The organism is Paenibacillus sp. QJM3NY_38, assembly GCF_056173265.1.
This window is the reverse complement of record NZ_CM149665.1, coordinates 3962249-4192934: the sequence shown is the minus strand read 5'-3', so window position 1 is coordinate 4192934 and position 230686 is coordinate 3962249. Positions and strand designations below refer to the sequence as shown.

At 48.2% G+C, this 230686-nt stretch carries 199 protein-coding genes, 2 pseudogenes and 5 riboswitches (2 of these 206 cut by a window edge); of the genes and pseudogenes, 160 read left to right on the top strand and 41 right to left on the bottom strand.

Going from position 1 to position 230686, the window contains the following annotated elements; genetic code table 11:
* From AC0VZ8_RS19230 to bshB2, 6 genes are all read left to right on the top strand, one after another.
* Positions 1–249: the 3' portion of an AraC family transcriptional regulator gene (locus AC0VZ8_RS19230; RefSeq protein WP_475484092.1), read on the top strand. It extends 699 nt beyond the left edge of the window; 249 of the gene's 948 nt are visible here — the last part of the coding sequence; its start codon lies off the left edge, out of view; its stop codon occupies positions 247–249.
* Positions 250–263: 14 nt separating this feature from the next.
* The gene (locus AC0VZ8_RS19225) at positions 264–1352 is read left to right on the top strand and encodes a Gfo/Idh/MocA family protein (protein ID WP_071218625.1); all 1089 of its coding nucleotides are present in this window, start codon (positions 264–266) and stop codon (positions 1350–1352) included.
* 188 nt (positions 1353–1540) lie between these two features.
* Entirely contained in the window at positions 1541–2335 is a 795-nt protein-coding gene (locus AC0VZ8_RS19220) for a helix-turn-helix domain-containing protein (protein ID WP_475484091.1), read from the top strand.
* Positions 2336–2469: 134 nt separating this feature from the next.
* Positions 2470–2961, top strand: a complete 492-nt coding sequence (locus tag AC0VZ8_RS19215; protein WP_194543243.1) for a 2-thiouracil desulfurase family protein — start codon at positions 2470–2472, stop codon at positions 2959–2961.
* A 102-nt stretch (positions 2962–3063) separates the two neighbouring features.
* The gene (locus AC0VZ8_RS19210) at positions 3064–3408 is read left to right on the top strand and encodes a YojF family protein (protein WP_071218620.1); all 345 of its coding nucleotides are present in this window, start codon (positions 3064–3066) and stop codon (positions 3406–3408) included.
* Positions 3409–3430: 22 nt separating this feature from the next.
* Positions 3431–4087: a bacillithiol biosynthesis deacetylase BshB2 gene (bshB2, locus tag AC0VZ8_RS19205; protein ID WP_475484090.1), complete on the top strand. Its 657-nt coding sequence runs from the start codon at positions 3431–3433 to the stop codon at positions 4085–4087.
* 160 nt (positions 4088–4247) lie between these two features.
* On the opposite strand, the gene cdaS is transcribed toward bshB2, so the two are convergent.
* Positions 4248–4865, bottom strand: a complete 618-nt coding sequence (cdaS, locus tag AC0VZ8_RS19200; RefSeq protein WP_194543242.1) for a sporulation-specific diadenylate cyclase CdaS — start codon at positions 4863–4865, stop codon at positions 4248–4250.
* 249 nt (positions 4866–5114) lie between these two features.
* Between cdaS and AC0VZ8_RS19195 the strand changes: the two genes are divergently transcribed.
* From AC0VZ8_RS19195 to AC0VZ8_RS19180, 4 genes are all read left to right on the top strand, one after another.
* Positions 5115–6953 (top strand): assimilatory sulfite reductase (NADPH) flavoprotein subunit, encoded by a 1839-nt coding sequence (locus AC0VZ8_RS19195; protein WP_475484089.1) that lies wholly within the window; start codon positions 5115–5117, stop codon positions 6951–6953.
* A 36-nt stretch (positions 6954–6989) separates the two neighbouring features.
* Positions 6990–8714 (top strand): assimilatory sulfite reductase (NADPH) hemoprotein subunit, encoded by a 1725-nt coding sequence (cysI, locus tag AC0VZ8_RS19190; RefSeq protein ID WP_475484088.1) that lies wholly within the window; start codon positions 6990–6992, stop codon positions 8712–8714.
* 183 nt (positions 8715–8897) lie between these two features.
* A complete protein-coding gene (gene tnpA / locus AC0VZ8_RS19185) occupies positions 8898–9386 on the top strand; it encodes an IS200/IS605 family transposase (RefSeq protein ID WP_071223663.1) in 489 nt (162 codons plus the stop codon).
* Positions 9387–9536: 150 nt separating this feature from the next.
* The gene (locus AC0VZ8_RS19180; RefSeq protein ID WP_475484087.1) at positions 9537–9773 is read left to right on the top strand and encodes a sigma factor; all 237 of its coding nucleotides are present in this window, start codon (positions 9537–9539) and stop codon (positions 9771–9773) included.
* A 91-nt stretch (positions 9774–9864) separates the two neighbouring features.
* Here AC0VZ8_RS19180 and AC0VZ8_RS19175 read toward each other — a convergent pair whose 3' ends face one another.
* Together AC0VZ8_RS19175 and AC0VZ8_RS19170 are read right to left on the bottom strand one after the other, a co-directional pair.
* Entirely contained in the window at positions 9865–11070 is a 1206-nt protein-coding gene (locus AC0VZ8_RS19175; protein WP_475484086.1) for an MFS transporter, read from the bottom strand.
* A 234-nt stretch (positions 11071–11304) separates the two neighbouring features.
* On the bottom strand, positions 11305–12177 hold the full coding sequence (locus AC0VZ8_RS19170) for a LysR family transcriptional regulator (protein ID WP_475484085.1): 873 nt from the start codon (positions 12175–12177) through the stop codon (positions 11305–11307).
* 178 nt (positions 12178–12355) lie between these two features.
* On the opposite strand from AC0VZ8_RS19170, the gene AC0VZ8_RS19165 reads away from it, so the two are divergent.
* From AC0VZ8_RS19165 to AC0VZ8_RS19155, 3 genes are all read left to right on the top strand, one after another.
* A complete protein-coding gene (locus AC0VZ8_RS19165; RefSeq protein ID WP_475484084.1) occupies positions 12356–13732 on the top strand; it encodes an MFS transporter in 1377 nt (458 codons plus the stop codon).
* On the top strand, positions 13729–14652 hold the full coding sequence (locus AC0VZ8_RS19160; RefSeq protein ID WP_475484083.1) for an NADP-dependent oxidoreductase: 924 nt from the start codon (positions 13729–13731) through the stop codon (positions 14650–14652). Before AC0VZ8_RS19165 ends, AC0VZ8_RS19160 begins: the two co-directional genes overlap by 4 nt.
* A gap of 137 nt (positions 14653–14789) precedes the next feature.
* The gene (locus AC0VZ8_RS19155) at positions 14790–15509 is read left to right on the top strand and encodes a YebC/PmpR family DNA-binding transcriptional regulator (RefSeq protein WP_076321809.1); all 720 of its coding nucleotides are present in this window, start codon (positions 14790–14792) and stop codon (positions 15507–15509) included.
* A gap of 113 nt (positions 15510–15622) precedes the next feature.
* Here AC0VZ8_RS19155 and AC0VZ8_RS19150 read toward each other — a convergent pair whose 3' ends face one another.
* Positions 15623–16831: a peptidase gene (locus AC0VZ8_RS19150; RefSeq protein ID WP_475484082.1), complete on the bottom strand. Its 1209-nt coding sequence runs from the start codon at positions 16829–16831 to the stop codon at positions 15623–15625.
* A 330-nt stretch (positions 16832–17161) separates the two neighbouring features.
* Between AC0VZ8_RS19150 and AC0VZ8_RS19145 the strand changes: the two genes are divergently transcribed.
* The 6 genes from AC0VZ8_RS19145 (at position 17162) to AC0VZ8_RS19120 (ending at position 22895) form a co-directional block, all read left to right on the top strand.
* A complete protein-coding gene (locus tag AC0VZ8_RS19145) occupies positions 17162–18076 on the top strand; it encodes a LysR family transcriptional regulator (protein WP_475484081.1) in 915 nt (304 codons plus the stop codon).
* A 129-nt stretch (positions 18077–18205) separates the two neighbouring features.
* On the top strand, positions 18206–18670 hold the full coding sequence (locus tag AC0VZ8_RS19140) for a DinB family protein (RefSeq protein ID WP_475484080.1): 465 nt from the start codon (positions 18206–18208) through the stop codon (positions 18668–18670).
* 251 nt (positions 18671–18921) lie between these two features.
* Positions 18922–19443 (top strand): GNAT family N-acetyltransferase, encoded by a 522-nt coding sequence (locus AC0VZ8_RS19135; protein ID WP_475484079.1) that lies wholly within the window; start codon positions 18922–18924, stop codon positions 19441–19443.
* Between the two features lie 102 nt (positions 19444–19545).
* Positions 19546–21699, top strand: a complete 2154-nt coding sequence (locus tag AC0VZ8_RS19130; RefSeq protein ID WP_475484078.1) for a PAS domain S-box protein — start codon at positions 19546–19548, stop codon at positions 21697–21699.
* Positions 21700–21750: 51 nt separating this feature from the next.
* On the top strand, positions 21751–22092 hold the full coding sequence (locus AC0VZ8_RS19125; RefSeq protein WP_475484077.1) for a GGDEF domain-containing protein: 342 nt from the start codon (positions 21751–21753) through the stop codon (positions 22090–22092).
* A 170-nt stretch (positions 22093–22262) separates the two neighbouring features.
* The gene (locus AC0VZ8_RS19120; protein WP_475484076.1) at positions 22263–22895 is read left to right on the top strand and encodes a YdcF family protein; all 633 of its coding nucleotides are present in this window, start codon (positions 22263–22265) and stop codon (positions 22893–22895) included.
* Between the two features lie 10 nt (positions 22896–22905).
* Here AC0VZ8_RS19120 and AC0VZ8_RS19115 read toward each other — a convergent pair whose 3' ends face one another.
* A complete protein-coding gene (locus AC0VZ8_RS19115; RefSeq protein ID WP_475484075.1) occupies positions 22906–24348 on the bottom strand; it encodes an ATP-binding protein in 1443 nt (480 codons plus the stop codon).
* A 147-nt stretch (positions 24349–24495) separates the two neighbouring features.
* Entirely contained in the window at positions 24496–25392 is an 897-nt protein-coding gene (dapA, locus tag AC0VZ8_RS19110) for a 4-hydroxy-tetrahydrodipicolinate synthase (RefSeq protein WP_475484074.1), read from the bottom strand.
* A gap of 111 nt (positions 25393–25503) precedes the next feature.
* Between dapA and AC0VZ8_RS19105 the strand changes: the two genes are divergently transcribed.
* From AC0VZ8_RS19105 to AC0VZ8_RS19045, 13 genes are all read left to right on the top strand, one after another.
* Positions 25504–26379, top strand: coding sequence for a LysR family transcriptional regulator (locus tag AC0VZ8_RS19105; RefSeq protein WP_475484073.1), 876 nt, complete (start codon positions 25504–25506; stop codon positions 26377–26379).
* Positions 26380–26442: 63 nt separating this feature from the next.
* A riboswitch (ZMP/ZTP riboswitch) is annotated at positions 26443–26523 on the top strand.
* An 84-nt stretch (positions 26524–26607) separates the two neighbouring features.
* Positions 26608–27768, top strand: coding sequence for a phosphoribosylglycinamide formyltransferase 2 (purT, locus tag AC0VZ8_RS19100; RefSeq protein ID WP_475484072.1), 1161 nt, complete (start codon positions 26608–26610; stop codon positions 27766–27768).
* 321 nt (positions 27769–28089) lie between these two features.
* Positions 28090–29448, top strand: coding sequence for an MATE family efflux transporter (locus AC0VZ8_RS19095; RefSeq protein ID WP_216532198.1), 1359 nt, complete (start codon positions 28090–28092; stop codon positions 29446–29448).
* Between the two features lie 197 nt (positions 29449–29645).
* Complete coding sequence (locus tag AC0VZ8_RS19090) at positions 29646–31277, top strand: response regulator (protein ID WP_475484071.1); 1632 nt, start codon at positions 29646–29648, stop codon at positions 31275–31277.
* A gap of 5 nt (positions 31278–31282) precedes the next feature.
* Positions 31283–33112 carry a cache domain-containing sensor histidine kinase gene (locus tag AC0VZ8_RS19085; RefSeq protein WP_475484070.1) on the top strand — a complete coding sequence of 610 codons (1830 nt, stop codon included), beginning with the start codon at positions 31283–31285 and terminating at the stop codon, positions 33110–33112.
* A complete protein-coding gene (locus AC0VZ8_RS19080) occupies positions 33105–34106 on the top strand; it encodes a substrate-binding domain-containing protein (protein WP_475484069.1) in 1002 nt (333 codons plus the stop codon). Before AC0VZ8_RS19085 ends, AC0VZ8_RS19080 begins: the two co-directional genes overlap by 8 nt.
* Positions 34107–34277: 171 nt before the next feature.
* Positions 34278–35330, top strand: a complete 1053-nt coding sequence (locus AC0VZ8_RS19075) for a galactose ABC transporter substrate-binding protein (protein WP_475484068.1) — start codon at positions 34278–34280, stop codon at positions 35328–35330.
* Positions 35331–35445: 115 nt separating this feature from the next.
* Entirely contained in the window at positions 35446–36978 is a 1533-nt protein-coding gene (locus AC0VZ8_RS19070) for a sugar ABC transporter ATP-binding protein (RefSeq protein WP_475487717.1), read from the top strand.
* Complete coding sequence (mglC, locus tag AC0VZ8_RS19065; RefSeq protein WP_475484067.1) at positions 36956–37975, top strand: galactose/methyl galactoside ABC transporter permease MglC; 1020 nt, start codon at positions 36956–36958, stop codon at positions 37973–37975. The genes AC0VZ8_RS19070 and mglC overlap by 23 nt, the downstream gene beginning before the upstream one ends.
* Before the next feature lie 184 nt (positions 37976–38159).
* A complete protein-coding gene (locus AC0VZ8_RS19060) occupies positions 38160–39233 on the top strand; it encodes a Gfo/Idh/MocA family protein (RefSeq protein WP_475484066.1) in 1074 nt (357 codons plus the stop codon).
* 3 nt (positions 39234–39236) lie between these two features.
* Positions 39237–40076 (top strand): sugar phosphate isomerase/epimerase family protein, encoded by an 840-nt coding sequence (locus tag AC0VZ8_RS19055; RefSeq protein WP_475484065.1) that lies wholly within the window; start codon positions 39237–39239, stop codon positions 40074–40076.
* A gap of 159 nt (positions 40077–40235) precedes the next feature.
* On the top strand, positions 40236–40928 hold the full coding sequence (locus tag AC0VZ8_RS19050; RefSeq protein WP_475484064.1) for a response regulator transcription factor: 693 nt from the start codon (positions 40236–40238) through the stop codon (positions 40926–40928).
* A complete protein-coding gene (locus AC0VZ8_RS19045) occupies positions 40925–42010 on the top strand; it encodes a sensor histidine kinase (RefSeq protein WP_475484063.1) in 1086 nt (361 codons plus the stop codon). Before AC0VZ8_RS19050 ends, AC0VZ8_RS19045 begins: the two co-directional genes overlap by 4 nt.
* 19 nt (positions 42011–42029) lie before the next feature.
* Here AC0VZ8_RS19045 and AC0VZ8_RS19040 read toward each other — a convergent pair whose 3' ends face one another.
* Positions 42030–43223 carry a glycoside hydrolase family 88 protein gene (locus AC0VZ8_RS19040; RefSeq protein ID WP_475484062.1) on the bottom strand — a complete coding sequence of 398 codons (1194 nt, stop codon included), beginning with the start codon at positions 43221–43223 and terminating at the stop codon, positions 42030–42032.
* A gap of 262 nt (positions 43224–43485) precedes the next feature.
* Here AC0VZ8_RS19040 and AC0VZ8_RS19035 point away from each other — a divergent pair, with 262 nt between their 5' ends.
* From AC0VZ8_RS19035 to AC0VZ8_RS18995, 9 genes are all read left to right on the top strand, one after another.
* Entirely contained in the window at positions 43486–43668 is a 183-nt protein-coding gene (locus AC0VZ8_RS19035; RefSeq protein ID WP_216532209.1) for a tautomerase family protein, read from the top strand.
* 6 nt (positions 43669–43674) lie between these two features.
* Positions 43675–44637 (top strand): ABC transporter permease, encoded by a 963-nt coding sequence (locus AC0VZ8_RS19030; protein ID WP_475484061.1) that lies wholly within the window; start codon positions 43675–43677, stop codon positions 44635–44637.
* Between the two features lie 18 nt (positions 44638–44655).
* Positions 44656–45528 (top strand): carbohydrate ABC transporter permease, encoded by an 873-nt coding sequence (locus AC0VZ8_RS19025; RefSeq protein ID WP_098746103.1) that lies wholly within the window; start codon positions 44656–44658, stop codon positions 45526–45528.
* A gap of 125 nt (positions 45529–45653) precedes the next feature.
* The gene (locus tag AC0VZ8_RS19020; RefSeq protein WP_475484060.1) at positions 45654–47240 is read left to right on the top strand and encodes an extracellular solute-binding protein; all 1587 of its coding nucleotides are present in this window, start codon (positions 45654–45656) and stop codon (positions 47238–47240) included.
* A 110-nt stretch (positions 47241–47350) separates the two neighbouring features.
* Positions 47351–48400 carry a response regulator transcription factor gene (locus tag AC0VZ8_RS19015; protein ID WP_475484059.1) on the top strand — a complete coding sequence of 350 codons (1050 nt, stop codon included), beginning with the start codon at positions 47351–47353 and terminating at the stop codon, positions 48398–48400.
* Positions 48397–50268, top strand: a complete 1872-nt coding sequence (locus AC0VZ8_RS19010) for a cache domain-containing sensor histidine kinase (RefSeq protein WP_475484058.1) — start codon at positions 48397–48399, stop codon at positions 50266–50268. The genes AC0VZ8_RS19015 and AC0VZ8_RS19010 overlap by 4 nt, the downstream gene beginning before the upstream one ends.
* Positions 50269–50283: 15 nt before the next feature.
* On the top strand, positions 50284–51051 hold the full coding sequence (locus tag AC0VZ8_RS19005; protein ID WP_475484057.1) for an SDR family NAD(P)-dependent oxidoreductase: 768 nt from the start codon (positions 50284–50286) through the stop codon (positions 51049–51051).
* Between the two features lie 8 nt (positions 51052–51059).
* Positions 51060–53312, top strand: coding sequence for a heparinase II/III domain-containing protein (locus AC0VZ8_RS19000; RefSeq protein ID WP_071218563.1), 2253 nt, complete (start codon positions 51060–51062; stop codon positions 53310–53312).
* Entirely contained in the window at positions 53296–55665 is a 2370-nt protein-coding gene (locus AC0VZ8_RS18995) for a DUF4962 domain-containing protein (protein ID WP_475484056.1), read from the top strand. The genes AC0VZ8_RS19000 and AC0VZ8_RS18995 overlap by 17 nt, the downstream gene beginning before the upstream one ends.
* Before the next feature lie 167 nt (positions 55666–55832).
* On the opposite strand, the gene AC0VZ8_RS18990 is transcribed toward AC0VZ8_RS18995, so the two are convergent.
* Positions 55833–56720 carry a helix-turn-helix transcriptional regulator gene (locus AC0VZ8_RS18990; RefSeq protein WP_475484055.1) on the bottom strand — a complete coding sequence of 296 codons (888 nt, stop codon included), beginning with the start codon at positions 56718–56720 and terminating at the stop codon, positions 55833–55835.
* A gap of 191 nt (positions 56721–56911) precedes the next feature.
* On the opposite strand from AC0VZ8_RS18990, the gene AC0VZ8_RS18985 reads away from it, so the two are divergent.
* From AC0VZ8_RS18985 to AC0VZ8_RS18920, 14 genes are all read left to right on the top strand, one after another.
* Positions 56912–57961, top strand: a complete 1050-nt coding sequence (locus tag AC0VZ8_RS18985) for a Gfo/Idh/MocA family protein (RefSeq protein WP_475484054.1) — start codon at positions 56912–56914, stop codon at positions 57959–57961.
* Between the two features lie 405 nt (positions 57962–58366).
* Positions 58367–60619 (top strand): helix-turn-helix domain-containing protein, encoded by a 2253-nt coding sequence (locus AC0VZ8_RS18980; RefSeq protein WP_475484053.1) that lies wholly within the window; start codon positions 58367–58369, stop codon positions 60617–60619.
* A gap of 447 nt (positions 60620–61066) precedes the next feature.
* Positions 61067–62695, top strand: coding sequence for an extracellular solute-binding protein (locus tag AC0VZ8_RS18975; protein WP_475484052.1), 1629 nt, complete (start codon positions 61067–61069; stop codon positions 62693–62695).
* 93 nt (positions 62696–62788) lie between these two features.
* Positions 62789–63691, top strand: a complete 903-nt coding sequence (locus AC0VZ8_RS18970) for an ABC transporter permease (protein WP_220687382.1) — start codon at positions 62789–62791, stop codon at positions 63689–63691.
* Between the two features lie 26 nt (positions 63692–63717).
* Positions 63718–64593 (top strand): carbohydrate ABC transporter permease, encoded by an 876-nt coding sequence (locus AC0VZ8_RS18965; protein ID WP_113056639.1) that lies wholly within the window; start codon positions 63718–63720, stop codon positions 64591–64593.
* Between the two features lie 27 nt (positions 64594–64620).
* Positions 64621–66390, top strand: a complete 1770-nt coding sequence (locus AC0VZ8_RS18960; RefSeq protein WP_475484051.1) for a hypothetical protein — start codon at positions 64621–64623, stop codon at positions 66388–66390.
* On the top strand, positions 66387–68612 hold the full coding sequence (locus tag AC0VZ8_RS18955; RefSeq protein WP_475484050.1) for a glycoside hydrolase family 88/105 protein: 2226 nt from the start codon (positions 66387–66389) through the stop codon (positions 68610–68612). Before AC0VZ8_RS18960 ends, AC0VZ8_RS18955 begins: the two co-directional genes overlap by 4 nt.
* A gap of 135 nt (positions 68613–68747) precedes the next feature.
* The gene (gene iolD / locus AC0VZ8_RS18950; RefSeq protein WP_475484049.1) at positions 68748–70613 is read left to right on the top strand and encodes a 3D-(3,5/4)-trihydroxycyclohexane-1,2-dione acylhydrolase (decyclizing); all 1866 of its coding nucleotides are present in this window, start codon (positions 68748–68750) and stop codon (positions 70611–70613) included.
* 23 nt (positions 70614–70636) lie between these two features.
* Positions 70637–71545, top strand: a complete 909-nt coding sequence (gene iolE, locus AC0VZ8_RS18945; protein ID WP_475484048.1) for a myo-inosose-2 dehydratase — start codon at positions 70637–70639, stop codon at positions 71543–71545.
* Between the two features lie 252 nt (positions 71546–71797).
* Complete coding sequence (gene iolC, locus AC0VZ8_RS18940; RefSeq protein ID WP_475484047.1) at positions 71798–72811, top strand: 5-dehydro-2-deoxygluconokinase; 1014 nt, start codon at positions 71798–71800, stop codon at positions 72809–72811.
* Between the two features lie 97 nt (positions 72812–72908).
* Positions 72909–74354 (top strand): CoA-acylating methylmalonate-semialdehyde dehydrogenase, encoded by a 1446-nt coding sequence (locus AC0VZ8_RS18935; protein WP_475484046.1) that lies wholly within the window; start codon positions 72909–72911, stop codon positions 74352–74354.
* A gap of 24 nt (positions 74355–74378) precedes the next feature.
* Entirely contained in the window at positions 74379–75413 is a 1035-nt protein-coding gene (gene iolG, locus AC0VZ8_RS18930; protein ID WP_475484045.1) for an inositol 2-dehydrogenase, read from the top strand.
* Positions 75414–75636: 223 nt separating this feature from the next.
* Positions 75637–76437, top strand: coding sequence for a 5-deoxy-glucuronate isomerase (gene iolB / locus AC0VZ8_RS18925; RefSeq protein WP_475484044.1), 801 nt, complete (start codon positions 75637–75639; stop codon positions 76435–76437).
* A gap of 148 nt (positions 76438–76585) precedes the next feature.
* Complete coding sequence (locus tag AC0VZ8_RS18920) at positions 76586–77596, top strand: LacI family DNA-binding transcriptional regulator (protein ID WP_475484043.1); 1011 nt, start codon at positions 76586–76588, stop codon at positions 77594–77596.
* Between the two features lie 207 nt (positions 77597–77803).
* Here AC0VZ8_RS18920 and AC0VZ8_RS18915 read toward each other — a convergent pair whose 3' ends face one another.
* Positions 77804–78640, bottom strand: a complete 837-nt coding sequence (locus AC0VZ8_RS18915; RefSeq protein WP_475484042.1) for a helix-turn-helix transcriptional regulator — start codon at positions 78638–78640, stop codon at positions 77804–77806.
* Positions 78641–78839: 199 nt separating this feature from the next.
* Between AC0VZ8_RS18915 and AC0VZ8_RS18910 the strand changes: the two genes are divergently transcribed.
* The 3 genes from AC0VZ8_RS18910 to AC0VZ8_RS18900 all read left to right on the top strand — a co-directional run bounded on the left by AC0VZ8_RS18910 (position 78840) and on the right by AC0VZ8_RS18900 (position 81192).
* Positions 78840–80228, top strand: a complete 1389-nt coding sequence (locus AC0VZ8_RS18910) for a glycoside hydrolase family 2 protein (protein WP_475484041.1) — start codon at positions 78840–78842, stop codon at positions 80226–80228.
* Positions 80225–80521, top strand: a complete 297-nt coding sequence (locus AC0VZ8_RS18905) for a hypothetical protein (RefSeq protein ID WP_475484040.1) — start codon at positions 80225–80227, stop codon at positions 80519–80521. Before AC0VZ8_RS18910 ends, AC0VZ8_RS18905 begins: the two co-directional genes overlap by 4 nt.
* 71 nt (positions 80522–80592) lie before the next feature.
* Positions 80593–81192 carry a TetR/AcrR family transcriptional regulator gene (locus AC0VZ8_RS18900; RefSeq protein ID WP_071218541.1) on the top strand — a complete coding sequence of 200 codons (600 nt, stop codon included), beginning with the start codon at positions 80593–80595 and terminating at the stop codon, positions 81190–81192.
* 170 nt (positions 81193–81362) lie between these two features.
* Here AC0VZ8_RS18900 and AC0VZ8_RS18895 read toward each other — a convergent pair whose 3' ends face one another.
* Positions 81363–81971 carry a TetR/AcrR family transcriptional regulator gene (locus tag AC0VZ8_RS18895; protein WP_475484039.1) on the bottom strand — a complete coding sequence of 203 codons (609 nt, stop codon included), beginning with the start codon at positions 81969–81971 and terminating at the stop codon, positions 81363–81365.
* A 223-nt stretch (positions 81972–82194) separates the two neighbouring features.
* Here AC0VZ8_RS18895 and AC0VZ8_RS18890 point away from each other — a divergent pair, with 223 nt between their 5' ends.
* The 4 genes from AC0VZ8_RS18890 (at position 82195) to AC0VZ8_RS18875 (ending at position 86495) form a co-directional block, all read left to right on the top strand.
* A complete protein-coding gene (locus AC0VZ8_RS18890) occupies positions 82195–82953 on the top strand; it encodes an SDR family oxidoreductase (RefSeq protein ID WP_071218539.1) in 759 nt (252 codons plus the stop codon).
* A gap of 196 nt (positions 82954–83149) precedes the next feature.
* A complete protein-coding gene (locus AC0VZ8_RS18885) occupies positions 83150–85153 on the top strand; it encodes a Na+/H+ antiporter (RefSeq protein ID WP_475484038.1) in 2004 nt (667 codons plus the stop codon).
* 132 nt (positions 85154–85285) lie between these two features.
* Positions 85286–85735 carry an RrF2 family transcriptional regulator gene (locus AC0VZ8_RS18880; RefSeq protein ID WP_071218537.1) on the top strand — a complete coding sequence of 150 codons (450 nt, stop codon included), beginning with the start codon at positions 85286–85288 and terminating at the stop codon, positions 85733–85735.
* A gap of 124 nt (positions 85736–85859) precedes the next feature.
* A complete protein-coding gene (locus AC0VZ8_RS18875; RefSeq protein WP_260065706.1) occupies positions 85860–86495 on the top strand; it encodes a nitroreductase family protein in 636 nt (211 codons plus the stop codon).
* Between the two features lie 138 nt (positions 86496–86633).
* On the opposite strand, the gene AC0VZ8_RS18870 is transcribed toward AC0VZ8_RS18875, so the two are convergent.
* Positions 86634–87257, bottom strand: coding sequence for a TetR/AcrR family transcriptional regulator (locus tag AC0VZ8_RS18870; RefSeq protein WP_475484037.1), 624 nt, complete (start codon positions 87255–87257; stop codon positions 86634–86636).
* 172 nt (positions 87258–87429) lie between these two features.
* On the opposite strand from AC0VZ8_RS18870, the gene AC0VZ8_RS18865 reads away from it, so the two are divergent.
* The 5 genes from AC0VZ8_RS18865 (at position 87430) to AC0VZ8_RS18845 (ending at position 92808) form a co-directional block, all read left to right on the top strand.
* A complete protein-coding gene (locus AC0VZ8_RS18865; RefSeq protein WP_475484036.1) occupies positions 87430–87912 on the top strand; it encodes a tetratricopeptide repeat protein in 483 nt (160 codons plus the stop codon).
* Between the two features lie 214 nt (positions 87913–88126).
* Positions 88127–88372, top strand: coding sequence for a hypothetical protein (locus tag AC0VZ8_RS18860; protein WP_071218533.1), 246 nt, complete (start codon positions 88127–88129; stop codon positions 88370–88372).
* 239 nt (positions 88373–88611) lie between these two features.
* Positions 88612–90399, top strand: coding sequence for an ABC transporter ATP-binding protein (locus tag AC0VZ8_RS18855; RefSeq protein WP_475484035.1), 1788 nt, complete (start codon positions 88612–88614; stop codon positions 90397–90399).
* A complete protein-coding gene (locus AC0VZ8_RS18850; protein WP_475484034.1) occupies positions 90396–92258 on the top strand; it encodes an ABC transporter ATP-binding protein in 1863 nt (620 codons plus the stop codon). The genes AC0VZ8_RS18855 and AC0VZ8_RS18850 overlap by 4 nt, the downstream gene beginning before the upstream one ends.
* A 73-nt stretch (positions 92259–92331) precedes the next feature.
* The gene (locus AC0VZ8_RS18845) at positions 92332–92808 is read left to right on the top strand and encodes a GNAT family N-acetyltransferase (protein WP_475484033.1); all 477 of its coding nucleotides are present in this window, start codon (positions 92332–92334) and stop codon (positions 92806–92808) included.
* Between the two features lie 41 nt (positions 92809–92849).
* Here AC0VZ8_RS18845 and AC0VZ8_RS18840 read toward each other — a convergent pair whose 3' ends face one another.
* Positions 92850–93695 (bottom strand): chemotaxis protein, encoded by an 846-nt coding sequence (locus AC0VZ8_RS18840; RefSeq protein ID WP_475484032.1) that lies wholly within the window; start codon positions 93693–93695, stop codon positions 92850–92852.
* A 240-nt stretch (positions 93696–93935) separates the two neighbouring features.
* On the opposite strand from AC0VZ8_RS18840, the gene AC0VZ8_RS18835 reads away from it, so the two are divergent.
* Complete coding sequence (locus AC0VZ8_RS18835) at positions 93936–94763, top strand: sensor histidine kinase (protein ID WP_475484031.1); 828 nt, start codon at positions 93936–93938, stop codon at positions 94761–94763.
* On the top strand, positions 94760–95413 hold the full coding sequence (locus AC0VZ8_RS18830; protein WP_475484030.1) for a response regulator: 654 nt from the start codon (positions 94760–94762) through the stop codon (positions 95411–95413). Before AC0VZ8_RS18835 ends, AC0VZ8_RS18830 begins: the two co-directional genes overlap by 4 nt.
* A gap of 83 nt (positions 95414–95496) precedes the next feature.
* Here the strand turns inward: AC0VZ8_RS18830 and AC0VZ8_RS18825 are convergent, their stop codons facing one another.
* The 3 genes from AC0VZ8_RS18825 to AC0VZ8_RS18815 form a co-directional block, all read right to left on the bottom strand.
* Positions 95497–95844 (bottom strand): hypothetical protein, encoded by a 348-nt coding sequence (locus AC0VZ8_RS18825; RefSeq protein WP_113056665.1) that lies wholly within the window; start codon positions 95842–95844, stop codon positions 95497–95499.
* Positions 95845–96084: 240 nt separating this feature from the next.
* Positions 96085–97791, bottom strand: coding sequence for an ABC transporter ATP-binding protein (locus AC0VZ8_RS18820; RefSeq protein ID WP_071218525.1), 1707 nt, complete (start codon positions 97789–97791; stop codon positions 96085–96087).
* Between the two features lie 63 nt (positions 97792–97854).
* Positions 97855–98199 carry a hypothetical protein gene (locus AC0VZ8_RS18815; protein WP_475484029.1) on the bottom strand — a complete coding sequence of 115 codons (345 nt, stop codon included), beginning with the start codon at positions 98197–98199 and terminating at the stop codon, positions 97855–97857.
* Positions 98200–98424: 225 nt separating this feature from the next.
* Here AC0VZ8_RS18815 and AC0VZ8_RS18810 point away from each other — a divergent pair, with 225 nt between their 5' ends.
* Positions 98425–98904 carry a nucleoside deaminase gene (locus tag AC0VZ8_RS18810; protein ID WP_475484028.1) on the top strand — a complete coding sequence of 160 codons (480 nt, stop codon included), beginning with the start codon at positions 98425–98427 and terminating at the stop codon, positions 98902–98904.
* 42 nt (positions 98905–98946) lie between these two features.
* Here AC0VZ8_RS18810 and AC0VZ8_RS18805 read toward each other — a convergent pair whose 3' ends face one another.
* From AC0VZ8_RS18805 to gcvT, 4 genes are all read right to left on the bottom strand, one after another.
* A complete protein-coding gene (locus AC0VZ8_RS18805; RefSeq protein WP_475484027.1) occupies positions 98947–99729 on the bottom strand; it encodes an arylamine N-acetyltransferase family protein in 783 nt (260 codons plus the stop codon).
* 287 nt (positions 99730–100016) lie between these two features.
* The gene (gene gcvPB, locus AC0VZ8_RS18800; protein WP_475484026.1) at positions 100017–101474 is read right to left on the bottom strand and encodes an aminomethyl-transferring glycine dehydrogenase subunit GcvPB; all 1458 of its coding nucleotides are present in this window, start codon (positions 101472–101474) and stop codon (positions 100017–100019) included.
* Positions 101471–102820, bottom strand: coding sequence for an aminomethyl-transferring glycine dehydrogenase subunit GcvPA (gcvPA, locus tag AC0VZ8_RS18795; RefSeq protein ID WP_475484025.1), 1350 nt, complete (start codon positions 102818–102820; stop codon positions 101471–101473). The genes gcvPB and gcvPA overlap by 4 nt, the downstream gene beginning before the upstream one ends.
* Positions 102817–103929, bottom strand: coding sequence for a glycine cleavage system aminomethyltransferase GcvT (gene gcvT / locus AC0VZ8_RS18790; RefSeq protein WP_475484024.1), 1113 nt, complete (start codon positions 103927–103929; stop codon positions 102817–102819). The genes gcvPA and gcvT overlap by 4 nt, the downstream gene beginning before the upstream one ends.
* A gap of 110 nt (positions 103930–104039) precedes the next feature.
* A riboswitch (glycine riboswitch) is annotated at positions 104040–104145 on the bottom strand.
* A gap of 3 nt (positions 104146–104148) precedes the next feature.
* Positions 104149–104250, bottom strand: a riboswitch (glycine riboswitch).
* Positions 104251–104438: 188 nt separating this feature from the next.
* A riboswitch (glycine riboswitch) is annotated at positions 104439–104560 on the top strand.
* A gap of 175 nt (positions 104561–104735) precedes the next feature.
* Here gcvT and gcvH point away from each other — a divergent pair.
* The gene (gene gcvH, locus AC0VZ8_RS18785) at positions 104736–105125 is read left to right on the top strand and encodes a glycine cleavage system protein GcvH (protein ID WP_475484023.1); all 390 of its coding nucleotides are present in this window, start codon (positions 104736–104738) and stop codon (positions 105123–105125) included.
* A gap of 118 nt (positions 105126–105243) precedes the next feature.
* On the opposite strand, the gene AC0VZ8_RS18780 is transcribed toward gcvH, so the two are convergent.
* Positions 105244–106158: a DMT family transporter gene (locus AC0VZ8_RS18780; RefSeq protein ID WP_475484022.1), complete on the bottom strand. Its 915-nt coding sequence runs from the start codon at positions 106156–106158 to the stop codon at positions 105244–105246.
* Positions 106159–106257: 99 nt separating this feature from the next.
* On the opposite strand from AC0VZ8_RS18780, the gene AC0VZ8_RS18775 reads away from it, so the two are divergent.
* The 6 genes from AC0VZ8_RS18775 (at position 106258) to AC0VZ8_RS18750 (ending at position 115819) form a co-directional block, all read left to right on the top strand.
* Entirely contained in the window at positions 106258–107718 is a 1461-nt protein-coding gene (locus tag AC0VZ8_RS18775; RefSeq protein WP_475484021.1) for an aminotransferase-like domain-containing protein, read from the top strand.
* 164 nt (positions 107719–107882) lie between these two features.
* Complete coding sequence (locus AC0VZ8_RS18770) at positions 107883–109067, top strand: NAD(P)/FAD-dependent oxidoreductase (protein ID WP_475484020.1); 1185 nt, start codon at positions 107883–107885, stop codon at positions 109065–109067.
* A 39-nt stretch (positions 109068–109106) separates the two neighbouring features.
* Complete coding sequence (sigJ, locus tag AC0VZ8_RS18765; protein ID WP_475484018.1) at positions 109107–109967, top strand: RNA polymerase sigma factor SigJ; 861 nt, start codon at positions 109107–109109, stop codon at positions 109965–109967.
* Between the two features lie 264 nt (positions 109968–110231).
* Positions 110232–112301, top strand: coding sequence for a catalase (locus AC0VZ8_RS18760; protein ID WP_475484017.1), 2070 nt, complete (start codon positions 110232–110234; stop codon positions 112299–112301).
* A gap of 256 nt (positions 112302–112557) precedes the next feature.
* Positions 112558–113841 carry a histidine--tRNA ligase gene (locus AC0VZ8_RS18755; protein ID WP_475484016.1) on the top strand — a complete coding sequence of 428 codons (1284 nt, stop codon included), beginning with the start codon at positions 112558–112560 and terminating at the stop codon, positions 113839–113841.
* A gap of 190 nt (positions 113842–114031) precedes the next feature.
* Positions 114032–115819: an ABC transporter substrate-binding protein gene (locus AC0VZ8_RS18750; RefSeq protein ID WP_475484015.1), complete on the top strand. Its 1788-nt coding sequence runs from the start codon at positions 114032–114034 to the stop codon at positions 115817–115819.
* Between the two features lie 414 nt (positions 115820–116233).
* Here AC0VZ8_RS18750 and AC0VZ8_RS18745 read toward each other — a convergent pair whose 3' ends face one another.
* Positions 116234–117157 carry a cation diffusion facilitator family transporter gene (locus AC0VZ8_RS18745; RefSeq protein ID WP_475484014.1) on the bottom strand — a complete coding sequence of 308 codons (924 nt, stop codon included), beginning with the start codon at positions 117155–117157 and terminating at the stop codon, positions 116234–116236.
* A 262-nt stretch (positions 117158–117419) separates the two neighbouring features.
* On the opposite strand from AC0VZ8_RS18745, the gene AC0VZ8_RS18740 reads away from it, so the two are divergent.
* From AC0VZ8_RS18740 to AC0VZ8_RS18690, 11 genes are all read left to right on the top strand, one after another.
* Complete coding sequence (locus tag AC0VZ8_RS18740) at positions 117420–118523, top strand: threonine aldolase family protein (RefSeq protein WP_475484013.1); 1104 nt, start codon at positions 117420–117422, stop codon at positions 118521–118523.
* Positions 118524–118870: 347 nt separating this feature from the next.
* Positions 118871–120283, top strand: coding sequence for a serine hydrolase (locus tag AC0VZ8_RS18735; RefSeq protein WP_475484012.1), 1413 nt, complete (start codon positions 118871–118873; stop codon positions 120281–120283).
* 218 nt (positions 120284–120501) lie between these two features.
* Positions 120502–120777: a CD3324 family protein gene (locus tag AC0VZ8_RS18730; RefSeq protein WP_475484011.1), complete on the top strand. Its 276-nt coding sequence runs from the start codon at positions 120502–120504 to the stop codon at positions 120775–120777.
* A 340-nt stretch (positions 120778–121117) separates the two neighbouring features.
* Positions 121118–121996 carry a phosphotransferase family protein gene (locus AC0VZ8_RS18725; protein WP_475484010.1) on the top strand — a complete coding sequence of 293 codons (879 nt, stop codon included), beginning with the start codon at positions 121118–121120 and terminating at the stop codon, positions 121994–121996.
* Between the two features lie 51 nt (positions 121997–122047).
* On the top strand, positions 122048–122584 hold the full coding sequence (locus AC0VZ8_RS18720; protein WP_475484009.1) for a GrpB family protein: 537 nt from the start codon (positions 122048–122050) through the stop codon (positions 122582–122584).
* Between the two features lie 80 nt (positions 122585–122664).
* A complete protein-coding gene (locus AC0VZ8_RS18715; protein ID WP_475484008.1) occupies positions 122665–123174 on the top strand; it encodes a GNAT family N-acetyltransferase in 510 nt (169 codons plus the stop codon).
* Positions 123175–123229: 55 nt separating this feature from the next.
* Positions 123230–123649 (top strand): hypothetical protein, encoded by a 420-nt coding sequence (locus AC0VZ8_RS18710; protein WP_071218504.1) that lies wholly within the window; start codon positions 123230–123232, stop codon positions 123647–123649.
* A 246-nt stretch (positions 123650–123895) separates the two neighbouring features.
* A complete protein-coding gene (locus AC0VZ8_RS18705; RefSeq protein WP_475484007.1) occupies positions 123896–124057 on the top strand; it encodes a hypothetical protein in 162 nt (53 codons plus the stop codon).
* On the top strand, positions 124054–124428 hold the full coding sequence (locus tag AC0VZ8_RS18700; protein WP_071218503.1) for a VOC family protein: 375 nt from the start codon (positions 124054–124056) through the stop codon (positions 124426–124428). Before AC0VZ8_RS18705 ends, AC0VZ8_RS18700 begins: the two co-directional genes overlap by 4 nt.
* Before the next feature lie 28 nt (positions 124429–124456).
* Positions 124457–125071 carry a histidine phosphatase family protein gene (locus AC0VZ8_RS18695; protein WP_475484006.1) on the top strand — a complete coding sequence of 205 codons (615 nt, stop codon included), beginning with the start codon at positions 124457–124459 and terminating at the stop codon, positions 125069–125071.
* Between the two features lie 183 nt (positions 125072–125254).
* Entirely contained in the window at positions 125255–127477 is a 2223-nt protein-coding gene (locus AC0VZ8_RS18690; protein ID WP_475484005.1) for a stalk domain-containing protein, read from the top strand.
* 285 nt (positions 127478–127762) lie between these two features.
* Here AC0VZ8_RS18690 and AC0VZ8_RS18685 read toward each other — a convergent pair whose 3' ends face one another.
* Together AC0VZ8_RS18685 and AC0VZ8_RS18680 are read right to left on the bottom strand one after the other, a co-directional pair.
* Entirely contained in the window at positions 127763–127933 is a 171-nt protein-coding gene (locus AC0VZ8_RS18685; RefSeq protein WP_162487518.1) for a hypothetical protein, read from the bottom strand.
* A gap of 41 nt (positions 127934–127974) precedes the next feature.
* Positions 127975–128964 carry a beta-propeller fold lactonase family protein gene (locus tag AC0VZ8_RS18680; RefSeq protein ID WP_260068380.1) on the bottom strand — a complete coding sequence of 330 codons (990 nt, stop codon included), beginning with the start codon at positions 128962–128964 and terminating at the stop codon, positions 127975–127977.
* A 732-nt stretch (positions 128965–129696) separates the two neighbouring features.
* Here AC0VZ8_RS18680 and catA point away from each other — a divergent pair.
* The 3 genes from catA (at position 129697) to AC0VZ8_RS18665 (ending at position 131277) form a co-directional block, all read left to right on the top strand.
* Complete coding sequence (gene catA / locus AC0VZ8_RS18675) at positions 129697–130350, top strand: type A chloramphenicol O-acetyltransferase (protein ID WP_475487716.1); 654 nt, start codon at positions 129697–129699, stop codon at positions 130348–130350.
* Positions 130351–130590: 240 nt separating this feature from the next.
* Positions 130591–130920 (top strand): four-helix bundle copper-binding protein, encoded by a 330-nt coding sequence (locus AC0VZ8_RS18670; RefSeq protein ID WP_475487715.1) that lies wholly within the window; start codon positions 130591–130593, stop codon positions 130918–130920.
* Positions 130921–131109: 189 nt separating this feature from the next.
* Complete coding sequence (locus tag AC0VZ8_RS18665) at positions 131110–131277, top strand: hypothetical protein (protein WP_475484004.1); 168 nt, start codon at positions 131110–131112, stop codon at positions 131275–131277.
* 1795 nt (positions 131278–133072) lie between these two features.
* On the opposite strand, the gene AC0VZ8_RS18660 is transcribed toward AC0VZ8_RS18665, so the two are convergent.
* Positions 133073–134278: an MFS transporter gene (locus AC0VZ8_RS18660; RefSeq protein WP_260068272.1), complete on the bottom strand. Its 1206-nt coding sequence runs from the start codon at positions 134276–134278 to the stop codon at positions 133073–133075.
* A gap of 131 nt (positions 134279–134409) precedes the next feature.
* Between AC0VZ8_RS18660 and AC0VZ8_RS18655 the strand changes: the two genes are divergently transcribed.
* The 13 genes from AC0VZ8_RS18655 to AC0VZ8_RS18595 all read left to right on the top strand — a co-directional run bounded on the left by AC0VZ8_RS18655 (position 134410) and on the right by AC0VZ8_RS18595 (position 147265).
* The gene (locus AC0VZ8_RS18655; protein ID WP_475484003.1) at positions 134410–135645 is read left to right on the top strand and encodes an aminotransferase class I/II-fold pyridoxal phosphate-dependent enzyme; all 1236 of its coding nucleotides are present in this window, start codon (positions 134410–134412) and stop codon (positions 135643–135645) included.
* Positions 135646–135927: 282 nt separating this feature from the next.
* Positions 135928–136740, top strand: coding sequence for a DUF6597 domain-containing transcriptional factor (locus tag AC0VZ8_RS18650; protein ID WP_475484002.1), 813 nt, complete (start codon positions 135928–135930; stop codon positions 136738–136740).
* A 117-nt stretch (positions 136741–136857) separates the two neighbouring features.
* Complete coding sequence (locus AC0VZ8_RS18645) at positions 136858–137283, top strand: VOC family protein (RefSeq protein ID WP_475484001.1); 426 nt, start codon at positions 136858–136860, stop codon at positions 137281–137283.
* A gap of 32 nt (positions 137284–137315) precedes the next feature.
* Positions 137316–137415: riboswitch (purine riboswitch) on the top strand.
* Positions 137416–137481: 66 nt separating this feature from the next.
* Positions 137482–138645 carry an MFS transporter gene (locus tag AC0VZ8_RS18640; protein ID WP_475484000.1) on the top strand — a complete coding sequence of 388 codons (1164 nt, stop codon included), beginning with the start codon at positions 137482–137484 and terminating at the stop codon, positions 138643–138645.
* Positions 138646–139048: 403 nt separating this feature from the next.
* Positions 139049–139525, top strand: a complete 477-nt coding sequence (locus AC0VZ8_RS18635; RefSeq protein WP_475483999.1) for a MarR family transcriptional regulator — start codon at positions 139049–139051, stop codon at positions 139523–139525.
* 74 nt (positions 139526–139599) lie between these two features.
* Complete coding sequence (locus AC0VZ8_RS18630) at positions 139600–140184, top strand: nitroreductase family protein (RefSeq protein WP_475483998.1); 585 nt, start codon at positions 139600–139602, stop codon at positions 140182–140184.
* Entirely contained in the window at positions 140181–140627 is a 447-nt protein-coding gene (locus AC0VZ8_RS18625; protein ID WP_475483996.1) for a nitroreductase family protein, read from the top strand. Before AC0VZ8_RS18630 ends, AC0VZ8_RS18625 begins: the two co-directional genes overlap by 4 nt.
* Before the next feature lie 240 nt (positions 140628–140867).
* Positions 140868–141785, top strand: coding sequence for an HPr(Ser) kinase/phosphatase (gene hprK / locus AC0VZ8_RS18620; RefSeq protein ID WP_071218491.1), 918 nt, complete (start codon positions 140868–140870; stop codon positions 141783–141785).
* 156 nt (positions 141786–141941) lie between these two features.
* The gene (locus tag AC0VZ8_RS18615; RefSeq protein ID WP_475483995.1) at positions 141942–142736 is read left to right on the top strand and encodes a DUF2935 domain-containing protein; all 795 of its coding nucleotides are present in this window, start codon (positions 141942–141944) and stop codon (positions 142734–142736) included.
* Between the two features lie 423 nt (positions 142737–143159).
* Positions 143160–144665: an arylsulfatase gene (locus tag AC0VZ8_RS18610; protein ID WP_475483994.1), complete on the top strand. Its 1506-nt coding sequence runs from the start codon at positions 143160–143162 to the stop codon at positions 144663–144665.
* A gap of 44 nt (positions 144666–144709) precedes the next feature.
* Positions 144710–145618: an alpha/beta fold hydrolase gene (locus tag AC0VZ8_RS18605; RefSeq protein WP_475483993.1), complete on the top strand. Its 909-nt coding sequence runs from the start codon at positions 144710–144712 to the stop codon at positions 145616–145618.
* 63 nt (positions 145619–145681) lie between these two features.
* On the top strand, positions 145682–146335 hold the full coding sequence (locus AC0VZ8_RS18600; RefSeq protein ID WP_475483992.1) for a M48 family metallopeptidase: 654 nt from the start codon (positions 145682–145684) through the stop codon (positions 146333–146335).
* 609 nt (positions 146336–146944) lie between these two features.
* On the top strand, positions 146945–147265 hold the full coding sequence (locus AC0VZ8_RS18595) for a hypothetical protein (protein ID WP_475483991.1): 321 nt from the start codon (positions 146945–146947) through the stop codon (positions 147263–147265).
* 254 nt (positions 147266–147519) lie between these two features.
* Here the strand turns inward: AC0VZ8_RS18595 and AC0VZ8_RS18590 are convergent, their stop codons facing one another.
* The 6 genes from AC0VZ8_RS18590 to AC0VZ8_RS18565 form a co-directional block, all read right to left on the bottom strand.
* Positions 147520–147996, bottom strand: coding sequence for a hypothetical protein (locus tag AC0VZ8_RS18590; RefSeq protein ID WP_475483990.1), 477 nt, complete (start codon positions 147994–147996; stop codon positions 147520–147522).
* Positions 147993–148235, bottom strand: coding sequence for a transposase (locus AC0VZ8_RS18585; protein ID WP_475483989.1), 243 nt, complete (start codon positions 148233–148235; stop codon positions 147993–147995). The genes AC0VZ8_RS18590 and AC0VZ8_RS18585 overlap by 4 nt, the downstream gene beginning before the upstream one ends.
* Before the next feature lie 104 nt (positions 148236–148339).
* Positions 148340–148966, bottom strand: a complete 627-nt coding sequence (locus AC0VZ8_RS18580; RefSeq protein ID WP_475483988.1) for a copper amine oxidase N-terminal domain-containing protein — start codon at positions 148964–148966, stop codon at positions 148340–148342.
* A 448-nt stretch (positions 148967–149414) separates the two neighbouring features.
* Complete coding sequence (locus AC0VZ8_RS18575) at positions 149415–149903, bottom strand: hypothetical protein (RefSeq protein ID WP_475483987.1); 489 nt, start codon at positions 149901–149903, stop codon at positions 149415–149417.
* Positions 149904–150301: 398 nt separating this feature from the next.
* The gene (locus AC0VZ8_RS18570; protein WP_475483986.1) at positions 150302–151039 is read right to left on the bottom strand and encodes a hypothetical protein; all 738 of its coding nucleotides are present in this window, start codon (positions 151037–151039) and stop codon (positions 150302–150304) included.
* Between the two features lie 769 nt (positions 151040–151808).
* Positions 151809–151982 carry a hypothetical protein gene (locus AC0VZ8_RS18565; protein ID WP_475483985.1) on the bottom strand — a complete coding sequence of 58 codons (174 nt, stop codon included), beginning with the start codon at positions 151980–151982 and terminating at the stop codon, positions 151809–151811.
* 1443 nt (positions 151983–153425) lie between these two features.
* Here AC0VZ8_RS18565 and AC0VZ8_RS18560 point away from each other — a divergent pair.
* Together AC0VZ8_RS18560 and AC0VZ8_RS18555 are read left to right on the top strand one after the other, a co-directional pair.
* A complete protein-coding gene (locus AC0VZ8_RS18560) occupies positions 153426–154013 on the top strand; it encodes a hypothetical protein (protein WP_475483983.1) in 588 nt (195 codons plus the stop codon).
* Between the two features lie 45 nt (positions 154014–154058).
* On the top strand, positions 154059–154409 hold the full coding sequence (locus AC0VZ8_RS18555; RefSeq protein WP_475483982.1) for a hypothetical protein: 351 nt from the start codon (positions 154059–154061) through the stop codon (positions 154407–154409).
* 1339 nt (positions 154410–155748) lie between these two features.
* Here the strand turns inward: AC0VZ8_RS18555 and AC0VZ8_RS18550 are convergent.
* From AC0VZ8_RS18550 to AC0VZ8_RS18540, 3 genes are all read right to left on the bottom strand, one after another.
* Positions 155749–156309: a GerMN domain-containing protein gene (locus AC0VZ8_RS18550; RefSeq protein ID WP_475483981.1), complete on the bottom strand. Its 561-nt coding sequence runs from the start codon at positions 156307–156309 to the stop codon at positions 155749–155751.
* Between the two features lie 12 nt (positions 156310–156321).
* Positions 156322–157731 carry an N-acetylmuramoyl-L-alanine amidase gene (locus AC0VZ8_RS18545; protein WP_475483980.1) on the bottom strand — a complete coding sequence of 470 codons (1410 nt, stop codon included), beginning with the start codon at positions 157729–157731 and terminating at the stop codon, positions 156322–156324.
* Between the two features lie 653 nt (positions 157732–158384).
* Positions 158385–158756, bottom strand: a complete 372-nt coding sequence (locus tag AC0VZ8_RS18540; RefSeq protein ID WP_475483979.1) for an SH3 domain-containing protein — start codon at positions 158754–158756, stop codon at positions 158385–158387.
* Between the two features lie 289 nt (positions 158757–159045).
* Here AC0VZ8_RS18540 and AC0VZ8_RS18535 point away from each other — a divergent pair, with 289 nt between their 5' ends.
* Together AC0VZ8_RS18535 and AC0VZ8_RS18530 are read left to right on the top strand one after the other, a co-directional pair.
* A complete protein-coding gene (locus AC0VZ8_RS18535; protein WP_475483978.1) occupies positions 159046–159192 on the top strand; it encodes a hypothetical protein in 147 nt (48 codons plus the stop codon).
* Between the two features lie 447 nt (positions 159193–159639).
* Positions 159640–160011, top strand: a complete 372-nt coding sequence (locus AC0VZ8_RS18530; protein ID WP_475483977.1) for a hypothetical protein — start codon at positions 159640–159642, stop codon at positions 160009–160011.
* Between the two features lie 197 nt (positions 160012–160208).
* Here AC0VZ8_RS18530 and AC0VZ8_RS18525 read toward each other — a convergent pair whose 3' ends face one another.
* The 3 genes and pseudogenes from AC0VZ8_RS18525 to AC0VZ8_RS18515 form a co-directional block, all read right to left on the bottom strand.
* The gene (locus AC0VZ8_RS18525; RefSeq protein ID WP_475483976.1) at positions 160209–160400 is read right to left on the bottom strand and encodes a hypothetical protein; all 192 of its coding nucleotides are present in this window, start codon (positions 160398–160400) and stop codon (positions 160209–160211) included.
* Between the two features lie 316 nt (positions 160401–160716).
* Positions 160717–160855: pseudogene (gene polYB, locus AC0VZ8_RS18520) on the bottom strand (DNA polymerase IV); the annotation flags it as partial.
* 184 nt (positions 160856–161039) lie between these two features.
* On the bottom strand, positions 161040–161192 hold the full coding sequence (locus AC0VZ8_RS18515; protein ID WP_475483975.1) for a YhjD family protein: 153 nt from the start codon (positions 161190–161192) through the stop codon (positions 161040–161042).
* Between the two features lie 398 nt (positions 161193–161590).
* On the opposite strand from AC0VZ8_RS18515, the gene AC0VZ8_RS18510 reads away from it, so the two are divergent.
* The 8 genes from AC0VZ8_RS18510 to AC0VZ8_RS18475 all read left to right on the top strand — a co-directional run bounded on the left by AC0VZ8_RS18510 (position 161591) and on the right by AC0VZ8_RS18475 (position 175562).
* The gene (locus AC0VZ8_RS18510) at positions 161591–162730 is read left to right on the top strand and encodes a hypothetical protein (RefSeq protein WP_475483974.1); all 1140 of its coding nucleotides are present in this window, start codon (positions 161591–161593) and stop codon (positions 162728–162730) included.
* 1 nt (position 162731) lies between these two features.
* Positions 162732–163355, top strand: a complete 624-nt coding sequence (locus tag AC0VZ8_RS18505; RefSeq protein WP_475483973.1) for a hypothetical protein — start codon at positions 162732–162734, stop codon at positions 163353–163355.
* 931 nt (positions 163356–164286) lie between these two features.
* Complete coding sequence (locus tag AC0VZ8_RS18500; RefSeq protein WP_475483972.1) at positions 164287–164889, top strand: histidine phosphatase family protein; 603 nt, start codon at positions 164287–164289, stop codon at positions 164887–164889.
* Between the two features lie 76 nt (positions 164890–164965).
* Positions 164966–167560 (top strand): winged helix-turn-helix domain-containing protein, encoded by a 2595-nt coding sequence (locus AC0VZ8_RS18495; RefSeq protein ID WP_475483971.1) that lies wholly within the window; start codon positions 164966–164968, stop codon positions 167558–167560.
* A gap of 158 nt (positions 167561–167718) precedes the next feature.
* On the top strand, positions 167719–172158 hold the full coding sequence (locus AC0VZ8_RS18490) for an S-layer homology domain-containing protein (RefSeq protein WP_475483970.1): 4440 nt from the start codon (positions 167719–167721) through the stop codon (positions 172156–172158).
* Positions 172159–172363: 205 nt separating this feature from the next.
* Positions 172364–173188: a GNAT family N-acetyltransferase gene (locus AC0VZ8_RS18485; RefSeq protein WP_260068285.1), complete on the top strand. Its 825-nt coding sequence runs from the start codon at positions 172364–172366 to the stop codon at positions 173186–173188.
* Positions 173154–174278 carry a copper amine oxidase N-terminal domain-containing protein gene (locus tag AC0VZ8_RS18480; RefSeq protein WP_235612974.1) on the top strand — a complete coding sequence of 375 codons (1125 nt, stop codon included), beginning with the start codon at positions 173154–173156 and terminating at the stop codon, positions 174276–174278. The genes AC0VZ8_RS18485 and AC0VZ8_RS18480 overlap by 35 nt, the downstream gene beginning before the upstream one ends.
* 207 nt (positions 174279–174485) lie before the next feature.
* A complete protein-coding gene (locus AC0VZ8_RS18475; RefSeq protein WP_475487714.1) occupies positions 174486–175562 on the top strand; it encodes an alpha/beta fold hydrolase in 1077 nt (358 codons plus the stop codon).
* Positions 175563–175868: 306 nt separating this feature from the next.
* Here the strand turns inward: AC0VZ8_RS18475 and AC0VZ8_RS18470 are convergent, their stop codons facing one another.
* Positions 175869–176264, bottom strand: coding sequence for a CHRD domain-containing protein (locus tag AC0VZ8_RS18470; protein WP_475487713.1), 396 nt, complete (start codon positions 176262–176264; stop codon positions 175869–175871).
* A gap of 259 nt (positions 176265–176523) precedes the next feature.
* Positions 176524–177396, bottom strand: a complete 873-nt coding sequence (locus tag AC0VZ8_RS18465) for an AraC family transcriptional regulator (protein ID WP_475483969.1) — start codon at positions 177394–177396, stop codon at positions 176524–176526.
* Between the two features lie 377 nt (positions 177397–177773).
* Between AC0VZ8_RS18465 and AC0VZ8_RS18460 the strand changes: the two genes are divergently transcribed.
* The 13 genes and pseudogenes from AC0VZ8_RS18460 (at position 177774) to AC0VZ8_RS18400 (ending at position 191479) form a co-directional block, all read left to right on the top strand.
* Positions 177774–178643 carry a hypothetical protein gene (locus tag AC0VZ8_RS18460; protein WP_475483968.1) on the top strand — a complete coding sequence of 290 codons (870 nt, stop codon included), beginning with the start codon at positions 177774–177776 and terminating at the stop codon, positions 178641–178643.
* Between the two features lie 62 nt (positions 178644–178705).
* A pseudogene (locus AC0VZ8_RS18455) lies at positions 178706–178954 on the top strand (alpha/beta hydrolase); the annotation flags it as partial.
* Positions 178955–179002: 48 nt separating this feature from the next.
* The gene (locus AC0VZ8_RS18450; RefSeq protein WP_475483967.1) at positions 179003–179248 is read left to right on the top strand and encodes a heme-binding protein; all 246 of its coding nucleotides are present in this window, start codon (positions 179003–179005) and stop codon (positions 179246–179248) included.
* A 206-nt stretch (positions 179249–179454) separates the two neighbouring features.
* Positions 179455–180222, top strand: a complete 768-nt coding sequence (locus AC0VZ8_RS18445; RefSeq protein ID WP_475483966.1) for a DeoR/GlpR family DNA-binding transcription regulator — start codon at positions 179455–179457, stop codon at positions 180220–180222.
* A gap of 17 nt (positions 180223–180239) precedes the next feature.
* On the top strand, positions 180240–181391 hold the full coding sequence (gene nagA, locus AC0VZ8_RS18440) for an N-acetylglucosamine-6-phosphate deacetylase (RefSeq protein ID WP_475483965.1): 1152 nt from the start codon (positions 180240–180242) through the stop codon (positions 181389–181391).
* Between the two features lie 147 nt (positions 181392–181538).
* On the top strand, positions 181539–182243 hold the full coding sequence (locus AC0VZ8_RS18435; RefSeq protein ID WP_475483964.1) for a hypothetical protein: 705 nt from the start codon (positions 181539–181541) through the stop codon (positions 182241–182243).
* Positions 182244–182254: 11 nt separating this feature from the next.
* Positions 182255–182932 carry a CD3324 family protein gene (locus tag AC0VZ8_RS18430; RefSeq protein WP_475483963.1) on the top strand — a complete coding sequence of 226 codons (678 nt, stop codon included), beginning with the start codon at positions 182255–182257 and terminating at the stop codon, positions 182930–182932.
* A gap of 201 nt (positions 182933–183133) precedes the next feature.
* Complete coding sequence (locus AC0VZ8_RS18425) at positions 183134–183322, top strand: hypothetical protein (protein WP_071218467.1); 189 nt, start codon at positions 183134–183136, stop codon at positions 183320–183322.
* A gap of 217 nt (positions 183323–183539) precedes the next feature.
* Positions 183540–184109 (top strand): cupin domain-containing protein, encoded by a 570-nt coding sequence (locus AC0VZ8_RS18420; RefSeq protein WP_475483962.1) that lies wholly within the window; start codon positions 183540–183542, stop codon positions 184107–184109.
* 27 nt (positions 184110–184136) lie between these two features.
* Entirely contained in the window at positions 184137–186038 is a 1902-nt protein-coding gene (locus AC0VZ8_RS18415) for a GH39 family glycosyl hydrolase (protein WP_475483961.1), read from the top strand.
* 208 nt (positions 186039–186246) lie between these two features.
* On the top strand, positions 186247–187488 hold the full coding sequence (locus tag AC0VZ8_RS18410; protein ID WP_100537556.1) for a PTS sugar transporter subunit IIC: 1242 nt from the start codon (positions 186247–186249) through the stop codon (positions 187486–187488).
* Positions 187489–187507: 19 nt separating this feature from the next.
* On the top strand, positions 187508–189784 hold the full coding sequence (locus AC0VZ8_RS18405) for a beta-glucosidase (RefSeq protein ID WP_475483960.1): 2277 nt from the start codon (positions 187508–187510) through the stop codon (positions 189782–189784).
* Positions 189785–190072: 288 nt separating this feature from the next.
* On the top strand, positions 190073–191479 hold the full coding sequence (locus tag AC0VZ8_RS18400) for an outer membrane protein assembly factor BamB family protein (protein WP_475483959.1): 1407 nt from the start codon (positions 190073–190075) through the stop codon (positions 191477–191479).
* A 119-nt stretch (positions 191480–191598) separates the two neighbouring features.
* Here the strand turns inward: AC0VZ8_RS18400 and AC0VZ8_RS18395 are convergent, their stop codons facing one another.
* Positions 191599–191778: an H-type small acid-soluble spore protein gene (locus AC0VZ8_RS18395; protein WP_071218462.1), complete on the bottom strand. Its 180-nt coding sequence runs from the start codon at positions 191776–191778 to the stop codon at positions 191599–191601.
* An 11-nt stretch (positions 191779–191789) separates the two neighbouring features.
* Entirely contained in the window at positions 191790–191960 is a 171-nt protein-coding gene (locus AC0VZ8_RS18390; RefSeq protein WP_427494740.1) for a hypothetical protein, read from the bottom strand.
* Between the two features lie 147 nt (positions 191961–192107).
* Between AC0VZ8_RS18390 and AC0VZ8_RS18385 the strand changes: the two genes are divergently transcribed.
* The 5 genes from AC0VZ8_RS18385 to AC0VZ8_RS18365 all read left to right on the top strand — a co-directional run bounded on the left by AC0VZ8_RS18385 (position 192108) and on the right by AC0VZ8_RS18365 (position 196658).
* Positions 192108–193094, top strand: a complete 987-nt coding sequence (locus tag AC0VZ8_RS18385; RefSeq protein ID WP_475483958.1) for a phosphotransferase enzyme family protein — start codon at positions 192108–192110, stop codon at positions 193092–193094.
* Between the two features lie 35 nt (positions 193095–193129).
* Positions 193130–193768, top strand: coding sequence for a hypothetical protein (locus AC0VZ8_RS18380; RefSeq protein ID WP_475483957.1), 639 nt, complete (start codon positions 193130–193132; stop codon positions 193766–193768).
* Positions 193769–193893: 125 nt separating this feature from the next.
* The gene (locus tag AC0VZ8_RS18375) at positions 193894–194628 is read left to right on the top strand and encodes a class I SAM-dependent methyltransferase (RefSeq protein ID WP_475483956.1); all 735 of its coding nucleotides are present in this window, start codon (positions 193894–193896) and stop codon (positions 194626–194628) included.
* A gap of 180 nt (positions 194629–194808) precedes the next feature.
* On the top strand, positions 194809–195354 hold the full coding sequence (locus tag AC0VZ8_RS18370) for an RNA polymerase sigma factor (RefSeq protein WP_260068388.1): 546 nt from the start codon (positions 194809–194811) through the stop codon (positions 195352–195354).
* Positions 195351–196658 (top strand): hypothetical protein, encoded by a 1308-nt coding sequence (locus AC0VZ8_RS18365; protein WP_475483955.1) that lies wholly within the window; start codon positions 195351–195353, stop codon positions 196656–196658. Before AC0VZ8_RS18370 ends, AC0VZ8_RS18365 begins: the two co-directional genes overlap by 4 nt.
* A gap of 141 nt (positions 196659–196799) precedes the next feature.
* Here the strand turns inward: AC0VZ8_RS18365 and AC0VZ8_RS18360 are convergent, their stop codons facing one another.
* Entirely contained in the window at positions 196800–198401 is a 1602-nt protein-coding gene (locus AC0VZ8_RS18360) for a sialidase family protein (protein ID WP_475483954.1), read from the bottom strand.
* A 131-nt stretch (positions 198402–198532) separates the two neighbouring features.
* On the opposite strand from AC0VZ8_RS18360, the gene AC0VZ8_RS18355 reads away from it, so the two are divergent.
* The 26 genes from AC0VZ8_RS18355 to AC0VZ8_RS18230 form a co-directional block, all read left to right on the top strand.
* Positions 198533–199588, top strand: a complete 1056-nt coding sequence (locus tag AC0VZ8_RS18355; RefSeq protein ID WP_475483953.1) for a LacI family DNA-binding transcriptional regulator — start codon at positions 198533–198535, stop codon at positions 199586–199588.
* Positions 199589–199859: 271 nt separating this feature from the next.
* Positions 199860–200936: a GntR family transcriptional regulator gene (locus AC0VZ8_RS18350; protein ID WP_475483952.1), complete on the top strand. Its 1077-nt coding sequence runs from the start codon at positions 199860–199862 to the stop codon at positions 200934–200936.
* 130 nt (positions 200937–201066) lie between these two features.
* Positions 201067–202449: an ABC transporter substrate-binding protein gene (locus tag AC0VZ8_RS18345; protein ID WP_194543125.1), complete on the top strand. Its 1383-nt coding sequence runs from the start codon at positions 201067–201069 to the stop codon at positions 202447–202449.
* 101 nt (positions 202450–202550) lie between these two features.
* Positions 202551–203444 carry a carbohydrate ABC transporter permease gene (locus AC0VZ8_RS18340; protein WP_071218449.1) on the top strand — a complete coding sequence of 298 codons (894 nt, stop codon included), beginning with the start codon at positions 202551–202553 and terminating at the stop codon, positions 203442–203444.
* Between the two features lie 11 nt (positions 203445–203455).
* Positions 203456–204292: a carbohydrate ABC transporter permease gene (locus AC0VZ8_RS18335; RefSeq protein WP_113058931.1), complete on the top strand. Its 837-nt coding sequence runs from the start codon at positions 203456–203458 to the stop codon at positions 204290–204292.
* A 5-nt stretch (positions 204293–204297) separates the two neighbouring features.
* Positions 204298–206769, top strand: coding sequence for a family 43 glycosylhydrolase (locus AC0VZ8_RS18330; RefSeq protein WP_475483951.1), 2472 nt, complete (start codon positions 204298–204300; stop codon positions 206767–206769).
* A gap of 37 nt (positions 206770–206806) precedes the next feature.
* Complete coding sequence (locus tag AC0VZ8_RS18325) at positions 206807–208573, top strand: glycoside hydrolase family 2 protein (protein WP_475483950.1); 1767 nt, start codon at positions 206807–206809, stop codon at positions 208571–208573.
* A gap of 1315 nt (positions 208574–209888) precedes the next feature.
* On the top strand, positions 209889–210902 hold the full coding sequence (locus tag AC0VZ8_RS18320; protein WP_475483949.1) for a LacI family DNA-binding transcriptional regulator: 1014 nt from the start codon (positions 209889–209891) through the stop codon (positions 210900–210902).
* Positions 210903–210924: 22 nt separating this feature from the next.
* Positions 210925–212352: an extracellular solute-binding protein gene (locus AC0VZ8_RS18315; RefSeq protein ID WP_475483948.1), complete on the top strand. Its 1428-nt coding sequence runs from the start codon at positions 210925–210927 to the stop codon at positions 212350–212352.
* A 69-nt stretch (positions 212353–212421) separates the two neighbouring features.
* Positions 212422–213294, top strand: coding sequence for an ABC transporter permease subunit (locus AC0VZ8_RS18310; RefSeq protein ID WP_260068319.1), 873 nt, complete (start codon positions 212422–212424; stop codon positions 213292–213294).
* An 8-nt stretch (positions 213295–213302) separates the two neighbouring features.
* A complete protein-coding gene (locus tag AC0VZ8_RS18305) occupies positions 213303–214169 on the top strand; it encodes a carbohydrate ABC transporter permease (RefSeq protein WP_475483947.1) in 867 nt (288 codons plus the stop codon).
* A 22-nt stretch (positions 214170–214191) separates the two neighbouring features.
* On the top strand, positions 214192–215514 hold the full coding sequence (locus AC0VZ8_RS18300) for a CehA/McbA family metallohydrolase (RefSeq protein ID WP_475483946.1): 1323 nt from the start codon (positions 214192–214194) through the stop codon (positions 215512–215514).
* Between the two features lie 116 nt (positions 215515–215630).
* Positions 215631–216647 carry a response regulator transcription factor gene (locus tag AC0VZ8_RS18295; protein ID WP_475483945.1) on the top strand — a complete coding sequence of 339 codons (1017 nt, stop codon included), beginning with the start codon at positions 215631–215633 and terminating at the stop codon, positions 216645–216647.
* Positions 216644–218482, top strand: coding sequence for a cache domain-containing sensor histidine kinase (locus tag AC0VZ8_RS18290; RefSeq protein ID WP_260068323.1), 1839 nt, complete (start codon positions 216644–216646; stop codon positions 218480–218482). Before AC0VZ8_RS18295 ends, AC0VZ8_RS18290 begins: the two co-directional genes overlap by 4 nt.
* A gap of 115 nt (positions 218483–218597) precedes the next feature.
* A complete protein-coding gene (locus AC0VZ8_RS18285; RefSeq protein WP_475483944.1) occupies positions 218598–220136 on the top strand; it encodes an extracellular solute-binding protein in 1539 nt (512 codons plus the stop codon).
* Between the two features lie 86 nt (positions 220137–220222).
* Positions 220223–221119 carry an ABC transporter permease gene (locus AC0VZ8_RS18280; RefSeq protein WP_260068325.1) on the top strand — a complete coding sequence of 299 codons (897 nt, stop codon included), beginning with the start codon at positions 220223–220225 and terminating at the stop codon, positions 221117–221119.
* A complete protein-coding gene (locus AC0VZ8_RS18275) occupies positions 221120–221986 on the top strand; it encodes a carbohydrate ABC transporter permease (RefSeq protein WP_475483943.1) in 867 nt (288 codons plus the stop codon).
* Positions 221987–222034: 48 nt separating this feature from the next.
* Positions 222035–222748, top strand: coding sequence for a glycerophosphodiester phosphodiesterase (locus AC0VZ8_RS18270; protein WP_475483942.1), 714 nt, complete (start codon positions 222035–222037; stop codon positions 222746–222748).
* A 260-nt stretch (positions 222749–223008) separates the two neighbouring features.
* Entirely contained in the window at positions 223009–224268 is a 1260-nt protein-coding gene (locus AC0VZ8_RS18265) for an MFS transporter (RefSeq protein WP_475483941.1), read from the top strand.
* A gap of 358 nt (positions 224269–224626) precedes the next feature.
* A complete protein-coding gene (locus AC0VZ8_RS18260) occupies positions 224627–224902 on the top strand; it encodes an acyl carrier protein (RefSeq protein ID WP_475483940.1) in 276 nt (91 codons plus the stop codon).
* A complete protein-coding gene (locus AC0VZ8_RS18255; protein WP_475483939.1) occupies positions 224889–226403 on the top strand; it encodes a hypothetical protein in 1515 nt (504 codons plus the stop codon). The genes AC0VZ8_RS18260 and AC0VZ8_RS18255 overlap by 14 nt, the downstream gene beginning before the upstream one ends.
* A gap of 22 nt (positions 226404–226425) precedes the next feature.
* Positions 226426–227532 carry a hypothetical protein gene (locus AC0VZ8_RS18250; protein ID WP_475483938.1) on the top strand — a complete coding sequence of 369 codons (1107 nt, stop codon included), beginning with the start codon at positions 226426–226428 and terminating at the stop codon, positions 227530–227532.
* Positions 227504–228679 (top strand): radical SAM protein, encoded by a 1176-nt coding sequence (locus AC0VZ8_RS18245; RefSeq protein ID WP_339217770.1) that lies wholly within the window; start codon positions 227504–227506, stop codon positions 228677–228679. Before AC0VZ8_RS18250 ends, AC0VZ8_RS18245 begins: the two co-directional genes overlap by 29 nt.
* A gap of 60 nt (positions 228680–228739) precedes the next feature.
* The gene (locus tag AC0VZ8_RS18240; RefSeq protein ID WP_071220758.1) at positions 228740–229723 is read left to right on the top strand and encodes an ABC transporter ATP-binding protein; all 984 of its coding nucleotides are present in this window, start codon (positions 228740–228742) and stop codon (positions 229721–229723) included.
* The gene (locus AC0VZ8_RS18235; protein WP_475483937.1) at positions 229720–230529 is read left to right on the top strand and encodes an ABC transporter permease; all 810 of its coding nucleotides are present in this window, start codon (positions 229720–229722) and stop codon (positions 230527–230529) included. Before AC0VZ8_RS18240 ends, AC0VZ8_RS18235 begins: the two co-directional genes overlap by 4 nt.
* Positions 230530–230541: 12 nt before the next feature.
* On the top strand, positions 230542–230686 hold the beginning of the coding sequence (locus tag AC0VZ8_RS18230) for an ABC transporter permease (protein ID WP_475487712.1). The gene runs 659 nt beyond the window's last position; the window shows 145 of its 804 coding nt (coding positions 1–145); it begins with the start codon at positions 230542–230544; its stop codon lies off the right edge, out of view.

Sequence of the window (230686 nt, the reverse complement as noted above, 5' to 3'; positions counted from 1 at the left end):
AAGCTGCATATCAGCTCAAGACAGCTGCAGCGAATATTCAAGGAGCAAGCGGAAGGGCAGTCCTTCAGCGAAATACTGGAGCATGTCCGCCTTGAAGCCGTATGCAGGAAGCTGATCGATACCAATTGGTCGATTGATAAAATCGCAATGCACGAAGGCTTCTCAAGCGGAAGTTATTTGCATACCGTATTTCGAAAGAGATATGGATATACGCCATCAACATATCGGGCAATGAATGTGAAATTGTAGGGGGAGTATCAGCCATGAGCAAAACCATTCGAATTGGAATTATTGGAAGCGGCGGCATTGCGGGGGAGCATGCAAAATACTATAAACAAATCGACGATGTGCAGATTGTCGCTGTAGCTGATATTTTACCCGGCAGAGCCGATCAATTTATTGAGCGCTGGGGGCTTCAGGGAGCGATCGGATTTGATGATCACCGCAGATTGTTGGATCTCGACCTGGATGGCGTGAGCATCTGTACGCCAAACGTTGCGCATTATAGCACCACGGTTGATGCGCTGTCAGCGGGCAAACACGTAATGCTCGAGAAACCGATGTCGGTCACGTTGGATGAAGCCATCGAGATGGTTCAGATTTCGAAAAAAACCGGAAATATGCTCAACGTCGGCTTCCAGCCGCGTTATGATCCGAATATGGGCATCATTAAGAATCTGATTCAAAAGGGCGAGCTAGGAAAAGTGTATTATGTGGAAACCGGAGGCGGCCGCCGCCGTGGAATGCCGGGTGGAACGTTTGTCCGGCAGGAGATTTCAGGGGCAGGCGCCATGGCGGACATTGGCTGTTATTCCTTGGACATGGCCCTGAACGCGCTTGGATATCCCAAGCCGTTAACGGTATCCGCGTATACATCGAATTATTTTGGAACAAATCCCAAATACCACTCCGAATCCAGTGCGTTTAATGTTGAGGATTTCGGCGTAGCGATGATTCGATTCGAAGGAGACCTTGTGCTTAACTTCAAAACGTCATGGGCTATGCATATGGATACCCTGGGGGCGACGATGTTCCTGGGCACGGATGCGGGCATGAAGATTACCCCGGCAGGTTCAGGCCCTTGGAGCGGTGTGTGGGACGGGAAGGTAGGATCAATCTCCATGTTCCATGATATCCAAGGTCATCATACCGAGAGCGCCATACCGCTGGTCCATCATGAGCTTAACGTATTCCAGGAGAAAATCAAGGATTTCGTAAGCGCTGTGCGTGAAGGCAAGCCGGCGCCGATCCCGGGAGAGCAGGTGCTTCGGAATCAAGCGATTCTGGACGGTATTTTGCGTTCTTCCCAGAGCAAAAAAGAGGTTGAGATTCATATTCCGGACTTGGATTGATAGTGAGAAAGCCGCGCTTGCAGCGCGGCTTTTTTATGTGCATGATTATACATGCGAGGTGATATATTTAACATATAAAGCTTCCATTTTTTAGATGGATATGATAGTATGAATGCGAACAATTGTTCCTCGAACGTTTTGGAATGGCCCCATACATAATATCCGGAATGAAGGATGGTGCAGACCTGATGACTGATCGATATGCTGAAATCGATGAGGTAATCGCGTATATTCACAACAATATTTATGAGCCCCTTCCGTTATCAACACTGGCGAATTACATAGGATACAGCCCATATCATTTTTCACGTATATTTAAGGATCGAATCGGACTGCCACCATTATATTACGTGTCCTCGCTTCGTTTGGAGAAGGCGAAGGATTTGCTATTACATACACATCTGAGTATCCGGGATATCGCCATGGAGATCGGTCAGCAGAGTCTGGGCACATTTACGACACGCTTCACGGGAAGAGTAGGCGTGACCCCTTCCCAGTTTCGAAACTCGAAGGAAGAGGCGGACGAGCATTTGTCATCCCTGCAGAAACTGAACAGCTGGCGTGACTCCATACCGGTCGAGAATCCCAATCTGACAGTAGAAGGCACGATAGAGGCAATGGCTCCATTTCAGGGCGTGATCTTGATCGGGCTGTTTGCCAAGCCGATTCCCGAAGGGCTTCCGTTATACGGAACTTTGTTATCTTCCGTCGGCTCGTTTCGGTTCGGCGACGTCAGTCCCGGAACGTATTATCTGATGGCTACTTCGGTACCATGGGGCATGCAGGCGGTCGATTTTTTGCTTCCAAAGTCTACCACACTGCGTACACGTTCGAAGGAACCTATTATCGTTACCCCAAACGCTAAGACTCCGCATCTTCATGTAACTTTGCATGTTCCCCGGCTGGATGATCCGCCGATATTGATTTCTTTGCCATTATTAATGAATCACTTCCTCAAAAGGGTTGCTCCCATGATGCGTTAGATGAGGGATATGATCGGTACCCTATGCATTTCGTTGACATTTGAGTTCCGATTCCTGATACTAAAATATGTGCAAACGGCTTAGACAGTAGTAGGTAGTAAAAAGGTAAGAACGAGAGATTTGAGGTGGCCTTTGTGATTGTTGTAAGCTCATGTTTAGCCGGTTTGAAGGTTCGTTATAACGCTACGGACAGCCTGGATACGAATATTCAGCAGCTGGTTGAAGCAAAGAAAGCCGTGGCCGTATGTCCCGAACTGCTTGGCGGATTCTCAACTCCACGGGAGCCGGCGGAGATCGTTGGAGGAAACGGAGATGATGTATTGGCAGGGCATGCTAGAGTGGTTGAGCTATCCGGGAAAGACGTGACCGAGATGTATATAAAAGGTGCATACCAAACGCTTCGAATGGCGCAAGAGCTCGGAGCTTTGCTGATCGTATTGAAAGAGAGCAGTCCTTCCTGCGGAAGCTCCATGATTTATAATGGAGAATTTGCCAATGAGAAAACAGCCGGTTATGGCGTGACAACGGCTCTGCTGCGCAAGGAAGGCTATACGGTTATTTCGGAGCATGAGCTTAATGCATATGCAGTACAACCGGAATACGCCACGCTTTTTACTGCGAGATAAATCATGCGTCTTGGTTTATGTATTTTCGTCCTGCTCTAAAATTATGATAGAATGATCCTATCGACTGCTTGCATGTTGTGATTCTTTATATTGGAGGGAACTATGGAACTCATAAATCAAACCGAAGTTCAACAAATGATTGATAAATTGAAGGACCAGGATTTATATATTCATCTTGAGATGACGACAGGCGCTTATGCTGCCCATTATGACAGCACGAAGCATCCCGCGGCTAACTTTATTACGAATGCAATCATTCGTTACAGCCACGGTTCGATATCCGGCAATGGACCCTATCGGGTTGGATTGAAAATGAGTCAGGGCTGGGTATATACCGAAGGACTCACCCATTTCGAACAGACGGATACCGATCGGCTGATTATGGCAGGTCATGACAGTCAGGGCAAACTGGTTGTCGCTTTGCAGTTGAGCCGGGAGCCTTTTTAATAGAGAGAGGAGACGAGAATTGATGGAGCAAAACATACTGGTCGTATTGCCGCACCCGGATGATGAAGCATTTGGTTTGTCCGGTACGCTGGCTAAATATATTATGGAAGGCGCTCATGTTACCTATGCCTGCTTAACGCTTGGAGAGATGGGCCGTAATATGGGCATTCCACCGTTTGCGAACCGTATCACCCTTCCAACCATTCGCAAAGCAGAGCTGGAGGAATCCTGCAAAGCTATAGGCATACAGGATTTGAGATTGCTTGGTTTCCATGATAAAACGATTGAGTTCGAGGATCAAAATAAGCTGGATAGCGTGACTGCCTCGCTGCTTCAGGAGATCAAGCCATCGCTGGTGTTCACGTTTTACCCTGGATATAGCGTCCACCCTGACCATGACGCAACGGGCGCGGCCGTAATCCGCACGATTCAGCGGATGCCGGCAGGAGATAGACCTGTCGTTCAATGTCTGGCATTCTCCAACAATTGTGAGCAAGAATTGGGTAAACCGGATGTTTATCAAGATGTATCCATGTTCATGGTACAGAAGCTGAACTCCATTCAAGCCCATCGCTCTCAATTCCAGGCAGCAGAGCTGCTGGGCAAGAAACAGATGAAGGCCAAGGAAGTGGAGCAGCGCTTCGGTACGGAACGTTTCTGGACCTATACATTTGCATAAAATCCCCACCATGGGATGATCCATAAAAAGAGCCGCAGAATCAGCATCTGCGGCTCTTTTGCATGGTTTGGAATCGAGTGCTTTGTTTGAAGATGACAGCCTTCAGGGAAGATTTCACTTCATTTGCTATCTAGGAGGCTCTACGATTAAGCATTAGATATTAGGGGCTGCTGATGGATAAAGGATAGAGGGTGCCCTTCATGCAGAAGGAGGTCTTGCCCGTCTCCTCCGATACAACGAGGACCAAGGCATCGCTGATCTCGGACAAGCCAATGGCTGCACGGTGACGCGTGCCGAGCTTACGATCCCCATACGTTTTGGCTGTTAAAGGCAACACGTTCGCGGCGGAAATAATCATCTCTTTGCGTACAAGCACGGCTCCATCGTGCAGTGGGCTGTCTGGAACGAATATGGATTCAAGCAAGGGACTTGTGATTTCTGCAGACAAGGGAATCCCTGGCGTCATTAACGAATCAAGCCCATCTTCCCGTTGAATCACAATGAGCGCACCCCGTTTTTTTTGACTGAGATGATATATGGATTTCGCGATTTCTTGATATTTGCTGGTGAAGGGGAAGAGAAAACAATTGAGATAATACGTAGAAGAAATCGATTCGGCTTCTAAAAATTTTGTTCTGACATGATCCAGCTCTCCCAGCAGACATGAACTGTCCTGGTCCAAATTGAGAATGATATGCTGTAATTGTCTTGTGATATCTGTGAGCTGTTCCTTCAATTTGTTTTTCAGCGGCGTAAAATTGCAATCATGATTTAACATCCGAAATCTTCCTCCTTATGATTGGTATCATTGCCATTCGGAGATATCGATATTCTCTATCGTAAACAGGGTCGGGTTTCGCTTGTAGTAAAGCCCGGAAAATCGATTTATTAGTAAAACTGATAAATGCTATAAGAACATTGTAATTGACCGGTTCAGGTAAGCTGTGATAGGTTCAGAGGAGTAATAAAATTAATTGTATCGTAATAGTAGGAATTAATAATGTGCGCTTTTGAGAGGTGGATATTGTTGGAACTTCAAGTAATGAACAGTCCTTTTAATCAGGAGCAGGTGGAACTGCTGAACCGCCTACTGCCTACACTGACGGAATCCCAGCGGACCTGGCTCAGCGGATTCATCGCTGCGTTACAGGGAACGGAAGCCGCAGCAGCAGTTGCGGCAGCACCACAAGCGAACACGTTAGCTGCTGTATCGGCACCGGTGGCGACGGCAACTAAAGAAGTCACAGTCCTGTACGGATCACAGACAGGCAATGGTCATGGATTATCGAAAAAGCTATCCAAGAAGCTCGAAGAGGTTGGCCTGCAGGTCACGATGTCTTCTATGAGCGATTTTAAACCCAATAACCTGAAGAAGCTGCAGAATCTCCTGATAATCGTCAGTACGCATGGAGAGGGAGAGCCGCCGGATAATGCTATACCATTCTATGAATTTCTGCACAGCAAGCGGGCACCTCAGGTAGACCATCTTCAATATTCCGTACTGGCGCTGGGGGATACCTCGTATGAATTTTTCTGCCAAACGGGTAAAGATTTCGACAAACGACTCGAGGAATTGGGCGGCAAGCGGCTGACGCCAAGAGTCGATTGCGATGTGGACTTTGATGAGTCGGCTGCAGAATGGATGAATCAGGTTCTTCTATCGTTGAATGAGGCTGGAGCGGGATCATCCGTTGTCGAGAATGGGAGTGCGGTAGCCCTGAGCGATAGTACGGAATCGGAATTTTCGAGAAGCAATCCATTTCAAGCGGAAATCCTCGAGAACCTAAATTTGAACGGAAGAGGATCCGACCGTGAAACTCGTCATATCGAAATTTCTCTTGAAGGATCTAATTTGCAGTATGAGCCGGGCGACAGCTTAGGAGTCTATCCGGAAAATCATCCGCAGTTGGTGGATGATCTCATCGCAACAATGGGATGGAATGCGGATGAAGTGGTCGTTATTAATAAACAAGGTGAAGCGCGAGCTCTTCGGGATGCCTTGCTCCGTCACTACGAAATTACCGTTCTCACGAAACCACTGATCGAGCAAGTGGTTAAAATGTCAGGGAATGAAGGACTTCGGACATTGCTGGAGCCAGGTCATGAGCAAGAATTGCGCACCTATATCGAGGAACGGGATTTGCTTGATCTGATACAGGATTATGGCCTGCAGCAAGTGGCGGCAAGCGATTTTGTATCCATACTGCGCAAAATTCCTGCCCGATTGTACTCGATTGCCAGCAGCTCCAAAGCCTTCCCTGATGAAGTTCATGTTACCGTTCGAACGGTGCGTTATGAAGCACATGGCCGCCGCCGCTACGGCGTGTGCTCCGTGCAATTGGCGGAACGTCTGGAAGCGGGCGATACGCTGCCGGTATACATTCAGCATAACCCGAACTTTAAGCTGCCCGAGAATCCGGACACCCCGATCATTATGATCGGACCTGGTACAGGCGTGGCACCTTTCAGAGCCTTTCTGGGAGAACGGGAAGAGACGGGGGCAGAAGGGAAATCTTGGTTGTTCTACGGAGATCAGCATTTCTCGACGGACTTCCTCTATCAGATTGAATGGCAGCGTTGGTTGAAGGATGGAGTATTGACGCGCATGGATGTTGCTTTCTCGCGGGATACGGACAAAAAAGTGTACGTACAGCACCGCATGCTGGAGAAGAGCAAGGATTTATATCAGTGGCTCCAAGAAGGAGCTTGCGTCTATGTCTGCGGCGATGAGAAGAAGATGGCTCATGATGTGCATTCTGCGTTGGGGTCTATTCTCGAACAAGAAGGCCGGATGAGTCCGGAAGAAGCTGCGGAATATTTGACGCTCATGCAGCAACAGAAACGTTATCAGCGGGATGTGTATTAAGATCACCCCTGTGGTTGCGAGAGGAGAAAAAGGAACATGTCTGATAATAATCTAGTATCACCCCATAGTGCGCCGCATAGTGATGTTGAGGACATCAAGCGTCGAAGCAACTATCTGCGTGGCAGTCTTGTAGAGACCTTAGAGGATCGCATAACGGGGTCGATTCCGGAAGACGATAACCGGCTGATGAAATTTCACGGCAGTTATATGCAGGATGACCGGGATTTGCGTAACGAACGACATAAACAAAAGCTGGAACCCGCGTACCAGTTCATGCTGCGTGTTCGTGCCGCTGGCGGCGTCGTGACTCCGGAGCAATGGCTGATGATGGACCGTGTTGCCCAAAAGTACGCCAACGGGACGATTCGTTTGACCACCCGCCAATCCTTTCAGCTTCATGGCGTATTGAAGTGGAATATGAAGAGCACCATTCAAGAAGTGAATGAAGCCATGCTTAGCACATTGGCTGCTTGCGGCGACGTCAACCGTAACGTGATGTGCAATCCGAACCCCTATCAATCCGAAATTCATTCGGAGGTATACGAATGGGCACGAATGCTTAGCAGTCATCTCGATCCGCGCTCGCGTGCTTATCATGAGATTTGGCTGGACGGCGAGAAGATTGTAGACAGCCTGCAAGAGGGAGAGGAGCAGGAGCCGATCTATGGCCCGGTGTACCTGCCGCGGAAATTTAAGATCGGTATGGCCGTGCCGCCATCCAATGATGTTGATGTATTTTCCCAAGATCTTGGCTTCATTGCCATCATTGAGGATGGACATTTGAAAGGCTTTAACGTTTCGGTAGGCGGTGGCATGGGGATGACGCATGGTGATTCGTTAACCTATCCTCAAGTGGCGAAAGTCATTGGTTTCTGCAAACCCGAGCAGATCGTTGACTTGGCCGAGAAGACGGTAATGATTCAACGTGATTACGGAGACCGCGCGGTGCGCAAGCATGCTCGTTTCAAATATACGATTGATGATCGCGGTATCGACTGGTTTGTCAACGAGCTGACCAGCCGTCTGGGCTGGAAGCTGGAGGAGGCAAAACCGTATCATTTTGATCATAACGGAGACCGCTACGGCTGGGTTAAAGGCAGCAATGGCAAATGGCATTTTACACTGTTCATCCAAAACGGACGTGTGAAAGACGAATCCGATTACCTGCTGATGACAGGGCTGCGCGAAATCGCTCAAATCCATAATGGAGACTTCCGTCTGACGGCCAATCAGAATCTGATCATCGCCAATGTCAGCAGCCATAAGAAGAAAAAGATTGAAGACCTCATCAAGCGTTACGGACTTACGGACGGTAATCATTATTCTGCCCTGAGACGAAATTCCATGGCATGCGTAGCTTTACCGACATGTGGATTGGCTATGGCCGAATCCGAGCGATATCTGCCGACGTTATTGGATAAAATCGATGTGATCCTGGAAGAGAACGGACTTCGCGAAGAGGATATCGTCATTCGAATGACCGGGTGCCCGAATGGGTGCGCCAGACCGATGCTGGCTGAAATCGCATTTATCGGAAAGGCGCCTGGCAAATATAACATGTACCTGGGTGGCGGTTTCTCCGGACACCGGCTGAACAAGCTGTATAAGGAAAACATCGGAGAGGCCGAGATTTTGGATTCCCTTCGTCCCCTCATGAAGCAATATGCACAAGAACGCGAGCAGGGCGAGCATTTCGGTGACTTTGTGATCCGGGCCGGCTATGTGAAGGAAGTGTTGGACGGACAACAATTTCACGCATAATGATACTCAATTATCAACAAATCGGAGTTCTTCTTGAGAAGAGCTCCGGTTTTTTTGTAAAAAGAAAACCATACGCTATGCGTATGGTTCAGGATAGCTTAAGCGTTGTATAAAAAAAATCCTCCGAAGTGTTAAGATAAATTCGGTTCGCCAACCAAATTTAAAACACGAGGAGGAGATCAGATGGCATCTGATGTGAACAGTTTAGCACATACAAAATGGAATTGTAAGTATCACATAGTGTTTGCACCAAAGTACAGAAGACAAGTGATCTATGGGAAATTGAAAAGAGATATAGGAAAAATACTAAGACAATTGTGTGAAAGAAAAGGTGTAGAAATTATAGAAGCAGAGGCATGTAAAGATCATATACACATGCTGGTAAGTATACCGCCGAAAATAAGTGTGTCATCATTTATAGGGTATTTAAAAGGGAAGAGTAGCTTAATGATATTTGATCGCCATGCAAATTTAAAATATAAGTATGGGAATCGAAAATTCTGGTGTAAAGGGTTTTATGTGGACACGGTAGGAAGGAACAAGAAAGTGATTGAAGAGTATATACGAAATCAGTTACAAGAAGACGTGGTTGCAGAGCAAATGACGCTGGAAGAGTATATAGATCCATTCACAGGAGAAGAAACAGGAAGCAAACGAAAGAAGAAGAACTAGAAGGCCCCTTAAGGGGTAGCCGAAAAAGTAGTGCGGTTGGCGAACGATTCAATGCCCTTTAGGGCTGGCCAGTAACAAAGGCTTTCAGCCGCAGAGCAAACCACCCGTTCACACGGGTGGTTTTGATTGTTCATAGCACTTTAGGAGATCATGATGGGCTCTCAAGCAGAGATGAAAAAGGTGGTACTGACGAAAACGGATGATGAGACCGATTTTTACCAGGCCATTATGGAACACAAGGAAACACTGTTCCATATAGCTTACAGTTACTTGCGGAACCGATATGATGCGCTGGAAGCGGTTCAGGAGATGACGTGCAGAGCATGGGTCAAGCGTTCAACGCTAAAAGAAGGGAAGGCATTCAAAGCCTGGATCATCCGAGCCTGAAACAATAAGACGACATGACCGCCAGTTGCTACACGGTCTCTAGCTGAGTACGAGCCGCCTCTTGTAATGTGAGGCGGCTCTTTTTTGCTGTTCATTGCTCCAATACGCCGGCCGTGCTCTTTTTCTTTTTAAACAATGGGAGCAGCAGCGCCGAACCAGTCAGGAACAAGAGTGTGCTAGCCGCATAAACGGCGAACAGGGACAGCTGGTCTTTGAGCAATCCCCCGATCGACATGCCCAGCACCATCATTCCCATATAAATCGGGGTTAGGGCGCCGCCGACCCGACCAATATATGGCCCTTCCGTATTGTTTAGGATCATGGTGTTGATTCCAATGTGGATGGTGGGATAAAAGAATCCGTTAATCACCAGAAGCAGCATTGTAAAGATGACGCTGGTTGACCAGCCAATGCCAAGGGTCCCGACCGCACTAACGCTCAGACCGAGAGCTAGTAAGGTTTGAGGGGGAATTTTCTTGGCAAATGCCATGACGAAGCCTCCTCCGACGAGCATCGCCGCTCCATTGACCGTTAACAGCCATTGCAAGAATGACTTATCCCGACCGAGGTTCTCAATCGTCACAAAAATCGCGAGCGGCTGAATAAGTCCCGCTGCCAAGCCAGCCGCGGCGAAGGTCGCGGCAAGGGTTCGGAGCGTATGATTATTCCATACATAGCGAAGGCCTTCGATAAGTTCTTGTTTCAGGTTCTGCTGCTTGGATTGTGTCTCTTCCTGCATATCACGGGGCAGCAAAGTCAGAATTAATCCAGAACCCAGGAATAACGCACCTGTTGCGACCAGCGATACTTCAATGCCGAACGTTTGATATACAAATGCACCGGCGATCGGGCCGATCACCGTAAAGAAGGCAACCATCGATTGAAACATGGCCATCACGGATTGCAGCTGTTCAGCGGGGACATGCTGTTTAAACAGCTTCATCGCTGAAGGCTGAGAGAATTGGGACAGGACGGCTGAGAAGAACGTAAGTACCAGTAATGCTTGCCACGATCCGTTATGAACGGCAATCAGCACGAAAAATACCGATATCGCAGACAAACCATCAGAACTGACCATGGTACGCTTAGGCCGCCAGCGGTCCGCGAAAGTACCGCCGATGAAGGCAAACAAGAAAATCGGCGCAAATTCGGCTACGGATATGAGGGATACATACATAGGATTATTGTCCGTCAAGTCGGTAACGTATAGAAGAATGGCAAAGTTACGAACCCAAATGCCAAGATTCAAGAGAACGCGTGACAAGACAATCGTTCGAACATAGGGGTTGTTAAGCAAAATAAAGAGTCTCCTTTCGAGATCTGTACTTAACAGATCAGATAGCGTAAAAACAGACGAATTCGCATTTTCTTGTTTTATACATAGACATAATAATATTTTGTCTATAAATAATCAATCATTTTTTTGTTCCATCTACATTTCTCTCGCAAAAAAACACTTCCCGCATTTGTTCATGAGCAGGAAGTGCCTTCAATAGACGAAATTGTATATGGTTTGGAATCTTGCTGTGTATTACGATTTTTCCGAAAAGTACTGAATGACGTCATCACGGAACTGACGAGCCGCTAAGGATAAATAGTGCTTCTCGTGCCAGATGAGCCGATAATGGCGTTTGCATTCGGGCTTCGCAATGGGCAGCAGCTTAAGCTTGGCGTCTTGGACATGAGAACATCCGAAGAGGGCAACCCCTAGACCGGCACGAACAAGACTTGCAATAGCCGGAGGTTCGTCAACCCGGCATACATATCTGGGGGCAATTCCAGCCTCCTGAAAGAATTTATCGTTCATTTGCTGGAATATAAAATCTTCCTTGTAGCCGATAAAGGCTTCGTCCTTCAATTCATCCAAGTTAGTGGACGTACGGTCAGCGAGCCTGTGCCCTTGGGGTACAGCCAAATACACATCCTCGCGAAGCACGGTCACTTGAGATAACAGGGGTTGCTCCATCGCCATCGAAGTAAAGCATAAATCGACCTGCCCCATTTCCATCATCTTCATCATGTCATCCGTCCCGACCTGGGATATTTGAAAATTCACGTCAGGGTGCTCCGCCAGAAACTGACTCAGCGGTTCGGATAACGGATCCAGGGTTGAGGTTGCCAGATGAATACTGCCATGCTGAAGTCCGGCAAGTTCATTGATTTCTTTCTGGCCCTCCTCCAGCAAATGAAGTGCACGTTCAACTTTATCCAAATAGAGCTTCCCAAATGTATTCAATCGGATTCTCCCGCCATGACGATCAAACAATGGAACTCCGACATCCGCTTCCAGCCTGGATATGGTTTTGCTTAAAGCAGGCTGTGCAATATGAAGCTCTTGAGCTGCTTTCGTCATGTGTTCCGTTCGGGCTACGGTTTGAAAATAACGCAGCTGCAGAAGTTCCATCCTTCATCCCCCTATATACTCCAGTATATGATCTATATAGCATATTATATATTTTTGTTTATTTCGAACCCATTATAAAATAAAAAACGAAAGGAAAACAATCCCTTATGAGAAGTGTACCTCGGTATACACACGTAATAGGGTCTCCCTTTTAAAATCCGAAAAAGAAGGGACATTTATGGAGATGGGGAGAAGGAAGTCATCAAGCGAAGCATTAATCAGCATCCTGGCATTTACTCTTGCCATATCGGTTATGAATGCTACGATGTTTAATATCGTGCTCCCAGAAATTAGGCGAGAGTTTGGTCTGAGCATGGCCAAAGTCAGCTGGGTAACTACATCGTATTTGCTTGTATTCGCTATAGGAAGTGTTATCTACGGAAAGCTTGCCGATCGTTACAAGCTGAAAATCCTGATTTCCATCGGGTTTCTCACCTTTATTATCGGCTCGGTTATCGGGATGCTGTCTCAGGTTTACGGAATGCTCATCTTCGGAAGGATGCTGCAGGCTGCAGGGTCTGCCGTCATACCGGCGATATCCGGCATCATCCCCGTGCGCTATTTTCCTCCGAAACATAGGGGAAGAGCATTAGGGATATCGATGACAGGCGGTGCTATCGGCAGTGCAGCTGGTCCAGCCGTAGCGGCAATGCTTGTAAGCATTGTCCATTGGCGCGTGTTATTTTGCATGCCGGTACTCATTCTGTTGACATTGCCTTTCTACTACAAATACTTACATGATGATGAAAGGGTCGGCACAGCCCAAATGGATTGGCTCGGTTGCAGTCTGCTAGCCGGAGCTGTAGCCAGTCTGCTGCTCTCCATTACGAATCCAACAGCATTGACCCTGATCAGTTTTGTCCTGCTATTGATTTGTTTCATTTGGAGAATCCGGAAAGCGGCAGCTCCTTTTATAAACCCGGGGCTATTCCAAAACGTTCGCTACACGCTTGGCTTGGTGATTGCTTTTGGAGCAACAGGCATAGGATATTCTCTTGTGTTCCTGACGCCGACGCTGTTGACACAAGTTCACCAATTGAGGCTGGGCTTGACGGGATACGTTATGGTGCCAGCAGCAATCGCTACTGCATTACTGAGCAAAACCGGAGGCAGGATGGCGGACCGTAAAGGTACTTCCTATCTGTTCCATATAGCCGTAAGTTTGTTTCTGCTCTGTTTCCTTTTATTATCTTCATTCTCGGGGGCTTCGCCAGTATGGATTGCATTGTTCCTGATCCTCGGCGGTGTCGGGCAAGCATTTATGTCGATTGCACTATCCAAATCCATATCATTGACCCTGCCGCATGAACAAAGTGGAGTGGGAATGGGCATATTGTCGATGTTGAATTTCGTGGCAGGAGCGATATTTGCCAGCCTTTACGGAACCATGGTGGATCTGAAAGCCGCACAGGCGTGGAACCCGTTGATCCACGAACTGAGTGCGTATGTCTTTAGCAATATATACTTCATGCTGATGATCATGATTGCAGTTGTAGCGGCGCTTTTTAGTTTATTTTTTAATAAGCATTACGAAAAGAGGAGATGTTGCAAATGAAAGCTATGGCCATTACTTCATTCGGTCCACCTGAGGTTTTAAAATTAACGGAAATGAAGCAGCCGCAGGCAGGACCGGGTACTGTTCGGGTTCGCGTGAAGGCAGCCGGTGTGTTGCCTTTTGATTGCGGGCTGCGTGAAGGAACGATAGGATATGCCCACCAACAGCGTTTCCCGATGATTCCCGGCAATGAGTTCGCTGGCGTGATCGATCAGGTCGGAGAAGGCGTCAACCAATTCGTAGTGGGCATGGAGGTGCTTGGGTTCTCACTGCTCCATAGTTACGCTGAATATATCGTGGTGGATGCGGATCAGATTGTAATCAAACCCGAACGCATGCCTTGGGAAGTAGCCGGGGGGTTCTCCGGTAATGGACAGGGGGCCCATATGGCATTGAAGTCTGTTGGGATTAAGGAAGGGGACACCGTACTCATCCATGCCGCGGCAGGCGGGTTTGGTACCTTTGCATGCCAGTTGGCAAAGGCCTGGGGCGCAGCAGCTGTCATTGGAACCGCAAGTGAAAGCAATCATGAATATTTGCGGTCCATCGGCGTGATACCGGTTGCATATGGCGCTGGGCTTGTGGAAAGGGTCCGCAGAATCGCGCCGCAAGGAATCGATGCTGCAGTTGATGCAGCCGGCCCCGAGGCATTAAGGGCTTCTGCCCAGCTTGTGAACAATAAGGAGCGTATCCGCACGATGGTGTCGGACGAAGCTGCTGTAGAGCTGGGTATACCCGTGTTAAGCGGCACGAGAACGGCAGCTAGACTGCAAGAGTTGGTGGATTTGTATATGGAGGGTTTCATTCGGATTCATATTCGAGAGGTGTTTCCGCTGCACGAGGCGCAGGAAGCGCATCGCCTTGTTGAAACGGGTCATGGCAGGGGAAAGGTGATCTTACTTGTCGGTGAACAGCACTGATTGATGGTTGCGGGTATTTGTCTATTTTCCGGATATACGCTCTTAACCTTGTTCAAGGGACTTAATAGATATATAATGGACGAGGGTATTTATTGAATACCGGCTACAGATTCAATAATGAAAGTGAGCGGAAATATATGGGCCGTAAATGGAATAATATTAAAGAGAAAAAAGCATCCAAGGATGCAAATACAAGTCGCGTATATGCGAAATTTGGTGTCGAAATTTATGTGGCAGCCAAGAAGGGTGAACCGGATCCCGAGTCCAACCGTGCATTGAAGGTTGTTCTTGAGCGTGCCAAAACATACAATGTGCCGAAAGCCATTATTGACCGCGCCTTGGATAAAGCCAAGGGCAGCGGGGATGAGAATTATGAAGAGCTTCGCTATGAAGGCTTTGGTCCGAACGGTTCGATGATCATTGTTGACGCTTTAACCAACAACGTCAATCGTACGGCGCCTGCTGTACGTTCTGCGTTTAATAAAAACGGCGGTAATATGGGCGTCAGCGGTTCAGTGTCTTATATGTTTGATCCAACCGCAGTCATCGGCGTCGAAGGTAAGTCGGCTGAGGAAGTCATGGATCTGCTGCTCGAAGCCGACCTGGATGTCCGTGACATCCTGGAAGAGGAGGAAGCCGTGATCGTCTATGCTGAACCCGACCAGTTCCATGCGGTTCAGGAAGCATTCAAAGCCGCTGGTATTACGGAATTTACCGTTGCCGAGCTTACCATGCTGGCTCAGAATTTTGTCACCTTACCGGAAGAAGGACAGGTACAGTTCGAGAAGCTGATCGATGCATTGGAAGACCTCGAGGATGTTCAGCAGGTATATCACAACGTGGAATTTGAGGAATAGTTCGTAACGATTAATATCTTACTGCATTAAAACACCATCGTATTCAGGAATCCTGAGTACGATGGTGTTTTTTGTGATTTATTTTAGCTGCGGTAAGCAGTCAGAACAACAGCTTAGTTGTCGGCTTGAACCATTATCACTTCAGCGGATGTGATTGCTGGAATGGACATGGTCATGATAGGGGAGTGGAAGACCACGATATTCATGCCGGGTTCCAGCTTCTCGTTGGGATTCAATCCAATCACTTGAGTATCCTTGGAGATGTTGATGATGATGTCGTTGTCGGTGGATTGATCTGAGCCTACATTGATATACAGTTGATCCTTTGACGTGCGTTCGGATGTAGTTATTGTGCCTTCGACTTTGGGCGCTGAGGTGTCGGAGACCACGATCTTATCTGCATGCGGCAGGGCAGGGTAAATCACGGACACGTATTCAGCTTCGATTCGCAGACCCGATTTTAAGGCTTCAGCCGTTAACGATTTGCCCCCGGCATCTACAATCTTTGTGTCGCCATCAACAGCGAGCACGACGTATTCGAGGTCACCTGCTTTAGCTGGTTTACCGGAAACGCTTATTCTTCCATCCTTCATTTCTGTAAGGATGCCGTCAATGCCGGCTGCTTGCTCCTGATCGTTATTCTCGGCATTCGTGTTGACCCGTATATAATTCGTTGAGGATTGAGGCGGCATGCTTAACGCCACGTAAGGTCCATAGAAAGCGCGAATACTCATGCCGGCTTCCAGGTCGCTTGCTTTCAGTGCGCTGCCGTTTTGATCGATGATTTTTGCTTTTGGATCCAGATGAAGCAGCATGGTCTCTTCGCTGTCGTTGTACAGATTGGTTCCTTCCACCAGAATGCCTTGTTTGGTTACCTCCGAGATGGTTCCATCAATACCGGCGAGGTCGTCATCCTGTACAATGATCGTAAGAGCCGAGCCTTGAGCGGGCAGGCTCTTTGTTATATTTGGGTTATAGAAAGCTTTTATCGCTTTGTTTTTATTCACGATCGTTTGGAGCTGGACTTGGTTGCCTTTGGCATCCATGATTTTAGTATCTTTGGAAATCGAGAGCTTGATTTCTTGTTGATCGGTTGCTGCCAAGCCGCGGCCGGTTACGGTAATCCATGTGCCTGATTTGTCATTGACGAACTCCGTTATGTAACCCATCGTTCCAGGAACGCTTTTCTTCACCTGATTCGCGATGTTGCCTTGTCCCTTATGGGCTGTAGCAGGAGGGACGGCCTGTGCATTCGCTGCTATTGGCAGTGCCGCCATTGCGAGAACCGTAGCGGTTGCTAGTACTTTGTAGATTTTTTTCATGGTAGGTATCCTCCAAATGTAGATTATCCTAGGACGCTAGGATTCAGCTAAGTCATATCATGAATTGGTAAAATGTACTTGCTGCACCACTATAGACGGGAGAAATGATAAAAGGTTGCAGGACCATGAAAAATCATGAAAACGGATCATCATGCTGATTACGAACTCGGATCACCAAGAAGTCAGAGCTCCTTATATTCAGAGCACTTCCCTCAATGTGTCATATATTCGATTCAGCAGTTTACAAATGGACTTCATTTAGGATATAAACGATCTAAATGATCGCAACAGATTGACCAGGTGAATAGATCAAGAATCGAGGGATGACCTATGAATCTTCATGCACTACGCATTTTTAATGATGTCTCCAAAACGGGAAGCATTACGAGATCGGCGGGCAATCTGCTGTTAAGTCAACCAGCCGTTACGGCCCAAATCCGCAATTTGGAGCGGGAGCTCGGCATGAAATTGATTGAGGCTAACGGACGCAATATTCAATTGACTGAAGCAGGCATTGCCTTGGCCAGGCATTCCCAGCGATTATTTGCGATGGAAGCCGAGATGGAAGAGATGATGGAGGCCATCAAATCCGGTCAGCAAGGAAGTTTGCGAATATGCGCTACGGAGCTGCCCGAGAGCGCTTTGCTGCCCGGATGGCTGGTTGGGTATAAGCAGGAGCATCCAAGGATAGATGTGCAGCTGCTGAAAGGAAATTCCCGAACCGCGCTGCAGCGGTTACAGGACGATTCGGTGCATATCTCCATCGTATGCGGCAGCTGGCCCATTGAAGCGGAAGAGATCGAGTCCTTTACAATTCTGGAAGATGAATTGATTTTTGCTGTGCCTGCCCATCATCGACTAGCCGATAAAGAAGTGACATTCCTTGAGCTTATGGAGGAACCCTTTGTGCTGAGGGAAGAAGGAAGTTACACGCGAAAACAGTTATGGTCGTTGATGGAGTCATCGAATGCACGCGAACCTCGCTGTTCCATAACGATAGAGGGGTTGAAGGAATCCATTGAAGGAGTAAAAGCGGGATACGGGGCTGCATTAGTTCCTGCTCTTTCTATCAAGAAAGAACTGGCTTCGGGCGAACTTGGCAAGGTTAAAGTGTCAGGAGTAACTTTTCCGCACCCTATTCGGGTATGCATCAAGAGACAAGAAGCGAGACCTGCGCAAGTCCATTCGTTTATTTCCTATATTCAAGCGGATATCCGCGGAAAAAACCAGTATATCCATGGATGATAAAGGCCTGCCCTTGATTCATCCATTTTTTTTATGAAACGGAGTGAAAACAATATTATTTCTTTATCCGCATATGGAGTACACTCGGTTAAAGCGGACGCTGGATAAAAATGAGAAGGAGTGGGCTGCATGAAAGCATACCTGTTCGAACATTTGGAATTTGTGCGTGCACAAACGTTGAATCTTGTAAGGGATCTCCCGGATGATATAGCGGAGTTGATTCCGAGTGGGATGAATAACCACGTGAAATGGAATATGGGACATGTTTTATTCATAACGGAAAGGTTTGCGTTCGGCGTGAATGGAGAACCCATGACCCTTCCCGTTGAATATACCGAGCTGTTCCGATCGGGTTCTAAGCCAAGGGAGATTAGGGAAGCGTGGCCATCCATGCACGAGCTTGTCGAACTGCTTGAGGGTCAGGTCCACCGAATCGAACGCAGGTACAACGGGCATTTGCACGATACGGTTTTATCTCCCTATACAACCTCCAAAGGTTTAAAGTTAACCCGGGTCGAAGAATTCTTAAGCTTTTGCTTGTATCATGAAGGCATGCATTTTGATAAAATGAAATCGATTCTCAGCCAAGTCTAAGTTGTAATGAAACACAAAGAAACAATTCGAGCTGAGGGCGATAAGCGGAAAAATAACCAGAAATTTGACATATTATGAAGGAATGTCACTCTTTTGATCGAATTTTTAATAAGAGTAATATGAAAAATGAAAGAGGGTGACCCGGCGTAATTAAGAAAGATCTGTATATACGGCGAATCGCATTTGCCTCTGTATTAAAGTGTGCGGTATGAAGAGGACACTTGAATACATCTTGAAGAGGAGTCGGGCAAATGGATATCGTAACGGAAAGATTAATAATTCGCGAGTTTGAACCAGAAGATTGGCAGGATGTTCTGCAATATACATCCGATCCGGTGGTGATGCATTACATGCCTGAGCCTGTGCATACGGAAGAAACAGTAAAACAATTTCTTGCTCAGAACAAGGGCGATAAAGCTCATCATTATGCCGTCTGCCTGCAAAAGGAACAACGGGTGATTGGACACGTGGTGTATCATCCATGGTTCGGCGAACATACCTATGAAATCGGCTGGGTGTTTAATTCAACCTATCACCGTAGGGGGTATGCCACGGAAGCTGCCAGAGCTTTGCTTCAGCACGGTTTCGAGGTAATGGGGTTGCATCGGATCATTGCGACATGCCAGCCTGAGAATACACCTTCGTATCGGGTGATGGAGAAGCTGGGCATGAGGAGAGAAGGCTATTTTCAACAGTGTATTCCTCGTGGCGATATTTGGTGGGATGAGTATTACTATGCTATGCTGAAGACTGAATGGCGTACAATCTCATAGTTCTATTGTTATAATATGCTGTGCCCAATGTATCTCTTATAACAATGAGATGCATTGGGCTTATTTGTTATTAAATCTGTGAATAAGGGAAGTTGATAAGCAATGACGGAACAGGATCCACTAAATCGAGAGCTGCTGACGGAGGGCGATTATGTAACGGATGGACCGATCGGCCTGACGAATTGCGAGAAAGAACCTATTCACATTCCAGGATATATTCAGCCCCATGGCGTACTGCTTGCCATTAACCCTATCGATGACTATAGGATCGCCCAATGCAGCCGAAATACCGATCAGTTCTTAGGCATTAGCGCAGAAGCACTTCTGGGACAGCGTTTGGAAGCGCTTATTGGGAAGGCCCAATTTGAGCTGATGATTCATCGGGATCTTCAGGCGATCGCCACGCCCGATTTACAGTATATCAATTTAACGATTCCGGTTGGGGATGATCCGGTTGCGTTTTTCGGAATTGTCCACGAAAGCGAAGGGTTGATACTGCTTGAATTGGAGCTGGTATCGGAAGATACCGTACCCTTTACAGATGATTTTGAAAGGATACAGACGTTCTTCAGTCGCATGAAACGAACCGAGAATCGTGTGGAGGCGAGTCAAGTGGCTTGCGAGCTTGTGAAGGATATTCTTGGATATGACCGCGTGATGCTCTATGAGTTTGATGATCACTGGAACGGAAAAGTGGTTGCCGAAGCTAAAGAGCAGGAGCTGGAGCCTTTTTTGGGACATCATTATCCGGCATCGGATATTCCTAGGCAAGCCCGTGAACTGTATCTAAGAAATTGGCTGCGGACAATTGTTGATGTGAGTTATACGCCGGTTGAGATTATTCCTACGGTACAACCCTTGACTGGCAAGCCATTGAATCTCAGTTTATCCGCGCTGCGGAGTGTATCTCCGCTTCATATCGAGTATCTTCATAATATGGGGGTTGGCGCGACAACCACGATTTCCCTTATCCATGACAACCAATTATGGGGTTTGATTACTTGTCATCACTATAGTAGAAAATATGTATCCCACCGGACCCGCAACCTGTGCAACTTTCTGGGCTCCTTTTTCTCCAACGAGCTGTATCAACGACAGCAGCTCGACGATTATCAAACCGAGTTGAGGCTCAGAATTTTATCTGCCCGCTTTACCGAAATTTTCATCGGCCAAACCGATGTATTCCATGTTATCGAACAGCTTGACAACGAGGAGCAGACCTTGCTCGATTTAATGAGCGCTACCGGGGCTGTCGTTTATTATCAAGATAATTTGATGCTGTACGGTACGACGCCAACCTCGAAGCAAGTCATGGAGCTTGCCGGCTGGTTATCTGCCCGGGCCGAAGATTATACGTACCACAGTTCTAAACTCAGTGCCGAATATGAACCCGCTAAAGCGTATAAGGATATCGCATCAGGTGTATTGTATCTCGCTTTGTCACCAGGTCAACAAAATTATGTCATGTGGTTCAGGCCCGAGGTTGTTCAAATTGTGGATTGGGCCGGTGATCCGGCCAAAGCCGTTATCCAAGAGGAGGATAAGGTCCGTTTATCTCCGCGTAAATCATTCGAAAAATGGAGACAGGTGGTTGAGGGGACCTCATATTCTTGGAAGTCACAGGAGTTAAGCGTTCTCCCGCAATTGAAGTCGATTGTCCGCAAGCAGACGGATGATCAATTAAGGCAAGCAAAAGAACAGGCCATACAGAATGCGAGAATTTTCAGAGAGAACGAAGAACGGTATCTGCAGCTTATGGGCCTGTCGCCTGTCGCTTTCTTGTCACTGACAACGGCAGGTACCATTATGTATTGCAATCCGCAGGCCGAATCGCTGTTCGGTGCAAAGAAACCCGAAGAGCTGCTGCAGCTTGAGATATACAGGTTGGCTAGAGAAGATTCGCGAGATGATCTGAGAGAGCAGATCAAACGGATGGAGCAGAATCAAGCCCAGTTAGTATCCGGCAGCGGCAGGTTTGTTACGCTGGAGGGCAACGGGATCGAGCTTGAGTTCATGCTGGCTGCTATTCATCAAGGGCGTAGATCCTCCATTATGGTGATTCTGAGAGAAGGCACGGCGGAAGACGGCCCGGATCGGGTATACTCCGACGTGCTGGATCAGCTTCAAAATTATGTGACAACAGACCCGCTGACCGAACTGCCCAATCCGCTGACTTTTGAAAAAGAACTGTCGATGGACTGGGAGGAATGTGTTCAGAATAAGCTGCCTTTAGCCTTAATGATGGTCGATATTTAAGACTTCCGCGTATATAATACGCTTCATGGTTTATATGGCGGTGATTTATGTTTGCAATGGATAGCCGATGCCCTGAAAATTATTGGCGAACACTATGGAGCGTCTATATCACGCTACGGTGGCGGCACCTTTATCCTGAAGCTGAAAAACGAAAGTCCCGAACGTACCTATGAATTGGCCGAGAAGATACGCCTGGGCGTGCTTGCACTCAGCATTCCCAAGGATCGCTCGGCAGAGGATGGGTTTATGACCGTTAGCGTGGGGGCGGCATGCCTTACACCAGCATCCATGTTAAAGTTCACGGATTTGATCGCGGAGACGGAAAAAGCAATGCATATGGCCAAGAGCAAAGGGAAGAACAGAGTCACGCTGTATGGATGTGATGCGGATTAAACGGTAGATTCGAGTTTGTGTTACCCTCACTAGTACTAGAATGAAAAAACGATAGTTGACAGCAAAGAAAGCCTGACGCTCTCAATAAGGGAGCCAGCAGGCTTTTTTTGCTGAGAATGATAGAATGGACACTAAGGGTAGATTTAAGATTGGGTATTTGGGGGTGCAGCATGACACAAAATATGCCGGCAAGGGAAGCTCGGGGCAGAAGAAAGCGTACCGTGATTTATGTGTTGGGGGGATTCATTGGAATCCTGTTAATTTATACGCTATATGTGGGCATCACCATTTGGAATTATGCGCAAAGAACAGCCAATATCCCGTCTGATGCAGCCATCGTGCTGGGGGCTGCTGTATGGGAAGGGAAGCCATCCCCTGTTTTTCAGGGACGCATTGATCATGCGCTATGGCTGTATAACCGGCAGTACGTAGACAAGCTGATATTTACAGGGGGACGCAGTTCGGAGGATGAACTTGCCGAATCGGAAGTTGCCAGGCAGTATGTCATCGAGCACGGTGTTCCAGAGAGTGACATCCTTGTCGAGTCGGCTTCGACGATCACGGAGCAGAATCTGCACTTTGCCAATAAGGTAGGAGATTCAGCAGGGCTGTCCTCTTACCTCATTGTAAGTGACCCGCTGCATATGAAGCGGGCGATGATGATGGCGGAAGACATGGGATTGGAAGCCAATCCTTCGCCCACAGCCCGGAGTGCGTATCAGAGCCTGAGAAGCAAAGTTCCTTTTTTAATCAGAGAAGTCTTTTATTACATCGGCTATCAACTGGCTTCACCATTCCGATAATATGTATGCGTTATAAGGCCGGTAAATGGATCGTAAAGGTTGTCCCATGATCGGGTATGCTCTCTACGTTCATCGTACCGCCATGATTATGAATAATGTTCTTGGTAATCATCAGTCCGAGTCCCGTCCCGGTGTCTTTGGTCGTAACAAAGGGCTGTCCCAGGGATTGGATTTGTTCCTGCGTCATGCCAATCCCTTCGTCCTGCACGATGATTTGAACCTCTTGAGCGTTGTGCAAAATGTCCAGGGTAATGGTACCGCCTTGATTCATCGCTTCCATGGCATTTTTCAGCAGATTGATGAACACTTGCTTGAGCTGGTTTACTTCACCCTGGACGAAGACCGGTGCCATCGGATAATGAGGGATGATCTCGATATTTTTGAGGGCTGCTTGAACCTTCATAAGCGTAATGATCTGTTCCATAATGGCAAACACGTCGATGGGCCCGCTGACATGGACACTCTGCGGTTTCGAGAGCACCAGGAGTTCATTGACAATGAGCTCGATGCGTTTGAGCTCCGATTCAATGATTTCAAAATAGAGCTCGTTGCTGCGTTCCGCAGATCGCAGCAATTTTACGAATCCGTTAATCGAAGTTAAAGGATTTCGAATTTCATGGGCAATGCCGGCGGCCAACTGGCCGGCGGTGGTCAGCTTCTCGGATTGCATCACGCGATCTTCTTCCAACTGCTGCTCTGTGATGTCTTTGAAGATCCCGACCGCCGCTTTTTCGCCTTCATAATTAATGATTAACGTGAACCCGGTGACCATTTTCTCTTGTCCGTCCAAACAGCGTATCAAATAATCGACGCTGCCGATCTCTCCGCTCTCCGTATATTTTGCCCTGCGTTTCATTAATGCGTTATGGTACGATGCGTCGACTACCACGTCGGTTGAAATCCCGAGGACGTCGCGGGGATGCGCAGCATTAACAAGTCTGAGCGCGGCAGGATTAACATAGTGGACAATGCCTTTTTTTGTTATGAGTACGGATAAGGGAAGTCCTTCCAACAGCTGCAGAAACGAATTTTCCTTCTCGTTTAGCTTCTGTTCCTTCAGCTCCAGCTGTCTCATAAGTTGTCTCAGCAAGGTTCGATCTTCAAACTGTACCAAGTAGCCACGGAAACTCTGCGCCAGCTCCTCCTTAACGCTGATACGTAAACTGAGGTATACTTCACGATCGGATGGATGGTGGTAAACATATTCAAACTGGGTTATGGATTGCTGTTGATCTTGAGTGGCTCTTGTGTTCCAAACCACTTGATTCAATAATGCGCGGATGCTGCTATCTTTTTGTGACGCCCCGGCAGTTAACTCCTGCTGTGAATATCCCAATAGATTACTTAGTGCCGAATTGACCTTAAGAATCGAACCATCAAGCGATATCAATGCCATTCCGATTACGGCTTGTTCAAAGGCAAAATCATGATTGGGGTTGGAATAGGGCAACACAGCAAGTCTCCTTTCAAATATCTGACAGGAATGAATTTATCCATATTATATGTTGGACCCTATCATTCATCAATCCTTTAAAGCGATAGATCTTTAACGAAAGGCAAGGCAGCAGGAATACCTTGCCTTTCCGAGGAGAAACAGCTGTCATGAATGAGCCGTTTTTTTCAGATTATGAATCTCATGAGCCAGAGATTGCTTAAGCTCATCCGTTATGGGTCCCATAGGCAGTCGGAGGAAATCCGATGAGATGATACCCTGGTTGGCAAGCAGCCATTTAAGCGGAGCAGGGTTCGACTCTTCGAACAGCTTTTGAATGTAGGGAAGCAGCTTGTTAAACTCGATCTCGGAACAGAAGAAATCCCCTTGGGCTGTTAATCGAAACACCTGAAGGAAATCCTCGGTATTCATATTAGCCGACGCCAGTATACCACCAGAGGCTCCATGAACCAGCATTTCATGAAAGAGAGCATCGTTACCGCATAGAACGGGCTTCGTATCGTATGGGGATAAGCTTCTCATAAGCTCTGTACTTGCCGTGCTGTCTTTCATCCCGATCACTCCGGGTATCTCCATGATTCTTCTTATGGCATCAACAGGTAACCGGATTCCGGTACGCGAAGGAACCTCGTATAAAATAACGGGGATTCCGATTTCGGCCACCCTTCGAAAATGCTGGAGGATGCCCTCGATCGAAGGGCGACTGTAATACGGCGTGACGACCAATACCGCATCAGCACCGATCTGGCCTGCCAGTTGCGTTCGTTTCATACTGGATACCGTATCGTTTGTGCCGGTACCAATGATGAGCGGCAATCGTCGTTCGTCCAGACGCCTCCGCGTTTCTTCCACGATCTGTACGACTTCCTTCCAAGCTACTGTCGGCGCTTCACCGGTCGTTCCGTTGATGACCAACCCCTGAATATCATAGGATAACAAATTCTTTACATAACGATGATAAGACGGAAGATCCAGTTCGTAATCCTGTGCAAAGGGAGTGATCACAGGAACATAAATGCCATGCAGTTCTTGCTGACTCAGCATAATCTTTCCTCCAATTCATGAGTGATGGCTATACTTTAACATGGGAATTGAGATCGGAGTTATCTATAATAATAGATAGTTATTATCAATATTATTGATAAGGAGACAGCGATGGAACTCATTTATCTGCAAACCTTCAGGGAGGTTGCGCTTCGCCAGAGCTTTACGAAAGCCGCGGATGTGTTGGGTTATGCCCAATCCAGTGTAACCACCCAGATTCAGAAGCTGGAGAATGAATACGGCGTCAAACTGTTCGAGCGCTATGGCAGGGGCTTACGCCTGACGAAGTCCGGCGAGGAGCTGTTCAAGTATGCCGTTCAAATGCTGGATCTGTTCCAGCAGTCGAAGGAAAAGCTGACCAAGCAAGGTGGAGGCACCTTATCGATCGGAACGATAGATTCGCTGGCCGCTTATTTTCTTCCGTCCGTCATTCACAAGCTGAAACAAAAGCATGAGGATCTTGTCATCCGCTTACAACCGGATCGTGAAGATAGCATCATCAGTAAGGTGAGAGAGGGCGAGTATGATCTCGGTCTTATTTTGGATAAAAAACCGGAGGATTCCTCCTTGAATTGGATCCCCATTCGGGAGGAGCCCCTCCTGCTGATTGCCCATCCGGATCATCCCCTTCATGTTGAACCCGTCATAGAGCTAGAACACCTGGCAGATGCCGAATGGATTATGCCCGAGGATAGCTGTAATTACCGCATGATGTTGGAAAAGGCGCTGCGTGCCAGTGGAGTTCCAATGCGAATAGGCCTGGAATTGGGCAATCCAGAGGCGATTAAGAGATATGTGATGTCCGGTACTGGCATCTCATTATTGCCACGGATGGTAGCAGAGGAGGAAATCAGGCGCGGTGAGCTTGCGATTCTTTCCTTTGCCCATTCTGACATTCAACTGGACATTCAGTTGGTAATCCATCCCAAGAAGTGGCTTTCGCAATCGCTGAAGGATGCTATCGATATGCTGAAGTCTAAATCCTAATGTCGCCTTACGGTGATATTGCAATTAACGGGAAGATTAAGTATGATTTAAATAACAATGTATAGGTTTATGTGTAACTGGCGTAGCATGGGGGACCATGAGGGAGCACATAGATGACGACGGCCGTACGCCTGGGCAGAGGTAAGGGAAGCTTATTTCCCTTACCTCTTTATTATTTTCTGCTTTTTTTATAAGTCTCTGAAACTACGAAAAGGGGATCAAACAACGATGTTAAAAACGAAGAAAATACTGCTGCTAGGATCGGGAGAACTGGGAAAAGAAGTCGTGATTGAGGCGCAGAGACTGGGTGTTGAAACCGTAGCAGTCGATCGTTATGCCGATGCTCCGGCCATGCATGTTGCCGATCACAGCCATGTCATCGATATGCTGGATGGGGAGAAATTACGTACAATCATTGAGCTGGAGAAGCCGGACCTGATCGTACCCGAAATCGAGGCGCTGGCTACTTCGGAGCTGGTTAGGCTGGAGGAAGAGGGGTACCGGGTTATTCCAACTGCCAGAGCTGCGAAGCTTACGATGGATCGTGAAGGGATTCGTCGGTTAGCTTCCGAAGAATTGGGGCTGCCTACTGCGGACTATCGATTTGCCGATACTTATGAGGAGTTTAAACGGGCTGTCCTGGACATGGGTTTTCCGTGCGTAATTAAACCGCTGATGAGTTCCTCAGGCAAAGGCCAGAGTGTATGCCGCTGCGAAGGGGATATCGAGTCCTGCTGGAACATCGCGATGGAAGGCGGCCGCGTGCAGAATGGCAGAGTGATCATTGAGGAATTCATTACGTTCCAGTCAGAGATCACGCTTCTGACCGTTCGCTCCGTCAATGGAACAAGCTTCTGTGCGCCAATCGGTCATATTCAGGAGAGCGGGGATTATATCGAATCCTGGCAGCCGCACAACATGTCCGATAAGCAAATGGAGGACGCTAAATATATTGCAAGGACGATTACCGACGAGCTTGGCGGATATGGATTGTTTGGTATTGAATTGTTCCTTGCTGCGGATAAAGTGTATTTTAGCGAGGTGTCTCCGCGACCGCATGATACCGGCTTGGTTACGCTGGTGACGCAAAATTTATCTGAATTCGCGCTTCACGTCCGTGCCATTCTTGGTTTTCCAATCCCGGAGATCGAATTAATAACGCCAGGAGCCAGCCGTCCGCTGAAAGCTGCCCGAGAGCTGGAGGACTACACAATTACCGGTGCCGAGCAAGCACTGGCTGTTCCGAATACGCAGCTGCGCATTTTTGGGAAACCGGTGACCAAGGTTGGAAGACGGGTCGCAGTTGCGTTGTCAACCGCCGGCACAGTAGAGGAAGCGCGTTCGCGTGCGAAGCAGGCTTTGGATGAGCTTGCTATTGAGGAAGCCTAATCATTACCGATTCTTAGGGTGGTGCATCCATAATCTCATGAAAAAAGATCAACCGATTTACCGGTTGATCTTTTTTTCATTGAAATGATTTCGCGGATCAAAATCTGGTATGAACCGTTCTGACCATAGTGACTTAGTTTTGTTAGTCGTTTTGATGATAAATATGCAGAAATTTATGTTCTTTCATGATAAGATACACAAGAATACAAACGACCCTCACCCATTATAATGTTTTCAAGGCACTGCTCTATAGGCTTTATAGCGTTATATTATCTAATAAATATATAGAGGAACGTTTAGTGACGGCATAGGAGAATCTACATGAGAGACATGACGCAAGGAAGTCCGATCAAGCTGATCATCATGTTTACGATCCCGCTTTTAATCGGAAATATTTTTCAACAATTTTATAATATGGCGGATACCCTGATCGTTGGGCGCACCATTGGTGTGAACGCACTTGCGGCCGTTGGCTCGACCGGCAGTATTTTGTTTTTTGTCATTGGCTTTGCCCAAGGCTTGACGGCAGGTTTATCCATCATAACGGCGCAGCGTTTTGGCGCCAAGGATATCGCGGGCGTTCGCAAAAGCGTGGGAACGAGTATATGGATTAGCCTTGTATTCACGGTTTTCCTGACCATTGTGAGTGTCATATTCACGAGGCCTGTCCTCGTCATGATGAACACGCCGGCAGAAATCCTGGATGATGCTTATTCGTACTTAATCGTCATTAATTGGGGTGTTGGGGCAGCCGTCCTGTTCAACCTGCTGGCGAACTTGCTCAGAGCGCTTGGGGACAGCCGGACACCGCTTCTATTCTTGGTGGTCGCAAGCATTCTGAATATCGTACTCGATCTGTTATTTATTCTCGTATTCAAGATGGGAGTAGCCGGAGCAGGGCTTGCCACGGTGGTATCGCAGCTGTTCTCCTGCCTGCTCTGCTTGTTATACATTCATAAAAAGGTTCCGCTTCTGCAATTCAAGAATGCTGATTGGTCCATCGATTGGACATTTATACGCCGGCATATGTGGGTCGGTTTCCCGATGGGCTTCCAAGCCTCCATCATTGCAATCGGTGCCATCATTCTTCAGATTACGCTTAACGGACTTGGGGCAACAGCCGTAGCCGCATATACTGCTGCTCAGAAGATTGACATGCTCGCTACGCAGCCCATGAGTTCCTTTGGCATTACGATGGCGACTTTTGCGGCCCAGAACTTCGGTGCGAATCGCATAGACCGAATTAAGCTTGGAGTTAAACAATGTATATGGGTCTCGGGATCTTTCAGCATCGCCGTGGGGTTGCTGGTTATATTCGCGGGTCCTGCAGCCGTCAGCCTTTTTGTCGGTCAAGGACAGGAAGAATTGCTGTCCCTTAGCAGGCTGTATTTCTTATCGAACGGAAGCACCTATTTGCTTCTCTCGCTGCTGTTCATCTACCGCTTCACGCTGCAGGGACTGGGACAGAGCTTTATCCCAACCGTAGCCGGCATCATGGAACTGATCATGCGGGTATTGGCTGCCATCTTCCTGACCGCGCAGATCGGGTTCCTCGGCGCAAGTCTGGCGAACCCGCTGGCTTGGCTCGGAGCCGTCATCCCGCTCGGCATTGCCTACTACCTGAGCATTAAAAGGTTAGGCACGCCTGCTAATCCCGTCTCCATACCGGCCCAGGCGTAAGGATTTTATACAATCGAGTTCAGAACGAATCATGACTTAACGAACAGAAATCACTCTGTTGTTCAAGAGCCATGCATTCGTTCTTTTTTTTGCCTCAAAGAGCGTGAAAATGATGCATTCCAAATTTGGATGGGCCGCGGTAAGATCACATTAGATTCTTTTAACTAATTTGACAGATTAGAACAGGAGGGGTTGTCTTGTACAAAGTGCTGTTAGTGGACGATGAAGCCGACGTAAGAGAGGGACTCGTGCAGGAAATCCAGTGGGGAGCCTGCGGATTCACGATCGAGGGGACGGCGGAGAACGGGAGAGAGGCTGTGGAGCTTGCGGAGCGATTGGAGCCGGATGTTGTCATTACCGATATCAGTATGCCGTTTCAGGATGGGCTCCAGTTGGCCTCATGGCTCAGAGAGTTTCAGCCGCTGTGCAAAATCGTGATCTTAACCGGATACGATGAATTTGATTATGCCCGTCAAGCGATTACGCTCAGCGTGGACGAGTATTTGCTTAAACCTTTCTCAGCCGAAAGCTTAATGGAGCTATTGAGGAAGATCAAGGACAAGATCGATTTGGAGGTTGCAGAGCGCGAGGATGTGCGCCAGTTGAAGGAGCATTACCGCACGAGCCTGCCATTGCTTCGGGAATCGTTTCTTGCGTCGCTGCTCACCCGGAAATTACCCCGCTCGATTGTTGAGGAGAAGATTCGAAATTACGAATTATCTTTGAACGGAGGTTGTTACCTTGCTGCGGTAATGGCCTTATATCCCGCTTCTGTTGATAAAGAGCAACCATCCTCAGCCTCCCTACGCCATTCTGGAGACTTGGATTTAATGCTGCACGCCATGCTGAACATCGCTAAGGAGCTTCTGGATCCCTTATTTCTTGTAAGCGTATTCATATATCAGGACAGTATTGTGCTGCTGATTGCGAATGATGAGAGAGAGGAAGAGTGGTTTAGCGAGCTGCAGGTGACACTTGACCGTTTATTAAAAAGCATTCTTCATTATTTGAAGCTGCCGGTTACGATTGGTGTGGGCTCACAGGTGGGGAATCTAACAGACCTTAAGCTTTCCTATCAGGGTGCGCTGCTGGCGCTCGACTACCGGTTGATTCTGGGTGCCGAGAAAGTCATTTTCATCGATGATGTCGAGCGTCCGAGACCGGAGGGGGTTCGTCTGGATGAATTAAAGGAGCAAGCGCTGATCCGCAGTCTAAAGCTCGGAACCGAAGAGGAATTGACCGAAGCCATTTCGCATATATTCGATGAACTCATTGGCGCCTCATGTACCATTCAGGACGTTCAGGTATACCTTCTGGAGGTTGTAACGGCCGTATTGCGATCCGCCAAAGAATCCGGGGTTGAGCTCGAGGCATTGTTCGGCGCAGGGTTTCAGCTGCATGCGGAGATTTTTAAGTTTTCCGGATTACACGAGGTGAAAGCCTGGCTGCAGGACATTAGTTTGACCATACGAAAGCATATTTCCAGCTCCAGGCAGCATGCGTACAAAGACATTGTGGAGAAGGCACTCCATTATACACGGGAGCATTACGTTGATTCGGAGTTATCTCTGCAGAAGCTGTGCATGCAGCTTCATATTAGTACAGGCTATTTTAGCGCTGTGTTTAAAAGAGAAGTCAAAATGACCTACGTGCAGTATTTGATGCAGCTTCGGATGGAAACGGCTAAGGAGCTTCTTCGATCATCGGATCTTAGAGCTTTCGAAATCGCGGAGCGTGTCGGATTTGCGGATCCGAATTATTTCAGCTTCTGCTTCAAGAAGTTGGTCGGCATCTCGCCCAAGGAATACCGGACACAAGCGAGGGGGTAGATCTGGTGAAAATCGCGTATGCCAAGCGGAACTCGATTAAACCAACCATTCAGCGATGGATTAGGCGATTTCGCGCACACAGCATTCAATCGATCATCATGTGGTCCTTCTCGGCATTTATTCTGCTGATCGTGATCGTGGTGGCCGTTCTGTTGTTCAATAAATTCTCGCGATCGGCGGAGCAAAGCGTGTTTCTGAATGCCCAGCAAATCGTGGATCAAGTAAGCTATAATCTCGAGGATTATGTGGACGGGATGGCACAGCTGTATCGGGCCATTGAGGAAAACATGCTCGCGGACGGGCAATGGGACGATGAGCAGGTTACTCAACAGCTGAACACCATCATGCGAAGCCGGGATGACATCGTCTCCATCGCGTTATTTAATGAACAGGGCGATATGCTGAGGAACCATCCGGCTATGCCGGTTAAGGCCAGCGCGCGGGTGACGGAACAAAGCTGGTTTCACTCGGCCATGAGAGTCTCCAACCATCTGAGCTTCTCACTGCCGCATGTGCAGAATTTGTACGACCATACATTTAAATGGGTTGTCACGATGAGCAAAGGAATTACGGTTGTTCATAATGGGGAGCCAACATATGTCATTCTGCTGGTAGATATCAACTTCAAGAAAATCGATGAGTTAAGCAGCCGTATTAGCTTGGGTAAGCGGGGGTATGCGTACATCATCGATGAAGGAGCGGGAAACATCGTGTATCATCCCCAGCAGCAACTAATTTACATGGGGCTTCGGAATGAGAGCGTAGAGCGGGCACTTACTTCCTCTGACAGCTACATTGATGAATCGGATGGGGTCAAGCGGCTGAATACGGTGAAATCAGTCGTTAATATAGGATGGAAAATCGTTGGGGTTTCCTATTTGGATGAAATCATGACCACAAGAGAAGAGGTCAATCGTTATCTGGTTCAGGTCGTGGCGATGGTTCTGGTGCTTGCCATCGCAGTTTCCCTGATTCTCTCGGCTATGCTGAGCCGCCCCATCCGCCGGATGGGCAGAACGATGAAGGCGGTGGAACGTGGCGATTTCAACGTGGAGCTCCCGATGCAGGGGCCACTGGAAGTGGTACAGCTGTCCAGCCGATTCAATCTGATGCTGGATAAGATCAGGCAGCTCATGAAACAGATTGTGAAAGAGCAGGAATCGAAGCGCAAATACGAGCTGGAAGCCTTGCAGGCTCAGATCAACCCGCATTTTTTATATAACACCTTGAATTCGGTTGTCCGCATGGTGGGCATGAGCAAGAAGGAGGAAGTCATTACGATGATCACTTCCTTGTCGAAGCTGTTTCGTTTGAGCTTGAGCAAAGGGAAGACCTCCATATGCGTCCGTGAGGAGCTGGAGCATGCAAGGCATTATTTGACCATCCAACAGATGAGATATAAACAGAAATTCGATTTTATGATCGAAGCGGATGAGGCAGCGCAGTCCTGCTACACGCTAAAGCTGGTGCTTCAGCCCTTAATCGAGAATGCCATCGTACATGGCATTGAATATATGGTGGATCAAGGACATATTCACATAACGGCTGCTATACAAGGCGATCTATTGGAGATGACGGTTAGGGACAATGGGGTCGGAATGTCTCCCGAGATGCTTGAAAAGATATTAGAGGTTGAAACGCTGCGACAACATCCGGCTCCATTTATCAATACGGCAGGCTCCGGCGTGGCCGTTCGAAATGTTCATGACCGGATCCAATTGTATTATGGGCACCGTTACGGTCTGGAATATGAGAGCGAGCTTGAAGAGGGCACTATCGTTCGCATACGGATACCGATTATTCACGAGCCAGGGGAGGAGCGGGAGCATGATTAGCATGCATCGTGTGTTATGGATAGCGGTTGTACAGATGGGCCGTCTTGTTCTACTCATTCTATCCTTGATCTTCTTAACATCGTGTTCATCAGGCGCGACCATAGATGAGAATGAGCCCAAACTCCGGCACATTGCACTCGTGGCACCCATACACGCCGAAGAGCAGGGGGATGCCATCCGATTAGGCGCCGAGGCGGCTGCCAAGGTATACGGAATGGTGCTTGATTATATCCCGCTGGAGCCTAGTGACGATGAAGCGGAGCAGCTGCAAGCTGCATTGAAGGTGCTGGAGAAAGGTTCCTCCGCGATTCTGATCGATCCGGCATCCGAAGCCGTACTGTTGAAATTAGGTGATCAGGCATCAGCAGCTGATGTCCCCATCATTGCTTTGAATGATGAGCGAATGACCACAGGTGTCCTGTCTGCCATCGCAATCCATAATGAGGCGGCCGGACGCAAGGCGGGTGAACAGCTGGCCGACTTACTTGGCGATCGGGGAGTTGTCGCCATACTTCGATCCGACAGGGAGGATCCCGACCTCATTGCCCGCGAAGAGGGAGCCAAAAGCGTATTGTCGGGAATTAGCGGGATTCAGATAGCGGACGGGGCAGCATGCGGCAAACGTGAAGATGCATGCTGGCAGGCGGCCAAGCAGCTGCTGGACCGGGAATCGGTTGACGGGATACTGGCACTCGATATTCAGGCCTCCTTGGGAGCGGCAAAAGAAGTCGCAAGACGGAACGTTCAGGGGAAGATCAAGATTGTCACCTTCGGAAGCGACCTGGAGCAGCTTCAACTTCTGCAGGATGGCATCCTTCATAAACTCATTGTGCAGAACGGGTTCAGCACGGGATATCTGGGAGTAGAACAGGCTGTGAAGGTATTGGATGGTTCGAAATATGATAAGCCGATTGTGCTTGAGACCAAGGTGATTGATGCGGACAACATGTTCTGGATGGATAATCAGAAGGTTCTGTTTCCATTTGTGAAGTAAAGAAATCGCGAAAATTAGAGGCAAAGTGATGAGAATTTTGCTAGAAAGCATGAGGATTTTGAATTCGAATGTCAGGAGCATTGCGGCATAATGGCGGTAGACAGTGAGATATGGCGCAGGAACGCCGTATCCGTCACTGAAAATTCGAATGAAACAGGGAGGTCAACCCAGGTGAAGAAAAAATGGCTGTTAATCCTTATAGCCGGCATGATGCTGACCACGGCGGCATGCAATAACGGCGGGAGCAGTTCAACCGGCAGCGAAAGCAAGCAAGATGAGGCGGCAGGCGGCAGCACACCTCAAGTCGGGGTGGCAATTTACAAGTTCGACGACACGTTCATGACAGGCGTTCGGAACGCGATGTCCAATGCAGCGAATGGCGTAGCCAAACTGGATATCGTGGATAGCCAAAATGCGCAGCCAACCCAAAATGAGAAAATCGATCTGTTCATTTCGAAGAAATACAGCGCTATGATCATCAACCCGGTGGATCGGACGGCCGCCGGCGTCATTATCGATAAGGCAAAAACTGCGAATACGCCAGTGGTATTCTTGAACCGGGAGCCGATCGCGGAAGACATGAACAAGTGGGATAATGTGTATTACGTAGGGGCAAAAGCGGAGGAATCCGGAACGATTTCGGGTCAGCTTATCGTCGATTATTGGAAGGCCAATCCCAAGGCGGACAAGAACGGGGATGGCAAGCTGCAGTATGTATTGCTGCAGGGTGAGCCGGGGCATCAGGATGCCGAGCTGAGGACCAAATTCTCCGTTCAGGCGATTCAAGATGCCGGGATCGAAGTCGAAGCGCTAGCGGTGGATACCGCCATGTGGGACCGCGTGAAGGGACAGGAGAAGATGCAAGCCTTCCTTGCATCCCATGGCGACAAGATTGAAGCGGTTCTGGCCAACAATGACGATATGGCGCTCGGTGCCATTGAAGCATTGAAAGCGGCGGGTTACTTCAGCGGCGACAAGTATATGCCGGTCGTGGGTGTAGATGCGACAGCTCCGGCCATTCAGGCGCTGGAAGACGGCACGCTTCTCGGCACTGTGCTTAATGACGCCAAGAGCCAGGGTAAAGCTTCCGTTGCGATTGCCGCAGCGCTATCCAAAGGAGAAACGCCGAACAAGGACAACACCGGATTTGATATTACCGACGGCAAATATGTATGGATCGCTTACAAAAAAATAACGAAGGACAATATCGCCGACGCGAAATAATAGCAGGGTTATGAGAAGGGACAGCAGCTATTCGTAGCGTTGTCCCTTTATATTGGGCTTTTTCACCCGGCCTGCGAAGGAGGCATTCAAGGTGGCGGAATCGTATGTGCTGGAGATGCGGAATATATCGAAGGCGTTTCCAGGCGTTCAGGCATTAAGCGACGTAACGTTCAAGGTAAGACCCGGAACCGTGCATGCGCTCATGGGCGAGAACGGGGCAGGTAAATCAACGCTGATGAAATGTTTATTCGGCATCTACAAGCCTGATGAAGGCGACATCTATTTAAACGGCAGCAAGGTAACCATCAACAGCTCCAGGGACGCATTGAATCACGGAATATCCATGATTCATCAGGAGCTTCATCCTGTGCCGCACCGCAACGTGATGGAGAATATATGGCTGGGAAGATTTCCGATGACGGGTTTCTGGCCTTTGAAATTCGTGAACGAGAAACAGATGGTAGAAGATACGCTCCGCCTGTTCCGCGAGCTCGATATCGATATTGATCCCAGGGCAAGAACAGGAGCGCTGTCTGTGTCCAAGATCCAATCGCTTGAGATTGTCAAAGCGGTGTCTTATCACTCCAAAGTGATTGTAATGGACGAACCGACCTCATCGCTCACCAGGAATGAAGTGGAGCATCTGTTCAGCATCATGAACAGGCTGCGTTCGCAAGGGGTGTCGATCGTCTACATTTCGCACAAAATGGAAGAAATCCTGCGCATATCCGATGACGTGACGATTATGCGCGATGGTAAATATGTGGGGACTTGGCAAGCCGGCGAGCTGACAACCGATTTGATTATCACCCGCATGGTGGGACGGGATTTGACGGAGCGCTATCCGGAACGGGCGAACGTTCCCGGCGAAACCCGGATGCAGGTCCACCAATTAAGCTCCACGAATCCGAAATCGTTTCAGAATGTATCCTTCGAGCTAAGACGGGGGGAGATATTGGGCATCGGAGGCCTTGTCGGCGCACAGCGAACGGAATTGGTTGAAGCAATATTCGGACTTCGTCCGGTGGCTTCCGGAACTATATCGATCAACGGGAAGCCGGTAAAGATCAAATCACCATCGGACGCCAAGAAAAATAACATGGCGCTGCTGACGGAAGAGCGCAGAGTTACCGGCATATTCCCGGTGCTCTCGGTCTATGAGAATACCGTCATTGCAAATCTTCGCAGGTATCAAAATTGGGCGTTTCTGTTAAATGAACGCAGAGGAATCCAGGATGCGCGTATGAACGTGGAGCAGCTTAGGACGAAAACGCCCTCGGTCCATACCCAGATACGGAATCTGTCGGGCGGGAACCAGCAGAAGGTGCTGCTGGCAAGATGGCTTCTGACCGAGCCTGAGATCCTTCTGCTGGATGAGCCGACCCGTGGCATTGATGTCGGCGCGAAGTTCGAGATTTATTCCATCATTACGCAGCTAGCCAAGCAAGGAAAGAGCATTATTATGATTTCCTCCGAAATGCCCGAGCTGCTCGGAATGTCCGACCGAATTATGGTGATGAGTGAAGGGCGGTTGACGGGAATTCTGGCAGGGCAGGAAGCAAGCGAAGAGGAAATCATGCGGCTTGCCGCACAGCAGCGGTCAGCCGATTCGGGAGGGGAAGTCGATGAATACGCAAACCATCGGTAAGGTTAAAGATTATTTGGCGCAGCGCGCTATATTCGTAGTATTAATATTGCTTGTTATCGGGATTGCCGTCGCAGATCCCAACTTTCTGGCCTTCTCCACGCTCCGGGATATTTTGCAGCAATCCTCCACCCGATTAATTATCGCGCTTGGCGCGGCGTTCATTCTGATCACCGGCGGGGTTGACCTCTCCGCAGGACGCGTTGTCGGATTAACGGCGGTCGTATCGGCTTCCATGCTGCAAACGGATGTATACGCAAATCGCTTCTTCCCGGACCTGCCTCAAGTATCGGTTGTATCGCCGATTCTTATCGGTATTGCAGCGGGACTTATCGTTGGGTTCATCAATGGTTTCATCGTAGCCAAACTGCATGTGCCGCCGTTCATAGCGACACTCGGTACGATGGTCGGCATATATGGCGTCAACTCCATCTATTTTGATATGGAACCGAACCAATCCCAGCCGATTGGCGGCTTAAGACCGGACTTTACCGTGTGGGGCAGCGGCTACATCGACTTCGGGGGTGGGTATTCTCTCCCTTACATCGTCATTATCGCCGTCTTCGTTGCACTTATCTGCTGGGTCATTTTCAACAAGACCCGTCTCGGCAAAAATATGTATGCGATCGGCGGCAACGTGCAAGCGGCACATGTATCGGGGATCAATGTAGCCCGTAATCTGATAGCGATCTACGCTATTTCCGGTGCGTTGTACGGCATCGCCGGCGTACTGGAGGCTGCCAGAACCGGGGGCGCGACGAATAACTACGGCAATATGTATGAACTGGATGCGATTGCCGCATGCGTGGTTGGAGGGGTATCCACTGCAGGAGGCATCGGCACGGTGCCGGGCGTGATGGCCGGGGTTCTTATCTTCGGCGTCATCAATTACGGATTAACCTTTATTGGTGTCAGCCCATACTGGCAATTGATCATTAAAGGGCTTATTATCGTAGCAGCGGTAGCATTTGACATTCGCAAATACATGGCAAAAAAATAAAAGGATAAGTAGCCGCTGGAATATATCCTGCGGCTTTTGTAATAGATTATAGAATTTATTAGTTTTCAGCGGAGCTGAACAATTCAATAACCGCAAGAAAAACATCCTATAAACGCGGTCTGTCTTCTGAGAAAGTACGTCGATAGACGTTTTCTTATAATCATCCACCACAGGAGGTGCTGTAATGGCCGTGAAAAGAACGACATTGAATGTAGCCGTGCTGGGCTGCGGTCCCATTTCGCAGTACGGACATTTCGAGGCTTGCCGGAGAGCGCGCAATGCTAGACTATACGCGATATGCGATGTCGCGGAGGATTTGCTGAACCGCATGGCCGAAATCCACCAGCCATTAAAAACCTACAATGATTATGACAAGATGCTGGCCGATCCCGAGGTGGAGGCTGTCATCATTGGCATCGCGGATCAATTTCATGTGGAAGCTGCCCTTAAAGCCATTGCAGCAGGCAAGCATGTCCTAGTGGAAAAGCCTCTGGGCGTCAGCGTCGAAGAGTGTGAGGAATTGCAGCAGAAGGCCGGGGCTACCGGATGTATTGTCCAAATCGGAAATATGAAGCGCTTTGACCCCGGCATCGCGTATGCCAAGCAGTTTATTGATCAAGAGATGGGTGAGATGCTGGCGCTGAAAGCATGGTACTGCGACTCAACCTACCGATATACGGTCACCGACAACGTGCAGCCGATGGTGCAGCTTAGTCCGAATGCTTTAAGGCCGGAAGGCAATCCGAAGCTGGATAAGCTGCGTTATTTCATGCTGACGCATGGCAGTCATCTGGTGGATACGGCTCGTTTTTTAGGCGGAGAGATGGAAAGCGTTACGGCGTGGAACACCCAGAAGTTCGGAGCGTACAATTGGTTTGTCACGGTGCAGTATGCCTCGGGCGCTATAGGACATCTGGATCTTACGGTTGCCGTTCGGATGGACTGGCACGAGGGCTTTCAGATCTACGGCGAACACGGAAGCGTTATTGGCAAGACCTATAATCCTTGGCTTTTTAAGTCCAGCGATGTAGAGGTCTTCTCGGCACGGGATGGTTGTTATCATCGACCGCTCGGGGAAGATGCCCATTTCTTCAAGCTGCAGGTTGAAGGCTTTGCGGATACGGTTTTGAATCAGGTTGCCATGAGAGGGGCCAATCTGGAGGATGGAGTTGCTGCTATGCGTGCCATGGCGGCGATTGCACGATCGGTGGAATGCGGGGATACGGTGAGGCTGGCTGACGTAACGGGAGGTGTATGAAGCATGAGACTGGGCATTTTCTCCAAGACGTTTGAGAGGCCGACACTGGAGGGGAATTTGAACGCAGTGAAAGCAACCGGACTGAGTGTAATTCAATTCAATCTTTCCTGCGGGGGTCTCCCATCACTGCCGCACGAGATCGATCTGGAAACCGCGGTGTATATAAGAGAAGAATGTGAGAAACGGCATCTACATATAGCCGCAGTATCCGGAACCTTCAATATGATTCACCCGGACCGTCAGAGATTGCGGGATGATATCCGACGATTTCGCCACTTGGCAGCCATGTGCCATTCGATGGGAACGTCGGTCATTACCCTGTGTACCGGCACAAGGGATAAGGACAATATGTGGAGGGCACATCCGGACAACAATTCACCGGAAGCATGGGATGACCTGCTTACGACCATGCGTGAATTAGTGAATATCGCAGTCGAGTACGAGCTGGAGCTGGCTGTCGAACCTGAGCCCGCCAATGTGATCAGCGATGCGGTCAAAGCCAGAAGGCTGCTGGATACGATGGATTCTCCCCGGTTAAAAATAGTTCTGGACGCAGCGAATTTGTTCCACCCCAACGAAGGGATGCCTTTAACAGAGGTAATTGAACAAGCGCTATCACTGCTCAGCGCACATGTCATTATTGCGCATGCCAAGGATTATTCGACCGTAGACGGACTCCATTATACTGCTGCAGGAACCGGTGAACTGGATTATAAGGCTTACATGAAATTGCTGCACACTTATCATTTCAAGGGTCCGCTGATTCTTCATGGCTTGCATGAACGTGAAGTGCCGCAAAGCATCTCTTATTTGAAGTCCCAAATCGAAGCGGCCAAGTTATGACGAGCTTCAGAGTTATAGACAACAGCTGCACCTATGAATGTCATGGGCTAGGGGTTTCTTTGTTCATCCTCATCGAATCTTCACAAGTTTCAGTTACAATGGAGCCTTATGTTAAAGTTGAATTGTACTGATGAAGGATTTCAATAAGGAGAAACCGGAATGAAGACCATATTAATCGTGGATGATGAACCGAATATTCGAGAAGTTCTTGTATCCTATCTGAACAAAGAACATTATCTGACGCTGGAAGCGGCCAACGGTGCCGAAGCGTTCGATTTCCTGCGAGAGCAATCCGTGGATCTTGTCATATTGGACCTCATGCTCCCGGATATGGATGGCGAGCGGATATGCGAGAAGATTCGAACGTTTAGCCCGGTACCCATTATCATGCTAACGGCTAAGGTGGCCCAGAACAGCCGGATTGGCGGGTTTGCCATCGGAGCCGATGATTATATCGTGAAGCCGTTCGACCCTCGGGAAGTTGTAGCAAGAGTCAAGGCCGTTCTGAGACGAGGAGATGACAGCAAGCTCCTGGCGGACGTAATTGTGTATCACCAAGGCGCGCTGGCCATTCATTCGATGAAACACGAAGTTACCTGCCATGGACAGGTTGTAAACTTGACGCCAAGCGAATACAAATTGCTGCTTCTGTTGGCCAAGTATCCCCAGCGCAACTTCTCGCGCGAAGAACTGGTTGATCGCGTGTTAGGTTATGACTTTATCGGCGACATCCGAATTATTGATCAGCATATCAAAAATCTGAGGCAAAAGATTGAATCCGACCCTAGGCAGCCTCAATATATCATTACCGTTTACGGATTCGGATACCGCTTTGGAGGTGATAGGGTTTGAAGCATCGGCTGGACCTGAGGCTTGCCGCTATCATCATCAGTATCACGGCAGGCATATTGATCATGTTTACCGTGATCAATATTGCGACCAACCATTATCATATCGCCATGTTCCAGCAGCAATCATCCGTGCATGATGGAATGGCTGAGCTGAATTATCATTTGGAGCAGGCGCAGATGCAATCCATCATATTGACATGTCTCCTATCGATTGCCATTGCTTCCGTGATCGGCATATACGTTGCGAAGAGAATATCGGCTCCCCTCGTCCAGATGAAACGAGCGGCTGAGATGATGACAAGGGGGAATTGGGACATCCGTGTGACAACCAAAGGGTACGATGAAATTGCGGGACTCGGTTCTTCGCTGAACGAGCTGGCTGTGCAGTTACAGAAGCAGGATCTGCTTCGCAGGAATATGACCCAAGATATCGCACATGAACTGCGAACGCCGTTAACCACATTAAAGAGTCACACCCGTGCACTAGAGGATGGCATATGGGAGCCGACGGCAGAACGGTTTCAAACGTGCTTGGAAGAGATTGATCGATTGATTCAGCTCGTCACGGAGCTCGAGGATTTGCACGATATGGAATCGCCGGAATTTCAACTATCCCGATCCAAGCAGGAGCTTGGTCACATCATGGAGAGGGCGATCACCTTGGCGGCAGCAATGTATCATGAAAAAAAGGTAGACCTGCAATATGTCAGCGGTTCGCCGATCCTAGCCGAGGTGGATGCCGACCGAATGCTTCAGGTGCTAATCAATATGTTAAGTAATGCCTTACACTACACGCCAGCTGGCGGAACGGTGCAAGCCGAGCTCGTGGACGAAGGGGCACATGCCCTGATTCGAATACAGGATTCAGGTCAGGGGATCTCTTCCTACGATCTGCCGTTTATATTCGAAAGGCTATACCGGGGCGATAAGTCGAGGAATCGTTTAAGCGGCGGAAGTGGAATGGGGCTGGCCATCGTCAAGCAGCTGGTTTCCGCTCATGGCGGTCAAGTGTGGGCCGAAAGCGGAGATGAGTTTACAGGCGGCAGCTGCTTTTATATTCGGATTCCGAAAAAGAATAAATAAACACGACCAAAAAACCGGATCAGAAGATCCGGTTTTTCCATCCCATTAACTTGGCAGCGGTCTCAACATAATAGTAATCTCCATAGATCAGCGAAACGTTTATATTTTGTCCGGCAGGCAGATGTCCCGTGGCTTCCTTCAGTATGCCTTCATAAGCGGGGTCATCCCATTCGGCGTAATGGGCCGTTAAGGAGTTGATGATACGCAAGGCACTTTCACGGTACAGAGCTCTTTCGGTTATAGGCACCAGGTCCGCGAGTTCAAGTAGACCGGAAGCGGCGCAGGATGCTGCTGACGTATCCCGGGGCTCGGTAGTCTTCGGGGATGCTTCCGTCTCTTCATGAGCGGATGGTTCCATCTCCTTGCGCTCCGCACGGAAATCCCAGCGGGGTATGGAATCCTCCTCAAGAGAAGCTATGAAGAAATGGGCCACCCGCTTGGCGGCTTCAAGGTACTGAATATCGCGGGTATAGCGATAGGTGTTAGCCATGCCATGCAATGCCCAGGCCGCTCCCCGGCTCCAAGCAGATTCCGGACCATAGCCTTGTCCTCCCAGCGCTTCGATAAATTCTCCCGTTAACGGATCAAATCGGCAGATGTGCCGAACGGAGCCGTCCGGTCTTATGAAAAACTCGGCAACCGTATTCGCTTGGGCTCTGGCGATATGAGCGAATCTCGGGTCACCACTCTCCTCGGAAGCCCAGAATAGGAGGGAGAGGTTCATGGTGGAGTCGATAATGGACCAGCCTTCATTCCCATGGTTCCATGAAGTGGGTTTCACCTGATTCCAAGCACGTATGAATTTCCCGACCGGGTTATACCTCCCTGCCAGCAGGGTAGCGGCCAACAATCCTCTCCGCCTGGCATCCGCATCGCCGGTCAGCTTATATTTGATGACGGCAGTCGGCAGAAATTGAAAGCCGACATCGTGATGGAAATTACTGTCCCCGATAAGCGCTTGTTCAAGCTGAACATCCCATTCCCAAGCCCACTCCTTATACTGCGGCTCCTTGGTCATCTCATACATGATCCAGAGCATTCCCGGCCAAAAACCGGAGGTCCACCAGTCGATCCGGGTGGAATCATAGATTCCGTTCTTTGTTGCATGAGGAACTTTGCCTTGAAGCTGTCCGGTCATTCGCGACAGTTTCTTTTCCAATTTCCCCCATAATAGCGAATAGGGCGATATCGTTTCCTGTTGTTGTCCGTTCATCGCTAACCTCCCAAAACTGATGTCATCGTGTGGCTCATTGTCGTAACTGCTTTTGATCCATTGTTCCATAGAATGCTGGAAAATTCTACATATACAGCTTAAGAACTATTGAAATAACAAGTCAAACTTAAAAAAACACAAGTCCTTCGAAGCACCTAAAAAAAACACAAGGGAACCGATCATCTTCCATTGCTGCCCGGCCCGCGAAACTTATAGGATAAGGATATTCATCACATCATCATTCCTAAGGAGGCGAAAGCCGTTGCCGCAAATTACGATTACAATGTATGAAGGACGCACGGATCAGCAGAAAGACGAAATCGTTGATGTTTTTACCAGGGAGTTGTCCCGGATCATTGATCGTGAGCCTGAATTTATCAGCATTCAGTTTGACGAAATTCCGATTGATGATAACGCACCGGCCAATTTGAGAAACAAGAGGTGATGACAGATGGCTGAGCCAAGCAAAGCGGCAGTTAGCCCGAATCTGGAGGGAAAGATCGATAAACGCAGAAGACTACTCGGCTTCATGTGGAAATACAGAGCGCTGTACTTCATTTCTCTGCCGGGACTGCTGTTCTTCGGATTATTCAAGTATGTTCCGTTAATGGGCTCCGTGATCGCATTTCAAAACTACAATCTGTTTGCAGGCGTGACCGGAAGTCCCTGGGTGGGCCTAGAGCACTTTCAACGAATGTTCCAGCACTATGATTTTTTGAAAATTCTGCGGAATACACTTCTGCTGGGTACATATGACATTCTGTTTGCTTTTACTGCCCCCATCGTTTTGGCTTTATTACTCAATGAGGTGCGCCAGGTCGTTTACAAGAAAATTGTCCAGACGATATTCTATGCGCCGCATTTTCTGTCATGGGTCATTGTAAGCGGTATCTTTGTGGGTATCCTGTCTCCATCGTCGGGGATCGTGAACGTAATGCTCGGCTGGTTCGGCATCGATCCGATTTATTTCCTTGGCGAAGATTCCTACATTCGAACGGTGTTGGTGGGCTCAGGACTATGGAGAGATGTCGGATGGGGGACCATCATTTATCTGGCGGCGCTCGCAGGCATTAATCCGGACCTCTACGAAGCCTCCGAAATCGATGGAGCGGGGAGATGGCGCCAGACGCTCAGCATTACCCTGCCGGCGCTGCTTCCCGTGATAACGATCCTGTTCCTGCTCAAAATCGGGGACTTCATGGATTATGGGTTTGAACGCGTATTCGTGTTTCAGAATCCGCTCAACATTCAGTCAAGCGAAATCTTGGACACGTACATATACAAAGCCGGCTTGCAGCAGCTTCAGTACAGTTATGCAACCGCCATCGGGGTGTTCAAATCGGTTGTCGGCTTGTTCCTGATTTCCATTGCAAACACCATCAGCAAGAAAGCGACCGGCGAGTCGCTGTATTAGAGGGGAGTGACAACCAACGTGAAATATGACAGTGCAGGCAGAAAACTGTTTCTTGTCGTGAACTATATCATCCTTACCTTTCTTGCACTCACCATGCTGCTCCCTTTTCTTAATGTCATTGCCCAGTCATTCAGCAGCCCGGGCGCTATCGATCGCGGAGAAGTGATGTTCTGGCCGGTGGAGTTTACCTTTGCCTACTACCAGCATGTGTTCAACGATATCTCCATCTGGAGGGCATTCGGGATCAGCGTCTACATTACGCTATTCGGAACCTTCATCAATCTGGCAGCAACCGCTTCGCTGGCGTATCCGCTCTCGAGGCCCGAATACGTGGGCAGAAAAACGATTATGATTATCATCCTGATGACCATGATTTTCACGGCACCGCTGATCCCGCAATTCATTCTGATGCGCGAGCTGAATCTCGTCAACACGCTATGGTCTTTGATGCTGCCATCGGCGATCAGCGCATTCAATCTGTTTGTGCTTCGAACCTTCTTCACCCAAATTCCGAGCGAACTGATCGATTCGTCCCGAATTGACGGGTGCAGCGAGGTCCGTACGCTATGGAGCATCGTGCTTCCGTTATCCAAACCGGCGCTGGCGACAGTAGGGATATTCTACTCCGTAACCAATTGGAACAAATACATGGACGCCCTCTACTATATCAATGATCGCGCCAAGTATCCGCTGCAGGTAAAATTAAGGGAGCTTCTGGTGAACGAGGGCCTGACCGATACGGGGAACCTTGCATTCGAGGCAAGTTCCCAGTCCGTACAAGGCATACAAATGGCGGTTATTCTGGTAGCCACAGTGCCCATCATTCTCTTGTATCCGTTTCTGCAGCGCTTCTTCATTCATGGGATGATGATTGGATCGATCAAAGAGTAATCCTAAAAAAACGACAAACCGAGCCAAAGACATTCCTTGTTCCCGCCCAGACGGCTCTCTATACTGATATTAAGTTTGAAAGCGCTATTATGAGCGACTATATTAGCTTGAAAAGAGGGGTATTCATGAGAAAAAGTTGGACACGTATGCTTACGTCAGGTCTCGTACTGGCCATGCTCGTTGGTTGTTCGGGCAATAATGGCGGAGGCGGGGGAGCCAATGCCGGCGGAGGTGACAGCAACGGGCAAGGCGGAAGTGAAGCAGGGCCAACGAAATTCTCCATTTCGATGCGGACGCTTAACGTATCCTACGTCGAGAAGAATCCGGATATCAACAAGGATAAGTACGTGCTGGAGCTAGAGAAAATGACGAACACGGACCTGGATATCCGCCTGATTCCGCATAACGAATATCAGGATAAAATGGTGCAAATGTTTGCGACAAATGACATTCCGGATGTGGTGCAGGGCACTGGCGGAATCAGCGGTCCCGAGCTGGCGGGTGCCGTGGAGAACGGAGTCTTTCTCCCGCTGAACGACCTCCTGCAGGAGCATGGGCAGGACCTGCTCAAGTTTATACCCGAGGAAGCCTGGAAGCGGATGACGGATTCCAAGACGGGTAATATCTACGGGATTCCCGAGATCTTGTCCAATCCGTCCAGACGCGCCACATGGATTCGGACCGACCTGCTGGAGAAAGTAGGCAAGAAGATCCCGACAACGGTGGAAGAGACGATGGATGTGCTGCGCGCTTTCAAAGAAGCCGGGGTGGAGCAGCCTTATGCCGGACGCCAGAATTTCAAATACGCGGATACCTTCTTCGGTGCCTATGACGTGCTGGGTTACCTGAACCAATTCAAGGTGTTCCCGGACGGCAAAGTAAAGCCAACCTTCTTCGATGAAGAAAATATGAAGCAAGCTATTCAGATCTATAAGACGATGCACGAGGAAGGATTGATCAGCAAGGAATTCGCGACGATTGAAAGCGCGGACTTCAAATCCATCGTCACGAGCGGCAAAGCCGGCATGTGGTCCATGAACGCGAATGAGCTTCCGATTTGGGGCACCCAGCTGAAGGAGAATGTCCCGGACGCGACAGTAGCGTTGATTCCTTCGCCGGTAGGGCCTGACGGCAAAGGGGGATATGCTCATTACAATCCGGTCACGCGCTCCTTCTTCATCAATGCGAAGGCGAAGGATAAAGCCGAGGATATCGTGAAGTTCTTCAATTGGATGGTCAGCGAAGATGCGGAATTGTTCTTCAGCTTCGGCATTGAAGGCGAGGATTACCAGGTAACCGACGGCAAGCCGGTCTTCGAGGTTCCGACGGACGCGGCAGGTGCGGATAAGATGCGTTATCTGAACTACTGGCTGTGGCTGGTGCAGGATACAACCTATAACAAACGCGTATCCGAGTTGTCCGATTCCGGCAAAGAGCTGATTGATGCTTTTGATAACATGCTTTCGAACGAGGGTCGCCGCGGCATTGAATTCGATCCGCGACTGGAGGCGATGGTGAAATATCCGGAGCTGAATCCGAAGTCGGATGAACTGCCGCCGCTGATTCTGGAGCATGTGCTCCGCATGGTATACGGCAGAGAGCCTATCGATAACTACAGCAAGGTGCTCGAGGAGTATCTGTCCAAAGGGGGCAGCGAGATTATTGAGGAGGCTACGAAACGATATAACGAGAAAGAAAACGCTTTCGAATAAGTGGAGCATGTTTTAGTATAGTGTTGAAGAATGACTCCTCTGCTTGCCTAAGCAGAGGAGTATCTTGCTAAAGCTAAACTACTCTCGCTGTCTTGAAAGGGGAATGGGTAATGTACCGCATTCTGGTCGTTGATGATGAACCTATGATAAGGATGGGCTTGGCGAAACTGATCACGCAGACGGACCCAGCCATGATTCAAGCGGCAACGGCCGGCAACGGCATGGAAGCATTGGAAGCCATTCAGACGGCACGACCGGACTTCATTTTTACGGATATCAAAATGCCCAAGATGGACGGCCTGGAGCTCAGCAAGCAGCTCTATGAAACATACGGCGATATCACGGTCGTTGTCATCTCCGGTTACGGTGATTTCGAATACGCCCAGAAATGCATGTCGTATGGAGTTAAGGAGTATCTGCTCAAGCCTGTGACCAAATCGGTGGTACATAACACCATGAATAAATTGATGGCGGATCGAAAGTCTATGCAAGAGAAGCAGCGGATTTATTTTCCACTCTCCAAGCTGGAGGACTGGCTGGAGCAGCTGGAACAGGCCGTATGGCTTTTACAAATGAACGATATCCAGCACAAGCTGCAAGAAATCGAGGATTACTGCAACGAACGCAGGCTTGAATCGATTCAGCTTCAGGAACTGCTGGATGAACTGTATGCGAAACTGATCAAGCAGTTAAACGGCCGGGATGTGTATTCGTTTGAACGTAGGACAGGCATCACGGGGTCTGCGCCCGGAGGGAACCATCACTATTTCGAGAGATTTCGCATGGCCGTGAATCAGACGGTGAAGCTCATACGCGACAAGCGGAAAGGAAATGCCAAAGAGCCTGTAGAAGAAGCGAAGGCTTATATCGAGCGCAACTTGTCCCGTGATCTCTCACTTGATGAGGTTGCCGATATGCTTGGGCTCAACCCGTCCTATTTCAGCCAGCTGTTTAAACAGATGACGGACGAGACCTTTGTTCACTACCGGATCAAGAAAAGAATGGAGAAAGCGAAAAAGCTCCTCGCCCTTCCGCATTATAAAATTACGGATATTTCGTTCGAAGTAGGGTACGCGGATCATCCCCATTTTACGAAGACCTTCAAGAAGGTCACCGGTTACACCCCTTCCGAATACCGGGAGCTGCTGGGGATCGAATGATGCGCAAGAGCCTGTCTCGTCAAATCTTCTTGTACTTCTTTATCGTTATATTGTTCTCGCTTTCTACGGTTGGCGTATTCTTCTATATCAAATCATCCGAAGCGATCGATGAACAGGTTGAGAAGTATATGACCACTGTTATCACAAACGCGGCAAGGCAAACGGATAACCAGCTGCAGATATTCGAGCGGATCAGCAATACGATTTTGCTGCAGGATTCGGTCAAACGCTTTATGGATATGGACCCAAGCGACAGCTATGAACATTACCGATTTACCAATCTTATCCGCAAGGATGTCTTTCAGAAGATCTTAATACAATATCCGACGCAGACTCACATGATGTATATACTCGGGTTTCATGGCAGAGCGATTTTTGATCAGAATCAGAGCTTCTCTGCTATGTCGATTGATCCGTCAGGCCGCCTTCGCGAACTCAGGGAGAAGACGCCGGAGAACGGGGAGATCGTCATATTGAAGACCAGCTTGCTGGAGAAGGATCGGGACAACGTCATCACGGTAGCGCGCAAAATCCGGGGAATGAATTCGTACGACGTGAAAGGCGTGCTGGCGGTTGAGTTCAATGAAGACCAGCTGTCGAGTTTATGGAACGGCGTTGATCTCGGGGAGCAGGGCTTCTTCTTCATCCTGGATCGCGAAGGCGAAGTTGTCTATGCCCCTGAGCACGTGGATATGGACGCGATTACTTCCACCGACCTGCCAGATCGGATTATCGCCAAAGGCGATCATCGATTCATAGAACCGGTGCTTGGCGACAAAACGATGATCATTTCGCGCCAGTCCGAGTATTCGGGCTGGAGCCTCGTCATTATGATGCCGCTGGATGAACTCCGGGCACCGATTTCGGGTATTCGGTCCACTACGATTATCGTAGGCTTCGTTACACTGATCATTGCGCTCATTCTGGCTTACAGATTCGGGAAATCAATTGTCAATCCGATCCGCAATCTGAAGAACGGGATGAGGCAGACGGAGAAGGGGAACTGGACGCATATCACCGACGTGAAACCGCGGGAGGACGAGATCGGGGGATTGATCCATAGCTACAATCTCATGGTCAGCCGTTTGTCCGATATGATCGAGCAGGTTTATGACACGGAGCTCCACAATCAGAAAACGCAGCTGGAGCTGCAGGACATCCAGCTGGAGCGCCAGCGGGCAGAGTTCCAGGCGCTCCAATTACAGATCAATCCGCATTTTCTGTACAACACCCTGGAAACGATCAATTGTTATGCGATCGTTCAGGAATCCGACGAGATATCGGACATGGTGGAGGCGATGGCTTTCATGCTTCGATACTCCATCCAGACGAACCTGGAGGAGATCACCATTGCCAACGAGCTCAATCATGTACGGCATTACATGATGATTTTGAAGCATCGCATCGGGCGCGATTTCGAGATCGAGGTGGCGACGCCGCCCGAGCTCCTGTTGGAGAAGATGGTCAGGCTCTCCTTGCAGCCGATTGTCGAGAATATTTTTCAGCATGCTTTTCCGGAAGGGATCGAAGTTTGGCATTACATTCGGATTGACACGAGAATAGAACAGGACAATTTGCTGGTTATTGTAGAGGACAACGGCGCAGGCATAGCGGACCATAAGCTTCTTAAACTGCGCAAGAGGCTCGAGGAAAACCGTCTGGTCGACGATGACGACGGAATGCATGTCCGGCGCAAGGGCGGAATCGGCATCGTCAATGTCCATCGGCGAATTCAGATGGTTTATGGCGAAGAGTACGGAATAACAGTTTATAGTTCGCCGGATCAAGGCACAAAAATCATCATGACAATGCCGCGAATGGAAAGAGTGCGTGAACAAGAGAGCAGACTGAAACAGCTGCAAACCTAATCAGGAGGGATTAATATGCATATTAACTTATCGGGTAACATCGCTTTAGTCACAGGTTCGAGTGGAGGGATCGGTCGTGCGGTAGCATTGAGGCTGGCAAGAAGCGGAGCCAAGGTCGCGCTGAACTATTTGAACAGCAAGGAAGCCGCCGAAGAAGCCGTGGCGGAGATTCAAAGTTTTGGCGGCGAGGCGTATGCATTTCGTGCAGACGTTACGCATGTGGAGCAGGCAGAGGCGCTTGTAGCTGATGTGGAGAAGGCATTTGGCGGACCGGTTACGATTCTGGTTAATAATGCGGGGCATTTGGTCGAGCGTCTGGCGAATGCGGAAATGACCGAGGAGCTCTACAACAAGGTCATGGATGTGAATATGAAAAGCACGGTATTCATGAGCAAGGCCGTCATTCCGGGCATGAAAGCCGCAGGTCAAGGTCGCATTGTCAATATGACCTCCGTTGCGGCACATAACGGCGGCGGACCCGGCGCAAGCATTTATGCTGCCAGCAAAGCGGCCGTCCTGAGCTATACCAAGGGACTAGCGAAGGAGCTCGCTTCAAGCGGAGTTAACGTGAATGCCGTATCGCCGGGCTTTATCGGACAGACGGCGTTTCACGCCACCTTTACCCCGGATGACGCGCGAAAAGCAACGATCAAGGGCATTCCGCTGGGGCGGGAGGGCACCCCGGACGATGTCGCCGGCTCCGTTCTGTTCCTCGTTTCCGAGCTGTCCTCGTATCTAACGGGGGAGACGATCGAAATTAACGGCGGCATGTTCATGCGATGAGGGATTGGATGAAGGTCAAATCGAAGTTGATATTCTATCCGTGGAGCGAACGTACAGTCGATATCCTGAAGGCCGAGCTTGATCAGGTCATCGACCGGAAGCTGGATGTTCCTGTCGAGCCCGGCGGCTGGTGGCACCAATACGTGTGTCCCGAACATCATACGGAACTGATGTTTGATCCGCTGGAAGCCGATTGCAGCTCCTATCGTTGTCCCTATGGCTGCGAAGTGGAGGGGGAACCGTACAGGGGGGCTTGGCTGGTATTCAAGCATCAGGCTATGGCCAGATACGTTCTGCAATCTGCCGCCGTTTATGCCGGTACGGGAGAGCAGGTCTACGCCGATCTTGGAAAAAAGCTGATCGTCCGCTACGCGGAGCAATTTCCTCTTTATCCTGTCCACCCGGATGCCCAGCCCTGGATGCTGAAAGGGCGCGCATTCCATCAGGCTTTGACCGAAGCCGTCTGGGCAACGACATTGCTTCGCGGCTATCTGCTTCTGGAGGATGCGCAAGTGTCGTTTCACGAGGCTGAACGCCGGAAGATTGATCATTTCCTGCATATGCTTGAGAGCAGCATGACGGAATATCATCATATGTTGACCCAGGATCGCGGAAATCCCGAGAACAACTATACCGCCTGGCTGATTGCCGCGCTGTTTAGTATCTATGCGGTGCAAGGCGAAGCGGAGAAGCTGCGGCAGCTGGTCGTGAAGGAAGGCGGCCTGCGGCATCATCTCAGCATTGCCATCAGGCCGGATCAGCTTGAATTTGAAGGCAGCGTGTATTACCACGTATTCGTACTCCGTGCTTACCTGATTGCGGCGGAGATGGGAACCCGGGTTGGTGAAGAGCTTTTTTCCCTGAGGGGAGAGCAAGGCCAATCCATGCAGGGAATGCTGGCGGTACTGGTTCGATTGGCTGACCAAAACGGCTCCCTGCCTGCACTTCACGACGGTCCTTATCGAAGGGCTCCGTATGCGCGAGAAATCGCCGAGATTGTGGAAATCGGTTTATCCGTCTATGGGGATAAGAGCTATCGACGATTGTTAGACAATGTGTATCGTGAATTGAATGGAGAAGCCGGCCGGATCGGCATGCTGGAAGCTCTGTTGTACGGTACGGGCCATTGGGATGGAAGATACGGAATGGCTGCTTCTGAGGTGAAGGATTCTCATCGGAAGACATCGGAAGGAGTATGGGAAGTCGGGGACGTCATCGAAGTCCGAGTGACACGAGAAGTGCAAGGAGCAGGCGATGCAGAACATGCGAACCAAGCAGGTAATGAAACTGAAGGAAAGGAAGCAAGGAAAGCAAGGGACAATGAAGGCAGAAACCAGAATGACTTGCCCGATCTTTCCGCTTCTTCGGTCTTTCTTCCTCACAGCGGATTTGCCCTGTTGAAGTCGAATCATTCGAATGGGCTTCAGGCATTGGTCGATTTTGGCCCTCATGGTGGATCACATGGTCACTTCGATAAACTGAATCTGATGATTCATGTCGGGAACCAGCCACTATCGCCAGACCGTGGTACCGTACCGTACGGTTCGATCCTGAAGAAGGAATGGTATCCCCATACAGCCTGCCACAACACCGTCTCGGTTGGACGACGCTCCCAGAATCCGACCGAAGGGAAATGCATTCGGTATGAATCCGGTTCGGATTTTACTTATCTCTGGGTACGGTCCGATCAGGCTTATGAACAGGGCGTCCTGGACCGGCACCTGATATTGACGGATGACTGGCTTCTGGATTGGTTCGAAGTGGAATTGGAAGAGCCGGCAGCTGTGGATTGGTGGTTTCATTATATTGGCCAAGGAGAGCTTAGCGGGCTTCCAAATGCTGATCAGGGCCATGTTGTAACGGATCTAGGAAACGAAGATGGATACGCATATGTAAAAGAAAGCTGCACGCACGTCTTGTCCCAGGATGGATTACAATTCAATCTCCACATTGCCAATGCAGCAGGGCCGCTGGCGGTAACTTCATTTATCGCCTTTGAGGGGATGGGATGCACACAGGTGGAGTCACCTGGAATTGCGGACGATCCCAGCCGAAGGATGGAGGGAATCCGGCTTCGTCGGACAGATTCGCAAGCCCGCTTCATTGCCGTCTACCGTATCGGTACGGAGCCGCTGACATTGGAATGGAACCGGTCGGAGAATGGGGACTGGCTCAGCTTGTCCGATGGCAGGACCGCGAGATGCTTCACGATGACCAACAACGGGTTGAAGGAGAGGGTACTCGATGAAAACCTTGTTTGAACCGAAAAGCGGATTGTTGTCCGTGCCATATCAACCGGATGCAGAGAGTAAGCTGCTTGAGAATCCTCCCCGTTTCACCTGGATGCCGGGACAGCTGGAGAACGACCGTTATATGCTGCAGATTTCGACCTCACCCTCGTATGAAACGGAAGCGACAATGACAATCGCGCCGATTCCCTATAACTTATACACTCCGGATCACGCTCTGGAGGCAGGTACTTATTATTGGCGCTATGCCTTGCTGACCGGGGAACAAGGGGAGGATGCGATGGACGCTGCCCTTAACCGTTCTTCATGGAGCCAATCCCGAATGTTTCATGTTCCGGAGGGCCTCCCTGAGACTCCCCTGCCTAACCGAGGGGAGCGCTATGAACGGACGCATACCGGGCATCCGCGGTTATGGCTGGATGAGAAGGGGGTGGCGGCGTTCCGTGAACATTTACGTCAGGATGATGATTACTGCGGCTGGCGCGCTTTTTACGAGAAATCGGTCATTCCGTGGCTGGATAAGCCGTTAATTCCGGAACCGGAACGTTATCCCGGCAATAAGCGTGTCGCAAAGCTGTGGAGAAAAATGTACATGGATTGCCAAGAAACGCTGTATGCCATCCGGCACTTAAGCGTGGCAGGGGTCATTATGCAGGATGATGCTTTGATAGCCAAAGCAAAGTCGTGGCTGCTTCACGCGGCCCGGTGGGACACGGAAGGTACAACGTCCAGGGATTACAACGATGAAGCGGCGTTCCGGATCGTTGGCGCACTCGCGTGGGGATACGACTGGCTCCACGATTACCTCACCGCAGAGGAGATTGATCTCGTCAGGGGTGTTCTTCTGCGGCGTACGGAGCAGGTGGCCTTCCATGTGATGGAGCGCTCGAAAATCCACCATGTTCCTTATGACAGCCATGCTGTTCGTTCGTTGTCCTCCGTGCTTGTCCCAGCCTGCATTGCCATGCTGCATGAAGAGGCCGAGGCACAGACATGGCTGGATTACACGCTGGAATACTACGCCTGCCTCTATTCGCCTTGGGGCGGAGAAGATGGAGGCTGGGCCGAGGGGCCGCTCTATTGGACAACCGGCATGGCGTTTGTGATTGATGCGCTTAATCTCATTCGCAGCTACGTATCGATTGATTTCTATAAACGGCCGTTCTTTGGGCGCACGGGCGATTTTCCGCTCTACTGCAGCAGCCCGGACACGATTCGGGCCAGCTTCGGAGACCAGTCCTATCTCGGCGAACCCGTCAGTCTGAAGACGGCTTTCAATATTCGCCAGTTTGCAGGCATTACAGGCAACGGATTATATCAGTGGTATTATGAACAAGTAGCCAAAACGGATACGGACGCCGACACCAAGTTTTACAATTACGGCTGGTGGGATTTCCGCTTTGACGACATGCTGTACCGGCATGATTATCCTCAAGTGGAGGCTGTTTCACCTTCTGTTACCGTTCCGTTTTCTTTCAATAACGCTTCGGAAGCGAAGGAAGGGACCATCCAATCCGTCAAATGGTTCCGGGATATTGACTGGGTGGCAATGCATCACCGGATGGATGATCCGGATGAACATATCATGCTGCTGGCAAAGAGCAGCCGTTACGGCTCCATGAGCCACAGTCACGGTGACCAGAACGGATTCCTGCTGCACGCGTATGGCGAACCACTCGCTATCGAGAGTGGATATTACATCGCTTTTGGAAGCACGATGCATATGAATTGGCGGAGGCAGACGCGTTCCACGAACAATATTCTTATCGATGGCCATGGGCAGTATGCGGGAAAAGATAAGGTGCTCTGCATAGAGGCCAGCGGGAAGGTCGAGCAAGTCGACACGTCACCAGGGTACGGGTATACCCGCATGAACGCTACGCAGGCCTACCTGGAGAATGTCCCTTATCTTGAGCGGTATGTGCGCGAGATCTATTTTTTTGACGAATCATATTTTGTCATTGTGGATACGGTGGATCTCGCCAAGCCAGCCAGCATCGAGTGGCTGTTTCATACCCTGAACCGGATGAAGCTGTCGGGGCAGACGTTTCGAGTGTTGGGCAGCAAAGCGGAAATGGAAGGGCGATTCGTGTACAGTTCATCCGGCGACTTGTCGCTGAATCAGCATAATCAGTTCACCGATGTCGATCCCGAAGAAATCGATGGGCTGGATAACCAGTGGCATCTGCATGCTGAAACGAAATCTGCGGCAAGCCATCGCATCGCGACCCTCCTGGTTCCCATGAAGGCGGATGAGAGTAAATATGTCTCGTATTTCCTGGATGATCAGGACCATGGAGTTCATATCTATTTCACGAATGAAGATGGGAACACAAGAAAGGTCGAGGTGCCTAAGGCATATTAATCTTAGAGGTGCTGGTTCGATTTAGAATATAGACTCAACTTCAGCGAAAGCAGCTGGATGTTGAGTCTTTTTTATGCATATTCGTCACAATGCACTTGATTCAGTTAGCGTTATCATGGAGATCATGCCGGGATTAGTTCGCTAAGGATTGATTCTGAAATCTGGGTCTATAACAGTCTGGCCTGGGAAGGTGTCATGCCCTTGTACTGTTTGTACAGCTTGGTAAAATAATTCGGGTTGCTGCAGCCGACGATGCCGGCAATCTCGGTGATGGTTAAAGTTCGTTCACGAAGCAGCCTCTCCGCTTCATTCATTCGGGTCAGATTGACGTAATCCACGAATGTGCGCCCTGTTAAACGCTTGAACATTTTGCAAAAATGAAACGGATTCAAACCGACCTCCGCCGCGGCGGCCTTAACCGACAATTTCTCGCCGATGTTGCTCTCGATGTGTTGAATGAGTGTTTTATAACGGTCCCGATTCGCAAAATACGGCTCGGCCGTCTTCTCCGTGAACGGTGCGGGCATGAATGTGCGCGCCAGCAGAACGAACAGGGTGTACAGCTTGGACTTGGTTATAAGCTCATAGGCTGGACGACGCGTTACAAGCTCTTCAATGACTTCATCCAGCAGCGGATAGCAGTCTGCGCCAGCTGGGTGGCTCTCGGCAGGCTTGACGGGGAAACGGAGCCTGCCTTCCATATAGGGAGCGACATAACGCGCATGAATCGGATCATGAAGGAAATCGTTAAAGAGGGATGCATTCACCACGACACAATCAAATCGTACGTCGCCATCTTCAAGAGCATATCCCACGTGAAGGCTGCCGCCGGGGATGATAATGACTTCCCCGGCCTTTACGTCATACGGAGTTGTATCAATATGGAATACCGCGTGTCCTTGGCGCATGCTAATGATCTCAAAGTGCTCATGCCAGTGGAGATACAGGATACAGTCTTTCATTTTGGCATGGGAGCAGAAGTTATGAAATACCTGCACGGGATAAGCTTTGTAGTCAAGTCTCGTATTCTCATGAAGCTCTCTTGGATTGGACAAGCGAATTCACCTCGAACCGCAAGATTAGAGTGGTAATGCACAAGGTTGTATAGAGAAAATGTTGAGTTCCGCCATTATAATGAAGTTGCTTCACTTACAATAAGCCAATATCGGAATGATGACAACGGGTTAGGAAAAAGATCTGTAAGCGGTTTACAATAATATGACGTATTCAGGGGGAGTTAGCAAGCATGACCACGACATTTAAAGTTGTGATAGCAGGATGCGGCAGTATGGCGAATACATGGGCGGAATATGCAAAAGGGCGTGAGGACGTTGAAATCGTGGGCCTCGTGGATATCCAGGAAAAGTTTGCACAGGCATTTGCCGATCGGCATGGGCTTTCTTGTCCCATCTATACAAATATTACGGAGGCTCTTACTTCAAGCGAAGCGAATATCGTATTTGATGTGACCATTCCCGCCAGCCACTATGGGATTAGCACGGTAGCGCTTAAGCACGGGTGCCATGTATTCAGCGAAAAACCGTTAGCGGAATCGATGACGGAATGCTTGGATATCGTGAAGCTGGTCGAGTCTGTGGGCAGAACGCATGCTGTCATGCAAAACCGCCGATTTGATCCGCGAATTAGGGCGTTCAAGGATTTGATTGATAGCGGCGCGATTGGAAAACCCGGTTTCATTGGGGCGGATTTTTTTCTGGGCGCCCATTTCGGCGGGTTTCGGGACCTGATGGACAGTCCATTGCTGCTCGACATGGCCATTCACACCTTCGACCAGGCCCGAATGATCAGCGGAGCCAATCCGGTATCCGTGTACTGTCAGGAGTTTAACCCGCCGGGGTCCTGGTATGCCGGTAACGCGATGGCGATATGCATCTATGAAATGTCGGACGGCTCCGTGTTCAATTACCGCGGTTCCTGGTGTGCCGAAGGCGCACAGACCTCCTGGGAGGCCGCATGGCGCGTAACGGGAGAGAAAGGAACGGCAATCTGGGACGGTCATGATGAGATTTATGCGGAGTTCGTGGCGGAAGGGGATCAATCAGGAAATTTCATTCGGAAGTATGAACGGACGGAAGGGACGCTGCCCGTCATGGAGAAGACCGGACATCACGGCTGCCTGGAACATATGTTTCATGCCCTCGAAGCTGGCGTCAAGCCGGAGACGGATTGCAGCGACAACGTCTACAGCATGGCGATGGTGCTGGCTGCCTTGGAGAGTGCCAAGACGGGACAGAAAGTCATGATATCGGAGTTCATGAAGGGAACAGTTGAGTAGTTTCAGCGGCATTTTCATACAACTCTAGCCTTGGCTGGAGGATAGCTTGCACAGGAATGTGTTGTCTGGGGAACAAAAACATATAGGGTACAAGGAGCCGCGGGGATTCGCGGCTTTTTGGTTTTGCGTACCATGATAAGAAGATGATAGGACAGCACCTGCTTCTTCGCTGGGAATGACGCATGATGAGGAAGTTACCGATTGGAGAGGGGGGACAGTATTCGTAGTCTTACCTTAATCACATCGTCTAAGTTCGTTTCTCGAAACAGAATGATCATGGCGTCATGTAAAAAGTGCCTTTTCAGGAGTCCTTCCTTTGAAGACATCCCTCTTCCAGTGGGGGACAAAGCCGTGCTACAATAAAGGACAAGCAGAAGTAAAACGCTTAACTTGGAAGAGAAAGGAATGACCTCTTTGCAGCAAAACTGGTATCGCAAGCTGCTTCTTTCCTATTTTCCCATTTTCCTTATCACTATTACCATTATCGTATTTCTTTCTTTCATTATGTTTAATGAGGCTTCACGCGAAGAAGCGGCCAAGGCGAACGGGATATCCACGAGATTTATTATGGAAGACCTCGACCGCTCCATCCATGCCATTGAGATGAACGTGCTGAACGAAGTGGAGACGAGTTCCCTATACTCAAGCTATCTGTTCAGTACCCCGTCATCCGACCAAAATCTGATGTACTCGCTGGTGAAACGACTTCGCGTGCTGCAAACGGACAACGACATGATTGAATCGGTCTATTTGTACCGTCATTCGGATCAGTCCGTGCTGACCACCAGCGGGCAGAGCTCCCTCTCGTCTTTTCCGGACCGTTCATTTATCGAGCACGCCGTGAAGGAGCACGATTATCGGGGCTGGTCGGCCGTACGCTCCATGACGGGTCTCGGGGAGAACGAACCGAAGCAGGTCATCTCCATGTACAAAAATTTGCCGCTCCCCTTCGGAAGCCAGGGGCTGCTGGTGATAAACGTCAGCATGTATCGGTTGGAGCAGATGATCAATCCGATGATAAATGACAGCGTTTCCTTTTTGAATATTCTGGATTCCAGCGGGGAGCTGATCTTCGAAGCATCCCAGACAGGAGAGGATAACCGGGCCAAAGAAGGCAAGGTGCTGACAATGCTGCAATCGGAACAGCTGGGTTGGACTTTTGAAAGCGGCCTCCGTGCGGGCCAGCTCTATGCCTGGGTGTCGGTCGTATCCTATATCTGGGTCGTCATCGGGTTCGTGACCGTGGTGCTTGCCGTTATTTACATCGTTTATATTAGCAGGCGGAATTATCAGCCGATCAAAGCCATGATGAACCGCATAGAATCCATTCAGCTGAACATGCCGCAGGCGGCCAAGGATGAATTATCCGTGATCGACAGCGCGCTTGAAAGCCTGATCAACAGGTCCATGGATTATGACAAAAAGCAGGACGAGAATCTCCAGCTTCAGCGCAGTCAGCTGTTTATGGACCTGATCGGCGGGCAGAAGCACGAGGAGGAGCTGCAATCGCGGATGAGCGAGCTGACCCCAATGGCCCTGCCGGAACAACCGGTTGGCTATGTTATGATGCTCGGTGAAATCAATGACTACAGCGGCTTTCAGGATGTTCATACCGCTCGGGACCAGAACGTGTTGAAGTTTGCCTTGATGAACGTGTTCCAGGAGCTTTCACGCAATGCCGGCTTCAACAGCTGGCTCGAATGGATCTCCGGCAGCCGCGTCGGTATTCTGATCGCGCTACCGGAGGTAAAAGACGAGACTCGTCCGGCCCTGATCCATGCTGCCGAGGAATGCCGCGGCTGGGTTGAGGAAAAGCTTCGCCTGCCTTTGAGCTTCGGGCTGGGCAGTACGGTCACCGGGCTTCACGAGATCGGGGCCTCGTACCGCTCCGCCTCGGAGGCGCTCGGCCATAGACTGGTAATGGGGGATCATGGTGTCTTGGTTGGCGATGAGCTGTCCAAGGAGGATTTAAGCCACCTGCTTCCTTATCTGACGGAAATTTCGGAGCTGGTCAAGGACTTTCGATTAAATAACGATGGCTGGAGAACCCGTCTGCAGGATATGTTCGTTTCGTTCAAGGAGGAGCGGCTGAAGGATGATATCATCCGTTCTTTGGTCAACAGCATGCTACAGCTGCTGTCCCGGGAGGTTGGGGTGTTATCCGGCGAGCTGCGGAACCAGCTTTCGGAGAGCAAGGACCATATGCTGGCGGGAGCAGCGACCCTGGAGGAGCTGCAGGGCAGGATCAGCGATCAGTTAACGGAAACTTACCGTACTTACGTTGCGCTCAGTGAAACCAAAAGCTACCGGGCGATGATCAGCGAGATGAAGCACTATATCGAAGAGCATTTTGAAGATCCGGATTTGTCCCTGAAGCATCTTAGCGACCGTTTTCAGATTTCAGGGAAATACGCAAGCTATCTGTTTAAGATGGAATACGATATGAAGTTCGTTGATTTCCTGGTTCAACTGCGGATGAAGCGGGCGGAGGAGCTGCTGGCGGAGACCGAATTCTCCATACAGGAAATTGCCGAGAAAATCGGGTATGCAAACGCCATTACGTTCGGGCGGGTGTTTAAACGGACGGCCGGTGTGACGCCGGGAGATTACCGCAAGCTGAAGATGAAGCCGTCTCCTGGTATGGAGCCGGGATCATAAACGAGCGGCTTGGATTGCGAAAGCAGTTTATGACTATAGTTTATCAAGAAGCGGGTGCAGAAGTTTCCGATTGGGAGCAGCACCCGTTTCGTATTTTTGCATATGCACGGCAAATTTCAAGCCTGGGGCTTCATTTAGCGGGACGTTCAACATAAGGAACAAACCGTGGATGCAGCAAGGTTTAAGGCGATCTTGTGAAAACGGTTTATGATGCGAAAATAGTCATTGCTAAACCGAGAAACCGTGTAACCATGCGCATTCTGGGGTTTGGAATTTGGTTTATTGTCATACCCGGGCCTCTGAGGCATACTGAGGACACCCGACGGGTTAAGCGCTTACATGAATGGATCCCAAAGCAGCGCAGGGATGTATCCGCAGGATATATTCAATTAAAAGAACGGCGCGAACGGTAGGGCAATTATCAAAATAAGAAAAGGGGATGTAACTATGGCGGCAAGCAAAAAAAAATGGGGCAAGCTCGCAAAGCTCTCGCTCGTCATGCTGTTGGCCGGAACGGTCGTATTATCCGGGTGTTCATCAGACTCGGGCAGCAGCACCAATACCTCAGGCGGAAGCGGAGATTCCGGCTCTAAGGATGGTAAGCAGGTCACGCTGAAGGTCGAAATTTTTGATCGCGGCAATACACCGAAGCCATACACCATAACCGACAGCTACCTAACGAGATACATCCAGGACAACTTTGGAACTCCTAATAACATTAAGATGGAATTTGTACCGGTACCCCGTTCGGAGGAAATCAAGAAGCTCAACGTTCTGATGGCCAGCGGCGGCAACGTGCCGGATATCGTTTTTACGTACGATACCCCCACCTTCAATCGCTACGCGGAGCAGGGCGGACTGACGGAACTGACCGATCTGATCAACGAGCACGGTCCGAACCTGAAAGAATTCCTCGATGAGGACGCGATGAGTTACGGCCAGTACATGGGCAAACAGTTTGCCGTTCCTGGAAAGCGGGCTTTCCTTGGTAAGTATTCTTCCTTTATCCGTACCGATTGGTTAGAGAAGCTCGGCATGGATGTGCCACAAACCACGGATGAGCTGTACGAGGTCTTGAAAGCTTTTAAAGAACAGGATCCGGGCCAAACCGGCGGAAAGGTCATTCCTTTCGGCATGACAATCGAACCGGCTCAATACGATCCGTTAATCTGGTCCTTTATCCAGCCGACCACGGAAGAACAGAAGTACACGCAGCTCCAAAAGCTCGGAGCCAATGACTACCCGACCCTGCTTCCGGGCTTCAAGGATGCGCTTCAATTCTTCAACAAGCTGTACAATGAGGGGCTGATCAGCCGTGACTTCAGTTTGGACGAAGACAAGAAGCAGTTGACCCAGGATGTAACGAATGGCCTCACTGGCTTCCTGACAGAGGATTATCCGAACTTGTACTATGCGGACGGCACCTATGATACGCTGCTGAAAAACCAGCCGGATGCCAAACTGGAACCGATCGATCCATTCACCAACTCCGAAGGCAAGCGCGCGAAGCCCGAATATGCGCCAAACGGCATGTATATCATGATTCCGAAAACAAGCAGCCATGCTGTGGAAGCGATTAAATACCTGAATTGGATGGCCGATCCTGCCAATCTGCTGGCTCTGCAAAACGGCGTGGAAGGAGAAAACTATGAAATGGTGGACGGCATTCCCGTCATGAAGACCGACGCTCCTCAAGATGTGATTGATCGTCTTTACAACTCCGGCGACATTGCCATTATCGCTAACGGTAACTTTGTTGGCGACGAGGCACAGAACCGGGAGAAGCTGACGACCAACTTCCCGGAGAAGTTCCAGGATCTGCACCGCAAGGCCGTCGAAATAGCGGCAACGGATACGTTTAAGCCGGTCAACTTTGACCGACCGATCGAAGCCGAAGCGAAATACGGCACGAACCTCCAAGCCAAATACGAAGAGATGATCGTAAAGACGGCGATGGCCAAACCGGAAGACTTCGAGAAAGTGTTCGAAGCTACGATGAAGGATTACATGGTCAGCGGCGGCCAGGCGATTCTTGATGAGCGGACCAAGGTTTATCAGGAGATGCAATCCAAATAAAGATACTCCGCAGCGGGACAAGGGAAAGGACGGCTATATACAAGAGGCCGTCCCTTCGCTCCCGGCGTCATGAGCAAGGAGAGGATGATTCAGATGAGAGGAACCGTTTACCTGCGCCGGTACTGGCAATTATATGCACTGCTTGTTCTGCCTTTGGTCTACTTTATCATTTTCAAATACGGCCCAATGTGGGGCGTTCAGATTGCTTTTAAGGATTTCAATTTCTTCCAGGGCATCACCGGAAGCGAATGGATTGGACTGGATGCCTTCCGAGAAGTCTTCCAGACACAGGACTTTTATAAAACACTGCGCAACACACTGATGCTCAATCTGCTGGATCTCTTGGTGTCATTTCCGGCCCCGTTGATTCTGGCGATTATGCTGCATGAACTCCGAATCCGATGGTTCAAACGTTTATCCCAAACGATATTGTATATTCCCCATTTTATTTCATGGGTTATTATAGGCGGCATTGTATACCAGGTGTTTGGCACGCAATCCGGCATGATCAACAATATGCTGATGGCGCTCGGCTTTGATTCGGTGCCTTTTCTAACCGAAAAAAATACATGGCTCATCACCTACCTGGCGACGGGTGTATGGCAGAGCGCAGGCTGGGGAACCATCCTCTATCTGGCTGCCTTAACCGGGATCAACAAGGAGCTGTTTGAAGCGGCGGAAGTGGACGGGGCAGGCAGGTTCAAACGAATCTGGTATATCACGCTGCCGGGCTTGAAGACGACGATTGTAACGCTCCTCATCATCAACCTCGGGAATATGATCTCGATCGGTTTTGACCGTCCGTTTGTCATCGGCAATAAAGCGGTCATGGATTACTCCGACGTGCTGAGTACCTATGTGTACCGGACCGGTTTGGAATCGGGGCAGTATACGCTGGCGACGGTGGTCGGCCTGTTCCAGGCTGTCGTTGGCTTGGTCTTTATCCTTGGAGCCAACTATGCATCCAAAAAACTGACGGACGAGTCCATCATTTAACGTTTTTGCAGAAAGGAGTATCACTCATGAGCGAGCGTGTGTCGAACCGCGTTTTTGATACCGTAAACATCATCCTGCTTGCACTTTTTGTTCTTATTTGCCTGGCACCCTTTTTCCATATTATCGCCATCTCCTTCAGCTCAAATCGTGCAGTAACGTCAGGTGACGTGACTTTGTTTCCGGTAGAGTTCAGCCTTCAGGCTTATAAATCCGTATTCTCGGATTCCAGCATGATCCGGTCTCTCGGCTTTACGGTCATGCTCACATTGCTGACGACGGTGCTGTGCATGATCATGACGATGATTGCCGCTTATCCACTGACAAAAAAGAAGCTGAAAGGCCGCAAAATCTTCATGTTTATCATCATTGTGACCATGTTCTTCAGCGGGGGCATTATCCCGGAATACATTCTCGTGAAAGACCTGAATTTGCTGGATACGATTTGGGCCCTGGTTCTTCCGGGACTGATCAGTCCGTTCTATCTGATTATCCTGATCTCCTTCTTTAACGGAATTCCGGAAAGTCTTGAGGAAGCGGCCGAGATTGACGGCACCAGCCAGATCGGAACGATGCTTCGGATTATTCTGCCGCTGTCATTGCCGGTCATAGCAACGCTAAGCCTGTTCTATGCGGTCGGGCGCTGGAACGGATTTCAGGACACGCTGTTGTACATTACAAGCGAAGAGCTGTATCCGCTCCAGCTGAAGCTGTATCAATTGGTACAGAACAATATGATAACGGATCTGACCCGTAACGAGGGACCTGCAGCGGGTGTCAGAGCAACCACGGAAAGCTTGAAAGCGGCCAGCGTCGTATTTGCCACGGTGCCGATTCTAATCGTGTATCCATGGCTGCAGCGTTACTTCGTCAGCGGCGTGATGCTGGGAGCCGTGAAGGGTTAAGGACGACGGATATCAGGAGGATCGTATATGTATAACAAAGTTTTTGAAGTCAATGACGGCTGGGTTCGGGAGGGGACGGACCGCCAGATTATGGAGCAGTCACATCGCTGGTATGGCGGGGTTCGTACCTTGGAGAACGGTTTGCCCTCACCCAACCATAACAGCGGGGCACCGACCGCCATGGCGATCTGGGCCGCCGCGCTTTGCAATCCGGCATCCGAATACTACCACAGCAGGGAGCTGGCGAACAGATTAACGCTTGCGGCGCGTTATATGCTGGAGACTCAGCATAGCGACGGTACGATCTCGCCGGGCTGGACGAATTTTCATTCTCCTCCGGATACGGCGTTCGTCGTGGTTGGTTACGCGCAAGCAGCGCAGCTGCTTCTGGCCGACGGTTGGGAAGAGCTGAAGGGAGCAGCGGCGGATATGCTGCTGTTTCTGGAACGGACCTTGCCCGCGCTGATTACCGGAGGCTGCCATACGCCGAATCATCGGTGGGTCATCTGCGCGGCGCTGGGCTTCTTGAATGAGCTCTTTGATTCGCACGATGCCTTGAAGCGGGCGGAGGAGTGGCTCGCCGAAGGCATGGACGCCACGGCGGACGGGGAGTGGACCGAGCGCAGCAACGGGATCTACAACGTCGTAAGCGACGTCATGCTGATTCATGCGGCCAGGTTGCTGAAGCGTCCGGAGCTTCTGATCCCGGTCCGTGCCAATTTGAAGATGATGTCCTATCTGGTTCACCCGGATGGGGAGATCGTTACCGAATATTCCGGGCGGCAGGATTTTGGTCAAAGCTTCGATATGTCGGGATATTTTCTGCCGTGTCTGATGATGGCCTCGCTGGACCGTGATCCGGTATTTCAGGGGATGGCGGAACAGTCGCTGTCTCTGCTGAAGCATCCCGGCGGAGCACCGACCAACGCAGCCGTTCGGCTGCTCTTGGATCCGGGGCTAAAGCGCCAGGGTGCGGAGATAACGCCGATGCCGGAGCATTATCGCGTCGTGCTGAACGGAGAATTTCCAAGGGAGCGCTACCTGTCCGGGTTTGCAGGTGCCGGTCATCACGGTGTCATCCGTTACAGCCGGATGCATACGGATTTTGGCGCTCCGGTCGCCCGAATCCGTGCAGGACATACCAGCGTGACCGTCAGCACGGAAATGTCCTCCTTCTTTTCTATTCGTCATGGAGCGGCTCGTTTGCTGGGTGTGCAGTTCGCCTCCTACTTCGACCCCGGCTTTGTCAAGATGAGCCGGATGGCGACGTTGGAGGATGGGTATCGGCTATCCGGCGAACAGGAGAAGGGCTACAACGGGCCGGTGCCGGAAGCCGATCTGCCTGCAAGCACCAAGGCAGACATCAGCCCTTGGTATCTGCTGCCGCATCACCGCCGTCCCCAGACGCATGTGCAGCAGCATAAGGTGGGGGTGGACGTGCTGGAAACCGTTGATGGCTGGAAGCTGGTCATTTCCTCGACGGAGCCGGAGGAAGTCGTATCGCAGATCTCGCTCATATTTCCGGCAGCTGGAGCCCTTAGCGGTGGAGAGCTTGCTCCCGCCGGCGTGGATGCTCAGTTCTGGATGGAAGGGAGCATTCGCTACGAGATGGACGGCGAGTGGATGGAAATTAGCGGCGGCGAATTTCAGCACACAGCGGCGGGCGTCCGGGAAGCGGTTTATCCGCTTGGGTGCCGAACGCTGCTGCTGAACGTGGTAACTCCGTTCGAGAAGGAGATTCACATCAAGCTTTCTCCGGCAGAGCAAGCTCAAACGGAAGGAAGTGGAGCTTCATGACAAGCTATATCGAAGCTCGTGAGAGCATCCGGTATTGGTTGGGCGATGATGATGCCGGAGTGCTGAAGACCATATCCGACCGCTACATTGGAGCGAACCCGGAAATTCCGTTCTCGCTGCGCTCGTTCGCTGAAACAGGTATTCTTCAGACCGAGGAAGGGTTCTATAATTTCAACTTCGGCGACCGGTTCCGGGATGCAAGGCCGGGGGACGCCGCCTATGCGCTTGGCTTGGTCTGGAGCGACGATGAGCGTTCGCTTGACGCCGGGATTATGCCGTTCAGCCCTGTACGGTTCTATCTGAACGATCAGCTGATGTACCGCTCGGGAGCCGAGGACGAGATGAAGCCGGATGCAAAAATCGTTGTTCCGCTTGTTCTGAAACCCGGCTGGAATACGCTGCTGATTGAGGCGTGCAGGACCGAAGCTGGCTTCGGCTGCCGATTTGGCGCCCAGGAGGGCAAGGTTAGAATTTTGCAGGTGTTATCCCCGTTTGCTGATCGGAAGGAAGCTGCCGGTTGGGCGTATGCCGGGCCGTTGACCGCCGGCATGTTCGGAGAAAGCGGTATCTTTCCGAATGCCCACGGAACTGAAGGCGAGACCGGTGTTAGCTGGCTCCCGGTCACAGGCTGGAGCGAGGAAGAAGCGGAGAAGCCGAATTTTGAGCGTATGTTTGGCTTGCCGAAGCTCCCGGTATCGGGTTATGCCTGGAGCCGATTGCATGTGCCGGCAGGCGTTGACTGTGTTGTGCTTAGAGGCCGCGCTCTGGGGCGGACGGAAGTATGGATCGACGGGAAACCCGTGTTGGATACTCAAGGGTGCGGCAATTTTGGCTGCGAGATTCCTGCTGCGGCCAGCCGAGGGGATCTTCTCGTACGATGCTCTAGCGGGCCATCCGGATGGGGATTTGAGCTTGAGGCCTATGGTTCAGAGAAAGAGCTGGACTTTGTGCTTCCGGTTCAAGTCCAGGGCGCACCTTCTCCGTGGCTATTTGCCGGGCCGCTGGCTGCAGAGAAGGAGGAAATACAGAAGGAGGTGTGTTCGGTACGACGGCTGTTCCCGCGCGCGGATAGCGGCGGTTTGACCGGCTGGTCCCTGGATGCGCCGGGCCGCCGGGTCAGGCCGTTCTATGAGAACGCAATGCTGAGCAACAAATGGACCTCCGGTTCTGCCACCAATTTCGGGCGCTGGGACTATCCGCTTGGGGTGACGATGTACGGCCTGCTTCAGACGTCGCGAATCCTGAAGCGGCCGGATATTGCGAAATTTGCTCACGCGCACATCGACATCTGTACTTCATGGTATGAATACGCCGTTTGGGATCGGGATACGTATGGATTTCCGTCGATTAACCATCAGTTGATGCTGATCAAAATGCTGGACAACTGTGGTTCCTTCGGCTCTGCGATGCTGGAAGCATACACGGAAAGCGGTAATCCGGACTATTTGAATGTGGCGGAAGTGATTGCGGACTTTATGACGAACCGCCTGGAACGTCGGGAAGACGGCGCCTTCTACCGTCTCTGCATCTCGGAGTACTCTGCGGATACGATGTGGGCGGATGATCTGTACATGAGCACGCCTTTCTTGTCGCGGTACGCCGAAATTACAGGCGATTCCTCTTATCTGGATGACGCGGCCCATCAGTTTATGAGGTATCGGGAGTATCTGTTTATGCCGGAGGAAGGCGTGATGAGCCACGTGTTTGACTTCAAATACGGGAAGGCGACCCGAATTCCTTGGGGGCGTGGAAACGGCTGGAGCCTGTTCTCCTTGTCCGAGCTGCTTGAACGCCTGCCGGGGGAGCATAAGGACCGACCGGCCCTGCTTGGATTCTACCGTGAGCTATGTGCCGGGATCGCTTCCTACCAGGGAGAGTCAGGGCTCTGGAGACAAGTCATTACCGATCCGGAAGCATATGAGGAAGCATCCTGTACAGCCATGTTCGCCTATGCCTTTGCCAGAGGCGTGCGGTTCGGCTGGCTGGAGAATCCCGCACCGTTCGCCGATGCCGCCATTCGGGCATGGCAGGGGCTGACCGGAAAAGCCATCGATCGCCGCGGCAGCGTGCACGGGGTATGCAGCGGGTCCCGTTATTCCTTTTCCGGGGATTATTACAAGCATGACCTGCTCACCGTGGTGAATGACAATCACGGGACCGGCATCATGATGCTGGCGGGCGCGGAAATCATAAAATTGAAAGGCATGCTGGGCGGCAAGTAAGGCATACACTTTCTTTAAAGCGCTTAACCCTTAGTTGGTTAGGCGCATAGATCTAATAGGTTAAGCGCTTAATTTACATAACGTTTCTTTCTTAGGCTGCAATGAAGATGAAAAGTTGAAAAGGAGATGAACCGGTTGACGACGACACGATTAACGATGGCACAGGCGCTGCTGAAGTTTTTGGATGCACAGTACGTTTCCGTCGATGGAGCGGAGACGAAATTCGTGCATGGGGTAATGGGAATATTCGGACACGGCAATGTAACCGGTCTTGGCGAGGCCTTGGAACGAAGCGCGGGTGACCTGGTTTATGTTCAGGGCAAAAATGAGCAGGGCATGGTGCATACCGCTGCGGCATACGCGAAGCAAAAGAACCGGCGGCAGATCTGGGCCTGCACCTCGTCCATCGGACCCGGTGCGCTCAATATGGTCACCGCGGCAGCTACGGCAACGGTGAATCGCATCCCGGTGCTGCTGCTGCCTGGTGATAACTTCGCCTGCCGCCAGCCTGATCCGGTGCTGCAGCAGATAGAGACACCGTCGGATTATACCGTATCGGCCGCAGATGCTTTCAAGCCGGTGAGCCGGTATTGGGACCGGATATCCCGGCCGGAGCAGCTTATCGCGGCCGCCCACCAGGCGATCCGTGTGCTTACTGATCCGGCGGAGACGGGAGCGGTTACGCTGGCGCTGCCTCAGGACGTGCAGGCTGAGGCGTACGATTATCCGGATTCGCTGTTTGAGAAAACGGTACACGTCATCGACCGCCGCCCGCCGTCGGCGGAGCGACTGAAGCGTGCGGCGGGACGGATTGCAGCCAGCAAGCGTCCGCTCATCATTGCCGGAGGAGGCGTGCACTACAGTGATGCAGCCACCGACCTGGCTGCATTTGCGGAAGCTTTCGGCATCCCGGTCGCAGAAACGCAGGCCGGCAAAAGTGCGCTTCCCTGGAACCACCCCCTGAACCTGGGCGCCATGGGCGTAACGGGCTCGTTGGCGGCAAATCGCGCTGCCGCTAAGGCCGATCTGATTATCGGTATCGGCACCCGATATTCGGACTTTACCACGTCCTCCAAATGGGCGTTTCAAAGGGAGGATGTATCGTTCCTGAACCTGAATGTCAACGGTGCGGATGGCGCCAAGCTCGGCGGCGAAGCGCTGATTGCCGATGCGAAGGAAGGGTTGAAAGAGCTGCACCAGGAGCTGTCTCGGGTTGGCTATCAAGCGGGTTACGAAGATCGAGAGCTTGCCGATTTGAAAGCAGCGTGGGACTGCGAGGTGGACCGCTTGTACGCTGCCGAGCATCCGGACGGCTTGTCTCAGACAAGAGCCCTTGGCGTCATCAATGAGGTCATCTCCCCATCTTCCATCATCGTTTGTGCCGCAGGCAGCCTTCCGGGAGACTTGCACCGGTTATGGAGACCTTCCGAACCGAAGACGTACCACATGGAGTATGGCTTCTCCTGCATGGGGTATGAGGTGAGCGGCGCCTTGGGAGCCGCTCTCGCGGAGCCGGACCGTGAAGTCTATGCGCTGGTCGGCGACGGCAGTTACCTGATGCTGCACTCGGAGCTGATCACCAGCTTGCAGGAAGGCCGCAAGATTACGATATTGTTGTTCGACAACCACGGATTCCAATGTATTCATAATCTGCAGCGGAGCAACGGCAGCGACGGGTTTGGCAATGAGTTCCGACGCCGCGAAGTGGGGACGGGTCGCTTGACAGGTGAATACCTCCCGATTGATTTCGCGGCACACGCTCGTGCGCTTGGCGCTAAAGCCTACAAGGCCAACTCGCCGGAAGCACTGCACGAAGCACTTCTCCTGGCGCAGAAGGAAATCGTCACGACGCTGATCGAGATTCCGGTCGTTCCGGGGACGAACACCGATGGTTATGATTCCTGGTGGCGCGTAGAGGTGCCGGAGGTGTCGGCCTCAGGCAAGGTAACCGAAGCGCAGCGCCAGATGGCTGCCCGAAGCAAGGAAGCAAGACTCTACTAAACCACACAAAGGAGGCGCTGGTTATGAGCAACAGGCACTTCAAGCTTGGGATCCATCCTATTAACTGGGTCGGCGAGGACGTTAGGGAGCATGGGGACGACACGACCTTTGAGATGATTGTAGATGATATTGCGGCTTTGGGACTGACTGGTACGGAGATGGGAAGAAAATTCCCCAAGGATCGGACGGTACTGAAACGGGAGCTGGATGCGCGCGGCATTCAGCTGGTTTCCCAGTGGAAGTCGGTGCTGTTCTCTGATCCCGATTACCGGAAGCAGGAGCTGGAGGATTACCGGCGGCACGCGGAGTTTCTGGCAGGATTCGGCAGCAAAGTCATCAGCACGGCGGAGGTAGGGGGATCACTTCACTTCGATCCCCGACGGACGCCGAATGAGAGTATCGTTCTCCGTCTGGATGACGCCGGATGGGAAAGCCTGGCGGAAGGACTGAACCAGGCTGGCGAGATTGCGGCGAGTTATGGCATGAAACTGGCTTACCATCACCATGGCGGCACGGTCGTGGAGCAGCCGGACGAAATCGACCGCCTGATGGCCATGACCGATCCTTCGTTGGTGTTTCTCCTGTACGATACCGGTCATGCCTATTACGGGGGAGCGGATCCGCTTGAACTGCTCCGCAAGCATTATGAGCGGATCGCGTACATCCATCTGAAGGATGTACGGCTTGATATTTTGGAGCAGGCACGACAGGATCGGTGCGATTTTGTGAGCTGCATTCGCAGAGGCGTGTTCACGGTTCCAGGAGACGGCTGCATTGACTTTGCGCCGATTATCGGCGAGCTCGTCAAGCGCGGCTATGACGGTTGGGCGATGCTGGAGGGTGAACAGGACCCTGCGTTGCATCCTGCCAAGGAGTACGCTCAGCAGGCCATCGAATACCTGGAACGGCTGGAAGGCCAGCAGAAACTATAGGGCTGAAGTTTAAGCGGCATGCTCGTTGAAACCAGGCTCATGGCGATTCGACATAGCTCGAGAACATAGATACAGCATGCATAGCAGACAGCCAGTAGCTCTCATTCGGGCTTTGATGGCCAAGAGCTGTAGGTGATCAGGTGTCAAAAGATAAAGAACTGCAGGTGATTACGGCCATTGGAGAGTGGGGGCCATGCGTTTCTTGGTGCTCGCAGCTTGGGCCGAACTGATCAAGGAGAAGGAGGTTAATCCATGAGTGAAATCACGTTCAATAACGAAAAACCGGTGGATTTCGTGGCTGTAGGAAGGCTCTGCATCGACCTGAACGCCAATGAAATTAACCGGCCGATGGAGGAAACGAGCACGTTTACCAAGTACGTGGGCGGATCACCCGCCAACATCTGTATCGGGATGGCACGTCTGGGGTTGAACACGGGCTTTATCGGCAAGGTCGCGGACGATCAGATGGGCCGTTTTATTACAAAATACCTTGAGAATAACGGAATTGCGACTAAAGGCGTGTCCACCGACTACACGGGAGCCGTGACGGGGCTGGCTTTTACCGAGATCAAGAGTCCGACCGACTGCAGCATTCTCATGTACCGCGACAACGTCGCGGACTTGCTGCTGGAGACAGGGGACGTGAACGAAGAGCTGATCGCCTCCGCCAAAATGGTGCTGATCTCCGGAACCGCGCTCGCGGCCAGTCCTTCCCGGGAAGCCGTGTTTCTGGCTCTGGACTATGCCAAGCGCCACGGGGCCGTGATTGCGTTTGACCTCGATTACCGTCCGTACACTTGGAAATCTCCGCAAGAGACGGCGATCTACTACAATTTAGCGGCGGAAACATGCGATATTATCCTCGGCACACGCGAGGAGTTCGACATGATGGAGCAGTTCGGGGGCAACCCGGAACGAAGCGACCGCATCACGGCCGCCAAGTGGTTTGATTACAACGCCAAGATCGTGATTATCAAGCACGGCAAGGAAGGTTCCATCGCGTATACCCCTGGCGGTGCCAGCCATACGGCACAAAGCTTTCCGGCGAAGGTCATCAAGACGTTCGGAGCGGGGGATTCATATGCCGCCGGTTTTCTGTACGGCCTGATGCAGGGCTGGCCCATCGAGCGCTGCATGGAGTTCGGCAGCGCGGCGGCAAGCATTGTCATCTCCAGCCACAGCTGCTCTGATGCGATGCCGACGAGCGCGGCGGTTCACGATTATATCGAGCGCTGCAGGCGAGGCGAATTTACGTCCAATTCCTGAACTTGGTTCATGGTCAGGAGCTATGTTGGAGATCTGTCATCACTGATGTTTCGTTCTGTTCTAATTTACTGATCCAATCGAAAGGGGCCAACCAGCCATGACGCAAACCCTGAGCAATTATATCGGCGGACAATTCGTTCCATCCCGATCCGAAACCACCGATCCTGTATACAATCCGGCGACGGAAGAGATCCTTGCTTACGTTCCGCTATCCACCAAAGAGGAGGTGGATCAGGCAGTGCAGGAAGCCGCCAAAGCGGGTCGTGCCTGGGCCAAGACAGCTGTTCCTCGCCGCGCTCGCATTCTGTTCAAATATCAACAGCTGCTCGTGGAGCACTGGGAGGAGCTGGCACGCCTGATTACGGCGGAGAACGGCAAAAGCTATGCCGAAGCCTACGGCGAGGTGCAGCGCGGCATCGAATGCGTGGAGTTTGCGGCCGGAGCGCCTACGCTGATGATGGGCAGGCAGCTTCCCGACATCGCCACCAACCTGGAGTCCGGCATGTACCGGTATCCGGTCGGCGTTGTGGCGGGTATCACGCCGTTCAACTTCCCGATGATGGTGCCGTGCTGGATGTTCCCGCTCGCCATCGCTTGCGGCAATGCGTTCGTGCTGAAGCCGTCGGAGCGCACGCCGCTCTTGGCTCAGCGTCTGGCGGAGCTGTTCGCCGATGCCGGTCTCCCGGACGGCGTCCTGAATATCGTTCACGGCGCTCATGATGTAGTCAATGGCATCTTGGAACATCCCGGCATCGCCGCCGTGTCCTTCGTCGGCTCCCAGCCGGTGGCGGAGTATGTGTACAAAACCGCTTCTTCCCACGGCAAACGTGTGCAGGCCTTGGCCGGAGCGAAGAATCACAGCATCGTGATGCCGACTGCCGACTTGGATGCTACCGTGACCCAGATCGTCAGCGCGGCCTTTGGTTCTGCCGGCGAGCGCTGCATGGCCTGCTCCGTCGTCGTGGCCGTGGGCGAAGTGGCGGAGCCGCTGCTGGAGAAGCTGAAGCAGGCGGCCGATGAGATTATCATCGGCAACGGAGCGGACGAAGGGGTCTTCCTCGGGCCGGTTATCAGGCGAGCTCATAAGGAGCGCACGCTCTCTTATATTGAGGCGGGCGAGCAAGAAGGTGCCAAGCTGGTTCGCGATGGACGGAGCGATGAGGCCGTGAAGGGGGACGGATATTTTGTCGGACCGACGATTTTTGATGAGGTGACCAGCGAGATGAGAATTTGGAAGGACGAAATTTTTGCACCCGTGCTGTCTGTTATGCGTGCGGAATCGCTGAAGGAAGCGATTGAAATTTCCAACCGCTCGGACTTTGCCAACGGGGCCTGCCTGTTCACGCAGGATGGCAGCGACGTGCGCCAGTTCCGTGAGCATATCGATGCCGGCATGCTTGGCGTCAACCTCGGCGTTCCAGCGCCGATGGCGTTCTTTCCGTTCTCCGGCTGGAAAAATTCTTTCTATGGGGATCTGCATGCGAATGGAACGGACGGCGTGGAGTTCTATACCCGCAAGAAAATGGTAACGGCGCGCTGGTAGCCTTTAAGCAGAGGAGACGTTCATATGAAAACCATTAATATCGGCATTATCGGTGCCGGACGTATCGGCAAAATCCATGCGGATCATCTGCTGCGCATGCCTGGTGCAAAAATTGCGGCCATCGGCGATTTGTTCGCCGACGACAAGCTGAGGTCCTGGGCCGCGGAGCGCGGCATTCCTGTGGTTACGACTAATAGCAACGATATCTTGGAACATCCGGATATCGATGCCGTGCTGATCTGCTCCTCGACGGATACGCATGTCCCGCTGATCAAGCAGGCCGCGGCGAACGGCAAGCATATTTTCTGTGAGAAACCGGTCAGCATGAGCGTGGATCAGACCCGCGAGGCGCTGACGGCCGTGGAAGCGGCTGGCGTAAGTCTGCAGATCGGCTTCAACCGCCGGTTTGACCATAACTTCAGCCGGGTTCGGGAGATTGTGTCCGCGGGGAGAATCGGGGATGCCCATCTGATCAAGATTACCTCGCGTGATCCGAGTCCGCCGCATCCGGATTACATTAAAGTGTCCGGCGGGCTGTTTATGGATATGGCTATTCATGATTTCGACATCGCCCGTTTTTTATCGGGCAGCGAGGTGGTCGAAGTGTATGCCCAGGGAGCGGTACTCGTGGACCCTGCCATCGGAGAGCTGGGCGACATCGACACCGCCCTCACAACGCTGCGGTTTGAAAACGGAGCGCTCGGCGTCATCGACAACAGCCGCAAGGCCGTCTACGGTTATGATCAGCGGATCGAGGTGTTCGGCTCCGGCGGCTGTGTCTCCGCTGACAACGACTATCCAAGCACCGCCATTGTCAGCGGCCCGGATGGCGTTACCCGCGACAAACCACTGTACTTCTTTCTGGAGCGGTACAAGGAAGCGTACATGAACGAGACGCGGCAATTTATCGATAGCTTGCAAAACGGTACCGCGGTGCCAGTCAGCGGCCATGACGCCCTTCAGGCAGAGCTGATCGCCTTGGCGGCCAAGCGTTCGCTCCAGCAGGGCCGCCCGGTGAGGCTTGCCGAGCTCACCACCGGCATATCTTCCGCAGGCTAAACCCGAAACCCGGAGAGGCTGTAATTGGCAGCGGGATGTCGAGAGGATGGCTAAGCTGGCTGAACAAGGAGACATCATCGTTTGGGTTCGCTAGCCTCAATATCTGCTTGAAATCGATATATGAGAAGCTGTCGCACAAGCGCTGGAAGATCTTACTCAAACGGGAGAACTATCTGTTGGAGCTTCTTCATTTGCAGAGTCAGAAACAAAAAGGAGGAATACCATGCCGAACTTAATTGTACCCCTAACGACGCCGGACCTGGACGGGCGCGTGCTATCCATAACGCCGCAAAGCGCAGGCTGGACATATGTGGGCTTTGAAGTATTCCGTTTACGGGAAGGACAGACGCTGAGACGAGTCACGGGAGATCAGGAAGCGGCTCTTGTTCTGCTAACCGGGCGAGCCGACGTGAAGGCCGGGGGAGAGAGCTGGCACAACATTGGCAAACGCATGAGCGTGTTTGAAAAAACGCCTCCCTACACGGTTTATGTGCCCTCACAGCAACCGTACGAAATCACGGCTCTTACCGAAATGGAGCTGGCGGTATGCCTTGCCCCGGGGAAAGACTCTCATCAGGCCCGTCTCATCGCGCCGGAAGAGGTCGGCGTGGAGAACCGCGGGAGCGGGAGCATGTCGCGTCTGGTGCATCATATTTTGCCGGAGCAAAAGCCTGCGGACAGCCTATTGGTGGTCGAGGTGTTTACGGACGGGGGCAACTGGTCCAGCTACCCGCCGCACAAGCATGACCGCGACGAGCTGCCGGAGGAGTCGCTGCTGGAGGAAACCTACTATTTCCGGGTTCAGCCGGAATGCGGTTTTGCCGTTCAGCGGGTCTACACCGATGACCGTTCGCTGGACGAAACGATGGCGGTCAAAGACGGCGAGGCTGTTATGGTGCCTGAGGGCTACCATCCGGTATCCGCGCCTCCCGGATATGATGTGTACTACCTGAACGTCATGGCGGGGCCGAAGCGAATATGGAAATTCCGCAATGATCCGGATCATGATTGGCTTATGAGATAAAGCTGGAAATCAGGGAACGTGTTATGGACCAGGATCCTTAGGTGTGCATGTCTGCAGGCAGTAATAACGACTAAATGGTCTTGCGCTAAACGAGATGAAAGCTCATAATAAATTGAAATGCCAAAATTAAACAAATGGAGTTCAAGGGATGATAAGAGCGACTATTTATGACGTTGCGCGCGAAGCCGGCGTCTCCATTGCCACCGTCTCTCATGTCATGAACGGCAAGGGCAAGATCAGTCGCGAACGGCGTGAGGAGATTCTCGATATCATGCAGCGCCTGAATTATCGGCCGAATGCGATTGCCTCAGCCCTCGCCGGCAAAAAAACCTATACCCTGGGATTGCTCGTCCCCGACATCTCCAACCCCTTTTTTGCCGAGATTGCACGATCGGTCGAGGATCACGGGCATCAGCTTGGATACAGCGTGATCATCTGCAGCACGGACAACCAGGAAGAGAAGGTAAAGCGCTATGTCAGCCTGCTGAGACAAAAGCAGGTGGACGGCGTTATTATCGGTACGGGCGTATCCCATGGCGAGCTGCTTAAGCCGCTTCAGGAGCATTCGCTGGCTATAGCGCTTATCGCTCGCGACAATCCGGCACTTGGCGCAAGCAGCGTTCGGGTTCATGACTTGGAAGGGGGCCGTCTGGCTGCTGAGCATCTACTTCGTCTCGGTCACCGCAGGCTGGCGGTACTCGCCGAGCATGAACGGGTGACAAGCAGCAATGAGCGGGTAAGGGGGTTTGTCGAGACTGCCGCCTCCCTCGGTTTGGGGCCGTCTCCCGACTATATGGCGGCCTGTGACCATAAGATCGAGGACGGATACCGCAGAGCTAAAGTCATATTGGAGCTGGAGGAACCGCCCACGGCGCTGTTTTGCTGCAACGACTTGCTGGCGATCGGCGCACTTCAGGCGATCCGCGAGCTCGGGCTGCGCGTTCCGGAGGACTGTTCGGTCGTCAGCTTTGACGATACGATTCTCGCCCGAGTAACCGATCCGCCGCTCACCGTTATTGCCCAGCCGATGGAACAGATGGGCCGCCTGGCGGTGGACCTTGTGGTCAGGAATCTGTCCAGCCAGGGAGAACCTGCACAGCGGATTGTGCTCCCTCCAGAGCTGGTCATCCGCCGATCCACGGCCCCGCCGCCGGGATAATCAATCTTCTGGAGACAATAGGTTACACCAAGAATCATGTTCCAGTTAAAACGGACGACAGAGTCGTTATTATGGGCATTGGCAGTCGATTTGCTGCTAGTGCTGAATAACGTCTCTCAAGTCCGTTTTTTGGTATCAATTTTATTTCGCTTACACAAAGGTTTTCCTAGATTCGAGAGTACATGCGGAGACACCAATGAGTAACCGTCACGGGGTTGAATGATTCGCATGTTTTGAGGTTTTTCGAAACGCTGCGGGAGCCATCCCTTTGTACTTATGAAATGCTTTACTAAAGTGGAATTCATCATGATATCCGCATGCGTTGGCGATAAACCTCAATGTATACGACGTGTACGCCAAGTAACGCTCTGCATGCCGCATACGGATGTCGGTCAGGTAGTCCTTGGGAGAAACATGCAGATGCTTCATAAACAGCTTTCGCAAATATGACTCCGAAATGGCATGTTTCTTTGCTAAGGATCCAATATGGAGCGGATCGGCGTAATGGTCCTCGATGTCTGATTTAATCCGGTGATATGCCTCATATGCGGGCTCTATTAGAGACGGCTTGTTCTCCTGATGTAATTTGGCGATCATCCTTAGAAGCAGGGCGCTGCTTTCCAGTTCACTCTCCGTATTCCCGGGAACCCAAGCCCTTGTCAACTCGCTGAAACCATGGTCCATCCCGATGGCTTGCTCGCCTAGATAATGGGCCATAAATGGGATTTCAAGCCGCTGAATGCTTTGAGGGAGCTGCCATTCAGACCGGGAATGTTGAAGGCAGCAGCATTCAAACAGCACCATGCTTATGGTAAGAGGGGCTTCCGGCGCGCTTTTCATACGCATCTGCAAGCCTGGTTCCATATAAAACAGCATGCCTTGACTTACCGGATATGCTTGATCCGCATAAAAGATTCCGCTGCCTTCATGGATCCAGTAGAAACTGTGCACTGACGTATTATTACGGATATCAGACCAATCGGAAGAGGTGGTCTTTCGGAAGGTCCAGTTGATCCGCACAACCAAATCTCGAGCATCATACACGGCAGTCCAGCCTCCATCCTGATAGGTGATATAAGAAAAGAATAACTCAAGATCACAACAATCGCCAGGGATGCAAGGAGCGATTTTTACATGTTTTGTATCGGCTTTTCTATGGAGTACGCTGCATCAATAAACTAGTGTTTACTTATCGGATTTTGAGGGCATCCTCAAAGCCGCATGATGGATTGGAGGAGAAGAGATGCTGCGATTATTTGATACCCACCATATTCGAAAGTGCAAGGAACTGGAGGGAATGTGGGAGTTTGCTCCAGTAGCCGGCATAGGGGAGCGACCAGCCAGTTACACTGACAAGCTGCCTGTTCCCGGTTGCTGGGAGATGCACCCACGCTTCGGAAACTATAGGGGAGTTGGCGTATACCGCAAGATCATCTCGCTGTCTCGAAAAACCAATTTGCGAATCGAATTTAAAGGGGTCAGCCACACGGCACATGTTTATTTCAACGGGGAATTGGCAGTCCGTCATTATAACGCATATACCGCCTTTGACATGGTCATCCCGGAAGTTCAAGCCGGTGAACATGAACTGCTGGTGTATGTGGATAATTCCTTTAACGAGGAATCGGCCCTTCATGTTCCTAATGATTACTATACGTACGGCGGCATTATTCGGCCGGTTGCCCTGGAGGAGATAAGCGATTTATACATTGAAAACGTCATGTTCACTCCATATAAACAGGGCGGGGTTTGGCAAGGTTCTTGGAAGGTATTGATCCGAAACCTTGGAAGCCTTGTGAAGAAAGGTTCACTCCGCGGTTCGCTGGCTGAGGTGGAGGGGGCGCTTGGAAGCTTTGAAGTGAAGCCAGGGGAGCGGGTCGAACGAATAGCCACCCTATCCTATCCCGGTGTGTTGGAATGGTCGCTGGACGACCCGAATTTGTATGTGCTGCGAGCGGTCCTTGCCGTTGATGGCGCGGATTGCGATGATTGGCTGGACCGCATAGGCTTTCGCGAGATAACAACGCAGAACGGAAAAATCCAATTGAACGGCCAGGATCTCGTGCTCAAAGGCGTTAACCGGCATGAGGACCATCCCATGGCCGGTTCCGCACTTCCGCTGCCCCTCATGGTAAAAGATGTGGACCTCATAACAGAGCTTGGGTGTAACTCCGTTCGGACAAGTCATTATCCGAACGATGAGCGATTCCTCGATCTATGCGATGAACGAGGGATTGCGGTGTGGGAAGAAAATCACGCCCGCGGTTTGAGTCTGGAGCAGATGCTGCATCCGAATTTCGGTTGGCAGAGCGAGCAGGTGACTCGTGAAATGGTGCAGCAGCATTTTAACCATCCGTCCATCCTGATATGGGCCATTCTGAATGAATGCGCCAGTAACACGGAGGAGGGGAGAGCTCACTACGCAAAGCAGCTAACCATTATTCGGGAGCTTGACCCCAGCAGGCCTCGGTCCTTCGCTTCCCATCATCGAGATCAGGAGAAATGTTTTGATTTGGCGGAAATCGTGTCATTCAATCTCTATCAGGCTGGTATACCGACGAGAATCCTGGGGAACTGGCGGATCTGGCCAGAAGCTGGGCAGATGCGCTCGGCGGAGAAGGTAAACCGATGATTATGAGTGAATTCGGAGGGGATGGGTTCTACGGGTTCCGAAGTCCGAATCGGGAGAAAGGCTCGGAGGAGCGTCAGGCCGATATTATCGCGAGCAATCTGAAGGCATACATGGAGCGCGAATACATTTCCGGGATGTTCATATGGCAATTTAGCGATTGCCGTGTGACGGAAGGGCTTGGCTGGCTGCTGAATCGTTCATGCACGCGGAACAGCAAAGGCATCGTGGATGAATATCGGCGTCCGAAACTGGCGTATGAAACCGTTCGAAGACTTTTTATGGGAGAATCATGATATTTGACTGAGTGGTACATAAACCCTATACTTTTAGATAACAAAGATCATGTTCAAAAGGGATGAGGGGAATGACCACGAACGGTAGACCGCGTGAGTTCAAGAAAGAAGCTGTCATTGATGCAGCCATGGACGTATTCTGGTCCAAGGGTTATGAAGCGAGTTCCACGCAAGAGCTGTGCGAGAAGACAGGGCTTGGTAAAGGGAGCCTGTACAATGCCTTTGGCAGCAAGAATGAGTTGTTCGAGCAGGTGCTTCAACGTTACAATGATGAAGGCCTGGAGATATCCAGAGAGATTCTGGGCCGGTCCGTCCCGGTCAAGGAAAGACTGCACGCCTTGTTTGAATGGGCGATCGGCATGGATTTTTCGGATCCAAATCATCGCGGCTGCATGGCGGTTAATATTAGTATGGAACGAGCTGGGCGGGACCCGATGGTTGAACGGATATTCGGGCAATATATTTATGATCTCGAGGAAGACTTGATCAGTGTGATGGAAGAGGCGATTCAATCGGGAGAGATTCTGGCTGAACGCTCTGCGAGTAAGCTGGCCAGCTTATTCTTAAGCAGCTACTATGGTCTGCGGGTGATGAACTCCGCTACGATGAATCGGGAGTTAGCCGATCGAATCGTCGAAAGTACACTCGATGCTATTTTCTCTAGAGTATAGATATAATTGATCGGTATTAAAGAAAAGGCCGTATCCATGGGTAGTTCAAAACTATCTTTGGAAGCGGCCTTTGGCTTATCTAAAAGTCCAAAACCATCACCCGCTCGATTTGCTATTTGATCGGGTTGATGGTTTTTTGTGCTTTTTTCCATGTTATCAGCTCTCTGATTTCATGTAGGGTCCGTGCGCTTGATTTGTGTTCTAACGCTTCTCGGCCTCCAGTTGATCATGAGAACCAGCTGATCCCTCATATAAGGGACGGAATAGTGGAAATTGTTCTCGATCCAGTGGAATACCAGGCCGATTAAGGCGTGCATGTTGTAGATGATGAGAAGTTCATGGTTGAGCTCTTCCCCGGAATAGTCCAAATCCTCCATGGCGATTTGCTTTAATGCCGAGAACATTTTATCCCGGACCAGCGGCAGAACATCGCTTTTGAATAAGGCCGTATATACGTCTGCATTTTGATGAATATGATCAAATATTTTTACCGCATTAGCAGGCAGCTCATCGATATGAAATACGTCGACTTCCCCGTAGGGAGCCCTGAAGGAAGCAATCAGTTCCTCCATTAAAGGGGTCAGGATATCATCCAGAAGAGACTCTTTATTGTCGTAGTGGGTATAGAAGGTTCCTCGATTGTAATTCGCTAACTCTACGATTTCCGTAATGGAAATGCTGGAGAAGCTCTTCTGCGAGAGGAGTGATAGAAGCGCTTGTTTTAAAGCTTCTTTGCTGCGGACGATGCGACGGTCGGTCCTTTTATTGCTTGTTTGCATAGAGTCGAGTCCTTTCGGTTACAAATATAACGAATTTAATTATTAAAATATAAACAAATTTATGTTTTTTGTTCGGTATCGCACATTTTCATGTTTTTTAATGATTGTGACCTAAATCATACTACAATTATACTAGAATAGACATATGTCATGTATTGTACAGTTGTTGAATGTTGTCACTGAATTTTGAAATGATATCAAACCAATAATGGGGGTATGGAACATGAGATTAGCTGGTAAAGTTGCGATAGTTACGGGTGCTGCTTCCGGTATGGGAAAAGCGACAGCGGAACTGTTTGCCGCCGAAGGCGCAAAGGTTGTCGTGTCTGACCTGCGTCTTGAGGCAGCGCAAGCCGTTGTTGACGGAATTACGGCAAAAGGCGGCACAGCCCTGGCATTGGTAGCGAATGTGGCCAAGGAAGAGGATGTACAGCAGCTGGTAGATGCTACTGTTAATGAATATGGAACGCTTGATATTTTGATTAACAACGCTGGCATTATGGACAACTTCGTACCGGCTGCTGATCTAACGGATGAATTGTGGGATCGTGTATTTGCCATCAACACGACGGGACCGATGAGAACCATTCGTAAATCATTGCCAATCTTCCTGGACAAGAAAAGCGGAGTCATTGTCAACATTGCATCTGCTGGAGGTCTAATGGGGTCCAGAGCAGGGGCAGCGTATACGGCCGCTAAGCATGCCGTTGTCGGATTAACGAAGAATGTCGGTTTCCAATATGCAACGCAGGGAATCCGCTGTAATGCGGTTGCTCCAGGAGGTGTCAGCACGAATATCGGCACCACTCTCAACGCGCCGAATTCGTTCGGTATGGAAAGAGCGATGGCTGGTATCAACCTGAACCCGCGGGCAGGCGAACCGGAAGAAATCGCGAAAGTCGTATTGTTCCTGGCTTCAGATGAAGCCAGCTTTGTCAACGGTACTGTGGTTACAGCCGATGCAGGCTGGACTGCATACTAAAAAGCAAGCGCAAGCGCAAGCGCATGGGCTTTCTAAAGGATACCTCCTTTAGGAAGCCTTGTTTTTTTGTGGCGGCATAAAGGTTGAAACTATTCGAATTCATAAATAAACCTTTAATATTCTACACAACCTATACCTGTCTATTGATGGATATCCCAATGTTACATAGGTAATTCTTCGAGGAGGGAGCAGGGTTGTGGAAATATTTCTTATGGTACTTATGTTTCTGGTCCTTGTCGGTATTTCAAACATTATTAATCGATTTCTGCCGTTCATACCTGTCCCGTTGATTCAGATTGCGCTTGGGATCGGGGCCGCCTATATTCGCGGGTTCCATCACGTTCCGCTGAATCCGGAATTGTTCATGGTGTTGTTTATCGCGCCGCTCTTGTTCAATGACGGGAAGCTTACCCCGCGCGAAGAGTTATGGAAGCTCAGGTCCAGTATCCTGCTGCTGGCGCTAGGTCTCGTATTTGCAACGGTTCTGATCGCGGGACCTTTCATTCATTGGCTTATTCCGACCATACCGTTATCGGCTGCCTTTGCGCTGGCGGCGATACTCTCGCCTACCGATGCGGTTGCGGTGGGCTCCCTGTCAGGCAGGGTGAAGCTGCCGGGAAAAATCATGCATTTGCTTGAAGGCGAAGCGCTGATGAATGATGCATCCGGTCTCGTTGCATTTAATTTTGCGATTGCGGCTACAGTAACGGGTTATTTTTCTTTGACGAATGCCATCGGCAGTTTTTTTGTCATTGCGGTTGGAGGCATCGTGATCGGTGCACTTCTAGGATTTCTAGTGATCTGGTTCAGAATGCTGCTTCGCCGGCTCGGCATGGAGGACGTCACGCTCCATATGCTGATCATCATTCTGACGCCATTCATCATCTACCTTATCGCCGAGGAATTTCATCTATCCGGGATTCTGGCTGTCGTAGCGGCGGGTGTCACCCATGCGGTGGAGAGGGATCGCATGCGTTCGGCGTCCATAAAGCTCAGAGTGGTATCGGACAGCACCTGGTCGGTCATTCTCTTCACGCTAAATGGGCTGGTGTTCATTCTGCTCGGGCATGAAATCCCGGGAGTCGGTAATCAAATATGGAGTGACCCTGCCTATAACAATGGACAAGTTCTCGGCTATATTTTTCTTATAACGGCTGTACTCATATTGCTGCGTTTTGCATGGGTCTGGGCATCTACGAACCGTCAGTTCAAATCTTCCATGCTGACTGCACTATCGGGCGTACGGGGAGCACTGACGCTGGCCGCGGCTTTCTCTATCCCGCTCACCCTTGCGGACAATCGTCCTTTTCCAGAGCGAAGCTTAATGTTATTCATCTGTGCGGGCGTCATCCTATTAACGCTGGTGATCGCGAGTGTTTTGCTTCCGCTCCTGACACGGGAGAAACATGTCGATTCGTCCGCGGTGATCGATCGCGAGAAAGAAGCACGGCTTCATATGCTCCAAGCGGGTATACGTACCGTGCGGGAAGAAATGACGGATGAAAATAAGGAAGAGGCGGTTCAGCTTATCTATGCGTATAGCAAGCGGCTTCAGCAATCTCAAATAACGGATAAAAGCGACATGCGGGAGTTCTGGAAAGCCACCATCGCAGTAAGAAAAATCGGACTCACAGCGGAACGGAACGTTGCGGAAACATGGCTTAAGGAACATAAAGCATCCGCAAGGGTCGCGGAGCTGTTCCTATCCTCGCTGAACAAAGTCGAAATGCTGCTTACCAGCCGATATAAGTTCAAGCTGCTCACGAAGAATTTATGGCGGAACTTGAAGCGCTTGTTGAAAAAAAACGAGTCCCAAGAAACGCCCATGTCTCCGGATCATCCGGATTGGGATATGTATAAGGCACTAAAGCTGGAGGCTATTCGTGCAGCAATACATGAGATCCAGACAGTGAAACCGGCACAGAGGCAGGAAGTCCTGCAAGCCGTTATTGCAGACTATCGGGCAATGGAGCATTTTCTTCAGAATGATCGTGTGTGGAGTCGAAGAAAGCAGAAGCTTAGCAGTGAACGCCGGGAACTGGAACTTAAAGCCATTCAATCCGAGCGTAACGAGATTCAAAGCATGTTCGAACAGGGCGATATTGAACGGGCATTGGCGAGCCATCTGAGAATGGATGTGAATTACCGAGAGGCGAATTTGTATGAGTCTCAAGCACTGGTTGAAGAAGAGGGCCATTAGACGATGGTCCTTGTTGCGCTTGATGGAGTGTCAGGTTTACGTTACAATAATGAAAAGCTTGATGGGAACGACAGCTAAAGCTGCAGAATGCCTATTTAAGGCAATTCTATTATTGAAAAAGGGGGTAGGAACATGAGCATCCATAAAGAAGCGGCCTCCAAAAAATCGACAATGGCCTGCCCGTCCACTTATAAAACCTTCAGCCTAGCCGTGCAAGCACTGGTTACGCTTGAACGTCACTCCGGTAAATGCTCGAGCGGCGATATCGCCTCGTATTTGCACTCGGAATCGACTTTGATTCGACGCGTGCTGAAAACACTTGCGCAAGCCGATATGATTGAGTCGCGTGAAGGAAGAGACGGCGGCTACCGGCTCAAGAAGAATGCCTGTGACATTACACTGGCTGAAGTTTACTCGATTCTTCAAGTCCACAGCTCCATCAGCGACAGCATGCTGGATGCGGCTACCGGACATTGTTTTGCCGAGGAAATCAAGGAATCCTTTGTCGGCATTTTATCCGAGATTGAGGACAGTACCCTGAAAATACTGGAATCCCGGACGATCGCGGACATCGCTCAGTGAACCTTTCAAAATGTGATTGACAAAGAAATCCAGTCTGCTATATACTGTGCATTAAACAACACAGTTAACTCGCGATTTAAACTGTGCAGAAAAATGCACAATATAATTTTGGAGGGGAAAAACCATGTCCACCATAACAAAACCCGATTTTCAAACCGTGATTCAGGAACGCCACTCGGTTCGACAGTACGACCCGTCGGTAAAGATTCCAAGAGAAGAGATGGAAGCGATTCTGAAGGATGCTACACTGGCACCTTCCTCAAGCAATCTGCAGCCATGGCGCTTTCTTGTGATCGATGATGCTGAGCTTTTGAAGAAGCTGCATCCGATTGCAAACAATCAGGAGCATGTACTTCAAGCCTCGGCCGTCATTGCTGTGCTGGGTGATATGAAGTGGTATGAGAAGGGCGAGAAGATCTACTCGATGTCTGAAGAAGCGGGATATATGACCGAAGAGGTGAAGCAGCGCTTTATCTATACGGCCGAAAATCTTTATGCGAATATGGACCAATCCGTAAAAGAGAGCATCGTGGACGTGGATGCCGGACTGATCTCCATGCAGCTGATGCTGAGCGCGCGGGCCAGAGGATATGATACCGTACCGATGGGCGGATATAACAAAGTGCAGTTCGTGGAGGAGTTCAATATCCCTGCCCATTATCGCAGCGTGATGTTGATTGCTATCGGGAAAGCAGCCGCTCCAGGTCGGCCAACGGTAAGATTGCCGCTTGAAGACGTTGCTTTTTGGAATAAAATCTAAAACATAATCAAAAAGAACGGGGATCCTGTCTGATGATCTCCGTTCTTTTTGCGTTGATCTGATCGATGCCCATGATTCGAAGAGCTAATTCTCGCCGATTCATGTTTGAAGGATGCAGTTATAGAGTCACGTCACGTGTTACTTTGGTAGTTTCACTGCTCCGTGCAAGAATAGATCTACAATCTCAACAGCCATATCACGAGGGCTGGCATAAACGCTTCGGGTATCTTCACGATTTCCCAGCATCAGCATCGCCGAGAAAGCCTGCGCCATAAGCAGAGGATTGCCTTCCCGAAGCTCGCCTGAACGCATCGCTTGATCAAACCGATTGGCAATGACTTCATGAATGCGCTGTTCCGCCTCACGGATCGCGGACATCTGCTCCTGGGATAAAAAAGGCTCCGCTTCCCGCATCATCGTCTCCATCTCGGCATGCGGACGGGCGATCTTCGCTTCAGCCACCCAGATTAATCCGGACTCCAGCGTATCGGCCTCTTGCAGAAAGCGATGAGTGGAAGCATATGCTTTATCGAGAATCGTGGTTACCGCTATTTTAAACAGCTCGGGTTTGTTTGTGAAATGATAGTAGATGGAAGCCTTGGTCACTTGGCAAGCCTTCGCGATCTGCTGTAAGGATACGGACTCGTAGCCATTCTCCATGAATAACTCGGAGGCGGTCCAGAGGATGGTTTCCTGGATAGGAGTCTGATCGGCAGCTGCTTTGGGACGCCCGGGATTTCGGGGGTTGCGTATTTTTGTCATGTTGACCTCCTGACTATAGTGTAAGACATGCCGGTCGCTTTTTCAAAATAAATATACGCTTCCGATTCAAGTATTGGTGCAGTAGGTGGTTGTTGACGATTTTGACGAGCATGAAGGGGAGCTGGTAAGATAAGGGAGAGGGCGGCGTTATCAATCAAAAGGGATGTGACCTATGGCAACGATACAAGAGGCTATTGAACTCCGCACTGCAGGTCAACCGGAGGAAGCCAAAGAAATTCTCCTCGGGCTGTTAGCCCAATCCCCAGACGATTCCGAAATCCTGTATCAGCTGGCCTGGGTGCATGATCTTATGGGGCTTGAGGGTGAGGCGGTTCCTTATTATGAGAAGGCGATCTCTTCTGGCCTGAAGGATCCTGAGCGATGCGGTGCATTGCTTGGACTTGGAAGCACCTATCGTACGTTGGGGATGTACGACAAATCCAAGGAGATTTTGGAGCAGGGCTTGCAGGAATATCCCGAGGCGAGGGAGTTTAACGTATTTTATGCGATGACCTTGTACAATTTGGGACAATACGATAAGGCGATGGCACTTCTGCTTAAAGAAATAGGCGAAACCAGTAATGACGAGGGAATCAAAAGCTACAGAAAAGCGATTGCTTTCTATTCGGATAAGCTCGATCAGATTTGGAAGTAATCCGAGGAAGATTACTACATAATTAATGTTATGTAAACTGAAAAATAGCGTCTGATAATCATAAAATATGGCTTGTTTTATAGCAGTGATGGAATTCATGCAAATAATCATTTCTTCACTTTGCTTAACTGGATTTTAGGCTGCCTTCATCTCTCATTAAGGTTTGGACCTTATACTAGGTATGTCACTACAAGTGATGGAAGGAGCAACGCAAATGAACAAGAAAAACAAAATGAGTATGTGGTCGCTAGGACTTGGGAGTGCTTTTCTGATGATGATGCTAGCTAATCATGACAATGTGCATGATGGACAAGCCCGATCGGGTATCGCTTCAAATGCAGTTCGATCCAATGTGGCCATCCAATCCGTTGATAAGAGCCCGGCAGTCAAAATGCCAGAGAACCAGGAAATAACCCCTGAAATGATCAATCAATTCTTGAAATTAGTGGCAGAGACATAAGATAAGGTTGATTCTCTATACGTAGCAGTTTTGAAGACCAGTCTCCATGCTGAGGGGGCTGGTCTTTTTGGCGTGTACTCAAAAGGGTCACTTTGATCAGACCGATATTGCGGCAGAATCGTCACAAATCAATCGGCTGTAAATTTTTTCGAAAACAAGAACCCATGTTCTTGTCATATCTATCCAGGAAGCTTATTATTATCAAGAGGGTTAACCTGAAGCGGGGGGATTATAGACGAATGCAAAGCGATCACATGTTACACAGCAAGCGAAGGACCACGGGGATAGGCATGTACAGGGAGATGTTATTCCGATACGTATTCCCGCATAAGAAATTGCTGGCAGCCCTGAGCGTGCTGCTGTTATTTTCAATCGGACTGCAACTGATTAATCCGCAGATCATCCGGTATTTTATCGATACGGCTCAAGGGGAGGGAAGTCTGACATCGCTTTATTATGCGGCAGGTTTTTTTATCGTATTTTCATTGCTCCAACAAGGCGTTTCCATTGCGGCTGCTTACTATAGTGAGAATCTGGGCTGGACAACAACCAACAAGCTTCGAGCTGAATTGGCGGAGCACTGCCTGTCGCTGGATATGAGCTTTCACAAAACCCAAACGTCGGGCTCTTTAATCGAACGGGTCGATGGCGATGTGAATGCGCTTGCCAATTTCTTCTCCAGCTTTATTATCCATCTGTTCGGCAATCTGCTCCTTATGATCGGAATACTGGCTCTTCTGTACCGGGAGAACTTCTGGATTGGATTTGTCATGACCGTGTTTGTTGTCGGCAGCATTTACGTCATTCAACATATCCGTCGATTTGCCATACCGGTATGGAAGCGCTGGCGTGAGCTAAATGCGGATTTCTACGGATTCATTGGCGAACACCTCGAAGGCACTGAAGATACGCGTGCTAACGGGGCAGCAGGATATGTCATGAATCGATTCTACGAGATGGCCAGACGCATGCTGCCGGTTCGAGTTCGTGCGTTCATCGGATTTTTCCTCATGTGGAGCACAACGATATTGGTGTTTGCGCTTGGCAATGCGGCCGCATTTATCGTCTGCGCCATACTGTGGAAGAACGGACAAGGCGGTTTGACGATCGGCTCCATATATTTAGTGTTTTATTATACCGAGCTGCTAGCCAAACCGATCGAGAAGATCCGCACCCAATTGGAGGACCTGCAAAAGGCAGATGCCAGCTTGATGCGAGTCCGGGAATTGCTTGCAACCGAGCCCCGGATCAAAGACGGGCCCGGAGCTCCGCTTCCGGCAGGCCCGTTGTCGGTGGAATTCCGCAACCTAAACTTCTCCTATGAAGAGGGCGGGCAGGTTACGCTCGAAAATCTGCAGCTGCGGCTTGAGCCGGGCCAGACTCTGGGGCTGCTCGGGCGTACAGGCAGCGGCAAAACGACGATCGCCCGCCTGCTGCTGCGTTTCTATGATCCGCAGGAGGGAAGCATCGAGCTGGCAGGAACGGATATCCGGGACTGCAAGCTTCATGAACTGAGGCGCAAGGTCGCGATGGTTACGCAGAATATTGAGATTTTGGAAGGGACTGTTCGTGATAATCTGACCTTGTTTGATGAAGGCATCGAGGATCGCCGAATTATATCCGTGCTAGAGGAGCTTGGTCTTGGAGACTGGTATGCTTCGCTTCCCGAAGGGCTCGATACGAGCCTGGCCTCAGGCGGCGGGAGCCTGTCGGCCGGTGAGGCCCAGCTGCTGGCGTTTGCCCGCGTCTTTCTGACGGATCCGGGTCTCGTCATCCTTGATGAAGCATCGTCCCGCCTCGACCCGTTAACGGAATATCGGATTGAAGCAGCCATTACGCGTCTGCTTCAGGAGAAGACATGTATTATCATTGCCCACCGCTTAGCCACGGTTCAGCGCGCCGACCGGATTCTTATTTTGGAGAATGGTAGAATGCTCGAAAGCGGACGCCGGGAAGAGCTTGTCTCAAACCCGCAATCACGGTTTAGCCGCATGCTAGCCGTTGGAATGGAGGAGGTGCTGGCATGAAAACAAGGCATTTTTTCTGGCGGTTGATTATGTACCGCCCGGGGTTGTACCTAATCAACCTGTTCGCGTGGTCCCTTATACATATGGCACCGCTGGTTCCCGGACTGTTAACTAAGGCTTTCTTCGACCATTTGGAAGGTACATATGCTTTTCCCTACGGCGTTTGGGCAATTGCCGTGCTGCTCATTGGCGCTGCATTAGCCCGAATTGCGCTGATCTTCGGCGGTTTCATGACAGACGTGCATTTCCGCTTCCGGATCAGCACCTTGCTCCGCCGAAATATGCTGTCCCATGTCATGAAAGAGCCTGGAGCACGGGCAATCCCTTGCTCCCCGGGAGAAGCCATCAGCAATTTCCGTGATGACGTGGATCAGGCAGAAGAAGCGACGAGCTGGTCAGTGGACACTCTAGGACTGGTCGGATTCGTAATCGTTGCCAGCTGGATTCTCATATCCATTGATCTGCAGCTGACGATTCTCGTATTCGTTCCTTTGATATTGGTGGTCACTGCGGCTCAGATCGCAACCGCGCGCATCCAGAAATACAGGGCGGCAAGCCGGGAATCGACGGCAAAGGTAACCGGTGCGATTAGCGAAATGTTTGCTAATGTGCAAGCCATTCAAGTCGCAGGGGCTGAGAAACGAGTAGTAGAACGGTTTGTAAGCCTTAGTGAGAAGCGGCGCCAGTCCATGGTGAAGGATAAGCTGCTAACGGAAACCTTGTCTTCCGTGTTCACCAACTCCGTCAATCTCGGCACAGGATTGATCCTTGTGCTTGCGAGTCTTAAGATGCGAAGTGGCGATTTTACGGTTGGGGACTTGTCGCTATTTGTGTATTATTTAACTTTTGTCACACAGCTTATATCGAACGTAGGCAACTTCATGACTTACTACAAGCAGATGGGCGTCAGCTTTCAGCGCATCAAATCCATGCTGCAAGGGGCACCGGCTTCGCTGCTTACGGCAGCCAATTATATCGGTATCGGTAAGTTTAAGAACAAACGGAATCAAGAGAAGGAAGCTCATCCTGATCACAGGGCACAGATAGATTCGTTGACCGATGGAAGATTCAGTCCTTCCGCTATTTCCACTGCCGAAGACGGCATGGAACCGGCTATTATCAAGGCACCGCCCCTCTCGTTGCTTGAAGCGCAAGGACTGTCGTATCAATATCCCGAAACCGGACGCGGCATCTCGAATATTAATCTGACCCTGAAACGGGGTACGTTTACTGTCGTTACGGGGATGATTGGCAGCGGTAAAACGACGTTAGTTCGCACATTGCTGGGCTTACTTCCTGCCGAAAAGGGCGAAATCCGGTGGAACGGTGAAAGGGTGATTGAGCCAGCTGATTTCTTCATCCCGCCACAAAGTGCGTATACGGCACAGATCCCCAGGCTGTACAGCGATAAACTGCGAAACAATATCCTGCTAGGCATAATGGAGGAGCCGGGGAGTCTGGAGCGCGCACTACATGCGGCTGTAATGGAAGAAGATATCAAGCATCTGCAGCATGGCCTGGAGACGATGGTAGGACCACGCGGAGTCAAGCTGTCCGGTGGTCAAGCTCAGCGGACTGCGGCTGCACGGATGCTCGTACGGGACGCGGAGCTGTATGTGTTTGACGATTTATCCAGCGCATTGGATGTTGAAACGGAGCGCAAATTATGGGAGAGACTGTTCAGCGAGCGCGGAGGAGCGACTTGTCTCGTGGTATCCCATCGAAAAGCCGCGCTTAACCATGCTGACCATATTATCGTGTTGAACGGCGGAGAGATTGAAGCCGAAGGCACGGCGGAACAGCTGCTGGCTTCAAGCGATAGCTTCCGACAGCTATGGTATGGCGAAGAAACAGGATGATCAAGTAGCTTAGGATTGCAGTGGATAGAGTAAGTTATGAATCCATTTCACCATATACAGAGGAGATGTACCCATGCAAAAAGCAGAACATATTCAGCTGGATTTCCGTTCGGCTGAGCACCTGCCCATCTTGAAAGAATTCGAGCTTCCGGATGATCAAGTCCAATTTACCGCTCATCCGAAAGAAGCACTTAACGTAGTTGAGGGTCAGCATCCTATCGTTATTTTAGCGGATGGTCATCCGGTTGGCTTCTTTATCCTGCACGCGACGGAACGCGTCAAAGAGTACACAAGCAATCCTCATGCCATGCTGCTAACCACCTTATCCATTGACCATCGGCAGCAGCGTAAGGGATATGCCAGAAGAGGGATGCTTGCGCTGTCATCCTTCATCCGGAGTCAGTTTCCTACCTGCAATGAGGTGGTATTGGCCGTAAACCATAAGAATGTTCCGGCTCAGCAGCTTTATGAACGGGTTGGTTTCCAAGATACGGGCAGGAGAAGAATGGGGCCGATCGGAGAACAATGGGTGATGAATATAACCCTATGAGTAACAATGCCGCAAAGACGCCTGGTCTTTGCGGCATAACTTTATTTAACTTGGTTGACACTCCGCCAGGTCGCTTCCAAACTTGAAGCAATATACTCCAGGATCGGTTTGCTGTAGAAATAACCGCTGTGTGACAGGGGATTCCAGCTGGTTAGCCAGTTTCCCACATTAACGGATATATCGTTACGCACCGTGCGGTCATATTCTTCATTTATGCCTTTGAGAGGGTAAGCAAGGATATCGTCTTTATCATAGAAATTAACCCATTCTCCCAGCAGCCGATCATGATAGTGCTTCAGCTGCACGGAAGGGACTTCGATCGGCCTATCAAAATCGCGGTACCGCATGCTCCACAGCGGCAAGGTGGTTCCCAGCGTATAGAATAAGGTCAGGAGCTCTCCCCGCTCCAACGGAGCTTCCGGGTCAACGACAAGACGATGCCCGCGGGAGGAGAATTGCAGATCATAGAAGAAATTGCTGGCGATTACGGATCCCAGGCTATGAGAAATCACGCATAATGGAGCCTGGGGGCCCGCTGCGAGGGCAAGTCGGTGCAGCGCTTCACTGATGGTCCGATGAATGGCCTCATAATTCTGATCCTCGGCTTCCACGGGTTGGTAAGCTACGGCATCCGCCAGATTGTGGATCACGTACTGCCGAAGGTGCTGATAACGTAAACGGTAAGGTTTAATGCTGCTGCTGATTAATTCGGACTCGCGTCCTGCGAATACATCGGCCCAATGCACGGCCTCCATGGCCAGTTGCTCATGCGGAATGCCAGATGTTTGAGAGAAGGTTCCTCTCAATTTTTTCATAAATTTATCCGCATAGTCTTTCTTTTGTGTTCCCAATCCGTGTACAATGATCACTGCAATTTTTTGCTTCATCTAACTGCAGCTCCCTTCATCGGAAATGGAATGAATGGATATCTTTTACTCTTTATACGCGATTTGTACTCGAATTGTAAATAGGTTATTTCAGTACGGGTGAAACTGGTAAGGTCAGTAGCTCTTTAGAGTCATTCCGTTTATGGTCAATCTTGATTACAATGAAGGGATAGCCAGTTGCTATATGATAGATAAAGCGACGGGTGCATTTATGTTTTGAAATGAAATAGGAGGCAGGGTATGTCCTATAAACAAATGAAATGGTTGATTCTGATCATTCCCACTTTGACGATTGGCATATGGGAGTATGTTCGGCATGAGTTCCTGCTGCCTTATATATCGATGGATCTTGGCAATCTGCTGGCGCCTGTAATCGTGTTCTTGGTGTCCATTCTGTTTCTTACCCAGCTGTTCTCATTGATTGAACGGAACCAGGAGGAACTGAACCAATCCAGAGCACTGCAAGCGGCCATGCATGAAAGGGAGAAGATTGGCCGAGAGCTCCACGACGGAATCGCCCAATCCTTGTTCTTGCTGAACGCACAGATTGACCGAATTGAGAAATCGGGGCTAACCGGAGAAATTCCATATCAGGATATTAAGGAAAGTGTCCACCGAACCAATGCCTATGTACGAGAAGCTATTGCTAATCTCCGATATCCGGCAGATCCGCAAGCTATTCCGTGGATGCATAGCATGGACAGCTTGATTAAGGAAATTAAGGAGGAGACGAATCTGCATTTCGACGTGCAGTGGGAAATTCCGGATGAGATGCTATCTGCCAAAGAAAAGGTGGAGCTGCTGGCTTCGATCAGGGAAGCCTTATTGAATATCCATAAGCATGCCGAAGCGAAGCACGTAATAATAACGGCGACAGCGTCGGACTCAAGCTGGCATTGCTCCGTCAGCGATGATGGCAAAGGGTTTGAGTTGGACAAGCCGCTCGGCAGCAACCGGTATGGAATCAAAATTATGAAGGATCGGGCTGAGGCCATGGGCTGGAAGTTCATGGTGGAAAGACGCAACAACAAGACGATCATCAGCATTCGGAAGGAGAATACCGCATGAACGAGCAGCCGTTTCGCGTGTTAATCATCGATGACAGCGATCTTGCCAGAGAAGGAATTCGCACCATTCTAAGCAGTGACCCGACCTTTGAAGTCGTGGCCGAAGGACAAAGCGGCGAGGAAGCGCTGGAACTGACCGAAATATGGATGCCTGATATTATTCTCATGGATATTCAGATGCCTGGGATGGATGGATTGGAAGCGACCAAGCGAGTGAAGGACAAATTTCCTTACGTTAAGATTGTCATGGTCACGGTGTCCGACGACATTGCTCATTTGTTTGACGCCCTGAAACGTGGAGCGCAAGGCTATCTGCTAAAGAATCTGAATCCCGAATCATGGCACGAGTACCTCAAGGCCATTGCCGTAGACGAAGCGCCGATGACCAGAGAGCTCGCTTTCCGTATATTGAAGGAATTTTCGCAGCATGACAAGCCGGACCCAAGCAATAGTCCATTAACGGCACGGGAAAAAGAAATATTGGGGCTCGTCGCCGAGGGGTTGTCCAACCGCGATATTTCGGTTGACTTGTGCATATCTGAGAATACGGTCAAGAACCATCTGAAGAATATTTTGCAAAAGCTGCATTTGGATAATCGGGTCCAGCTGACTCGTTACGCCTACGAACAAGGTTGGATGGGGAAGAGATAACGTTAACACCGGGATCTGACGTCCGAAAGGATGTTGGCAGAGAAAGGGATCAGGCGAAAAAAGCATCCGTGCGCTAGGTACGCTCATTTCTGTTTAACAAGGAATATGCCCAGCGCAATGATACCGATGCCGGCCCAATTTTTCCATGTAGGGACTTCCTTCAGGAACAAGTAAGCCACCCCTAACGAAATCAGGATTTCCAGGCATTTGGAGAAGATCAACGTATAGCCTAACTGATCGGTGGCTTTATATCCATAACGGATTCCGTATCCGATGCACATGTTGGCGATGAGGAACAGAGGAAGCATGAATAACTGAAACTGCAGCGTAGGCCAGAACAGGTGCTGAATATGCTTGGTTTGGTATGAAAAGACAAGGTTGATCATCGACAGTCCGCCGAAGAGTAGACCGACACTGTAGATATAAAACATAAAGGACCTCCTGAATGATGTCTTTGTCGTACGCCATTAATGTTTCCATGCGGCAACTTTTTTATCCAAGGACAATGAGGCGAGAATTCTGTTGCGAAATATCATTGTCTAATGATTCAATTCATAAATAGTCTCGAAAAAAAGGATGCCTCGCTTCTAAGCGGAGGCATCCTTTATATATTTGAGGGATTTCAAGACGATCAGTTCAGTATTCATGTAAAACTACGGATCATAGGTTCATTAATGAACTTGGTGAAGCCTGCTGTACACGCCGCCGGAATGAATCAATTCCTGATGCGTCCCCTGTTCGGCAATGCCTTCGGAATTGACAACGATAATCCGGTCCGCGCTCTGAATGGTGGTGAGCCGGTGAGCGATCACGAGCGTTGTTCTGCCGACGGACAGCTCAGCCAGGGACTTCTGGATTTGCGCTTCCGTTTCCGTGTCGAGTGCCGAGGTGGCTTCGTCCAGTATAAGAATCGGCGGGTTCTTAAGGAACATTCTCGCAATGGACAAGCGCTGCTTCTGACCGCCGGACAACTTGACACCGCGTTCCCCAATCACCGTTTCCATACCGTCCGGCAGGCTTCGGATCAGTTCATCGAGCGAAGCACGCCGTGCAGCTTCCCAGATTTGCTGGTCCGTTGCATGTAAGTCGCCATAAGCGATATTGTCACGGATCGTACCGGAGAACAGGAACACATCCTGCTGCACGATGCCGATATGCTTGCGTAGATTTTGCAATTTGATATTCCGGATGTCGATCCCATCCACCGTAATCGTCCCCTGATCCACGTCATAGAAACGGGGGAGAAGGCTGCAGATGGTGGTCTTTCCCGCACCGGACGGTCCTACAAACGCAACCGTTTCTCCGGCACGGATCGTCAGATGAATGTTATTCAGTATCGTTCGGGAAGGCTCGTATCCGAAGGTAACGCCTTCAAAGCGGATATCTCCCCGTACAGATGAAAGGGATACGGCATCAGGCACATCGGCGATCTCCGGCTCGGTATCCATGATTTCCAGGTAGCGTTTAAAGCCGGCAATCCCTTTGGGATAGCTCTCAATAACGGCATTGATCTTCTCGATCGGACGGAAGAAGATGTTGGAGAGCAGAAGGAAGGCCATGAATTCACCCATCTCAATTTTGCCTTGGATGAAGAACCAGGCACCGCAGATCATGACAAATACCGTGATCAGACGCATCAGCATATAGCTGATGGACATGCTTTTTGCCATCGTTTTGTAAGCCAGCAGTTTGGTCGCCCGGAATTGTTTGTTCTCTTCCTGAAACAGTTTATTCTCATGCTCCTCGTTCGCAAACGATTGAACCACACGGATACCCCCGACATTGTCCTCGATGCGGGCGTTGAAATTCCCTACATTACGGAACAGTTGACGATAGGTCGTGGTCATTCTGCCGCCGAACTTAATGATCAGCCATGCCATAAACGGCACGATGATAAAAGTCAGAAGCGCTAGCTCTAAGTTGATGTAAGCCATTAAGGAGAAGGAACCGAGCAGTGTCATAACGGCGATGAACACGTCTTCCGGTCCATGGTGGGCTACTTCTCCGACGTCATTAAGATCATTTGTGATGCGTCCCATGAGATGGCCGGTTTTGTTGTTATCAAAGAAACGGAAGGATAACTTCTGAATGTGGGAAAACATCTTCTCCCGCAGATCCGTCTCGATATTAATGCCGAGCATATGCCCCCAGTAAGTCACGATGTATTGCAGCGCGGTATTCAGCGCATAGATGGAGAGAAGGACGATGCAGGCAATCAGGATAAGCGGCCAATCCTGGCTGGGCAGCAGATCGTCAATGAATTTGCTGACGGCAAGCGGGAAAACAAGCTCCAGCAATCCGGCAATAACGGCGCACGTAAAATCCAAAATAAACAATCCCTTATAGGGCCGATAGTACGAAAAAAACTTTCTGATCAAGAATTATCACACTCCAAGTTCTACCTCTGTTAGGGTTATTGGTTTAAGATTAGCGGACAGCCATTATGGGGTGTCTTGCGATGGTCTCGTGTCATACAGCTCAAAAGCCTGAATGTACTCCTGAATGATCTGGTCTACCGCTTTCAGCTCTCCGCTGACCACTTCTCTGATGGCTTCAAAGTCCGGGTCATTCACTTGTTTCTTCAAAGTCTCCCGTTTCACAATCAAATTGTCCAAAAAGGAAAGCGCGCGCCCCCGGCGGAACGTCTGCGCCATCTTACCGCCTTCCCTGCCGCCGTAGCCTTCCTCTCGCCGTCTTCCGTGCCGCCCACCGTGCCGGTGGCTGCTATCACGCTCGCGGGGCTCCGCCCGTTTTTGACTCGATGAGTCCTGATCCTCTTGGCGCATATAACATCAACCTCCTTATCAATAATCACGTATACATTTGTATACCATTAAAGTGATTGTATACGTTTGTATACACTTCGTCAATCCATTTTTCTCCTTTCGACTGGAAAAATGGAGGAGATCAAAGGAAGATATGCTATGATGATAATTAGCTGTCCCAGGTGATTGGCATGGATGGAAAACAGCACCGGGATCAGGATGAACATGGGAAGGGAGCTGTACACAATGAGCGAACATAATCATGAGTACTGGATGCGTCAAGCGATTGCAGAGGCCCATCGAAACGTTCAACATGTGGAGGGTGGTCCTTTTGGAGCGATTGTGGTGAAGGATGGTCAAGTGATCGGCAGGGGCCGTAATTTGGTTACCGCGCTGAACGACCCGACGGCTCATGCCGAGGTGCAAGCCATAAGGGAAGCATGTAAACACCTGGAGGATTTCCAATTAAAAGGCTGTACGATTTATACCAGCTGCGAGCCTTGTCCGATGTGTCTGGGGGCCATCTACTGGTCCAGACCTGATGCCGTTTATTATGCAAGCACGAAGAAGGATGCGGCTGAGATCGGATTCGACGATCATTTCATATACGATGAAATCGCGATGCCGATGGACCAGCGCTCCATCCCTATGAAGCAGGTTCAAACAGCGGATTATTTGCTGCCATTTCAAGCGTGGAGCGCAGCCGAGCGCAAAATCGAATATTAACAATAAAACCGGGCTCCCTGCATGGGAAAGCCCGGTTTATTCTTATTTATGGATAGGGATGCCGAAATAGGTATAGAGTGCTTCGGCATATTCCTGTGCATTGCCCGGTTTAAAGGTGTGGACGCCGCCGGCTTTGTAAATTCTGAATTCGTCATCATCCACGGTGTTTCTGCCTTCTGCCGTACGGATGGACACCCGAGCCGTTTTGTTAAAAGGCGAATCGGGGGCATACTCGCACCAGAATGACGTGGTGATGAAATCTCTCGGCAGGTTAGGCTCTTCCGTAAAGGAGAAGACGGGATCCCAGGCTTCTTTTTTCCACTCTTCGAGCATCCAGCCATACATTTCAGTTTGGACGAGCCGATAGGTCTCGTTCCCCTGGGTCTGCACAAGGCCATCCACCAATTCCAGAGGATGGCGAGGTCCGGCTCCTCCGACGCCGACATCGGCAATAAATCGTTGTTCTTCAATATCCACATGCAGAATATGATGCCGACGTTTAGCAGGCGTATCGGTTTCATCCCGCCAGAAGCGTCCGAAGTAATGAGTGACCTTGAATCCCAGTTCCTGCAGCAGCCAGCCAAACAACGCATTGAGCTCGAAGCAGTAGCCGCCGCGATGCCGAGTTACGATTTTATCGTAAAGATCGGGGATATCCAGGGACAGTGGAATTCGATCAAGGATATCGAGATTTTCATAGGGTACGGTATGCACATGCTGTTCCTGCAATCTGGCGAGCATATAAGCGCTGTTTACAATCGGGCCCGTGTATCCAATACGCTCAAGATATGGGTTTACATCCAGGCCATGTATCGGGTTACTCATTTGATCACCGCATCTTTCGTCTTTTGTCAGCTTGGTAGAAGTAAGCCGTATATAATTATATACTTTATATCATATATTTGGGCGTACTAATAGAGAACAAGAAGGAGGAGTAACAGGGACTATGCTAATGGATGATGCGGCGCTTCGGGCATCTATTGGCTTAAGGGAATACAACAAGGTTACCGGCCGGCCCCGTACAGGTACTTGAGCGCATAAAGAGGGTGTCCCTTACCGCCGATCCCACGGCGAGGGACACCCTTTCTTATGGCATATAGATCAACTCAATATTAACCGCAGGTGCAGTTCAGAACCGGTTTGCGTGCCGCCGTCGTTTCGTCAAGTCGTTTCACGACCGTGGTATAAGGGGCGCCTATGACAACCTCCGGCGTGGTTTCGGCTTCTTTGGCGATCTGGATCATCGTATCAATGAAACCGTCCAGTGTTTCTTTACTCTCCGACTCGGTCGGCTCAATCATAATGCATTCCTCTACGTTGAGCGGGAAGTAGATGGTTGGTGGATGATAGCCAAAATCAAGCAGCCGCTTGGCAACATCCAGGGTCCGCACGCCAAACTCTTTTAGTTTTTTGCCGGATAGCACGAATTCGTGCTTGCACAGGCCCGGGTAGGCAACTTCGTAATATGGAGCCAGACGGTGCATCATATAGTTGGCATTCAGCACTGCAAGCTCCGAGACACGGCGAAGTCCTTCCGGTCCATAGGTGCGAATATACGTATAGGCCCGGACCAGGATGCCAAAGTTACCATAGAATGCCTTCACGCGACCGATGGATTGCGGACGATCGTAATCCCAATAATAGGTGCCATCCTCGCGTTTGGACACGATCGGTTTTGGCAGGAACGGGATCAACAAACTCTTTACGCCGACAGGGCCTGCACCGGGGCCACCGCCGCCATGCGGCGTGCTCATCGTTTTGTGCAGGTTGAGATGGACCACGTCGAAGCCCATGTCGCCTGGGCGGGTAATGCCCATGATGGCGTTGGAATTGGCTCCATCATAGTAGAGAAGACCGCCTGCCTCGTGCACGATTTCGGCGATTTCCACGATTTGCTTTTCAAATAGTCCGAGCGTGCTAGGGTTCGTCAGCATCAGTGCGGCTGTATCATCACCAACGACGGCGCGCAGAGCCTCCAGATCAACCATGCCGCGCTCATTGGATTTAATCGTGATCGTGTCGTAACCGGCAACCGTTGCGCTGGCTGGGTTGGTGCCGTGCGAGGAGTCAGGAACAATGACCTTGGTTCGTTTCTCGCCGCGGCTTTCATGGTAAGCACGGATCAGCATGAGTCCCGTCCACTCCCCATGCGCACCCGCAGCGGGCTGCAGCGTTACTTGATCCATCCCGGTAAGTGCCGCCAGATCATTCTGCAAGGTATAGAGCAGCTCCAGAGCGCCTTGAATGCTTTCTTCTGGCTGGTACGGATGGATCTTGGCAAAGCCGGCAAAACGGGCAACGTCCTCATTGATCTTCGGATTGTATTTCATCGTGCATGAGCCGAGCGGGTAGAAGCCGTTATCGATGCCGAAATTACGCCGCGACAGCTCCGTATAGTGACGAATGACATCCACTTCATATACTTCCGGCAGTTCGGCCGGTTTGCTGCGCAGCAGGCCCTCTGGTATTAAGGATGCGGCGTCGATCTCCGGTACGTCGCATTCGGGAAGGGAATAGGCGACACGGCCGGGCTTGCTGAGTTCGAATATCAATGCTTTTTCCGGTTTCATACGATCGCCTCCAATTCACCAATAAATTGGTCGATTTCTTCCTTCGTCCGCCGTTCGGTCACAGCGATCAGCATACATCCTTGAAGCTCAGGGTACGCAGCGCCAAGATCATAACCTCCGATGTAACCTGCAACCAGAAGCTTCGAGTTGATCTCCTTCACGTTCGTTCCTTCAGGCAGCTTTACCGCAAACTCATTGAAGAACGGCGAGCTGAATGGGAGGGAGAGGGAGCCTTTGGCGACACGGTCGGCAGCATAATGGGATTTGCGCACATTCAGAAGCGCAGCCTCTTGCATGCCTGCTTTACCCAGGGTGGACATATAAACAGATGCACACAGCGCGAGCAGCGCCTGGTTCGAGCAGATGTTCGACGTTGCTTTTTCGCGGCGAATATGTTGTTCACGTGCCTGCAGCGTCAGTACAAAACCCCGTTTGCCGTCCTGATCGACGGTTTGACCCACAATACGTCCGGGAATGCGGCGCATCAGCGGCTCGGATACCGCGAAGAATCCGCACGTCGGTCCGCCAAGAGAAGCTGGAATGCCGAGCGGCTGGGCATCGCCGACAACGATGTCGGCTCCAAGCACGCCAGGGGATTCCAGTAAACCAAGGGACAGCGGGTTTACGCTCAGCACAAGCAATGCTTTTTTCTCATGAACCAGCGGTTCGATCGATTTCACGTCTTCAATACAGCCGAAGAAGTTCGGTGATTGCAGAAGGACGGCGGCGGTATCTTCCGTTATGGCAGCGGCGAGCGCATCCTGGTCGGTAACACCATTGGCGATGCCGACTTCCACGACTTCCAGATCGAGGCCGCGAGCCGAAGTCAGAACGATTTCCCGGGCTTCGGGATGGACGGCACGCGATATGACGATTTTCTTCCGTTTGGTTGCACCGCTGGCGAGCGCCGCAGCCTCAGCAAGCGCCGTGGAACCGTCATACATGCTGGCATTGGCCACTTTCATGCCGGTCAATTCACAGATATAGGATTGAAATTCAAAAATCGCTTGCAGCTCGCCTTGGCTGATCTCCGGTTGGTAAGGCGTATACGCCGTGTAGAATTCAGATCGGGAAATCACATGATTGAGCACAACCGGAATATGGTGGTCGTACAAACCGGCCCCGAGAAAGCTTGTATAACGGTCAAAATCGGCATTTCGGTCCGATAGGTCGCGCATATGCTTCAGAAGTTCAGGCTCACCCAGCCGTTTTGACATGGGGAGGACGCCGTTGTAACGGACCGTTTGGGGGATATCGGCAAACAGATCATCGATCGTTTCCGCGCCGACCGCAGCAAGCATATCGGCTTGATCCTGATCCGTCATAGGCAAGTAACGATGCTTCATGTTAAGGCAGCTCCTCTTTTGTAGAATGGTGTCTTTACCACTTTGGCTTTTAACTTCTTACCGCGGATCTCAACCCATACCTCGGTATCGAGGCTCGTATATGGCGTTTCGATCAAGGCCAATCCGAGATTTCGCTTGAGTGAAGGGGATTGGGTACCGCTGGTCACTTCACCGATGGGTTCTCCTTCATGGTTGTATACGGGATAGTGGGAGCGCGGGATACCGCGATCGATGAGTTCAATACCGACCAGCTTACGCGGCACACCATCTTGCTTCTGCTGTTGAAGCGCTTCCCGACCGATGAAATCGCCGCTGTCCAGCTTCACAAAGAACCCGAGACTGGCTTCAAGCGGAGAGATCGTGCTCGAAAGCTCTTGGCCATACAATGGCAGTTTCGCTTCGAAACGGAGTGTATCACGTGCGCCCAGTCCGGTTGGAACAAGGCCATGTGGTTCTCCGGCGGTTAAGAGCTCTCTCCAAATTGCGGGAGCATCCTCAGCGGAGCAATAAATTTCAAAGCCGTCTTCTCCGGTATAACCGGTACGGGACAGTAGGGCGGAGCAGCCGCATACCTGTGCGTTCTGGATAAAATGGAAGGAATGGAGTTCGTCTAAGACCTCATTCGTGGCCTGTGACATGATGTTCATGGCCGCAGGTCCCTGAAGTGCAATCAGAGCCGTCTCAGCGGACACATTACGGATGGTGACATCACCTGCAAGATGGTCTTGGAGCCACTGGAGGTCTTTGTCGATGTTGGATGCGTTCACAACCAGCATAAATCGGTCAGCCGACAGTTTATACACAAGCAGGTCATCTACCGTACCGCCGTTGTCGTAACACATCAACGTGTATTGGGCCTGACCCATCGATATGCGGGTTACATCATTCGTGGTCATCTTCTGGATAAATGCTTCAGCGTCTTGTCCGGTGACGATAAATTCACCCATATGGGAGACGTCGAACAGGCCGGCGTGCTTGCGTACAGCTTCATGCTCTTGCACAATGCCAGAAAATTGCACGGGCAATTCCCAGCCGCCAAAGTCGATGCAGCGGGCAGAAGGAAAATCGGAATAAAGCGGGTAAAGCGGTGTACGTTGTAATGAACTCATCTCTTCACCTCTTCAATTGGCATGATCAATCGGGGAAACACCAAAAAAGGACAGACAGAAGGATAACAAGCCGCGCTAGAAAAAAGCCCGCTCGTTACGTAATCCTTCTGCTCTGTCCTTTGTACCTGAGAGTTACCCCACATGTCATGTAAGTATAATGTCAAGCGTGTGTGAGTTTCCCCGTGGGTGATTCTACATTCAGAATTCTCTCCAGAGGTGCGTCCGGTAAAGGTCCTTTTGCCTGAGAGATTCACCGTGTTACGGCTTACTCCTTCGGCGCTACCTGTCAATCCTGTCGGTAATCTCTCCCGCTACCATCATCCGCGTGAAAATTATTGAGTTGTCATCATCTTCCTTGCGTTCTTGTGATTATTATAAACGTCTCTCTCCATAAAGTGTCAACCTTTATTTCACTAAAATATTTTCAGTCTTAAAATTTTTGTCAGATATCTTGACATCACTTCGTCCCTGTTTTATTCTGTGGGAGAATAAGCCAACCGAATATGCGGATGACGATGGATGGGAGAGACCGCCTCGCGAAGGTTGAAACCTTGGCGGCACCGAAGGAGCAAACCGTTACGCCCGCCAGGCTGACGAGTAATCTCTCAGGTAAACGAACCGCCATCTGACGCAGCTCTGGAGAGTGCGCAAGCCACCCAAGGGGAAAGATCGGACCCACAAGAAGCGGTCGATCATAAACTCTCAGGTACCGAGGACAGAGAGAAGGCGAATGCCTTTTTTCGCGTCCTTTTTTTTCATTTATTTACCTTGATTTCATTTCTTTAAGAAAAGAGGAGTATCCGTAAATGAGCGAAATCAGAGAGAATTTGGTTTACAGCGACGATCATGAATGGGCATTGAAGGTAGATGGAAATGTGGTGCGAGTCGGTATTTCCGATCATGCGCAATGTCAGCTGGGCGATATCGTATTCGTTGAACTCCCCGAGACCGGCGCTGTCGTTGCCGCAGGTGACAGCATCGGTACCATTGAGTCGGTCAAAACCGTATCGGAACTGTATTCCCCTGTTTCAGGTACCATCACGAAAGTGAATACTTCCCTGGAGGATCAGCCGGAGCTTGTGAATGGAGAGCCGTACGAAGGCGGTTGGATCATTGAGGTTGAGGTGGAAGGTGACCTGGAGGAAGCACTCGGAAAGCTGCTGACTGCAGAGGCATATCGTGCCAAGGTGGATTAAGGATCGAATCATAACTATTGAATAATGAAACATAACGGCTGCAACTCGTGATGAGGTTTACGAGTGGCAGCCGTTTTAAATTATGGCGCCAATACTTGGAGCCTTAAAGGGTTCGATATCAAGCGCTTGAAGCCACACGGCGCGCGGTCCGGCGTGCTCGAAGCTCAGGCAGATTCAAGATCAGTATTCCGCCGATGATGAGCAGGCTGCCAACGATGGAATAAAGAGAAATCGCTTCGCCGTACAGAAATGCGCCTAATCCCAACGCGATGATCGGAGAAACAAAGAGCCAGGTGGACGGAAAAAAGGCATTTGTTGCTTTTAGCAGCCAAGCATACAGACTATGCCCCAGCATCGAGCCCACTATCGTTAAATACAAGACAGAACCGAGGGCTGGCAGCGTTAGAATACCATTCCATTGTACCTGTTCACTGAACAGGGATAACAGCAATAGGGCAGCGCCGCCATACATCATTTGCACCGCATTGATCGTAATCGGCGAAATATCCGGCATGTCAAAGGATAATTTCCGGGTAGAGAGGGAGCCCACGCTATAACCGATTTCGCCTATAAGAATGGCGATGCAGCTCAGAATCCAGATGAGGTCGCTCCCCATCGCTATCTCGGGCATGATGAGCAAACATACTCCCGCAAAACCGACCGCGCACCCCCAATAATCACTGCGCCGGGCATTCTTCCGCATTACAACCGATTGGATCATCAGAATCATCATGGGGCCTGTTGCCGATAGGATGGCAGCGATCCCTGAGGACACGTGCTGCTCGGCCCAATATAGCGTTGCAAACGTCAAGAATGTGCTGGTCATCCCGATTAAATGGAATTCCTTGCGCAGGAGAAGGCTTGGTTTTGCCTTCCGCTGCAATACCATCCACAGGAAGATGATGGCGCCCGCGAGAAGAAACCGAAGTCCCGCCGAGAGAAACGGCGGCAGTCCTGCTTCAACGCCAATCTTGATGGCGAGAAACGTCGTGCTGAATATGGCGCACATAAGCAAGTAGTTAAAAATAATCATGTAGCATCCTCCTTTTTCTATACTATAATAGGTAGTTAATAGAACAGATTGGCGATTGGTAGAACAGATATGTTCTATATCGGATCGGAGGAAGAACAGATGGAATTAACCACGCTGGACGACAAACATCAAGGTAAGCGGACTTTGCAGCAGTCGGTCTATGACACCATTCTGGAAGGAATTGCTCAAGGAGAGTGGAAGGAGACTGATAGAATCCCGTCCGTGAGAGCGATGGCCGAGCGTTTGAACGTTCACCGGTTAACGGTTCTGAAGGCTTATCAGCAGCTGCTTGAAGACGGGATCGTGGAAGTGAAATATAAATCAGGATATTTCGTAGCGGCTAAGGCGCCTGAGACATTGCCGGAACTCTATACATCCAGCCGGCCTTGGGAATATCAGGCCAAATCGATATATGTCAATCGCAGCCGCTTGTCCGACATTCACAGACATCAGGTCGATTACCAGATGTCGGAAGCGCTGATTGATCCTGCGCTGCTGCCGAACGCATTCCTGTCCAATCACGTGAAACAGGTGTTTGACATGTATCCGAAGGTATTAAGCACGTACTCTTCCGTGTCCGGAGATTTGGAGCTGCGCGAGGAGATGGCCAGGTATTTTATGGATAAACAAGGCATAACGGTCCATCCGGAAGAGCTGCTCATTACAACAGGGTCCCAGCAAGCGATCGACTTGATCTCGCGTTCGCTTGTCAAAAGCGGGGATTCAGCATTGATCGAGCGACCGACGTATAGTCCGGCGATCGATGTTTTTGTGCAGCAAAATGTCAAGCTGCTTCCCATTGAGATTACGCCGGAAGGATATGACCTGGAGCAGATTGAGTGTCTTATGCGGACGGAGAAGCCGAAGCTGTTCTATATGAACCCGACCTTTCAGAATCCGACAGGGTACACGGTGCCGACTAACCAGCGCAAGGCGCTGGTTGAACTGGCGGAACGATATCAATGCATTCTGGTGGAGGATGAGGTCTATCACGACATTTATTTTGGAGATCCGCCGCCGCTGCCCTTTTTTTATTACGATACCGAGGGCTATGTCATTCACATTCGAAGCTTCAGCAAATATGTGGCCCCTGGCTTGCGGATATCGGTGCTGGCGGCACGTCCGGAGCTGATGAATGTCATCCTGCCGACCAAGGCGCTGTCGGACAACGGGACGCCGCTGCTGACGCAAAAGATTTTCCAGCACTATTTCTTCTCGAGCAGGCTTCAGGAGCATGTGGCCAAGCTGCGGATTGCCCTGGAGCTTCGTAAGGATAAGATGGAGAAGCTGCTTGAGCCTACAGAATGGCGATGGAACAGCCCCGGCGGTGGCTTGAATCTGTGGGTCCAGCTGCCGGAGAACATCAACGTGGATGCGTTGTTGCGGCAATGCCTGGCGGAATCCGTAGCTTTTGTGCCGGGGCGTATATGCGACCCGCTGGATCAGATGGATTCGTGGATCAGACTCAGCTACTCCTATATCAGCGAAGTTCAGCTGGAAGAGGGAATTCGTCGTCTCGTCGAGATTTCGGAGCAGGTGAAGCATGGCTCGTTGGCATGAACAATTACGTGAGTAATGAATTTCTTCTCGAAGTCATGTAGAGATCATGTCTGCCGATAAATACGGAATATTTTAAAAAAACGGTCTGATTGAATGTCACAAAAACAGCCCTTTTCTCGTGTTATGTGCAAAATCGCATAAAACAAAAGGAGATGGGTTGTCTCATGAAGGATCTAACATGTATTGTCGTTGGTGGAGGCTTTGCAGGTATACATGCTCTAAAAGCGATTCATAAAGCTTGTCATAAAGGAATAGGCGGAAGGAAGCTGCGCCTGATCCTGATCGATATGGGTTCCGCCCATGTGCGGAAAGTGCTGCTGTTCCGTCCTGCAGTGAGTGAAGAGGGGATTACCGTTCCTTGGGAACAGGTCATGCCGGAAGGTACCCGTTTCATACAGGGCAGGGTGATCGGCATGGATAAGGAGAGCAAGCAGCTGACTTTGGAAGACAGCACAGGTCTGGAATATACGCTGGAATATGATGTCCTTGTGATGGCCATAGGAAGCATCGTGCGTCAGGCAGCACCGGAACAAGGCGGAATATCGCTGACAGGCTTGGAAGCGGCGGAGCGGATCCGGGAACGGTGGCACGCAAACCTTAAGTTGGCAGTAAAGGAAACGAATACGCAGGAGAAGCAGCGGCTGATGAGTGCAGCCGTCGCTGGTGCCGGCATAACGGGCATCGAAACGTCAGCCGAGATGGTCCACGCCATGCGGACAGAGGCGGTTAAGCTTGGTTTAGATCCGAAGTTAATCCGTGTGTATCTATTCAATTCTCAGGAACGGTTGTTCCTGGAAGGGCCTGCGAAGGTCGCGCATCGGCTTGAACGATATTTAACCGATCTTGGGATAGTCCTTCATCATGGAAGAAGAGTGATCAAAGAGGAGTTGGGGCTGGTTCATGTCAACGATGGATCTCCCATCCCTGTGGGCCTCACGGTATGGACGCTTGGCCTCGCTCCTAACCCCGCGCTGCTCAGCCTCGGACTGCCGGTTACGATGGACGGTCAAATCGTTGTAGATGAAAGCTATCGTGTCAAAGATGCCCCGGGAGTATATGGCATCGGCGATTGCGCGCATGTGGTTGATCCCGCTAACGGTGCTGCCGACCGGATGACATGCAAGGAAGCGATCCCCCAAGCGACGCGACTTGGCGGCATTGTGCATGCGGATTTGATCGGTGCGCCTGCAGCCAAGCATAAGAGTGTATCGGAGGGGTATACGGTCGGGCTGGGGCCGGGACATGGGTTAGTCTGGTCGCGTACATGGGGAGTGGATATTATGATCACAGGAAAGCTGGCTTACAAAGTCAAATCGTTCATGTGGAATTATTCCAGCATGGTTCGATAAATTAGCCGCAATCCTGCTTGAAAGGAATGAAGAAACGGCATGTTAGAGCTGTATGAGCAGTATAAGGGGCTCCTGTTTCATCTTGCTTATCAAATGACCGGAACGGTGTCGGACGCAGAGGACGCGGTTCAGGATGTGTTCGTGAAAGTTCAAAGTCTTCCCCTGGAGAAGCTGGAGGAGCCAAAAGCTTATCTGTGCAAAATGGTGACGAATCGCTGCATCGACGAAATCAAGTCAGCTCGAAATCGAAGAGAGCAGTACTACGGCCCCTGGCTTCCGGAGCCGATCCCGGCAGCTTATAGCGAGTCCTATGAAGCTGTCGAGAATCATGAACTGCTCTCCTATGCCATGCTGGTTCTGCTGGAGCGGCTGTCTCCTTCGGAGCGGGCCGTGTTTGTTCTGAGGGAAGCGCTTGGATTCGATTATCCGGAAATCGCCGGTCTGATCGACAAAACAGAGGCCAACTGCCGCAAGTTCATGAGCAGGGCGAGAGGAAAGATGGGGATCACGGAGGATGATCTTATTGGCGTGGGGTCCATGGCAGAGGAATGGGTGAGCCGGTTCTTCACGGCCCTATCCGAAGGAGATGCCGAACATGTCCTATCCCTGCTAGCGGATGATGCTGTATTGTTGTCCGATGGCGGCGGTAAAGTGATCGCAGCTGCGAGACCGGTCGAGAGCAAGGAGCGGGTTGCCCGTTTCCTCATCGGCATTCTTCACCAAGCGCAGCTGGAGGATGGAGTAGCGCTGGAGATCGAGGTAAAGGAACTGAACCATCAAACCGCTGTTATATTCCGCCAGGGAAGATGTGTAACCGGCGTTATCTTTGTAAATATTCGGAACGGATTGCTGCAAAATATTTATATTGTGAGGAATCCGGATAAACTTTTGAGGATTTAAATTCAGGCTTGGAACGTCGCTGAAGTACCATCAGAGCAGTCCGCCTCTAGGGAGGGGGCTGCTTTTTTTATTGCTAGAGACAGGAGATGGAGGCGCTCAAACCCAATCGGACGGTTAGATGAGCTTTTCATGAAGGAAGTTTGATTCTGGATTCGTTTTCCAGTATGCAGGGTAAATACATTTCGGGTTCGCAAGCGGATCTGTTACCAAGTGCATTTACGTCAGACACGCATCTACTACCTACATACCAGGAGGTTCCGACAAATGGACAAATCAAACACCCATTCGAATGCTAACAACAGCCCGGGCAAGACAAGCAAGGACCAACAGCTGGAACAATTTACGGTAGACAATGACGGTAAAGACTTGACAACCAATCATGGACTTAAAGTCGCTGAAGATGAACATTCACTTAAAGCGGGCGAGCGCGGTCCGACCTTGATGGAGGATTTCCATTTCAGAGAGAAGATGACGCATTTCGACCATGAGCGGATTCCGGAACGGATCGTGCATGCCCGCGGTTTTGGGGCTCACGGCTATTTTCAGCTATATGAATCCATGAAAGATTATTCAAAAGCCAAATTTCTGCAAGACCCTTCCGTCGTCACGCCGGTGTTTGTCCGATTCTCCACGGTGGCTGGCTCCAGGGGATCAGCCGACACCGTCAGGGACGTTCGCGGCTTCGCAACCAAGTTTTATACGGAAGAAGGGAATTATGATCTTGTGGGCAACAATATGCCGGTCTTTTTCATACAGGATGCGATGAAGTTTCCCGATTTCGTTCATGCTGTCAAGCCTGAGCCGCATAACGAGATTCCACAAGCGCAATCCGCCCATGATACGTTCTGGGATTTTGTGGCGAACAATTCGGAAAGCGCGCACATGATCATGTGGGCGATGTCCGACCGCTCGCTTCCGCGAAGCTTCCGAATGATGGAGGGCTTCGGCGTCCATACCTTCCGTTTCGTGAATGAAGAAGGACAAGCGCATTTTGTGAAGTTTCACTGGAAGCCCGTGCTCGGCACGCATTCCCTCGTATGGGATGAAACGCAGAAGCTGGCAGGCAAGGATCCCGACTTTAACCGGCGTGATCTGTGGGATGCGATCGAATCAGGAAATTATCCGGAATTTGAGTTTGGCGTTCAAATGATTCGGGAGGATGAGGAATTCAATTTTGGTTTTGACATCCTTGATCCGACAAAGATTTGGCCCGAAGAACTTATTCCCGTCAGAATCATCGGCAAAATGACGCTCAATCGCAATACGGATAATTTCTTTGCGGAGACGGAGCAGATAGCATTCCATCCGGGACATGTCGTACCGGGCATCGATTTTACCAATGATCCGCTTCTGCAAGGCCGCTTATTCTCTTATACCGACACCCAGCTTTCACGGCTCGGCGGACCCAATTTCCACGAAATTCCGATCAACCGTCCAATCGCAGCTGTTCATAACAATCAGCGTGACGGGATGCATCGTATGACCATCAATAAGGGCCCTGTCAGCTATCATAAGAACGGTATTGCCGGTAACACGCCGAAGCCGGTTCCAGTGGAGCGCGGGGGTTATGAGCATTACACCGAGAAGGTGGAAGGACGTAAGGTGCAGGCACGCAGTGACAGCTTTAAGGATCATTTCAGCCAAGCGGCCCTGTTCTGGAATAGCATGTCCGAGGTCGAGAAGCAGCATATCGTATCCGCATTCCAGTTCGAGCTTGGTAAAGTACAGCGAAAGGAAATTCGCCAGCAAGTCGTTGACCTGTTCGCGAACGTCGATAGCGAACTTGCCACCCGGATTTCGGAGGGCATCGGAACCATGCCTCCGCAAATCAGCGGCTCCGCTTCCAGTGAGTCTTCTCCGGCACTGAGCATGATGAATACCGTGAAGCTCCCGCTAACCCGTAAAGTGGCGGTGCTGGCAGGCAACGGATTTACAGATGAACTCCCCTTTGTGCTTACACAGCTGCAGCAAGCCAGCATCATCACCGAGGTGGTTAGCGCGAAGCTCGGCGTCATTCAAAGCAAAGCCGGTGCGGAACTGGAAGTGAACCATTCGCTGCTTGGGGCGGATTCCGTCTTGTTCGATGCAGTGCTTGTCGCAGGCGGCGCATTAAGCGTATCGGAGCTCCTGGTGGAGCCGAAGGTGCTGGATTTTGTCAAGGAAGCGTATCAGCATTTCAAGCCGATCGCATCCATAGCCGAAGGGGCAAATTTGCTTCCATCATCCAGTGGTGAAGGGGTCGTGGTTGCGCATGAGAATGAGGATTTGAAGCCTTTCGGCGAGGCCTTCATTGATGCCATCGCGGCGCATCGCCATTGGTCGCGTACGATCTAAGAATGGATTGCCCTTGAATATATAACACGATTGCGCTATAATTCCCCTAAATCATTTGGCGAAGAATGAAGGGGAAGATACCATGATCAACATCAAAATCAATCAACTTCATCATCACAAGCAGCGTTAGCACGCCTGTCATTTAACAGGGTGGGCTAACGCTGTTCGCGTTGGCCTCCCTGCCGCATATTCAGCGCGCGGGACCATGAGGTCCGGCGCGTTTTTTATTTTCATTTAGAAGAAAGGATGATTAACGATGCAGAACGTAAAAGGAACGTATGATTATTTTGGCCAAGAACAGGCGATCCGAAGAAAGGTGAAATCGACGCTGCGTGAAGTGTTTGAATGTTATGACTATGCTGAAATGGAGACAACCATTCTGAATGAATCGGAGCTGTTGTCTTCCAAATACGCAGGTGGGGAAGAAATTCTGAAGGAAATGTACCAGCTGACAGATCAGGGTACGCGACGTCTGGGCCTCCGGTACGACTTGACGATTCCATTCGCCAAGGTAATCGCGCTGAATCCCGCCCTCAGCCAGCCCTTCAAACGTTATGAAATGGGGAAGGTATTCCGCGATGGTCCCGTCAAGCGGGGCAGATTGCGGGAGTTTCTGCAGTGCGACGTTGATGTCGTGGGAATCTCGGGACCGGAAGCGGAGGTTGAGCTAATGCAGCTTGCAGCCGAAGTGTTTCGGAGACTTGAAATTCCGATCAAGCTCAGGTGGAACAATCGAAGCTTTCTTGGTGAAATTCTTGGAGCTATGGGCGTACCGGAAGAGATGAAGCCATCCGTCATGCTGACGCTGGATAAGCTCGACAAGATTGGTCAGGAGGGGGTTCGACAAGAGCTTGAGGGTAAGGTGCTCGCATCGGAGATTTGTCGTCAAATTCTTGATTTTGTTGAGCTCAAGGAGCCGACATTCGCGCAAATAACAAGCACATACAACCTGAACAACGAGCGTGGAGCACGAGAAGTCCAGATCCTGCAAAATATGCTGCAGCGCGTCGGGTTGCAAGACATCTGCGTATTCGATCCGTTTCTTTCCCGAGGATTGTCCTTCTACACAGGAACCGTTTACGAAATCTTTGACGCATCTCAGGGCTTTCGTTCAAGCTTGGGCGGAGGCGGCAGGTATGACGCGATTATCGGGCAGCTCGTTGGACGCGAGGACATTGTTTATCCTACGGTGGGTCTTTCGTTTGGCATGGAATCCATCATGGAGATGATCCGAAACCGTCCGATTGAAACAAACAAGCCGCTCGTTGTGGTTATCCCGATAGGAGAAACCATACCCGAAGGATTGACGGCTGCAGCGGCACTCCGGAATTGCGGGATTCATACGCGATTGGCGGACAACCGCCGCAAATTGAAGAAAACATTAGCTTCTGCTTCAGCTGAGAGTATTCCATATGCCATCCTAATCGGCGAAGATGAAGCGGCGGCGGGCATGGTTCGACTGAAAAAAATGACCGAGGGCAAGGAGCTTACATTGACTCTGCAGAAGGCGGTTGAGGTTATCATTCAATCCTGTGAATGATGACATGAGGAAGCCTTGCTTCCGCATCATGGGGTGTAAACTCATGACCAACAACTTGTATAGGCCGACATATGGAATGCCTTTGTTCTTTTTCGAATATAATGGTTTTCTACCGAAAAGGGACTCGCGCTCGAAACGATCTCCAAGTAGAATAAAGCATATAGATGTTACCAGGGGGGAGCGGATTGCAATGCTGTACGAACAATTTTTCATGCTGCACCAAAAGCTTGCTGTTAACGCTCCAGCCAACACGGCTACGGAAGTGACGCTTGAGCAGATCGCCGAAACGTTATATTGCACAACGCGGAATGCCAAGCTCGTTATACGCAAGCTCGAGGAGAAGAGTTGGATTATATGGAAGGCAGGACGCGGGCGAGGAAACCGTTCCAAGCTTACGTTTCTAGCTGATCAAGCTGATCTGCTTCAGGAAGCAGCGCAGCAGCTCGCGTTAAAAGGGGAATATCGGCAGGCCTTCGAACTGCTGCGTACTTATGGTCAAGGTATTCACACTAACGATTCCTACGTGGAATGGATGAACGGGCATTTTGGCTTTAGCAAGGAGATGAGAGAAGGGGAAGCAGAAGCAAGGGATTCATTGCGGCTTCCCGTGTACCGATTGATTGAAACGTTGGATCCCGCCGAATGCTACTACAGTTTTCAAGCGCATATGATCCAGCAGATATTTGACCGGCTGGTGATATACGATAATGCCAACGATCAATATCTTCCCGTTATCGCGCATTATTGGAACAGCAATGAGGATGGAACGATCTGGACTTTTCATCTGCGTAAAGGAATCCGGTTCCATGACGGTAGAGAGTTATCCGCGGAGGACGTGAAATTCACGGTGGAACGCCTGGGACGGGATAAACGAAATGCTTGGATCGTGCGTGAACTGCAGCGAGTAGAGGTGGTGTCGCCTCGGGAGGTTCGTTTTATTCTTAACAAGCCGAATCGAATTTTTATCCGGTTTGTTAGCTCCATCTGCATGTCCATCGTGCCCAAACATTTGGTGAGTCTTGATGAAGAACAGTTCTGGAAGCTTCCTGTCGGAACGGGACCCTTTCAGGTGGAAGAATGGACCGATGAACGGCTGACCATACGTGCAAATCCCCATTATTATCAGGGACGGCCGCATTTGGACAACATCCACATTATCATGATGCCCGAGGATGCAGAGCATTGCGAGGTCAGCTGGGAGCGGCTGCTGCAAGATCCGGAGCGTATCGAGCATAAAGGTGAGAAGCATGCTGTGGATATCATAGAATCTTCCGAAGGCTGTACGACTTTGATTACGTGGAATATGAAGAAGCCGGGGCCCTATCAGTCCATCGAATTTCGCCGGGCATTCAGCCTGATTCTGAACCGTGCCGAGATGATACGCGAACTTGGCGGCAACCGGCTATACCCGGCCAAAGGATTCATTATGGATGAGCAAGCGCCTTACCGTAAAGACCGACATGATCCTGTGCTCGCAAAGTCATTGCTGAAACAGTCGGGTTATGACGGGTCTCCCATTACCATGGCTACGCTCGCCAATCATATCAAAGACGCCGAATGGGTTCAGAAGCAGTGCGCTTCCATCGGGATTCCATTGAATATCCGGGAGGAGAGGATGGATACCATACACCAATCGGATGTGATGAACACCATGGATTGTGTCTTGCACGGCCTTGTTCTTCCAGGTGAAGAAGTATGTTTAATCGAGAATTACGAGCAGAAGGGAAGCGTAGTTCAAGAGTTCATGGATCCATCGCTGCATCATTGGGTGAAAGATTGCGTGGATGATGCGCTTGCCAGCGAGTGGTATGAGGAGCGTTTAAGTTTGTTGTCCCATATTGAAGAGAGGCTTCGGGAGGAAGCACATGTATCATTCTTGGTTCATACAAGATTTTACGCAAGCTTGGATTCTTCTTATAAAGGGGTTGTCATCAATAATCTGGGGTGGCTGGATTTCAAGCAGATTTGGCGAGTGTGATATCTTCTCATAAAAAGAGCAAGCGCGAATAACCGCGCTTGCTCTTTATTTCTTATAAGGATTTTGTGCGGCTTCTTCGGGATCTCCGCTTCCGAAAGAAGCCATAAAGTTTATCGAGAATTCGAGTATTCCTTGAGGTATGCTGCGATTCACATGCGATCTCGTCATGAATTATGAATCTTCCTTGACGATCAAGTTCGTCCCATTTTCTTTGCTGGTATTCGTTCAGTTTTTCCAGTGTATAAAAATCGTTGCTCATGTTAACCTCCCTATCAGACATTCGGAATTCGCTGTAATGCCGGTAGAATGTCTTGATACTCTCATTATGGAGGTCAACCGAGCTTGTAAAAAGTGTAAACCTCGGCAGCTTTTTTTCCCCTTTTCATGAACTAAAGGACTACCGCAAAGAAGAGATTAGACTTTATTATCACGATGCGTGATAGTGGAGTTCTCAATCTGGATCGTTGAATGCTCGATGTGGAATCGGCTGTCCAGAAGATCGATCGCTTGTTGCAGAATCTCATAACTGTTCGCTTCGTCCTCGGCGACGAGATGGCAGCTTAAGGAATCGAAATTGGACGTAATCGTCCAAATATGAAGATCATGGATGCCGGTGACCCCAGGTATAGACAGCAGGGATTTCTTTACCTCTTCAGGGTTTATCGCTGCCGGTGCTCCCTCCATCAGAATATGAACGGTATTCTGTATGATTCTCCAGGCGCTCTTCAGAATCAAGATCGACACAAGGATGGATATGATAGGGTCCGCAATGTACCATCCGAAGGCCATCATCACGATCCCGGCGATGATGGCTCCTACCGAGCCGAGCGCATCGCCAATAACGTGGAGGTAAGCGCTGCGGAGATTCACATTGTTCTTTACATCTCCTGTTCGCATCAAGAACCAGGCACTGAGAAGGTTAGCCAACAGGCCGATGGCTGCAATGAGCATCATGCTTCCGCTGGCGACGGTTGGCGGGTCGTCAAAGCGCTGAATCGCTTCCCATACGATAAAGCCGGCGATGATAAACAAGGCGACACCATTTAGTAGTGCTGCCAATATTTCAAAACGGTAAAAGCCATAGGTTTTATTCGGCGATGACGGCTTTGTGGCAAACCATAATGCGACCAGACTGAGCAGCAAAGCGCTGGCATCACTTAACATATGCCCGGAATCGGATAACAGCGCCAGACTGTTGGTCAGCAAGCCCCCTATAAACTCTAGAATCATGATGCCAAGTGTGATGATGAGGGCAATGGCAAGTCCTTTTTTGTTTCCTGAGCGGGCATGATCATGGTGGCTGTGGTCATGCCCATGATGGTGGTTATGATGATGCATAATCGAAAACTCCCTTCGAATCCAACTGTGGAATGAATCAATAATCATGGAACCATTTATGTTATTTATAATATGAACATATGCTCATATACAATGTAATCCTTCGGTTTGTTTTTGTCAAGTTTTTCTGAAGGCATTACGAAAGCGAATATGATTTTCCACTTATTCATTTATCTAGTATGCTTGATAAGCGAGGAAATTAAATTTTTACGTCTGATGATGTGTTCTTATTATCGGTTAAAGAGAAGGAGTGATATGCGACATGGGAGAACAACGTAAATCGATTAGCGAAGCTTATAGCGAAACAGCCTATCCATTGATTGGACATAGCCGCAGGAATCTCGAGGTGCTGCTGGAGGCATTTCGGGATGTGGATGGGTCGCAGATGGGGGATACATACGGCAAAGGCGCCATCATTGAGGAGTTTCAGGCACGCATGGCAGACGTTCTGGGCAAGGAATCGGCTGTCTTTTTTCCGAGCGGAACCATGGCGCAGCAGATTGCTTTGCGGATCTGGTGCGATGATGCTGGGCTGAAACAAGTGGCTTATCATCCCCTCTGCCATCTGGAGATTCACGAAGAGGACGGGCTTAAGGAGCTGCATCATATCGAACCGATTCTCCTAGCCGATAAAGATCGTTTGATTACGCTTGAAGACGTGCAGAGTCTGAATCGTGACATTGCATGTTTGCTGCTGGAGCTGCCGCAGCGTGAAATCGGAGGGCAGCTGCCCGTATACGAAGAGCTGGAGGCCATATCGGCGTATTGTCGTTCTCAAGGCATAAAGCTGCATCTGGACGGGGCAAGATTGTTCGAGATCACTCCGTATTATCAAAAAACGGCGGCCGAAATCTGTGCTCTATTTGACAGTGTATATGTGTCATTCTATAAAGGTATAGGCGGGATTGCCGGCGCCATTCTGGCTGGCGGCACCGACTTTGTGGAGAAGTCCAAAGTATGGAAACGGCGTCATGGCGGGGATCTGGTCAGTCTTTACCCGTATATCATCAGTTCAAGTTATTATTACAAGGAAAGAATAGGTAATATGGGCCGGTATTACGAGGAAGCTAAAGAGCTCGCAGCGCTGTTTAATCAGTGCGAGGGCGTGAATACGAAGCCTGCCGTGCCCGTATCGAATATGTTTCATGTGCATTTTGAATGGGGCAAAGAACAGCTTGAACCCATTCTTATTGAGGTTTACCGCGCGACGGGCGTCGGATTGATCAGTTATCTAAACGAAGCAGGGGAAAGTCAATGTTATACGGAAGTCCACATCGGGGAACGGTACAGCAAGACGCCGAGAGAAAGCATTCAAGAAGCTTTTCAATTGTTGAATGAGAAATTGAGGGAAGCTGCGAGCACATGACAAAAGGACCTGAATCAGGTCCTTTTTCATTTGTCTATATTCAACCAATCGGCCCCACGGAAACAGGCTCCTCATTAACTGGTTATTGGGAAAAGTATACCATGCGGAGTGTGTCTTATCCGGGTTGATGGTTAAAAAGGGGAGCAAGGACCTGTTCACTTGAGAACAGTGAGTGCGTGTATGCAAGGAATCCTGCGTTAGAGTGTCGAATGAGGTATAAATGTATAGGTTGTCGATTCATATGTTTGGCCTCATAAAATTGTAGATGTGAAGGAAAGGGGATCTTATGGGAGAGGTTTTAATGACAATGGAATCGTTGACGGGCATCCATGCATATCGAGGAGCAAATGAAGGCTTGGAAGGTTCCTGGGTTGTCCGTAGCGGTGGTCAAAAATCAGGAGATCGTCATGATGGAGGGTTACGGGTATCGAAATATTGATAAAAGCTTGCCTGTGACGAGTGAGACACTGTTTGCGATCGGTTCCTCTACCAAAGCTTTTACTGCACTGGCAGCTGGAATCCTTGCGGATGAAAAGATTTTGAAATTGGATACACCTGTGAAAGAGTACCTTCCTGATTTCAAAATGTTTGATCCTTTTGCAACGGAGCGGATTACGCTTAGGGATATGTTATGCCATCGTTCGGGTTTGCCGAGGCATGATCTCATGTGGTACAACGCTTCACTGACCAGAGAAGAAATCATTGAACGCTTGCGATACTTAGAGCCGAATGTAGATTTTAGGACGAAGTGGCAGTATCAAAATATCATGTATATGGTAGCGGGTTATGTTGTCGGGCATGTGAGTCGTTCATCTTGGGAAGAGGTTGTTCAGAAGCGGATATTCAGGCCACTGAACATGACATCCAGTCAATTCTCTGTGGATAAGACACAGCTTCATCATGATTATGCAATGCCCTATATACAAATTGAAGATCAGGCTCGTGTCATTCCGTTTCGTAATATAGATACCATTGGCCCGGCTGGGTCCATCAATTCCAATATCAAAGATATGGCGAATTGGGTGCGGTTTCAAATAAATCATGGAATGCACGACGGTCAGCGTCTCGTATCTAACGAAATGCTGGATACGCTGCACACGCCTCATATGGTTTGTGAGATGACCGAGGTCAATGAAAATAATACACATATGGGAAGCTACGGTCTGGGTTGGCTGATCGAACCTTATCGTGGCTTACGGATGGTGAGTCACGGAGGCAATATTGACGGATTCACCGCACATGTTGCCTTTATTCCTGCGGAGAAGATTGGCGTCGTGGTCTTGTCGAATCTCAACGGTACTCCGCTTCCTGTCTTTATATCCAATTATATCTTCGATTCATTGCTAGGCGGTGAGGTCAAGGACTGGAGTGGGCTAGCGTTGGGACAAAAGAAGGAAGCCACCGTTGCGAGCGAGCCCACCACAAACAATGAGGCAGCCCCAGGCGAGAAACAACCCATTGTTCCATTATCCGCATCTTTGTTGGATTTAGCGGGGACGTACGTTCATGCAGGGTATGGAGAAATGGTCGTGGAACTTGTTGATGGAGGGCTTCGTGCAGGATTTAATTCGATGCTGTTTCCCCTCACACATCAAAATGCGAATCAGTTTGAACTCCATGTTACGGTGTTTGATATTAAAACCAAAGCGACTTTTTTAACTGACTCTAACGGAAGTGTAGATCGTTTATCCGTCATTATGTTGTTCGAAACTGGTGCAAAGGAAATTGAATTTGTTAGAATAACAAGTAGAACCGAGTAAACTTTGAAATATCCAATCTGGCGAGGTGAAAATCATGATGGCTCACGTTAGAAGCACAACCGTTCAAGTCGTTAAATCAGGCTCCGGGCAAAGCCGCACGGAAATATCGGGCAGATAATTTGTTCGGAGCCTTATTCAACATGAATTAGAACTGCAATATTTCATGTGCCGGCTTTGCTCACTATTTACACGATTCTATGTAGATAGGAGCAGAGAGAATGAAATACGAGAAAGCACTTGATATTTTACCTGAACATGTAGTCAAAACCATTCAACAATATATTGATGGGAGTTATATTTATATTCCGAGAAAGTCGGAGAACCGGAGGTCCTGGGGTGAACAAACCGGGGTCAAGAAGGATCTGGATATTCGGAATCGGAGCATTCTCAAAAGTTATTTGCATGGTGACTCCATCCGTACATTGTCAGAACGATATTATTTAACGGAGCAATCGATCCGTAGGATTATTCGGGCAGAACGAATGAAAGAATAGGCGAGATCGGATATCCTTTTCGTGAAACCGTTATATAGCATTCGTTATCATCAGGAAAGAGCGGCCAGGACACGTGTCCTGGCCCTTTCAATTAAGGAGAATTACCTGTCAGAAACTTGGTACGAACCCTTGATAGTCAACCTTAGCGATATCATCGGACGGATCGTATTGGACCCTCATCAAAACAGATTCTTTACGTGGAAATATAATGTAATATTTGGGCTTGTAATGCAGGAATTTTCCAACGAAATCGCCAATATTGCTCCGTCTTGATTTACCAGGTTAAGGAAAAGCATTAAAATAGAGGTTAACGACATTCGCAAGTAGAAGGAGTTTATGTATGAACCCGTCATCTTCATATACCCGGCGCATACAAGAGGTTTATCCGCACCTACATATTCAAGACGTTGAAATGAACAGCATGGGTCAGAACAACGATGTGTTGATTGTGAATCAGACGCTGGTCTTCAGATTTCCTAAGTACGCAGAAAGTCTCCAAGCGATGATTAGAGAAACTCAATTACTGAATAGGATCAAGAGCAAGGTAACGCTGCCTATACCGAATCCGATGTATGTTTCATTTGACGATCTGCAGGTGGGTAAAATGTTCATGGGCTATCCGTTAATCGAGGGTCAGCCGTTATGGTCAGAAGATCTGCTTTCACACCGGAATTCAGTCATCGAGGATAGGGTAGCAGAACAAATGGTCGAATTTCTCGTTCAGCTTCATACTGTGGAGATCAATGAATGGATCGCTGACGATAGAAATGTTGCAAATGTCCACGAAGAGATGTCCGGATTGTACACACAAATTCAAGACCAATTGTTTCGTTACATCAGGCCCGATGCACAAGAGGAAATCTCAAGCAACTTCACAAGATTTCTGAACAACCCTGCGAATCGTGACATTCGTCCAACCTGCATTCACGGTGATTTTGGTACGGCCAACATACTTTGGAGTCCGGAGAAAGGTCGAATGACGGGTATCATTGATTTTGGAGGTTCAGGGATTGGAGATCCGGCATATGATTTAGCGGGAATCCTAGCGGGGTATGGTCAAGTGTTTTTCGAAAAGTGTATCGCCATGTATCCGAATGGAGACCCCATCGCGGAGCGCGTTCATTTTTATAGAAGCACGTTTGCCTTGCAAGAGGCGCTGCATGGAGTTATTCATCAAGACGCTGAGGCGTTTGAGGCAGGCATACGAGATTTTAGATGAAACATAATCATGGATTTTTACATGATATAATCTGCTGGAGGAGCCGCATAAATGACACCTAAACCCGTCATCATCGAGGAATATAATCCCGAATGGCCGAAAATGTTTCAGGAAATTCAAGCCATATTGGCACTTACCCTTGGTGCTGATGCGCTGAGTATCGAGCATGTGGGAAGCACCTCCGTACCTGGACTTGCCGCAAAGCCAATATTGGATATCGATGTTGTGATCGAATCCATGAAATCGCTTCCGACGGTCATTGCGAAATTAGAAAACCTGGGCTATAAGCATCAGGGGGATTTAGGGGTGGAGGGCAGGGAAGCTTTTGATAGGAAAGATGAGTATGTTCCCTACAGCGAGGAGATAAGTTTGAAAATGACCCAGCATTTATATGTCTGCCATCGGGACAGCCAAGAACTATACAGGCATATTACTTTTCGGGATGCGCTCATCAATAACCCGGAGCTTGTCAAAGAATACGCCTCATTAAAGAAAGAACTAGCCATAACTTTTCGTAATGATCGGAAAGCTTATACGGAAGGCAAATCCGACTTTGTCCAGCGGATATTGAAGCAAGTTGCACGCTAAAATGTTGAAAGAAATCCAACATATCATCTTGTCTCATGGCTGAATCCTACCAACAAAATACATAACAGCGAGGTAAACCAATGAACGTTACATTAAAGGTGTTAGATAACACGGAGCTTAAAAGCATCTGGAAGGAAGCGTTTCAGCAGCAAAATATAATGCGCCCGGATGAGTATTACGATTTATGCGAATATGAGAACCAAATCGGCAAGCGTGTCACCTTGTTGGCTTTTGTTCATGAGGAGCTGGCCGGTGTTTCCCACTTGAAATACGAATCGAGTTATCCCTATTTTCGAGAGCAGAGCATTCCGGAAATCAATGATCTGAATGTGTTCCCGGAGTACCGGAGAAACGGCATAGCTAACAGCATCATGGAAGAATTCGAGAACATCGTCCGCAAAAAAATGCCACGCATCGGTATCGGGGTTGGATTGTACAGGGACTACGGTGCGGCTCAAAGAATATATGTCCGGCGCGGCTATATTCCGGACGGCAACGGAATTATGTACAACAACGAATCTGTGGTGCCCGGTGACATGGTATGTGCGGATGACGATCTGAACCTGTATCTGATTAAAGAGCTGGTTTAATAAATCGTTCTGCTAATCATCGGCTTCAGCTATATAAGTTTCAGGAGAGTGAAACATGAGCTTCGTCATTCGATTAAATATATCGAGTTTTTTGTATGCCTGGTTCCCTTTTGTCGGGATTGAGCTCATGGCCAACGTTTACCGACTCAGTCGAGTGACAGGGTGGGGGCTGGATCACGTGAATCTTGTGATCTTGGTTTTCTTCTTTGTTGGCCTGCTTTTATCGGGTTTCGGATTTCCGAAGCTGATCAGGTATTGGTTGGGTGGCCGTAAAGCGTCTTTCTTTTCGCTAATTTTGTGGATCCCCTATTTCATGATATTGACCTATATTGTGGCTGCATGGTTTCCGATCACCCATCCGGCAGACAAACCGAATCCTGTAACAGGACTCATGGCCATCGCTGTTTTGGCGTTGTACCCATTCTACCTGGCTATCCTTCATCTGTTTGGAACGGCTCGATTACCGAGAGGATGAAGGAAGATCGGATGACTTGAGCTTCATGTATAACATGGTGAAGGTATCAGGTTCAGAAAGGAGCGGGCTATGATGATCGGTGTTCTTATCGTGTTGCTTATTATTGAACTCATTGTGATTGAGGTTAGACTCAAAAAGAAATTGGATAATGACGAGAGGATCATTGAGAGACTCGATCTCATGATCAAAGATATCCGTGACTTAAAGAATAAACAATAGTTTTACTTTCTAGAGGAGTATGTAAAGATGGGCAATGTGGATAAACGCAATCGACTGGATGAAGAAGTGTTCACCTATTCGGTTACCAAAGATCATAAAGTATTCATTCATTGGTTGGGGAAACAAGTCAAGATCCTGTTGGTAAAGAGAAGGATCATAAATAAGCTTGTACGGGAGAAAGAACGATGAATAAAGGGTTTTCGCATTGTTTGCAGATTTTCCCGACCTCTAACTTCGAGAAAACCAGCGAGTTTTATGAGCGAATCGGGTTCCGTGCCGTGAACTATTTTGATGCAGCAGAACCGCATGTATGCCTCTACAAGGACTCTGTTGAGATTGTATTAACGAAGACGGAGATTGAGGTTGTTCCGAATCGAATCCGTTACGGATATGGGTACGATGCTTATTTTATTACTTACGGACAACGGGAAATCCAGCAAGAACTTATCGATTTGGGCGTGAAGATTGTCAGGGCTTTATCGACAACGGATTATAACAATCATGAGTTCGTGTTTGAGGATGTGGACGGGCGATGGATCGCGATTGGTAATAAGTTATAGAGACTAAAGGAGAACAGGGGGATGCGTCATGGTTGAAATTCTGGTCGTCAGACATGGACAATCGGAAGCGGATATTATGAATCGGTGTGAAGGACGGGCTGACTTTGCACTGACGGATCTTGGCCAGCAGCAGGCATGGCTCCTGGCAGAGTGGATTCATCGTGAATATACTTTGGATGCCATTTTCTCCAGTACGTTAAACCGGGCCAAGCAGACCGCGGCAGCCATAGCTGAAACAACAAAAGTCCCCGTTACCTATGATGATGATTTAATGGAGCAAAATAATGGGGTCATCGCCGGTATGCTAAGAGAAGAGGCTTTACTTAAATATCCCCTGCCTGATGGAGGAAGAAAACGGCACGATGCGATCGAAGGCGGAGAATCTGAAGTGCAGTTCAGAGCAAGAGCCGAACAATTCATATCCAAGCTGTTTACTACAATTCATAGCGAGCCTGATTTGAAAAGGGTTTGTATTGTTTCCCACGGCGGGATGATCACGATGTTATTCCGAAGTTTCTTGAATCTTCCTTACCATACGGATATTCATATCCCGACAGGCGATACAGGCGTTCATCTATGGAAATATGATCGGAGCGGGAAAAAGATAATCGCGGCTACGAATTTGCAGGAGCACCTATCCTGAAATAATATGCAACATCATAATCCCGCTATAGTCATCGTGCTGTTGCGGGATTTTTCATTGGTTTTACAATAATCTATTTTATCGTAAATATTATTAACAGATCAGAGAAACTTTTTTACCAAAATTTGCGTCTAATAGTATGACCTAAATAAATATCAAAAAAGGATTAGAAGGAGTTATGGAATGAAACTGAAGAAACGATCATTGCTAACCGTATTGGCTGTTGCCCAATTAGCGGCAGCTTATCCGGCGAGCGCGGATGCAAATACCGCAGACAAACCACAACAGTCAGTCACCCAAGAAGTGTACGAGCAAAACGCTGCGGCAACCAAAGCAGTAACATCCGGGGGTACAGACGCTGCTCAAGAGACAACAGAAACAACGGAAACAAATACTACGACAGAGACAGAAGGGTCTCAAGAGCCGAATGAAACAGGAACAACCGAAGGACCGGTTGAGGAAACCGGCGAAGTGCAAGATCCGGCAACAACTACGGGAGAGCAGGATAACCAGAATAACCAGCAAACCGTGACGGGTAAAGAACTTATTCTATATTTTAATAGTACAAAAATGGTACAAGACGGCATTACCTACAATGCACCGCAGCCGATGCAAGTCAAAAAGGGAGTATCCTATGTTCCCATTCGTGCCCTTGTGGACCGTGTAGGCTTCAAGGTCACTTACGATAAGAAGACCAAAGAAACCGTTATTACCAAAGGAACCAATGAGCTTCGCTTCAAAACAGACAGCAGCAAGTATACCGTGAATGGCGTAACCAAAGAGATGAAAGGTACCTCCTACCAGACGAAGAGCACCTTCATGGTTCCGTTGACAGCTATAACCCAAGCGCTCGATATTCAATATAAAGTGGATAATGCAGGCAAACGTGTCATCATGAATCTGGAAACCAAGCCAGTAGCCAAGTTTACGGTGGGGCCTAAGGATATTTATGCAGGACAAACTACGGTGACCTATACACCGCAGCTGGAGAATGTACAAGGTGAAATCATCAATGAACGCTGGGAAGGCAAACAGGATATCTTCGATGCACCAGGCGAATACATAGTCACTTACTCGGTTCAGGATTCTACAGGGGCGTGGAGCGAGCCTTATAGCCAAACGATTACGGTCATTCAGCCGAATCTTCCGCCTGTTGCCATGTTCGAGACTGATAAGTCCGAGTATAAAATGGGTGAGTTGATTACCTATACGAATCAAACCACAGATGATCAGGACAAGCCAGAGGATCTGACGTATAAGTGGGAGAATAAACAGTATGCTTTCTTCACACCGGGCGTTTATACGATCAAGTTAACGGCCACGGACAAGAAGGGACTTAGCTCCACCTACGAGACGACGATTAACGTGACGAACGAGACCTTATATCAAGAAGAGGATTTCAATAAACTCTTTATCCCGGAAGGGGAAAAATTCACGTTCCTCGGCAATGTGACTTCGCGTCCGAAGATTAATTACGATTTTTACGACGAGCCAAGCACGTTGATTCGCAGTAACAGTCCGGAAACCGTCAACAGCGAAGGTATTGTGTACCAAGAGACGGCGGTTGGAGATATGCGCTTTATGATTCACCATGTGAATAATTTGAATAAAAATGTGAAAATGTACGTTATTGCAACGAACAAGAACAGCACCCCGGTAACGCTTAGACAAGATTACTTGGGATTTGCTGGTCCATCGCCGATCGCAACGGCAGCAGGCAAGAAGTCTGTGCTGAACTATTTCCAATCCATGCAGGACGATTCGAAGCGGGCTTCAGTGACGCTTGCACCAGGCGAACAGAAACTGGTTATGACGGAACTGAGCGATGTGAGAATGAAGCAAGGACATGTCATTTCCCTATACTCAGATATGTACAGTGACCTGCCGATTCAGTTCGATGTCGTGATGATTGATGAGAAATCCGATCCATTGAAGGTTTTAAGCACGCTGCCCATCCTGAATCGCGATGGGGTTCATAACCGTGGAACCTATCCGGATTCAACACGAGTCATCCGTTATTCCGAACTGGTAGGTGCTAATTCCGAGCGTCTTGTACTTGGAGACAATCAGGATGACCCTAACCTGGAAGGGATGGACCCTATGGTTGGGGACATTACGCACAACACGGGTAACTTTGGTGTCCTGTATAAAATAACATTGGATCGCGTAGCGCCGGATACTCTGATCTCGTTTAACCCGCGGGGCGGTAAGTACTCGGGATATGCCATGGTGAATGGAACGATTGTACCGATCTATTCCCTTGGACAGGTAGCTCCTGGCGAGCAAGCAGTTCTCTATCGTACAGGCGATTACGAACAAAAGGTTGAAATCATGCTGACGGCTGCGCCAGGAAGCAATTTGCCAGTAAACCTGCTGTTTACCCAAATGCCTGAAGCACATCATTAAGATTGGATTGCCTATAGGCTTCACGACTTAAGCAGCTGCTTGAGGAGTGAAGCCTTTATTGTTGTTAGGAGAAATTAACAAGGAGCGTGGTGCGGCTGCATAGGCGAAATCGTATCCTTATGCTGGGCACTCCGTCTTCTTTTGTTGAGTGGGGCGGTTAAGTGTATTTCCTCATGCAAAGCCTCCGTTTTATTTAGAGGTTGAGGATAACATGCGCTAGTGCCCAGCTAATGTCAGATACTACGACATTATTTTCAATCTTCGTATTGGAAGAGGAACAAGTTATTACTCACGCTCTTGAAGTGGTGTCCGATCAACCCCCTTTAGTAATTTATCTTTAGTCATTTGGACAATGTGGATTGGAATACGATATTTCTCCGCAAGCTGAATGCTTGTGATGTCTGGATGCTCATTCAGTTCTTTTTGAATCCAAGCACGGATATCATTTTTCCGCATATTACACCTTCCCTCATCGATTATTGATTTCTATGAACCATCTAGATCGTTATAGGCGTTATGCCAATCCCTGTGTATCCCGTATTAGTTAATGGTATTGAGGTAACCGTGTTGGATGATGTATTAATGATTGAAATCTCGGGAATCTGAAAATTAGTTATATACGCACGGGTGCCATCCGGAGTAATCGCAATGCCGCTCGGACCTAGACCAACGGTGATCGTTGGAGCAATAACCGTGTTGGCGGCAATGTGAATGATGGATACCGTATTAGAGCCGGCATTCGTGACATAGGCCCGAGAACCATCAGGGGTAATCGCGATTCCGGTAGGGTTAATCCCAACAGGGATGGTCGCAATGACCAGATTGGAGGCGGTATCGATGACGGAGACGGAGGCGCTTGAGAAATTGGTGACATACACTCGCGTACTATCCGGAGTAATTGCCACCTCCCCAGGAGACAAACCAACCGGTATAGGCAACCCGAGCACCGTATTTGAAGCGGTGTCGATAACCGAGACGGTTCCATCGGTTGAGTTGGCGACATAGGCTCGCAAGCCGTTCGGCGTAATGGCAATTCCGTTAGGACCGGCCCCTACGGGTATTGGAGATCCGATGACCGTATTTATGGTCGTTTCGATGACAGAGACCGTACTGTCAACAAAATTCGTGACGTATACCCGCGAACCATCTGGCGTGATTGCATTTCGATTGGCACCATCTCCAACGGGAATCGGAAGACCGATGATGGTGTTGGAGGCGGTATCAATCACTTGGACATTATCATCGTTAAAGTTAGTTACATAGGCACGAGTTCCGTCAGGGGTGAAGACAATATCGTTTGGACTATCTCCGACTGGTATGAAGCCCATTATGGTATTTGTAGCCGTATTAATGACGGTGATGACATCGTTGAAAGCAAATAAAGCATAAGCGAAGGGACCGTGGTCCACGGAATTGATGGAGCATACCGGAATGATTCGCGTTCCGAATACACCGGTAAGAATAACCGTTCCTTCTCCGGTTCGCAAAATCCGACCCTCGATACTATCGGTGAAGCCCGAAGTTGAAACCGAAATGTATTGATTGTCTAATTGCAGCAAAGTATCTCTCAATTCTTCAAAGCAGGGATCCGTGGGGCTTTCACCCGCTGGACCTTGAGGACCCTGGGCACCTTGTGGGCCTGGTACTCCCTGAGCACCTTGAGGACCGGGGATTCCTTGCGGTCCTGGTGGTCCAGGCGGACCTGGAATACCCTGAGATCCAGGTAATCCTGTAGTACCCTGTGGACCTTGTATGCCTGCGGTTCCGTTTATGATCGTAGGCGGAGGACATTTTACCCGGATCACTTTCCTTCTGATAATAATACATCGACGTTTTTTCTTTTTCGGTTTACGTATGAGAATCATTTTTTTCTTCCGACAGCGCTTGGCCTTCCTAGATGGACACCCCATCCGCGAACACCTCCCCTTGAATTGGTATATCATACGTAACCTGTGCATGTGTTGAGTGCACAAGTACCCAGTGGGCGCATAAACAGACACCTATTTTTTTTGATGGCAGTATCATTTATAATAATGAAGCTGGGCAGATTTCAGATAAATTCGAAGATATAACAGATTGTTAATTTAAAGGAATTGCTGTAAAGGTTAAAATATGTAATAGTTCTACTACTACGGAAACTTTGGAGTGATGGCGTGTGATTAGATCAGTGGATGTACCCTCCTGAAATAGAACGAAATTATTTTAGGAGGGCAAAAATGATGAAGTTTCACATTATTAATGTTGAAGAGTGGACGAGAAAGCCTTATTATGAGCATTATCTTCGATCGAATAAATGCACCTTCAGCATCACCGTGGATATCGACATTACTCGCTTGTTGTATTCGTTAAAAGCTAATGGATTCAAGCTTTATCCAGCTTTTATTTATATGGTTACAAGAGTTGTCAATGACCGGGTTGAATTCAAAACTTCCTTTAGTCCCGAAGGGGAATTGGGTTACTGGGATCGGATGACGCCGAGTTATACCTTTTTCCATAACGATGACCATACCTTCTCCTGTTTATGGACAGCATTTTCGAATGATTTCTATCGATTTCATGATCATTACGAGCAGGACATGGAGCAATATCGGGATACAAAAGGGCTGTTTGTTAAAGAGAATCCACCGCCGAACACGTTTCCCATATCCATGATACCCTGGGCAAGTTTTAGCGGATTTAATCTAAACATTGTCAATGAAGCAGACTATCTTCTTCCCATCATAACCGGCGGAAAATATACCGAGCAGGGTGGCCGTGTTCTGCTTCCAGTCTCATTGCAGGTGCACCATGCTGTGTGTGATGGTTATCATGCCAGCATGTTCTTTAAGGAGTTGCAGAGCTTGGCGGATTCTTTTGAAGATTGGTTAACTTAATACATGATCAAAATGAGCAAGATTCGTGATCAACATGAGCAAGATTCATGATCAAAATGAACTAGATTTATGATCAACATGAGCAAGAAAAGACGACTGCGATGCAGTCGTCTTTTCTGTTGCCAATTGTATCGAAATGATACAACATCCTCATATAATCTTCACAAGTTTTGGTTAATTACATACAACCTTGAAAAAAGGTAATCCCTACGATCGCTAAAACCGAAAGGAGAATGTATGATGTCACATGAACAATTTCAACAATGTATCGAGGAATGCTTGCGCTGTATGGTAGCCTGTAACCATTGTTACACCGCATGTTTGGATGAACATGATGTGGCGATGATGAAAGAATGCATTCGCTTGGATCGGCAGTGTGCGGATATTTGCGCCTTTGCGGCTCAAGCGATGTCCACGAACAGTATGTATGCCAGAGAACTATGCAGGATCTGCGCCGATGTCTGCGAAGCGTGCGGTAACGAGTGCAAGAAGCATGATATGAAGCACTGTCAAGAATGTGCTGAAGCATGCTTTCGATGTGCGAAAGCATGCCGGGAGATGGCTGCTTAAACAGGGCATCCATTGAACAGTAGGATGATGCGGGAAGAATCGCTATAGGCGGGAATCGGCCTATTTTGGGCACATGCGGGCAGAAGAGGCTCAGCTATATGCTGAAATTCGCTCTTTACGAAGTCTGTTTGGAGGGCCGATTCTATATGCGCCTATTAAGAAGATCAAGAGGACAGAGGATCCGTTATTATGCCGAAGTCGGTACATATGGAGTTCATGCGAGCAGAAGAGGCTCTGCTATTTGCAGAGATGCTAGTCTATAAGGCCAGAGGATCCGTATTGCAGGAATCGGTCAATTTTTGGGGCACCTATGGACAGAAGTGGCCCCGCTATGTACTGAAATTCGCTCGATATTGAGTCCGGGAGGACAGAGGATCCGTTATTTCGCGCAAATCGGCCGATTATGGAGTTTATGCGGACACAGGATCCGCTATTGCACCATAATCACGGACTAATCCCCCAAAAATCTCACAATAGCGGATCTCTTGTCCGCATATTGTTGCGAGATGGGTAAAAACAAGGAAATAGCGGAACCAGTGTCCTCAAATATCGCAACTCGGCGGATGTTAACGATACCGGATGGCGGTATCCTAATGAGGGCAACTCGGTGGATGCTAACAATGCCGGGTGGCGGTATCCAAACAGGGTTCTGTACGCGGCTAATCGCTGCTGAGCTGAATTAGTGTTGTACGCGGGGCTCGACCAATTGTTGGACATGCGGGCAGAAGGCAAAAGAGGCCTCGTCACATGCTGCGATTCGCCCAATGGGGATCATGAGGCCGGTGGATCGATATTATGCCGAAATCGGCATGTTCTGGGCACATGTGGAGAGAAATGGCGCCGCTATGTGCTCATATTCGTTCGATATGGAGTCCGGGAGGACAGAAGATCCGTTATTTCGCGGAAATCGGCCGGTTATGGAGTTTTCGCGGACACAGGATCCGCTATTGCACCAAACTCACGGACTAATCCCCCAAAAATCTCACAATAGAGGATCTCTTGTCCGCATATTGTTGCGAAATGGGTAAAAACAAGGGAATAGCGGAACCAGTGTCCTCAAATATCGCAACTCGGCGAATGTTAACGATACCGGATGGCGGTATCCTAATGAGGGCAACTCGGTGGATGCTAACAATGCCGGGTGGCGGTATCCAAACAGGGTTCTGTACGCGGCTAATCGCTGCTGAGAATTACTGTTGTCCGCGGGGATCCTTTTTGTGACACATGCGGACAGAAGGCAGAAGAGACTCCGTCACATGCTGCGATTCGGCCTAAGGGGATTAAGAGGACAGAGGATCCGTTATTTCGCGCAAATCGGCCGATAATGGAGTTTATGCGGACACAGGATCCGCTATTGCACCATAATCACGGACTAATCCCCCAAAAATCTCGCAATAGCGGATCTCTTGTCCGCATATTGTTGCGAAATGGGTAAAAACAAGGAAATAGCGGAACCAGTGTCCTCAAAGATTGCAACTCGGTGGATTTTAACAATGCCGGGTGGCGGTATCCTAACGAGGGGTGTGTACGCGGCTAATCGCTGCTGAATTGAATTACTGTTGTACGCGGGCTCGACCATTTTATGACACATGGGTGCAGAAGGCAGAAGAGGTAGACAAAAAGCTTACGCCGTTTCATAATGGGTAAGCTTTTTGAATGTTCCTCCTTTCTTCTCCTTAGTTTTCCGTTGAAACAAAACGTTATTACTGTGACATTCTTCCGAAAAGATATCTGTTCTTATTACTGTGACATTCTTCCGATAAGGTTACTGTTCTTATTACAGTAGCATTCTTCCGATAAGATTACTGTTCTTATTACTGTGACATTCTTCCGATAAGGTATCTGATCTTAATTACTGTGACATTCTTCCGATAAGGTATCTGATCTTAATTACTGTGACATTCTTCCGAAAAGATATCTGTTCTTAATTACTGTGACATTCTTCCGATAAGGTTACTGTTCTTATTACTGTGACATTCTATCGATAAGGTATCTGCTGTTAATTACTGTGACATTCTATCGATAAGGTATCTGTCATTATTACTGTGTCGTTCTTCCGATAAAATATCTGTTCTTACGAGAGCGACCGATTTCCGGCCGGTACCCAAAAATCCCTCTCACCTGAAAGTGAGAAGGATTGAAGAATAGCGGTCTATGATGCTTTAGCTGATGTCAGCAGCGTTAAGTCCAGTTGTTCTTGATCCAGCTGATGACAGCGGGAAGTAACGGCAAATGCTCCGATAGCGAACACTACTGCAGCCCAAGGCAGGTATTCAAGACCGACGTTATCCACGACAAGGCTGCCCAGCAGGGAACCGATGGCGATACCCAAATTGGATGCAACCGGCATGAGCGTGGAAGCGAAGTCCTTGGAGCCGGGAGAAGATTCATCCGCCAGGTCAATCAGGTATAGCTGAACGGCGGTACTGAGCGCAAAGGAAAAGCAGGCGACCAGCATTAACGACACTAAGGCCATCCAGGGGAGTGATAGGGTAAGGGCAAGAGCCATCATAATCATCGCTTGGATGGTGAAAATCACTTTCAATTTTACCCTTGAATTGCCTTGTGCTACCTTGGCCCCGAGCCAATTGCTAAGAATCGTGAAAGCGCCGTAAGCCAGCAGAACAGTGCTGATCCATTGCTGCGGAATCCCCATCACATTTTCCAATAGCGGCGTTATGTACGTGTATACGATAAAAACGGAGCCTACGCCAAGGACTGGAATGAAGAAGGCAAGTCGGATTCGCTTGTTCTTGAACAAGGCAAACTGCTGTTTCATGGAGCTTACGCTAATCGTATTGCTCTTTGGTATGACAGCCAGCATCAAGGCTAGCGGGATGATTCCAACCAATGATGTAACAATGAAAGCCGTTTGCCATCCTGCCATTTGGCCGATCTGCGTTCCGACGGGAACGCCAAGGACATTGGCAATCGAGAAACCTCCGATGATCCAGGCAACCGCACCGGCTCTGCGGGAAGCACTCATATGCTCGCTGGTCGCGGCAATCGCAAGCGATAAGGTTAGTCCGCACAGCATCGCGGTCATGACGCGAATGAATAACATGACGGGGTACGTAGTGGCAAAGATGGTCAAATAATTAAACACTAACACTGCAATATACGCAGTCAGAATGGTAACATGCCGCGGTATGCGTCCGAGCAGCGTCACGGCAAACGGCGTTCCGAGGGCGTATGCAATGGCGAAGCTGGATACAAGGACGCCGGCTGCGGCAAGTGAAATGCTGAGACTTACGCTAATGTCTTTTAACAATCCAACAATGACATATTCGGTAGTACCCAGTACAAAGGCGGCAAACGTAAAGGCGATAATAAAGACGGTCTCTCGTGTTCTGGTCATGGTTGTCTCTTCTCCTGATTTCTCTTTTTGTATGCTTCGATCTTACGTTATGAAAGGCTTTTCAAGTCAAGCTTGAAATGAGGATTTCACAGAGATGCTCCTCCCCTTCATGCTATAATGTAGGAAAAAAAGTGGAGTGGGTGGATATCTTGCCGAATCAAACTTCCAAACGCTCATGGCGTGCGGACAAACTATCGCAGATCGGTTCTTCCATATTTGCCGAGGTCAGCGAGTGGAAACAAGAGGCTTTTCAAGCAGGAAGACATATTATCGACTTAAGCATCGGCAGCCCTGACCGTGGCCCTTCCGAGGATATCCGTGAGGTGCTTAGCCAAGAAGCGCTGAAAGCAGATAATTATACATATCCAGGCACAAGAGGAACCATGGAGTTCCGGGAGCAGTCGGCGGCTTGGATGCAGCATCGATTTGGCGTAAAAGTTAATCCGGATACAGAAATCCTGGCTTTGATGGGCTCCCAGGATGGACTGTCGCATCTGGCTCAGGCTATATGTAATCCGGGGGACGTAGCCATTGTGCCGAATCCGGGATATCCGATTTATGCTGGAGCGCTTGCGATTGCAGGCGTAACGCCTTGGTATCTTCCACTGAAGGAGGAGTTTGGATTCGTGCCGGATCTGGACAGCATTCCGGAAGAGATTTGGGCGAAAGCGACCTTCATCCTGCTAAATTTTCCGGGGAATCCGATTGCGGTCAGGGCCGATCTTGCTTTTTTTGAAAAGTTGGTTGGTTTGGCGAAAAAATGGGACGTGCTGATCGTCCATGACCTTGCCTATTCTGAAATGGGTTTTGACGGCTACCGCCCCATGAGCATTCTGCAGGTTCCGGGTGCCATCGACATCGCGGTAGAATTCCACTCCTTCTCTAAGAGCTTTAACATGGCAGGCTGTCGCATCGGCTTTCTTGTCGGACATGAGGAAGCAGTGAGCGCGCTCCGGGAGTACAAAAGCAACATTGATTTCGGTGTTTTCAAGCCTGTACAGATTGCGGCTGTCCATGCGCTGCGTCAAGCCATTGCATCTGCCCATGAGGAACAGGGTGTCGCTTCGCTATATGAACAACGGCGTGATGTCCTCGTGGCATCACTCGCCGAAGCGGGATGGGTTGTTCCTAAGCCAGAGGCCACGATGTTCCTATGGGCCAGGCTGCCTGAAGCATTCCGTGATCTTCAATGGAGCTCGCGCCGTTTCGCCCGCGAATTACTGCTGGAAACCGGCGTTGCGGTTATTCCTGGAGATGCTTTCGGCTCCGAAGGAGAAGGCTACGTGCGAATTGCGTTAGTTCAGGAAGAGGCGGCCCTGCGCGAAGCGGCGTTGCGAATAGGGAAGTTTATAACTGTAAGAAATTAACCGTTAGAGTTCGTAATATGAGCAGCTCGGGCAAAGTGATACGAATGTCTACCGAGGAACGGAAGAATTCCGGTATATGAAATTCAAAGCCGACAGTAAGGGCATTCGGACATTTGTCATAAATGACGGGAGCGAAGTAACGGGGGATTGGAAGGTCTACATTCCGACGCGTGACGGTCATGTTATGAACCTCCAGGTCCAAGCAGGGCAGCATGCATCAGATGTAAATTTCAATGTTATTTGAGTCATTTGTATATCCAACGTAAATAAGGGTGAGCACACTTGCGGAACTATGTCCCTATACAAGCACCAACGATAGAGAACCCGTCTCCGGACTCTTCATACACCTATCAAGAATATCTGCCAAGCCCGTCATTAACTCCTTATGTGGCCTGTTATTGGACCTTGGATTATCAAGCTTCGTCACTTCAGCAGCCGCTTCATCGCATCCTTCCTGACGGCTGCGTCGATATTATATTTAATTTGAAGGCACGGGATACTTCAACCTCCGGCTTCATTACCGGACTGATGTCATCTTACGAAGCCGTGAGACTCACGCAGGATCAGTCACTGTTCGGTATTCGTTTTTTTGCGGAAACCGTTCGCCCATTCATACATTATCCAGCTTCCGATTTCCGTGAGGGTCCTGTATTCTTGGAGGAAGCATGGGGGCTGGAAGTGAATCAGCTGAACGAGGAAATGGTCACGGCTCATGACTCCGCCCACCGAATGGATTTGGTTGAAAGGTTCTTAATGGGGGTCTTAGGTCAGAATAATGTCCGTTCCGAGCCGCTGCTAGAGCACAGCATGCAGTATCTGTACGCCGCTAAGGGGAGAATAACGGTTCGCGCTCTGGCGGAAAATCTTAATTATAGTGAGAGAAACATAAGAAGAACATTTCAGAAGGAATTGGGCGTCAGCCCGAAGATCATGACGGAGATTGTTCGTTTTCAAAATATGCTGCAGCAACTGCATCAGGCCAAGCCGACCCGGTTTTCTGATATCGCTGCCAGCTACGGGTACTATGATCAACCTCATTTTATTAACAACTTCAGGCGTTTATATGGCATGTCACCGAAACAGGCTTTGAAGTGATCGATGATGGAACTCTCGACGTGTAGGCGCACGTTGTCCGTTTTTTACAATCTTTTGATAGAGCCATCGACGAAAATATGTAAGAGGTAACGATGATGCATAGGAGGTAATGCGATTATGAAGGCACGTATATCCGTTCTTACAATCGGCGTTGATGACCTGGAGCGGTCATTGAAGTTTTACCGTGATGGACTCGGCCTATCTACCGAAGGGATTATTGGGACGGAATTTGAGCATGGGGCTGTAGCATTCTTTGACTTGCAAGCAGGCGTCAAACTGGCGATATGGAATCGCAAGGATCTGTCAGTTGAGGCGAATGTTCCTCTGTCTCCTCCGAGTTCCTCGGAGTTTACCATCGGTCACAACGTCGGCAGCAAGGAAGAAGTGGATGAAGTGATGGAGCAAGCCAGCAGGGCGGGTGCGACGGTAACCGTGCCGGCACAAGACACATTCTGGGGGGGCTACTCCGGCCACTTTCTCGATCCGGACGGGCACTTATGGGAGATTTGCTGGAATCCGGCCTGGGAGCTTGATCTTTCGTAATGGATGTGATAAATTAATCAACGATTGTTGTTCAACTGAATAAAAAATTTAAATGTATAACCTCATTAATATGGTCTGAGGGTCTCTACCAGGAACCGTAAAATCCTGATTACAGAAAATGTTTCTCATTTTTTGTAATCAGGATTTTTTGTTGTTTATAGGCAAATATGACATCGAAGAAAGGGGATTCCATTCCAGATGAATCTAAAAGTATTAATTCTAGCGATATCAACGATATCCGTCGGGCTGGTTGAACTTATTGTTGGCGGAATACTCCCGCTCATCGCGGACGACTTGCATATTTCACTTGGTGCGGCTGGTCAGCTCATTACCGTGTTCGCCCTGGTCTATGCCGTAGCTGGACCGGTTCTCCTTGCGCTGACGGCAAGAGTGGAGCGGAAACGGCTCTATATGATTTCCTTATTTGTTTTCTTCATCGGTAACTTGCTGGCTTATCTAAGTCCAAATTTTCCATTGTTAATGGCTGCCAGAATATTAACCGCCATGAGCACAGCCCTGATTATCGTGTTATCGTTGACCATTACCGCCAAGGTGGTTGAGCCTGCACATCGGGCGAAAGCATTAGGCGTGATTTATATGGGGATCAGCTCGTCATTGGTGCTTGGCGTGCCGCTCGGCATTTTGATCAGTGAAGCTTTTGGATGGAGGGTATTATTCCTCGGTATCGGCATTCTGTCGATTGGCTCCATGATCTTGATCTATATGTTCCTGGATCGGATCAAACCTGAAAATATCACACCGTTATCCGTTCAGCTCAAGGCGCTCGGCAAATCGAAAATCGCTGGAGCGCATCTCGCCACCTTGTTCATGCTTGCAGGGCACTACACCATTTATGCATACTTCACGCCGTTTCTTGAATCGGAGCTTGGGCTGAGTCCATACTGGATCAGCATTTGTTACTTCCTGTTCGGACTATCCGCAGTCGGCGGTGGGGCGTTTGGAGGCGCACTTGCCGACCGGCTGGGCTCGAACAAGAGCATTGTAATCATCATTACGTCATTCATGCTGGTACTGTTTCTACTCCCGTTCTCTACATTCTCAATCGGCGTATTTTTAGTCGTGATGATGGTATGGGGTGCATTAAGCTGGAGTCTGGCTCCTCCACTGCAGAATTATTTGATTCAAGTGGATCCGGGCTCGTCCGATATCCAGCAGAGTTTTAACAATTCCGCGCTGCAAATCGGTATTGCACTGGGATCCGCTATCGGCGGCCTCGTGTTAGAGCAGGGAGGTACCGTAGCCAGTACGTCTTGGGTAGGCGGAGGAATCGTCATGGTGTCGCTAATTTGCGCCGTATATTCCTTAACGAGACCTGCGCTCTCGTTGAAAACAAGCAAATAGTCCATTTCTGCAAATCAAAAGGCAGCTGTGATCGCGCAGCTGCCTTTTTTTCTCCATTGGAAGCATAAGGTAATAAACTCGAGATGCAGGCAAAGATACGGCTGCGTTTCAAACAGTTATGTAGAATGGATGGAATTGACACCGAATCGAAATAACTTTAATATTAAATTGTTTCATGTGAATAAATATTTGGAGGATTAATTGGAATACATCCTTAATTTCAATTTTTTTATTTATTCTGTTGAAACAATAATCTGAAGTAAAGGGGGCTTAAGTATGGCTAGATGACTAAAAATATCTTTTCTTTCCGGGGTGTAACTTCTATTGTATACTCATATTGTTTCTTGCGAAACTAATTTTGGTTATAATGAAAAAAACAATGAGTCGAGGAGCTTGCATAATCATGAGTACGAACAAAATGATAAAAAACGCTATCCATGAAAATTTCATTCAATTTCTGCAACAAAAAGAACAATATGAGAACCGGTTAAGCAGCGCTTTTATCGAAGAACTCCGGAAAATAATAGAGATAGAATCCACCCTAAACATAACGGAACTGCATACGATTGCGTGTATTGGGGAGCAAGAACCGATTAATGTCACTTCCATTGCCGAGTCAATGAACTTAAGCAAAGGGAACACCTCGAAGATAACCAATAAATTATTGAAGGCGGGGTGGGTGCGCAAGGCCCAACTCAATGATAACAAAAAAGAAGTGTACTTTCGGCTAACAGCTGCCGGAAAAAGGCTTTTTGCGATTCATGATGAGTTCCATATCAAGGAGCAGCAGAGGATGAACGAGTTTTTGGAAAGATATAGCGATTCCGAACTTGACTTCATTAAGCGGTTATTTGGAGATTTGGCTGACTTTTATCATTAAGAATATGTTCGCTGTTGCGAACCTTGAAGAGTTCGAAGGGGAATTCAAGTGAGCAATGGCTGGGGGTTGAAAACATGAATTACATGAAGACGATCAGAGAACGAAGAAGCATCCGCAAGTTTAACTCCATCCCCGTGGACCAGGAGCTGGTGATAGATTTACTCTACGCTGCACGGCAGCTTTATCCTTCCAGCGAGGAAGTGGTCTTCCGAAGCGTTTATGCGGGGACCGCGGATGCGAAGGAACGTTTGGCTGCCAGTATGCTGGAACCCTTGGTGAAGAACAGGCTGGTCAAATGGCTGCCGGAGAAGGTTCGGGATTTCGTTCGGAAGAGGGTTACCGATATACCTGGCCACCTCGTTATTATTGCCTCTACTGATGCGGACAGAAGGAAAAGTGACATGAATTATGCAGCGGTCTGCGGGATCATGCAAAATTTTCAGCTTCTTGCCTGGCAACGTCGGCTCGGTACATTGTGGGACACCGAACCGATGATGCAGAGCAAGGAATTATTCGATCTGTTGAAACTGCAGCCCAATGAGAGACTGGTTGGTATTTTTCATCTGGGTTATTTCGATAAGGCTCCAAGAGGCAGAGCACGAACACAAGCAGAAAAGAAATGGACGATATTAACGAGCGGAGGAGGGGGCATTGGATGAGTTATAGCGCTAGACCCGTTTCCGAGAATCATATTTTGGAATTATTGAATGTTGCTGTATGGGCTCCTAATGACGGAATGCGGGAACCTTGGCGGTTTATATTTATCGGCTCCGACAACACAGACATGCTATCTGATTTACAGGATCAGGCTCCTGCTTATCTGATATTGGTCATTAAGGAAGATCAGGATCCGCATAAAAGAGAAGAAGATTACGCAGCGGCAAGCTGCCTCATGCAAAATTTCCGACTGCTTGCTCAGGATCGCATGCTCCATGTACGAATGACGATGAATGACTGGATTTATGATAGAGTTTGCACCCGTCGATTTGGTGTTCATGATGGTGAACGGATCGTTGCCGTGCTGGAAATGGGATATGATGGACAATCCATGGAGCCTGTGAAGGTAGAGGACACACCTGACCTTACCTTTGAGTTGTTGTAGAGGGATGCCCTGCAAGCCTATGATAAGGATCACATTATTTACTCACAAGAGTCGCCAAATAGGCGGCTTTTTTGATGTTTCACTAACGGTGCATGAATATAGACAGTCGTAGTCGTCATTGATCGCTGATGATCTGGGAAGTTTGACGCTGTCTCAAGTATGGAAGCAAATAGGCAGGAAAGTACCAGTTGTTCGTTGAATATATCCGAATACATACTGCAATCGCAGGAGGAGAACAACATGAAGTCGATCACCGTTCAAAGTATTACGGAAATTTTTCATTTGGAAGTACTGGCAGGAGCCAATCGCATGGATCGCATGATTACCCGTCCACAGACGCACAGGCCGGGACTGGAGTTTGTCGGGTATTTCGATTTTTTTCCTATGGAGCGCGTGCAGGTGCTCGGTCGCAAGGAAATCAACTATTTACTGACGCTTACCATAGAAGAACGCAAGTTACATATCGGGAATATCGTCAAATATCATCCGCCGTGCTTTATTGTCACGTCAGGACAGCAGGAGATTCCTTATCTGACCCTTTTCTGTAACCAAGAGGGCATTCCGTTATTGCGGACAACAGAGACGACTACGGAATTTATCGCCAAGCTGGATAGTTATTTGGTGAAGACATTGGCACCGGAGATGTCAATCCATGCGGTATGTGTGAATGTATCGGGCATAGGAATCCTGCTTCGGGGTAAATCCGGGATTGGCAAAAGCGAGACAGCTCACACCTTGATCAGACGCGGTCACCGGTTTGTGGCAGACGATATTGTTGTGCTTAAAAAGCTGGGCCCTTCGACTCTTCTTGGTACACACAATGAGACAACCCGCGAGTTTCTGGCGCTGCGAAGCATCGGTCTGATCAATGTCGTTCGTCAATACGGGCGCACGGCATTTCAGGACGAAACGCGAATTGTGCTCGATATTGAGCTGTCGCCTTGGCGTGAAAATTCCCTAAACAACGAGCTGGAGGCGGTGCCTCAGTTTACAGAGTATTTAGGCATTCAAATTCCGCATATCGAGGTTCAGCTTCAGCCGGGACGCGACGTCGCCAGTCTGATCGAGGCGGCGGCCAACAATTGGTATCTGAAACAACTCGGATACAGCGCGGCTGAAGACTTTATGAAACGGATCGAAAACGAAATGCAGTCGTAAGGCGGCGCTGGGCAAACAACGGAACACGTTCTGTCCCGTATTTTGTCGTGAATGATGCTCGAGCCGCGAATATGGTTTGATATCCCTTCCGCGTTCTACTCCGCTGTCAGCAGCATATATTTTCTGAGAATAACGCTATTGGGAGGGGCAAGATCAATGAGTGATCCCTTGTATGAGCACCGGTTTTGGCTACAGATTCTTGGCGACCACTGTCGTTTTATTTTTACCGCACTTTCCCCCAAGGAAAAAGGGGATATCGCTACAGCAGAGTCCTTAATGGCAAGATTTGATATGCTGCTTAGGGAGTCGCGGCGACCCGATGCCTCCACATTCATCGAGAAACTGACGAAGGATGCCTATAAAGCCACTTATGAACTGCGCGAGTTCAAGTTGAAATTGCTGGAACGACAGCTTGCAGGCAAAATTGATTTCCTTCTGACACCTTCCTTTGTCAATCATATGGTAAATGAATTGGAGGAATACCTGCGGATATTACAGGCGTTACAAGAAGGTAAGGGCGTACCTCTGTTTCATCCCTTGCACTATGATATGGTTTGGCTGCAGGATGCATTTGGTCATGCAGCAAGCCTGGCGGCCGATCTTGATTTTGCTGAAAAACCGTTAATCGCAAAAAGCATGGCGTTTCAAAAAGATTTTGAAGGCTTTTATCTAAAGGCGGTAGAAATGACGGGTTATTTAAGGACCCATTTAAAGGATTTTCCTGCAATGCGTAAATTCCACGCTGATATAGATCTGGAAATGAGAGTGTTCATGCACTTTTTGGCAGAACTCGAAGAATTTGAACTGCGCGGGGAGGTGCTGGACCGGATTAATCCGCTGATGCCAGATCATATGTATCGTGAAGAATGCTACTATTTGTCCAAGTTGGCTGCACTGGGTGAAATACAGAACCCGAACTGCGATCCGACGAAGCCGAGAGTCACGGGTTGAAGAATAGTAACGTAAGCCATGCATCTGATCGAAAGTTTGTCTTCCGATGCATGCTAATGAGGTGCATCAGGAACTAAGCAGGGTAGCCCGCGAACTATGTAGATAATCGGACGCCCCCAGTACGCCGAAATAAGATGCGATAGCTTCAATGGTTATCGTGGAGCAGTTTGCCAACATCAAAATGAAAGGAGCCGCAAAATTGCGGCTCTTTTTTCACTTTCTTGGGTGATCCTATCAACAATTTCTTCAACAGGGACATAGGAATTTAATAAAAGGAAATGAATGAATTCGGACGAATACTTTCAGTAGAACATCTCGTTTATGGGAAACTGCAATGCGTTATTAGTCAGTGGGTGCCGTCCCGATAAAGTGGAGTTGACCAAAACCAAGAATGCGCGGGGTGTAGTAGAAGGGGGAATAGTGATGAATTCGAGTCAAAACCTGGGAAGGCCGAATGTTTTGCTCATTACAGTCGATCAGATGCGCTTTGATTGTCTCAGCATAGCGGGTCATCCTGTCGTCGAGACGCCTAATCTGGACGAGCTTGCAAGGACTGGTGTGCGGTTTAGCCGTGCGTATTCAGCCACACCGACCTGCGTACCTGCAAGGGCAGCCATATTCACCGGGCAATCACAGCGGGCACATGGCCGGGTCGGCTACCAGGACTGTGTGCCCTGGGATTACAAGAGAACGCTGCCGGGGGAACTGGCCGGTGCCGGTTATCATACACAATGTATCGGCAAAATGCACGTCTACCCCGCACGAAATCTGATGGGGTTCCACAATGTCATGCTCCACGACGGTTATCTGCATCACAACCGCAATAACCATAGTATTCCGATGCAGGAGCATTACGATCAAGTTGATGATTACTTGCCATGGCTTCGTGAGCGAGTGCCCGGCGCGGATATGATTGATCTCGGTCTGGATTGCAATGCCTCAACCGTCGCCCGTCCTTGGCATTTGGCAGAAATGCAGCATCCGACGAATTGGGTGGTAACGCAGTCTATTGATTTTCTGCGTCGCCGGGATCCCGGAAAGCCATTCTTCCTATGGATGTCTTTCGTCAGGCCCCATCCACCGTTCGATCCCCCGCAGGCGTATCTGGATCTGTATGAGGATGCCGATATTCCGGAGCCGCCGGTTGGTGATTGGGCGCAGACGGAGGACCCCGATCTGGCAGGGTTCTCCCCTATCACAGGGCGGGGACTGGTACCGAAACGCCGCTTGCGTAAAGCGATGGCTGCCTATTACGCCCTCATTACGCATCTTGATCACCAAATTGGCCGCTTCTTGCAATCATTGAATGAATATGGCGAGCTGCAGAACACCGTGATTCTGTTTACATCGGACCATGGTGAGCTGCTTGGAGACCATCATTTATTCCGGAAGTCTCTTCCGTATGAAGGAAGCACCCATGTGCCGTTCATCGTCAACGATCCGGGCAACCGATTAGGCTTGCGGCGCGGCATGGTGTCGGATCAAGTGGTGGAAATGCGGGATATTATGCCTTCGCTGCTGGAGGCGGCTGGCGTGCCCATACCGGATACGGTCGAAGGAGAAAGCATCTGGAGACTTGCATCAGCAGGAAAGGAAGAAGGGCTAAGCACTCAGACTTGGCGTCATCATCTGCATGGCGAGCATGCACAAGGGGTGCAGTCCAATCACTGGGTGACCGATGGGAAGGAAAAGTACATTTGGTTCTCCCAAACGGGTGAGGAGCAATTTTTTGACCTGGTTCTTGATCCGCTAGAACTGCATAATGCGATTGCGGATGAAGATCGTCAAGAACGCATCAGATATTGGCGCTCTGTGCTCATACAAGAGCTCGATGGACGTGAGGAGGGTTATACGGATGGGCAGCAGCTGATCATAGGCCGGAAACCAACCGCAACGCTATCCCATATCTTGTATGGAACGGATTCTTGAACGCAGAACCAGCAAGATAAAGTAAGAAGAAGGGGGAAATTAACGTGAGCGCAGCAACTGTACGAAAGGAGAGATTGGAATTCAAAAGCGGCGGAACTGCCTGCGTCGGGTATTTGTATTGCAAATCAACCGAAATCCCAAAGCCCTGCGTCATTATCGGGGCAGGCTTTGGGGGGACGCAGGACACTCCAAGTATAGTTGCTGTCGCAACGGCATTTGCACAGGCGGGGTTTCACGCCTTCACCTTCGACTACCGCAACCTGGGTGAAAGCGAAGGTGAGATTAGACAGTTGGTGAGCGTTTCGGGGCAGCAGGAAGATTTGTTGCAGGCGATCCGTTACATCAAGAAGCATCCCGCCGTGGATGAAACACGGCTAGGATTATGGGGCTCGTCGCTTGGCGGCGGTCATGTCATTTCAGTAGCAGCGCAGACAAAGGATGTTTCAGCTGTTATCGCTCAAATCCCTTTTAATGGGTTTCCGAAAAAAAGCGGGCGTTCCTTATGGCAAACTTTGAGGCTCTTGTACGTGATCCGCAAGGATTGGATACGTGGAAAGAAGGGACTTTCCCCACTATACATCCCGGCGGTTGGTCATGAAGGGGAATTAGCGGTTATGGCGGGAGGAGAAGCGGCCAAAACCATTGCCGGCATGCAATCCAAAACATGGCGAAACGAAGTGGCACCACGGGGAATATGGGAAATGATCAAATATAAGCCAAACAGTACAGCCAATCAAATCGAAGCATCCGTTTTGATTTGTTATGGGGAGTTCGATAAGGAAACGCAGGGCCCCCAAACGGCAGAGCTTATCAAAAGCCTTCCTAAAGCGGAGGTGAAATCGTACCCCGTTACGCATTTCGAATTTTATGAGCCCGGTATTCGGGAGCGGATAATATCCGATCAGATCGATTTTCTCCAGCGGAATTTTTCCGTAAATCCTACCACCCAATAGAGGAGGATTCGGTTCTATTCTGTTACAATGGAGATACATCCTTATAGAAACGAAGCTGAATATATGAAAATTGAACTAGGACAACAACAAATAGAATGTCATGTAGAATACGGCCCGCGCCAAAAGATGTCCATCCATATCGATCCTTCAGGTCTGGTTACGGTAAAGGCGCCGAATCATACAGATGATGATGTGGTGTTAAACGCCGTAAGGCAGTATGGGGATAAGATTTTGAAACAACTGCAAGCGATTGAGGCCGCTCGAAATGCTCCGAAGGTGAAAACATACGAAGAGCGTGGAAAGTTTCTGCATCTTGGCCAATATTATTCGCTTGATGAGTTAATCGAGACCCATGGGCTGACGGAAGATGCGCTCCAACAGGAACTGAAAAAGTTCTACTTTGCCAGCTGCAAGAAGGTGATCGGGGAAAGGATTAAGATCTATCAGAAGCAGCTGAAAGTCTCGCCTAAATCCTTCACCATTGAGGAGTCGCGAACGAAGTGGGGCAGCTGCAGCTCTTCTAAACATCTCACCTTCAATTACCGTCTTGCGATGGCGCCCCTTGAAGTCATTGACTATGTGGTCATTCATGAGCTCTGCCATCTCATTCACATGAATCATGATCGCTCTTTCTGGCGACTCGTTGGCAGCGTGATGAAGGATTACAAAGCGAAGGAAGCGTTCCTCGCGAAGTATGGACACGCCATGACTTTATAATATGATGGAGAAGTGTCGGGGGACAAGAACATAGTCCCATTGAAGTCGCTAATATAGCGGCTTTTTTGACTTGTCGGTACAAGTTCTTGTCCCGAGTCAAGGACAAAAACTTGTACCGATTGCCGTAAAGAATAAGTAGTTGGTCCGATTACCGATTAGATAAGTATCTAAACTAGTTGAAATACTTCGAGTTTTTGGAATATGGAAACACAGTGCATAAAGCTGTGTAATCGAGAATATTTCCATCTACATCTACTTGCAATTTAACCCGGCCATGTCGATAGCACCTGTATCAACCGTAAGTACCCCATCTTGCTCCAGTAGTTTAGGGCATCCTGCAGGAATAACAATTGGATTATTAATTACCGTCACTTCGAGCACTTCGCTGTACAACGTATCGAGCCCGGCTCTTGCTTGCTCTGGAGTAGTTGAGTATACACCTCGTACGTCAGCTTCTGTTGTTTTTGCTTTGAGAAGTAAAGGAACTGTCTAAGCTATGGGAAGTAACGGTAACGCTATGGCGGGGGGGAAGTTGGTTTCTTGGCCCTCTCTAAACTGTGATACTCCCACTACCCCGATATGCAGCCGGGTTCTAGAACGAACTCAACAATGGTTATTAAGAGGCTGGGCACGCATCCTCCTGGTTCTTGGGACTTTACCGACATTCAGAGTAATATCAGTTTCCAAACGGGTGCGTTGAAGTATTATAAGTATTACAGCTTTTCTAATGGTACAAATGATAACTTGATGACACAAGTCACCAATTATGATGGTGGGGTTAATGGGCAAGCATACGGTGACAACAAAGGTCACTATGGTGTTAAAAACAAAGTGAAGATTACTTTTAAAAACACATCAACAACAGAATGTCGGAAAATTAATGTGTTTGTTACTTCACTAGTAAATCTTTTTGGAGGGGCAATCCAATAGCATAACATTTCTGTCGTTCATGTCCCCGCCTTAAAAGTGGGGACCTCTGCTCAAGATATGGTTCAGGTTGTGACATTTTCACTAGCACCTAACGCGTCGGCGACCTACGCATTTACTACTTCGACTGCTGGATCACTGTCTACTCCTGGAGTTATTGTTGCGATTCAGACTCTAGCACCCTAATGACTAAAAAAGAGAGACTCTATTTTCGTGATATGGTCATAGCTCCGTCAAGTAGACAAAAAAAGAAACTATTAAGCGGCGACCTTTTCCCGAAATTCAATCGGGGAGAGGTCGCCGAGTTTGTTTTGGAAACGCTGCTCGTTATAAAACAAAAGTACTGACGGTTTCCGGTCAGCAAATGGACGCTTCTTGCGAATCACGGAACGAATGCGCAGCTCTCTCTCATTAAGCGGCGTACCTTCTTGTGATTCACCACCAAGCCTTCTTTTCCTAAAGCGGTTCGCATACGCGTGTAACCAAAATAAGGGCGGATTTCGATGTATGCCTAGAATGTGTGCTTTTAGAACCGCATCCCGGTCTGCTCGCTTCATTCTGCTGGCGAGTGTCCTTCCCCATTTGTAATACCCTGCACGTGAAATCTCAGCGATCCTGCAAAGCCAAGTCACGGGAGCCCACTTGCTTATTACTTGAACCGGGCTTCGAAATCCAGCTTCCCTCCCGTGCAAGTTCGGATTGAGCTTTTTTAGGTACTCCACCTGCGCTTTCAAAAAGGCATTCTCTTCTTCGCACTACTAAAATGCTTCTTGGTCCAGCGTCCTCGGAAATCCTCTAAACTTTCCCCGTTTTGATGCTTACGCACCCATGTTATGATCTGGCTTTCGCTCTTGATGCCCAACTTCTCCATGATACGGCTGTATGGCCAATGTTCTACCACTCTAAGACGAACAGCCTCTTTCTTCGTTTCTTCGCTATATCGATTAAAAGTTTGACCTTTCTTCGCTGACATAACAAAATTCCCCTCCGGTTCCAGTGTTGAGTTCATTTTAACATGATCTCTTTTTTCACTGTCTAACTTGAGGGGATAATACCAATAGAGGCTCTCTATTTATTCTATTTATTATTATTAGTAAGACCTGGGAAGAGCGTATGTTCGTTAACATCAAACAGTTTGGTTTTTTTCATGGATTTAATTTTGCCTTGAGCGATTTCAATGTCCCATTCTTCTCCAAAGAGCTTTTCTTCTTGAATGATTACTCTTACTCTCACCTTAAGCGTTTCCTTGGTTTGCTGAGCATCGACAATCTCATAATCAATAATGGATGGATACATACCGCCGATAGGAATCATGTCAAATCCTTCAACTGATATTGATTTGATTAACTCATCATCACGAGTATCAAAACCAACGATATAAAGCGCAATAAGATTTTTGACTTGTGACCAGCTGCTGCTAGAGATATCAAGGTTTTGATTCCAGACATCTTCCTGTAGGTCTGACTTACTACTCTTTATTGAAACCATTTGATTTTTCTCGTCCCAAGTTACATTAGCACCCAAAGCCTTCGAGATGAAGCTTATCGGGACCATAACTCGATTGTTGCTCATCTGCGGGGCAACATCCGATTTAATTTGTTCGCCATTTACGACGATTTTGATCGCTCCCTTTGCAAAGATCCCCACCGCAGCTGTTAAAGCGATGACTATTGCAAATAACGAAATAACTAACTTCTTTTTCATTAATATCCCTCCACGTTAAATGTCGTACATAAAAAGGTGTAAAAAATTGGATATATCTTCAATTTTTTAACCATAAAAATTCATTTGATACATTTATTGTGAATGTAAATGAAGTTAATTCCAATCGGGTTAAATATACACCAATTTTATTTATGCTATTGAATATAAACCTAATTAAACTTATGTCCGCTACAATTCGTAAAGGCTTCCCATCATGAGGCTCTTTTATCTTGTTCAGTGGAACAGGATTACTTCTGAAAAATATCCTCACTGGAGAAGTATTACGCACCCATCATTCAGGCATCCGTTTAAGCAAACCTTGTTTAGCAGCTAGAAAGTAATTGTCCAGTATATCAAGCAAATGATTACGCTCTTCCTGAAGGAGGGGATGTGTATGAATTATTAAGCAGGAATATAACCGAGATTCATCGACAATATTTAGAGAGTTTTATTCTCCACCGATCACAAATTCGCCAATTATGTTCTTTCCTGTTTTGTCATAAAGCGGTACGGTCCAAGACCCTGGGTTGTTTTTGCGATACTCAGCAGCCTCACGAGGGTTACTTACATGAGATTCAAGCTCGGATGCGTATATATACCCTTCAGTGCCATCTGTACCAGTTGCAGCGATTAAGTCCGGTTCTACGCCATACAGCTCATATATATCAGCTCCGTAAGTAAGTCCATATTCATTTACTGGATAAACATCTTTTGCTGATACAGATGGCTGATTAGGATTAACTGCCTTTACTACTGAAGAGTTATTGGGGTTAACAGACTGATGTGTTACCCCTGAAGAGTTAATAGGATTACCATTTTGTTGCGCTGTCGGCAAAACTGTTTTATCAGAAGACAAACCTTTAGGAGTTAGGATAAAAAATGCAATGCTGCTTAATGCAATGACGGAAACTAATATTATTCTGATTTTCTTGTTCATTCTATTTGAGCCTCCTAAGTTTGTTTGTAGAATCTTCAAATTAAGCTCAAGCTTAAGAACTAATTTAGACCAGGTATTATTTTGCGAATAGTTCAATGAATTTTCAATTTGGTTTCTACAAGTTTTGTTTTTACTTGAGTGTACCTAATATATACAACGTAAAAAGCGACGCTCTGGTTATGATTTTCTGATCATTTTATCACCAAGGTACCTTAGAATTGGCGTGTGCAGATGTGATCTGCTTAGGGAAGTTTTATATACAATAACATCGCAATTGCTAGTTGAACTTTAAAGAAAAAAATACCGAGAAACCCAAATGGGGATTCTCGGTATTTTTTAGAAGTATTATGTTGGCATTGGAACCGCATTTAATTAAGGTCTTAAGAGTAAAGGTGTCATCATTCGATTTTTTTCACATGAGTACTAATCTCAAATTGTCCGATGATGTTTTTGTTTTTATCATACAGAGGAATAAATTGGGTAGGCTGAATAGTTGAGTTATACTGCATTGCTTCCTCAAGAGAAGTTACATTTGACTCCAAATCAGCTGCGCGCACATAACCCTCAGTACCGTCAACACCTTCTGCAATTAAATAATCAAGTTCCTCACCATTAAGAGTATATAAGCCAGATCCAAAAGTTTCACCTTCCTCATTCACTTCAACCTTTTGAGGTAGATGTGGGGCGAGACTAAATGTTTCATATGGCGACCTTACTCCTTCAACCGATCGATAGTATCCAGTGTTACCATTGTAGAATTCTGCTTTTCCATGACTATAGTAAGTGCCTTTTTCTGGGTAACCGCGAGTTTCAACCATAAAACCAGAAATATTTTCATCGTTGTGAACCATTGCAGATGATGCTTTTAATGTACCTGAACTTGAATAAAGTCTGGCTTGCGCCCCGTAATAACTTGCATAAGGGAAACCAAGAGTAATCTTAATAATTGTACCAGCTTGCATGTATGTAGTGCCAGAAATTGTTCGTGTATATACATGAGATTGAAACTCATACTTCCTGTTGTACTCCTCTACCTGAGTCCATGGGGACATAGCTGCAGAAGCTACGTTAGAAAATACAGTAAGAACTGAAATGACGAAAAATAAATTAAGAACAATTTTGCTCAAACGCTTCATACTTGAAAACATCCTTTCGTCCGATAATATTTTTTTCAATTAGACTTTGATAATTTTTCTGATAAAATTCTTCTAGCCATTTTATTCTATAGTGTTAAACCTGGCTCATGGATGTTTTTAGATATTTCAAGAAGCATAATGAAGAGTAATAAAATCCTAATGAAACTTTTAGTGCAAAATGAACAGATCAGTTCTTTTTGCACGGTTACAACCGTAAAACTCGCTTACTATAACCAACCGTTAACTCATACACATCACCTCCTTAAATGATCGAAAGTCCAGTCTCAAGTGTGAATGTTTTTATGATCAGATATATTTCAATAAAAACTCGATAAATATCATCATGAGACAATCTTGGTGATTAGAGACTTAAATGCTTCTATTGTTTATAACGCAGAACTTTGGATGATGGTTATGGAATAATTTGAAAATATTTGAAAATTTGTGATATCAATTGGTGTATGAACTACCAACACCTTAGTGCCAAAAATTATTTTTTATGATTGAAGTTTTTTAGCTCGTATCTTCTATTTATGAAATACAAGGAGAGGAGAGAGCAAAACGAGTTCTAGATGCTTGGAAATTTGAAGGAGGTCTACTCCTCTATACTGGCCATTCAATTAACGAATGATCTAATTGAATTATTGGCATACATGGAATTCCTACTCAGTTGTTACTTATAAGATCATCACATCAAAAAAGTTAGAGTCTAACTGCAATAAAAAAGGACCAGTAAATAACTGGCCCTGCATGAAGAGGTCATATGGTATTAGCTGATAAACATACTAGTTAATAATTTTTCAACGTTCAACCCAAGAACTACTACTTTTTCGGCTCCGTTTTGTATTACTGTATAGGGAACACCTTTGATCTGACTTTTCAATTCCAGGTCTGACATTGAGGAAACATCGACCTCCTCGAACTGAACCTGATTGTTTCTCATCCATTCCTTAATACGAGTACAGTTCACACAATCCTAAACGTGTATAAACCGTTACTGCACGCTTTTGGTTTTTTAGAAAAAGGGGACACTTGGATTTGAACCGAGGATGAAGGTTTTGCGAACCTTTGCCTTATTCTCTTGGCGATATCCCCAAATTTAGTTATCAAAGAGAGTTTCGTCACCAAGATCACAACCTGTATTGAAAAGAAATATGGGATGTTGTTAAATTTTTTCCTTCTCACACTTTTATAGTTAGTAAATTAAAGGCGAGAGAAGGAGAAGATTATGATGGATATCCACCAAATGGTTAGTTTGTTAAATCATGAAGTTTTGGATAGCAGTGCTGAGAAAAATAATGGCCTCGATATGATTCATTTGGAGCTATGGGAATGTTGTTAAGGCTAGTAGTTATTACTACACATTTTCATTGAACGAATATTTATCCATGAATGATCTCATTCCCGTAAGCTATATAAGGAAAGTATTTACGTTACAGAGGCCAAGGGACGTTCCGGACAACTGATCTTACGACGTACTCACCGGTTACAGAATTGATGGCCTTGCTGGGTGGAACCGTTGATGGCAAGAACGGCAAGATTACCGTTACTTAACAAAAGAAATCCTACACCTTGGACCACAAAAATCAAATCGCACAAACTACCCTACCAGAGAGCTTGTGACTGGTATCGGTCTAAAGCTGTTGACCCCCAAAAGCAACGCGCAGACTGCTAATGATTAGAAGGATTTTCAAATCTGCGAATAGCGATCGGACGTATTCAAGTTGCTCTAAAACATCAGAGAATCGCCAGGTAACGGAGAAGACTAAACGAAAACCCACCGTGTGAGGTGGGTTTTCGTTTAGTCTTCGACTGATCAAACAAAATAGTATGTTCGGGTGTATGGGACGGTTTGGGCTACGATATACGGATATTCAATCTTGGGAATTTGAGGCGTATGGTCCTGAACAGTGAGCATCAGATATCCGGATTCGTAGTTGATCAATGAGCAAAGGACACATTCTCGTCAGTGGTGTGTCCTTTACTTATGTTATCAGCATCCATAATGAAACAAAATTAAATTGAAACTATTCATATCTTAAATTCGGATTAACTATCCTCTATTAACAGAGTTTAAACGATCTTACTTTCGATAAACTTTGTGTAAAGCGTGGTTATGTTATTGCGTTTCTGGGAAGTTCACAAACGAAACGTTAGAAAAGCATAACTAAGTTCATGATAGATGCGTTATTTATTGGAGAGGGACAATTACACCGACTAGGTTGATATTAACTTAATTACTTAAACTATAAATATATTGCTTATTTTACAAATATAAACTCTTGTGTTAAGGTTTTTTTGTAAACAATTCCAATTGTTAGGAGGTTTTGAGATAGAAGATACAATAAACTAAAGTTTCATATTAACGATTGAGGAGGATTTTTCAATGAAAAAAATGCTTGTAACAATGTTAGTGGTCATATTGACATCTGTAGGTTTACATACTGGTAGTGTCTCTAATGTAGAGGCTGCTGAAAACGATTGGGTGAATGGATTTCCGCCATATTCTGAAATTGTGAATACAGACTCAATTCTAAGTGAACTTACTGAGGAAGAATATCACGAGGCAGTAAGAAATGCTATTCCTATAGAATCATTGATGGTAGAACCCACAGAAACTCAACCAGAAGGAAATATTAAACCTATGGCTAATATGTCTTGGGCTTTTGATAATTTGCAACCACCCGGTCCATCTGGTGGGGCCCACTTCTCAGGTGAATTCACTTCTTCAGCAACTAAATTCAAGATTACTGTTGTTCAGTGGGCTACTAATAGTAACAAATCCCCCCAAGTGAATTATACACTCGTTAACAGAGATTATTTTGGAAAGCCAGTCCTCATCTATGGAAGATTTACACACACGAACACCACAGCAGAGATATGGAACGTACCTCCTGGTACATACCAAGTAATGGTAACAAATTTGAACGATTATGCAATTTCAGGGAATGGATATATTGATGCTATCTTCTAAGTATTTCCTCAACAACAAATAACATCTTAGAAGGGGGGAGTGATCATGAATAAGAAGTATTTAAGAAGATCTATAATCATTGCATCATGTTGTCTTGTATTAATGAGCGCTTTTTTTATAATTAGAGAACTTATAGATAATAAGCAAGTTGTAGACTCGACTATTAATGATAATGACACCACTCCACCAAAAAAAGAAGATTGGCAAATTGAATACGAAAGAAAAGCTCGAACGGAACCAGCGGAAAGGGTAGTAACTGAATATGGAGATTTTTATTATGCTCCTTTTCCAAAACAATTTCCAAGAGATGAAGTCGCTAACCTAGATATTGATGAGGAAGTGACCGAAGATACAAACCAGGTAATTGAAAGAGGTTATTTTTACGAAAAAAAATAAAGATAATTTCATCGAATACGGTTTTCTCCGGTCTAACATTCAAAGATGAAGGACTAGAAGGTGAAAAGGTATTGTTTTATCGGTACAAGTTCATATCCCGAGCCAAGGGCATGTCGAGGGACAAGAAGATTGTCCCATTGAAAGTCGCTATTTTAGCGGCTTTTTTTTTTCAGAACAAGCTTTATCCCGAGCCTAACTTGTTCCGATTGCTGTAATGGACAAGAACATGTTCCTATTTCCGATTAGATGAATTTGGAGAAAAGGAAATACTATATTCCCGTGGGCTTCTTTTGATTTTTTCAGGTAGCAACAATTGTACATATTATGCTGAATATTAATCAATAAACTGCTGACACAAAAAGCTCGCATATATAAAAAACCGGAGGTTTTGGCGGATGAGGTCGTACGTCTATTTTTATACGGAATTGCAGAACCATAGGAATTTGCCTTGGGAGGGGGAAAATTGTAAGCAGATAAAAAAAATTAATGGCCATCATTCTGGCTTTCTTATTGATCCCAACAGTGGTCCCAGAACTGAACGGAGGAAAGGTCCATGCTGCAAGCAGCGGTTATATCATCAACACAGCAGCAGGCAAAGGTACCAATGATTAGTCGGGGGATGGGGGACCTGCCGCGTCGGCTGAATTGAATTACACTAGTGGAGTGGCAGTAGACAGTCGCGGAAATCTATATATCTCGTACTACTTTAACCACCGTATAGGAAAGTTGATGTATCAGGAAAATAAGCACGGTAGCAGGTACGGGGAGCTATGGCTATTCGGGAGACGGAGGACCGACGTTCTCGGCAATGTTGAGTTATCCGGATGGAGTGGCGGTTGACAGTAGCAGGATACATCGGGGAAGATCAGTACGATAGCGGGTACAGCGATGCTATTGGCGGGACCCCTAGTAGAAAATATGGAAGCTGCAATAGAAAGTGATGGGGGTCAGTATATATTTAGTCAGAGACTGTTGTACTATGCAAACTGTCTCTATATAATGGATGCTTTTGAGGGAAAGCAGACGAATTATACGTAATTCTGCTCCAATTTCTATATTGTTGTATCAGTAGAAAACTAAACGAAAACCCACCGGATGAGGTTGACCGCATCGGTGGGTTTTCGTTAGATAATTAGCTTGTCATCACAAGCCGTAATATTCACCACTCCGCATAATTTCTCATTTCCTACATATATGAGGTACACTTATATTAGTTCAAACACGACAGAATGGTTCCGGGAAGTAGCTGTCCAAATGTTGAATTCGCGTGCTCTGCAATAAAAAATCTTTGCCCACCCTTAGGGGTGGGCAAAGATTTTTTTATGCTTATTATTCATCCTTATTGATTGTTACGAGAAATTGGATGTTCCAATTCAGAGTGCCCCATGAAACTTTCTAAGGCTTTTCCATCAATAAGAAGTTCTAAGTTATTTAGCTCCTCAAATTGAAACATTGTCTCTTTTAATGCATCCAAAGCTAACAATTCACCACCAGATCCTAGTCTTGCATCATCAGGAATATGAACATCTATTGCTAACACTCCATCATGGAATTTCATAGAGTTTAATTCGATTTTACTCCATAAAGATACAAGATCAGAATGACTTTTACTTTGCAAAGCTTTAAATACCTTCTCATACTTATCTATACTATTCGAATAATTTATTTCTGTCTTACTCTGTTTTAACTCCGTTACTTGAGAATCAACGTAGTAAACAAAAATCTCTTCAGTTTGATTATTAACTTGATCTACTGCCTTATCAGTTCCATTTACTGCAGAGTTAATCTCCTGGTTGGGAACTGAAGAAACCCCTGACTTTGTAGTAGGCTTACTTCCACAGGCTACTCCAGCCATTGCTATGATACATAACAGAATAGAAATGCACACACTTTTTTTCATATTAGCACATCCTCATGGTTTTGCTGTTATTCCCACATATTCTTTGATCCCATCAACGATAGCTTGAGCTGCTTTATCTTGAAAGGAATCTGAAAACAATGCTACTTCTTCTTCAGGGTTACTTAAAAATCCAATTTCTAAAAGGACTGCCGGCATCGTTGTTTCTCTAATGACTTGTAGGCTACCATTTTTCACACCACGATCTTTTAGCCCTATGGCTTCGATCAAATGCTTATGAATTACATCAGCTAAATTTTTACTGCTACTACGTTGGTAGTAGAAAGTCTCTGTACCTGTTGTCTGGGGTGAAGCAGCCACGCTATTACCATGTATCGATACAAATACATCAGCCTTTAATTTATTAGCCAACTGGACACGCTCTGTGCGAGTGGGATATACATCTTCCTCACGAGTCATGACAACTTCTATCTCAGGCTCCTTTAAGAGCAGTGCTTGGACTTTTAGAGACAAGGATAAAGTAAAGTCTTTTTCATGTTTATTGGAAAAACTGGTTGTCCCAGGATCTCTTCCACCGTGCCCAGGATCGATAATTACGATTTTTTTACCTGAAACAGGAGGCACAGGCTCAGTACTACTGATCTCACCAGAAATATTCAGATCAAGAATCAACTTATCTTGAATAAACTGTGGAGTATATTCTACAGCACTTATATTATTCAACTCAATTACAATTCGAACCTGCGCTGGATCATGATTAAACAAGGAATACCTTATTTCTGTAAGATTAGGTACCTCACTTATATCTAACTTACCTATCGATTTTGAATTTAGAGATTCAGCCATATTTCCGAATGTAGTATTGGGCAGATCAACGACTATCCGATCAGGGTTCGTCAATTTAGAGATTACTGGGGTAACCTCTTTATCTAAAGAAACAACCAGCTGATTGTTTGCATAATTAATTTCATTAACATGGTTTAACTCAGATTCATATTCCTCACCAGTTGTAGGGAGAGAGGGCTGTGTGTTGTTACTATCCAAAGTGACTATTTTGTCTGTGTTGTTCCATCTTACTTTAAGTCCCATCTCTTCACTAACGAATCGTATTGGGACAACGACTGTGTTTTTTATAATTTGAGAGTCAATATTCAGGATCTTTTGGTCATTATTAACCATAACTTCTTTTTTACCAACTGTTAAAGAGATTACTTTAGAGTTTTGCTGTATCTTCACATTTTGAGTTTTTTGGTTCCAGTCAACTTTAAACTTCAAATTTTCAGCAACTACCCGAATGGGGATCATCACGTTATTTTTAACGTTTACAACCTCAACATCCTCAGGAAGAGCAATTTCTTGGCCATCTAAAATAATTTTAGTTTGGTTAGATGCAGCATCACTATGATGCGGTAGTGCTATAAAAAAAAATACACTAAATAGAATTAAAAGAATGGATTTCTTCATTTTACACCTCAGTTTAATTTCTGCTAATTGTTTTTCATGAGCATACCTACAACTAATTATCCAGTGTAAAAAAACACCATGGATTCTCTCGTCTACATCTATTATATTGACAAGATTTAAGGAGTTACTTATAAAAGACCATCCTTATTATAATCCTGTTATTAAGTACATTTCTTACAGATATGCATAACGGGAGTTGCGAAAGTAGAAGAGAAAAATCAAGTAATTTCGTCATTATTCACCTCCTAAATAACGGAATCCTTAAGAACCATAAAATCCATTAGATGATGAGCTTACTTGCAGAAATAAAGTTTTCGACAGCATCGTATTGGACATTTCTATGATAACCCATCCATATTATAAGACGTATGATCCATTAATAAAGTAACGATATTTCGGATAATAAATATCAAATAAATAATTTTCTATTCAAACCTATCACTGTCTATTGTGTTTTCAGTACATAATTTAAGTACCTAGATGTTTAACGAATCAATGTTTCCAAAAGGAGCAGCTAAAAACTCCAACCGCAAATCTCACAGTGCGATTGGAGTTTTTTTATTGTTGTGATTTGATCCAGCGAATTTATTGAATTTGGCGAATGAAATCGTTTAAATAAGTATCAGTGCGAAAGCAATCTGGATCAGTCAGTTTCAGCGAAAACCATACTCAGTCAGGTAAGTTTTTTGAACCCAACCCGATTTTTGAAATTTTTCGCTATAAACATTAACCCAAGTTACCCCACCAACCACGACTTGTTCATTGCCGTTCACCAAGTCTCCGGCGTAAAGGGATCCAATATATGCTCCGGTAGGTGATGGGGTTGCTCTCATATTACAAGCCGCATTGATTCTCCACGTAGTACTCAAAATGGAAATATCTCCAACTTCTGAAGTGATTTTAGAATCTTGTGTAAATTGAGAATTAAAATTGATTGGATCAGTACTATCAGATGCAAATGCACCTGTTGCAGGAAGTACCATAGCTGCTGTCATCAAAGAAACTGCGACAATTTTTTTCATCATTTGATCTCCTTTGTTTGTACTAGAATCTGTAAATACATTAAAAACCTAGAGTTTTTCTCCTTTCTATCACTATTCATCCTATTAATTCCAGTCAAGAACATGCATAATATAACATATATTTCTATTATTTGTAAATAAGTAATGTTACAAATAGTTCTGGTAGACAATCAACAATGTTACGGTAACAGGGAATTCCTGATGAATACTTATTTGTTGACAAGTCCAGCGGAAAAATGTCGACCGGCCTGAATATCAGCTCCTGAAGCGTATTTTACGTGAAGGCGATACCTTGTTTGTTAAGTCTATCAACAGGTTTGGCTATAACATGCGAGAGATCCTAAAAGAGTGGCAATGGTTGATTGATGCCAAGATACACGTTGTTGTGATCGACATCCCTATTCTTGATACAAGGAAGTATGAAAACCTGACCAATTAGAGATATTCGCACTATGAATGTGGTGTGGTGAACTTTACGAAACAGATATGTAACTACACTCCGCACAGTAGGAAAATAATCTATTCAAAGCTAGACAAAGACATTCAACTAGAAATCCACAAACACAGTAACCGTTTCAGGTATACAGATAATGTCGAATATCATGACAACAGGTTATCAAAATATTCTATGCAAAATGGCAAATGTGCAGTAACCTGGTCTGTTTTTTCGAGCAGAAGAGGTAAACTGACACCAACGGCTCCCACTTCGGGAACCGTCAGCCGGTTACTTCCTTTATATTGAGGGTATCAATCATATGATATTCCTTATTTTAGAAATCTATGGTATATTATGTATGTTCCTTATTAGATATAAATAAGAGAATAGTAAATGCAAAGGAGAATTGTATTTTTTTAAAAAAAATTATAATTCAAAGGAGATCCTCGAATGAAGAAAAAAATTGTAATCGTCTCATTGCTGGCAGCAACTATGGTAATTCCTTCTACAAGTGCATTTGCATCCGATAATTCTACTGAAGTAATCAATCCTAATACACAATTTACGCAGGAATCTCAAATCACTTCGGGATCGGGAGATGTAATTACTCCTATGTCTATTGACTATAGAGTCAATGCAGCTTCAAATTTCAGAGCAACCCCATCTCCTACCGGAGCATATATTGGATCTCATTACGCTGGGGATCTTGTAAACGGAGGTCATGATTCAGTCGTTGTGGATGGAGTAACCTGGAAAAATGTTTATAGCTATAAATTCCAAAAATGGGGTTGGATACAAAGCTATTACCTTGACGAAGTTTGATTAACATCATAGTGGTGAAGGATGGATCTATAGATCCAGATTACTACTGCTGAAAACCGTTAAGTATCTTGATCTTATAATTTAGCTAGATCTAATAACTCAAACATTAAAAGAACTCCAGTCGCAATGTGCGGTTGGAGTTCTTTGGTTATTTCTAATTGGATACATTGGAAGTTAATTGAAACACTTTGGAATTTTTATTTATCATTCTTTTCCTGCAGTCTTCTTAAAAGCTCTCCCTCGGCAAAATCAGAATCCACATCAGTTATTCTCCAACTAAATTTAAAACTATCATCTGAAACGGTGAGTTCAATAGCAGCCTTAATCTTATAATCTTGGTTAAACATTCGGCCATATTTTAAGCTTGAAGTATTCATCTGGAAAATCATTAGTTTCTTGTTCTCCGCAAAACATGTTCTCATAAAAAGGCATATTCAAAGTGGAGTTAGGAATATCACGGAGACCACCAGCCTCTCCTTTTATAAACATAGTACTGGTAAACTAATCCTTGACCATGATCAGCTTGATGGAAATTTGGGAAGGCACCATTATAAGGGCATGACTGTAGTCATTAACCGCTCTAAATCTTTCAGCAATACCATTTGGATTTCCTAAATCAAATCAGCAGCCTTAACATCCTTCCCATCCACATATTCTGATTTAAAAAAGTAAAAACCATACAGGGCCGTTAAGAAAAGTAACGAACGCCTCACCAAGCCTTCCAGCTGTCGTTATGCCTTTTCCTTTGCAAGTGGACACGCTGCCAGAACAATACCAGAACGACGCTCCGGGTCACCTGCAACGACCGAGGGAAGGTGTTTGTACTCTGACAATCCCCTAACATGACTACTCGGTTAGTTGATTTCAAACCAGCCACCCCTTGTCCTCAATTCTAAATCCGAGATAATTGTAAGATCTTTGCTCAATTTCAGCCTAGATGAGCCCCCAAAGCAGGTGATATCCTCTACAAACAAACTCAACTTCTACCCCAAGACTTGTTTTTTTGTTTTCATAAACCTTTAAACCATTCAATGGTCGATCACTACATTTGTCAGTTCATAAGTTTTCACATCTGATCGAGAAAGTTGAGCTCGATCGTTCTCAAGGATATCGAGTAGAAGCGGGAGTAATATATAATCCTTCACTAATTTGGTTTCGTCCAACTTTAATCCGACACTCATATTTTTTTACACCTCAAATAAAGGAACGTATGTTTGTATTATAATCAAACATACGCTCCCTAATCAATGGATGAATTTGTTATAATTTGCGATGCGTAATTGAGACGCTCAGAGAAGTTGTAAAATCATAAAGGAACACTACGATTAAATTCCCTAAAAAATATTTGGCAATTAGAATAAGTCTATTCTTGTCCAATTTATATCAACACCGAAAAGAATGAATTTCTCGGATAATCACGATTGAATTAATTTGGTACATAAACACCTGAAAATACTTTTTTATCCTAATTTTATTTTTTTATGTAACTTTTTTGGTTTATTGGTGTTTATTAAAATGAATACAATTACTTCCATACCAGGAAAGGGGACCATAACACACATGGAGAAATGAACGCGGCATGGTTGCACCACAAAAAATAAAAATCAAAGGAGAAGTGAAGATGTCTAAGTATCTGAAGGCCATGACTTTAAGCACGGCTATGCTCCTGACCTTATCTACAGGTGTTGTTGTTGCTTATCCAGACGTGTTGCAAAGTTATACCGCAAAAACCGAGATAGAAATTCAAAATGAATTAAAGAAACTTGATAAGCAGGAATTCGTGACTGAATTTGACGAAGTCTCTAAAAAAATTGATCCCGTGACAAATGTTGATGAATTAATTCCTTTTGCAGCCGAACTTTTTGATCGAGATGATGAATTTTCAAATGAAGAGCTTTTATCTCTAATTAAAGATACGGAAAAAACAACGGTAACAAGAAATGCTATGTTGGAATTGTATCAAGCGAAGAACAAAAACAATGGAAATAATGAATTGAAGGAGCTGTTGAAAGATAAATCTTTTGACAGAGAAATACAGGAGAAAATCATCGCAACAACCCATTTTGAAAAAGCGGATGTTCCTTTATTAGAATCCTTGGTATTGGACCAAGAGGAAATGCTTTCGTTTCAAGCCATGAAACAACTTAGATCTTTAGATAAAGGGCTGGCGTTAAGTCTTTCGCAGGATATCCTTAACGAATATAAAAATTATCCCGAGGAAAAAATCTCCGCTGCACTGAAGGCAACCTCTCACTTAATTAAGAGCAACAACAATGGAAAGGCCAGCCTATCTCAAAACTCACAAGAAACTGAACTGATTAATATCAGCCTTGATATTATCAATTCAGAAAATTATAGTCCTAAATTGAAAGATTCAGCGTTCTTTGCGACATCGGATTTGAGATCAAAAGAGGCAATCTTAACGATCCTCAAACAAAGCAATGTCGATCGTGAATTAATTGTTTACGCAATTGACCAGAACTTTGATGTTTTAAATGAGATTTTGTTAAATAATCCTAGCTTAGAAGAGATTGAATTAATCATCAATGCTATGGAGATGCATCCTATAACCGATCTCTACGATTCATTAAATACTGTGATATCGACCGTTGAAGATGATAACTTGCGCGAACGTGGAGAAAAGGCACTTACTCACATTAAAGAAGAAGGTACCAAAGGAAATCATAAATGGTTGGATAGCGTAGGAGGTGGGAAATAATATGAAAAAAACAAAATTGGGAGTAAAACTTGCTTTGGCTGCATCTTTCATGATTTCTGCTGCAGCGGGTCTTGGATCAAATAATGTCGATGCAGCAACGGGCAATCAAGGTTATGCTATCTATAGAGATGGTGTTTTCTTTAATGCAACAGACCATGCCGGCATTATGAATAAGCCAGATACAAATTCCTACACCAATCCAATCATTCATCATTCGGGCTCAGGTTATGTGGATTTCACCACATATGTAGGATTTTTAAATGGTAAAAACTTTATTGGGGTATATCGTCCGAATGGAACTGTAACTTCAGCCAATAGAGATACATTTGTTGGGACTGCTAGAACATTGCAAACTGAAAATATTACGTACAGTCTTGCGTTCCAAGTCAACTACAAAGACTTTGAAGTCGGGACTTATGTTGAACCGAGCGAAATCACAGAAATGAGATGTGATGGCGTTGTAGAATATATATATGAATGGGCAAACTTTAAAGTATTTGGAAGCAGTACAAACTGGGATGTTTCAAAAGCCACACTTGCAAATAAAGATGAGCACAGAGCGACTCAAGTGACCCCACGGACTCAGAAAAATTACCTCACCCTGGTTCAGACGAGTAAACCATGATTTTAAAAATATTTTTAGGCTTACTTCTTAGTGTACCATTCACAATTATTAATTTCAGTGCTTACTTAAAAGGCAATCCACCATCAACTCTGCATTTAGTGAGCACATTACTCTTTTTGCTTTTGTGGATGCTATGGGGTTTTTACATTAATTTTAGGGACAAAGAGAGCACTAGTTTTATGAAGTTTAGCTCCGTTTACTGTCTTGTCTCTATTGCTTGTGTTTTTGTAATGTATCTCATAGATTCAATCCTTTTTTCAATACCTGTAGGAATAATTATCTTAGGGCCTGTATATGGGCTAAGATATTTCTTGCCCTCGGTTTCATACGAAGCATTTGGATACATTTGCGTAATAGTCGTATATGCTGTCAGTCTGATTGGTTCTTTAATAGGATATGTATCAAGCAAAAATGTCGTGAAATAGTTAAAGCAATAAACGAGCACGTGCCGATTAAGTATCGGCACGTGCTTTTTAAGTTTGGCCTGAAGAACAATGAAGACCATCAATGTTAAAATAACCGGATTTCGGAAGTCATAATTTATACTTATGGGGAACTCTTTTTAGTAATTTCAAGTATTTTTCCCGCTCCGACTGTATAACGAAGTTCATGGTAGGGAATGATATTAATCACCTGAAATCCAGGTATTATAAGAGGGCCGCCCGAAAGAGGAACGGGCTCGAAGAAACTGCACAGAATGTGTTAGCATGGACGTAAACAAGCAGCTGAGATTTGGCCAAACGAAACGAATCAAGGTCATTAACAAAAATACATGCAAGGTCGAGCCGCCAATTTGGCGGTTTTTTTGTTTATGATCCGTTAACCGCGGCGTTGTGTCTTTCCATATAATCCAAAACAATGTAATATCTAATTAGATATTCATTTAATTTAATCATTATCTAATTGGTGGATGTATGAAAGGAATGATGATATGAGCACAGAGTTTTTCCTTGTCAGACATGCTGAGAAAGAAAAGCATGTTGGAGATGTTTCCATTTCACCCGAAGGGATAAAGCAGGCTCGTAAAACAGCAAATCATTTTAGTAAAATGTCCATTGATAAAATGATTAGCAGCCCGCTGAATAGAGCAAAGCAGACCGCTCAGATTGTGGCTGAAGCAATTCATATAACCGTATCAGAGGACAGTCGGTTGCGGGAACGTGCGAATTGGGGAGACTCACCTGGTCAAACGTTTGAGGAGTTTGTTGAGATGTGGAATCGCTGCACCAAGGAACGAGACTATATGCCTCCAGTTGGAGATTCCGCAAGAAGAGCCGGTGAGCGGTTGACTTCCTGCTTATTAGAGCTGTCTCATCAACATCCATACGAAACCATTGTTATTGTGACTCATGGCGGTTTGATCACAGACTTTATGGTAAACGAATTTACCGAGGAAGAGTTGAACCATAAACACCCGAACTTTATCATTGCACAAAGTAATCTGGTCCCAGAATGTTCTATAACTCATATCAGGTGTTGTAATGGACGCTTTACATTAATCGATTTTGCCAACACAGTGCACTTAACCCGTTGACAAAAATCCGAATTTCGGGTTTTATCAAGAATAAAACCAAATCTACGGCCCACAGAGGCTAACGAAAAGAGGTTGCATGATACAAGAGAGAGATGAAAGCCATTTCTTGCTTCTAACGAAATTGAAACTGCCCCAGCCCCATAATCAAACGGTTCCACGTCCCCGTCTGCTTGCGCGATTGAATGCGGGACTAAACCACAGGGCGACATTCGTGACCGCACCCGCCGGATACGGTAAAACGACGCTGGTCAGTGATTGGGCCAGACAACTGGACCGACCCGTCGGGTGGTTATCGCTGGATGACAAGGATAATGACCTCATAAGATTTTGGAACTACTTCATGAAAGCGATCGAGCAGGCCATCGGTAGTTTGTCTGACTCCGTCCGTACTTCAAACGCAATGCTGAGCCCGGGCCAATACGAGCCGTTTATGGTTGCTCTGTTAAACGAATTGAACGGTTTGAATGAGCCGGTTATCCTGATATTGGATGACTGGCATGTCATAAATAATACGGATATCCAGGCGTCCGTTTCGTATTTTATCGAGTATTTGCCTTCCTGCGTGCATCTTTGTTTCTCAAGTCGAAGCATCCATGGATTTCTGAAGTCGAGATGGATTAGTCGGGACTGGATCCAGGAAATCCATACCCGGCATTTGTGTTTCAATTTGCAGGAGACAGTGGATTTCTTCCACATCGTGGAGATGGGGGAGCTGCAGAGGGAGCAGATTGAACGAATCCAATTCCAGACCGAGGGCTGGGTAACAGGGCTTAGGCTGATCTCGTTGTCTATTCATGAAGGTGAGGGGAGGGGAGCTTTCAAGTACGTACATTCCAACCCCGAACGTGTCGAGCTTTATTTATTCGAAGAAGTGTTTGAATCGTTGGATAAGCCAACGAGGCAATTTCTGTTGAACGTCTCCATTTTACAGCGGATGAACGGGCAGTTATGTAAGGTTGTAGCTGGCGAACACGGTGCACGGATGCTGGCGGAGCTGGAAAAACGCAACATGTTCCTTATCCCGCTGGATGAGGACAGGGACTGGTACCGGTTTCACCATGTATTCGGCGAGTTTCTGCTGAAGCAGCAGCGACGCCTGGATCCGGCTAAGACGAATGTGCTCTTCCAATCGGCCGCGTCCTGGTGTGAATCCCAGGGATTGCTCGAAGAAGCGATAGATTATTACTTGGCTGGTTCCTATTATTCGGAAGCGATCCATTTGCTAGAGCAGATGAGAAGTTTAATGGTCCGCCGGGAATTTTCGACCATGAAGGTTTGGTTGTCGGCAATTCCCGAGGAACTGCTTATGCAGTATCCTTATCTCTTTTTCTCGTACATATTTTCGTTATTGTGGTCTCAGGAACTGGAGCTGTCGGAACGGTATTTACAGCTAGCAGAGAAGCATTATGCTGCTTCCTCGGCAAGCTGGAGTCCGGAAGAGAATGATCGCTATTTGGGATACTTGTATTATGTCAGGAACTTTAAAGCGACCCAATACGACATGGACATGATCAAAGGGCTGGATTATATCCGTCTGTCACTTCAGCATAGTCCAACAGGGACGGATCTGATCTTCGCATCTCCTCATATGCCTCTATCTCCTTCTATATACAGGTCATACAATGGCAAGCGGGGCCAGCATTTGCCTCGGGGCCTTTCGGATACGTTCTTTTTGAGCATGATCGAATTCATGAAACCAATGGGTCTGCAGGACTCGGTCGTGGTTTGTTATGGCGAATTACTCTACGAACGCAACGAGCTGGAGCAGGCGGAGGATTACTTGAGACGGGGATTACATGGGACGAGTCAGGCGCATTACCAACCAGAGAAGGTATACGTTCCCGCGAGTCTTTTTCTGGCACGGATCAGCACATCCAGGCAGGACATCAGTCAGGCCGAAAAATGGCTGGAAGAAGCCTATAGAAGGGCGATTGAGGATGGCGCTAAGGCAGCCCCGATCTTGCTCGATGTCGAAATGGCTCGTCTGCGAATGGAATCCGGAGACTTGTCCGCAGCTGTGGAATGGAGGGATCATTACAAGGTCTCGTCTGATGATCCGGTATCCGTTTATCAGCTATTCGTCTATATCTTTCTCGTTAGGGTGTTGATGGAGACCGGCAAGATCCAGGAGGCACGGGCGTTATCTGAGAGATTGCTGCAAATCGCGGTGAAAGGCCATCGTCCGATGGACGCCCTGGAGCTCCAAGTGCTTCAGGCGATGATGCTGCAGGTGATGGATAAGCCGCAACAAGCGCTGCTCAAGCTGGAAGAGGCACTTATTTTTGCGAAACCAGATGATTATATCCGTGTGTTTGTTGATAAAGGCCATCTGGTGGCACAGCTGTTAGGGGAATATGTCCAACATCGTCAAAAAGGGAATATTCGAGATAAAAACGCGCCTTCACTGGCCTATGTGCGGAGAATATTGTCCGCTTTCGGAGGAACAGCCGAATCTTCGGCACAAGGCAAAGCAACATTAGAAAAGCTTCTGACACCGCGCGAATATGCGATATTTCGTTATATGGAGGAAGGGATGGACAATCCGGCGATCGTTGAATCGCTCGGTATCGGAATGGGGACCTTGAAGGCGCACATCAACCGCATTTACAGCAAGCTGCAGGCGAAAAACCGAGTCGAGGCGATTACAAGAGGTCAAGAGTTTCAGGGTTAAACATCATAGGTTGTAACAGCAGGCTCGCCCGCACGGCGGGTCTCTTTTTATGGTGTGATCTATAACCGGGCCTATAACCGGGGTTAGATTCGAACTCGCGAAAAATCCAATATAATGTTCATCGTGGCAACTGAATAACGAAAGGAAGAAAAGACCAGATGAGACGCATCTTCTCTATTTTGATGGCATTATTGCTCGTGATCGGCATCATTCCGTTTCAAGCATTCGCCCTTCCGAATGATCCCATGTCCGGTGATGGGACGGCGAACAATCCTTACGTCATTACAGCGTTAAATCAATTAAACGCCGTTCGTAATGATTTGAACGCTCATTACAAGCTCGGAGCGGATGTCGATGCTTCGGAGACGGCAAATTGGAGTAATGGGGCTGGCTTTGTACCTATCGGCTACGACGGAAACGGCAATAACCCGTTCACCGGTGTCTTCGATGGAGCGGGTCATGCCATCCGTAATCTGACCATTAATCAGCCCAAGATGGACATGGTCGGCCTATTCGGGATGGTAGGCTCCAACGGGGTGATCGAACATACCGCTCTCGAAGGAGGATCAATCATAGGAAACAACCATGTGGGGGGGCTGGCAGGACGTAGCGATGGAACCATTCACCGATCCTACGTTACCGGATCGGTTAGAAGCCATATGGCCACAGCCGGAGGGTTGGCAGGATACAATGGCATTCACGGTAAAATAACCTCCTCCTACACTACGAATGCCGTCACCGGCGCCGATTATGTCGGTGGTTTGGTAGGGCGTAATGACGGGACGGTGAGTGATTCCTATGCGGCCGGCAGGATTAGTGGCGCCGCTATAGTCGGCGGGTTAGTAGGGGACAATGAAGGTGGAGAAATCATCCGTTCATACGCCAAGGGTGCCGTCAGCGGGAGCGCTGAACACGTCGGTGGACTGGTCGGTTATAATATTTCTGCTCTCATTAGCCAGTCATATGCCACGGGAACTGTCCATGGTAGAAGTGCTGTCGGCGGTCTTGTGGGCAGCACGGGCCACGGATTGATTGTTCAGTCATACGCCACTGGGAACGTTAGCGGGCGCGATCAATCTGTGGGAGGTCTGGTTGGGAGTAACAGTGGAAAATTGAGCGACAGTTTCTGGGATGCCGAAACGGTCGGCTTGAATAGCGCCTGTGGATATGATACATATGGATCCTGTACCGCGAGCAGCCTCACGACTGCACAGGCACTAACCCAATCGAGCTATTCAGGCTGGGATTTCAACAATGACTGGTTTATGATCGAGGATTCGACGCGCCCATTCCTTCGCTCCGAATGGTCGGCCGCAATCGGGAACTCGCATCAACTGCAGCTGATGGCCATGGATCTGTCAACGAATTACACATTGACGCAGGATATTGATTTCGACACGACGTTTACTGACAACAGTCGCTCCGATATGTGGGCTACGAGTACAGGGAACGGTTTCGGCTTTGAACCGATCGGTAATGACAGCACTCCGTTCACAGGTACGCTCGACGGCCAAGGATATGATATTAAAGGCCTGTATATCAACAGGAGCAGTTTAATGAGTGTCGGAATGTTCGGGACTATTGCTGGTGGTGAGGTTCGAGATGTTCATTTGAAGAACGGGAATGTCACCGGCGGCCTTCAGACAGGCATGCTGTCGGGACAGAACGGCCCCGGCAGTCAGATTATAAAGGTTCATGTTACAGGAAATGTTACCGGAGCGGACAAGACAGGTGGTCTGGTCGGGAATAACGACGGAACGATCGGCAGTTCTAGTTCAAGTGTTGCGGTCAATGGAAAAGACGAAGTCGGCGGTTTGGTTGGAAGGAACAGCATAGGAAGTGTAACTGAAGCTGTGTATGCTGCCGGGAGCGTTAGCGGAAACAGTCACATCGGTGGATTAATCGGCTTGAATACGGGTTTGGTAAATAATGCATATGCAACGGGTCAAGTTAATGGTCAATACAATGTCGGTGGATTGGTCGGACTCCATGATATGAATAGCCAAGTTAACCTGTCCTTTGCCGCCGGAGGCGTTGCCGGAATGCATTTTGTAGGGGGCCTCGTGGGACGGAATGAGAGCGGCAAGGTGCATGATTCGTACGCAATCGGTTCCGTTTCCGGTCGTTACGACGTGGGCGGCCTAGTGGGAAGGAATGTCGGAGACATCAAGACTACTTATGCCGTCGGCAGGGTAACCGGCAGCGGCGAAGTCGGCGGCCTGGTCGGACGGGAATTCGGTACGGTTACGGCGAGCTTCTATAATAAGGAAACGACCGGGCAATCCGATACGGGCAAAGGTGAACCGCGGCTTACATCAGAAATGAAACAGTATACACTCTTCGCTAACGAGTGGGACTTCAGTGGAATCTGGGTGTTACAGGAGGGAGTCATGTTTCCTGTTCTACAAGGAATTGCAGCTAACCTCGAATGGGACGCTGCCCCGCCAACCATCTCCAGTGCGAAGATCGAAAGCGGGCATCCGAACAGCGTCATTGTGACCTTTGATGAAGCAGTCAGCCTCACTAACGCCGGTGGAATTGCAATTACAACGGACGGGAAGCCTTCTACGATTACTCGGGTGAACGGATCGGGAACGGATACGCTTGTTTTTAACGTAGAGAAAGCAATTGAAGAAGACCAGCAAGTTCTCCTGTCCTACGATAAACTATCCGGAACCATTTCCGACCTGGCAAACAATGCGTTGCTCAGTTTAACGGATCGAATGGTCGATAACCTGACACGTCCCGTTGACCATACACCGCCATCCATCGCTATTACGATGACAACGGCGGATGGAATGGAATACGTTGATCGCACATGGAGCAATCAAACGGTTAACGTAAGTGCAGCAGCATCTGACGAGTCTGGCGTCACTTCATTTACGTATTCGCTAAATGACGGAGTGTCGTGGAGCCCTTATTTATCTGATATCGTCCTCCGTGATGAAGGTGTTCATAACATCTCGTTCAAAGCCGTTGATACAGCGGGCAATGAATCGATTGAACGACGCACAGTCTGCATCAGCACAACCGGAATCACATTGACGCCTACACTAGTGAAGGCGGACGGAAGTGAATATACGAGCGGGGAATGGAGCAGCTCGAGCGTAACCTTGAGCGTCTATGCCGAATCGGCAGTCAGCGAGATCTCCAATCTGACTTATACGCTGAACGGGGGACTTTCACAAGTCTACGACAACGAAGCACCCATCGATATATCGAGCGAAGGCGAGACGAACATTCGATTTGAGGCGTCCAATCAAGCAGGAAATACGTTATTCCTTGACATCACCGTGAAGATTGACCATACGCCGCCAATGATTACGATTTACCCTAATGGAAGCGAAATGCAGGTTACATCGGTAACACCGAGGGTGACGGTCATTGATTCTGGAAGCGGTATAGATAAAGCCTCGCTGGAGTTTCAGTGGACGACCGATTCGTCCATACCAGCCACAGGCTGGAGACCGTTTGCGAACGAGGCCACGCTTATGATAAGCGGCGTTGACGGTGACTGGTACTTGCATGTAAGAGCACAAGACCAAACAGGTAATGCCGTTAACGTGACGTCCAGCCGGTATCGCTTGATAACGCAGAAGGCGAGTGAAGCAAGCGATTCAAATCTCACTAACGTTAGCCATGTATGTTCACTGCCGAACAACGCCTTTCTTGTAGGCCTGGAAGGGAGAACCATTGCTTTTGAAGGGGGGCAGATTCTCATCCCTGCTAAAGCACTGAATCGACCATTTTGTTTATCCATAAATCTAACACTTCCAGATGGTGATAAATTTCTTCTATCTGAAGGAGAGCGAGTAGTTAGTAAAGTCGTTGAGTTTAAGAAAGATGTAACCGGAACATTCGATCAAGACGTAACCATCAGCCTGAAATTTGACGCCAACACCATACAACAAGGCAGTCATGAGCTCCAACTTCGTCAGTTTAATGAAGAAACGAAGGAATGGGTAGCGCTGGATAACCTCAACATAGACTGGGATGCGGGGATAATAAGTGGTGCTACCGACCGCGTTACTCGATTTGCGATTTTTGCGAGAAGGATTGTGCCTGTTGAAATCGGTGTTGCGTTTACCGATATAAAAGGTCATTGGGCGCAAAAGAACATTGAGAATCTCGCAGAAAAAGGGATTGTGAACGGTTATACAGACGGGAGCTTCAGACCTGACCGTATGATGAGTCGAGCAGAATTCGCTGCAATCTTGGTTCAAGCATTGGGACTCACTAGCAAAGGGAATAAGGAATTCGCTGATACAACGGATCATTGGGCGAGGCAAGCCATTTCAACAGCGTATGCTTACGGAATTATTCACGGATACGATTCGGTTTCCTTTGGCCCCGACGATTTCATTACACGCGAAGAAATGGCACAAATGGTGGTTCAAGCCTATCAATTGGATCATTCCCTTACTAACAAAACCTTTATCGATCAGAATAAGATTGCGGCTTGGGCACGGAAAGCGATGATGATTGCAGTAGATCATGGAATCATGAAGGGTTATCCCAACAACATGTTAAAACCCCAATCTCATGCTAGCCGTGCAGAAGCGATTACCGTGATTTGGCGCGCCATGGAGGTAAAATAAAAGGGATGAAGTAACGAGTGTTGAATAAGAGAAGGACTTGTTGGCATTTAGCCACAAGTTCTTTTTTCTGTGGGCAGTAAGTCAACGTCCTCTCATCATGTAAGTATGATAAAGTAGAACTCAGCAGACAAATATGTTGTCTCCCGGCTAGGGTATGAATATATATAACTGAGTTTATTGATGCGACAGTTAATAAGGAGGAAACATGTTAACGACACGACAACTACAAGCTATTGAACAATTGCAAAAAGAGTGTGAAATTCATGATCATGTACAACTGAAGCTTAACTGGGACATGCTTAGAGAACGCAATACGGAGTCGTTCGATTATTTTCATTATGATGAGAATGGCGAACTTATAGCATTTTTAGGACTGTATGCGTTTGGTTCTACTGTCGAGGTATGTGGCATGGTAAAACCAAGTGAACGTCGAAAAGGGCATTTCGGGCGGTTGTTTCACCTGGCAATGGAAGATGTAAAATCAAATGGATACAAGAAAATATTGCTGAACGCGCCTGCAGGATCCGATGGGGCAGTATTCTTTTTGAATAAACAAGGTGCTGAATATGCATTCTCGGAGCATCAAATGGAATGGCGGCATACGCCTCTGGAGGACACGGACGATATTCTTCTGAGACAGGCAACTGAAGAGGATTTCGAAATGAGCGTTCATTTGTCCGTAACGGCGTTCGGATTGGACGAAGATGACGCCAGAGCGATGGAAAACCACCGTTTTGCGGATCATGCGGATATGCTCATGATTGACGTGAACGAAGAAACGGTTGGAAAACTTCGGGTGAGCCGTGAAGAGGGGCAGGCGTGGATTTATGGTTTCTCCATTTTGCCGGAATATCAGGGCAGAGGCATAGGCAGAAAAGCGCTTCGCCAAGTCGTTAAAGAGCAAAGCTCTGCCGGTTATACGGTACACTTAGAAGTCGAAACGAGAAACGATCATGCTTTGAGATTATATGAGTCGGTTGGATTTGAGGCAGTGCATGTACAAAATTATTATAAATATGAATGCAAATGACAAAATGATATATGTGCAGAAAAGTCGCCATCAGGGCGACTTTTTCATTTTAACTGCGAATCTTCAATTTAACGTATATCTATTGAAGTCTATTTATTCTGCCGATAATGAAGGTGCGTATATTTTTGATCATTCAGGAGGAATTATCATGAAAAAAACAGTCATCCTGCTCACCAGTGCGGCACTGATGTTTGCGACCGCTGCAGGCACGATCTCAGCCAAACCGGCTAACACCCCACCTGGCAAGACAAGTAACGTGGCATCGCCAAAAGGACCTAAAGAAAAAGAAACTCGAAATGAAGAGCATCAAATCGATGAAGTCGAGGCATCGGTTACGACCAGCAAAGAAGAAGACCAAGTTGATGATTCCGCACCTTCAGAAACAGAGAGCACAAACGACAGCTCCACCGATAAAGCGGACGCCAAGAACAAAGGGCACCAAGGATACAAGGGTTTGCTAAATGCCATACAAAACGTGGAAGATAAACCGGCAGGCCCCGTTTTAGCGAATATTTTGCTTACCGAATATGCGGCCAAGCTGACGGACGAGCAACAACAACAGCTGGAAGCCATTATTGAAAAGGACAAGGCGTTAGAAGCGGCTGCGGGCATGCTTGAAACAAACGGTAACGTAACTGACGCTGTGTATCTGCAAGAAGAAGCCATTCAAGCAAATTTTAAAAATCTGGATCTATACAAAACCTTGGATAAGCTCAACAAAAAGGCAGGTAAAAAGAATGGGGTTCAGCTGTATGTGAACGGCGAAGCTTCTGACACGGAGCCTTTTGTCAAAAAAGGCAATACCTATGTTCCTTTTCGCGCTATTGCCGAGGCTTTGGAAGCAGAGGTAATATGGGATCCTGAAAAGCGTTCCATCACCGTCACGAAGGACGGGGTGAGCATTCAACTCCTCATCGGCAGTAAAACAGCAACCGTTAATGGCAAGAAGGTCTCGTTGGATGCCCCGGCTACCGTTACCAAGGGCAATACGTATGTACCCGTACGCTTTATAAGTGAGGCATTGAATGCAACCGTCAAGTGGGAATCAGAAAGTCAGACCGTTGTTGTTTATGAAGAGGAAGCAGAATAGGTAAATTTCTTAGCCGCTAATCTGGAATGAGATCAGCGGCTTTTTGCACTCTCTCGCAGATTCATTTCTTCGACTAAAGGCTAGGTTATTTTCAGCCTCAGGGAGGATTTGGTATAACCGATGGTAAGGTAAGATGAGATGAATGAAATCTACATTCTTCCAAGCGAAATTTACTTGAAGCTTAAAGCAGAAAGGTGTCACATGAAAATGAAAAACTTAAGAAAAAAATTAAAAATTATTGGAGCGACCATCCTATTGCTGCTGATTACAGCCCTTTTCTTTCCTACATGGACTTCAGCTATCAAAGGCGAGAAAAGTATTAGCGTATTAGAACAAGTAGACATAAACGGAAGCCGGCATCAAATTATGATTCGCGGCAATGACAGCGATCATCCGGTCATTATTTTTGTACATGGAGGACCAGGATGTTCAGAGATTCCTTACGCCGCTAAGTACCAAGACTTATTGGAAACCCGTTTTACCGTTGTTAATTACGACCAAAGAGCAAGCGGAAAATCCTATCATTTTTTTGAGGACTACGCTAATCTTTCATCCGACTTATTGGTGGAAGACTTATTGGCGCTCACCGATTACGTTTCAGAACGTCTTGGCAAGGAGAAGGTCATCCTGATCGGCCATTCGTATGGTACATATATCGCAACACAAGCAGCGCATAAGGCTCCCGAAAAATATGAGGCTTATGTTGGTATTGGCCAGATGAGCGACACAGTAAAAAGCGAGACGGACAGTTTGAATTACATACTTGACCAGGCTCAACAAGCCGGCAATTTCAATGACGTTTCCTATCTTCAAGGATTATCGGAACAAATCAAAAATGGCGATACGTTTACCCCGCGAAATTATGTCATGAAATACGGCGGAGCTTCAAGGCTTATTGATAGCCCCGACGGCAACACCCTGGATACGTTATTAAGCAGCGAGTATAACTTATTGGATGTCATACGTTACAACTTGGGACTATCCTTTTCTCAACAGGTTTTGTTAAAGGAAGTAATGGAACATCCATTGCCTGAACTGGTAACGAAGCTTGAGATCCCGTGCTATTTTATCATGGGGAAATACGATTATATGACTTCCTCTCATGCAGCAAAAACTTATTTCGACAGCATTGAAGCCGATTCAAAAGAATTTATTGCTTATGAGCAATCCGCGCATTATCCACAATTTGAAGAGAAGGAGAAATTTTATAAGTGGATGACCGATACATTCGTAAAGAAAATCCAACTGGATGTGCTTAAACTAACCGAAGCGATAACTCAATAAAGATATGTTAGCAGCCGATGAGAGCAATCGACTGTTTTTTTCATTCAATGAACGGGCAGAAAGGGTTGTATATGGCGATACAAGGGGGAGAACGAAGGAATTATCACCAACTTCGCAGTGTTTGCAGTAACTGAAATGAAGGATAGCTAGAATATCTTTTACAGTCAAAGGTCGAAGGCAGGCTCGATACGAGCCCTGTCCTTCGGCCTTTGTTACGAAAGACATTAACACTTGAAGTCTAACCAATACGAGAAGGACACTGCCTGATATAGGTCAATGACCTTCTTGTATTGACGCTTTTTTGGTTTACTTTTTAATCTGTCCCCGGATTTCACCATCCGGATGTTGTATTGTATGCACATTAACATAAGTGTTGGCTCTTTCGATCTCTCGGATTAAATCACGGATCGACTTGCCAAGCAATGGGCCGACCAAATCGCTATTGGTCAGAGTTCCTTCTACAACGCCGCGTTTTACGGAGATACCGAATTTAGATGGTCCGAATAAAAAAGCCACCACAGGACCGTTTTGTCCTCTCCGCCCAAGATGAATATGTGCTTGTGTAACCTGGGCGATATTTCTGATGACAAGTCGGAATCTTAAACGAGTGCCATCAGCGCTAAGCTGAAAAACGGCATCTCCAGTAGCGTTCGTTCTAACTGGTGGCACTTCATTACCTCCGTTTAAGATAGCTCGGAAGATTCTCATAGGTTTGCTCCTCTCTATCGAAGATAGTTTATATGTATGCGGCAAAGAGAGGAGTGGATTGTTTTCTCGCCTGTGTTCTTGCAATTAATGAAAGAATGGGTTTGCATGAGTCTCACGTAGGAAAGGCAGTTCGAACTTCCCATTTACATGAAATCCGCATGGGCTTTTTTCATTACAGCACAAGGGGGATGGATCATGTGAACTGAATGAAGAGAGCAGCACGAGTGATAGTCACCCGTGCTGCTCTTCCATTCTAAGACCCTGCCTTCTTAACGACAGGGATCCAAACTTCCATTTCATACATGCTGTTGCCTCTATCGTAAGTCATTTCAAACTCAGGACCATTTGCCGGTTCGTAGTTGCAGGTGGGAAACCACTCTGCCCAAATGCGCTTCCACAATGCATGGATCCCGCTTTGCCCGTCGGGATAAAAGCCGGTTGAGAATATCGCGTAGGTTTGAGGTGGGATAGAGAGCCTTTCAAACCCTTCCGGCATGCCACTCTGGGGTATGAAGTAAGCGATCATGTAGGAAAATTCTCCACCTTCCTTGTTGTATAGTACCCCATGAATCTGACCATTTTCCCCCAGACCCGCAGCTGTACGGATTCGATCAACGGTGCCGTCGGATATGCACTTCGTCCAAAAAACAGGTATATCAATAAAAGGATTATCGCCATCGCTATTCACCAGGGTTGATATGCCGAACATCTCAAAAGCCTGTTTTTCCTCTATTCTGTAATTCATCTCAACATCTCCTCGAATCGAAATGTGAAAGGATAACCGAGGATAGGCCTTCAGTGTAACTCCTTTGTCGCGCGCTGACATTGGCATCACACCGTGCATTTTTTTAAACGCTCTAGAAAACGCCTCAGGAGATTCGTAACCATACTTTAAAGCAATATCGATTACCTTTGTGCCGCTCTGCTGCAGTTCAAATGCGGCAAGGGTCAGCCGCCTGCGCCTAATATACTCTGAAAGCGACACATTCGTTATGAACGGAAACATTCGCTGAAAATGGTACGTTGAGCAGCAGGCAATTCTAGCCACGACATCGTAATTAATCGAATCGGACAAGTGTGTTTCCACATATTCCATAACGTTGTTCATACGATCCAACCAATCCATACAGACCATCCTTTCAAGTTTGAGTATAGGGGATGGTAACCCATGAAACCTTGCAATCCATGCACCGAAATATCATGTTCGAGATGAGTTGCATAAATCCTTTTTTGTTGATGATGAGTTACTGCCAAGTGACCCAAAAGTCCCTCTTGCTGTGCCCACAAAAACCTGAGGTCGTTTGGGCTGTATTACATGACCAACCGAAGCACACCTTTCGGACGAGCTACGTTAAAACTTTATAGACGAAAAGCATCATTTTTCCGGGAAGTTTGATGAAATGGGTGTACGCTGCGAGTTGGATATAATACGATCAGACAAAGTGTTTTTAGCTCTTGAACACGAATGAACTCGAATCATACCGATAAATGGAGGGAAACAACGTGAAATTATTAAGGACGATGATGATTATAATGGGGAGCTTCTTCTTGCTCGGCATAGGATGTACGGATCAGAAACAGGGAGTGACAACAAAGCTTGGGCAATCCGAGCAAGTTGGCGACGATATACGCGTTCCGCACAATGAACGGCTTCATTTGTCCACCGACAAGAAATGGATCGAGCAAGAAGGACATCAGTCTGATCTGATTCGATTGCAGTGGACGGCGGAAAGGGCCAAGCCGGCGATCGTCTGGATGGACGAGAATGGAAAGGACAAGACGGCGATCATTTCCCATGATAAGGCAAACAATCCGGAGCAGCAGGATCATAAGCATATCTCGTTCGAGACGACCATGTCGCCGACAGGTCAATACCCCAACCAGCTGTTTACCCGGTTTGAAATTCCGTTCGACACCGATATAAGCGAGATCCGTACTCATTCATCCAATTTCAATGTAATGAGCGGTATTTTGCGGGTAGCCGGCGAAAGCGGGACGAACCGGGACATTCAGTTAAGTGCAGTCGGCAAGGATAATGAGACGACACCGAGGTGGGCCGTCCGGGCCGACAGTTTAGAGGAAGCGGGCGACAATACGGGAGCCAACCTGCAGTTCGTACGATATGGAGATGACGGCGAAGTGCTCGATTCCCCGCTCACCATGCAGCGCAGCGACGGTAATATCGGGATTGGCACGAGCGAACCCGACACCAAGCTCGATGTAAACGGGGATATGCTGCGTCTTCGCGAAAAGTATACACCTGCTTCTTCCACTGCTGCTTGCAACCAGGGACAGATCTCTTGGGACGACCAATATGTATATGTTTGCGTTGCCCAAAACAATTGGAAAAGGACCGAACTATCCTCCTGGTAGTTTCTACGCCGCCGATCTGTATCCAGATCAGCGGCTTTTTTTGTAGAAGCTTTGTTCGAATATCTCAAAAGGTTTTGCTGCAGGAAGTTATAGAACATCCGTTGCCAGCGCTTGTAACGAAACTTGAAATACCGTGCTACTTTATCATGGGCGATTATGACTATATGACGTCCTCCCATGCAGCAAAAGAATTTTTCGATAAGCTTGAAGCCGAACAGAAGGAGTTTATCGCGTTTGATCAATCTGCGCATTATCCGCAATTTGAAGAGAAGGAAAAGTTTTTTGAATGGGTGTCCGAGACATTTCTTTAGCCTGCATTCCGCAAGTACTGGTATTGGGCAATTCACCTATATAGGCAATTGCAATATGGGGCTACATTTGGCATTAACACGACGAATCAGGGGAGAATCGTTATCCTTGGCGGAGGAATCCCTTTGGTTCATGAAGGAAGGGTTGTCGGTGGTATTGGCGTTAGTGGAGGAACAAGCGCACAAGATATTGACGTTGCCTATGCAGCAGTACAAGCGTTTGAAAGTATGAGATGTATTAATATCCAATATGCAAACGCAAGGATTGGCACGGTACAACAGTCGTTTACTTATTAATGGCTCTCCTGCTTCGATGGTAAGGGCAGGCTGCTTCTATGCAAGAAGCGGCCTGCCTGTTTTCTATCAAATCGTGAATATAGGCTCACGATTTGATAGTCGGAATAGAAAGTTCAAAGAGGCTTGCATATACTTATTGATTGCAATCATTTACTTATATATACTTATAAATAAGATGTAAATGCTTAAGCAAGGAGGGATTGGACGTGTTCCAAGAGGAACGATTAGTAAAAATTCTCGATTACTTAAAACAACATCAAACGATGAGTGTAGGAGAGATATGCTCGCTCTTTCAAGTGTCGCGGGATACCGCACGCAGGGACATTGTCAGATTAGTTCAAGAAGGAGTAGTTGTTCGAACGCACGGAGGGGCAGCTTTGCCTGAACTGCAAAAGGAACTGACTTCTTACCAGGAACGGCTTATTGATGAGCCGACGAGCAAGAACGTGATCGGCGAGCATAGCGCTAAACTGATTCGGGACCATGAAACGGTCTTCTTGGACGTATCTACGACCGTACAATTTGTTGCGGAACATATTCAAGCGAAACAGATAACAGCGGTTACGCATTCCATCGATAATGTAGGGATACTCTCCAAACGAGAAAATCTGAGCATCTACGTGCTCGGCGGTTATCTGCATACCCATAATCGATTATTATACGGTCCTTCCGTCATCGATAAAATCAGTGAAATCCGTGCCGACAAGGCGTTCATCGGCGCGACGGCAATCCAGCCAGACGGACTCTATTATCCATATGAAGAAGATGTCCGGGTGAAAAGGGAAATGGCTCGGCGCTCAGATCAGGTCATACTTGTTGCGGATCATACCAAATTCTCGGTGAAATCGAGGTTCAAGTTAGACTTTGATCATGTGGATATTATTGTAACCGATCAATCGGTTCCCGTTGACATCCAAGAAATATTAGATCAGAAAAATATTACGCTTATAGAATGTCAGACTCATAACCAATAGGAAGGAGCCTTGTAGGAATGAATAACAAAATCATTCGACATGTCAAAGTCCACCTACCTCATCAAATACTTCCTTCTGCAACGGTCTGGATTTCGAACGGAAAGCTGAAGAGAATAGAACCGTCGCAAGAACTTGATAAAATCGAAAGTGATGCTGAACTGATTGATGGGAACGGAATGTGGCTCATACCAGGAATGATCGATGTTCATATTCATGGGGCCAATGGCTATGACATGATGGATGGAACCGAGGACAGCATTCAAGAAGTATCACGCGCTTGCGCGGCAACCGGATGCACCTCGTTTCTGGCGACTTCTGTGAGTTCGACGATAGAGGACCTGCTGAACATGATTCGCAGTGTCAAATCTGTAATCGGACGAGAACAAGGGGCAAGGATCGCCGGCATTCATCTGGAAGGACCCTATTTAAACCCGAAGCGTAAAGGGATGCAAAATGAGAAATACCTTCGCCACCCGAATCTGGATGAAATGAAGTTCATTTTTCAGGAAGCGGGATCGCTCATTAAAATGGTAACGATCGCACCTGAATTGCCTGGAGGATTGGAGCTCATATCCTATCTGAAAGAGCAGGGTGTTGTGATTGCCGTGGCTCATTCCGATGCCACATACGAGGAAGCAAAGCTGGCTTTTGCAGCTGGTGCGAGTCATGTAACCCATTGTTTTAACGGCATGAGACCGATTCACCATCGAGATCCCGGACTGATTGTAGCCGCGTTCGAAGAACCGCATGTAAGCCTGCAAGCGATTGTTGATCAAGTCCATCTTCACCCAGCCATCGTCAGATTAATGCATCGTCTCAAAGGGCCCGAAGGCATGGTGCTTATTACGGATGCCCTACAGGCGATGGGATTAGGCGATGGTAATTATATATTTGGAGGTCATCACGTCACCGTATCCGAGGGGATTGCAAGGCTTGCGGATGGCACGTTAGCATCGAGTACCGTGACTATGAATGAAGCGTTACGTCTGAGCGAAGCTAACGGAATTTCAATGGAGGATGCCGTACACATGGCTTCAACAACGCCGGCCCGTATTCTAGGTTTATCTCACAAAGGAAAAATCGAGGTAGGATATGATGCGGATCTCGTGCTGATGGATGAAAGGTATCAAGTGCAATGGACGATGATTGAGGGTAAACTTTATTGTTAGTATGGAAGTAATCACAAGAGGCGGGTGTAAAGTAGACTAAACCTATTCTTTACCTATATCCGATCCATGGCCAATGTTATCATTACCCCATATCAGGTGCGCAGCTGATGTGTGTATAACAATTGTTGGTGTAAAGGAGATACGAGCATGAGTAAAGACAGTATAATCAAGTCCCTGCTTTCGGATCAGGTTAGCATGACACCCAATGGATTTGTCGCAGATGAAATAAGCCCCGATCAATTTGCAGATTGTTATGAGTTGTTTTTTGACAAAGTCTTGGAAATTAGTGCATCGGACATAGCGGGAGTAGAAGGCTATGGTGAGTTCAACGAGGATTGTAAAACGGAGTATAGTACCTGCAGGCAATATCTGATCGACACATTTGCAGAAGATAAAGAAGGATACTGGTTTAATTGGAAGGAACTCTATGATACAACCATTTTAGACCGTGACTTTGTCGAAAAATATTGGATGGAAATGGACGCCAGAATTGATTATTGTGAAGGAAAACGTTATTTGGTAAATAATAACACGTTTTTTGAAATCATGATCACAGATGGAAAAACGACGGTTGGTTTCCCAGATTGGAGCAGATCGGGAATATGCGATTTCCTTTTAGATTTTGCCATTATGGACCTAAATAAGCCTTACTTGCACATACCTGAATTGTTATTCGAGTATTGCAAAAAAAGGAACATTGTCATACCGGATTTTAAAGAAAGATTTTTATGCATGGCTTATTATAAGGGAATCGATGTTTTGCGGTGGCATGCATCGATCGATGATATAGAATCTTGCAATTCTATTATGAAATCTATCGGTCAACTGAAGGATCGAATATACGCCTTATAAAGGGTGATCCTATGAATTATGAAAATGCCAGCGATATCATACCTGAGAAGTTATTGAAAGAAATTCAGAAATACGCTGCAGGAAAACTTCTTTATATCCCTACTGGAGAGGAAAAAAGGGGCTGGGGCGAGAAGTCGGGTTACCGAAATCAATTACAGAGGCGTAATATTATGATTCGCAACAAGTATGCCAATGGGGTAACGGTTTCGGAACTTGCGGACGAGTACTTTTTATCTTTGGATTCCATAAAGAAAATCATTTATTCGAAGAAAGATGACCGACAATTCACTTATGCTCCAACTGTGCGATCCGCTGTACAGTATGCGAATATCGGAATGCTCGAAGAATGGATTTATTGTTATATGCTCCATACCCGAAATGCAGCTCCTGGTTTACATGATTTTATGAGTAAAGAGTGTTTGTATTTCGGTGTCGTTAAGTTTCCCTTGCGGCTCATCGAGCTTAATGGAATTATGCCTGGGAATGACTGTACCGATGAAGATCCACCGCTTCTTATTCAGTATAAAGAAGGCAAATTTTATTGCATTGAACAGAAGAACGTATTAGCTGCACTCAAACAACGCAAAGTAAATGCTTATCCAACCATAATTGTACTGAAAGAAACAACGGATTATAAAAGGTTTATGAGATACTATGAAAACGTTCTGTTTTATATAAATCATGCATGACTTTGCTGGGCTAACAGCGAGTGGAGGAAGGATTCATACGAACAGCATCATACCACAGACAGTGGGGTGCCCCAGGTCAATGGACCTCTTGGGGCACCCTTTTTTGCATTGAAAACTTCAACAGTTTTTTGTGCGTATTGGAATAGGTGAAGCCGGATGAGAAGAAGTCACCATTGTGTTATCAGAAGAAGGGGCTGGAACATGAGGGGTTCGTCTCATTTAAGGAAGAGGCTGAAGAAGTATAAGTGGCTGCTAATGAAACTGCCGGGAGTCGTCTACTTGTTCATCTACAACTATGTCCCGATGTACGGCGTGATTCTAGCATTTAAAAACTATAATTATGTCGATGGCATAACTGGAGGAACACCTCCTGATAGCGATGCCGATTAGGTTTTTATCTAATCGGCATTGGCTTTTTTTACAATGCAACGAATCTAGTACCGGATAGCCTGTTTTCTAATGTATGTAAAAGTCGTAAACTATACATGCTATAATGATAAGCTTCTATAATTTGAGAACATACTTGTAATCTATGAGACACTCTATAAATGCATTCGATATGTTGAATCAGGATATATCGTTTGCAGTTCATTTGAAATGAGGGCAAATGATGCGTTACCTATATGAATTTATCGAGCACCAAGAGGATATGCCTTTTAAGCTGTTTGTCAACAGCGTGAAGCAGGTTCCATTTCACTGGCATAAAGAGGTGGAGATTGTCTACGTACTCCAAGGTTCGGTTATCATGCATCTAGATCAGAAGGAGTATACCCTGCATCAGGATGATGTCATTGTGGTGAACAGCATGTCGATCCATAAGTTTGAGCAGAATAACCACGACAATATATTATTAACACTTCAGTTTGGCCCGGAATGGCTGCATAATAACGTTTTTATTTCTTGTAATTCAGCGACTGAGCCTGAGCCGGTCGGTTTCCGATTTGACACGATCAAGCAAGAGCTTGCCAAGATGGTATGGGAAATGAACAAGAAGTCTCCAGGCTATCGAAGCTTTACCGTGGGAAGGCTGCATACATTATGTGGTCATTTATTGCGATATTTTGCGGAAGGAATCAACCCGGAAGCTGAAGATGGCGGGAAGAGTTATGACTATAAAAGGTTGAATCGGGTTCTTACCTATATCGATCAAAATTACAAAGAGAAGATAACACTGTAGACGATGGCCGAACAGGAGCACTTAAGTTTGCATTATTTTTCTCACTTTTTCACCGATAAAATCGGTATTCCTTTCCAAAAGTATTTAACGCTGATCCGTTTGGAGAAAGCCCAGTCGGAGTTATCGGGAACTGAGAAGAGCATTACCGAAATTGCCATGGATTGCGGTTTTGCGAACGTGAAGTTATTCAATAAGTACTTTAAAGAAAAGTACGGCTGCACACCAGGATCGTATCGTGAAGCCGCTGCCTCGCTTCAGGATAAGCCTAATCGAAAACCGCTTACCTATGAAGAGTCCTCGAGTGGTGACTATTATGAATTAGATTCGATCAATGCGATGGGGTCGTTATATCGATATCTGGAAGAGAAGTCGGTTCAGGAACAGGATAGGGCAAACCCTTTAACGGCGGTTGTTACGGATCATGTACAAATTCAGATTCAGCCGGGAATGTCGTCAGCAGGGTACAAAAAGCATTGGAACGGTACCACAACAGCGGGCAGGGCAATTGAAGGACTGCGCGATGACTGGCGTCGGCAGCTCGCCGAGCTTAAAGGTCGAATTCCTTTTGAATACATACGTTTCCATGGCATCTTTAATGATGAGATGATGGTATATAACGAAGAGGATGACGGTACTCCCATCTATAACTGGGCATATGTTGACAAGCTTTATGACTTTCTTATTGGGCTGGGCATCAGGCCGTTCGTGGAGCTTGGTTTCATGCCGACCCTGCTTAGCCGTTCCAACGAAACGGTATTCTGGTGGAAAGGGAATATTTCCCCTCCAGCCGACCAGGCAAAATGGGAGGCGCTTGTTCGTGCGTTCGTTCGGCATTGCTTAAATCGCTATGGGGCTAAGGAAGTAAAACAATGGTACTTTGAAGTCTGGAATGAACCGGATTTATCAGGCGTTTGCTGGGCAGGTAGCAAAGAGGAATACTTCTCTTTTTATGAATCTACCGTTCGAGTGATCAAGTCGGTCCTTCCCGAACTAAAAACAGGTGGCCCTGCTTTAGGTTATGGTTCGTTATGGAACGACAGCTGGGCCGAGGAATTTATGGCATATTGCAATAAACGTCAGGTGCCCCTAGACTTCTTTTCCTTTCATGTCTATTCGGAATATCCTCAGCTTAAGGCAGAGCAGAACATCTTGACGAAGATGATGCCGCCGACCTTTTATAAAGAGAGCATCCATCGATTGCAGGAAAAAATGGCGCTTGCCTCTTTCCGTGAGATGGAGCTGCATATTACCGAATGGAACTTTTCGCTCTATGACCGGCATCTGCTACACGATACCATGTTTATGGCCCCGTTTGTGATGTATCATGCGATGAATACACTGGGAGACGTAAAGGCCATGGCTTTCTGGTGTTTTACGGATGTGTTTGAGGAAAGTCTTGTTCCATCCTCTCCGTTTTACGGAGGTTTTGGTTTAATGAATCGGGATGGCCTTAAGAAGCCGAGTTATTACGCCTTTGAGCTTCTTCAGAAGCTGGGTGAAGAGATCACCGTTAAGGGTGATGGTTATGTGGCCACTCAGAATCAAGATGGGAGCATGCAGCTTCTGCTGTATCATTATGTCCATTTGGATCATATGTTTTCAAGCGGGGACTGGTCGGAGATGTCCAATCTTAACCGTTACGGCGTGTTCGAAGAGAAGGGCAGCAAGGTATTTCAAGTCAACATTCCTCATCTTTCAGGAGCCTACAAGTGCACAACTTATCAGATGGACCGGGAACATGGCTCCGTTTTTGACGAGTGGGTTCGCATGGGGGCACCCGAAATCTTGACGGAGGAGGAACTTGCGTATCTTCGCGGAAGAAGCGGCCCGGTCATCCGGACAGAGATCTTAGAGAATCAGGGTTGGTATAAAGAGCTCATTCTTCCACCTCATGGTGTCCTATTGCTCACTTTAGAGAAACAGTTTTAAACACTAGAACCTTCAAGAACACCACCGCTCTATAAGAGAGAGGGGTGTTTTTTGCTGTCCATTCCAGGTAGCTTCGATTTGCCGGCTCCAAAGACGAGAAATGAACAAAAAACGACCATAGACGAGGCAATTTACAACGAGTAAGCGTTAACAATTGAATCTATACTATAGCTATGTCCACAACAGAAATACAGGAGGGAATAAACAGATGAAGCGTTTCATGAAATGGATGACGGAATCCTTTGCGCCAAGATTGGATGCGATTACAAATAACATTTGGATAGCATCGATTCAAGAAGCTATTATGGTTGCCATCCCGATGATCTTTATTGGTTCCATTATTACTTTGATTTCAATTTTGCAAGACTTCATTCCTGGAATGCCGGATTTAACGCCAATTACAACATTCAGCTTCGGTCTTCTCGGTTTGTTTATTGCATTTCTAACGCCGTATACGGTCATGGAGAAAAAGGAGAGACACAAAATCAAGCTGCTGGCGGGAATGACCGGCATATCCTTATTCCTCATGCTGCTTAATCCCGTCGTAAACGAGGATGGAACCGTTCAGTTCGTTCTTGAGCGTTTCGGTCCTGCGGGTATGGTAACGGCACTCATTGTAGGCATCTTCATCGCCGTCATCATGAATGTTTGCGCGAAGTTCTCTTTCTTTAAAAAAGGGTCTTCCATGCCAGAGTTTATTATGGATTGGTTTGACTTCCTGGTACCGATTGCCGTGATCATGGGTTTAGGCTGGGTTCTTGTATATCAGCTTCACTTTGATATCTTTGGGCTGATTGTGAGCGTGTTTGAGCCTATTAATGCTATGGGGCAAAGCCTGTTCGGGTTTATTCTGTTCAACTTTATTGGGGTTGTACTGTATTCCTTCGGAGTTAGCCCATGGGTTCTGATGCCCATCTGGTATGCCATATGGATTCCGGCGATAGAGGAAAATGCCGCATTGGTGGCACAGGGACTGGATCCCGTCAACATTAATACCTTTGAAACATTCTTTTCCGGATGGCTTGGAATTGGAGGCATGGGTGCAACTCTACCGCTTGTGATTTGGTTCCTGTTTGCCAGATCCAAGAAACTGAAAACCATTGGTAAAGCAACTTTAATTCCTTCTTTATTTAATATTAACGAGCCTGTTGTGTATGGAGCGCCTGTTGCTTTCAATCCGCTGTTGATGGTGCCTATGTGGATCAATGGTCTTATTACACCTATCATCGTCTACCTAGCTCTTGATATGGGGTTTGCACAAATTCCGAGCAAAATCTTCCAGCTGTGGTATACGCCGATCGGTGTATCGACTTACCTCATGTCCGGATTCAATGGACTTATTCTGCTCGCCGTTGTCCTGCTGATTGTGTTCGCCGTATGGTTTCCGTTTTTTAAACTGTACGATGCGCAGGAATTGAAGAAAGAGCGGGAGCTACAAGAAGAAGCTTGATATGAAAGGGTGGAAGCAAATGAATGCATCTATTAACGAATTGATAAAGGACATGACACTTACTGAAAAAGCATCGCTCTGTGCAGGATTAAATATGTGGATGACCAAGGGGATCGAGCGACTCAACATTCCGCCAGTTCATATGTATGACGGAACGAATGGGATCCGCAAAACGAACAGTGACGATGAAATGGGGATTACGACAGAGAATGTTCCGGCAACTTGTTATCCCACGGGCGCAGCTATCGGTTCTTCGTGGAATACGGAACTGCTGCACGAAGTCGGGGAAGCACTTGGCAATGAATCCAAAGAGATGGGCGTAGAATTGCTGCTCGGCCCAGGAATCAACATGAAGCGGACCCCGCTAGGGGGAAGAAATTTCGAATATTACTCCGAAGATCCTTGCCTGACAGGCGAATTGGGCGCTGCTTTCATCAATGGCCTCCAGAGCAAAGGAGTAGGGGCTTCGTTAAAACACTTTGCTTGCAACAACCAGGAATATGAGAAGATGGTGACGAGTTCAGAAGTAGACGAACGAACGCTGCGCGAAATTTACTTAAGCGCATTTGAACGAATTATTAAGAAATCGGATCCCTGGACCGTCATGTGCTCCTATAATTTGCTTAATGGCTCGTATACCAGCGAGAATGAACACTTATTGCATGATATCTTGAGAGAAGAATGGGGATACGAGGGGGTTGTCATCTCAGACTGGACGGCCGTGAATGATCGGATTCGCGGGCTGAAAGCAGGACTTGATCTCGAAATGCCGGGACCTGCCGGCTATAACACGAAAGCGATTATCAAAGCCGTTGAGAGCGGAGTTCTTGAAGAAGAGCAGCTCGATAAAAGCGTTGCCCGTATTCTAAAACTCGTAGAACGTGTAACCGGTATGGAAGATGCTGTTCCGGCAACCGCTATGGAGTACCATAGTCTTGCGAGAAAAGCTGCAGCAGAAAGCATTGTGCTTCTAAAGAATGAGAATGGCATCCTTCCGATTCAGGCAGAGTCAACCCATTCCATTGCAGTTATCGGCCGTTTTGCCAAAAAACCTAGAATTCAAGGAGCCGGCAGCGCAAAAGTTACGCCTACTCGCGTTGATATTCCATTTGAAGAAATGAAGCAGTTGGCTGGAGCTTCCGTTGAGTTGAGTTATGCCGAAGGTTACCCTGAAGATGATTCCGTCGATGAGAAAATGATCAAAGAAAGTGTCGCATTGGCGGCAAAATCGGATGTCGCAGTCATATTCGTAGGCCAGCCTGAATACGCAGAATCCGAGATGCGTGATTTGAAGGGCATTGATTTGCCGGAACAGCAGATTCTGCTTATTCAAGCGATTGCAGCCGTACAACCGAAGTGTATTGTGGTGACCAGTAGTGGTACAGCCTTGGCGATGCGTCCTTGGGTTCAGCATGTTCCCGCTGTCGTTCACTCGTGGCTTTCCGGACAAGGCATGGGTAAAGCGATCGCTGAAATCTTGTTTGGTCAGGTGAGTCCTTCCGGTAAATTGTCCGAGACGTTTCCGGTTAAGCTTTCAGACAATCCTTCACATATGAGGATCCGCGGTGAAAACGGCAAGCTGTATTATCGTGAAGGGTTGTTCATCGGCTATCGGTACTACGATCGAAAGGAACTCGCTCCGCAGTTTCCGTTTGGCCATGGCTTATCCTACACTTCATTTGCCTATAAGGATATGAAGACAGCTCAAACGGAGACAGGGATCACGGTCTCTTTCTGGCTGGAGAATATCGGAAACCGAACTGGGAAAGAGGTCGTTCAGCTTTACGTGCATGACGAAGAATGCACATGGACGCGTCCAGAGAAAGAATTGAAGGCATTTTCTAAAATCGAGTTGGCTCCTGGGGAGAAACAACAGATCGTCTTTGAACTTGAAGAGAGAGACTTTGCCTATTACAACACCAAATATAACCGCTGGGTAGCGGAGAGCGGTTATTTCCAAATTGCACTTGGCAGCTCTTCCCGCGATATAAGAATTACGGAGCGATTGTATTGCGATTTTGGAAAGGAAGAAGTATCATTTCATAAATTCAGCCTGATTAGCGATTGGATTAGTGATCCAGTAGCGAAATCGGTATTGGAAGAATGCCTCGATGAGATGAATCAGCATGTCGTTGAAAAGATTTACCTCAATGATGAATTCGTCGGATTTTGGGAAGATGGCCCACTCATTAAAATATTGCAAATGTATGGTCAAACCTGGTTGGGTGACCGGTCACCTGATGAAATTATTGAAGAACTTGTAAGAAGAGTTTATGAGCGACGCATTAACGTGTAAGACAATATAATATCCCTCATAAGAGCTTGGGATCCTGTTCAGGATCCCAAGCTTTTTTTAGCATCCAAAATGGCGCAGCCATCTTAAATAGGATTTGTATTACTGAATGTCAGAGAAATAGCTTTGATGGCAGCAGCTGTGGAGTACATGGCATTCATTCAGACAAACTCCTTGCGAAGCTCGTTTTAGATCATTAAAGATAATTTATAGTTTGCTTGGAACTTTATCCCTTCTTTGATCGTTATATTGGTCGTAAGCAAGAAGCCATAACAAATGGGAGGGGAATTCATGCTTAACATCAAGAAGAAACAATCAAGCATAAGCCTCAAAGCTCGATTACGACGGCGTCTCATTGCAAGCATCGCTGCAGGCATACTTACTTTTCAGGGCGTGCTTTTAGTACCACCTTCGCAAGTGAATGCAGAAACGGCCGATGTTTCGGTACGCAACTGGCATTATTCATCAACAATCGAGGTACCCGAACTAAAGCCTTCCTGGATGGTAAAGGTGGACAATTATCTGAATATGGCCGAGAACGATGTTTCAGGTCACCAGGCAATTGCCGAAGAGGGCAAGGTATTTGCATTCGCGGGAAACAAACTCATCGCCATGGATGCCAGGACAGGGAAGCGGCTGTGGAGCTACGGTAAAGACCTGAAACCTTATATTGTTTATGATAATGGCGTTATTTACGGCCTGTCGGCAGGTCAGAAGCCATACGCGCTGAATGCGAAGACAGGAAAATTGAAATGGCAGTCGAATACGTCCATCTTTATGGATGCGCACACGCGAACGGAGGCGCTGGTGCCGACTTATGATACGCTCTATGCTATCCAAGGGAGCGCAACTTTCGCTTTTGATAAGGCAACAGGAAAGCTTCGGTGGAAAATGAATGAGCCGTCAGGAGAAGGAAACGGCACGGATTACCTTCAGGAGGCGGATGGAGTCATCCTTCGGACGTTCTATGTACAAGGAGCACTAACATCCATTCAACTGAATGCTTATGACAAAAAGACGGGCAAGAAGTTATGGGACCATTTTGGTCAGGGAGAAGCGCTTCAAATCAAAGACAATCTCGTGTATTCGGTTGACTATTATTCTCCATTGCTGGCTGATTATCAGTCGCTTCCGGACCGCAAATGGATCGTAAACGTGTATAATCTTAAGACAGGCGTAAAGAGGAGCAGCCGAGAGTATAGCTGGAAGATGACGGGGGAGCCGCCATATGAGTACGGCGGAGGCGGTTTATTTATGAACCAAGGGAAGTTATACATGGATCAGGGCAATAAGGTGGCCGAATACAAATTTGACACCTATAAGAAAGGTGAAGTTCCTCTGCGAACTTTTCCTCGCCCTTATGGGGGCGACTGGGAGTTGATCGGACTGGTTCAGGAACGGCTGATTTTCAATAACAGATCGACGGGTGAACTGGCCGGCACCAAACTTGCAAATGGTCAACGGATCGGATGGAACGGCGATGCACCTGCTGCGCAGAGTGATGTGTATGGAAAGGGTTTATACCGGGCACAGCGTAACGGCACATTACTCGGCATTAACTTGATGACGTCCCGGCCAGTCTTTAAAGTAACGACTGGAGCAGATCTACACGAGTCGACACTAAAGACGAACGGTATGATCATCATTCAAGCGGAGGGTAAGCTCCTCGGTGTAAAAGTACCGGCATCGTTGAAATAAAGGAATAGCTTGTGCTACTTGAATCATATTTCGTTTAAGAATAATAAAATCCCACCAACGAGTCTGGATGGGATTTTGTTATTTCGGGTTTGATTATATTAGGGTGAATGTCTTCTATCTTATGGATGCTCGGTGAGACTGGATAAAGGGACGGTCATTTCCTGCTCCGAGTTTCCGATCGGATAGACCCGGGCGGTTTCATCCTCATTGACATGCTGGATAAAGATAGGGGTATCCAGATAAGTTACATTTTTCATAATGGCCGATTCCGAAATTTCAATCGCTCTTTGTTTGTTCATGACATATCTCCTTATTTTGAAAGGTCTTTCAATGGATCAACCCGGCGTTGAGAGGCTTTTTTTATGTCTTGATCCAGTTTCGATTGTCCTTGAATGTCTTCGGCAGCTTCCATTTGATTATTCAGCTGTTGTTCTACTTGTCCAATCCCGTGCGCTTCTTGATGCTGTTTGCTCTTCGCCAAAACGATCCCTCCATGTTGTGATAACTTTGTAATCTCTGCATTACTACAATGCACCAAACGAATCGAACTTATACGGCTGTTTGCGTGCGTTCGCGAAGGGGATCTTCCGAAATCATAAGGATCTTAATAAGAATGGAGGCATTATGAATGGCAAGCTCGAAGATATTGCTTCAAGCCGCGGAATCTTTTGAATTTAATATAAGGACGTTAATCTTCCTGAGTAACTCGACCAATGAAGTATATCGTTTTACTAAGGGTGATCAATCCTATATCTTGCGGTTAACTCAGAAATCACACGAGTATGTACCGAAGATCAGGGCGGAGATGGATTGGCTTTATTACTTAGTGAAGAACGGAGTATGTGCTTCATTACCCATTCATACATGTAATCATGAATTAATGGCCGTGTTCTGTGACGTAGATAAGTGGTATATCGCAACTGCTTTTCACGAGGCAGCAGGTCGATTTTTTGATAAACACAATGAGCAGTTATGGGGCCCGAAGATATTCAGGAATTGGGGAGAAACCATGGGAAGGATGCATAGGCTGTCGACATCATATGAACCATCGGACATCCTCGGGAAGAGAGACACCTGGAGCAGAAGAAGTATGAATAATCCTCACCTGCAGCGAGGCCGTTTCTATATGCTTCTTGAAAAATTGATCTCCATGGAAAGTACGATTGATTCACTGCCGAGGGAGAGCGATTCGTTTGGACTGATACATAATGACTTTCATCCGTATAATTTTTTTATCAACAACAGTGAAATAACGGTCTTTGACTTTGACGATAGTATCTATGGCTGGTTTTCGTTAGACATTGCAATAGCAGCCACTCATGCCGTTTGGTGGGGAGTGCATGCAGAAGATCGTGTCACCAAAAGCAGGTTTGCCCAACAGTTCTTGCATGAATTCCTCATGGGTTACGAGAAGGAACACCAGCTCTCCGAATTCTGGAAACAAACAATCCCCTTGTTTATGGAGTATAGAAATATTTGTTCTTACTTCTGGTGGTTAAGTGAATGGAATGGTGATGAGAGCAGCTTTACAGAGGACCAACGGAATGCAATAGACCACGCTGTTAAGCTGATTGAAAGAGGTTTGCCTTTTGATGGCTGCGATATTCAAGTGTAGCACCGTCGATAGCATAGATTAAAGGAGGTAGTGCATTGAGATTTAAAGCGTGTATTTTGATTGTCTTCATGATTCTAACGGGGTGCTTTGCAGGAACCAAAGAGCAGATCTCACCTGAGAACAATTCGGCAGCTGCCGAGATCCAATTGACACCCGTGGATTTGTTCCAAGGGGACGCAGCAAAGTTTAAGTTATTCCTCGGTCCGATGACGGGTGCATTTAAATTAAAGTATGGGGGAAATAAACACAATGTCAGCTTGGATATAGATATTTGGAAGAACGGGCAGAAGGTAGATTCGGCAGGGTCGATCGGAGATTTGTTTTACAGTTCGGACGAGGAAAAGGACAGCAACGAAGTAGAACTAATCATATCCGTGGACACGGAATCGATAGAAGGTCTCGAGGAGTTCAGAAAGATTAAAGTCAACACCAATTCCCATTTGGGATCAAGCCTGTCTACCTTTACCATTCCTTGGGACAAAACGTTGATGGCACGAGGATTGATTCAGGATACGCACCCACGTTCGTTTACGATAGATCAGCCGGTACATGTATTTGGCATGCATGCTACAAGTTCCAATGAAATACATACAGCGGATCTTACAACGGATTCGTTAAGAAAAACGGAGTGGGCACTTGTGTTCACCTTGCGTCTTGATGAAGATATGGAATAAACGGTTTGAGTTAGAATGATCGATCCAAGATCACATTTAAAGCAGAAACAAGTCTGGCGTTGAGAAATGTAAACAGGGTCAATATAATGGGGTGGAAATATAAAAAGAGTGAAGGTGAGATTTTAGTGAAGCAAAACAAGTATGACGATCAGGGATTTTTTGAAAATTACAAACAACTCCCCCGTTCCATCAAAGGATTAGAAGGTGCAGGAGAATGGGGTGCCTTTCGATCGATGTTTCCGGATCTTAGTGATAAAAAGGTGCTTGATCTCGGCTGCGGATTCGGGTGGCACTGCAGGTACGTAAGAGAACAGCATGCGAGCACTGTGGTCGGGGTGGATATCTCAAGGAACATGCTGGAGAGGGCAAGATTGATGACCGATGACACGAATATAGAATATGTGCAGTCCGCAATAGAGGACTATGACTACCCTGCTAACGAGTTTGATGTCGTGATTAGCTCGCTTGCACTTCATTACATTCGTGATTTCGAGGATATCTGTAAAAAGGTATATCAGAGTCTAACGGTTGGAGGTTCGTTTGTCTTTTCAGTTGAGCATCCCGTATTTACTTCTGTGGCCGAACAAGATTGGTATTATAGTCCGGACGGGAAGAAGCTGCATTGGCCTTTGGATCACTATCATGAGGAAGGAGCACGCCAATCTAGATTTCTTGATAGTAATGTCACCAAGTACCATCGGAATATAGCCACACAGATAAATGCGTTAGTGAAAACCGGATTCCAGTTTAGGGAAATGTCTGAACTTAAACCAGAACGCGAGCAGATTGAGGATCCGGAATGGCATGACGCTTACCGACGCCCCATTTTCTTATTGATCGCCGCAGATAAGCAGGTCTGACGAGCTTGAGCAAAATAAACAGAGGGACACCTAAACAGGTGTCTTTTTTAGTTCACGAGGTGAATCGGTTAAGGTGACAGTCATTCATTATGAAACGCCGGATAATATTCATTTGAATTCGGGAACTTTCATCGACCTTAAGGAGTCTGTTTTGGTAAGGGGGCGAACAGCTTGAGGGAGATGCAGATGCAGCATTCTGCGGAACTGAATATATCGGACATAAGGATGCTGATGGAATTCTACGGTGAGGATGTCTGGAATTATGCTTACGTGATCACCAGAAATACATATACAGCAGACGATGTCGCGCAGGATGTGTTTATTAAAGCTTATCAAAAGGTTGCCTTCTTTCGCGGGGAGGCTTCCGTCAAAACCTGGCTGCTTAAAATTACTCGAAACACAGCGCTCTCCTATCTGAAACGAGCGTTTTTGCGCAAAGTGGTGCTGATCGGCGATTGTTCGCCGGGTGATGGACTGAACGGGACGACGTCTTCGCCATCTGCCGAGTCGGAGTATTTGAAACAGGAGGAGGCGGATGAGCTGTGGCAGGAGGTTCTAAAGCTGCCCGGTAAATTTCGAGACCCCCTCGTATTGAGTGTGCATCATCAACTTTCCATTGAGGAAATATCCGGCATTACTGGTCTTTCGCCAGGGACGGTAAAGTCTAGAATTTACAGAGCCAAACAGAAGGTTGCCGCCAGATTCGGAAGGAGCGAACGACGATGAATGAATGGAAGCCGGATTGGAACCGGAGACTGGCTAGGCCCCCTTTTAAAGATCGGCGCTTTGGGGCTGACATGATGGAGGCCGTGGATAAACGGCTTAAGGTTGTTGAAAAAAAACGATCCTGCTTTGGATGGAGCCGAGCCGCTGTGGTTATCGTTCCAGCTTTGCTGCTTGTTCTCGGCGTTGGGATCTGGTTCGGAAACCAGGCCCCATCTATTCCCCATCCGGTAGCTCCAAGCCCAGGTAATCCAGTTATACAGGGGGGAGGAACGTTTGAATCGAGCTTCTTACTTGGGGCTGGAGGCGACTTCGATTGGTGGAACCTTGCGAAAAATGAGGTCAAACAGGCTAACGACCGTACGATTGTGACACTGGCCGCAGCACTCTTGCAGCGAGAGCTGGGCATCTGGGGCGGACCATCACCTGACATATGGGAGCATTCCGAGGTGAAATGGCCGCTTGACCGCTATGATGTGTCCAGCCCTTGGGTGTATGAAGTGCACGTAAAGGAGATAAACGCAGAAGCAGCTCAAACCGTATATCAACTTCGTCTGCTGCTGCGGGATTCGATTCCGATGACGTATGAGGAAACGATAGACGTTACCATCCGTAACGATTCACATAGAATCTCGCTTATTGAGCAAATAGACATAGACGAAACGGGAGCACCTATGAATGAAATCAAGGCTGGAGACGAACAGGGGAATACCGTGATATTAAAGGAGGACGCGGAGATTGGCCTGAAGATAACCGGAACTCTGATCCAAAAAGAAGGGATGATCCGCTCCATCCACGTTCAGTATGGCGACATGGATCACACCTTTCATGATTGGAGGAATGTGAGCAACGAATCCTACTATCCGGACGTTGCGTTGCTGCCTGCAAAGAACAACAAGGAGGAAGTCCTTGCAATCATTTTGACAACCGGCTACGGTACCAGCATTAGAGAATCGGAGTTGAAACTTCTTACAGAAAATTTTAGTCAAGTGATGTCAGTCGATCCGGTGCTTGCGGTAAAATCCAGACTTAGCTATAGTGCGACGGCAGAAGCGGGAAAACGGATCTTTCAATTCACGCTGGACGGGGTAACTCGCACATTTGAATATATGGAGGAAGACGCGGGATTTTGGCTGGATCAGCCCGCGCTTGGCAACATGGTTAGGTATTACGTTGAGGGAGGCATCTTATATGCATCGGTGCCGATACAGGTTTCGCCTGGTGAATTCCCGGTCGCGGTCCGGCTGCGGTACGAATACGACGGTACAGCATTTCTTGTGACGGAAGCCATGTATGGAGAGATGTAAGCCAGCGAGATCAAGGGATGATCATTCATACAACGAATATTGACATAGGGCATGAAGGAGATTTATTTGCTGACTATAATGAGCAGGGGCCGTCCACTGTCATCTATGATGACTTATGGACGGCCCTGGTATTAAAGCCTATTAGTTTCGGAAGAACTCGACCTGATCGATATCCGCCCATTGGGAAGAGGACGAATTGGATACGTAAAATCCGATCGTTGCCTTTCCGCCCGTCACTTGAATATTGGATATCGTGACAGGCGTCCACGCTGTCGTCACCGGACACCCGGTTTGTAGCATGCTGCCTCCATACTCCTTCACTTCCATGACACAACTGTTCTGGCCCCCGCTGCTGCGCATGCGTGCTCGCATCGTATACGTGCCGTTATCAAGACCGCTAATCGTCTGTCCGACATATGCGGTCGAAGGTCCGCTTGTGCCTGCGAGACCGACAAAGTATGAGCCTTCGGCAGCGGGAAGTCCAACGCCGTCATTGGCTCCATGAATAAGAATCCGATTCGGGTAATCATCGCCGTACGTAGTCCAGCCCGCTACATTGGCTGTTTCAAAGCCGGGATTGTTAACCAGATTGGTTTGCGTCGGTGTCACGGTATGCCCGAAGCGCAGATAGATGCCGTTTGACGGATAAGTTGCGCTGGTGACGGCTGCAACACGAGTGGAATCAACGGCCATTAGCGCATTCCAGTTGGAGGATTTCGTATCGGATACCGGAAACACGTTGGTTTTGTACTGCCATGACGCGCCGTTATCGGAGCTGATCATCGTAAACATCGATGAGTAAGGATCCCCCGTGTTGGCGCTGCTTTCATCTGTTTGGAATGCAGCCATAAGACGACCGTCGGCGAGCTTAACGACGAACGGAGCGCCCGCTTTTTTGCCATTGCCGCTGGGCACGTACATCGTTTGACGGGGAACCGACCAATTGAAGCCGTCCGGCGAAATTTTATATTTGATGACAAAAGGGTGGCCGGCAACGTCCGAGGCTTCGAAAACGGTTATATACCGCCCGTCGTTCATTTGCGTGATGACCGGCATGCCGTCGCGGGAGCCAGCGGCAACTCCGTCACTGACCGTGATCCGGCTGCCCCAGCCGCTTCCGTTCCAGGTCTTCATATACAAATTTTGCAGGCCGGTCGTTCCGACCGCTGCCGGACTGTCGTCCGCATAAAGCACGGCAATCGTGCCGTTGATCATGTCCAAATGCGGCTCCCACAAACCTTTAAAGCTGGAGGCGGTTGAACTCCCGATCAATCCGCCCGGTAAATCGCTCCAGGTGTGACCACCGTCGAGACTTCGCCGGACATTAAGCTGGATCTCATAGGTGGAGCCATTCTGAACGACCTGCCGATAGGCTAACCAGATTTCCCCGCTCGGTAGCCTTAACATTTGACCGTTCCCCACATTGCCCGCGGTGCTTGAGACAGCTGTGACCGGAGTGCTCCATGTATAGCCGCCGTCCTGCGTTCTGGAGACCACAATGCGCGTGTTGCCACCGCCAGCGTTGGTGTCGAAGGATACGAGCCACTCGCTTGGCGTAAGCTTGAGCAGCCTTGGATACCACACACCTCCCGATGGCGGCGTATTGATGGCAATCTGCTGCGAAGCCCATGCCATGCCTGATGAAGCGGCATGAACCGGCGACAATGGAATTGCCGTTAGAGCAAGTGCAAGCATAACAATGAACGAAAGTGGTTTCTTCCAGAAGCCTGTGTTCCGTTTCATATGCAATTAACCTCCCAACCCGAATTAGAAAGCGCTTTCTAAAATGGATTGTATCGTAATTAATATCATTTAAGATATACTAAATATATATTATTTTTCAGTTGGGACTGACGTAAAAAGAGAGGTCAGACATGGAGCAACCGTTATATAAACGTATTCAGAACGATATACGCCAGCGCATTCAGAGCGGCGAGCTGCAAGCAGGAGCCTTGATACCTTCGGAGAAGGACTTGGCCCAGCGGTACGGTGTAAGCCAGATTACATCCAAAAACGCGCTCAACGGTTTGGTGGAGGAAGGCTTGTTAGTGCGATATCGGGGAAAGGGCACCTTCGTTCGGGAGCTGGTCATTCCGGAAGAGCCGCATCTTCAGTCGGGTACGAAAAAGACGATCGCGATTATTTTGCCGACGATGAAAACCAAGATCGACCAGCAGCTGCTGGACGGTCTGGAACGCTATTGTGCGGATAGGGGATACGATCTGTTGATCCGCATTACACGCGAGTCGCAAGAGGAAGAATACCGAGCGATCAAGCAGTTCCAGGAACGAGGAGTCGACGGGTTCATCATTTTCCCTGTCGAGCAGGAAAGCTACAATAACGCGGTTCTGCGCTTGTCGCTCGACCGGGTTCCCTTGGTACTTGTTGACCGTTTCTTGAAAGAGATCAAGGCGTACAGCGTCAGCTCGGACAATTATGCAGGCGTTCGGGAAGCTATATCCAGTCTGCTTGCTGCTGGGCACATGCGCATTGCCTTCCTGTCACCGGAAATTACAAATTCGGTTACGGACGAAAGAGCGAAAGGCTTCGAGGCCGCTTTCATGGAACAAGGCTTGCCTATAGATAAGACACTGTGGTGCATGCTGGATTTGGAGACCATAGCAGAGGGGAACGGACAACGGGAGGTCGTTCGTTTCCTGAGCGAACAGCGCGATATCACTGCCGTCTTTGCCGTTAACGCGGAATTGGCCCGCTATGCCCATTATGCCATTCGGGAGATTTGGAAGGGGGCGGGGAACGAACCTCAGCTGGCCGCGTTTGACGATCCGGATCTCGATGGCATTCCTTTCATCCGTCAGCAATTGGATGAAGTAAGTCGGCGTGTCGTCGATTTGCTCTCGGAACAATTGTCCGGTACGCACGAGCCAAGGCGTGAGGTTGTACCAGTCCAGTGGATATGGCCGGAATGATCTCGGCTTCACCTAGTACAATTTAAGAATCAATGAAGTAGCCCGCCAAGAAACGGTCTGAACTAAGTTCAGACCGTTTTTTTTGTAGACATCAGAAAGTATAAACTTCGAAGCATGAACATTCCTGATATCGCAAGAAAAAACATCCTATAAAGGCAGTCATTCTCCTTTACGAATCCTCTGATTGATGTTTTAGTCATTTACAAAAGCGAAGTTATATTATAATAATATACTAAATATACTATTTAAATTATAAAGGTTGTGATGGGCATTGAAATCTCTGCCGCTATACAAAAAAATTCAGGAAGATATCAAGCGGCTGATCGCCATCGGCAAGCTGCGGGAAGGCGACCGGGTCCCTTCGGAGAAGGAACTGTCCGAACGTTACCGCGTCAGTCAGATTACAAGCAAAAATGCGCTGGTTGGACTGATGGAGGAAGGCTTGCTCGTCCGGATTCAAGGCAAGGGCACCTTTGTCATGAGCAAGCCGGAGCACGCCACGGCGATTGATCAGTTGGGTGAATGGACGGCAGGTCCGGGCAAAAGCGGGCGGATCGGGTTAGTGCTGCCGACGATGAAAACGAAAGTGGACCAGCGTTTTTTGGATAACATCGAGAAATATGCGTCTGCCGCAGGCTATGAAGTGATGCTGAGAATTACGCGCGAATCCCAGCTAGAGGAATCCAAGGTCATCTCGTCCTTTCTCAAGCAAGGGGTGGACGGCATGATCATTTTTCCGGTTGAAAACGAGACCTACAACGATTCGATTCTGAGGCTCTCGCTGGACCGTTTCCCCTTCGTTCTGATCGACCGGTTCTTGAAGGAGATCAAGACATACAGTGTAAGCTCGGATAACGTAAACGGCACAAGGGAAGCCGTTGAGTATTTGCTTAACAAAGGCCATTCGTCTATCGCGTTCATCTCTCCCGAAATTACGAATACGGTGACGGACGAGAGGGCCCAAGGGTTTGAGCAGGCATTTCTGGAGCATGGATTGTCGATCGACAAAAGCTTATGGTGTCTCCTCCCGCTGGATGAGATCGCATCGGGTCAATCCGTCGAACACATCAGGACGTTTATAGATGACAATCCCCATATTACCGGCATTATTACGGCCAATACGGAGCTGTGCAGAAATGCCTATAAAGCGGCAGTTGCATCGCGTAGGAAGGTGCCGGACGAACTGGAGCTGATCACGTTCGATCCGCCGGATCTGCCGAATGTGCCGTACATCCGCCAAAACGAGGAGGAGATGTGCCGGTTAACCGTAGAGCTGCTAATTGAGCAGATCGAAGGGGCTTTTGAGGCGAGAAGAATCGTGGTGCCGGTCATGCTGGTGAAAGATTAAGGTGAAAGATCGAAAAACGGAGGATAGCCCTAATTTTATACTAAATATAGTATATAAAATTATATTATTATAAGTTACTATGACTTCGTAAAGCGCTTACACCACATCTTTTAAAGAAGAGGGGAATCGCATGAAATCGAAGAACAAATTCGCAGGCATGATCATGCTGCTGCTGATGTTCGCGTTAACCGCTTGCAGCGGCGGCAATGGACCAAATGACGGGGCTGCACCAACCACCCCGGACACTTCATCACCAGGCAATGAAGCTTCCGCCGGGAAGGACCCTAAAGAACCTGTAACGATTGAGTTTATGGGCCACGGCAATCCGAACGAAAAAAAGATTTTCGAAAAGCTGATCGCTTCCTTCGAGGAGAAGAACCCGCACGTCACAGTTAAATACACTTCGGTACCGCCAGGCGAATACTCGCAGAAGATGACAACGCTGATCAGCTCCGGCAAGGTTCCAGACGTATTCTACGTCGGAGGCCCCGAGTTTTACCGCTTCGCGGAGGCCGGAACGCTTCTCAACATTCAGTCCTATCTGGATAAGACCTCATTGTTTAATCCCGATAACGTATGGAAGCAGGCGATGGACCGCTACCGCTTTGACGGCAGCAAGGTTGGCGCCGGAGATGTGTACGGACTGCCGAAGGACGTAGGACCATGGTCATTTGTCTATAACAAGGATTTGTTTGACGAAGCGGGGGTGCCTTACCCTTCCGCAACGGCAGGGGAATGGACCTGGGACGACATGCTGGAAGCAGCCCAAAAGCTGACGGTCGACGATAACGGCGACGGAAAGCCCGATCAATATGGTGTAGGCGCTTACAGCCTGGAATCGGCGGTGTGGGGCAACGGCGGTGAATATATCGATTACGCCACCGGCACGGTAAAGGTGAACGAGCCCGAATTTTATGAGGCGATGCAATTTGTTGCTGACCTGAACCTGAAGCATAAGGTCAGCCCGAATCAGGAAGCCGAGCAAGCGATGAATGCATATACCCGCTTTATTAACGGCCAGCTGGCGATGTTTGCGATGGGCCCTTGGGATCAGCCTGCATTCTGGGAGCTGCCTTTCGGTTGGGACATTGCGGCGTGGCCGGCAAGCCCGAATACGGGAGAAACGGCGACCTGGCTCGGCTCGATGGGATTTGCCGTTTCGGCGAAATCCAAACACCCGCAGGAAGCGTTCGACTTGGCGGCCTTCCTGTCCCTGGATGAGCAAGGGCAGCGCGAAAACTACCAGCTCGGTCAAGCGGTTCCTAATCTGATCGACATGGCGGAAGGCGAATTTAAGGAAATGGACAAAGGACCTCAGACACGTCAAGTATTCCTCGATATTATCCAAGATTACGGACGACCGGACGTGGTAGCTTTCTCTAAGGATACGCAATGGATGGATATGTTCAACCAGAATGCGAGCAAAGTATGGAACGGTGAGATGTCGGCGAAAGACTTTACGGCCCAGATCCAGCCGAAGATGCAGGAGCTGTACGACAAAGGCAATAAATAATGCCGCAAGGGCAGGTGGCGTCAATTATTCATATCGGCGCCCCCCGCCGTACGGACATCCTGTCATGTCATAACGAAATACAGGCGAAGGTGGAATGAAATATGGGTACCAAGCTTGGCGGGTATCGCAGAAGAGAGCTGGCGTGGTTGTATCTGTTTGTCGCTCCGCCAGTTCTCGGGTTTCTTTTGTTCGGCCTTGTGCCGATCTTGTTCTCGATCTATATCAGTTTTCACAAATGGGATATGCTTACCGATCCGCAGTGGACGGGGCTCGCAAACTATAAGGATCTATTGAAAGACGAGAAAGTGTTCAAATCGTTGTACAATACGGTCTATTTGATGATCGGCATTCCGCTCGGCATGATACTGTCGATGCTGCTGGCCATATTGATGAACCGCAAATTCGCCGGCATCTCGTTCATGCGAACGATCTATTATCTTCCGGTCATATCGCCGATTATCGCGGTATCCCTGCTGTGGCAGTGGATTTTGAATCAGGATTACGGATTGCTCAACAACTTTCTGTGGGAAACATTCGGCATCACGGGGCCTAACTGGCTGGGCAAGCCGGAGTGGGTGAAGCCTTCGCTCATCCTGATCGGGCTGTGGAGCGGCATCGGCGGGAACATGGTGCTGTATCTTGCAGGATTGCAATCGATCTCCTCGACGTATTATGAGGCAGCGGAAATCGATGGCGCTGGTGCATGGCACAAGCTGACGCGAATTACGATCCCGCTGCTCACGCCGATTCATTTTTTTGTCATCGTTATGGGCATCATCGGTGCGTTCCAGTCATTCAGCCAGATTTACGTGCTTGCGGTGGATGGCGGACCGGAATACAGCGGCGCTACGGTCGTCTACTACATTTTCCAGCATGCGTTCGAGTACTTCAATATGGGCTATGCCAGCGCGGTGGCCTGGGTACTGGGCATTCTCATCTTTATCGTCACGCTCATTCAATTTAAGCTTTCCAATCGATGGGTTTACCAAGACTAGGGGGGAAATCTGTGAAACGGGAAAAAATGACGGACCTCTGGTCGCTGCTGCTGTTGTTATGCGGTTCGATCTTTATGGTCGCACCGTTCATATGGACCATATCGACCTCGTTAAAGGATCGGCGAAACGTATTTGAAATTCCTCCACAATGGATTCCCGATCCGTTTACGTTCGACAACTATGCGAAGGTTTGGCTGGAGTCGCCCTTGCTGCATGGATTTATGAACAGCTTGATCATCGTGGTGATCGTCCTGACGATCGGGATGCTGATATCCGCGATGTCGGCCTATGCCTTTGGCAAATTCGAATTTCCTTACAAAGGCATGCTGTTCATGGGTTTGCTCGGGACGATGATGATTCCGTATTCGGTCGTTATGATACCGCAGTATATCGGATTCTCCAGGCTGGATTGGGTGGATACACTGCTGCCGCTCATCATACCTGGCCTGTTCGGCAACATCGTTGTCATCTTTTTCATCCGCCAATATTTGCAAAGCGCGATGCCAACGGAATTGATTGAAGCGGCGAAGATCGACGGCTGCAGCTTTCCGGGCATTTTCTTCAAGATCGCGCTGCCGATCATGAAGCCCGCGCTCGCCGCCCAAGCTGCCCTCGGCTTTATGGGCATCTGGAACGATTTTCTCGGTCCGCTGATTTACCTGCATACGCCCGAGAAGCAAACGATTCAAGTGCTGATCGCTTCCATGCAGGCGATGTACATTGGCCAGTCGGATTATCCGATGATCATGGCCGCCGCCATCATCGCCATGGTGCCGGTGATCATCGTGTTCTTTTTCTGCCAACGATACTTTATCGAGTCGATGGCAATCAGCGGAATCAAGGGGTGAGACACATGCCAATAAGTATGCCGCGCCTGTCGAAGATCGTTTGTTGTCTTGGCATGTTAGGATTAGCGGCCGGATTGGCATTGTCGGGATGCGATTCAAGAACGAAACCGGAGGCGGTCGATTTGGATATTTACAACGAAAAGATGTACGCCAATCCTTTTCCTTCCCTAGAGGAAGAATGGGAGGATTACGGCAACGGGGACCCATATATACTGCGGCATGACGGCCGCTATTATCTGTATGTCAGTACAAAGGATCACCGGACGGGCATCAAGGCGTGGATATCGGACAATCTGATCGATTGGAGGTATGCGGGTCTGGTGACAGAGGATCCCGTATCGACCGGCGCCTACGCACCTGAAGTGATTTACTGGAACGGCTGGTTCTATCTCTATACGTCTCCGGCAGGAAAGGGGCATTACGTGTTTCGAAGCGAATCGCCGACAGGCCCGTTCGAACGGATCTCCGACAACGTCGGGATGAGCATTGACGGCTCGGTATTTATCGACGATGACGGCTCCTGGCTGTTCACCCATGCTGGTTCGTCGGGCATTGTCGGCGTTCCGATGGATGGTCCCGCCGAATTCGGTATCGGTCAGACGATTCCCGGGCCCTACCTGGGGCATTGGACGGAAGGGTCCACGATCATCAAGCGGAACGGTACCTATTTCATGACATATACCGGGAATCATGTATTCAGCAAAGGCTACCGCATTCATTATGCCGTGTCGCATGATTCGCCGCTCGGTCCGTACAGCATTCCGGCCAACAACCCGCTCGTCATCAGCACCAAGCCGGACTTTTACGGGCTCGGCCACAGCTCGACGGTAATGGGGCCCGATCTGGATTCCTATTATCTCGTCTATCATAACTTGACGGGAAGATCCCAGGAGGGCCCGCCCGTACGTCGGATGAACATCGACCGGCTTGTATTCAACGGAGACAAGATGGAGATTCTGGGGCCTACGAATTACGATCAGCCCGTCCCGGGAGGGCCGGTCTTTGCTGATAGGCTGGACGCAAAAGCCATCGATCAAAGCCGCTGGGAAGCAGCGGATTCTGGAGGAAGTGCACAAATCATTAGCAAGGTGAGCACGGATGGAGTCTTTACTGCCGAATATAACTTGGTTCCATCGAAGGCCACCGTCTCCGCGTTGTTTGCGTATCAGGACACGAATCAATACGGGTTCGCTGAAATCGATCCGGAGCAAAACGGGTTATCCTTAGGCAGAATGCAGGACGGCAGCCGCAAGGTGCTTGCCACGGTGGAGCTTCCCACTTGGTCCAAGCTGCACACGATTCGCGTCGAGCGCGGAGAAGATCGGCTGCGGGTTTATCTGGACGGCGTTCTGAAGCTGGATCAATCGGCGGTACCGTTCGGACCAGGTAAAATCGGTTATCGATACCAAACCGGCGAGCCGAGCTTTTCGTATACGGCATTCTCGAATCACGCCTCCGGCAGCAGCGACTTCGAAACGGCCAAGCCGCTTCCCGGCAGCATGGAAGCCGTACACTACTTAAGCGGTGAAGGCAGAGGCTTCTCGGTCCGCCATCCATCGGAAGCAGGCGCATGGCGCGGTTCGGACGGTACGGCGATTAAGATGGCTGAGGATGGAAGCTATTCGGCTTCGCTGACGGAAAAAGGCGATTGGTTGCGTTATGCCGTGAACGTGTCGGAATCGGGAACGTATGCGCTGGACCTGACGGTCAAGGCCGGAATGGGGCCGACATCCTTCAAGCTGCTCGTGGACGATAAGAAGGTCGAAAACTATAAAGTTGACGGCAGCCATTACTCGGGTAGCAGTAGCGAACCTTGGGTTAAAATTCGGGTTGGGTCTCTAAAGCTCGAAAAGGGATTACATAGCCTTGCCATTCAATTGGACAGCGACCATACGATGGAATGGAAAACGATGGACTTCGAGCTGGTCGACATGCAAACGTTTAAATTGGAGAATCTTCTGGAACAAACAAGCTCCGAGGATGTTCACGGCCAATGGATCGAATCGGACGGCGGGTATGCCGGCGCAGCCGATTCCGATGCCAAGATGTATGGAGGAAGCCCCCTTTGGACCGATTATCGCATCCGAACGACCGTGAAGCTGGGCGACGATCCGTCCGGTCAGGCGGGTGTGCTCTTTCGAGTGACTAACGAGTCGGATTTCCGGGATCAAGTGAGTGATTCGCTAATGGGATATTTCCTTGCGGTCAGCGCTACGAAGCTTGAGCTGTACAAACATAATTACGATTCCGAATTACTGCATAGCGTCAAGGTTTCGCTGAAAGCGAACGAGCCGACAAGCTTGCGAATTGAAGCGGTACGAGGCACGATTCGCGTATATGTGCAGGACGGGGAAGAGCCGATCCTGACATATGATGATCCCCGGGCATTCATGCAGGGGAGAGTAGGCCTGCGATCGGTTCATGCAGAGCAGATCGAGCTCGGCGACTTAACGGTGGAATCCATGGGTACGAAATAGAAACGATAAACTAACAGAAGATGGAGAGTGGAACATAATGTCTAGCTCGCACAAATATATTAAAGACTATCCTAGACCGCAATTGGTGCGTGAAAACTGGGAAAATCTGAACGGGGAATGGGATTTCCGTTTTGACGATGCATGGGAAGGGGAGAGCGGCAAGTGGTACGACCGTCTTGAAGCCGACCGCAAAATTACGGTCCCCTTCGCGTTCGAGACGAAAGCAAGCGGCATTGCGGATGAATCATTCCATCCCTGCGTATGGTATGAGCGGATGGTTGCCATACCTGCCACGGAAGCAGGCAAACGTATCCTGCTGCATTTTCAAGCGGTCGATTACTCGGCGACCCTGTGGGTCAACGGACACAAAGTCGGCACGCATGAGGGCGGATACGCAGCCTTTTCCTTCGACATTACCGAAGCGGTTGAGGTCGGCCGGGAGAACCGGATTACCGTTCGAGCCGTGGACAGCAACAGCTGTACCCAACCGCGCGGCAAGCAGCGGTGGATGAAGGACAACTTCGGTTGCTGGTACGTGCAGACGACAGGGATATGGCAGACTGTGTGGATGGAGTACGTGAATCCGATTCATATCAACCGGGTAAAAATAACGCCGGAGCTGGAACGCGGGTCGGTAAACTTCTGTTACGAACTGGGCAACGCTGGGCAGAATTACGACGGATTGACTCTGCAGACCATCATCCGGTTTGATGGTAAGCTGATCCGGTCGACGGAAACGAGCGTAGAGCGCGGCACCTTAGCAGTTGACGTGAGCGTTGTTAACGAGGCCGTGGGCGAGTGGAAGGTCAAGCCGTGGCATCCGAACCATCCTAATTTATACGACGTCGAGATGATTCTGAAGCAAAACGGAAAGCCGGTCGACACGGCCTATTCTTACTTCGGCATGCGGAGCATCCGGATCGTAGGCAATCAGGTCATACTGAATCATACGCCGATTTATCAGAGACTGCTGCTGGACCAGGGCTATTGGAACGATACGCATTTGACGCCTCCATCGGAGGAAGCGCTGCTGGAAGACATCGACAAAACGCTGGCCCTCGGCTTTAACGGTGTGCGCAAGCATCAGAAGCTGGAGGATCCCCGGTACTTATATTGGTGCGATCGCAAAGGGCTGCTGGTATGGTCGGAGATGCCGTCAACCTACGAATTCGGGGACGATGCGGTTGAGCGATTCACGAATGAGTGGATGGCTGTCGTTCGCCAGCATTACAATCATCCTTCCATCATTGCATGGGTACCGTTCAACGAATCCTGGGGAATAACTGACATCGCCACCGACCGCAAGCAGCAGCAATTTACGGAATCCATCTATCATTTGACCAAGGCATTCGACCAGATGCGGCCGGTCATCGTGAACGACGGCTGGGAACATACGATTTCGGATATCATTACACTCCACGATTATGAAGAGATAGGCGCTATGCTGGAAGAGCGATATCGGGACAAAGACGCGCTGTTGGGCAATAAATTCGCGCATAACACGCATCGTTATCCATTCGCGCAGGGGTATGGCTATCGAGGCCAGCCTGTGATCATCAGCGAATACGGCGGCATCGCCTTTACAAGCGAAGAGGGCTGGGGTTACGGCAATCAGGTTCGTAACGAGGATGAATTTTTGAAGCGATACGAAGGAATTACGCAAGCGATTAAAAATTTGCCATACGTGAGCGGATTCTGCTATACGCAAATTACGGACGTTCAGCAGGAAGTGAACGGCTTGCTGACGATCGAGCGCGAACCGAAAGTAAATATGGAAGCGATTCGGAGCATTAACTTGGCGTAGGTGAATATGGACTTGATACGAAGCATTAACCTGGCATAGGTGAATATGGACTCGTTACGACGCATGAACCTGGCATAGGTGAGTATGGACTCGATTCGAAGAATAGTTCTGGCGTCGTTGAATATGGACTTGATACGAAGTATAAGCCTGGCGTAAGCGAAAATGGACTGGATTCGAAGCTAGACCTGGTGTATGCGGTTATGGACTCGATTCGAAGCATTAAGCTGGCGTAGGTGAATATGGACTCGATACGACGCATAAACATGGCATAGGTGAATATAGACTTGATACGAAGAATAGAGCTGGCGTAAGTGAATATGGACTGGATACGAAGCTAGACCTGGTGTATGCGGTTATGGACTCGATTCGAAGCACAACCCTGGCATAAGCGAATAGAGAACGTTTAACCATACTTTTTTCTGGAAAATGTTTAGTTTTCTCGCGAGATATAGGTAAACACAGAAGCAGCAGGGACCCGTCAATGGACAGGTCTCTGCTGCTTTTTCCAGGCGTTTAGGATTTTATTTTCTATATCAAGGAGAAAATACATGCAATAGAATACTCGACCAAAGTGATGGATATGAAGAAGTTTAAGGATAAGATGGTTATATGAATAAGATGGTTATATGAATAAGATGGTTATATGAATAAGATGGTTATATGGATAAATGCATCGGGTTCTTCTAAAGGATCAACTGTGGCAGAGTTATTAATAGCCCTATTAACAATAGCCCTTTTTTCAAATTGGAAGTAAAAATAGGCAGGTGCACTGATGTAAGCGGACAGGAGGTCCGCTATTTCCAAACAAATACACCAATTTCAATGCTTAGCGGACACAGAATCCGTTATTCTCGGTTTTTTCTCTGTTTTTGCGGTGATATACCGGTAATAGCGGAACCTGTGTCCGCTTAATCTTATATTTAGCACCTTTGCTCACAAATAGCGGAATCACGGTCCGCACGGAGTTAGTATAATAGTTTCTTACTCATAATTAGGCGGGAGACCCGATGCGAACCGCTATAAAGTAAAGCGATGCCAATCGAAAATAACTAATATGGCAACCCGGACACGATAGGGGTCGGGTTCACATGAATATACATGCGTAGAAAGTCGCCATAGGCGGCTTTTTTGGTGTGCCGAGAAAAAACAAGAGCAGCATCCTTCATCAAGCTGGTGCAGAGATTTTAATTTTTAATTAACAAAAACCTGCATTCTATTAAATTATTCTTTTTTACAATCAATGACGTAGGGTTATTAAACCGGTTTAATGATCCAGCAGGCAATGAGAATTTGCTAGAGAAAGGAACAACCATAGATGGCTACCATTGATGACGTTGCCAAGAGGGCTGGTGTATCCAAGGGGACCGTATCCAGTGTGTTCAGCAAAAAAAGGCCGATCAGCCAGCAAGTGACGGAGCGGGTACTGGAGGTAGCCCAAGAGCTGGGATATTTCCCGAATCATCTGGCCCGAAGCCTCGCGATCAAGAGGACGATGAGCATCGGCCTCAAGATCCCTCTCCCGCCTGATGGGACGATGACGGCTTTCGATACTCAGTTGATTAACGGTGTCATCAAGGAATGCTCCAAGCAGGGCTACCGCTTAGTGCTCGACACTTTACCCGAGCAGGATGATCCTACGATGTATTCACAGGATCCTGTCGATGGCGTCATTCTGCTCAACCCGCGAAAGAATGATTTGCGTATCCAACGGTATCTGATGATGGGCACACCCCTTGTGCTGGTAGGGCGGTCGGATCCATATGACGATTCGATCAGCTACGTGGATAACAACAACACGAAAGTGGCTCATCAGGTAGGAGATTATTTGCTTCAAGGAGGACATCAATCCATCCTCTTCCTGAATGCAGCCTCCGATATGACCGTGTCCTATGATCGAAAACATGGCTTATTGGAAGCTTATCGCCAGTACGGTCTGCCGATGCGCGAAGAGTACGTGATGTACTATAACCACAAACTGCATGCCAACGGCACGGAATACGGATACATGTCCATCATGAACACCTATGGAAACATGAACTATACGGCAGTCATTACCGATACGGACAGAGTGGCTCTTGGCGTGCTGAGGGCAGCCAGGGAGCTTGATATTGATGTGCCCGAACAGTTATCGGTCATCGCCCTCAGCAATGATGCGATTTTAGCTCAAGATATGAATCCAAAGCTGACATCCGTGGAGTTGTCGGCAGAGACGCTTGGAGCCGAAGCAGCCAAGCTGTTGATCGAGAAAATAAGCGATAAACGTGTCCACAGGCAAATCATCATCCCCGCACAGCTTGTAGTGAGGGATTCCTGCAAAGTTCTTTCCTAATGACGAATAAGGAGTGGTTAGCTTGGTAAAACGAAACAAAATCATGATCGCGATCATGGCTGTATCTCTATTCGGTGGGCTGCTTGCGGGCTGTTCCCCGAGTCCAGGCAGCAGTAATCAGGAGGGCAGCAATGCCGCATCGCAAGCTGCATCGAAAGAAGAACGCACCCTCAAAATCATGACGGGGGTCATCGGCGGCAAAACGCCTGAAGAGAATACGCAGTTCGAGCAGGAAATCGAGCGTCTAACCGGCATCAAGGTAACGATGAACAAGCCGGCAGCTGACTATGACCAGAAGCTGCTTGCAGCGATCGCTTCCGGAGAAAAATTCGACCTGCTGCAAATCAGCAAAGAGAAGATGTCCACCTTCGTTGAACAAGGAATTCTTACGCCGCTGACCGATCAAGTGAACGCCTCCAAGGTGCTGTCGGATCCAAACGTCATTCCCGCGAATGAGTGGGAACAAGTAAAGACGAAGGATGGCCAGATCTACGGCGTGTTCACCAAGTACCAGGGAGGAACGATGCCGATCGTTCGCAAGGACTGGCTGGACGAATTAAACCTGCCGGAGCCTGCAACGCTGGACGATTATTATAACGTCCTCAAAGCGTTCACCGAACAAGATCCGGACGGAAACGGCAAAAAAGACACGTACGGACTCAGCACGGCCGGCATGTATGAACTGCAGGGTTTCTTCAGCGCAGCGGGCTTGAAACAACGATATGTGGAAACGGCGGACGGCAAGCTGGACGTTCCATATTCTACAGATGCGGCCATCCCGGTTTATGAATGGCTGAACAAGCTGTTTGAGGAAGGCATTCTGGATCCGAACTTTACCACGAATGACACCGGTAAAATGCGAGACCTGTTCCTGACCGACCGGGTCGGCATGATTACGTACTGGGACGCTTGGGTAGGCATGCTGAACAATACGCGCCAGGAACAAGATCCGAATACGAAATTCGAAGCGAAGGGCTTGCCTGGTGCAGCCGACGCAAACGGCAACCACATGCTGCGCAGAGGCGATCCGGATGTTTGGGTTATTCCCGTCAATGCGGAGCATCCGAAAACAGCCTTTGAATTCATTGAATGGTGGCATTCCGAGGAAGGTATTACGCTGGGCAGCTTAGGCATAAAGGATGTGGATTACACGGTTGCCAACGGCAAATACGAATTGACCCAAACCGGTAAAGAGCATGCTTCCGACCATGGCGTTCCTTTCTGGTATAACCGCAACGTCGAACCGCCTTTCGGTAAACTGCCGGGCGTCCAAGAAGCGCAGGATCTCGTCGATCAATACGCTGCATTGGAATTAACGCCTCCGAATTGGGCGAATGCCGAGAAGATTATCAATGAATATTCCTTCAAAGCGATCATGGGCGAGATGCCGGCTGCCGACGCCGTAAAAAAAATGCGAGAAGAGCTTAAAGCAGGCGGACTTATCGATTAAAGCATGAAGAGGAGGGGCGGTGATGACGCCGCGCCCTTCTTTATTTTTTTAATAAGGGGGCGAAATTCCGTGAAAGCCATATTCAAATACAAAACCCTATACTTTATGATGCTTCCTATCCTGGCCTACTTCCTCATCTTTTCCTTTTATCCGCTTGCCCGGGGACTTGTTATCAGCATTCAAGATTACCGGCTTATCGGAGATCGTCCGTTCATCGGCATCGATAATTATCTGAGTGTGCTAAAGGATCCGGGTTTTTGGGAAGTTTTTCAGAATACGATCGTGATCGGCGCCGGAAGTTTTATCATCAACTTCTTGCTGCCGCTGATTCTCGCGCTCTCCTTAAATGAAGTGGCTTCCGCCTGGTTCAAAAAAATGACCCAGATGATCGTCTATTTACCTCATTTATTCTCTTGGGTTGTCGTAGGCGGAATGTGGATTCTACTGCTGTCTCCGGATACGGGCATCGTGAACCAAATCATTCAGCTCTTTGGCGGTCAGCCGGTCGGGTTCCTGTCTTCGGACCGTTATGCCCGCTCCGTCATGATCCTAACTTCTGGCTGGAAAGAAATGGGGTATACCTGCATTATGTACCTGGCCGCCATCGTAAACATCAATCCATCGCTGTATGAGGCTGCGAGCATGGACGGAGCCAGTCGCTGGCAAAGGATACGATATGTAACGATTCCGATGCTTCGCTCCACCATGAAAGTGGTCATCATGTTGAACGTTTTGGGAATCCTGCGTTTGTTTGATCAAATATTCGTGATGAGTAACGGCGCCATTGCCAATAAAGTCGATGTCATTATGATGTACACCTACCAAAAGGGGATATTGGAATTTAGCGTTGGACCTGCTACGGCGGCCGGCTTCCTGGTGATTTTGGCAACATTCGCGCTAACGTACGTAACAAGAGCGGTGATCCGCTACGATGAAGGGTGAGTCGGTATATGAAATCAACGAATAAAATCAGCTTGCCGGGCCGTGTGTTTGATGCGGTTAATATTCTGTTCCTCCTTCTGCTCGTTTCAACCATGGTTATTCCTTTTCTAAATACGCTTGCACTTGCATTTTCATCAAATTTTGCTTCCATGCAGCCCGGGATCGTACTGTGGCCCAAGGAATTCAGCCTGGAGGGATTCTCCACGGTGTGGAACCGCATGAAGCTTTATTTGCCATTTACGAACAATGTCATTGTGACCGTTGTCGGTACCGTAGGTCATGTGTTCCTAAGTTCTATGGCTGGCTATGTGCTGATTCAAAAAGGGCTTCCCGGAAAAAAGTGGATGTTATCCGCGATCCTGTTAACGATGATGATTCCGAGCGAGGCGATCATGATCCCGCTGTATATCGTGAATCAGGATTTAGGTCTCCTAAACACGCTGTCCTCATTGATACTTTCGGGTTTCGTATCCGGCTTCAGCGTCGTGCTCATGCGAAATTTCTTTTTGAGCGTCCCTTACGAGATGTCGGAATCGGCCCGGATCGATGGAGCCGGGGATCTTCGGATTTTCTTTACGATGTACTTGCCGCTTGCGAGAGCAGGGCTGGCAACCGTTACGCTGTTTGAATTTGTCAGCCGCTGGAACCAATTCACGCCAGCCCTCCTGTATATAAATGACTCGTCCAAATATACGCTGCAGATCGCGTTGAAATCGCTCATTGTCGATACCGATTCGACCTCGAGCAATTTTCTTATCACGACCAATGTCAGAATGGCAGGGATCGTCATTGCGCTTCTTCCGCTAATCATTATCTATCCGTATGTGCAAAAGTATTTTGTCAAAGGAATGTTTGTCGGCGCAAATAAAGAATAAGCAGAATTGAGGAGGCAGTCGTGTGACCAAACAAATCGAGCGAATGAACATATCGACTTTCAAACGATATATTGAGCATTCGGAACAAAGTACGTACATCGAAGTTCCGTTCCAAATGCCGGAGCGTGTCGAAGAAATCCACGTGAGCTATCAAGTGGAATCCCATGGCGATGAAGCCGCAAAAGCCGTCATTGATCTAGGGATCCGGGATGCCGAGAGAGTAAGAGGCTGGAGCGGAGGGGCACGTCAGGAATTTAGCATCGGTCTGAATCAAGCGACTCCAGGGTATCAGCCTGGACGGTTGGCCCCAGGGGATTGGGCTATTCTCCATAACGCCTACAAGGTTCCCGCTCAGGGTTGTACGGTCACGATAGAAATCGAGTTTACCTACAAGACATCGCGCTGGCTGAAGGGAGATCTTCACACGCATAGCGTTCATAGCGACGGCACTTATACCCTGGAAGAGAATGCGGCTATGATGGAGAGTTTGGGCTGCGATTTTATAGCCATGACCGATCACAATACGAACAGCCAAAACCTTGCTTATCCCCGCGCTACCTCGGTACTGATGATACCAGGTACGGAGTTTACGACGAATTATGGTCATAGTAATTTTCTTGGCGTGACGAGCCCCATGGATGATTTTCGCGTATCGGGAATTTCCGATGTGCACGAGAAGTTTCGAGTCGCCCGCGAGCGGGGGGCCAAGATTGTGCTCAACCATACGCACTGCGATAACTGCCCGTGGGTGTGGGATTTCGATGTGGATTACGACTGGGTAGAAATTTGGAACGGGCCTTGGAGAGAGCACAACAGACGTGCGCTTTCTTGGTGGCAGGAACAGCTTGTCGCGGGGAGACGCCTGGTAGCCGTTGGCGGAAGCGATGTGCATCGACCGGATTCATATGTGAAGCATGCGATGCCATGCGTATGGGTCTGGACCGATGAAAAAACGGTGGAAGGCGTGCTGAACGGTATTGCGGAAGGCCATGTCGTTATCACTTATTCGCCAGACGGTCCCTTTGCCACCCTTCAGTGCGGCGAATACGGGATTGGTGATGAAGTGCCCTATGGGCACGCCGATCACAAGGTGGTCGTTCAACTGGATGAATTGATTCCGGGCGATCGGATTCGTCTGTACAGCGAGCGCGGTCTCGAGGAAGAAACTTCTGTTGACTCGGACGGAGGTGTTACACTGATGGTTAACGCCATGCATAGGAGATTTCTGCGGGCAGAAATTTGGCGGAATCTCGATCTGGCCGATGGCTTGTCGATGGCGGCAGTGACAAACCCCATTTATTTTGCTTCAAAAGAAGAAGCGCAATCATCGAATCACGAGGGTTAAAGCCTTGATCATACATCACCGCTATGTAAAAGCAGGAAAATATCATGCATTCACGAAATCCTCTTTATATCCTGAGAAACCTGGATAATTGCCAACGATGGAGGTTTATCGCACAAATGTACACCGTTCTGATAGCCGAAAATGAACCATGGGTCTTGAAAGGAATCGTCGAGATGGTGAAATCCGCCGGTGAGGAATTCCAGGTGGTAGGGGAATGCAGCAATGGAAAAGAAGCGTGGAGCATGATTCAGGAAGTGTGGCCGATGCTCTTGATTACGGATATCATGATGCCTGAGCTGGACGGGTTATCTTTGATCAAGCGAATAGCGGAGCATCGGATTCCACTTGTATCCGTGATTATCAGCGGCTACGACAATTTTCAATATGCCCAGAAGGCCATGAGCTATGGCGTTTCGGAGTATTTGCTAAAGCCGGTAGAATTTGAAACCCTGACCGAAGCGCTAAGCAGATCCAAGGAGAAGCTGGAATCTCTGAAGGACCTGAACGACTATATCGTCAAGTTCCAGTCGCTATTGGATAACAACCAGGGATTGGCGCTTGATACTCTCATGCAAAAGCAAAGCCACCTAATTCAGTCCGTCTTAAGATTACATGCTCTGAGCAAAAATGCCCGGATTGGGCTGCTGAATATTATGGAGACCAAGCTCAAGAGCCTGTTGAATGAAATCGGCGTTGCGTCCGAGGACATCCCTAAATATGTATCTAATGATGATGGGGCCATCCAGAAATACTACATGGCGCTGCTGGAAAAATGGTACCTCGAGTATCCGGGAATGGGGAAAGCGAGCCTGCCTGAGGCCATTGCCCAATCGTGCCGGTACATTGAGGCAAATTATAAATCGAATCTGTCGCTCACGGAAATGGCGAATCTAACGAATTTCAGCATTTCCCATTTCAGCGCGTTATTCAAAAAACATACGGGCAGCTCACTCGTCGGTTATGTCAATCGATTGCGTATGGATGAGGCCAAAAAGCTGCTGAGAACTACCTCGTACGCTGTATCCGAGATTGCGGAAATCGTCGGGTACACCTCTTCGCCATATTTCACACGAGTATTCAAAGCGCATACCGGAGTTGCTCCCCTCGAATACAGAAGGAGGATGGGCTCATGAAATGGCGTAACTGGCATCACCGTTTCTCTTTTCAGACGAAGATCCTCGGGTTGGTGCTGTCCGTTAGCTTTATTTCCATTTCACTGATGGCAGTTTTCACGTCCTATTACTATACAGAATCGGCAAAAGATGATTTTTATATGATTACCCAGGATTCTACGGCCCGGATTAATCATCAGCTCGACCGGTATTTTACGCAAATGGCCCAATCGACATATGCATCGATTGCCGGTCCGCTGCCCTCCAATTCGCTGCTCGGCGACAATCCGGAGAGCGGACTTCTGCAGAAATGGCTCATTAGCGGTGAAATGTTCAGTAGAGAACAGGAAGCGCTCGTCGAGGGCATCATGTCAAAGTATATTGCCATCAACTATTCTAATGTCCTGGGGATTGTACTCCGTTCACTGGACGACCGATTGATTTATTCGAAAGATCACGCCTTGAATCATGCCATGATTAAGTACTCGCCATGGCTAAGCAGCCCCTTATCCGATAAGCTGAACATCGTCCCCTCACACTACCGTCATGAAGATGCCGTCATGGCTGCATACCCCTATATTACGCTGATTGTGCCCATATTTGATCCGAATTCCCTCAAGCTCGTCGGAAATTTGAACATCGCTTTATCCATTACCGAAATTCAAGACATTCTCGGACAGACGAGACTCGGGAGAACGGGGTTCTTTTTTATTGTCGATTCAACAGGAGAGATCGTGTATCACCCGGACATGAACTTGGCCGGTCAACGTGTCGAGGACACCGCTCTGGGTGCACTGCCGCTCGGTGAGCAGGATGCTGTAATCAAACGGAACGGAGAGAAAATTCTGATCTCCGGGAACCGCTCGGAAGTGACCGGCTGGAATATGGTTGCTTCTGTACCCATGCATGAAATGGCGAGCGGGCTGGACTTCGCGCGCAAGGCAACGTTCTTTGTGATGACAGGCATTATTATCGTATCGTTGTTGTTTATTCCGAGGATGGTCAGCCAAGTCGTCCGTCCCATTCTTCGCTTGCGGAACCTGATGAAACAGGTGGAGACCGGCGACACGAATGTCCGTGCGGAGTTGGTTGAAGGCAAAGACGAGATTCAGCAGCTTAACGGCAGCTTTAATCAGATGACGGCAAGGCTGAATGAACTCATTCACACGGTACATCATCTTGAGATCAACGAGATGCAGCTGCAGCTGCGGCAAAGGGATGCCCATATCCAGGCACTGCAGAATCAGATCAACCCGCATTTGCTCTACAATACGTTGGAAATTATCAAAAGCATCGCCTTTATCGAGAAGGTGCCGACGATTGAGAGAATGGTGACAAGGCTTGCGGGTGTGTATCGATATACATCGAAGATGCCCGGTTCCGAAGTGCTGCTGCGGGATGAGCTGCGAAATTTGCAAAATTTTTTGGATATCATTCATATCCGGTTCGATCATTTTCGAAGCCGGATATCGGTGCCTGAATCCTGCATGGATTGCCGGATTATCAAGCTGTCGCTGCAGCCGATCGTAGAGAACAGTGTAAAGTATGCGGTTGAACCAAGAAACGGAAATGCCCATATCGCGGTGGAGGCATATGAGAAGGATGGCGACCTTATCATTGACGTTACGGATAACGGCAGTGGTTTTCCAGAAGAAGAATTGCAGCGGATTGTACAGAGAATGAAGTATGTGGAACAACAGGCAGAGCCATCGGACCACGAGGAATCGGTTGGCATCCTCAATGTCCATGCCCGAATGGCTTTAAAATACGGCCCTCCATACGGCGTATGCGTGCATTCAGTATCGGGACAAGGAAGCAAAGTCACGCTTCGATTCCCAAAAAAGACAAACACATGATCAGAAATTCGGATAAAAACATCATCATTATGTGAAAAAGTGACCCCGGACAACAAGATATATTAAAGATGCATGAAGGACAAATTCCAAAAATTCGTAATGGAGGTCACCCGAAGTGAAAAGAACGTTATCAATGATCCTGGTTATGAGTCTGGTGTTATTGTCGATCGTTGGATGCACATCCACGGGAAAAGAGGATGCAGGTACGGCTTCCGGTGCGAACGGAGAGAAAGACGATTCCAAGAAAATAAAAATCGATATGATGATCGCTTCATGGAAGGGTGGGGGCTGGCCGGACAACCATCATCCGATTATCAAGCATATCAATGAAAAATTTAATGTGGATTTGCAGATTCAATGGGTTCCGAATGCCAATTTTGCCGAGAAACTGAACGTGATCGCCGCATCCGGCAAACTGCCGGATATTATACGCATGGATAGTCCAAGCCTATACTTGAAATGGGTGGAGCAGGGCGTGTTCCTGGATTTAAAGCCGCATTTACCCGAATATTCAAATTTGCAAAACATAGCAAAGCCGGAAGAATGGGCGCTGCTGAACCCGAAAGATCAAATCTTCGGCATTCCGATATACGCCACAGCCCAAAACACAATTTATGTAAGAGCGGACTGGCTTACTAAGCTGGGAATCCCCGTACCCACTGCAGAGCAATTCACCATCGATACTTTTTATGAAATAGCCAAAGCTTTCACGACCCAGGATCCGGACGGCAACGGGAAGAACGATACCTTCGGATTCTCGGCGCTTGGCAACTCGAGCCTTATGGGAATACCGGAGCTGTTTGCAGCATTCGGATTGGCGAACGGCTGGAAGGAAAAGGGCGGCCAGCTGATACCGATGCAAACCCAATCGGAAGAATGGAAAGCATTCCTTACTTTCATGAATCGCGCCTATAAGGAAGGCGTGCTTGACAAAGACTTCATTACCAACACGAATTTCAATGAGAAATACGCGCAAGGTAAAGTAGGCTTTGCCGACATGCATTATCAGTTTAGCCAACAAACCAATCAGCAGCTGCAGACCATTTCCCCAGGAGCCGAGTTCGTGGAGCTGGCGCCGCCGATGGGAGCAAACGGAACGCGGGGCACATCCACGCCTACGAGCGGAACCATTAAGGTCGTTTTAAGCAAGGACGTCGATGCTGAGAAGCGGGATCGCATTCTGGAAATGTTCGATTGGTGGGTTTCTCCCGAAGGGGAAGACATCCTCAAGAATGGAATTGAAAATATCCATTACAAGAAAAACAGCAATGGAGCTTATGAGATGACCGATGAATTGAAGGCTGAAGGTGAGGGGCGTCAAAGTCTCTTGTGGAACTGGGTATTGCGAAACAATTCCAATACGTTTAACACGTACAAATGGAGCGACCCGACTTGGGCAAAGGAAATGGAGCAATCCATTGATAACGCAGGCAAATATCCATATAAGAACGCGTCCGACGCTTACATCTTCTCGTCAGCCACATACTTGGCGAAGGGGACAGCCCTAAACGAAAGTTTCCATAAATCCGTCATCGAAATCATTGCAGGCAAAAAACCGGTGGAACGTATAGATGAAGCGATCGCGGAATGGAAGCGAGACGGCGGAGACAAGATCATGGAGGAAGTGAATGCCGCTTATACAGCGAATCCATAACGTTCGCCTGAAGGACCCGAGCGGCTCCAGCTGCTCGGGTCCTTTTATTAATTCTGTCAGGTTTATAACAATGGAGGATTGAATGAATGAATGCTTACTGGAAAAGGGCATTTCCAATCTATTTCATGATACTGCCGGGTATTCTCTTTTTTATCATTTTCAAATATATTCCGATGTTCGGGATCTCCGTTGCCTTCCTGGAATATAGCCCGTTCAAGGGAATTGCAGGAAGCGAGTGGGTAGGACTTCATTATTTTCGCAGATTGTTTGCCGAAGGCGATTTCCTGCTGCTGCTCAAAAATACGCTGCTCCTCAATCTGCTGGATGTACTGTTCTTTTTTCCGGCTCCTATTCTGGTCGCGCTGCTGTTGAATGAGGTTAGAGCGAAGCGTTTCAAGACGGCTGTCCAAACCATTTTATATGCGCCCAATTTTATTTCCTGGGTCGTAATCGTCGGCATTACCATTGTGTTATTCGCAACCGGCTCCGGAGGTTTCAATCAATTATTGGAGAATGTTGGACTGGATCGAATTGAATGGATGACGGATCCCCGGTATTTTCGGTGGGTCTGGCTAGTCCAAAATATTTGGCAGGGTGCTGGATGGGGAGCGATTATTTATCTCGCAGCTTTATCGGGCATAGACCCGACATTGTATGAGGCGGCTATGATGGATGGCGCAAACCGTTGGCGCCAAGTTTGGCATATTACGCTTCCCGGCCTGCAAAGCGTCATTGTCATTATGTTTATTTTACGGTTCGGACACATGTTGGACCTTGGTTTCGAACATATTTTTTTGCTGCAGAATCCGATGAATCAAGATGTATCCGAGGTATTTGAAACATTCATATACAAAACGGGTCTGGTTCAAGGCGATTACAGTTATTCGACAGCCGTAGGATTGTTTAAATCCGCAGTCGGCTTGGTGATGGTGCTGCTCGTCAACCGCCTGGCCAAAAAAACGGGGCAGGAGGGAGTGTTTTAAATGCGGCACCTGAGAGGTCTTGACCTGTTGTTCACGATTATGGTCTACAGCATCCTTTTGCTGGCGGCAGCGATGGCTATTTTCCCATTGTTTTATGTACTCTCGGTTTCTTTCTCGACGGAATACGAGTATTTGACGCGCGGTTTCTTCGTGATACCCAAGCAGTTCACCCTGGATGGTTACTTGTATTTACTGTCGCATCCAGGGTTTATCTCCGCCTTCCGCAATGCGGTTATCATTAGCGCTGTTGGAACGGCGCTGAATATCGTGCTGACCTCTCTCATGGCATACGGGTTGTCCAAGCGGTGGCTGAAATTTCGAAATTCACTGAATTTCATGGTGTTTTTTACGATGCTGTTCTCGGGCGGCATGATACCAACCTATTTGGTCGTCCGATCGCTTCATCTTCTGGACAGCTTTTGGGCCATCTGGTTAAGCACGGCGATTGCTCCTTTTAACGTCATTGTGATGAGGAGTTTCTTTCAGTCCATGCCGCTAGAGCTTGAAGAATCGGCCAGAATGGACGGGAGCGGGGAGTGGCGTCTGTTTTTGTCGATAATCGTCCCGTTGTCCATGCCGGTTATAGCTACCTTTACCTTGTTTTATCTTGTAACTAACTGGAATACGTATTTCTCTGCCATCTTATATTTAAACGATGCCAAATTAATGCCTCTGCAGGTATTTTTAAGGCAGATGCTGGTTGAGGATGATCCTACGATATCCAATGCCACCAATGTGTTATATAAATATACGCCTGCTGCCAAAATGGCGGCGATTATTTTGACGGCGCTGCCGCTGCTAATTATTTATCCGTTTATGCAAAAGCATTTTAATCAAGGAGCCATGCTGGGGTCGATCAAAGGATGATTGCCGCTTGTATGGTCAACTAAATCGGATTATGAGGTGAGCAAAAAGATGAATAGTAAACCCAAATATGTCGCCCATCGCGGATTGAGTTTGCATGCTCCCGAGAATACCATCCCAGCCTTTGAATTAGCGGGCAAATCGGATTTCTGGGGCATTGAATGCGATACCTATTGCACAACGGATGGCCGCTGGATCGTCCATCATGACCGCACCGTCGACCGTATGACGAACGGTACCGGGAGGACAAAGGATTTCTCATATGAGGAGATCCGCAAACTGCATATCGTGGCAGGAAATGGGATCGGGAACTACTCCAGCCTGCACATACCTACGCTTGAGGAAGTGCTGTCCGTCTGTTTGTCCTACGGCATGCATGCCTTTATCGAAATCGAGGAATATCACCAAGAGCGTGATCTGGAGAAGTTAGTTGCGCTTGTCCGCGGTTCCGGCATGCTGGGGCAATGCAGTTTCATCTGTTTCAATGCCGATGATCTGTTGAAGGTGCGGGCAATCGACGAAAGGGTTCCGCTCGGCTATTTATCGTCCAAACCGCCAGCCGCTGCAGACCTGGAGCTTATCAGCCGAATGCAGCCTGCCTTTCTGGATTACGATTATCGTTCGACCACTCCCGAGGACGTACGGAACTGCAGAAGGGCCGGAATTGACGTTTCGATGTGGACCGTTAACGAACAGGAAATTTCAAAGCCGTTTGAAGAGGCGGGAGCCGCTTATATTACAACGGACACGATTTTGTGGTCATGATGGTTCTAGGATATCCTTCCTCACCGAAGTGAAGGTTTATTTGTTGAAAAGTCTGGAAGTTGTCTATACAGTTAATGAGAAGAAACTGTGTGTGCCTATCTTTGCGCAGCTTCTCGTGAAAATCGGTAGAGCCTAATTGTCTTCCCGCATTCGAGGATCTCTGATGGACGTAAAATGAGCAATTAAAAAGAAATATCGCACTTCGTTTTAAGTTAAAATGAGTATAATTCGCGTGAGATCATACACGAAAGGGTGGGACGATGTCAGAAATCGTAGATGACAAGAAAATCCATTGGAAGAGGAACATCATTCTCTTCTTAAGCAGCCAGACACTGTCGTTGTTTGGATCTGCCTTGGTGCAATATGCCATCATGTGGTACATTACACTAACTACGCAGTCAGGCCTCATGATGACGCTGTATATTATTTGCGGATTCATTCCGACGTTTTTGCTGTCGCCGTTTGCTGGCGTTTGGGCGGACCGCTACAACCGTAAATCACTCATTATGATTGCGGATGCTATGATCGCGGTGGTTACGCTGATTTTGGCCATTACGTTTATGCTTGGCTACCAAGCGATTTGGCTGCTGTTTGTCATTTCTGCCGTACGCGCACTCGGGGCAGGCATTCAGACACCAGCGGTCGGAGCGATATTGCCTCAAATCGTGCCGCAAGAGAAGCTAACCAAAGTTAACGGCATCAACGGCAGTCTACAAGCGCTTACCATGTTCGTAGCGCCCATCGTCAGCGCGGCTTTGCTCATCATGGCAACGATCGAGGTGATCTTTTTTATCGACGTCGTTACGGCTGCGATCGCAATTTTCACCTTGTTTGTCTTTCTCAAAATTCCGCTGCACAAAAAGGCTTCCGATACGCAAAGCACCGGCTACCTGGACGACTTCAAGGAGGGCTTGGCGTATATTAAACAGCATGCCTTTTTAAAATCCTTTTTTATCTTCTTCGCTATTTTCTTTGTGCTTATGGCACCTGCTGCCTTTCTGACTCCGCTGCAGGTTACTCGCAGCTTCGGTGACGACGTATGGCGCTTGACGGCAATCGAGATCGCGTTTTCCGTCGGTATGATGGCAGGAGGAGGGATCATCGCGTCATGGGGCGGCTTCAAAAATAAAGTGTACACGATGGCGATTGCCAGCATCATCATGGCTGTATCCACTTTTGCGCTCGGCATTGTCCCTGTATTCTGGATTTACTTAGCCATCATGGCCGTGTTCGGCGTAGCGATGCCCATATTTAATACGCCGACCACCGTCATGCTTCAGGAGAAGGTGGACGAAAATTATTTGGGTCGGATATTCGGTGTCTTCGGGATGATCTCGACTTCCATGATGCCCATCGGGATGCTGATATTCGGACCGCTTGCCGACGTGGTCAAAATTGAATGGCTGCTGGTCGGTACCGGACTGTTTATGCTCGTGCTTACTGTGTTCTTCGCACGCAACAAGCGTTTGGTCGAAGCGGGCAAGCCGCTTCCGAAAGAGCAAGAGGCCGCCACGGATTAAAGCTTCAATGCCTGGACAGAAAATGGACATACCAAAACGAACATTAAAATAGTGTCCCGGGCTGGTTTCCTGTTGCCAAGGCACTATAAAGCATATGCCACGTCATAAGTAGAAGGAGCTAGTGACCTTTTTTGAGGTTACAGCTCCTTTTTATCGTGAGATCGGGCGCAGCATTCGGCAATGTTCACTCTATCGAATCATGTTATATTTTTTGTTGACAGATTTTAACATCAGGAAGATAATAATTGTAACTATGGAAAAAGGAGGGAATCGTCTAAGGAGTTTGTATTCAAATGGAATCTCTAATCGTAAGGATTCGGTTGTACCTCGTATATTAACCCTTTAAAGGAGTGTAGTCATGTACGATAATATCGTAGACATTTTGTGCTCTATCAAGGAAGACCAACCGGAACTCCGCCAAAGCCTGTCCCCCGAAACGGATCTAAACAACGATATAGGCCTCGATTCTCTGCAAATGATCCAGTTTATGCTCAAAGTCGAAGATCAGTTAAACGTGGTCATTGACTATGACCAATTCGATTACGAACACCTCCAGTCGATCGACACATTTATCACGTTCCTGAAAAGCTGCCAATCGCAGGAGCAGCCTCTGTACGAAGATGTCAAACCATGAACCCGGTGTGATTCCGAAAATCGTGATGGGTACCTTCGATCCCGAAACGCGGTGGAGGGATCCGGCGCTGGCCCGGCTGCCCGCGATGCCCGATAAGGAGCGAGAATCGATTGTCCTATGCATGGACGAGCTGCTTTTTCCATTTTGCGGGCCGGACGACGTCCTTTACACGCGTTGCAAAATCGATCCTGCGCTGCATGAATACCTGAACGGACTGGGTTTTTCTTTTCGGACCCGTTATCACTTTGATTTGAACGAAGAGGCTAAACCTTTACCAGGATTGGACGTGTTCAAACAGTGTATGTTCAGCCTTGCAGCCGAACAAGCCCAGGATCTTTTGCCGGTAAACAGGATGCTGAAGACTGCCGCTGCCGGTTATTCAAAGGGTGTGGTTTTGCCGGAATCGATCCCTTCCATATATGCCGCTAACGATTTACGGCAAAGACAATCACCGGATGAGACTTTGTTCTCCAACGCCGCACATATTTTATCGCCCTACGCAATTACAGCAGAAACGGAAGCTTACCTTCATGCTGCTGAACCGTTTAATTCATTACCGGACATGGAGACGGTTGTACGTGTGAACTCCAAGATATACTCGAGCAGGCTTCTGACTAGAATTGGTGAGAAAAGCTGCGGCATGGAGGCAAACAGCGCTGCGGAAATTGAGGCGATCGGAGCAGAGCTTCTAAAGCAAGGGCCTTACCTGCTGAAAGACCCTTTCGGTGTTTCGGGCAAGGGCAACCTGCTCATCGACAGTGAAGCCATGCAGCGAAGGATCGCGGAGCACCTGCATAAACAGGAGGGGAGCGGATTGCGGGTTCAATTCCTGCTGGAGCCCCTGCTGCCGAAGGTGACCGACTTCAGTTCTCACTGGTTCATCCAGGAGAACGGAAAGACGGAGTTCATCTCCGTACAGCGGATGATGAATCACCAGCAAAACTACAGCGGGTCTATCAAAGCCGATGAAGCTTTTATCGGCATGCTTGAGAACGTCGGTTATTTTACCGTGATGGAGAAAGCGCTCCGGGTTCTTGTCGAGGACGACTATCACGGCTTCGTCTGCTTTGACTCCATGGTACTGGAGGATGGAGAGGTCGTATCCATTGTGGAGATCAATGCCCGCAAGTCCATGGGACTGATTAACGCCTATCTCGATAAATGGTCGGAACCATACGGCCTTACCGGCTGGCTTACGTTTTTCTCTCTCGGTCTTCCGGGAGGCTTCACATTCGGGAAACTCCTGCAGGCTCTATGCGAATCCGGTCTTTTGTTGACAACACCCGGGGATTACGGGATCGTACCGCTATCATCCAATACCGTCATGGTGAACGAGATTCTGAACCGGCGCCGTATCGCCGAAGGAGTACAGAACAAGCGAGGCGTACCGAAAGGGCGGATGTATGTATCGGTGGTGGGCTGTGACGACAGACACCGCAGCCAACTGGTCGAAAGCCTGAGGCAGGTGCTCGCCGACTTGTCCGTAAAAGTGTACAACTAAAACTGGAGCTTGGAGGCTGCCCATGAATTCATCTTCGGTTACCTTGCTGGCGTCCGGGAATTCTCTCGGCGCATACATTCCGGCTATGCATCTGCACATGTACCTGCAAAGCCGAGGTGTCGGAACAGACGTTCAAGTTCTGGAAAACTTGTATCACGAAGAAGTCCGGCACAAGATTCGGTCCACAAAAAAAGCATTCCATGCTGATTTCTCCGTTGCCCGTATGGGGCATAAGCTGGCCAAGCCCGTTGACTCTTCTCTGGACGAGGAGAAGGTTCGGAGGATGCTGGAAGGCTGGAGACAGGCCGGTATCTCCCGCTTTGCAGTCTTTACCGGTTTCTGGCTGCCGATTCTGGAGCGTTATAAGGAAGCTGCGGGCATCCCGCTGGATATTCGACTGATTCGGTTGGATGCGATTGATACACCGTCTTATAAGGTGCACAAGCCATTATACCTAGGCTATGACAACGTCTGGTTCTACGATCCTTCAAAGCTGTCGCCGGGCAGCTACCTTGCTTCGGACGAAGAAGAACCTCTGCCTTATGCGCAGCGTACCGGACGCGTTCTGATCCATGGCGGTGGCTGGGGGATCGGGACCTATGCCGGGACGATCTCAGAACTTCAAAAGCTCGGTCACAGCCTTGATGTGATCGTATATGATCCCTCTGAGGTACAGGAGGACGACGGGGTTACACGCTTCTTCGGAACGGAGGCCTCCTGGGATCCGTGGAGCAAGGATGCGCAGGGGTGTCACACGTTTCCGCCGATGGTCCGTTATGTCCGTGAAGACGGTGTTCTCCGGGAGTTTCCGCTCGGGAGTTACTCCGCTTACACGGACCTGATGCGTAATTGCGCCGCAATCATCAGCAAACCGGGGGGAGCGACCCTGAACGACTCGCTGGCATTCGGAATCCCTTTTGTTATGCTGGAACCGTTCGGCGACCATGAGCTTCACAATTCAGCCTATTGGGAATCCCGTGGTTTCGGTATCCGTTTTGCGGAGTGGAAAGCCCGGGATTTTTCAAAACCTAAACTGCAGGAGATTTGCAGATGTTTGCTGGAGCAGCGATCAAAAATCAACCATTATGGGAGGAACATCTATGCAGCCGAAAACAGCAGTTACGTTTGATAAACTGACATTCCGCAATATGAAAAGAACCCTGGTGCCGCTAGCGGAAACGGGAAGGAAACTCAAGGAGGATCCGACATATGCGGCCCCCGTGCCATATGAGATCGGGATCAAGCTTAATAACGGCTGCAACCTGCGCTGCAAGCACTGCTTCGAATGGAATCCGGAAGGCTTCCATCACGGTTTTGCCAAAGAAGTAAAGAACGACGAAATCGAGATTCCTGTCGTGGAAAAGCTGTTGGCCGAAACGAGAGAACGCAAATCGCGCGTATTCCTGTGGGGCGGGGAGCCGCTGTTTTACTCCAAGTTTGATGAACTGGCGGAGCTGCTGGCCAAAGAAGACCGTTATACAACAATTTGTACGAACGCGATCCTCATTGAAAAGAAGCTGGATTCCATCTTGAAAATGTCAGAAAATCTGGTCATGCTGGTCAGCCTGGAAGGCTTCGAGAAAGAGAATGACGCGATCAGGGGCAAAGGCACGTTCAAGAAAGTGATCCACGCTATAGAGCTGCTGCTGGATTTGCAAAAGCAGGGCCTGTACAAAGGCAAAGTGTCCGTAGCTCTGACGGTAAATGACCAGATGGTCGGCCAGCTATACAGCTTTATGGAATTCTTCGAAGAGATGGGCGTAGATTCGGTATATTTCTGCTTCCCTTGGTACATCCCTTCCGGGACGGCGGAGAAAATGGACGCCTACTTCGATGCTCATTTCCCGCACCTTGCCTCCCGCTTCGCGGACGACCACAAGAACAGCTGGCACTCCTTCACGTTCCACATCTCGCCGGACCATTTCGACACGCTGATCGAAGAGCTGAAACGTGTCAATTCGCGTGTATGGAATGTACGGATACGCTATCAACCGGCACTGGAGCCTGAAGAGGTGGAAGGGTTTATCCGGGGAAGCGAGAAGCCTGCCATGAACCGGACGAAGTGCTTCTCGATCTCGAACCGGATGGACGTAATGCCGGACGGCAAAGTGAATCCGTGCAAGTTTTTCCCGGAATTCAGTGTCGGCAATCTGTATGAAGATAGTGTGGCGGATATTTTCCATGGCGAAGATCTTCGGAAACAGCGTGAGGTGCTGGCATGCGGTCTGATGCCGATTTGCTCAAAATGCGTACTGCTTTATAACAATGGAGTTTAAGCGTTTAAACTTTATGCTGTTCAATCAGGCAAATCAGGCAAACGTTTGGGAGGATCGGAGATGGATTTTATCCGTGTGCGGGAGCTGCACAAATCGTTTGTGTATTACCGGAAACAAGCCGGGCTCAAACATTCATTAAAAAATTTGTTTGCCCGCAAGTCACTGGTGAAGGAAGCGGTTAAATCCGTTTCCTTCGATATCGGTCCCGGCGAGTGTGTCGGATTTCTCGGGCCCAATGGGGCGGGCAAGACCACAACGCTCAAAATGTTATCGGGCATTCTATATCCCACGAGCGGGGAAGCCGTTGTACTCGGACATGTGCCATGGGAGCGAAAGAACGAGTTCAAACGGCTGTTCTCCATTGTGATGGGCCAGAAAAACCAGCTTTGGTGGGACCTTCCTGCCAGCGAGTCGATTTATTTGAACAAATGTATTTATGACGTCGACGATGATCTCTACCGTCGGAGTCTTGCCGAGCTATCGGAAATGCTCGATGTGCAGGACCTTCTGGATGTGCAGGTGCGCCGGCTGTCCCTGGGGGAGCGGATGAAAATGGAGCTCATCGCCGCACTGATCCATCAGCCTAAGCTGCTTTATCTTGATGAGCCGACGATTGGCCTCGATTTCCCTTCGCAGAAGAAGGTCAGGGAGTTTCTGAAATACTACAATGAACAGTTCGGTGCGTCGATCCTGCTGACGAGCCACTACATGAAGGATGTGGAGGACCTGTGCAAGCGGACGATCATTATCAATGAAGGCAGTATTCTGTATGACGGTGATCTTCACAAAATCAACGATCTTTTTGACGAGCAGAAAATTATAAGGTTGCAGTTCTCCGAACCCGTTGCCGAGCAGCGGTTGGCCAAATTCGGGAAAATCGTCAGCGCAGACGACTACAACGCTGTTTTGGAGCTGCCCAAGTACAGGTTGAAGGAAGTGTCGCGTGCCGTGCTCGATTCGTTTCCGATCGTTGACTGGACGATCGAGGACGTGGCGATCGAGGAGAGCATATCGATGCTCTACCGCAAGGAATCCGTCGGATGAACAGACGCAAATTGTATAAGGCTGTGTTTACAATGGGCGTCCAGCATTCGATGGAATACCGTTTTCATTTTTTTCTTGGTCTCGTGGGGGCCGCGTTTCCGATTCTTGTCCAGTATTTCATCTGGACGGCGGTGTACCGGCATTCCGGTCAGGCTGCGCTGTTCTCGTATTCGTACGGTCAAATTATTTTGTATACGATCTTGGCGGGATTGGTGTCCAAGCTGATCGCGACTCAGTTCGAGCACCAGATTGCCGATGATATCAAAAACGGCGGTCTTAACAAGTATTTGATCAAACCGGTCAGCTATTTCGGATATCGGCTGGTGTCCTTTTTCGGTCAGAAGGCGATCTACTACGGGATTACGGCTTTGCTGCTCGTCGGAATTATTGGGTTCGCATCTGCGGGTGGCGTGCTGGAACTCCAGGCCATACGCTTGATTTTGTTCGCGGTCACGCTATCGGGGGCGCTTTTGCTCAACTTTCTGATCGCCTACTGCATCTGCGCGAGTGCTTTTTATCTGCATGAGATCTCGTATTTTTTTGTCATTACAAGTCTGCTCGTCAATATTTTGAGCGGAGGCATGTTTCCGCTCGAGATTTTCGGGGAGTCGGTTGTGAAGGCACTTCAGTACACGCCATTCCCATATACGATTTATTTTCCGGTCAATATCCTCAGCGGCAAAGCGGAAGCGGCGGCTATGTACCAAGGGCTGCTCATCCAGTGTGGGTGGATTCTGCTGTTCTTCTGGTTATCCCGCCTGACGTGGCGCATTTCCATGAAGAAATATTCGGCAGTAGGGGGGTAGCGGACGTTGCATATGTTTAAAATCACGAGGAAATACATGCGTCTGTACGGTTTATTCATCAAAAATTGTCTCATCGCCCAAATGGAGTTTCGGGGCAATTTTATGATGAGCCTGCTGGTCGAATCCGTCTACCTGCTTGCCAAGCTGCTATATGTGC

Coding starts and splice junctions, on each gene's coding strand:
- AC0VZ8_RS18530 (WP_475483977.1), top strand. CDS start 159,640: ATGAAGAAAAAAATTGTAATCGTCTCATTGCTGGCAGCAACTATGGTA.
- hprK (WP_071218491.1), top strand. CDS start 140,868: ATGAAGTCGATCACCGTTCAAAGTATTACGGAAATTTTTCATTTGGAA.
- AC0VZ8_RS18490 (WP_475483970.1), top strand. CDS start 167,719: ATGAGACGCATCTTCTCTATTTTGATGGCATTATTGCTCGTGATCGGC.
- AC0VZ8_RS18750 (WP_475484015.1), top strand. CDS start 114,032: ATGCTGTACGAACAATTTTTCATGCTGCACCAAAAGCTTGCTGTTAAC.
- AC0VZ8_RS18295 (WP_475483945.1), top strand. CDS start 215,631: ATGTACACCGTTCTGATAGCCGAAAATGAACCATGGGTCTTGAAAGGA.
- AC0VZ8_RS18825 (WP_113056665.1), bottom strand. CDS start 95,844: ATGTTTTATATCTACAGTGTCGGTCTACTCTTCGGCGGACTGTCGATG.
- AC0VZ8_RS19120 (WP_475484076.1), top strand. CDS start 22,263: ATGACACAAAATATGCCGGCAAGGGAAGCTCGGGGCAGAAGAAAGCGT.
- AC0VZ8_RS18960 (WP_475484051.1), top strand. CDS start 64,621: ATGTATAACAAAGTTTTTGAAGTCAATGACGGCTGGGTTCGGGAGGGG.
- AC0VZ8_RS18475 (WP_475487714.1), top strand. CDS start 174,486: ATGAAAAACTTAAGAAAAAAATTAAAAATTATTGGAGCGACCATCCTA.
- AC0VZ8_RS18465 (WP_475483969.1), bottom strand. CDS start 177,396: ATGGATTGGTTGGATCGTATGAACAACGTTATGGAATATGTGGAAACA.
- iolE (WP_475484048.1), top strand. CDS start 70,637: ATGAGCAACAGGCACTTCAAGCTTGGGATCCATCCTATTAACTGGGTC.
- AC0VZ8_RS18280 (WP_260068325.1), top strand. CDS start 220,223: ATGAATGCTTACTGGAAAAGGGCATTTCCAATCTATTTCATGATACTG.
- AC0VZ8_RS19050 (WP_475484064.1), top strand. CDS start 40,236: ATGAAGACCATATTAATCGTGGATGATGAACCGAATATTCGAGAAGTT.
- AC0VZ8_RS18735 (WP_475484012.1), top strand. CDS start 118,871: ATGAAGGCTTGGAAGGTTCCTGGGTTGTCCGTAGCGGTGGTCAAAAAT.
- AC0VZ8_RS18275 (WP_475483943.1), top strand. CDS start 221,120: ATGCGGCACCTGAGAGGTCTTGACCTGTTGTTCACGATTATGGTCTAC.
- AC0VZ8_RS19150 (WP_475484082.1), bottom strand. CDS start 16,831: ATGAAAAAAATCTACAAAGTACTAGCAACCGCTACGGTTCTCGCAATG.
- AC0VZ8_RS19040 (WP_475484062.1), bottom strand. CDS start 43,223: ATGAACGGACAACAACAGGAAACGATATCGCCCTATTCGCTATTATGG.
- AC0VZ8_RS18715 (WP_475484008.1), top strand. CDS start 122,665: ATGAACGTTACATTAAAGGTGTTAGATAACACGGAGCTTAAAAGCATC.
- cdaS (WP_194543242.1), bottom strand. CDS start 4,865: ATGTTAAATCATGATTGCAATTTTACGCCGCTGAAAAACAAATTGAAG.
- bshB2 (WP_475484090.1), top strand. CDS start 3,431: ATGGAGCAAAACATACTGGTCGTATTGCCGCACCCGGATGATGAAGCA.
- AC0VZ8_RS19160 (WP_475484083.1), top strand. CDS start 13,729: ATGAAAGCTATGGCCATTACTTCATTCGGTCCACCTGAGGTTTTAAAA.
- AC0VZ8_RS18570 (WP_475483986.1), bottom strand. CDS start 151,039: ATGAAGCGTTTGAGCAAAATTGTTCTTAATTTATTTTTCGTCATTTCA.
- AC0VZ8_RS18500 (WP_475483972.1), top strand. CDS start 164,287: ATGAGCACAGAGTTTTTCCTTGTCAGACATGCTGAGAAAGAAAAGCAT.
- AC0VZ8_RS18910 (WP_475484041.1), top strand. CDS start 78,840: ATGCTGCGATTATTTGATACCCACCATATTCGAAAGTGCAAGGAACTG.
- AC0VZ8_RS18550 (WP_475483981.1), bottom strand. CDS start 156,309: ATGAAAAAAAGTGTGTGCATTTCTATTCTGTTATGTATCATAGCAATG.
- AC0VZ8_RS18540 (WP_475483979.1), bottom strand. CDS start 158,756: ATGATGAAAAAAATTGTCGCAGTTTCTTTGATGACAGCAGCTATGGTA.
- AC0VZ8_RS18720 (WP_475484009.1), top strand. CDS start 122,048: ATGACACCTAAACCCGTCATCATCGAGGAATATAATCCCGAATGGCCG.
- AC0VZ8_RS18420 (WP_475483962.1), top strand. CDS start 183,540: ATGATGCGTTACCTATATGAATTTATCGAGCACCAAGAGGATATGCCT.
- AC0VZ8_RS19005 (WP_475484057.1), top strand. CDS start 50,284: ATGCATATTAACTTATCGGGTAACATCGCTTTAGTCACAGGTTCGAGT.
- AC0VZ8_RS18985 (WP_475484054.1), top strand. CDS start 56,912: ATGACCACGACATTTAAAGTTGTGATAGCAGGATGCGGCAGTATGGCG.
- AC0VZ8_RS18345 (WP_194543125.1), top strand. CDS start 201,067: ATGAAATCGAAGAACAAATTCGCAGGCATGATCATGCTGCTGCTGATG.
- AC0VZ8_RS18770 (WP_475484020.1), top strand. CDS start 107,883: ATGAAGGATCTAACATGTATTGTCGTTGGTGGAGGCTTTGCAGGTATA.
- AC0VZ8_RS18640 (WP_475484000.1), top strand. CDS start 137,482: ATGAATCTAAAAGTATTAATTCTAGCGATATCAACGATATCCGTCGGG.
- AC0VZ8_RS18700 (WP_071218503.1), top strand. CDS start 124,054: ATGAATAAAGGGTTTTCGCATTGTTTGCAGATTTTCCCGACCTCTAAC.
- AC0VZ8_RS19140 (WP_475484080.1), top strand. CDS start 18,206: ATGAAAGCATACCTGTTCGAACATTTGGAATTTGTGCGTGCACAAACG.
- AC0VZ8_RS18835 (WP_475484031.1), top strand. CDS start 93,936: ATGTCCTATAAACAAATGAAATGGTTGATTCTGATCATTCCCACTTTG.
- AC0VZ8_RS19030 (WP_475484061.1), top strand. CDS start 43,675: ATGGCTGAGCCAAGCAAAGCGGCAGTTAGCCCGAATCTGGAGGGAAAG.
- AC0VZ8_RS18975 (WP_475484052.1), top strand. CDS start 61,067: ATGGCGGCAAGCAAAAAAAAATGGGGCAAGCTCGCAAAGCTCTCGCTC.
- AC0VZ8_RS18880 (WP_071218537.1), top strand. CDS start 85,286: ATGAGCATCCATAAAGAAGCGGCCTCCAAAAAATCGACAATGGCCTGC.
- AC0VZ8_RS18920 (WP_475484043.1), top strand. CDS start 76,586: ATGATAAGAGCGACTATTTATGACGTTGCGCGCGAAGCCGGCGTCTCC.
- AC0VZ8_RS18250 (WP_475483938.1), top strand. CDS start 226,426: ATGAATTCATCTTCGGTTACCTTGCTGGCGTCCGGGAATTCTCTCGGC.
- AC0VZ8_RS18815 (WP_475484029.1), bottom strand. CDS start 98,199: ATGCGCCAAGAGGATCAGGACTCATCGAGTCAAAAACGGGCGGAGCCC.
- AC0VZ8_RS18435 (WP_475483964.1), top strand. CDS start 181,539: ATGAGTAAAGACAGTATAATCAAGTCCCTGCTTTCGGATCAGGTTAGC.
- AC0VZ8_RS19165 (WP_475484084.1), top strand. CDS start 12,356: ATGGAGATGGGGAGAAGGAAGTCATCAAGCGAAGCATTAATCAGCATC.
- AC0VZ8_RS18660 (WP_260068272.1), bottom strand. CDS start 134,278: ATGACCAGAACACGAGAGACCGTCTTTATTATCGCCTTTACGTTTGCC.
- AC0VZ8_RS18610 (WP_475483994.1), top strand. CDS start 143,160: ATGAATTCGAGTCAAAACCTGGGAAGGCCGAATGTTTTGCTCATTACA.
- AC0VZ8_RS18580 (WP_475483988.1), bottom strand. CDS start 148,966: ATGAAAAAGAAGTTAGTTATTTCGTTATTTGCAATAGTCATCGCTTTA.
- AC0VZ8_RS18370 (WP_260068388.1), top strand. CDS start 194,809: ATGCAGATGCAGCATTCTGCGGAACTGAATATATCGGACATAAGGATG.
- AC0VZ8_RS18565 (WP_475483985.1), bottom strand. CDS start 151,982: ATGAGAAACAATCAGGTTCAGTTCGAGGAGGTCGATGTTTCCTCAATG.
- AC0VZ8_RS18270 (WP_475483942.1), top strand. CDS start 222,035: ATGAATAGTAAACCCAAATATGTCGCCCATCGCGGATTGAGTTTGCAT.
- AC0VZ8_RS18240 (WP_071220758.1), top strand. CDS start 228,740: ATGGATTTTATCCGTGTGCGGGAGCTGCACAAATCGTTTGTGTATTAC.
- iolB (WP_475484044.1), top strand. CDS start 75,637: ATGCCGAACTTAATTGTACCCCTAACGACGCCGGACCTGGACGGGCGC.
- AC0VZ8_RS19000 (WP_071218563.1), top strand. CDS start 51,060: ATGAAGGTCAAATCGAAGTTGATATTCTATCCGTGGAGCGAACGTACA.
- AC0VZ8_RS18845 (WP_475484033.1), top strand. CDS start 92,332: ATGCAAAAAGCAGAACATATTCAGCTGGATTTCCGTTCGGCTGAGCAC.
- AC0VZ8_RS18775 (WP_475484021.1), top strand. CDS start 106,258: ATGGAATTAACCACGCTGGACGACAAACATCAAGGTAAGCGGACTTTG.
- AC0VZ8_RS18980 (WP_475484053.1), top strand. CDS start 58,367: ATGACCTCTTTGCAGCAAAACTGGTATCGCAAGCTGCTTCTTTCCTAT.
- AC0VZ8_RS18875 (WP_260065706.1), top strand. CDS start 85,860: ATGTCCACCATAACAAAACCCGATTTTCAAACCGTGATTCAGGAACGC.
- AC0VZ8_RS19055 (WP_475484065.1), top strand. CDS start 39,237: ATGAGACTGGGCATTTTCTCCAAGACGTTTGAGAGGCCGACACTGGAG.
- AC0VZ8_RS18745 (WP_475484014.1), bottom strand. CDS start 117,157: ATGCATCATCATAACCACCATCATGGGCATGACCACAGCCACCATGAT.
- AC0VZ8_RS18645 (WP_475484001.1), top strand. CDS start 136,858: ATGAAGGCACGTATATCCGTTCTTACAATCGGCGTTGATGACCTGGAG.
- AC0VZ8_RS19095 (WP_216532198.1), top strand. CDS start 28,090: ATGAGAGACATGACGCAAGGAAGTCCGATCAAGCTGATCATCATGTTT.
- AC0VZ8_RS18405 (WP_475483960.1), top strand. CDS start 187,508: ATGAATGCATCTATTAACGAATTGATAAAGGACATGACACTTACTGAA.
- AC0VZ8_RS18320 (WP_475483949.1), top strand. CDS start 209,889: ATGGCTACCATTGATGACGTTGCCAAGAGGGCTGGTGTATCCAAGGGG.
- AC0VZ8_RS18545 (WP_475483980.1), bottom strand. CDS start 157,731: ATGAAGAAATCCATTCTTTTAATTCTATTTAGTGTATTTTTTTTTATA.
- AC0VZ8_RS18385 (WP_475483958.1), top strand. CDS start 192,108: ATGGCAAGCTCGAAGATATTGCTTCAAGCCGCGGAATCTTTTGAATTT.
- AC0VZ8_RS19155 (WP_076321809.1), top strand. CDS start 14,790: ATGGGCCGTAAATGGAATAATATTAAAGAGAAAAAAGCATCCAAGGAT.
- AC0VZ8_RS18260 (WP_475483940.1), top strand. CDS start 224,627: ATGTACGATAATATCGTAGACATTTTGTGCTCTATCAAGGAAGACCAA.
- gcvPB (WP_475484026.1), bottom strand. CDS start 101,474: ATGAAACCGGAAAAAGCATTGATATTCGAACTCAGCAAGCCCGGCCGT.
- mglC (WP_475484067.1), top strand. CDS start 36,956: ATGAATACGCAAACCATCGGTAAGGTTAAAGATTATTTGGCGCAGCGC.
- AC0VZ8_RS18600 (WP_475483992.1), top strand. CDS start 145,682: ATGAAAATTGAACTAGGACAACAACAAATAGAATGTCATGTAGAATAC.
- AC0VZ8_RS18400 (WP_475483959.1), top strand. CDS start 190,073: ATGCTTAACATCAAGAAGAAACAATCAAGCATAAGCCTCAAAGCTCGA.
- AC0VZ8_RS19070 (WP_475487717.1), top strand. CDS start 35,446: ATGCGGAATATATCGAAGGCGTTTCCAGGCGTTCAGGCATTAAGCGAC.
- AC0VZ8_RS18255 (WP_475483939.1), top strand. CDS start 224,889: ATGTCAAACCATGAACCCGGTGTGATTCCGAAAATCGTGATGGGTACC.
- AC0VZ8_RS18245 (WP_339217770.1), top strand. CDS start 227,504: ATGCAGCCGAAAACAGCAGTTACGTTTGATAAACTGACATTCCGCAAT.
- gcvPA (WP_475484025.1), bottom strand. CDS start 102,820: ATGAAGCATCGTTACTTGCCTATGACGGATCAGGATCAAGCCGATATG.
- AC0VZ8_RS18355 (WP_475483953.1), top strand. CDS start 198,533: ATGGAGCAACCGTTATATAAACGTATTCAGAACGATATACGCCAGCGC.
- AC0VZ8_RS18395 (WP_071218462.1), bottom strand. CDS start 191,778: ATGAACAAACAAAGAGCGATTGAAATTTCGGAATCGGCCATTATGAAA.
- AC0VZ8_RS18905 (WP_475484040.1), top strand. CDS start 80,225: ATGATTATGAGTGAATTCGGAGGGGATGGGTTCTACGGGTTCCGAAGT.
- cysI (WP_475484088.1), top strand. CDS start 6,990: ATGTCTGATAATAATCTAGTATCACCCCATAGTGCGCCGCATAGTGAT.
- AC0VZ8_RS18890 (WP_071218539.1), top strand. CDS start 82,195: ATGAGATTAGCTGGTAAAGTTGCGATAGTTACGGGTGCTGCTTCCGGT.
- AC0VZ8_RS18330 (WP_475483951.1), top strand. CDS start 204,298: ATGCCAATAAGTATGCCGCGCCTGTCGAAGATCGTTTGTTGTCTTGGC.
- AC0VZ8_RS18710 (WP_071218504.1), top strand. CDS start 123,230: ATGAGCTTCGTCATTCGATTAAATATATCGAGTTTTTTGTATGCCTGG.
- AC0VZ8_RS19135 (WP_475484079.1), top strand. CDS start 18,922: ATGGATATCGTAACGGAAAGATTAATAATTCGCGAGTTTGAACCAGAA.
- AC0VZ8_RS19015 (WP_475484059.1), top strand. CDS start 47,351: ATGTACCGCATTCTGGTCGTTGATGATGAACCTATGATAAGGATGGGC.
- AC0VZ8_RS18730 (WP_475484011.1), top strand. CDS start 120,502: ATGAAATACGAGAAAGCACTTGATATTTTACCTGAACATGTAGTCAAA.
- AC0VZ8_RS18965 (WP_113056639.1), top strand. CDS start 63,718: ATGAGCGAGCGTGTGTCGAACCGCGTTTTTGATACCGTAAACATCATC.
- AC0VZ8_RS18850 (WP_475484034.1), top strand. CDS start 90,396: ATGAAAACAAGGCATTTTTTCTGGCGGTTGATTATGTACCGCCCGGGG.
- AC0VZ8_RS18430 (WP_475483963.1), top strand. CDS start 182,255: ATGAATTATGAAAATGCCAGCGATATCATACCTGAGAAGTTATTGAAA.
- AC0VZ8_RS18515 (WP_475483975.1), bottom strand. CDS start 161,192: ATGAGTGTCGGATTAAAGTTGGACGAAACCAAATTAGTGAAGGATTAT.
- AC0VZ8_RS18780 (WP_475484022.1), bottom strand. CDS start 106,158: ATGATTATTTTTAACTACTTGCTTATGTGCGCCATATTCAGCACGACG.
- AC0VZ8_RS18555 (WP_475483982.1), top strand. CDS start 154,059: ATGAATAAGAAGTATTTAAGAAGATCTATAATCATTGCATCATGTTGT.
- AC0VZ8_RS18865 (WP_475484036.1), top strand. CDS start 87,430: ATGGCAACGATACAAGAGGCTATTGAACTCCGCACTGCAGGTCAACCG.
- AC0VZ8_RS18615 (WP_475483995.1), top strand. CDS start 141,942: ATGAGTGATCCCTTGTATGAGCACCGGTTTTGGCTACAGATTCTTGGC.
- gcvT (WP_475484024.1), bottom strand. CDS start 103,929: ATGAGTTCATTACAACGTACACCGCTTTACCCGCTTTATTCCGATTTT.
- AC0VZ8_RS19220 (WP_475484091.1), top strand. CDS start 1,541: ATGACTGATCGATATGCTGAAATCGATGAGGTAATCGCGTATATTCAC.
- AC0VZ8_RS18805 (WP_475484027.1), bottom strand. CDS start 99,729: ATGAGTAACCCGATACATGGCCTGGATGTAAACCCATATCTTGAGCGT.
- AC0VZ8_RS18635 (WP_475483999.1), top strand. CDS start 139,049: ATGAGTACGAACAAAATGATAAAAAACGCTATCCATGAAAATTTCATT.
- sigJ (WP_475484018.1), top strand. CDS start 109,107: ATGTTAGAGCTGTATGAGCAGTATAAGGGGCTCCTGTTTCATCTTGCT.
- AC0VZ8_RS18840 (WP_475484032.1), bottom strand. CDS start 93,695: ATGAAGCAAAAAATTGCAGTGATCATTGTACACGGATTGGGAACACAA.
- AC0VZ8_RS18485 (WP_260068285.1), top strand. CDS start 172,364: ATGTTAACGACACGACAACTACAAGCTATTGAACAATTGCAAAAAGAG.
- AC0VZ8_RS18810 (WP_475484028.1), top strand. CDS start 98,425: ATGAGCGAACATAATCATGAGTACTGGATGCGTCAAGCGATTGCAGAG.
- AC0VZ8_RS18665 (WP_475484004.1), top strand. CDS start 131,110: ATGCCGAAGTCGGTACATATGGAGTTCATGCGAGCAGAAGAGGCTCTG.
- AC0VZ8_RS18575 (WP_475483987.1), bottom strand. CDS start 149,903: ATGAACAAGAAAATCAGAATAATATTAGTTTCCGTCATTGCATTAAGC.
- AC0VZ8_RS18480 (WP_235612974.1), top strand. CDS start 173,154: ATGTACAAAATTATTATAAATATGAATGCAAATGACAAAATGATATAT.
- AC0VZ8_RS18595 (WP_475483991.1), top strand. CDS start 146,945: ATGGTTATTAAGAGGCTGGGCACGCATCCTCCTGGTTCTTGGGACTTT.
- AC0VZ8_RS18235 (WP_475483937.1), top strand. CDS start 229,720: ATGAACAGACGCAAATTGTATAAGGCTGTGTTTACAATGGGCGTCCAG.
- AC0VZ8_RS18265 (WP_475483941.1), top strand. CDS start 223,009: ATGTCAGAAATCGTAGATGACAAGAAAATCCATTGGAAGAGGAACATC.
- AC0VZ8_RS18860 (WP_071218533.1), top strand. CDS start 88,127: ATGAACAAGAAAAACAAAATGAGTATGTGGTCGCTAGGACTTGGGAGT.
- AC0VZ8_RS18495 (WP_475483971.1), top strand. CDS start 164,966: ATGATACAAGAGAGAGATGAAAGCCATTTCTTGCTTCTAACGAAATTG.
- AC0VZ8_RS18340 (WP_071218449.1), top strand. CDS start 202,551: ATGGGTACCAAGCTTGGCGGGTATCGCAGAAGAGAGCTGGCGTGGTTG.
- iolC (WP_475484047.1), top strand. CDS start 71,798: ATGAGTGAAATCACGTTCAATAACGAAAAACCGGTGGATTTCGTGGCT.
- catA (WP_475487716.1), top strand. CDS start 129,697: ATGAAGTTTCACATTATTAATGTTGAAGAGTGGACGAGAAAGCCTTAT.
- AC0VZ8_RS19180 (WP_475484087.1), top strand. CDS start 9,537: ATGATGGGCTCTCAAGCAGAGATGAAAAAGGTGGTACTGACGAAAACG.
- AC0VZ8_RS18670 (WP_475487715.1), top strand. CDS start 130,591: ATGTCACATGAACAATTTCAACAATGTATCGAGGAATGCTTGCGCTGT.
- AC0VZ8_RS18325 (WP_475483950.1), top strand. CDS start 206,807: ATGTCTAGCTCGCACAAATATATTAAAGACTATCCTAGACCGCAATTG.
- AC0VZ8_RS18725 (WP_475484010.1), top strand. CDS start 121,118: ATGAACCCGTCATCTTCATATACCCGGCGCATACAAGAGGTTTATCCG.
- purT (WP_475484072.1), top strand. CDS start 26,608: ATGTTAAAAACGAAGAAAATACTGCTGCTAGGATCGGGAGAACTGGGA.
- AC0VZ8_RS18410 (WP_100537556.1), top strand. CDS start 186,247: ATGAAGCGTTTCATGAAATGGATGACGGAATCCTTTGCGCCAAGATTG.
- AC0VZ8_RS18995 (WP_475484056.1), top strand. CDS start 53,296: ATGAAAACCTTGTTTGAACCGAAAAGCGGATTGTTGTCCGTGCCATAT.
- AC0VZ8_RS19225 (WP_071218625.1), top strand. CDS start 264: ATGAGCAAAACCATTCGAATTGGAATTATTGGAAGCGGCGGCATTGCG.
- AC0VZ8_RS18365 (WP_475483955.1), top strand. CDS start 195,351: ATGAATGAATGGAAGCCGGATTGGAACCGGAGACTGGCTAGGCCCCCT.
- AC0VZ8_RS19020 (WP_475484060.1), top strand. CDS start 45,654: ATGAGAAAAAGTTGGACACGTATGCTTACGTCAGGTCTCGTACTGGCC.
- AC0VZ8_RS18505 (WP_475483973.1), top strand. CDS start 162,732: ATGAAAAAAACAAAATTGGGAGTAAAACTTGCTTTGGCTGCATCTTTC.
- AC0VZ8_RS18955 (WP_475484050.1), top strand. CDS start 66,387: ATGACAAGCTATATCGAAGCTCGTGAGAGCATCCGGTATTGGTTGGGC.
- gcvH (WP_475484023.1), top strand. CDS start 104,736: ATGAGCGAAATCAGAGAGAATTTGGTTTACAGCGACGATCATGAATGG.
- AC0VZ8_RS18585 (WP_475483989.1), bottom strand. CDS start 148,235: ATGTCAGCGAAGAAAGGTCAAACTTTTAATCGATATAGCGAAGAAACG.
- AC0VZ8_RS18630 (WP_475483998.1), top strand. CDS start 139,600: ATGAATTACATGAAGACGATCAGAGAACGAAGAAGCATCCGCAAGTTT.
- AC0VZ8_RS18510 (WP_475483974.1), top strand. CDS start 161,591: ATGGTTGCACCACAAAAAATAAAAATCAAAGGAGAAGTGAAGATGTCT.
- AC0VZ8_RS19010 (WP_475484058.1), top strand. CDS start 48,397: ATGATGCGCAAGAGCCTGTCTCGTCAAATCTTCTTGTACTTCTTTATC.
- AC0VZ8_RS18685 (WP_162487518.1), bottom strand. CDS start 127,933: ATGCGGAAAAATGATATCCGTGCTTGGATTCAAAAAGAACTGAATGAG.
- iolG (WP_475484045.1), top strand. CDS start 74,379: ATGAAAACCATTAATATCGGCATTATCGGTGCCGGACGTATCGGCAAA.
- AC0VZ8_RS18830 (WP_475484030.1), top strand. CDS start 94,760: ATGAACGAGCAGCCGTTTCGCGTGTTAATCATCGATGACAGCGATCTT.
- AC0VZ8_RS19105 (WP_475484073.1), top strand. CDS start 25,504: ATGGAACTCATTTATCTGCAAACCTTCAGGGAGGTTGCGCTTCGCCAG.
- dapA (WP_475484074.1), bottom strand. CDS start 25,392: ATGCTGAGTCAGCAAGAACTGCATGGCATTTATGTTCCTGTGATCACT.
- AC0VZ8_RS18695 (WP_475484006.1), top strand. CDS start 124,457: ATGGTTGAAATTCTGGTCGTCAGACATGGACAATCGGAAGCGGATATT.
- AC0VZ8_RS19145 (WP_475484081.1), top strand. CDS start 17,162: ATGAATCTTCATGCACTACGCATTTTTAATGATGTCTCCAAAACGGGA.
- AC0VZ8_RS18935 (WP_475484046.1), top strand. CDS start 72,909: ATGACGCAAACCCTGAGCAATTATATCGGCGGACAATTCGTTCCATCC.
- AC0VZ8_RS19210 (WP_071218620.1), top strand. CDS start 3,064: ATGGAACTCATAAATCAAACCGAAGTTCAACAAATGATTGATAAATTG.
- AC0VZ8_RS18740 (WP_475484013.1), top strand. CDS start 117,420: ATGGGAGAACAACGTAAATCGATTAGCGAAGCTTATAGCGAAACAGCC.
- AC0VZ8_RS18900 (WP_071218541.1), top strand. CDS start 80,593: ATGACCACGAACGGTAGACCGCGTGAGTTCAAGAAAGAAGCTGTCATT.
- AC0VZ8_RS19130 (WP_475484078.1), top strand. CDS start 19,546: ATGACGGAACAGGATCCACTAAATCGAGAGCTGCTGACGGAGGGCGAT.
- AC0VZ8_RS18305 (WP_475483947.1), top strand. CDS start 213,303: ATGAAATCAACGAATAAAATCAGCTTGCCGGGCCGTGTGTTTGATGCG.
- AC0VZ8_RS18625 (WP_475483996.1), top strand. CDS start 140,181: ATGAGTTATAGCGCTAGACCCGTTTCCGAGAATCATATTTTGGAATTA.
- AC0VZ8_RS18560 (WP_475483983.1), top strand. CDS start 153,426: ATGAAAAAAATGCTTGTAACAATGTTAGTGGTCATATTGACATCTGTA.
- AC0VZ8_RS19170 (WP_475484085.1), bottom strand. CDS start 12,177: ATGGAACTTCTGCAGCTGCGTTATTTTCAAACCGTAGCCCGAACGGAA.
- AC0VZ8_RS18970 (WP_220687382.1), top strand. CDS start 62,789: ATGAGAGGAACCGTTTACCTGCGCCGGTACTGGCAATTATATGCACTG.
- AC0VZ8_RS18755 (WP_475484016.1), top strand. CDS start 112,558: ATGCAGAACGTAAAAGGAACGTATGATTATTTTGGCCAAGAACAGGCG.
- AC0VZ8_RS18290 (WP_260068323.1), top strand. CDS start 216,644: ATGAAATGGCGTAACTGGCATCACCGTTTCTCTTTTCAGACGAAGATC.
- AC0VZ8_RS18895 (WP_475484039.1), bottom strand. CDS start 81,971: ATGCAAACAAGCAATAAAAGGACCGACCGTCGCATCGTCCGCAGCAAA.
- AC0VZ8_RS19060 (WP_475484066.1), top strand. CDS start 38,160: ATGGCCGTGAAAAGAACGACATTGAATGTAGCCGTGCTGGGCTGCGGT.
- AC0VZ8_RS19080 (WP_475484069.1), top strand. CDS start 33,105: ATGATTAGCATGCATCGTGTGTTATGGATAGCGGTTGTACAGATGGGC.
- AC0VZ8_RS18425 (WP_071218467.1), top strand. CDS start 183,134: ATGAGGGGTTCGTCTCATTTAAGGAAGAGGCTGAAGAAGTATAAGTGG.
- tnpA (WP_071223663.1), top strand. CDS start 8,898: ATGGCATCTGATGTGAACAGTTTAGCACATACAAAATGGAATTGTAAG.
- AC0VZ8_RS18360 (WP_475483954.1), bottom strand. CDS start 198,401: ATGAAACGGAACACAGGCTTCTGGAAGAAACCACTTTCGTTCATTGTT.
- AC0VZ8_RS18525 (WP_475483976.1), bottom strand. CDS start 160,400: ATGATTTTCCAGATGAATACTTCAAGCTTAAAATATGGCCGAATGTTT.
- AC0VZ8_RS18690 (WP_475484005.1), top strand. CDS start 125,255: ATGAAACTGAAGAAACGATCATTGCTAACCGTATTGGCTGTTGCCCAA.
- AC0VZ8_RS18760 (WP_475484017.1), top strand. CDS start 110,232: ATGGACAAATCAAACACCCATTCGAATGCTAACAACAGCCCGGGCAAG.
- AC0VZ8_RS18870 (WP_475484037.1), bottom strand. CDS start 87,257: ATGACAAAAATACGCAACCCCCGAAATCCCGGGCGTCCCAAAGCAGCT.
- AC0VZ8_RS18855 (WP_475484035.1), top strand. CDS start 88,612: ATGCAAAGCGATCACATGTTACACAGCAAGCGAAGGACCACGGGGATA.
- nagA (WP_475483965.1), top strand. CDS start 180,240: ATGAATAACAAAATCATTCGACATGTCAAAGTCCACCTACCTCATCAA.
- AC0VZ8_RS18705 (WP_475484007.1), top strand. CDS start 123,896: ATGGGCAATGTGGATAAACGCAATCGACTGGATGAAGAAGTGTTCACC.